Source organism: Bacillus sp. NMCC46 (assembly GCF_002998465.1).
Classification (GTDB): Bacteria; Bacillota; Bacilli; order Bacillales; family Bacillaceae; genus Bacillus.
In genome coordinates this window covers 1-230686 of the sequence record NZ_PVQZ01000002.1, presented here as the reverse complement: position 1 = coordinate 230686, position 230686 = coordinate 1, and the positions used below count along the sequence as shown (strand labels likewise).

Here is a 230686-nt window from a genome sequence, read left to right as displayed (position 1 = left end):
GTAGGCATCGTTGTGGCATTCCTCCATACGATTTTAGATCAAATGGGGAAAAAGGAGTACGCTCAGTGGGTCACGCTGCTTGGGTTTATCTACATTTTGTTTATGGTGGCAACCATTGTAGATGATTTGTTTAAAAAGATTAAAGCCGTATTTCTATTTCAAGGATAGGGGAGGGCTTACAAATCGAAATCATACAAATTGTTGGACTTGGTTTAATCGCTACTTTTTTAGCATTAATCGTCAAAGAACAAAAGCCGACCTTCGCCTTTATGCTTGTTGTTTTTACAGGATGTGTGATTTTTCTTTATTTAATTGATCAAATCTATGCCATTATCTCGATGATTGAAAAAATTGCGGCAAGCGCCGGCGTCAATATGAAGTATGTTGAAACCATTTTAAAAATTATTGGCATTGCCTATATTGCAGAATTCGGCGCCCAGCTGACAAAAGATGCTGGACAAGGCGCCATTGCATCAAAAATAGAGCTTGGCGGCAAAATTCTCATCTTGGTCATGGCAGTCCCTATTTTAACAGTCATCATTGAGACCATCTTAGGTATGATCCCGTCCATGACGTAATTGAAAAGAGGTGATGACAATGAAACGGGTGACAGCTGTTATGGGACTGATGCTTTTCTTCTGGCTGATCGCTCCGCATGCAGGTGCAGAAGAGAAAGTACCTTTATCAAATGAAGAACCAGCAGCAGAAGAAGTGGCGAATGGACAGGCTGATGCACTAGAGCTTCAATCCATCAATGACTTTTGGGAAACCATATTGGACGAGTATGGCGGCTTTCTGCCAGAAAGCCAAAAAGGCACAGTGAAGGAAATGATTGATGGCGATAAAGAGCTGTCTCCCCAAACATGGCTGAAAGCCTTTGTTCATTATCTTTTTCACGAGGTCATAGCAAACGGAAAGCTCCTAGGTACACTGATTTTACTCACCATCTTTTGTTCGCTTTTGCAGCTTTTGCAGAATGCGTTTGAGCAAAGCACCGTCAGTAAAGTCGCATACGCTCTTGTTTATATGGTGCTGATCATTATTGCACTCAACAGCTTTCATGTGGCGATTTCTTATGCAATAGAAGCCATTCAAACGATGACCAGTTTTATTCTTGCTCTTATTCCTCTTTTATTAGCACTTATTGCTTCATCAGGCGGGCTTGTCTCAGCCGGATTCTTTCATCCCGTTATTTTATTTTTGATGAATACGAGCGGCGTTTTTATTCAATATGTCGTTCTTCCCCTTATCTTTTTATCTGCGATATTGAGCATTGTCAGTACGCTGACCGAACAATACAAGGTCACCCAGCTTGCCCAGCTGTTAAGAAATGTGGCGATAGGCGGGTTAGCCGTTTTTTTAACTGTCTTTCTTGGCGTCATTTCTGTGCAAGGTGCATCTGCTGCAATTACGGATGGAATCGCTCTTCGTACAGCCAAATTTATTACCGGAAATTTCATCCCTGTCCTTGGCAGAATGTTTACAGATGCGACGGATACCGTGATCAGTGCCTCTGTGTTACTCAAAAATACGGTCGGACTTGTTGGCGTTGCCATTCTCATTTCAATTGCCGCCTTCCCGGCGGTTAAAGTGCTCTCGCTAGCCCTTATATATAAGCTTGCCGCAGCCATTCTTCAGCCATTAGGAGGCGGGCCGATCATCAGCTGTCTTGATGTCATTTCAAAAAGTGTGCTTTATATCTTTGCCGCACTTGCTGTCGTGTCGCTCATGTTTTTTTTAAGCATTACCGTCATTATCACTGCTGGCAACTTGACCATGATGATGAAGTAAGGAGGGACACCTTTTGAGTTTTCTCACGGAATGGATCACAAGTATTATTCTCTTTATCTTATTTGCGATTGTCATTGATCTTCTGCTTCCCAATTCAAGCATGCAAAAGTATGCCAAAATGGTCGTCAGCCTGCTGCTGATTGTGGTGATGCTCAATCCGATCTTTGCTTTATTTCGGGCAGACCCTGACCAAATTTTTTCGGAATTGATGAAGGGGAAGGAAGAAGCACAGTCAGAAGAAATAAAAAATCAGATGAATTTAGAAAAAAAAGAAATACAAGCCTCTCAGCGTGCATATATTTTAAAGCAAATGGCTGTCCAACTAGAAAAAAGCGCAAAGGAGCCACTGGAGAAGGAGAGCTATGAAATGAAACACGTAGAAGTGCTGGCAGATGAGGAGCACCTGGATCAGAATATGGAGGCGGATCAATTTCGCATCAAAGCAGTTCTTTCCCCGCTCACAGGTGATGCTGTAGAAACGGTGGCAAAGGTGGACATTGATCTCTCCACGCAAAAGGAGGAAAGCGCTGAATCTTCTAGCAAAGAGATCACGAGGGTGAAAGAGACACTTGCTGATGTTTGGAATACGAGTCCTGAGCACATTGCGCTGAACATTGAGGGAGGTGACGCATCAGATCATGAATAACAAGGACTGGAAACAAAAGCTGAAATCATTCTTGCAGCCGCCTGAAAAAGGTGAAGGGAAACCAAAATTAACGAAGCACCATTACTTGCTGCTTGTATTCATCATCGGCGTATCTTTCATGTTAGTCAGTCAGATCTTGTCACCGCCATCAAGCAAAGAACAGGCTGCTGTTCCTGCTTCTAAAAAAACATCCTCACAAGAGCAGGAGGTATTCAAGCCGGCATCGTCAAGTAAATCAAAGAATTCGATTGAGGATGTGGAGCAAGAATACGAAAATCAGCTGAAAGAAATTTTAGAGACCATCATTGGCGTTGAGGATGTATCGATTGTGGTCAATGTAGACGCAACTTCTTTAAAAGTGTTTGAAAAAAACAAATCCAATAAAAGCACAACGACCGAGGAAACTGATAAAGAAGGCGGCGTGCGAAGTGTCACTGATCAAACAAAAGAAGAAGAAATCGTCATCATCAAAAATGGCAATGAAGAAACACCTGTAGTGGTTCAAACGAAAAAACCAGATATTCGAGGTGTCCTCGTTGTTGCTCAAGGAGTAGACAACGTTCAAATAAAGAAAACCATCATTGAAGCGGTTACACGAGTGCTTGATGTACCGAGCCATAGAGTGGCTGTTGCCCCTAAAAAAATCAAGGAGGATTCGGAATGATGTTAAAAAAACAAACGGTTTGGCTATTAACGATGCTAAGTTTAGTTGTCGTCTTAAGTGTGTACTATATCATGTCTCCACAAGGTGAAAATGCAGTGACAGTAGAAGATATGAAATCAAAAGGAACGGAAGAGAAAAAGACTGAAACAGAAAAAGGGACGGACAAAGGAACGGAAAAAGGCACTGATGAGAAGTCCACTGACAAAGAAACAAATGGCAAACAAGAGGATATCGAAACAAGCGGTGAAGAAGGAAAGGCTGTGTCGGAGCAAACAGACGATGAGCTTTTTACAACATACAGATTAGAGCTTGAAGATAAACGAAGCAAACAGCGCGAAGAGTTCAACGAAATCGTATCCAGTGATGATGCAACAGCACAAGAAAAAAGTGAAGCGTATGATCAAATGACAGCGCTTAGTGAGGCAGAAGGAACGGAGCGTCAGCTCGAAACCTTAATTAAAACAAAAGGATATAAAGATGCGCTAGTGAGTGCAGAGGGAGATAAAGTGAGCATCACGGTTCGTTCTGACAAAAAATCAAAGTCCCAAGCGGCCGATATTATTGATATGGTCACAAAAGAAATGAGAGGTCTTGATAACGTAGCTGTCACTTTTGAGCCCTCCAATCAATAAAAAATGAACAGGCGCCCTTTGCCGAAAAGGGCGTTTTTTGATGCGGTTTGGCGCCCCCTCCAAGGTGCTTTCGGGAGGCGCTTCGCCACAATAGTAGTTGAATTCATTGAAATCCTCCTGTAAGATGGTTATAGTATGTACTTTTAGTACTAGCCTATAAGAAAAAGATAAATCCATACATAGGGGTGCAAATCCATGTTAAAAATTGAAGAAATTCATGAACTGATTAAATTAATTGACGAATCTACAATTGATGAATTTACGTACGAAAACGAAGGTGCAAAAATCAAACTGAAGAAAAATAAAGAAGTCGTTCAGCAAATTGCGGCACCAGTGGCTCCTGTCCAAGCAGCTCCAGCTCAACAAGCTCCTAAAGCACAAGCTCCAGCTCAGACCGAAGCCCCTGCACAAGAGGCAGCTGCGTCTGAAAATCTGCATAAAATCACATCCCCAATGGTTGGCACATTTTATGCTTCATCTTCACCAGAAGCAGGTCCATACGTGACAACAGGTTCTAAGGTGAAGGAAAACACAGTTGTGTGCATCGTAGAAGCGATGAAACTGTTTAATGAAATCGAAGCAGAAGTAAAAGGTGAAATCGTCGAAGTATTAGCTGAGAACGGTCAGCTTGTAGAATTCGGACAACCCCTCTTTCTAGTGAAAGCAGAGTAAGGAGTACGATCATGATTAAAAAGCTATTAATTGCAAACAGAGGAGAAATCGCAGTTAGAATTATCCGCGCTTGTAAAGAGCTTGGAATTGAAACAGTTGCGGTATTTTCTGAAGCGGATCGCGATGCGCTTCATGTTCAAATGGCTGATGAAGCATATTGCATCGGACCGACTGCTTCAAAAGATAGTTATTTAAATGTCACGAATATTGTCAGTGTAGCAAAATTAACAGGGACAGATGCCATCCATCCAGGATACGGCTTCCTTGCTGAAAATGCAGACTTTGCAGAGCTTTGCGAGGAATGCAATGTCATCTTTGTTGGGCCAACTGCGTCAGCGATTTCCAAAATGGGAACGAAAGATGTCGCAAGGGAAACAATGAAAGATGCCGGGGTTCCGATTGTTCCTGGTTCTCAAGGAATTGTAAAAGATCTTGATGATGCTGTTTCAACAGCAGCAAGTATTGGGTATCCTGTCATTATTAAAGCAACTGCAGGCGGAGGCGGTAAAGGAATCCGTGTGGCTCGTACCGAAGAAGAGCTCATTAATGGTGTCACCATCACGCAGCAGGAAGCAGCGCAAAACTTTGGTAACCCTGGCGTCTATTTAGAGAAGTTCATTGAAGACTTTAGACACGTGGAAATCCAGGTGCTTGCAGATCAGCATGGCCATACCATTCACTTAGGAGAGCGTGATTGCTCGATCCAAAGAAGAATGCAAAAGCTTCTTGAAGAAACGCCATCACCAGCGCTGAATGCAGACATCCGTGAGCAAATGGGTGAAGCAGCCGTAAAAGCAGCAGAAGCTGTTGAATACACTGGTGCTGGAACGGTCGAATTCATTTATGATTATAATGAAGAGAAATTCTACTTCATGGAAATGAATACCCGTATTCAAGTAGAGCATCCTGTAACAGAAATGGTCACAGGTGTTGACCTGATCAAAGAACAAATTAAAGTTGCATCAGGTGAAAAACTTTCTCTTACACAAGAGGATGTCGTATATGCAGGATGGGCGATCGAATGCCGTATTAATGCAGAGAACCCAGAGAAAAACTTCATGCCATCAGCTGGTGAAATTAAAATGTATCTTCCGCCAGGCGGTCTAGGAGTACGTGTTGATTCTGCCGCTTATCCGGGCTATGTGATTCCGCCATATTACGATAGTATGATTGCAAAGGTGATCACATATGGTAAGACGAGAGAAGAAGCGATTGCGAGAATGAAACGCGCGCTTCAAGAATTCGTCATTGAAGGAGTCTACACAACGATCCCATTCCATCTAAGATTGCTTGAGCATGAAACATTTGTGAGCGGTAATTTTAATACGAAGTTTTTAGAAACATACCAAATCATGAAATAATCATAGCTTTCGGAGGTGAATGATCGTGTCAGAAAACAATTTGCTTGAAATGAACCTTGATGAAGATCAATTGGGAAAAGTGCAAATTGCACCAGAAGTGATTGAGGTCATTGCTGGGATCGCCGCTTCAGAAGTCGAAGGCATTGCCGAAATGCGCGGCAATTTCGCTGCTGATGTAGCAGAACGCTTTGGTAAGAAAAATCACCGTAAAGGTGTGAAAGTAGATGTCTCTGATGAAGGCATCACAATCGATGTATACTGTGTGGTTCAATTTGGCCTATCCATTCCAAAGGTATCCACTGCTGTCCAAGAAAATATCCGTCAAACTCTTTTGAACATGACTGCCTTGACGATTAATGAAATCAATATTCATGTCGTTGGTATTCAATTTGATACTAAAGCATCTGAGGCTGAAGTAGATCAAGAAATGTAAAAAAAGAGTTCAAGTGAAACCAAGGAGGCATTGCCTCTTTGGTTTTTTAAAGCCCATTTTTGGGTCATTTCCGAATAATAATGATCTCACGCGTTGATTGATTCGTTTTTCGTCACAGCTCGCATGGATCTTGGTGCGACCACGGGCAAAATATGTTATGATCTCTGTATGGCTTAACGACAAGCGGATAAAGTGGTTAAAGGAGTAAATAATGAAAAGAAGAACTGCAAGAGAAAAGGCGCTACAAACATTATTTCAAATTGATGTGAGCAATATTGATCCGAAAGAGGCCATTACACATGCGCTGGATGAACAAGAATCAGATCCTTTTTTCGAGGAACTGGTTTTCGGTGTGCTTGAACAAAAGGACAAGCTCGATGACATGATTTCACAGCATCTAGTGAATTGGAAACTCGATCGTATTGCAAACGTAGACAGAGCCATTTTAAGGCTGTCTGTGTACGAGATGGTGTATCAAGAAGATATCCCGCTTAGTGTTTCGATGAATGAAGCGATTGAACTGGCCAAATTATTCGGTGATGATAAAGCACCGAAATTTGTAAATGGTGTACTTTCAAACATTAAAAACGACCTAAAGCAGCAATAGGAGGATTCGACATGACAGCAACAATCATCGATGGGAAAGAAACAGCAAAAGAAAAGCGTGAGCAATTAGCAAAAGAAGTAGAAGAGCTAAAACAAAAAGGTGTCACACCTGGTCTTGCCGTTATTCTAATCGGTGATGATCCGGCTTCACTTTCTTACGTACGCGGGAAGAAGAAAGCAGCAGAAGCAATGGGGATGCATTTCCAGCTTGATCATTTAGAAGCTTCTTTAACAGAAGAAGAATTGCTTCAGCTGATTGATCAGTACAATGCAAACGACCAATTCCACGGGATTCTTGTTCAGCTTCCACTGCCAAAACATATTTCTGAAAAAGCCGTTATTGAACGTATTTCACCTGAAAAAGATGTTGATGGTTTCCATCCATTGAATATCGGGAAAATGCTGCTTGGGGAGGACACATTCCTTCCATGTACACCAGCAGGTATTGTTGAATTACTAAACAAAACGGGTGTTAATCTTTCTGGAAAAGAAGTCGTTGTTGTCGGACGCAGCAATATTGTCGGTAAACCAGTAGGGCAATTGCTGTTAAACGAAAACGCAACGGTTACTTACTGCCATTCAAGAACAGCGAATATTTCAGAACATACGTTAAAAGCGGACATTTTAGTTGTTGCCGTCGGTCGAGCAAACTTTATTAAAGCTGACCAAATTAAAGAAGGCGCTATTGTTATCGATGTAGGAGTCAATCGTTTGGATTCTGGGAAGCTTGTTGGAGATGTTGATTTTGAAGAGGCAAAAGAAAAAGCTTCTTATATCACACCAGTCCCTGGCGGAGTCGGTCCAATGACGATTACGATGCTTGCACATAATACGGTTAAATCAGCAAAACGTACATTAGCATAAGCTTTATCCATTCATCCACCTGCATGCTGCTGGTGGATGAATGTGCGTTTTTGAAGAGGAGGAATACGTCATGAGTGAAAAAGTCTTTGTGACGGTCACAGCCCTTACAAAATACATAAAAAGAAAATTTGATGTTGATCCGCATTTAGAAGATATTTGGATCAAAGGTGAGCTATCCAATGTAAAGATTCATTCAAGAGGACATGTGTACTTCACCTTAAAAGACGAAAACGCACGCATGCAAGCTGTCATGTTCCAGCGCTCTGCGTCTAAGCTGCCTTTTTCACCTAAGAGCGGAATGAAGGTGTTTGTACGCGGCGGGATTCAAGTATATGAACCAAGCGGAAATTATCAATTATATGCAAAAGAAATGCAGCCTGATGGTGTTGGTGCTCTTCATCTTGCTTATGAAGAGCTGAAGAAAAAGCTGGCAAGTGAAGGCTTATTTGATGCGCGCTATAAAAAAACAATTCCTGAATATCCAGAAGTTGTTGGTGTGATTACGTCTCCAACAGGAGCAGCTGTTCGAGATGTCATTACGACCATCAATCGGCGCTATCAACAGGCGAAAATCATTGTGCTTCCGGCGCTCGTTCAAGGTGAACATGCGACCCGTTCAATCGTAGAACGGATCCAGGAAGCAAATGAAAAACAGCTCTGTGATGTCTTGATTGTCGGAAGAGGAGGCGGTTCGATTGAAGAACTTTGGGCCTTTAATGAAGAAGCTGTCGCAAGGGCTATCTTCGCATCAGACATTCCAATCATATCTGCAGTTGGGCACGAAACAGACTTTACGATCAGTGATTTCACTGCAGACATGAGAGCACCCACACCAACAGGAGCAGCCGAGTTAGCTGTTCCAAGCACGACCGATTTAATTGAACGAATCAAATCAATCGATATACGGCTAACAAGAGCCGTAAAGAATCGAACCTCACAAGCGAAGGACCGTCTTGTGGCGCTGCAATCCTCTTATGCCTTCCGTTTTCCAAAACGATTACAGGAGCAAAAAGAGCAGCAATTCGATTTGGTATTTGACCGTTTTCAAAAACAGCTGACGAGACAAATTGAGCAAAAGCGCAGTCAACTAGACCGCCAGACTTACAGGCTGAAGCCGCTTCATCCTAAAGAGCAGCTGCTTCAGGCGAAAAAACGCCACGCCAATGAAACAGAACAGCTCATCCGCAGCATGAATGTGCAAATGAAAACAATTCATTCGCAGTTCCAATCGGTTCTTGGTAAACTAAATGCATTAAATCCACTTCAAGTGATGGAAAGAGGCTACAGTTTAGCCTATAAAGAAGATGAACTGATAAAAAGTGTGAACCAAGTAGAGACGAAAGATCAGCTGACCATCACGATGAAGGATGGACGTCTGATTTGTGAGGTTATTGAGAAGGAGGGGCAATCATCATGACAGAATCCAATAAACAAAAAGAAGAACAAATGACATTTGAAGAGGCGATGAAAGGTCTTGAGGAGATTGTGGGAAAGCTCGAAGAAGGAGATGTACCACTTGAACAGGCCATTCATTATTTCCAAGAAGGCATGACCCTTTCGAAGCTTTGTCATGAAAAATTACAGCATGTTGAAAAGCAAATGGATTTCATTTTAAAAGAGGACGGTGAGCTGGCTCCCTTCTCAGTGAAGGAGGCAGATGCTGGTGACAAGTAATTTAAATGAATTTTTAACAACACGAAAACAGGTCATTGAAGATTATTTATTTACATATGTTCAGGAATTGACGATTCCAGAAGACCTGAAATCTTCTATGCTCTATTCTCTTAAAGCGGGCGGGAAAAGGCTTCGACCTGTTCTCGTTCTTGCTCTATTACATGCCTACGGTAAAAACGAAGAAGACGGTATACCTGTCGGCTGTGCAGTTGAGATGATTCATACGTATTCATTGATACATGACGACCTTCCTTGCATGGACGACGATGACCTTCGCAGAGGAATACCGACAAATCATAAAGTGTACGGAGAAGCAACAGCGGTTCTCGCAGGTGATGCCCTTTTAACAGAAAGCTTCCGCCTGATTACATCACAGCTGTCTAGCAGCGTCTCAGCTGACAAAAAGCTCAGAATTGTGGATGAGCTTGTAAAGTCAGCAGGTGCACTAGGAATGGTTGGCGGTCAATTTGACGACATGGAAGCAGAGCAAAAACAAGTATCGCTTGCTGAACTCGAATCCATTCACGCCCGTAAAACAGGAAAGCTTCTTACGTTCAGCGTCGCAGCAGGTGCAATGCTGGCAGGAGCATCAGATGACGATATCGAAAAGCTAAGGGAATTCAGCTATCATATTGGCATTGCGTTTCAAATCCGTGATGACATTTTAGATCTCGAAGGAAGCGAAGAGAAAATCGGAAAACGGGTCGGCTCTGATACAGCAAATGAAAAGTCGACATATCCTTCTTTATTAACGCTTTCAGGAGCAAAAGAAAAACTGCATGAGCACATCACACGTGCAAAAGAAATTGTCTCAAATCTTCAATTAGAGCAGCAATTGCTGCATGATTTATGTGATCTGATTGCCTCAAGAGATCATTAAAAACAGCCTAGATTTGAGGGTCCTCGAGCAATTGTGGTAAACTGTAAACAGTTTATCATGATGAGACAACTCTTATTCCGCATTGGTTTTCAAAGGAATAAGGCATTATATATGTATATAGAAATTTTGTTGAAAGCGAGTTGATCCTAATTGGATCTTTTATCAATAAAAAATCCAACGTTTCTAAAAGGAATGTCAAATGCAGAATTAGAGGAGCTTAGTGCTGACATTCGCATGTTTTTAATTGAGTCCTTAGCTAACTCTGGCGGGCATATCGGTCCGAACCTGGGAGTCGTTGAACTGACTGTTGCGCTTCATAAAGTATTTGACAGCCCAAAAGACAAATTTCTCTGGGATGTTGGACATCAGTCTTACGTTCATAAGCTGTTAACGGGAAGAGGGGCGGAGTTTGATACACTTCGTCAATATAAAGGGCTTTGCGGTTTTCCTAAACGAAATGAAAGCGAGCATGATGTTTGGGAGACAGGTCACAGTTCCACCTCGTTATCTGGCGCGATGGGTATGGCGGCAGCGCGGGATATCAAAGGGACAGATGAATATATTCTGCCTATTATCGGAGACGGCGCACTAACCGGAGGTATGGCGCTAGAAGCCTTGAATCATATCGGTGATGAAAAGAAAGATATGATAGTGATCCTAAACGACAATGAAATGAGTATCGCACCAAACGTCGGTGCGATTCACACAATGCTTGGCAGATTGCGCACAGCTGGCAAATACCAATGGGTAAAGGACGAACTCGAATATTTATTCAAGCGCATTCCAGCCGTAGGCGGAAAGCTTGCTGCTACAGCAGAGCGGATCAAAGACAGCCTCAAATATTTACTTGTATCTGGCATGTTTTTTGAGGAAATGGGATTTACTTACTTAGGTCCTGTCGATGGACATTCGTATGAAGATCTTTTTGAAAATCTTGAATATGCAAAGAAAACAAAAGGTCCAGTTCTTCTGCATGTCATCACGAAAAAAGGAAAAGGCTACCAGCCGGCAGAATCCGATAAAATCGGGACTTGGCACGGTACGGGTCCATACAAAATCGATACCGGTGATTTTGTAAAACCGGCAGCAGCAGCTCCGTCTTGGAGTGGTCTCGTCAGTGAAACGGTCAGAAAGCTGGCACGGGAAGATGAGCGGATTGTTGCGATCACGCCTGCGATGCCTGTTGGTTCAAAGCTTGAAGGCTTTGCGAAGGAATTTCCAGAGCGGATGTTTGATGTAGGAATTGCCGAGCAGCATGCAGCCACAATGGCAGCTGGGCTTGCGACGCAGGACATGAAGCCATTTTTAGCGATTTATTCAACGTTCCTGCAAAGAGCCTATGACCAAGTGCTGCACGATATTTGCCGTCAGAACCTCAACGTATTTATTGGCATTGATCGTGCGGGACTTGTCGGTGCAGATGGAGAAACCCATCAAGGTGTGTTTGATATTGCCTTTATGCGTCATATGCCGAATATGGTACTTATGATGCCAAAAGATGAAAATGAAGGACAGCACATGGTCAATACAGCCATTCAGTACGATGACGGTCCTATTGCTATGCGCTTCCCGCGCGGTAATGGGCTGGGTGTCAAAATGGATGAACAGCTGAAAACCATTCCGATTGGGTCCTGGGAGGTTCTTCGTCCAGGGAAGGATGCCGTGATTTTAACATTTGGTACGACGATTAAAATGGCGCTCCAAGCAGCAGAAGAACTTCAAAAAGAAGGGAAATCGATTCGTGTCGTCAACGCTCGGTTTATTAAGCCCCTTGATGAAGCGATGTTAAATGACATCCTTTCTGAAGGCATTCCGATTTTAACGATTGAAGAAGCAGTGCTCCAAGGCGGATTTGGCAGCAGCGTCTTAGAATATATACACGATAAGAAAGCTTCACATATCAAAGTAGAACGTATGGGCATTCCAGATGAATTTATTGAGCATGGAAGTGTTGATGCCCTGCTTGAAGAAATTGGTCTGACGAAGGCACAGGTTGCTGACACTTTACGTGACCTGCTTCCCGCAGCACCAAGAAAAGGAATTGGATCATGACATCAAAGAAAGAACGACTTGACGTTTTATTAGTCGAACAAGGACTAATGGAAACGAGAGAGAAAGCAAAGCGTGCCATCATGGCAGGAATCGTTTACTCAAATGAAAACCGTTTGGATAAACCAGGTGAGAAAATCGCTCGTGATACTCCGCTCACTGTGAAGGGGAACCCTCTGAAATATGTGAGCCGCGGCGGGTTAAAGCTCGAAAAAGCACTAAAAGAATTCGACTTAACCGTTGAAGGGAAATTGCTAATTGATATTGGTTCATCAACAGGCGGATTTACAGATTGTGCTCTTCAAAATGGAGCGGTCAAATCATATGCTGTTGATGTTGGCTACAATCAGCTTGCGTGGAAATTAAGGCAGGATGACAGGGTAATCGTCATGGAGCGCACCAATTTCCGTCACTCCGTCCCAGCAGATTTTACTGAAGGGTTGCCAGAAGTAGCATCAATTGATGTCTCTTTTATTTCACTTAAACTCATCCTGCCGGCTTTAAAGCACATTCTTGTCCCGGGCGGAGACTGTATTGCACTCGTCAAGCCTCAATTTGAAGCAGGCAGAGAGCTTGTTGGGAAAAAAGGCATTGTGCGAGATCCGTCTGTCCACCTTGGTGTACTCGAAGAGATGAATCAATTTGCTGCAAAAGAAGGCTATGATGTAAAGGATGTATCATTTTCGCCTATTACTGGTGGAGACGGGAATATTGAGTTCCTTCTTCATTTAGTGCTTCATCCCGATCAAGAAGAGAATGCGGCACTTCCGGCTTCAGAGCTTGAAAAGGTCGTCAAGGAAGCCCATTCGGTATTGAAAGAAAAGAAAAACAGCCCTGAGCCGGCTGACACATGAGATCATCGAAACAAAAGGAATAATAGCTCGCTATTATTCCTTTTTACATGGTCAAAAGACGAGAATTGACCGTTTCTCACGTAATGCTTGTTTTTTGAACTGTGGTTCATATAACATAGAACGTAAAGACAAACTGAGATCAAACGCCTAGGGGGGTCAAACATGAATAAAGGTCAAAGACATATTAAGATTAGAGAAATCATTGCGGGCCAAGAGATTGAAACACAGGATGAACTAGTCGATATTTTAAAAGCCGATGGATATAACATCACACAAGCGACCGTTTCAAGAGATATTAAAGAATTGCATTTAGTGAAAGTGCCGACGAACAATGGAACATATAAATACAGTCTTCCTGCGGATCAGCGGTTTAACCCGCTGTCTAAACTGAAGCGATCCTTAATGGATGCATTTATCAAAATGGATGCTGCCAGTCATTTAATCGTCCTCAAAACCATGCCCGGTAATGCTCAGGCCATTGGGGCTTTAATGGATAATTTAGATTGGGAAGAAATCATGGGAACCATTTGCGGAGATGATACCATTTTGATCATTTGCCGCACACCAGATGATACGGAGACAGTTTCGAGCAAAATTTTAGAACTGCTATAAAGAATCAGGTTTACAAAAAGAGGTGTCAAATGAGTGTTAGCAGAACTAACCATTAAAAACTTTGCAATCATTGAAGAGTTAACGGTTTCGTTTGAAAAAGGACTCACAGTCCTAACAGGGGAAACAGGTGCTGGAAAATCCATCATGATTGACGCAGTCTCACTTCTTGTAGGAGGGAGAGGGTCGTCTGAATTTGTTCGTTATGGTGAAAAAAAGGCAGAACTGGAGGGGCTTTTTCTTGTGCCAGCCGATCACCCTGTATTTGCTTTATGCGAAGAGCAGGGAATTGACGCATCGGATGAAATGATGATTCTTCGCCGTGATATTAACAATAACGGAAAAAGCATCTGCCGCATCAATGGCAAACTTGTCACGATCTCACTTTTACGCGAAGTAGGACGCCTTTTGCTCGATATACATGGGCAGCACGATAACCAGTTATTGATGGAGGATGAAAATCATCTGCATTTGCTCGATCAATTTGGAGCAGAAGAAATTGCACCTGCTTTGTCACAATATCAAGAAGCATATGAGCAATATACAAAGACAGCCCAAAAGCTAAAACAGCTCTCTGAGAATGAGCAAGAGATGGTGCACCGGTTAGATTTACTGCAATTTCAGCTAGAGGAGATTGAAGCGGCACAATTAGAGCCGGGAGAAGATGAGAAGCTTCAAGAAGAGCGCCATCAGATCAGCAACTACGAAAAAATCTTTTCCTCACTCCAAAACGCATATAATGCCTTGCGCAATGAGCAGGGAGGACTTGATTGGGTTGGCATGTCATCAAGCGAGCTCGAGCAGGTTTCTGAGATCAACGACGATCTGAAAAAGCTATCCGAACAAGTGTCGAACTCCTATTACTTATTAGAGGATTCGACGTTCCAAATGCGAAGCATGTTGGATCAATTAGAGTTCGACCCAGCACGTCTTGATTTTATTGAATCTAGGCTGAATGAAATGAAGCAGTTAAAACGAAAATATGGGACAACGGTTGAGGAAATTTTGGAGTATGCGGCGAAGATAGAAGAAGAAATAGATCAAATTCAAAATCGAGATAGCCACCTGCAGACGCTTAAAAACAAACTGGATGCAATGAGCCGTGATGCCTTGCTGGAAGCTCTCAACGTTTCGGAGCTTCGTAAAAAATGGGCCACAAAGCTAGCGAAGCAAATTCAAACGGAACTAAAGGATTTGTATATGGAGAAGTCATCGTTTGACACAGCTTTTTCCATTCGGTATGCGCCTTTTGGCAGTACGGACTATCCGCTGCTAGATGGAAAGCCCGTCCAGCTCGGAAAAAACGGAATCGACCAAGCACAATTTGTTATTTCTACAAATACAGGCGAACCGATGAAATCTTTATCAAAAGTAGCCTCGGGTGGAGAAATTTCACGTGTCATGCTCGCCGTGAAAAGTATTTTCTCAGCCAAACAAGAAGTCACGTCCATTATTTTCGATGAGGTGGATACGGGCGTAAGCGGCAGAGTGGCACAGGCGATTGCCGAAAAAATTTACAAAGTAGCAGCTGGCTCACAAGTGCTCTGCATTACGCACCTCCCGCAAGTAGCAGCAATGGCTGACACGCATCTCTTCATTTCTAAACGCTCTAAAGCTGGCAGAACACTGACGAGCGTCAAACCATTAAGTCATGAAGAAAAAGTGAGTGAAATTGGCAGGATGATTGCGGGTGTGGAAGTCACTGAGCTGACAAAACAGCACGCAAAAGAATTGCTGCATCAAGCAAATGATGTCAAAACAACAGGGTAGCTGAAAAACCAGCTGCCTTTTTTATATTGTGTCAAAATCGCTGTATATACCCGCGAAATCGTCTTTTTCTTTTATCAATTTATCCAATCATTTTCTATAGGTGCCGGTTATAAATCCTAGCGAAGAAGGCAAAAGTAAAGATGTAGCCAAAACATGAGTGTTCTGGTGTGGGTAAGGAGCGAGGAGAGTGAAAAATGAATGCCCGAAAAGATGAGAAAAGCCATTGGTGTGATTCTCCTTGTTTCTTTAATAAGTACAGGGTTTATGAGCATAGTGAAGGAATACATCAGCATTCCAACAAATGTTGCTGTATTTGAAAAACAGAAGCACTCAATTGACACATCAATAGAAGCGTCAGCCAATGCTTCTTCACAAGCCTTTAGTCTTTCAGAGAAAAAGAATCAGCTTGAAGTGACAGGACAAAAGGCGGGAAAAGCCGAAATTGTTTATGATTTTAAAGGATTTCCTATTAAGAAAACAAAAGTCGACGTTCTCCCTGAATTAAAAGTCGTTCCTGGAGGACAATCCATTGGCGTCAAGCTCCACTCAGTAGGAGTTCTCGTTGTAGGTTTTCATCAAATCACAACAGCAGACGGCAAAAAATCACCAGGCGAAGCCGCAGGCATTCAATCAGGGGATATGATCATTGAAATCAATGGTCAAAAGATGGAGAAAATGAATGACCTCACCCCATTTATCCAGAAAGCAGGAAAAACAGGTGAAACGCTTCGTTTACTCATAAAAAGAGACCATAAAACCTTTCAAACAACATTAACACCCGCAAAAGATGCAAGTGAAGGCACCTATCGAATTGGTCTTTACATTCGAGATTCCGCAGCAGGAATCGGCACGATGACCTTCTTTGAACCATCTTCTAAAAAATATGGTGCCCTTGGGCATGTGATTTCTGACATGGATACAAAAAAACCAATCGTTGTCAACAATGGTGAAATTGTCAGATCAACCGTGACATCAATTGAAAAAGGCACAGGAGGCAATCCTGGAGAAAAATTGGCGAGATTCTCTTCCGAACGAAAAACGATAGGGGATATCTCCCGCAACAGCCCATTTGGTATCTTTGGTACGTTAACCGAAAAGCTTGAAAATCATGTATCAGACAAACCGCTTCCAGTCGCTTTATCAAATGAAGTAAAAGAAGGTCCAGCAGAAATTTTAACCGTTGTGGATCATGATAAAGTGGAGAAGTTTGATATTAAAATCGTCAGCACGACACCGCAGAAATTCCCGGCAACAAAAGGGATGGTATTGAAGATAACAGATGAACGTCTTTTAAGTAAAACGGGCGGTATCGTCCAAGGCATGAGCGGAAGCCCCATCATCCAAAACGGAAAGGTCATTGGAGCGGTCACACACGTATTTGTCAATGATCCGACAAGCGGGTACGGCGTACACATTGAATGGATGCTGTCAGAAGCAGGAATCGATCTTTATCAAAAAAACAAAAAAGCAAGCTGATCATCAAACTGCCGCGAATCTCCCGGCAGTTTTTTTCTCCCCTTTCTTTCTCTGCCATCATGTTATAAAATAAGGAAAAAGAGATTTTTCGACAAAATGGAAAATAGCATGTTGTCAAATTGCAATAATCGTCGATTCGTTAAGAAAAACGTAGAAAAAGCTAGATAATGCTCTATTATTCGGAAAATTAAAGTTTTTTAAAGGGGATAGCATGGTTTTGTCGAATTGAACACTCAGAAGAGAAATGCAAAAGACTAAAGGAATCGACATTGGGGAGGAAAGAACGTGGAGAAAATTAAAGTGTGTGTAGCTGATGACAATCGAGAGCTTGTTGGCCTTTTGACAGAGTATATTGAGGGACAGGAAGATATGGAAGTACTTGGCGTGGCGTATAATGGCCAGGAATGTCTGACATTATTTAAAGATAAAGAGCCCGACGTTCTCCTCTTAGATATTATCATGCCTCATTTAGACGGTCTTGCTGTACTGGAGCGCCTCCGTGAAAACAATGACATGACCAAACAGCCAAGTGTGATTATGCTAACGGCGTTCGGTCAAGAAGATGTCACGAAAAAAGCAGTTGATTTGGGCGCATCCTATTTCATCTTAAAGCCATTTGATATGGAAAACCTAGTCGGTCATATTCGTCAAGTCAGTGGAAACGGCACACAAGTCACCCATCGATCTTCATCTATCCAAAACAGTGTCCTTCGGAACAAACCTGAACCGAAACGTAAAAACTTAGATGCGAGCATTACGACGATTATTCATGAGATTGGCGTACCCGCTCATATTAAAGGATATTTATACTTAAGAGAAGCGATTTCGATGGTGTACAATGACATTGAGCTTCTCGGAAGCATCACAAAAGTGTTGTACCCAGACATCGCGAAGAAATTTAACACGACTGCCAGCAGGGTAGAACGAGCGATTCGCCATGCGATTGAAGTTGCTTGGAGCAGAGGAAACATCGATTCCATTTCTTCACTCTTTGGTTATACAGTCAGCATGTCTAAAGCGAAACCAACCAATTCTGAATTTATCGCGATGGTAGCTGATCGTCTGCGCTTAGAGCATAGAGCTAGCTAGTTCATTTTCATAAAAAAACGTTTCTTCAAAGAGGCGTTTTTTTATTTTGAAAAAACATTGTCAAAAATTGGTCGTATTGATACAATCATTTGGACAAACTCGGCTTGCTTTATTTTCGGAATAAAATGAAAAATAAAGCATGAAAGAAATGGGGATGACATAAATTAGTGATAATCAGCTACGCCAATCAATTGTTTGGTCTTCAAATAGAAGAAGAAAAAGCTCATTCGTAAGGAAAAGGATGAGAGGAAAAGGTCTGATGGATTTGGTAAATAAAGCAAATGGGATCGAAAGTTCTATTTCTATTGACCTGATTGGTTGGCGTTTTAAAGTCACTGGCTTCTTAGAGATTGTGCCATTTGAACTGAATATTCCCATTGTCGAATTTAATAATTTTCACATTCTTTTACTATGCTATAATAATGAGAAGAAGAGGGTGAGGTTATGGGAAAGCTGAAAATCCACTCTGCTGAGGTAGCGAACGAAATTAGCAAGTGGACGAGGGTCATTTCTCAGAATGACCTAGAAAAATCTGCTGTCTATAAAGAGAAAATTCAGAATTTGCTAAAAAATACAGATGAAGACCGTGAAGTTCTCCTTTATTATCAGCTTGTTAATGGCAGACATGAAATGTTACTTGGAAATATTGAAAAAGCCAATCACATTATGAAGAGTGTCGGAACGCTCGATGAGAAAGCAGATGACATTATTAATTTTTATTTTTACTTTTACAAAGGCCAATATGCTGCATATGTGAAAAAGTATGATGAAGCCATCAGTTTTTATAAAATTGCAGAACAGCGCCTAAAACGTGTGAATGAAGACCTGGAAGTAGGAACTTTTCACCATAAGGTTGCTTCAATCTATTACGAACTGAAACAAAATTTCATATCCATTAATCATATCAAAAAAGCCATCGATACGTTCAAAGCGCATGAAGAGTATACAGCGCAGGCGATTGACAGTTTGATTTTACATGCAAGTAATTGTATTGATTTGTTTCAATTTGAAGAGGCAGAAGAAAAATACCAAGAAGCACTTGAGAAAAGTAAACGCATTAACAATGAAGTGCTGATTGGGAAATGCTATCACAATTTAGCCGTTCTTTATTATGCGAAGCCTGATTATGAAAAAAGCGCACAATATGCCAAAAAAGGGATGGGCATTCAAATTCACCGTGACAATAGCCATTATTACATCCAATCTTTATATGTTCTGGCAAATGCCTTGGTTCATCTAGGAGATCAAGAGGCGAAGGAATATATTAAAGAGGGTATTCAGTATAGCTGTGATATCCAAAATAATGAATATATAGTAAAATTTGAAATTTTGGATTTGATGTGCGAAAATAGTGGAGCAGCAGACGTATTCTCTGAAAAATTAGACTACATAGAAAAAAATAGATTATATGTGGAGCTTGAGGATTTGTCTGAACAAATATCGAAATACTTCAAGGAACGAAATGACTATCAAAACGCCATTCGTTTTCTTGAAAAGAAATTCGATGCACAAATACTTCAAAAGAAAGTGGAGGTTATCTTATGAAAAAGTTGTTGTTAGGTGTAACCGTCGTTACAGCAGTCGCAGTTGTTTCTTCCCTTTTTGCTCTTGACGCAGAGACGACAGAGCAAGCCATCAGAGCGATTACGTGATCGAATTTATCTGTGAGCCTCTTCGTACTAATCAGAAGAGGTTTTTTATGTGCTCAAACTGGAAAAATGAAAAGAGACACGTCATAATGAAAGGAAGCATCATACTTAGAGGTGACCTATGACGAAAATTTTTGCACACCGAGGTTTTAAAGGAATCTACCCTGAAAATACCATGATAGCCTTTGAGCAAGCACTCCATTCTGGAGCTGACGGAATTGAGCTCGATGTTCAGCTGACGAAAGATGGCAAGCTTGCTGTCATTCACGATGAGAAGCTGAACAGAACAACGAATATGAAGGGATTAGTGAAAGACCATACATATGAAGAGTTAAAAGCAGGAGATGCGAGTCATTCTTTCTATGAAGAAACTGGTGCTGTATCCATTCCTCTTTTAGACGAAGTATTGGAGCTAGTGACGCAGCAATCATCACTCATCATCAATATTGAACTGAAAAATTCCATTTATCGATATCCTGGTATTGAAGAGAAAGTAAAGGAGCAAATTGAACACTTTCAAATAGAAGATCGTGTACTTGTCTCATCGTTTCATCATGGGAGTTTAGCTCTTTTTCACAAGCTGATGCCGCATGTTGAGCTTGCTGTTCTCACAATGGATGTGATTCATCAGCCGGAGATGTACTTAAAAACAGTGCCTGCAAGAGGTTATCATCCGAATATAAAGGGCGCAGGGGTGACAAAAGAAGTCGTGTCGGCTCTCCGTGCCGCTCAGCAAGTGATCAGGCCGTTTACGGTAAACAGTGAAAAGCAGATGAAAAGCATGTTTTCCTTAGGTGTCGATGGAATTTTCACTGATTTTCCTGACAGAGCCGTCAAAATAAGAGAAGAAATGAAATAAAGACCTGCTATCAGAAGCGGGTCTTTTTTCATGTCTATCTCTGCTTAAAGCGGGTGGTCACTTTATTGCGTTTGCGGTCTCTATATAAAATAAAGCCAGCGACTACATAAAGACCTCCTCCTAAAAATAATAACCCTGCAATTCCTTGCAGCCATAAAAATGGAAATGGTGCAATGATGATGCCGAAAACCGTGTCACGCAGCAGCTTAATCCCAAGTGCAGCAAGCGCGCCAGGTATTAAAATAATCACTAATGCAAGTATTCTCCCCATCAAATGTCCCCTTAAACGTCATTTACTTCCATTGTCTAATTCAAAAAATATTTTGTCAAGAAAGGAAAACGTGGTAATATAAGAGTTGTGCAATTTTTTGCAACGGAAAAATATGGTGTGCAAATTTTTTCATATAAAGGGGTAACGGGATGCAGAGAGTCTTGATTGTCGGTGCAGGACACGGTGGATCAATATTGCTTGAAACATTGCTGAAAACAAATATGATTCAAATCGTTGCGATCGCCGACCTTGATCTTGGGGCACCGGGGATGGTAGAAGCGAAAAAGAATGGAATCGATACGACAACGGATTGGAAAGAATACATAAAAGATGACATTGATATCATCATTGAAACAACGGGCAGTTCAGCTGTGCTTAAAGAACTGATGAAAGAAAAACGAGAGCATGCTGTCATTGTTCCGAGTTCGATGGCATACGTCATATCAGAATTAATGTCAGAAAAGCATCAGCTCATTCAAATATTAAAGGAACAAACCTATAAACATGACCGCATTTTTAATGCAACGAACGATGGCATGATTTTTATTAATATGGATGAAGAAGTCGTCCTATTTAATCGGTCGGCTGCCAAAATGGTTGGATGTTCGCAAAAAGATGCGATTGGCCGTCACATACGTGAAGTCATTCCAAACACAAAGCTTCCCGATATTTTAAGATCGAGGGAGCCTGAATTTAATCAAAAACAATTTCTGAATCAGCAAATACAAATTGTCACAACGCGTTTGCCAATTATTGATGACGCAGGAAGAATGCTGGGCGCTTTATCGATCTTCAAAGATATTACAGATGCGGTGGAGCTTGCGGAGGAAGTCACAAACCTCAAAGAAGTGCGGACAATGCTTGAGGCCATTATTCAATCATCGGATGAAGCGATATCCGTCGTAGATGAGCAGGGGAAAGGAATTTTAATCAACCGAGCTTACACGAAAATGACGGGGTTAACAGACAAAGAAGTTGTGGGCAAACCAGCAGGTGCGGATATTTCTGAAGGCGAAAGCATGCATTTGAAGGTGCTTGAAACGAGAAGGCCGGTTCGAGGCGTTAGAATGAAAGTCGGACCAAATAAGAAGGATGTGATCGTCAACGTAGCGCCAGTGATCGTTGATGGCATTCTAAAAGGCAGTGTCGGCGTCATTCATGACGTATCAGAAATTCAATCACTCACCAATGAATTGAATAAAGCAAGACAGCTCATCCGTACACTTGAAGCAAAGTACACTTTTGAAGACATTATTGGAGAAAGTGAGCAAATGCTTGTGGCACTTGAGCAGGCAAAGCTAGGGGCAAAAACACCAGCCACCATTTTACTCAGGGGAGAATCAGGTACTGGGAAAGAGCTGTTCGCGCACGCTATACACAATGAAAGTGACCGGAAATATAATCGCTTTGTAAGAGTCAACTGTGCGGCCTTATCGGAAACCCTTTTAGAGTCAGAGCTTTTTGGCTACGAGGAAGGAGCGTTTTCTGGTGCAAGGCGCGGCGGTAAAAAAGGGCTGTTTGAAGAGGCAAATCACGGCAGTATTTTTTTGGATGAAATTGGTGAAATGACGCCAAGTACACAAGCGAAATTATTACGCGTCATGCAGGAGAAAGAAATTGTCAGAGTAGGCGGAACTAAAGCCATCCCTGTTGATGTACGTGTGATCACCGCAACAAATGTCAATATTGAAAAAGCGATGGCGGAAGGAAAATTCAGAGAGGACTTATATTATCGCATGAACAGATATCCGATCTCTATTCCGCCGCTAAGGCAGCGCCTTGAAGATATTGACTCCTTAAGCAAACGTCTCATCCAGAAGATCAATTTAGACTATGGACGAAATGTGAGCGGCTTAACGGAAGGGGCGCTCGATAGACTTCGATCCTACAGCTGGCCTGGAAACGTAAGAGAACTGGAAAATGTCCTTGGACGAGCCATGATCTTTTTGAACCCGCAAGAAGAATGGATCGATGAAGATCATATTTCCTTCATGGAGTCAGAAGAGCAGGAAGAAAAAGAGCAGCAGGAACTGGCTGTCAGTCAATTTGAGGGAGAGACACTTTCGGATGCTGTTGAGGCATTTGAAGCGCAGCTGATTAAACAAACCCTTGAAAAGCATCAATTCAACCGCACGAAAACAGCGAAAACGTTAGGGATTAGCATTCGAAACCTTTACTATAAAATGGATAAATATCAACTTGCAAAAGATAGCATGCAATAAAATGCATGTTACCTGCAAAAAATTGCATGTATTTCATGCGAAATGTCTTATGTCGCTGCATTTCAAGCTGGCACAGAACTTGCATATGAAAACCATGAACCGAGCATAAGGAAAGGTGGACATATATGAAGCTTGACGATCTGATTATGAAAGCCGCCCAGCTGCAAAATAAAACTGCTGCTGTGGCTCATGCAGAAGACGAAGAAGTGCTTCATGCCATCAAGATGGCAATTGAACGAAAGGTCGCTCGCTTCCTGCTGGTTGGGAACAAACGCAACCTGAAGGAGCTGGTGAAACAGCATGAGATCAATGAGGACTGGATAGATATTATTCATTCGGATTCTCCTGAAGAATCAGCCAAAATTGCCGTGCAGGCAGTGAGTGAGAAGCATGCAGATATATTGATGAAGGGGCATGTCCCGACAGCCGTTCTTTTAAAAGCGGTACTGAATAAAGAGTACGGGCTGCGGACAGCGAGTGTCCTATCACATGTCGCGGCATTCGAAGTGCCGGGCTTTGATCGTTTTATTTATGTCACGGATTCTGCGATGAACATCGCGCCCGATTTAAATATGCTCAAAGAGATCACGATCAATGCTGTTCAAGTAGCACAAGCTGTCGGAAACGACATGCCAAAGGTGGCAGTGTTATCTGCGGTAGAGGTCGTGAACCCGGCAATGGATTCAACTTTGACAGCGGCAAGTCTGGCACAAATGAATAGGCGAGGTCAAATTTCTGGCTGCCTCATTGACGGGCCTCTTGCTTTAGACAATGCCATTTCTCAAACGGCAGCTTCTCATAAAAATATTACAAGTGATGTCGCCGGTCATGCAGATATTTTGCTTGTGCCAACGATTGAAGCAGGGAACATTCTTTATAAATCTCTCATCTACTTTGCACATGCAAAGGTGGGAGCTGTGGTGGCAGGAGCGAAGGCGCCGATTGCCTTAACAAGCCGGTCGGATACAGCCGAAAGTAAGCTTTATTCAATTGCACTTGCCATCTGTACATCAAATTAAGCGGAAGTCATAGGAGGAATAAACAATGGAACTTTTTAAATATATGGAACGATACGATTATGAGCAGCTTGTATTTTGTCAGGATGAACAGTCTGGCTTAAAAGCCATTATTGCTATTCATGATACAACACTTGGGCCAGCACTAGGCGGGACGAGAATGTGGACGTATGAAAACGAAGAAGCAGCGATCGAAGATGCGTTACGTCTAGCAAGAGGGATGACTTATAAAAACGCAGCAGCAGGCCTGAATCTTGGCGGCGGGAAAACAGTCATCATCGGTGACCCGAGAAAAGATAAAAATGAAGAAATGTTCCGTGCGTTTGGACGCTACATTCAAGGATTGAATGGCCGCTATATCACAGCGGAGGATGTCGGTACAACGGTAGAAGACATGGATCTTATTCATGAAGAAACAGACTTTGTGACAGGTATTTCTCCTGCATTTGGTTCTTCCGGAAATCCGTCTCCTGTTACGGCTTACGGTGTATATAAAGGGATGAAAGCTGCTGCCAAAGCTGCATTTGGGACCGATTCATTAGAAGGAAAAACAATTGCTGTCCAAGGTGTTGGGAATGTGGCCTACAATCTGTGTAAACACCTGCACGAAGAAGGCGCACAGCTGATTGTCACAGATATCAACAAAGACTCTGTAAAACGAGCTGTAGAAGACTTTGGTGCAAAAGCAGTAGACCCTGACGATATTTATGATCAAGCATGTGATATTTATGCACCATGTGCACTTGGTGCAACGATTAACGATGTAACGATTCCTAAGTTGAAAGCAAAGGTCATCGCAGGTGCAGCCAATAACCAGCTGAGAGAAACGCATCACGGCGATCTTATTCATGAAATGGGCATTGTCTATGCACCTGATTATGTGATCAATGCAGGCGGCGTGATTAACGTTGCTGATGAGCTTTATGGCTATAATGCAGATCGTGCGATGAAAAAAGTGGAAGGTATTTACCAAAATATTGAAAGTGTCATTGAAATTTCAAACCGTGATGCCATTCCAACTTATAAAGCGGCAGACCGATTGGCAGAGGAGCGAATTGAAAGAATGCGCAAATCAAGAAGCCAATTCCTGCAAAATGGTCAACATATTTTAAGTCGTCGCTAATTTGAAGAATGAGTTGAAACGGAGGTTTTGTTTTTGCTGACAAAAGAATGGCGTATTCTCACAATCAATCCTGGCTCTACTTCAACAAAAATCGGTGTGTTTCACAATGAACGATCTATTTTTGAAACGACACTCAGACATACAGATGAGGAATTAAAGCAATTCCCACATATCATTGATCAATTTTCATTTCGTAAAGAAACAATCCTGAAAACGCTGCATGAACAAGGGATGAACATCTCAAAGTTTGATGCAGTGTGCGCACGCGGCGGCCTTCTCCGGCCTATCGAAGGAGGCACATATGAAGTCAATGAGCAAATGGCCCAAGACCTCAAAGAAGGATATGCCGGCCAGCATGCATCAAATCTTGGCGGTATCATTGCACGAGAAATTGCACTTGGCCTGAACATCCCAGCTTTTATTGTCGATCCAGTTGTGGTGGATGAGCTAAAACCAATTGCTCGTATTTCAGGGCTGCCAACGATTGAAAGAAAAAGCATCTTCCATGCATTAAATCAAAAAGCAGTCGCAAGAAAAACAGCTGCTTCCTTTGGGAAGCGCTACGAAGATTTGAACATGATTATTACGCATATGGGCGGCGGCGTCACCATTGGTGTTCATGAAAAAGGAAAAGTCATTGATGTCAATAACGGACTGCATGGCGAAGGACCTTTCAGCCCGGAGCGAGCGGGGACCCTGCCAACAGGTGACCTCGTCAATCTTTGCTTTTCTGGTGAGTACAGCCAAGAGGAAATGCTGAAACGCATTATTGGTGAAGGCGGACTTGCGGGCTACCTTGGCACGACAGATGCTGTGAAAGTGGAGCGCATGATTGAAGCAGGCGATGAACGGGCGGCGCTGATTTATGAAGCGATGTGCTATCAAATTGCCAAGGAAATCGGTGCGGCTAGTGCTGTCTTAAAAGGAGCAGTTGACGTCATTGTGTTAACAGGCGGACTTGCGTACAGCAAACAAATTACATCAAGTATTAGAGGATACATTGACTGGATTTCAGATGTTGTCGTGTATCCAGGCGAAAATGAACTGCAATCCTTAGCAGAAGGTGCACTTCGTATTTTAAAAGAAGAAGAATCACCGAAAGAATACCCAAATGATCAACGAATGAAGAAAGGAGTGACAAGTCATGGCAACTGAATATGACCTCGTCATTCTTGGTGGAGGCACAGGCGGCTATGTAGCGGCCATCCGTGCCTCACAGCTTGGATTGAAAACAGCAGTTGTAGAAAAAGAAAAGCTTGGCGGAACATGTCTGCATAAAGGATGCATTCCGTCTAAAGCGCTGCTTAGAAGTGCAGAAGTCTATCAAACCGTCAAACGTGCTGCTGATTTTGGCGTTGAGGCAAACGGCATTGCCTTGCAATTTGCCAATGTGCAGAAAAGAAAAACAGAGATTGTAGAGAAACTAGCAGGCGGCGTCAAACACTTAATGAAACAAGGAAAAATTGATGTCTATGAAGGGATCGGCCGTATCCTTGGTCCATCTATCTTTTCGCCAATGCCAGGAACCATCTCCGTAGAAATGGCAAATGGAGATGAAAATGAAATGCTCATTCCAAAGCAGGTCATTATTGCGACAGGTTCAAGACCTCGGGTGCTGCCTGGGCTTGAAGCAGATGGGACGCACATTCTTTCATCAGATGATGCACTTGAACTGCCAGAGCTTCCACAGTCAATGCTCATTGTCGGCGGCGGGGTGATCGGAATTGAGTGGGCTTCCATGCTCAATGATTTTGGTGTGAAGGTGACTGTGATTGAATTTGCAGATCGCATATTGCCAACAGAGGATCATGACATTTCTAAAGAAATGGAAAAGCTTTTATCTAAAAAAGGCATCACCTTTGTGAAAAATGCGAAAGTACTGCCAGATACCGTCAAAAAGCAGGAGAATCTCGTGACGATTCAAACAGATAAGGATGGAGACATTCAGACGTTTGAAGCGGAAAAACTTCTTCTTTCAGTCGGCAGAGTACCAAATATTGAAGGCATTGGTCTTGAAAACACGGACATTCAAACAGAAAAACAAGGCATTGTCGTGAATGAACATTATCAAACGAAAGAATCGCATATTTACGCAATAGGAGATGTCATTGGCGGGCTTCAGCTGGCACATGTGGCTTCACACGAAGGCATGATTGCTGTGGAACATATGGCTGGGAAAGATCCAAAGCCGCTCGATGAAACGCTCGTATCTAAATGTGTCTACTCTCACCCAGAAACCGCTAGTGTTGGACTCACTGAACAGGCGGCAAAAGAGCAAGGCTTCGAAGTGAAAATGGGGAAATTTCCATTTATGGCGATCGGTAAAGCGCTTGTGTACGGGGAATCTGATGGATTCGTCAAAATCATTGCCGATCAAAAGACAGATGATATTTTAGGGATTCATATGATTGGTCCTCATGTCACAGATATGATATCTGAAGCTGGATTAGCCAAAGTACTTGATGCAACGCCGTGGGAAGTGGGGCAAACGATCCACCCGCATCCAACCTTATCAGAGGCGATTGGTGAGGCAGCTCTTGCTGTTGACGGGAAGGCGATCCATTTTTAATCAAGGAGGGAAATAAGATGAGTAACATGCGTCATCATGAATTAGGATTATCAGATGAACAAGCAATTGATATATATAGAACAATGCTTCTAGCAAGGAAAATTGATGAACGGATGTGGCTTTTAAACCGTTCTGGTAAAATTCCATTCGTGATTTCTTGTCAAGGACAGGAAGCGCAGCAAGTCGGTGCTGCTTTTGCTCTCAATAGACAAGAGGATTACGTCTTACCTTACTACCGTGATATGGGGGTTGTCCTCGCATTTGGGATGACAGCCAAAGATTTAATGATGTCTGGTTTCGCAAAACAAGACGATCCAAACTCGGGCGGAAGACAGATGCCAGGTCATTTTGGACAAAAATCAAATCGAATTGTGACGGGATCTTCACCTGTCACAACGCAGGTTCCTCATGCAGTGGGGATTGCACTTGCTGGACGTCTGGAGCAGAAAAACTTTGTCAGCTTTGTCACGTTCGGTGAGGGCTCTTCAAACCAAGGTGATTTCCACGAAGGCGCTAACTTCGCTGCTGTGCATAAGCTGCCTGTTATTTTCATGTGTGAAAACAATAAGTACGCGATTTCCGTGCCGTATGACAAACAAGTGGCATGTGAACGCATTTCAGATCGTGCAATTGGGTACGGAATGCCTGGTGTAACCGTTGATGGCAATGATCCGCTTGAAGTATATGCCGCTGTCAAAGAAGCGAGAGACCGTGCGGCAAGAGGCGAAGGGCCAACGTTGATTGAAACGATCTCTTACCGTTTAACTGCGCATTCAAGTGATGATGATGATTCAAGCTATCGAGAAAAAGAAGAAGTGCTCGAAGCGAGAAAGAAAGATCCGCTCATCCAATATGAAACGTATTTAATCGAAGGAAACGTCATGACTTCTGAAATGAAAGAAGAGATGACAAAAGAAATCATGCAAATCGTAAACGAAGCGACTGATGAAGCGGAAAACGCTGCTTATGCTGATGCAGAAAGCGCACTTCGTTACGTGTATGCGGAGTAAGGGGGAAGAAAAATGCCTGTTATGTCATATATAGACGCCATTACACTGGCGATGAAAGAAGAAATGGAACGAGATCCAAAAGTGTTTGTGCTCGGAGAGGATGTCGGGAAAAAGGGCGGCGTATTTAAAGCGACAGCGGGTCTTTATGAGCAATTCGGAGAGGCGCGCGTCATGGATACACCTCTTGCAGAATCAGCCATTGCTGGTGTAGGTATTGGGGCAGCGATGTATGGAATGCGCCCAATTGCGGAGATGCAATTTGCGGATTTCATTATGCCTGCAATCAACCAAATCATTTCAGAGGCTGCGAAAATCAGATACCGCTCAAATAACGATTGGAGCTGTCCAATGGTCATCCGCGCACCTTACGGGGGCGGTGTACACGGGGCGCTTTATCATTCACAATCGGTTGAAGCGATTTTTGCCAATCAGCCTGGTTTGAAGATTGTCATGCCTTCTACACCTTATGATGTAAAAGGTCTTTTAAAGGCTGCGGTGCGTGATCCAGATCCTGTATTGTTCTTTGAACACAAACGTGCCTACCGTCTCATCAAAGGAGAAGTACCTGAAGAGGATTACACACTCCCTATTGGAAAAGCAGATGTGAAACGTGAAGGCGATGATATCACGGTCATTACATATGGCCTCTGTGTCCATTTTGCGCTGCAAGCAGCAGACCGCCTTGCGAAAGACGGCATTTCTGCGCATATTCTCGATTTGAGAACAGTGTACCCGCTCGATCAGGAAGCCATTATTGAAGCGGCATCAAAAACAGGCAAAGTGCTTCTTCTAACGGAAGATACAAAAGAGGGCAGCATCATGAGTGAGGTAGCGGCGATCATATCAGAGCATTGCTTATTTGATTTAGACGCACCAATCAAACGTCTAGCCGGACCAGAAATCCCGGCAATGCCTTATGCGCCGCCAATGGAAAAATTCTTCATGGTCAATCCAGATAAGGTAGAAGCTGAAATGAGAGAGCTAGCGGCGTTTTAAGAAAGAGGAGGGTTTCAAGTGGCAATTGAACAAATGAAAATGCCTCAGCTAGGTGAAAGTGTAACAGAAGGAACCATTAGCAAATGGCTCGTTTCACCTGGCGATCATGTGAATAAATACGATCCGATTGCGGAAGTCATGACGGATAAAGTGAACGCAGAAGTCCCGTCATCTTTTACAGGAACGATTACAAAGCTATCGGCTGAAGAAGGCGATACGCTGCAAGTAGGAGAAGTGTTCTGTGAAATTGAAGTAGAGGGCAGCTCGCAGCAGAGTGCGAAAGAAGAAGCGGCACCTGAGCAAAGTGAAGCACCTGAAGCAGATCAAACAAAAGAGAATCAAAGTCAAAAGAAACGCTACTCTCCAGCAGTCCTTCGTTTAGCAGATGAGCACAGCATTGATTTAGCGGCTGTTCAAGGAACCGGAGCAGGCGGACGAATCACAAGAAAAGATTTACTTCAGCTCATTGAAAACGGCGGCGTACAAGAGAAGGCAGCACCTGTTAATGAACAGGCGGCAAAGCCGGAGCCTGCGCAGCCATCAAAACCAAAAGCGGCGCCTTCCGTCTCTACAATGCCTGGTGATGTTGAACTGCCAGTCACGCCAATTAGGCAGGCGATTGCGGCAAATATGCTGAGAAGCAAACATGAAATTCCGCACGCATGGACGATGATGGAAGTCGATGTGACAAACCTTGTGACAAGAAGAAATCAGCTCAAGGACCAATTTAAAGCAAAAGAAGGCTTTAATTTGACGTTCTTTGCGTTCTTTGTCAAAGCAGTGGCACAAGCATTAAAGGAATTCCCAGAAATGAACAGCATGTGGGCTGGAGATAAAATTGTGCAAAAGAAAGCAATCAATGTCTCGATTGCTGTTGCGACTGATGACGCTCTTTTTGTTCCAGTCATTAAGGATGCGGATGAAAAAACGATTAAGGGCATCGCCAAAGAAATTCATGAGCTTGCTTCCAAGGTGAGACAAGGAACGCTGAAGCAAAGTGACATGGAAGGCGGCACCTTTACTGTAAACAACACGGGATCATTTGGTTCTATACAATCCATGGGAATCATTAATTACCCGCAAGCGGCGATTTTACAAGTAGAATCGATCGTGAAGCGTCCAATGATTGTAAATGGCATGATTGCAGCAAGAGACATGGTCAACCTTTGTCTTTCATTAGATCACAGAGTACTTGATGGTCTTGTATGCGGCAGATTCCTTCAACGAATAAAACAAATCCTTGAAGGCATTGACGAGCAGACATCTGTTTACTAAAACAAGAATGTCCCCCTCCCGGTATGGAGAGGGGGATTTCTACATAATGAGAAAGGAGCGGTGATATGTCTGGATTAGACTTTTTTGCGTTTTTAACGGTTGGACTCATGTTTATCACAGCAATTGCGTTCGCTTTTCTTCGATATATTTCTAAATCACGCAATCACCCTGAAAGATTACTACTCATCATATCAATCGTTTCAATGATTCAAATTGTGTATTGCTTGCTGATTGTCGGTGGATTTAAAGGAGCAGCAAATAGTCTCTTAGGAATTTCTCTTCTTGCCGGGACGCTGCTTGGCTATGCACTTGAATATTTATACAGACGCTATATCAAAAAAACGCCCGAAAAAGAATGATTTCGGGCGTTTTCTTTATTCTGCTGGAACAATAAAGGTCAAATGCTGTTTTAACACTTCTAAAGAAGCAGGGGCTGTCATGTACACTTCGCCATCCGTATCGGCATCCATTTCCTCTTTTGTGTGGATCCGAATACTGGACGCTTGAATGAGGGAGAGATCGCCGGTGAAATCCTCCAGTTCTTCCCGGTTCATAGAAAAGATTTCTTTTAGAGCAGAGAAGCTCGTATTTCTGCAAATGAAGATTTCTGCTTTCCCATCATCAATTGCTGCATTGGGCAAATCAATTTTATTTGTCCCGATGAAATGTCCATTCATGACAAGAACGATGACGGCTTCTTCTTCCAAGCTTTCCTCCTCTGTTTCAATTCGTACGTGAAAAGGATCTGTTTGCTGCAAGGTGCGCAGGGCACTTGTGAAGTAGCTGATTTTGCCGAGTACAGCTTTTTCCTTGTCATTAATATTGTTGGATGTGTCTGCAATCAGCCCGATGCCCCAAAAGTTTAACAAGTATCGATCTCCTGCTTTGATTAAGTCGACCTTCTTTTCTATGCCGTCTACAATTATTTGAGCGGCTTTTTGCATTTGTTGCGGAATACCAAGCGTTCGAGAAAAGTCATTGCATGTCCCGCCTGGTAATATCGCTACAGCCGGCCTTTTTTCTAAACCGCCGATGCCATTCATGCATTCATGCACGGTTCCATCTCCGCCTAATATGATAAGCAATTCTATCGTCTCATCAATTGCACGACAGAATTGATAAGCATCATTTGGCTGTTTTGTTGGTTTAAGAATGAGTTCATCAATATGTAGAGAAAGAAGAGGTACTGTTTGACCGAGAATTTTTTCCATGTTTTTTTGTCCAGCATTTCCATTATAAATGAGCATCGCTTTTTTGAATTGTGCCATCACGCAGTTCTCCCTTTCATCTCTTTATCATCACTTTTCCCCAATTTTGCGGCGTATAAACGATGTTCAGAAAAAGTGGGGAATGAAAAGACAACACATTTGCCCGCAGGCGTTTTCCTTGATATGATGTTGTTAAAATGGTTTTGGCATGCTAAAGGAGTGGACGGACAATGAATATTGATTTTAATTTATTTATGAATGATATTGTGAAACAAGCGAGAGAAGAGATCAAACAGGCAGGCTATACTGAGCTTACATCATCTGAAGAGGTAGATGAAGCACTGTCTAAAAAAGGCACAGCACTTGTGATGGTGAATTCAGTATGCGGATGTGCTGGCGGTATTGCAAGACCAGCTGCAGGCTATTCTGTTCATTACGATAAGCGTCCAGATCAATTGCTGACAGTGTTTGCTGGACAAGACAAAGAGGCAACAGCAAGAGCCCGTGAATACTTTGAAGGCTTCCCGCCATCTTCACCATCCTTTGCATTATTAAAAGATGGAAAGATCATTAAAATGGTCGAACGTCATGAAATTGAAGGACACGAGCCAATGGAAGTCGTGTCAAAGCTTCAAGCTGCATTCGATGAGCATTGCGAAGAAATTTAATGTGTGACGTTTGAATGATGAAATAAAAAGCAGTCCGGTCTTTAGATCGGTCTGCTTTTTGTTTTATAAGACCATTGAATCAAAATAATTTTAGCAAAATACTATTGCATCTTAAAAAGAAAGTGTTTAAAATACATTATAGTGAATAAATATTCAAAACAATACATGATTTTAAATACTGGGAGGCATTATCTTATGAAAAAGTGGTTATTATTACTTATGACAGCTGGTCTTGCAGCTGCACTCGCAGCTTGCGGAACTTCTTCTAATAATTCAAACGCATCAGGAGATGACAAAACACTCGTTATGGCGACATCAGCAGATTATCCGCCATTTGAATCAAAAGACGGAGATGAAATTGTCGGTTTTGATGTCGATCTTGCAACAGCACTAGCGAAAAAGAACGGCTACAAGCTAGAAATTCAAGATATGGATTTTGCAAGCCTTGTATCAGCGCTTAAAACAAATAAAGCTGATATCGTCCTTGCAGGCATGACCCCTACAGAAAAACGAAAAAAACAATTAGATTTCTCTGATGTTTATTACAATGCTAAAAACTTAGTTGTCTCAAAGAAATCTAGCGGAATGAAAACAGAGAAAGACTTAAAAGATAAAACAGTCGGCGTTCAATTAGGTTCAATCCAGCAGGATGAAGCAAACGGTTTGCAAAAGAAATATAACTTAAAAGTGGAAGACCGTAATAAAATCTCTGATATCATTCAAGAAATCAAAGCAGGTCGTTTTGATGCAGCCATTATTGAAGATAAAGTAGCTGCTGGTTATTTGAAAAAAGAAAAAGACTTCCAAGCATTTGGATTGAATAGTTCAAACGAAGGTTCAGCCATTGCATTCAAGAAAAATAGCGACTTAACAGCTAAATTTAATCAATCATTAAAAGAAATGCAAGACAATGGCGAACTTGATAAATTAATTAAAAAATGGTTTGGTGATGAAAAATAAGTCAGGAAAAGGATCAGCGTCATTCATGAAAATTCAGTAGAAAGCGCTGAAAAGTTCAACTTATGTTGAACTTTTTTCCTGTTTTATTTTTTGATTTCGTATGAAGGCATAAAAAAGGAGACTGTCATGTTAGATTTTAAAGATGTAATACCTCAGATGCCCTTTATTTTAGAAGGGCTTAAGGTCACACTTTCTATTGTTGTGGTATCACTTTTTCTTGGATTTATCTTAGGGATTTTATTAACGCTTTGCAAAATTAGTGTATTTAAGCCGCTCATTTGGCTTGCAGATTTTTATACATCCATCTTCCGAGGCACACCGCTTGTGCTTCAATTGCTCATTATTTATTTTGGTCTGCCTCAGCTTCTCGGGTTTCAAATCGATCAATACTGGGCTGCTGTAGCCGCATTTTCACTAAACTCTGCGGCATACGTATCTGAAATTATTCGTGCTGGTATTAATGCGATTGATAAAGGTCAAAAAGAAGCAGCCGTTGCTTTAGGCATCCCTTATGCTAAAATGATGAAGGACTTATTGCTTCCGCAGGCATTTAAAAATATTTCACCTGCACTTGTGAACGAAACGATTACACTGACAAAAGAATCAGCTATTGTGACAGTCATTGGACTGGGAGATGTCATGAGACGAGCTTACCAAGCAGGTGCCGTCACGTATAATTATCTTGAACCGCTTATTTTTGCAGGTCTCATCTATTATGTCATCGTGCTTGTTCTCACCTTTGTCGGCAAATCGGTGGAAAGGAAGTTAAAATCAAATGATTAACATAGAGAAACTCACAAAATCTTTTGGCAAAAATGAAGTATTAAAAGGGATCGACACCACCATTAAAGAAGGGGAAGTTGTGGCAGTCATTGGACCATCTGGTTCAGGAAAATCGACGTTTCTTCGCTGCATCAACTTGCTTGAAAAGCCGACTTCTGGTGTCATTACAATTCAGGATACCGAAATCACAAACCCAAAAACCAATGCACTCAAAGTGCGTGAGAACATCGGAATGGTGTTTCAGCATTTCCACCTGTTCCCGCATAAAACCGTGCTGGAAAATATCACGTATGCGCCAATGAATGTGAAGAATCAATCGAAGGAAGACAGCATCAAACAAGCTGAAGATCTGCTGAAAAAGGTAGGGCTTTTAGAGAAAAAAGATGATTTTCCGAACCGTTTGTCAGGCGGTCAAAAGCAGCGTGTGGCAATTGCACGTGCGCTTGCGATGACTCCAGACATCATGCTGTTTGACGAACCAACTTCTGCACTAGATCCAGAAATGGTCAAGGAAGTCCTAGAGGTCATGAAAGAGCTTGCTCAATCTGGAATGACACTTGTGATCGTCACACATGAAATGGGCTTTGCAAAAGAAGTGGCTGACCGCGTGATCTTTATGGATGATGGGAAAATTGTAGAGGATGCAAACCCTGTGCAATTCTTTGAATCGCCGTCGTCACAGCGTGCGCAAGACTTCTTACAAAAAATATTATAAAGAAAAAAGAGAAGGCGACTTAACATCTCCTTCTTTTTTTGATTATAATGGGGAAAGTAAAAAAAGTTCATCATTTCACAAAAGTGAATGGAAACAAGACAGAAAAGAGTGAATCACATCATGTTTAAAATCGGCTACCGAACGCTGAAAACAGCACTAGGAACAGCGATCGCCATTTATATTGCACAACTGCTCGGACTTCAAAATTATTCCGCTGCCGGGATTATTACGATCCTGTGTATTCAGGTGACGAAGAAACGGTCGCTCCTCGCATCAGGCGCCCGCTTTGCAGCTTGCAGTCTTGCCATTTTATTTTCTTATCTATTTTTCGATCTGATTGGGTATCATCCTTTTGTGATTGGTCTGATGCTGCTTGTCTTTATTCCTACAACCGTTTTGCTCCGCATTAAAGAAGGGATTGTCACAAGTTCAGTCATCATTCTCCATTTATACATGTCCGGCGGGATTACCCTTCACCTCATCTGGAATGAGCTACTGCTGATAACAATTGGTGTTGGCGTAGCACTTATCATGAACTTGTATATGCCAAGTGTCGATAAAAAGCTCAAACGCTACAGCGAACAGATTGAAGCCAACTTTGCAAAAATCTTTGAGGAAATCGAGCAATACTTAATGACAGGGAAACAAGACTGGACAGGAAAAGAAATACCAGAGACACATCAATTGATCAAAGAAGCGAAAGCTCTCGCATATCGTGATGTTGAAAACCATGTCCTAAGACATGAAAACCTGTATTATCATTATTTTAATATGAGGCAAAAGCAATTCGAAATCATTGAGCGTGTGCTTCCGAAAATCACGTCCATTTCCATCACAACAGAGCATGGGCAAATGATTGCCGAATACGTCAGAGACTTACGCGAACATATTCACCCAGGGAACACGGCGCATAAGTTTTTAAGACGTCTCATTGATATGAAAGAAGAGTTCGATAAGCTTCCGCTGCCGCAAACACGAGAAGAGTTTGAGGCAAGAGCTGCACTTTTTCATTTCCTCGGAGAAATGGAACAATATTTAGTACTGAAAAGCTATTTTAAAGGGATGAAAGAATAGAGACGCATGAGTTCCTCCTTCATTGGTCAATCTAATGAAAAAAGGAGGAGCCTATGCGTCTTTTATTTTATACCGTATTGACCATGTCCCTTTCACCTATCTGGCCGCTCGGACAAAACCCGCTTCCAGGAGACCCGTATGTCATTATTAATAAACAAACAAATGAACTTGCCTATATTGATCAAGGACAAATCCAAAAAATATATCCTGCTTCTACAGGGAAAACAGCCGATTTAACACCAGAAGGGGAATTTACCATTATGATCAAAGCGAAAGATCCCTATTACAGAAAAAAGAATATTGAAGGCGGTGCGAAGAATAACCCTCTTGGCAGAAGGTGGATTGGATTTGATGCACGAGGAACAGATGGCAGAACGTACGGAATTCATGGGACGAGTGACGAAACATCGATTGGGAAATTTATCACGGCAGGCTGTGTGAGACTTCATAATCAAGATGTAAAGCTTCTATTTGACCAGCTTCCGATTGGAACAAAAGTATGGATTACAACATCAAGCGATTCATTTGAAAAGCTTGCCAAAGACAAACAGGCCATTCGTTGATTGAACGAATCACCTGCTTGTCTGCTTTTATTGAAACCTTATAAAAAGGTTGCTGCTCCTGCTAAAAGTGAAGAAATTAACAGCAGGCTAATCATGAGCAATACCATGAATTTCATAAATTTCTGAGACATATCGCACCCCTATAACCGAAGATTTTTTGCGACGAACGCACCTTTCTTTATTCTAGCTGGTTTTTTCAAATGCGACAAGTGATCAACAAAGGAAGTGAACGGATGAATCAAATCGATCATATTGCCATTGCGGTCTTTTCTATTAAACAAACATCTCAACTCCTTCATCAGCTGTTTAACTGGCATTTTTCAGACATACAAGAGGTTCCTGAGCAGGAGATTAAAGCGTCCTTCGCTTCACTTGATCATGTGCACATTGAATTAATTGAACCAATGTCAGACAGCAGTAAACTACATACCTTTTTAACAAAAAGAGGAGAGGGGCTCCATCATATTGCGTTAAAGTCAGGTGACATTCATGCAGATCTTAACCATCTTGATCACCTTGGCGTGCAGCTTCTCCAAAAATCAGCACAGAAGGGCGCAAGCGGCAAGCAGATTGCATTTATTTCACCTAAAGAAACGTCTGGTGTGTTATTCGAATTGTGCGAGCCCTTGAAAGGAGAAAAACATGGCAATGAATGAATCGTTCAATGACTTGTCTAAATGGCGGGAAAAAGCGTTAATGGGCGGCGGTGAAAAACGAGCAGCCGCACACAGAAACAAAGGAAAGCTATCGGTTCGCCAGCGGCTGCATGAACTTCTTGACGTGGGCAGTTTCATGGAAATTCAGAGGTTTGCAACAGACCGCATGTCAGAGCATGTCGGTGATGGCGTCGTCATTGGAACGGGACTTATTCATGGAAAGCCAGTATGTGTTTATGCACAAGATGCAACAGTGCATGGGGGCTCTTTAGGCGAAATACATGCCAAAAAAATTGCTTCTCTAATGGATCTCGCTGCTAAAAATCAGATGCCGGTCATCGGTCTAAAAGACTCAGGTGGTGCGAGAATTCAAGAGGGTGTGGTATCATTAGAAGGATACGGACAGATTTTTAAACGGAATGTGCTGTACTCTGGTCAAATCCCGCAAATATCCGTTATTTTAGGCTCATGTGCTGGAGGTGCAGTCTATTCTCCTGCTTTGACTGATTTTGTCTTCATGACAGAACAAACAGCTCATATGTTTTTAACAGGTCCGAAAGTAATAGAAAAGGCAACAGGAGAAACGGTCTGTCCTGACCGTCTTGGCGGTGCAAGTGTTCAGCATCAGACAAGCGGGAATGTGCACTATACTGGGAAAGATGAGCAGGACGTGTTAAAGGCGGTTCGAACACTTTTAACGTACATACCAACGACTAAACAGCCTGACATGCACACTGAAGTGCAAAAGCATGACGCCGTTGATCCAGGCAAAATCTTGCCAAAGGATCCATCACGCACCTATGATGTCAAACAAGTGGTGACAGCGATCATCGATCCAGGCTCATTCTTTGAGACCCAGCCTTGTTTCTCAAAAAATATCGTCACAGGGTTTGCCAGATTAAAAGGGGCTCCAATTGGTGTAGTTGCCAATCAGCCAAAGGTGCTGGCAGGAAGCCTTGACCTTGACGCTGCCGATAAAGCGGCCAGGTTTATTCGATTTTGCGATGCGTTTCATATTCCGATCTTAACGCTTGTCGACGTCCCTGGTTTTTTACCAGGGGAGAAAGCCGAGCATGCGGGAATTATCCGTCACGGCGCAAAGCTTTTATATGCGTACGCTGAAGCGACCGTTCCAAAAATCACGGTGATTTTAAGAAAGGCGTTTGGCGGTGCATATGTCGCGATGAATAGCAAGGGCTTAGGCGCTGACTTTGTTTATGCATGGCCAGCGGCAGAAATTGATGTCATGGGGAAAACGTTCGCAGACGAAATCGTTCATCCTGCTTCGCGCGAGGTTGAGACGGAGCCAAGTGTATTAAAAGCGGCTCAGGCAGGGCTGATAGACGATATTATCATGCCGGCTGAAACGAGAGAGCGATTGATTCGCTCATTTGATTTGCTTCGCAGGAAGGAAGAAGATAGACCGTTAAAAAAGCATGGCAACATGCCGCTATAAGAGGAGGAGCATCATCATGATCAATGAAAAACGTTTACTAGACGAATTTTTAGAACTGGTTCAGATCGATTCGGAAACAAAACACGAAGAGAAAATTGTGGAAGTCTTAAAAGAAAAATTCTCGCAGCTTGGTCTTAAAGTGGTGGAAGACGACTCAAAAGCGAAAACTGGCCACGGTGCAGGCAACCTCATCTGTACACTGGAAGGCAATCAAGAGGCTGATACTATCTATTTCACTTCTCATATGGACACAGTTGTTCCCGGCAATGGCGTAAAACCAGTCATTGAAGACGGCTATGTGAAGACAGATGGAACAACCATTCTTGGTGCTGACGATAAAACAGGGCTTGCGGCTATGTTTGAAGCCATCCGCGTGCTGAAAGAGAAGAATTTACCGCATGGAACGATTGAATTTGTCATCACAGCAGGTGAGGAATCAGGACTTGTTGGAGCAAAAGCGTTAGATCCAAAATTGATGACAGCAGCATACGGCTATGCCCTAGATTCAGATGGCAAGGTCGGGACAATTATCGTAGCTGCGCCAACACAGGCGAAAGTACGCGCAACCATTTACGGAAAAACAGCTCACGCAGGTGTGGCACCTGAAAAAGGCGTGTCTGCGATTACCATTGCATCAAAAGCCATTGCCAGCATGCCGCTTGGCCGAATTGATGAAGAAACAACGGCGAATATCGGGCGTTTTGAAGGTGGAACGCAAACGAATATTGTGTGCGATCAAGTCGATATCCTTGCTGAAGCACGCTCTTTAGAACCTGCAAAAATGGAAGCACAAGTAGCGAAGATGAAAGAAGCCTTTGAAAAAACCGCTAAAGAAATGGGCGGAAGTGCCGATGTACAAATTGACATCATGTATCCAGGCTTCAAATTCTCTCACGGCGATCAAGTCGTAGAAGTGGCGAAAAAAGCGGCTGCGAAAATTGGCCGTCCATCAGAACTACAGACGAGCGGCGGAGGCAGTGATGCAAACGTCATTGCAGGAAACGGCGTCCCAACTGTCAACCTAGCTGTTGGATATGAAGATATTCATACGAAAAATGAGAAAATGCCGATTGAAGAATTAGTCAAAACAGCTGAAATGGTTCTCGCCATTATCGAAGAAACGACAAATCCATCGTAAAGGCAGGAGACTCTGTGAGCACGCAAAAGATCATTATTTTCCAAGTGGGGCAAGAGGATTTTGGCATCAGTGTAGAGCATATTCGTTCGATTGAGAAGGTCCCTTATTTACAAGAAGTATCGAACCTTCCAAAAGAAATTAAAGGACTGATGTCTTTAAGAGGAGAAGTCATTCCTGTCAGTGACACAGGCGTGATGCTTCACGGAAAGCCTCTTGATGTGAACGAACAGTCCAAGGTGTTGCTATTTGAATTAAACGATCAAATGATTGGCTGTCTTGTCTCAGATGCAAAAGATATTATCGATATCGAGCTAAGCGAGATCAAGCCATTTCATATGAACACGAAAGCCTCCGAATATTTCTTCGGCGTTGTGGAGAGAGAGAACAAGATGATTTTACAAGTGGACCCTAATAAGTTCCTTGGGAGAATTGATGACCTCGATCAACTGCCAGAGCGGTTAAAAGAAGAGTTGGCATAAAGAAAATCCCCCTATCTGATGATAAGGGGATTATTTTTATTCAGCAGCTGGGCTAGCTTGGTCGTTTGCCTCAGCTTTCGATTTTGATTTTTGGTACATGACATTCAAAATAATTGTTTGGATTGTGAGTAGTAATCCGCTTGTCATCCAGTATAAAGGGAGGGCAGCGGGTGCATTGATTGAAATAAACAGCATCATGATTGGGAAAATCATGCCCATGACTTTGGCTTGCTTCAGCGCAGCTTCTGTCTGGGTGCCTGATTGCTTCGCAAATCTTTGCGTAACATAAAATTGCAAGAAATACATGGCGCCTGCAAAGATCGCGACCAATAGATCGGTTTGTCCTAAGTTAAACCATAGGAACGAATGTGTTGCGATCTCAGGTGTTGAGCGGATCGCTGAGTAAAAGCCAAGAACAATTGGAATTTGAATCAGCATAGGCAGACAGCCCATTGCCAGCGGGTTCACATTGTTCTCTTTGTATACTTTCATCATTTCCATTTGTAGTTCTTTTTGTTTTTCAGGTTCTTTCGTTTTCTTCAATTTGCTTTGAATTTGGTCAATTTGAGGCTTCACCAGTGCCATTTTCTCCTGCATGACTCTTTGTTTCTTAAATTGGTTCGCAAAAAGAGGGAAAATCAGCAGGCGGACTATCAAGGTCACGAACATAATCGATAAACCATAATCATCATGGAAGAAGTTCGCAAGCCAAATGATCAGCTCCGAAAAAGGCTGGACAAAATAGTGATGGAAAAACCCATCAGAGCTCGCATTCGTTTGCCCACTCGCTGCAAAAGCAGGTGAGGCAATCATCATTAAACATAAAGTCGTACAAATCGTCAATAAACGTTTCAATTCGTTTCCTCCTCATTTTTTAAAAAATTAATTAGAGAGAGGAAGCGAATGGTCTTCATCATCATTTGATGATCGTTTCATTCGAATGACTTTACTAATCCAAGTTGTAATGCGATCATATATGATAAACAGAAAGTCTGTTCGGTTCAATAAAGATGCGTCAAACTCTTCCAAACGATGTCCACCGAGGTGTTCGTTCATACGGCAGTCTTTTAATAAAAACGCAATGCCGATAGCCGTCAGCGCTGGAAGAATAATCGTAAAGAATTCAACAAGGAAAAAGACTTCATTGAATGTATCAATAATCATGATTATCACATCCATTTCATTACTCACAGTGTACTATACACTATATGAAATGTCTATTGGAACAAACATGAAGTAACAAGAGTCAATAAATGTAGGAGGCAGGCAAATGGGTGATTCTCAAAGGAAGGGTCGAATTATTTTTCATATTGATATGAATAGTTTTTATGCATCTGTCGAAATGGCGTATGATCCTTCTTTGAGAGGGAAACCTTTAGCCATTAGCGGAAATGCGAAAGAGCGTAAAGGGATTGTTGTGACGTGCAGCTACGAGGCAAGAGCACTAGGTGTAAAGCCCCCGATGCCGTTATGGGAAGCGAAGCGGCTTTGTCCGGGGCTGATTGTCCGTACACCAAACTTTGACCGGTACCGCAGCTCCTCACAAGAGATGTTTACGATACTAAGAGAATACAGCGATTTAGTCGAACCCGTATCCATTGATGAGGGCTATATTGATTTAACGCATACGCCCTATGCCGAGCACGCGGTGAAAACGGCTCATGATATTCAAACGAGGCTTGTAGAGGAGCTCATGCTTCCTTCAAGTATTGGCATTGCACCGAATAAATTTTTAGCGAAAATGGCGTCTAATTGGAAAAAACCAATGGGCATCACCATTTTACGTAAACGAGATGTGCCCCAAATGCTCTGGCCGCTGCCAGCGGGTGACATGCACGGAGTTGGACAGAAAACGGCAGATAAATTGAAAACGATTGGCATTCATACCATTGAAGATTTAGCGAAAGCAAATGAGTATACGCTAAAGGAATTACTGGGCATCAATGGACCGAGATTAAAACAAAAGGCGAATGGTGAACATGACGGTATCGTGGACCCAGAAAGGATATACGAATTTAAATCTGTCGGTAATTCGTCAACCCTTTCTCATGATTCTGACGATCCAGATGAACTTGTCACGTTAATTGATAAGCTGTCACAATCTGTGAGTGCAAGATTAAGGAGAAAAGAAGTGATGGCAAATCGGCTTCTCATCATGATACGGTACGCAAGCTGGAAAAATATCACGCGAAGTGTCACACTCACGAATCCAACGGATCGAAAGGAAGACTTATTTGAGGCAGCAAAGCAATTATTCCTTAAACATTGGAATGACCAGCCCGTGAGGCTCTTAGGTGTGACGGGGACAGACCTTGTAGAACGAAAAGCAGCTGTTAAACAGCTTGATTTATTTTCCTATACAGAAGATGCAAAAGAAGAGCCTCTCCAAACCGTTTTAGAAGGGCTGAAAGAAAAATATGGCAAATCACTCGTTCAAAGAGGAATGACCATCAAGGAAAAAGAGAGCAAAACAAGCGGAACAAGTTTTAATAAAGACTTTTTTCAGGACGAAAAAGGAAATGACTAGCCTGAAAACTTGATAAAAGAGGTGGTGTTGTGGTAATTTCAAAGGGTACATCATTTTAGCAGTAATCAATATAGTGTGTTAGAAGGGACGTCAGAATTATGTCAAAACAACAAATCGGTGTGGTTGGACTAGCCGTTATGGGGAAAAACCTTGCCCTTAATATTGAAAGCCGCGGTTTCTCCGTGTCCGTTTATAACAGATCTAGCAGCAAAACAGAAGAGTTTCTCGAAGAATCAAAAGGAAAAAACGTTGTAGGCACATACAGCATTGAAGAATTTGTTCAGTCGCTTGAAACACCGCGTAAAATTCTTTTAATGGTAAAAGCTGGTGCAGCAACGGATGCAACCATTCAATCATTACTTCCTCACCTAGAGAAAGGTGACATCTTAATTGATGGTGGAAATACATATTACAAAGATACGCAAAGACGTAATCAAGAGCTTGCGGAAAGTGGTATCCACTTCATTGGTACAGGTGTTTCTGGCGGTGAAGAAGGTGCACTAAAAGGTCCATCTATCATGCCAGGCGGTCAAAAAGAAGCGCATGAGCTAGTGAAACCAATTTTAGAAGCGATCTCTGCGAAAGTAGATGGCGAGCCATGTACAACGTATATTGGCCCAGATGGAGCAGGACATTATGTCAAAATGGTCCATAACGGCATCGAGTACGGAGACATGCAATTGATCTCTGAATCATACTTTATCTTGAAGCATGTGGCTGGCTTGTCAGCAGAGGAGCTTCATGAAGTATTCTCAGAGTGGAATAAAGGCGAGCTTGACAGCTATTTAATCGAAATTACAGCGGATATTTTCACAAAAGTGGATGAAGAAACAAACCAGCCGCTTGTGGATGTCATCTTAGATAAAGCTGGTCAAAAAGGAACTGGAAAATGGACGAGCCAAAGTTCTCTTGATCTAGGTGTCCCGCTTCCAATCATTACTGAGTCTGTTTTTGCGCGCTATATTTCAGCAATGAAAGATGAGCGTGTAGAAGCAAGCCAATTAATCGAAGGTCCTAAGCCAGCGCAATCAGCAGAGAATAAACAAGAGCTGATCGAAGCTGTTAGAAAAGCCCTATTCATGAGTAAAATCTGCTCGTATGCTCAAGGTTTTGCGCAAATGAAAGCAGCATCTGATGAATATAACTGGGATTTAAAATACGGTGAAATTGCGATGATCTTCCGCGGTGGATGTATCATTCGTGCAGCCTTCTTACAACAAATTAAAGAAGCATATGACCGTAACCCTGAACTGAAAAACCTATTGCTTGATCCTTACTTTAAGGATATTGCTCAAAGCTATCAATCATCACTTCGTAAAGTCATTTCACTTGCAGTGGAGCAAGGAGTTCCTGTTCCTTCATTCTCAAGTGCACTTGCTTACTTTGATAGCTATCGCACAGCTGTCCTGCCAGCGAACTTAATTCAAGCGCAGCGTGACTATTTCGGTGCACATACGTATGAGCGCACAGATAAAGAAGGCGTCTTCCATACGGAATGGATGAAATAAAATAGAACGTCAGAAAAACCTTACCATTGGATTGGTAAGGTTTTTTTGTGTTTGCATCTTTTCGGCTAAAAATGCGAAAAAGAGGGATGCTATGTAAAAAAGAAAAGAAAGTAGGGATAGAAGTGGGCATCTTATATGCACTTCTCCCAGCAATATTTTGGGGAAGTATTGTTCTGATCAGTGTCAAACTTGGCGGGAATGCATACCAGCAAACGCTCGGCATTACGCTTGGCGCATTTTTATTTTCAATTGCAGCCTTCTTCATCAAAATGCCAGAGCTGACACCGCTTATTTTTGCGGTTTCTGTGATTTCAGGCATCTTTTGGAGCATTGGACAAATGAATCAGCTTTCAAGTGTTGCGTTTCTCGGAGTCTCGAAGGCGGTTCCTTTGTCAACAGGCATGCAGCTTGTGAGCACTACTTTATTTGGTGTCATGGTTTTTAAAGAATGGCAAACGATGACGGTCATACTCATTGGTTCTTGCGCCATTTTACTGATTATTGCAGGTGTTGTGATGACATCGCTCGGTCAAAAGAAGAATGGCGGCGGGAACGGTGGAGGCAATTTCAAAAAAGGGATCATTATTCTGCTCATCTCAACGGTTGGCTATGTCGGATATGTCGTCATTTTAAGATGGTTTCATATTGATGGGTGGTCTGCCCTCGTTCCGCAATCGGTCGGTATGCTGCTTTCATCCTTGGCGATTAGTCTAAAGCAGAACCCGTTTAGTAAATATACGTTTAAAAATATCATTGCCGGTTTGGTTTGGTCGACAGGAAATCTCGGACTTCTTTTGGCCATTCCGCTCATTGGCGTAGCCGTAAGTTTTTCGATGTCACAGACAGGGATTGTCATCTCAACATTAGGCGGCATTTACTTATTAAAAGAGAAAGCATCCAGAACAAGCTTTGTCATTGCAGGCTGCTTGATGATCATTGCAGGCGGCGTGCTGCTAGGCTTTACAAAATAGGAGGGTAAACGAATGTATCCAGATTTAGAAGGAAAAACAGTCCTGATTACAGGAGCCGGCACAGGAATAGGGCAAGCGATGGCGCGCCGGTTTGGACAAGAAAAAGCCAATGTGGTGATCAATTATTTCTCAGATCAAGAAAATCCGGATGACACCATTGCGGATATTCAAAAAAATGGCGGCCAGGCTGTGAAAATCAAGGGAGATGTATCAAAGGAAGAGGATATGCGGGCAATGATTGATAAAGCCATTCATACGTACGGCAGCCTTGATGTCATGATCAATAACGCAGGTATTGAAAACGAAGTGCCTTCCACAGAAATGACGCTGGATAATTGGAACAAAGTCATGTCGACCAATTTAACAGGTATGTTTCTCGGCTGCCGTGATGCACTGAAGTATATGACAGATCACGGGATAGAAGGATCGATCATCAATATGTCGTCGGTTCACCAGCAAATCCCTTGGCCTCATTTCGTCCATTATGCAGCAAGTAAAGGGGGCGCCAAGCTGCTGACAGAAACGCTGGCACTAGAATACGCCCCTAAAAAAATCCGTGTAAACAGCATTGCACCAGGCGCCATCGATACCCCGATCAATGCGGAAAAATTCGATGATCCCGCATTGAAAAAAGGCGTGATTGAATTGATCCCCATTGGTTATATTGGAAAGCCGGAAGAAGTGGCAGCATGTGCTGTCTGGCTGGCGTCAAAAGAGGCAAGCTATGTCACAGGCCTGACGCTCTATGTGGACGGCGGCATGACAAAGTATCCTGGCTTTCAGGCAGGAAAAGGATAGGGAGAAAGTCAAAGAGCGTACACACATGACGCTCTTTTTTTATATAAAATACAGACAAATAAAATGAAATGTCTAGACATTTAAAAATAAAAATATATAATATTAAATGGAAGCGCTTTTATTACAACGATGGGGTGAGAGAAATGAAACGTATTTTATTAGCATGCAGTTCAGGAATGTCTACGAGTTTACTAGTTACAAAGATGAAGGCTCATGCCGACTCAATAGGGGACGAGGCAGAAATTTGGGCAGTTGGGCAAGATCAAGCGAGAAAAGAAATGGCGAATGCGGATGTTGTGTTAATTGGACCGCAAATGAGCTTTTTAAAAGGGGATCTTCAAAAAGAAGCAACAAAATACGGGATTGCAGTAGAGGTCATAGATATGCAGGCGTACGGGCTTGCCGATGGACAAAAAGCGTATGAACAAGCCGTTACATTGATGGAGGAATCGTAAAGAATGGAAAAGAAAACACTCGAAGGGCTCACGGAGGAACAAGTCAGTTTTCAATTGATCTTACACAGTGGAAATGCACGCAGCAAATTGCTTCAATCTCTTAAACAATTTCGAGAAGGTCAAGAAGGTGAGGCATTTAGTCTCATGAAAGAAGCAGAAGAAGATTTACGTCATGCACATGGTATCCATTTTCAACTCGTGCAGCAAGAGGCAGGCGGGGAGAAAACGCCTTTCTCCTTATTGCTCATGCACGCCGAAGATCACTTAATGTCCACCATTACGATCAAGGAGCTTGTGGGAGAGCTCCTGCCGATTTTCCAATCGCTTAAACAATAAAGGGTGTAAACAAGGGGGGAAACCAATGTTTGATAAAATAAGTGCCATTTTGGTTCCGATTGCTGGGAGATTGAACAACAACCGCTATTTAGGCGTATTACGGGATGCTTTTATGCTTGCGTTCCCGCTCACCATTTTTGGTTCCATTATGGTTGTGCTAATGAATTTGCCATTTTTAGATAAAATCATGAGTCAAACCGCACTGGAAGGAGTCCAGTCTGCACTGAATATCGCGCCAAGTGCGACCATCAGCATTATGAGCGTGTTTGTTGTATTTGGGATTGGCTACTATTTATCGAAAAGCTATGATGTGGAAGCTGTATTTGGCGGCGTGATTGCTTTAGCCTCTTTCTTGCTTCTGACGCCATTTTTACTAGAACAAGAAGGCGGTGCATCTATTGCAGGTGTGATCCCAGTCGATCGTTTAGGAGCAAAGGGGATGTTCCTAGGAATGATCACAGGCTTTTTGTCTGCTGAAATTTATCGTTATTTTGTCCAAAAGAAATTTGTCATCAATATGCCGCAAGGGGTTCCGCCAGCTGTTTCAAAGTCTTTTGCTGCACTGATCCCGGCTACTTTGACACTCACAACCTTTTTACTGATCAATATCATCATTACACAAGGCTTCAAAACAAACATGCATGACCTGATTTATCATGCCATTCAGGCGCCGCTTGTTGGACTTGGAAGCGGTATCATACCGACCTTGATCGCTGTTTTCTTTATACAAATTCTTTGGTTCTTTGGGCTCCACGGCCAAATTATTATCAACTCTGTCATGGACCCGATTTGGAATACATTGTCCATTCAAAATCTAGAGAGCTACACAAAAACTGGTGAGGTTCCGAATATCATCAGCAAGCAGTTTATCGAAATCTATACGGTTGGCATGGGCGGAACCGGTATGACGCTGGCTGTTGTGTTTACGATTTTAATTTTCCTGAAAAGTAAGCAATTAAAACAAGTAGCAAAGCTCGGCTTAGGACCAGGATTATTTAACGTCAATGAACCGATTATTTTCGGTTTACCGATTGTCATGAATCCACTTATTCTCATTCCATGGATTTTGGCGCCAATGGTCATTACATGTATTTCTTATTTTGCGATGGCAACAGGCATTGTACCGCCGCCGACAGGCGTGAATATTCCATGGACGGTGCCGATCTTTATTAGCGGAATAATGGCAACAAATTCACTAGCGGGCGGTCTGCTTCAGCTGTTTAATCTGATGATTGTGTTTGTCATTTGGTTCCCGTTCCTGAAGTTTATTGACCGTATGAATGTGAAGAATGAAAAAATAACCCCAACGGAAAAAACGAAGACAACAAACATCAAAGGCGAAGGAGACTCAATACATGTCGATGGAAAATAACAAGCAATCATATACATTTCCAGAAGGTTTCTGGTGGGGATCTTCTGCCTCTGCCGCGCAAACAGAAGGCAGTGTCCCTGGAGATGGTAAGGGACCGAATATTTGGGATCATTGGTTTGAACAAGAGCCGACTCGTTTTTTTGATGGTGTAGGCCCAAACGTGACATCCCAATTTTATCGAAAATATAAAGAGGATATCCGTCTGATGAAAGAAATTGGGCACAATTCATTTCGGCTGTCCATTTCATGGTCACGTCTTTTACCTGAAGGGAAAGGTGTGGTCAATGAAGAAGCAGTATCTTTTTACAATGATGTGATCAATGAACTGATTGCACATGATATTGAGCCGTTTGTGAACCTGTACCATTTCGATATGCCAATGGCGCTGCAGGAAAAAGGCGGATGGGTGAACAGACAGGTAGTAGATGATTATGTCAGCTATGCGGAATTGTGCTTTCAATTATTTGGCGACCGGGTGAAAAAATGGTTTACCCATAATGAACCGATAGTTCCTGTAGAGGGCGGGTATATGTATAGCTTTCATTATCCAAACGAAGTCGATTTCCAAAAGGCTGTACAGGTCGGTTTTCATGAACTTTTATCAAATGCTAAGGCGATTGCGGCTTATAAAAAGCTGCAGCAAGGCGGGAAGATCGGCATCATCCTAAATCTAACCCCATCTTATCCGAGAAGCCAGAATCCGTGCGATGTAGAAGCAGCAGAGATGGCTGATGCTTTCTTTAACCGTTCCTTCCTAGATCCTGCGGTGAAGGGACAATTCCCAGAAAAACTAGTAGAGGTCTTAAAGAAAGAAGGCTTTATGCCAAGTATTGAAGAAGGAGACCTTGAGCTCATTCAAGAGAATACCGTCGACCTCCTTGGGATCAACTATTATCAGCCAAGAAGAGTAAAAGCGAAAGAGCATATGCCGCATCCGAAAGCACCATTTATGCCAAATCATTATTTTGATGCGTTTGAAATGCCGGGAAGAAAAATGAATGTGTATCGAGGCTGGGAAATCTATGAAAAAGGTATTTATGATATATTGAAAAAAGTTCAAACAGACTATGATAATATTGAATGCTTTATTTCTGAAAATGGAATGGGTGTCGAAGGAGAAGAGCGGTTTAAGGATGAAGAAGGAATGATTCATGACGATTACCGCATTGACTTTATTTCTGAGCATCTCAAATGGGTGCATCAAGCCATTCAAGAAGGAAGTAATGTAAAAGGCTATCATCTGTGGACGTTTATGGATAACTGGTCATGGTCGAATGCCTATAAAAATCGTTATGGATTTGTCTCAGTTGATCTTCAAGAAGACGGGAAACGAACCATCAAGAAAAGCGGATACTGGTTTCAATCGGTATCAGAGAATAACGGTTTTTAATCAAGATACTTGCTCTTTCCTTGAAAAGGGCAAGTATTTTTCTTATGTGACGGTAAGTGGATGAAACAAAAATGGCTGGTACCTTTTAAGCTCACTAGGCTTAGTGTAGAATGAGAGGAAGCTATGAAAAAACAAGTCAGTTGGTGGTGTGAGATGAAAAAGTACGAACTCATTTCAGAAGAAATCAGAAAACGAATAGGAACAGCATATTATCCAGAAGATCAACCCATTCCAGATGAAAACTCGCTTGCCGCTGAATTTCAATGCAGCCGAATGACAATGAAGCGTGCGCTCGATCTTCTCGTAGCAGAAGGTCTGCTCTTTAGAAAAAGAGGACACGGCACATTTATTGTGAAGGCAGCGCTAAACCAAGGGGCTATCAATGTATCTGGTCATGAAAATAAAGGATTCACGAAAGTCATGGCGGACAAAAACGTCACGAGCCAAATCATTCGCTTTGATGTCCATTTTCCAAGCGAAGAAGTGGCAGCCCACCTATCTATTGACTTAACCACACCCGTTTATGACATCATCCGGCTCCGCCTTGTGGATGAGGAGCCATATGTATTAGAAAAAACGTTTATGCCGGTCAATGTCATTAAGGGCATAGATGAAGAGGTTTTATTGGGATCGATCTATGGCTACATATCAAATGAACTCCATTTAAAAGTGGCAGGAGCGCACAAGAAAATTAGAGCGGCTAAATCAGATGAGCTGGACCAGCAATATTTAGGCTGTGATCCAACGGATCCTGTGCTCGAAGTCGAGCAGGTTGCTTATTTAAACACAGGCCGGCCGTTTGAGTACTCCTTTAGTCATCACCGCTATGATAAGTTCGACTTTTCAACGGTTGAAATTACGAAAACAGGACGTTAAAAAAAGAGCAGAACCCCCGAGGGAGACTGCTCTTTTTTATTTCATTTTATATATTCCACCAATGATATCCGTCTTTTTCTAGAAGCTGATCGGCTTCTTTTGGTCCCATTGAACCAGCAGGATAATTTGGTTTTAATGTTTTGTTTTCTGCCCATTTTTCAGAAATCGGATCAACAAAGTTCCAAGAAAGCGCCACTTCATCCCAGTGAGCAAAGTTCGTTGCATCGCCTAGCAAGCAGTCATGAATCAGCTTTTCATATGCTTCTGGTGTATTCATGATGTCGTTATAGTTTGTTTGGTAGTCGAGCTTAATCGGTTTCGCATACGTACCGCCATCAAGCTTGCGAGCGTTCAGGTGAAGGGTAATGCCTTCATCTGGCTGAATGTGAATGACGAGTAAGTTTGGATGCATGGAATTTCCGTTTCCATAGTACAGGTTCATTGGAATGTCTTTAAATTGAACAACGATTTGAGTAGATTTCTTTTCTAATCGTTTTCCTGTACGAATGTAAAATGGCACCCCGGCCCATCTAAAGTTATCAATGAGCAGCTTCCCTGCAACGAATGTTTCTGTGTTTGAGTTCGGGTCTACATTTTGCTCTTCAAGATAGGAAGGAACCATGCGGCCATCAACCGTACCAGCATCATACTGTCCGCGGACAAAGAATTGATCGACCTCATCTTTAGAGAAAGGACGAAGAGCGCGTAATGCTTTCCGTTTTTCGCTGCGGATCTCCTCTGTATTCAGCTTAATTGGCGGCTCCATTGCTAAAAGTGCCACCATTTGAAGCATATGGTTTTGGACCATATCTCTTAGTGCACCTGAACTTTCGTAATAACGAGCCCGGTCTTCAACCCCTAATGATTCACTAGATGTAATTTGAATGTTTGAGATATATCGGTTTGTCCAAAGGGGTTCAAAGATGGCATTCGCAAAACGGATGACCTCAATGTTTTGAACCATTTGTTTACCGAGATAGTGGTCAATACGATAAATTTGATCTTCAGAGAATGCATCTCGAATTTCTTCATTTAATGTTTTGGCACTTGGCAGGTCATGGCCAAATGGTTTTTCGATGACAAGTCTTGACCAGCCGGTTGTTTTTGATACGCCTTCACTTTTTAGGAACTTCGCAATCGTTCCGAAGAATTCCGGTGCCATCGCTAAATAGAACATCCGGTTATTTGGGATACTGTACGTATCTTCAAGGCCTGCTAAAAGTGTGTTAAGCGATTGATAGGAAGCAGGGCTTGATACGTCAAAGTCGTGATAATAAAAATGCGAACTGAATTCCTCTATTTTCGCTTCTGCATCATCAGAAGAAACAGATTCTTTCACCACAGCTCTGAGATCCTCATGAGACCACGGACGGCGTCCAACACCGACGACGGCGAATTGATCACCAAGCTTTCCGCTATGAAAAAGTCTATGTATAGAAGGGTAGAGCTTGCGTTTGGCAAGATCTCCTGTTGCGCCAAAAATGACAATGACTGCTTTTGGATTGTTAGTTTCTGTATTCACGAAAAGTACCTCACTTTATTCGTAGCATTGTTGTAAAAACCGAGATTGTATGTACATTTTCTTTATTTTAAAGGTTCATTGTTCGTAAAGCAAACATTTGATTCGACTTTTTCTGCTCTCGTTTGACTTTTTTCGAAAATTCCGCTGAATTCACATTTACCTTGTCTTCATGTATTCTATATGAATGAAGATATTGTATACCGGCTTTAGGAGGAAAAGTAATGGAACTGCTCTTTTTAGGAACAGGTGCAGGCATTCCTGCAAAAACTAGAAACGTCACTTGCACTGCGCTAAAGCTTTTAGAAGAAAGAAAAGCAGTGTGGCTTTTTGATTGCGGAGAAGCGACGCAGCATCAAATATTACATACAACGATTAAACCGAGAAAGATCGAGAAAATATTTATCACTCATATGCATGGTGATCATGTATACGGTCTCCCAGGACTGCTTGGCAGCAGATCCTTTCAAGGCGGAGAGGATGAACTAACAATCTATGGGCCTAAGGGCATCAAAGCGTTTGTGAACGCAGCACTTTCAGCTACACAAACGCATTTGACATATCCGCTGCATATCATAGAGATAGATGAAGGGATCATATTTGAAGATGATACCTTTCAAGTAGAAGCAAGACGAGTATCTCACGGTATTCCAGCTTACGGCTATCGGGTAGTGGAAAAAGATGTACCAGGTGCATTAAAAGCCGAAGACCTAAAAGAAATCGGTGTAAAACCTGGACCTTTGTATCAGAAGTTAAAAAATGGGGAAACCGTGACACTCGAAGATGGAAGAATCATTGATGGAACCGATTATTTGGAACCCCCTAAAAAAGGGAGAATCGTTGCATTTTCAGGAGATACCCGTTTATGCGAGAATATAACAAGGCTTGCCAAAGATGCGGATGTGTTAGTCCATGAAGCAACATTCGGTAAAGAAGATGCTGATCTAGCCTACAATTATTATCACAGCACGACAGAACAAGCAGCGAAAACGGCGCAGGAAGCAGGCGCAAAAAGATTAATTTTGACCCATATTAGTGCACGTTACCAAGGAGAAGAGGCACTGAAACAACTATTGAAAGAAGCCCGCGATATATTCCCGCTGACAGAAGCTGCACATGATTTCTTTTCTTTTTCCATTGACCGCACGCTGTAAAAATTGGATGAATCGTCAAAAAAAGTTGTGTGATTTTTTTGATATTTATAATGACTCTCTTTTTCAGGTAGTGGTAAAATGGTGAAGAAAAAACAAATGATGAATGAAACTATGAAGAATACGGGAGGCACAATCAAAGATGAGCGGTTTTACAGCGTTAAGTGAAGCAGAATTAAATGACCTATATGCAGCACTACAAAATGAGTACGAAACTTATAAAAGTAAAAACTTACACTTAGACATGTCTAGAGGAAAACCTTCACCAAAACAGCTCGATTTGTCTATGGGTATGCTCGATGTTGTGACATCAAAGGATGCGATGACTGCTGAGGATGGCACAGATGTGCGAAACTATGGCGGCTTGACAGGGCTTCCTGAAACGAAGACATTTTTTGCAGATGTACTCAATCTGAAGCCAGAACAAATCATCATCGGCGGTAATTCCAGCCTTAATATGATGCACGATACCATTGCCCGTGCCATGACTCACGGCGTATATGACAGCAAAACACCTTGGGGAAAGCTGCCAAAAGTAAAATTCCTTGCACCAAGCCCAGGATATGACCGTCACTTTGCCATTTGTGAGCTATTTAACATAGAGATGATCACAGTCGATATGAAGGCTGATGGACCTGATATGGATCAGGTAGAAAAATTGGTCGCAGAAGATGAAGCGATTAAAGGCATTTGGTGTGTACCAAAATATAGCAACCCAGATGGCATTACGTATTCAGATGAGGTTGTTGACCGCCTCGCTTCTATGAAAACAAAAGCAGACGACTTCCGCATTTTTTGGGATGATGCATACGCAGTCCATCATCTAACTGATACGCCTGATACGTTAAAAGATATTTTTCAAGCAGTAGAGGAAGCAGGGCACCCAAATCGTGTGTTTATGTTTGCGTCTACTTCTAAAATTACATTCCCAGGATCAGGTATTGCACTGATGGCGTCTAGCCCGGACAATGTGAGCTTCACTCAAAAGCAATTATCGGTTCAAACGATCGGACCAGACAAAATCAATCAATTAAGACATCTTCGTTTCTTCAAGAATCCAGAAGGCTTGAAGGAACATATGAAAAAACATGCAGCGATCATTAAGCCAAAGTTTGACCTCGTTCTTTCCATTCTTGATGAAACACTTGGCGGGAAAGACATTGCTGAATGGCACAAGCCAAATGGCGGATATTTCATTAGTTTAAATACGCTCGATCATTGTGCAAAAGCTGTTGTGCAAAAGGCAAAAGAAGCAGGTGTTACAATGACAGGTGCAGGCGCGACATATCCTTATGGAAAAGACCCGCTTGATCGTAACATTCGCATTGCGCCAACGTTCCCAACACTTGAAGAACTAGAGCAAGCGATTGACATCTTTACATTATGTGTTCAGCTTGTCAGCATTGAAAAGCTGCTTTCTAAAAAAAGTCAGTCTGCTCCAACGGCATAAAGAAAAGAAAACTCCTTGACTGATAACTAGTCAAGGAGTTTTTGTTTTTAATTGGCTGTTTGATAATAGGAAACAGGTTGTTTGGCTGCGCACCATACATCATAGATCGCAAGCTGCACAATATGCGGTTCATCATGATGAATATAGTGCGAGCTGTTCTGCGCCTGAATCCATCCGCTTTGGGATGACAAAGACAGCATCCGTTTATGAAGTCTGAGCCAAGCTTCATGCGCTGGATGAAACAATCGGCTCTTACCTGATGAAATGACAAGGAGCGGCATCATCCCATAATGGGTTTGCTCCTCTTTCATTGTACTTAGCATTTGCTGAAAGTCCTCATGCGTACATTCTGCTGTGAATTGCGCCATATATGAGGTGCGTTCTTCCTTTGATAAAAGCGGCAGGATGACCTGTTCTTGCTCCTCACTTGCTGGGTCTAACATCACCATGCCAATGACGTCATCTCCTCTGCGGCTTGCCCATAACCGGCTGACAAGAGAGCCAAATGAGTGAGCCACAATGATAAAGGGCGGCTGAATATTGGCTTCTTCTAGCAGCGCATCTAAATCATCTGCAAGATCATGCAATGTTCTTCCTTCACTGCTGTCACTGCTCTTTCCATTTCCTAATCGATCGTATAAGAAAACCCCAAGCTCAGGATCAATATCGCGGACCATATTCGACCACGTATCACCCGAAATGCCGTAGCCTGCTTCAAAGATAATGGTGGCTTGCCTTTTGCCTTGACGATGTTTTGTATAAAAATGATGTCCATCTATATGATACATTCTTTCAATCATTGCCGAGTTCATTCTTCCATCTCCTCTAAGTGGTTCTTTAGCTAAAAGACGGCACAAAAGGCTGATATGTTTCTCTTAAAAACAAAAAAGATGCCTATTTCAAAAAATAGACACCTTTTTTCTATGAGCTTTTACCAAGCGCGGTCATATTGACGCGGGCCTTCGATAGATGTACGAAGTTCTTGAGCAGCTGTTTTTGGAAAGTATGGATCCCGTAAAAATTCTCTGCCTATAAAGATTAAGTCTGCACGCTGATTTCGTAAAATTTCCTCTGCCTGTACACCAGATGTGATCAGACCGACTGCCCCTGTTTGAATACCGGCACCTTCTTTTATTTTTTCTGCGAAGGTCACTTGGTAGCCAGGGAATGTGTTGATTTTCGCCTGTACGACAGCGCCTGAGCTGACATCGATTAAGTCGACACCTTGTTCCTTCAGCCATGTAGCAATGCCAATGTAATCTGCAATATCAAGTCCTTTTGTCGTGTAATCAGAAGCAGACACACGGACAAATAATGGTCCGTCCCATACTTCATTGACTGCATCGATGACTTCTCTTAAGAAACGATAACGGTTCTCTGGTGAACCGCCATAGTCATCTGTTCGATGATTTGCCAGCGGTGAAAGAAATTCATTGATCAAATAGCCATGCGCCCCATGAATTTCAATGATGTCAAAGCCAGCCTTTTTTGCTCGGACAGCTGCATCCTGAAACGCCTGAACGGTATCTTTGATTTGATCGATAGACATCTCGGCAGGGGTTTTAGACTGTTCATCAAATGGAATGCTTGATGGTGCCAGGATGTCACCACCTAGTTCAGCCTTACGCCCTGCATGAGCCAGCTGGATAGCTGTCTTGGTTCCGTATGCTTTGATTTGTTCGTTTAATGAAGCAAATCCTTCAATGTGCTCATCACTCCAAATACCGAGGTCTTGATCACTAATTCTTCCCTCGGGAGAAACAGCACTTGCCTCCACCATGATCAGGCCAGCCTGACCTTGGGCACGGGAAATATAATGTGTAAAGTGGAAAGGCTGTAATTTCCCATCATGGTCATAGGATGAATACATACACATCGGGGACATCACGATGCGGTTTTTCAGTGTAACACCTTTTAATGTCCAAGGTGAAAAGAGTTTTGTTTCCAAATACCTTCGCCTCCTCATGGAATTGTATAGCCGATTATAACAGCCATTCAAACTTTCGTCATAAAAGGTGCTCAAAGAATATAGCTTTTATACGCGTTTTTGTATAATGGAGAGATAGAGACAACAAAGGGGGAAAAGGGATGAAATGGCAAACAGAGAGTGAACTAAAGGAACTGCTCACAGCTCTTATGCAGTATGAAAGCATATCGGGTACAACTGGAGAAGTTGCGTTAGCTGAATATTTATATTATTTGCTGAGGGAGCGGCCTTATTTCAAGCAGAACCCTGATCATTTGGCTTTGCATCCGATGAAAGATGGCCGGTATTATTTAACGGCGCTTGTAAAGCGCAGCACGCTGCCACGTACCGTTTTGCTGCTTAGTCATTTCGATGTCGTCGATACAGAAGATTACGGTGAATTTCAAAACATGGCATGCAAACCAGAAGAGTTAATGGCGTCATTTTCTCAAAAAAGTGCGCTTCTCCCAAAAAGAGCAAGAGAAGATCTTGCTTCAGGTGACTGGTTGTTTGGAAGAGGTGCCATGGATATGAAAGCAGGTCTTACTGTACAGCTTTCTATGCTGGAAAGAGCGATGACAGAAACCTTTCATGGAAATGTCCTGCTCGTCACAGTCCCTGATGAAGAAGTGAATTCTCAAGGAATGCTTGAAGCTGTTCCGAAACTAAAGGAGCTTAAGGAAAAGCATGACCTTGACTATACCGCGTGCTTAAACAGTGAGCCCATGTTTGAAAAATATCCAGGTGATGAACACAAATATATGTATACAGGCAGTATAGGGAAGGTGCTGGCCGGATTTTTCTGCAAAGGAATTGAAACGCATGTAGGAGAGCCATTCTCAGGCTTAAATGCGAATTTTATGGTATCTGAATTAAACCGGCTGTTAGAGCTGAATAGTGATTATTGTGAGGAAGTAGACGGTGAAGTCACGCCGCCGCCCACCAACTTGATGCAAAAGGACTTAAAAGAAGCCTATTCCGTTCAAACACCTCACACAGCTGTTTCTTTATTTAATGTGCTGATGATGAATCGTTCAAGTGAAGAACTGCACGGGCTTCTCTATGACACTGCGAAACAAGCAGCAGACGAAATCGAGGCCAATCTCAAACAGAAAACAGCTGAGTTTCAGCGCTTTAAACCTTTTACACCGATTGATACGAAGATTACGGTTCTCACGTATCATGAGCTGTATCAAAAAGCTGCAGAACGCTCAGGTAAACAGGAGGTTGAACGCATTGTTAACTATGCGTTCGCCAATCGAGGTGAGCTTGGAGATCGTGATTTTTCAACCAAAATCATCTCTGAGCTGACGACGCTTTGTAAGGAAGAAGGGCCGCTGATTGTTCTATTTTATAGTCCGCCATTTTATCCTGCGGTTTCTTCAACGGAAGATCCGCATATCCAAGCAACCTTAAAGAGGATTCAAATAGAGGCAAAAAAGAGTTATGGACTTGAAATAGAAGAAGTGAAATATTTCCCCGGATTGTCTGATTTAAGTTACTTACAGCTCGAAAAACAGGACGTAGGTCATTACACGACCAATATGCCGCTTTATCAAAAAGGCTATTCTTTACCGGAAGGAGAAAAGGGAGCACTTTACGTTCCAGTTATCAACGTGGGGCCATTAGGAAAGGACCCGCACAAATGGACAGAGCGGCTGCACATCCCGTTCTCATTCGGCATTTTGCCAGAATTACTAGAATCAGCGATTCATGCTTTATTAGAGAAACATTAAGTATATGTGATGAAGAGCCCTATTGTGATGATAGGGCTTTTATTTTTAAATAGACGATCCATCGACTTAGATAGAGTATGATAAAGAATAAGACTTACATTTATTTGAAGGGAGATTGTAAGGATGAAATGGAAACTGGAAAATTAACAAAAACAGACATCATTACATCGCTTCAGGAAAGTATTCGTGAACTAGTAAAGCTAGTGGAAACATGTGATGAGCACACGCTAGATCAATCTTTGGGAGAGGGCAAGTGGTCGATCAAGCAAATCGCAGGGCATTTGTATGATACAGAAGAAGTCTGGTCAGAGCGGATAGAGCAGGCGATATCAGATGAGCAGATGCCTTTTCAATCGTATGATCCTGAAATATATGTGAAGGAAAGAGGCTATGAAAGGTATAACGAGCAGGAGATCAAAGCACTGATTAAACGATTGAAAGAGAGAAGAAGCAAGACACTTCATCTATTAGAAAAGGATACATGGGAGCAATCGGGTCTGCATCCTGAAGAAGGGATGATGACAGTGCAGATATTAGCTGAAACCATCGCTTTACATGAACAACATCATCTGGATCAAATTAAAGCCATTATGTCAAAGAGTGAACGTTAGCAGTATGTAAAAAAGCACCTGTCATCAAAACAGGTGCTTTTCTCTATCATTTATACGTGCTTGCTGAAAACATTTCGTTTAATTCTGCTGCGCGTTTTGTTGCGGTTTTGACACAATCGACAACGGCTTCTTCAAATTGATAGGCAGCAAGTGTGTTCAGGCCGGCTTCTGTCGTTCCGCCTTCACTTGTGATTTCTTTGCGCAATTCAGCAGGTTCTTTACCGCTGCTTTGAAGCATGTTGGCGGCGCCCGCAATCATCTGGCAAATGAGTAACTTCGCTGTTGCTTGGTCCATCCCAAGTTCCGAGGCGCCTCGCTCCATTCCTTCAATCAAATGATAAATGAAGGCAGGGCCGCTTCCTGCAATAGCTGTAACAGCATTCAGCTGTGATTCATCCAATACCGTCACATGACCGATCGTTTCAAACAGCTCGATTGCTTTATTCTTTTGATCCTCTGTCACTTCTTGACTTACGGCAATGCCTGTTGCTGATTGCTGAATGGCCGCTGATGTATTTGGCATCGCGCGAACCACCGCAGTCTTCTCGCCGGCATAGTGCTGAATCGTTTCAATGGAGATGCCAGCTAAAATCGAAATGATCAGCTGCCCATGTAAATGAGGCCGCACATCAGATATCCCGCTTTCCGCATCTTTCGGTTTTAAAGCAAATACGAGAATATCCGCTTCTTCATAAATAAAAGAACGAGAGAAATCCGTTTTGACCCCATAACGCACCTTTAATTCTTCTAGACGTTTTTCATTCGTTTTGTTTGTGACAATAATATCTTCATTTGACATGATGCCGCTTTTTAATAAACCTTTTATCATCGACTCTGCCATCGAGCCTGCACCAATAAATCCAATTTTACTCATAAGCTGCTCCTCCTTGTAGAAAATAAAAAAACCTTTCGCCTGAAAAGGACGAAAGGTTTTTCGCGGTACCACCCTCAATTAGCATGCAGACATGCATACTCAGCTCTAGTCCCTTAACGCGGGAAACGTTTAGGTTTGCCTAACAGCTCAAAGGGCAGGTTCAGCAAATAAGAGGACGGTGAGGCCTTACAGCCGGCGGACCTCACTCTCTTTCATCATTATTTTGCTTACTAATCCTTGTCATCGCGCATCTTATATTTGTTGTTCATTATGCAACGGTGGACAAGTTTGTGTCAATAGGGACAGATAAAAAAATTGACCGCCTAAACCGCATGACAGTCTGCCTTTTGCAAGATACAATGAATAAAGAAGACAGAGTTACAATGAACCATGAGTCAAAAAGCAGGAGATGACATATAAAAGTGAAAGAAGACATCATTCAATTATCCATCCCTACACCGTTTGCTGTTGGGGATGTACATGCATATATATTAAAAGGAGAAGCCGTGACCTTAGTGGACTGCGGGCCGATGACAGAAGAGGCGGAGCACGCCTTTGTCGCGCAATTACAAGAGCATCGTTTATCGATAGACGATATTGATCAAGTGGTGTTGACCCATCATCATGCAGATCATGTCGGTCTTTTAAATCTGATGAAACCTCATGTCCGTGTGATCGGACACGAGTTAAATGAGCCGTATATTAGCCAGGACCCTGTGTTTAAAGAGCGTCAAATTGCTTTTATGGAACGCTTTTTTCAGCAGTTAGGTGTGCCGCTTCGTCAAGGTGAGTGTGAAAGAATCGTGAAGCAATCTTATACATATTCCTGTACTGCACATGTAGATGACGTCATCAAAGAAGGCGATCGGTTGAAAGGGCATGAACACTTCTTCGTGATGGAAACACCGGGACATGCACAATCTCATCTTTCCTTTCTAGATGAAACAACGGGCCATTTCATTGGTGGAGACCTGCTTTTGACGACCATTTCCTCAAACCCGTTAATGGAAGCGCCGTTTGAAGGGGAGGAACGCCAAAAATCGCTGCTTCAATATAAAGCATCACTCAATCGATTATTGCATCTGCCAATCAAGACGATTTATCCAGGACACGGTGAGCTCATCACGTCTCATCATGAATTGATCGAAGAAAAATTTAAGAAACAAGAAAAACGAGCAAATACGATGTATCAGCTGCTCAAACGAAAAGAAATGACTGCCTTTCATCTTTGCCGCAAGCTATTTCCAGTGCTGTATGAAGAGGCCTTATTTTTAACGATGTCGGAGACAGTTGGGCAGCTGGATGTCCTCTTAGAAGCCGGGCAAATTGAAGAAGTGCAAAAAGACGGAATTCTCTATTACAGGGCAAACTAAGGAGTGAAACGCATGGGGAGATTAACAGGAAAGAGGATATGGATTACAGGCGCATCTGGGGGCATTGGTGAAAAAATGGCGTACTTGGCAGCAGAAGAAGGCGCAGAAATCATTATTTCAGCAAGACGAATCGAAAAGCTGACGGGTGTAAAAGAAAAGATTATGAGTGCTGGCGGGGTGTGTCACATCGCTCAGCTAGATGTCAGTCACCTTGAGGACGTTGATCGCGCATATCAAGAAGTGGGGGCTGTTGATATTTTGGTTAACAATGCCGGTTTTGGTGCGTTTGATCTCGTTGAAGATGCGTCCATTGAGGAAATGGTGTCGATGTTTGAAGTAAACGTGTTTGGCTTAATCGCCTGCACGAAAAAGGTCATTCCAGAGATGAAACAAAGAGGACATGGACATATTATCAATATTGCCTCCCAAGCAGGAAAGATTGCCACCCCGAAATCAGCCATTTATTCGGCATCAAAGCATGCCGTCCTTGGATTTTCAAACAGCCTCAGAATGGAGCTGGCAGACCTCGGCATTCACGTCACCACGGTGAATCCAGGACCGATCGCCACTGACTTTTTTACCATCGCCGATCGCAGCGGTGAATATGTGAAGAATGTTGAATTCATGATGCTTAGTGCGGACAAGGTGGCTGGGAAGGTCGTATCCGCCATGATGACGAAAAAAAGAGAGATTAATCTGCCTGGATGGATGAACGCTGGCAGTAAATTGTATCAATTATTCCCGTTTTTATTTGAAAAAGCAGCACGCAAAGCGATGATGAAAAAATAACAAAAAGAAACCGGTCGTGAGCTGGTTTCTTTTTTTGAGATAAGACGCCATTGTGACCGTCTTTTTATCTCCGCCTTGCCGCTTGCTGAAGCGGGTCCCACACACTGTTAAAAGGCGGGGCATAGCTAATATCTAAATCTTCTAGATCTGTTATGGTCAGCTGTTGGTAAAGGGCTGTTGCCATCACATCGATCCGTTTATCTACACCGTTTCTTCCGATGATTTGGGCACCGAGCAAGGTGTAGTCATCACTTCTGTAAATCAGTTTGACTTTCATTTTCTGCGCATCTGGAAAATATCCAGCGTGATCCGTACTGTCAATGGTGATGGTGGAATAAGGAATGTCAGCTGCTTGTGCTTCCTTTTCTGATAAGCCCGTTCGTCCCGCTGTCATGCTCATAAATTTCATGACTGCTGTTCCAGTCACGCCTTGAAACGCCCGGTTTGTTCCCGTCATATGAAAACCAGCGATTCTTCCTTGTTTATTCGCCGTTGTGCCGAGCGGAATATAATCTAGTGATTGTTTGATGCGGTGATAAGTTGCTGCGCAATCCCCGGCAGCATAGATGTCTTTTACATTGGTTTGCATGTATTCGTTTACAACAATGGCGCCATTTGGAAGCCGCTTGATTCCTGTTTTGTCTAAAAAGGATGTTTGCGGTGTGACGCCGATGGCCATGATGACCATATCCGTTTTAATGGTTTGTTTGTCTGTTTGAACAGCTGTTACATGTGACTCGCCCTCTAATGTCTGCACGGTTTCCCCGAGTGTCACGTGAATACCTTGGGCATCCGCCTCTTCTTTCAGGTGCTTCGCCATATCGGGGTCAAAGCCCGGACCTAGTGTTGAACCCCGCTGAATGATATGTACTTTTTTTCCCAGCGCTTTTAAATTTTCAGCCATTTCTAAGCCGATATACCCGCCGCCAATGATGGTGACATGTGTGATATTTTGTTTTAAATGGTCTAAAATGGACAGCGCATGCGGAATGGTTTTTAATACGTGTACGCCTTCTAGCGGCTGATTGTCTAAACCCAGTGTGACGGGGCTTGCTCCTGTCGCAATTAAGAGGCGGTCATAGCTTTCGGTAAATGGTTCTTTTGTTTTCGTATGATGACCTGACACCGTTTTTTGCTTTGGGTCAATGGAGGTCACTTCGTGTAAGCATCTAGCATCAATTCCATATTTGTCGCGAAAGGTTTCAGCGCTGCGTGCAATCAGCTTGCTGTGATGATCAATGAGACCGCCGATCAAGTAGGGAAGGCCGCACTGTCCATATGAGAAAATCTCTCCTTTTTCAAAAGCGACAATATGTGCCTCTGGATCCTCTCTATATATTTGCATAGCACAGCTCATTCCTGCTGCATCTCCGCCAATCATCACATATTTCATTTGGTGTGCTCCCTTCTATCTATCGAACTGAATACTCTTATTTACCCTCATTTTCCTTTTTTTAATGCTTTTTTTCGCAAAAGAAGCAAACTTTAGTTGAAAAATAAAGACAGCGCCTTCATTTTAAGCTACAATCGGATTATCGTCTTTTTGGTTACGAGTTTAGTGAAGATTGGTGGGAAAGACTTTGAGTGACACGCGACTAGATTTTAATACTTTATATACACGCCATACAAGAGAGGCTTGGTCTGCTCTTGGGGAATATATGCCGGTATCTGTTTCAGAAGAGGAAGCGAGAGCACTTCAAGGATTAAATGACTATTTATCGCTTGAAGAAGTTCAAGATATTTACATACCACTTATTCGTTTTCTGACATTGCATGTCTTTGCAGAAAAACAAAAAAATCAGCATGTAAATGCCTTTTTAAACTACCCGCATCATGCGAAAATCCCTTTTTTAATTGGGATTGCTGGAAGTGTGGCTGTCGGGAAAAGTACAACGGCTCGTATCATTGAAACGCTTTTATCGAGGCTTGGAGATGGGCTGAAAGTGAGTCTTGTGACAACAGATGGCTTTTTGTATCCTCAAAAAGAATTAAAGGATCGAGGACTCATGGAAAAGAAAGGCTTCCCGGAAAGCTATGATGTCAAAGCCTTGTTGTCTTTTTTAAACGAATTAAAATCGGGCAAACAAACTGTTCATGCACCGGTATATTCGCATCTGACCTATGACCGGCTTGAAGGGGTGTATGAAACAGTGGAGGATGCCGATATTGTCATCATTGAAGGAATCAATGTGCTGCAATCCCCAGCGCTGGATGATCTGAAGGATGAACCGCGTGTGTTTGTATCAGATTTCTTTGATTTTTCAATTTATGTAGATGCTGCTGAAACGCAAATTCAATCATGGTATAAAGAACGGTTCCGTTTGCTAAGGGAAACAGCTTTCCAAGACCCTGAATCCTTCTTTCATCAATACAAAGATTTGACGGATGAAGAGGCAGATCACATGGCAAGCACGATTTGGAATACCGTCAATCGCCCTAATTTATATCAAAATATTTTACCGACAAAATATCGAGCCGATCTCATTTTGAAAAAAGGTGATCAGCATAAGGTGGAAGAGATTGCTATCCGCCGAGTATAAAGAAAAACCGCTCAAACGAGAGCGGTTTTTTTAATGATCTCCACTGACTTTAACAGCGACCGCAGCTGCGGATCGCTTTTTCAGGCGGTAGTATCCAATGAGTAAGAACGGGACACCTGCGATGGTGACCATCGACAAGACTGAAAAAATGGAGAAGGGATGGGCTGCGCCAAAATAGTCAATGCACAGTCCGCCGACAAATGGTCCGATGACGCTGCCGAGCTGAGAAAATCCCATCGCACCAAAGTACGATCCCTTTACTTCTGGCTTTGCCACATTGTCTACAAAAAGATCCATCATCGCAAACAGCAGAACCTCTCCAATTGTAAACACGACAATGATGAAAGCAAGCATGCCGAGACTCTGTGAAAAAGCAATAGCAAACAAACTGCCGGCAAGAAGAATATTCCCAGTGGTCAGCGACAAAATGGTGGAGTAGCGCTTGGCGATCATGATGAGCGGATATTGTACGACAATGACAACAACTGCATTTAAAGATAAAAGGTATCCAAACAGTTTCGGACCATCCTCAATCATAGGTGAAGCGGATAAATATTGAGGCAGCGTTGAGCTCAAATGCGAATACCCGAACGAACATAAGGTCACGCCGATGAGGATAATGCTAAAGACCGTATCTTTTTGGATAATGGAAAGGGCTTTTTTGACACCAATTTGTTTCGTGCTTTCTGGAGCAGCAACTGGATGTTTCTGAAATTGCCAGACCAGCGTTAATCCGTATAACAAGTAAATGAAGGCAGCAACGAGAAATGGGAACGTTGTTTTCGATGACCCGAGGTATAAGCCAAGCAGAGGACCGAAGATGACCCCTATGTTAATGGCTGTATACCGTAAATTAAACACAAACAACCGAATACTTGATGGGGTGACATCAGATAAGAGCGCCTTAGATGTTGGTTCAAACAGTGCCCGGCACAGTCCGTTTAAAGCGTTCATGATAAAGAAGACCCAAATGGCATCTGCAAATGCAAAGCCAACAAAGACAAGTGACCAACCGAAGATCGATAGAAGCATGACCTTTTTTCTGCCGATACGATCAGAAATATATCCGCCGTAAAAACTCGCAACGATCCCAATCAGAGAGCTAACGGCAATGATTAATCCAGCAGAAGACGCTGAGGCGCCTTTGACTTGTGTCAAATAAACGGCCAAAAAAGGAATGCTCATGGACGTCGCCATTCGGCCAAATATGGTGCCGATGATGATCGTCCAACTAAGCGGATGTAACGTACGTAAGTTATTTTTCATGCTGTTTCTCCCCTGAGTTTGTAAGATGTTCCAATCATACATGAAAAATTGTGCAAATTAAATACACAATTTGATGGAGGAGACATCTGCCATATGGCAAAGAAGCAAGATTGGCTCGCCATTTGGAGGTTTGCTTTTTGCTGCCAGTGCTTCTATGTCACTGATTCGCGCGGTCATTTGGCGAAAATTTAATCAAGGTCGATCGCGACGATTTGCTGCAAGGACAGGTTGAGAACATCCTCATCATTGACGATTTTTATGCGCTGCGTTTCATAATGAATGGCTTTTACCCAGCCCCAAAACTGCTCTTTCATACCTGCTGCGGCATATGTCACGTAAATCGCTTGATCCTCGGTAATCGACTGTGTGATCAAAAAATTCATTTCCTCCAGTTGATCGGTGCTCAGCGGGGGAGGGGTGTACTCTTTTTTCTTCCGTTTTTGAGCAAGCAGCTGCTCCCGGTGCTCTGGAAGCATCATTCGGCTTGATTCCCACATGAGGTTGTATCCAGGTGTTAATTTATTGGGATTCATGGCTGTTCGCCTCCGTTATTTGTAATGTCCGCCAATTTTTTCGGCGCGGTGATACGCCTGCCCTGCGCTTGTCAGTGACGAAGCGTGCAGCAGGGCAGCAGGTCCATACTTCATGTGGATCGCATCAAATACTTTGCTGAGTTTGTCTTTTTGAACATGGTGATCAAATAAAGTCAGCTGATATTGGCTGTCAGACTGCAGCTGTGAGAGAGTAATACCCACACTGCGAATGGGCTGGCCATCCCAGTGCTGCTTGCATAGCTGAATGGCTGCGTCTGCAATATCTGTCCCGTACTGTGTAGGTGAATGAAGCTTGATTTGTCTATGAAATCCAGTCGGATGAGAAAAATCAGCGCCTCTCACGCCAACAGACACTGTTTGCCCAAGATAATGCTTAAAGCGTGCACGTCTTGCCACTTCTTCACTCAATTCAAGAAGAGCGACTTTGATATCCTCAAAAGACGCATAATCATGGGGAAGAGTCATATGATGTCCAACCGCTTTTTGCTGATCATGTGTGTGAATGGTGACCGGAGAGGGATCATGCCCTAAAGCTGTTCGCTGCAAAAGCTCTCCGTTGATTCCCCAGCGTTTTTTAAGCCGGTCTAACGGATAAGCAGCAAGCGTCCCAATGGTACTGATGCCCATTCGTTTTAAATGGTGCTCCATTCGTTTGCCGACGCCAAATAATTTTCCAATCGGAAGCGGCCATAAATCAGCCGCAACACTGTCTGTACGAAGTTCATAGATACCAGATGTGTTTTTTTTAGCAAAATGGTCACAGGCCATTTTAGCGAGCACTTTATTAGGACCGATGCCAACACGTGCGTAAATGCCAGTCTGGTTCATAATGGTTGTTTGTATATTTTGAGCGATCTCGCGGGGAGAACCGAGTAGTGTCAGACTGCCTGTAATATCAAGAAATTGTTCATCAATTGAATAGGGTTCGACAAGATCTGTGTATTGTTCGAGCAGCTCTGTTATCATGACAGAGATATCAAGATAGCGCTGCATACGGGGGCGTACGACGACAGCTTCGGGGCATTTCTCCTGCGCTTCCCATAATCTTGATGCATTTTGTACGCCTCGTTTTTTAGCGAGAGGGCAGGCGGCAAGTACGACCCCGCTCCGCCGCTCAGGATCTCCAGAGACGATGAGCGGCACATCCTTCAAGTGGGGAGCCTCCACTTTTTCGACTGACGCATAAAACGATTGCATATCCACAAGCAGAATGGCTCGTTCATTCATTATTTTCACCTCTTAGAACATATGTTCCGTTTATATTGTAACCGTCAGGAGGCGAAATTGATACTGGTAAATCATTCAAAGAAAAGAGCGTAAATCCATACAAAAAAGACGAAGTGTCTTCCACTTCGTCTCATTTGATGCAACATATTTTAAGCATGTGCCAAGTTGTGGGATGTTTGGAGCGGCTCAGAACGCAAACGATAGGCCGTCAATTTTTTCTTAGGCTTATGTGTAAACTGCCGCACCACATCCACGTGGTCATCGTAATGATACAGATAAAGGGTCACATCATGTTTGCCAAGCTTTGTTTGCATGGTAAGCGGTGCCGGCCCTTCCTGCGGATGAAGAAAACGCTCTTCATCACCAGGATAAATATAATAGCGTTCAATAAAGATCGCATCATTAAAATGTTGAATAATTTCAGATACTTGCTGATCATTGAGCGGACGATCTTCAAACATGATCGTTGTTTGATCACTTGTTACTTTTGCATGCACCGCATAACGACTAAAAAGGCGTTCCACAACACCAGAAGGCAGCGAAGTGACAAGAAGCTTTAAAAGACTAAACACAACAAGTGAAGTAACAATCCAAACCAATATCATCATCTCCAATAAACATTTGTTACATTTCCTATATGAACCATCTTAACATACCAAAAGAATGAAACTTTCGCACAAAAAGTGAACTTTTTGAAATAAGTGTGAAGATTTAAAAGGAGATGACGGCGAAAGAACGAAGAATCAACAAAGCTGAAAGGAAAAAAGGCTGACACGTGATCTTTACAAACAATTAATCGGACAGGTAGACTATTGAAACAACAGTTTTTTTTAAAAAAAGAGCGGTAAGCCAAAAATGAAAAGGGGCGAGGTCATCATGATACGTCAAGTGAAGCCGTCAGATTTTTACGCCGTCACATCCGTCATCCAAAGCTGGTGGGGAGGCAGAGATTTGCGCGCAAAATTGCCGAAGCTATTTTTTGAACATTTTCAGCAAACAAGTTTTGTCGTCGTTGAAAAAGGTGAACTGATTGGCTTTTTAGTCGGTTTTTTATCGCAATCTCATTCAGATGAAGCGTATATTCATTTTGTAGGTGTACATCCAGACCATCGGAAATTAAAGATAGGAAAAATCCTATATCAAGCCTTTTATGATGTGGCAAAACAGGAAGGAAGAACAACCATTAAAGCGGTAACAGCACCTGTAAATAAAGTATCGATTGCCTATCATGCAAAATTGGGCTTTCAAATTGAAAAAGGGGACAAAACTGTAGAAGGAATCTCCGTGTTTTCAGACTATGATGGAATAAATGAAGATCGTGTTTTATTTGTGAAAAAATTAGAGGCAATGCAATGATTATCAATTTAGATCAAACAATAAGTGATGTAGCAAAGCAGATCTTACATATTCAACTAGCTGCATACCAACAAGAAGCTGAACAAATTGGCTATGCCGATCTCCCACCATTAAAAGAGACCATTCAAGATGTAATGAAAGCAAAAGAGCAATTTATTGGTTTTGAGCAAAAGGGAATCTTACTAGGCGTTGCCTCTTATGAAGAGCAGAAAGATTATTTGATCATTAGTCGATTGGCTGTACATCCAAAAGCGCTAAAGCAGGGTATTGGAACAAAACTTATGTCCACAATTATGGAGAAAAATGTCCCTATAGAACTGACCACAGGGCAAAAAAATACCCCTGCAAAAAGGCTATACGAAAAGTTAGGATTTCTTGAAACAGATGTGATTCATGTTGCAAAAGAGCTCACCTTATCAAAAATGAAATGGAGACCAAGGCGAAAGGTTGAGGTTGTCGAATTCAAAAAAGAGTGGCATGAAGAATTCCATCAAGAAAAGCAGCAACTCAAGCAAATCATTCAAAAGAACTGGATAGAAGGACATCATATTGGTAGTACGTCAGTTGAAGGGCTTGTTGCCAAACCAATTATTGATATCTTAATAGAAGTAAGTCATATAAAAGAGATCGATAGAAAAAGAGAGAGCTTTGAACATCTTGGATATCAAGCGCTAGGTGAAAATGGCATAAAAGGGAGACGTTTTTTTCAAAAGGGTGGCTTGAATCGTACGCATCATGTCCATGTTTATGAGAGAAATCACCCTGATGTGAAAAGGCATTTATTGTTTCGAGATTACTTAAGGGCCCATCCAGAACGAGCTGTAGCGTATGCGTCTGTCAAGGAACAATTAGCAAATCAGTATCCGGAAGATATACAAAGCTATATGGCAGGAAAGAATGAAATCATAAAAGAAATAGAAAATGAGGCATATCACTGGGATAGAGAAGGAAGAGAGGAAGCTCTTAAATAAGCTACCTCTTTCCCTCGTTAATTAGGAAGCTGAACATTGCCTTTTACAATATAGGCCTGTGAAGCAGCAGTAGATGGAAGAGCGGGTAATTTATCCTTTACTATGACCCCGCGGATATCTGTGATTCGAACAGGAAGAGATTTAGACCCCATATTAAATCCAAGGAAATGGTTGTAGTCTGTCTTTTCCATGTTCACCCATTGTCCATCTTTGTAATATTCCATTTTCATAATCGGATATTTATGATTGCGCACTTGAATCGCAGCCCACCACTCACTGCTGCCTTCTTTTATTCTGTAAGCTACATTTCCGCTAATCGGTGCTTTTACAATTTTCCAACTAATTGGGATTTTTCCATCTGCCATATTACCGATTTTGGCAAAGGCATTAGGAGAAAGATCAAGAGCTCCTTTTGCTCCTTCTGGATATTTATCGGTTACATACACAACGGTTTTTCCTTTTGGACCCTTTACTTCAAGGTAAGCACCTGCAAGTGCCGCATTTACCCCTTTATAGTTATAGTCATGAGGATTTAAAGCCGTAATTTTCATGTCAGATGGAATAGGATCTAATAATGCGGAGCCCCCTGAGTAACCAGATCCCGTATAAGTCGCATAGCTTTCTCGTACTTCATCAAGGACAGATGCCGCTTTCATGTTTGGCACAGCGAAACTCAACATAAATATCAGTGCCCCGATGAAGCAGAGAGATAATCTTTTTTTCACGATCTAAAACCTCCTGTTTATTCTTTTAAAATTGGTAGCGTCATAAGTATAATTCTAAAAAACAAGAAGCGAAAAGAGCCAATAGATAGATATAATCCTAGTGAGAAGAGCGTGTATTTCAAAGAATATGACTTTCGGATTTAGTCGTGTGTCATGTTTTATGGTGTTTTATGTGTTACAATGTAAGCATCAATTTAAAAAGGATGTTCGCCATGTATATTCGCATCACAGAACTGGCTAAAACATATATAGAAAAACAGCAAATAGGAAACGAAACTAAGGAATTACTGCTTCGCTACGATTCAGAAGGTTGTGGCTGTGCAGTGAGTGGCGTACCAATGCTTTGGTTAACAAGTGAAAGAACAGGTGAATGGGAACAACTGAATAATAGCCAACATTTAAAACTATATATACACATTGCACAGAAGGTATTTTTTGATGAGGAAATGACCATCGATTTTAATGAAAAAGCTAATACATTGATGCTGAAAAGTCCTCAGCAAATACTCAGTCCAAGAATGGGCATACTTGTAAAGTAAGGTGGAAACGTAGTGGATCAGAAGCTTAGAGTGATACAAAACACGGCACAAAATAAAACATGGGTGTCGTTTTTAAATAACAATCATCCCTATACCCTTTTGCACTGGTCAATAGGTGGAATGGATTCGGTGAAAAAGGACGTTTGGCTTCTTCAAGATGAAGTCACATTTGAAACGGAAGAATTTCCAACGCTCGAATTAGCTGTCAATTGGATCAAAGAGAATATGGAACAGGTAACAGATGTATTATAAAAGCCCTTTTTTGACAAAAGGGTTTTTTTCGTGCCTTCATCATCTCATCAAACAGCAGGGATGTCTAATCTGAAAAATGATCTTTTAAAACGCAAAAAAACCGTTTTATAACAACCAATTCGACAAAATGAGAAAAATAGAAATGAAAAAACCGTGGTTATAAATGCCGAAAAATAGGCAATGAAAGCGTTTATTGCGGGATACCGAAAACTTTGCGAAAAATGACATTTCATATTTCTTCCATTCGAGGGAATGTGATAGAATACAACATGTATCGTATATGAGAAGGGAGGTGCTAAAGTGAATTGAAGCTCAAGCTGTCATCGCCTCAGGTTGGAATCAAAATAAACGAATGGTATAGGCAGATTTGCGGATTTCATGTCATGAAAGCAGAGAAGCTGAAGGCCGAGATCGAGCAGGAAATTCTGGAGATGGAACAGGATCAAAACTTGTTGCTGTTTTACCAGCTGATGGATTTTCGCCATAAGGTGATGCTTGAATATTTTGAACCGGCAAAGAAAGCCTCAAATGATGAAGAAATTAAGAACCTGCTAGAAACGATCGAACATTCGCAAACGAAATTAACGGACATGCTTGAATACTATGTTCATTTTTTCACAGGAATGTTTGAGTTTGAACAGCAAAACTATTTAAGTGCCATTGCTTATTACCGTTCAGCAGAAAAAAAGCTCAATCTTATATCAGATGATATAGAAAGAGCAGAATTTTACTTTAAATTAGCTGAAATATACTACCACATGAAACAAACCCACTTTTCGATGCACTATGCCTTGCAAGCGTTAGATACGTACTCTGCCTACAGAACGTACACGCTGAGAATCATCCACTGTGAATTTGTCATCGGTGCAAACTATGATGATTTGAAATGCTATGAACATGCATTACCCTACTTTAAAAATGCTCTAAATCGAGCACGCTCAATTGGAAACCCTCGAGTCATAGGTTCGGCCCTTTTCAACTTAGGTAACTGTTATTACCAAATGAACGATCTTGCGGAAGCAAGCCGTTATCTGAAAGACTCTCTTGAAGTGTTTGAAAAGGAGAATTTAACCCATCTTAATCGCTCTCTAGACCCACTATTTATGCTGACCCAAATCCTGTTTAAACAAAAACAAATAGAAGAGTCGTTAACTCTCTATCAACAAGGTATTATGAAAGCCTGTGAATTAGAAGATGAAATTTACATCTGCAAATTTCAGTTCTTAAAAGCATTATACGTTGATGCAGAAATAACGATCATAGACGATACATTAGACCTGCTCGAGGACAAGCGCTTATACCCAGATATTGAGGAATTGGCACTTGATGCGGCTCATTATTACAATGAGCTTGGACTGTATGAAGCATCTACACGGTTTTACGAAAGGAAGATTCAAGCCATATCAAAAATTCAAAATGGGGGTCATTTATATGAAAACGAGTTTGATAGTTCTTTTATTGGCAGCAACTGCAGGATTATCGGTCATGAGTCAGCAGCAATCGGAAGAGAGTCATATGGAGCTGGCGGGCAGACATCATACAACAGTGGTGACTATCGCATAAGTTAGCTCAAAAAGAGGAGACGAACCGCTGTTCATTCTCCTCTTTTATCTTCATTCGATTCAAATTGTTGAAGAAATCCTTGAACTTCTTGTTCATAAGCTGCCTTATTTTCGCTAAAAGACATCGCATGTGCCCCGTGCGGCGCTATAAATAGCTGTTTATCACCTTTTTTTCGAGCATATAGCTGCTGACTCTGCTCGCATGGAATATAGTCATCATGAAGACTATGGATAAAAAGCACAGGTTCTTTCACCTGATCGATCACATCCAGCGGTGAAACTTGCCGAATGCTGTATCCATCCCGCCATTTTAACACTCGATCACTTAGTGGAAGAATCCATTGCCCTGAAAGACGAAAATCTGTTTTTAATCGATAGAGAAGCTGATCCTCAAAAGAAGCAAAAGGACAGTCAGCTATGTAAAAATTGGCGCTTGCTTCCGGCTTTGCAGCATATAACAAAGTCGTGACTGCACCCATTGATTCTCCATGTATGCCGATAATGGCATTTTCCCCGAGTCTTTGTCTGAGCCACTTCACGACCTGCGCTAAATCTTCTTTTTCGTAGTATCCATAACTCGTGGTTTTCCCGCCGCTCATTCCATGTCTTCTATGATCATAAAGCATCACATTCCATCCGAGCTTTTGGAATAATTTCATATACTTAACGGAATTAATCAAACTGACTGTGACGCCATGACAAAGTACGATGGTGCGTGTTGTATGTGGATGTGGGTGCGGCACAAAATAGCCATGAAGATCATAACCAAATGCTGAAGGAATACACACTTTCTCTTTTTTAAGCTGTTGAAACTCTTCGTGATGATAGTGTCCTTCATCTGATTCTCTTTTGATGAGCTCTTCATCTGTTAATTTTCGAATATACATCATTTTATTGGTGAAAAAAATACCGATTGCAGCGAGCGGACATAATATCAAGGCAAGTATAGCGATCCATTTCTTCATCCAGCTGATTCTTCCTTTCCGAAGTTTTTCCTATGACGATCATACCACATGTTGGGAGATTGGCGTGACTCTTGCTCAGCAAATAAAACGGATGATACACTTAGGACAAAAGGAGAGAGGCACGATGAAAAAGACCAATCAAGAACAAGCGAAATTAAAGGACGGTATAAACGAGGATCTCAAACAGCAGCTTCTTCAAATGAAGCAGAACCTTGCCGCCCAGACAGAAAAAAGAGAAGAACAAAAACGACAAGACCTCCTTAGGCAGCAGAAAGAAAAAGAAAAAAATAAAAGCTTCTCCGAGCTGCTAGATGAAAGTCATTTGGACTGGAGAAAATATAAAAGCTAAAAAAAGGGAGCTCTGATGCTCCTTTTTTTCATGTCATCATTGAGATTGATCAACACGAAATGAACTTGTTCAAAACATAGGTGATTTGAGAGCAGACTCTTCTGACTCCTTCGAATTTCACTTCATTTCAGCTTCGTGAAAATATGATTTAAAACTAAATCCCATCACCTATTTTATACGTGATCAAAATAGAAGAAACGGGAGTATTGATTTATTAAAATTCCTTTTTTATTACAAATATAGTAATTAAGACCCTTTTAATAGAGGAGCATTCTTCTTATAATGAAGATGAATTGAAAAATTTGGAAATGGAGATGATTCACATGAAATTGAGAAGAACAATGACTGGAGTTGCTTTATCTTTAGGATTGCTTTTACCTGTTTCTGGACAAGCTCTTGCTACAAATGATTCAAAGGAAGCGGATTTTCGTACGTCGGTGACTACAATTGTTGATTGTTCTGTAACTCCTTTTAAAGGTGGAGGTAATCGATTATGTATGCATTCAGATAATGGCGTATTTGCAAATAATTTTCAACGTTTTGGTACTACATTTCACCTTAAAGGCAAAGCCGGAAATTATGCGTATTATGAAAGTGCAAATAGATAAGAGTACAGGGGCTTTTAGCCCCTTCTCATTTTTAATAGAGAAAAACACGATAAAAAAGAGATCACATAAAGCGATCTCTTTTTATGTTATTTAAATCGGTGCGCCTCATACACAGATGGTTTTGTATAGTAAGTCAATGCTTTTACTTCTTGGTCACTTAAAGAACGTGCATTTGCCGCTGCTACATTTTCTTTTAGTTGTTCCACCGAGCTTGCGCCAAATACAACGGAACTGACCGCAGAATGCTTAAGCAAATATTGAATGGACAGCTCTGTGAATGATAGGTCATAAGCGACTTTCTTTAAAGAAGGAATGACCTGCTGGAGCTCGTCAAATGAATATTGAAGATAGCCGTTTTTTTGAATCGCTGCACTTGCTTGCGAAAGTGGTTTTTCAGTTAAAAGCCCTTTTGCTAAAGGTCCTCTTGCGACGACACTAATGCCTTGTTCTTCAAGAAGAGAGAACCATTCCTCTGGACGGCGGTCGAGTAAACTATATTGCATCATCACACTGACGATGTTGGATTTTTTGGCGTATTCTTTAATGACGTTTGGACGGATAGAAGAGATGCCATAATAGCGAATAACGCCTTCTTCCACTAATTCTTCAAAAGCCTCAATCGTCTCATCGATAGGATCATCTATCGTGCCTCCGTGCAGTTGGTATAAATCAATATAATCTGTTTGCAGCCGCTTGAGGCTTTGTTTCACGGCCTTTTTTATGTACGCCTTTGAAGGGTCCCAGTCCCAGCCAGATTTGCCTTTTTCAAAGCGGTTGCCGCCTTTTGTGGCCAAAATCAAATCTTGCCGCCTGTTTTTAATCGCTTCCCCGACAATTTCTTCATTTGTCCCAAAATCATATAAATCGGCTGTATCCAAATAGTTAATTCCATGATCAATAGCCTCATCTAATAAAGAGAGCGCTTTTCCTTTTTCCGTTCCAAGGGACATACATCCTAGTGCTGCCTCGCTCACCAAAAGATCCGAGGTACCAATTCGTCTTTTTTTCAATTCCATCACACTCCTATCCCTTCACATTAAGTGAAAAAAATCTGGAATTCAAGCTAGGTGATTTCAAGTGGCGCATTGAAGCAAGCGTTCGCATTTCGCTTCTCCTAAATCATCTATGTTAAAATGAATGAAGTAAAAAGTGAAAGTAGAACGAGGAGCTGACAAAATTGAAGGACTTTGAAGAAAAAACATTATCGACTAAAGAATTATATAACGGAAAAATCATTGATTTGGTTCTTGAAGATGTAGAATTGCCAAACGGAAAACAAGGCAAACGCGAAATCATCAAACATCCTGGTGCAGTAGCCGTCATTGCTCGTACAGACGAAAATAAAATCATCTTGGTCAAGCAATACCGTAAAGCACTAGAGAGAGCCATCGTTGAAATTCCGGCTGGAAAATTAGAGCCAGGAGAAGAGCCGGCACATACAGCACTGCGAGAATTAGAAGAAGAAACAGGGTACACCACTCAGCAGCTCCAAAAGCTGACGGCCTTTTATACATCACCTGGTTTCGCAGATGAAATCGTCCACATTTATCTTGCAGATCAGCTGGTGCCGCTTGAAGAAAAAAGAGAGCTGGATGAAGATGAATTTGTTGAAGTGATGGAAGTTTCATTAGAAGAAGCCTTGCACCTCATTGAAAAGCAGCACATTTATGATGCAAAAACAGCCTATGCCATTCAGTACTTACAATTGCAAGAGGTACTTAAGTCAACAAAATGAGGGAGTTTTTTGCAGACATCCATATTCATATTGGCAGAACCAGAACAGGCAGAGCTGTTAAAATTACAGGTGCAAGGTCACTGACAATTGACCAAATTCTCATTGAAGCAACGCAAAGTAAAGGGATGGGGATGATTGGTGTGATTGATGCACAATCTCCAGAAGTCCTAGAAGAATTAATAGAGGGTGTAGAGGAAGGCAAGTACACTGAACTAAATGATGGCGGTCTATCATTTGGACAGACCGTGCTGCTTTTAGGCAGTGAATTAGAAATTAACGATGACCATTCAAAAGGTCCAATTCACGTGCTTGCATTTATGCCCACACTTCACAAAATGTCTGAGTTCTCCGCATGGCTCGCGCTTCATATGAAAAATGTGCATTTGAGTTCACAGCGCCTCTATGTTGATGGGAAAACACTTCAGCGCAAGGTCAAGGAGCTAGGAGGCTTGTTTATTCCTGCTCATATTTTCACGCCGCATAAAAGCTTATTTGGCAAAGGAGTCAACACGTCTTTAACGGAAGTATTCGACCCAGACCTCATTGATGCTGTTGAACTAGGACTTAGCTGCGATACGTCAATGGCGTCCCAGATAAGTGAACTGAATCGTTATCCCTTTTTAACGAATTCAGACGCTCATTCTTTAGGGAAAATTGCGCGAGAATATACAAAAATCCGAATGGATCATGCCTCTTTTGCCGAATTCAAACTAGCCCTTGAAGGGAAAGAGGGAAGAGCCATTACAGGAAATTATGGACTCGCTCCGCGGCTTGGGAAGTACTATCATACAACCTGCGAGAAGTGCGGAGTAAGACCTCGCGCGCTAGATCAAGAAAAGTGCCACGCATGCGGACATACCCGGATGACAAAAGGGGTGAGTGAGCGTTTAAAGGAGCTTGCTGACCAAGAAAGTGACAAAGGAACAAGACCTCCTTATGTTCATCAGCTCCCGCTTCAATTTATTCCGGGTGTCGGAGCCAAAACGCTGGAGAAGCTAAAAGCCGTGTTTCACACAGAGATGAATATCCTTCATCAAGCAACAGAACAAGAACTAAAAGCTGTCCTGCCAGAAAAAACAGCCAATTACATCATCAAAGCAAGAAAAGGTGAAGTCGAACTGATCGCTGGCGGGGGCGGAGTGTACGGTAAGGTGGATATCAATCATGAATCAAGTTAACTGGACATGTCAAACGTTTGACCAATTAACAAAAGAGGATCTTTACTTAATTTTAATGGAAAGAGTCAATGTGTTTGTTGTTGAACAAACATGCCCTTACCCTGAAATTGATCACCGGGACCAAGAAGCGCTTCATCTGTCTGCAAAAGAGGACGGCACGATTGTGGCTTATTGCCGAATTTTTCAAAGCGGAATCATGTACGAAGAGGCGTCCATTGGCCGCGTTCTTGTGACGCAGGCAGGCCGAAAAAAAGGCTATGGAAAAATGCTGCTCAGCAAGGCTTTGGAAAAGCTGAGTGAATTAGGTGAAACAAGTGTCAAAATTCAGGCGCAGGCCTACTTGAAGTCGTTTTACGAATCATTTGGTTTTAAGGCCGTTTCAGATTGTTATGATGAAGATGGAATTCCGCATCTTGATATGGTGAAAACAGAAAGATAGGCGTGTATACGTCTATCTTTTTTATGTCACATCGTGTATCATAACGTCAACGAAAGGGGTTTTGCCAAATGGGAAAAAGCAATGCAAAGAAAAAACGAGAACATATTGAAAGGCAGCACAGCCGAAACCCGGAACTGTCGAGAGGAAACATGCCGCACTTTAGCACACATGAAAGAAAGACAAAAACAAAACAAGAAGCCTTGCAGCACATGATGAAAAAACATAAAAGAAGGAATGCTTATGACCACTATCAAGAGGATCATAAGCATTTTTATTTTGCTTTTTTGTGACAACTAGTTCAAATAAATGGAAAAATTTTAAAAAATAGGACAAACGGTCGTTTCTTTTTGTCTGAAAATGTAGTTAAATGACAAAAAGATGAAAGGGAGAGTGAGTATTGTGAACGTCAAGTCAATTGGAGCAAGGCTTTGTATGGCAAGTATGATGCTGGCATCGGTCACGTTCGGCGCCTCACATATTTCTGCAAAGGAGCAAGCAAAAAAAGAGTACATGATCGGCTTTTCTTCTTCCGTTCAAGATCATACACAAAAACAGCTTGTCGAAGAAGCTGGTGGGCATGTAAAAGAATCCATAGAGCAAATAGATATGATGAAAGTTTCCTTGAATGAGGCATCGAAAGAGAAACTGAATCAGGCAAAAGAAGTGACCTTCATTGAGGAGGACCAAAAGGCAAAAACAAGCGGTCAAACGATCCCATATGGCATCAAAAGCATCAAAGCACAAAAGGTACATAAACGGGGATACGCCGGACAGAATGTCAAAGTAGCCGTTCTTGACAGCGGCATCGATGGCAAACATGAAGATTTACATGTCACCGGCGGAGTCAGCTTTGTTCCAACAAAGTCAGATCCGCTTGTTGACCCGCATGAACACGGAACGCATGTGGCAGGCACAATTGCAGCGTTAGATAATAAGGTAGGTGTCGTTGGTGTTGCGCCAAAGGCTTCTATCTATGCGGTCAAGGTGGCAGATGAAAATGGTGACGGCTACTATAGCTGGATCATTAAAGGAATTGAATGGGCCATTGAGAATGACATGGATGTCATCAATATTAGTATGGGAGGAGCAAGTGAATCTGAAGCGCTGAAAGAAGCGGTAGATCGAGCATACGACAAAGGGATTCTCATTGTGGCTTCTGCTGGGAATGCAGGAAGTTATGGCTCTCTCAACACGGTTGACTATCCAGCTAAGTACGCCTCAGTGATGGCGGTTGCCTCTGTTGACGAAAGAAAACAAAGAGCCTTTGATTCATCTGTCGGCGAAGAAGTGGAAGTCTCAGCACCGGGCGTTTCAACGCTCAGCACCATTCCTCATAATGAATATGGCTATAAGAGTGGAACATCCATGGCATCACCGCATGTAGCGGGCGCTGCGGCTGTCATTCTATCAAAACATCCGAATTTGACAAACGATGAAGTGCGCGAGAGACTTTCAAAAACGGCTGCAAAGCTTGGAGATCCTTTTTATTATGGTGCCGGGCTTGTGAACGTACAAAAAGCCGCCCGATAAATGATAAGAGGGAGCAGTGTTTAGGCTGCTTTCTCTTTTTTCTTTCAATAAAACTGTCATGTTTCGTAATCTCTCTCATAGAATCTAGTAACCTTTACTATTTGGGAGGAAGACGCATGCGGAAAAAGTCTTGGAAGGAACATCTTCTTCAGCACGTAAAAGACCATCTATCGATTTATTTGTTTGTCTCTGTACTCTTTTTAATGGGCGTGATCTTTGGGGCCATCATCGTTAATAGTATGACAATTAGTCAGAAAGAGGATTTATTCTATTATTTAAATCAATTTTTTGGTCAGCTGACGAATGAGAAAGCAGCAGAATCAAAAGAAATGTTTTTGCAAAGCTTTTTGCATCATATGAAATATTTAGGTCTTATGTGGATACTAGGAATATCTATCATTGGCCTGCCGCTCATCTTTCTCATGATTTTTTTAAAAGGAATTGTCGTTGGGTTTACAGTTGGTTTTCTAGTAAATCAAATGGGGCTGAGTGGTTTTTTCCTTTCGTTCGTATCGGTTCTTCCGCAAAACATATTGCTTATTCCAGCCTATTTAGTGATTGGTACATGTGCGATTGCGTTTTCCATCCGTCTCATTGGGCAGCTGTTCATGAAAAAAACCATCAGTCAAGCACCTGTTCAGTGGTTCGCCCGGTATGCATCTGTTTTGCTGATGATTTTAGCGCTTGCTGCACTTTCGTCCTTTTTTGAATCTTACGTATCTTTCATGCTCATGAAAAAGCTGGCAGGTGTTCTTTTTTCATAATTTTATAATCGTTATTAAATAATAATCAATTTATTTATCAATTTAAAATGATTATAGTTGGCTCTCAGCACATCATTTGATATAATGATCAAGTAATGTGGCGTAGGAGGGAAAGTCAATGGAAAATCGGATTGATCGAATTAAGAAACAGCTTCATTCTTCCAGCTATAAGCTCACGCCACAGCGTGAAGCAACAGTAAGAGTACTGCTTGAGAATGAAGAAGACCATTTAAGTGCAGAAGATGTATACCTCCTCGTAAAAGAGAAGTCTCCTGAAATTGGTCTTGCTACTGTTTATCGAACGTTAGAATTGCTAACTGAACTGAAAGTTGTTGATAAAATTAACTTTGGAGACGGCGTTTCGCGATATGATCTTCGCAAAGAAGGAGCCGCTCACTTCCATCATCATCTTGTCTGCATGGAATGCGGGACAGTCGATGAGATAGAAGATGATTTATTAGAAGACGTTGAAGAGATTATTGAACGTGACTGGAAATTTAAAATTAAGGATCATAGATTGACATTCCATGGTATTTGCCACCGGTGTCATGATGATGAATCCGGCAAATAATCCGAATTGGAACCTTTTCATTTAAGATGAAGAGGTTTTTTGCATTTTCGCTGTATATTCCTTGTCCCACCTGGCATATGCTGAAGTAATGAGAAGCTTGAGAAAGGACATGAAAATCATGCGAAAATGGCTCAAAACAACAGGTGAAGTGATGAAAGTATTCATCTTGTTCACTGGTTTTACCGTCTTGTTCTATTATGCTATGATATGGATAAATTCAGAATATGAAAGCTACCATCGTTATGATAAACCAGAGGGTGCAGCAATTAAAGTGATGGAAATGGATCAGCCGAATCAAGACAACTGGCAAGACCGATTGATTTATTTTTATCAAAACGGGGAGTAGAAATCATTGAACGATCAATTATCCGACTTTATTCATTTTATGACAGTAGAGAGAGGACTCTCTGAAAATACCATTGTTTCTTATAAACGAGATTTACAGAACTACTTGTCTTTTTTAATGACACATGAGCAGCTGACGGATATCAAAGATGTCACGCGCCTGCATATCATTCATTATTTAAAGCAGCTAAAGGAGGAAGGGAAATCGAGCAAAACGTCAGTGCGGCATCTATCCTCGATCCGTTCCTTCCATCAATTTCTGCTCCGGGAAAAAGTGACAACAGATGATCCGTCGTGGAACATTGAAACGCAAAAAACAGAGCGGAAACTACCGAAAGTTCTATCACTAGGGGAAGTCGAAAAGCTGCTTGATACACCAAATCAGCACACTCCCTTTGACTACCGTGACAAAGCGATGCTCGAGCTCTTATATGCAACAGGCATTCGCGTCAGTGAAATGCTGGATCTGACTCTTGCTGATGTTCACCTCACAATGGGCTTTATCCGTTGTTTTGGAAAAGGAAGAAAAGAGCGGATTGTGCCAATTGGTGAAGCTGCTGCAAGTGCGATTGAAGAATATATCGAAAAGGGAAGAAGCAAGCTGTTAAAAAAACAGCCGGCAGATGCCTTATTTCTCAATCATCACGGAAAAAAAATGTCGCGGCAAGGTTTCTGGAAGAATTTGAAAAAAAGAACCATCGAAGCAGGGATTCAAAAGGAACTCACACCCCATACACTCAGGCATTCATTTGCAACACATCTGCTTGAAAACGGTGCAGACCTAAGAGCCGTGCAGGAGATGCTCGGACATGCCGATATCTCAACAACACAAATTTATACACATGTGACGAAAACAAGACTGAAAGATGTGTATCACAAATTCCATCCAAGGGCATAAGTAAAGCATGACACAGTGAACGTGTGTCATGCTTTTTCATGTTTGCGCCGTTTATGGTTGTCAACCGGCTTGTAAACGGTTTATACTTGAGATGTCAGACCTCTCTTTTTGAAAGGTCAAAAGACAAGAATATTGAAGGAGGCGCTTTTTAATGCCTGATTATCAGTATAAACGCATTTTCCTCGTCGTAATGGATTCAGTAGGAATTGGGGAAGCACCCGATGCTGCTGATTTTAATGATGTAGGTGCAGATACACTAGGACATATTGCTGAAAAAATGAACGGGCTTCATATGCCGAATATGGCGAAGCTTGGGCTGAGTCATATTAAAGAAATCAAAGGAATTCCAGCGGATGAAAAACCGCTTGCGTATTATGGAAAAATGCAAGAAGCATCAAATGGTAAAGACACAATGACAGGACACTGGGAAATAATGGGTCTTTACATAGACACACCGTTCAAAGTCTTTCCAGACGGATTCCCAGATGAACTATTAAATGAACTAAAAGAAAAAACAGGCAGAGGCATTATTGGAAATAAACCTGCGTCTGGTACTGAAATTTTAGACGAGCTTGGCGAAGAGCACATGAAAACAGGCGATCTAATCGTCTATACATCTGCGGATTCTGTGCTGCAAATTGCTGCGCACGAAGAAGTGGTGCCATTAGATGAACTTTACCGTATTTGTGAAATTGCACGTGAACTCACATTAGATGAAAAATATATGGTTGGACGCATTATCGCTCGCCCGTTTGTCGGGGAGCCTGGCGCATTTGTCAGAACACCAAACCGCCATGACTATGCTTTAAAACCATTTGACCGTACAGTCATGAATGAGCTGAAAGATGATGGGCTCGATGTGATTGCGATCGGCAAAATCTCTGATATTTATGATGGTGAAGGAATCACATCTTCTCTTAGAACAAAATCGAACATGGATGGAATGGACAAGCTGGTCGATACACTTAAAACAGACTTTACAGGACTCAGCTTTTTAAACCTTGTTGATTTTGACGCTCTTTACGGACATAGAAGAGACCCAGAGGGCTACGGAAAAGCACTAGAGGAATTTGACGCACGACTTCCTGAAGTGTTTGACCTGTTGAAAGAGGATGATCTCCTTGTGATCACAGCAGATCATGGAAATGACCCGGTTCATCACGGAACAGATCATACAAGAGAATACGTTCCGCTCATTGCTTACAGCAAAAAGCATCAGGGAGCAAATGAACTGCCAACAGCAAAAACCTTTGCTGATCTTGGAGCAACAGTCGCAGACAATTTCAAGTCAACGATGCCAAAATACGGCACAAGCTTTTTATCTAAACTCAAATAGGGGGAAATCTCGTGGGAGCACAGTTTTCAGAAGCGGCGGCATACATTAAACAAGCATCGACAAACGTACCAACAGTTGGATTGATCTTAGGTTCAGGGCTTGGCATTTTAGCAGATGAGATTGAAAATCCAATCAAATTGAAATATGAAGATATTCCTGGATTCCCTGTTTCAACAGTAGAGGGTCATGCAGGACAGCTCGTCATCGGGACGCTGAAAGGCACTGTCGTATGTGCTATGCAAGGACGTTTTCACTTCTATGAAGGATATGATATGAAGCAAGTGACGTTTCCAGTCCGTGTGATGAAAGAAATTGGCATTGAGACATGCATTGTGACAAATGCAGCCGGCGGTGTGAATACATCCTTCCATCCAGGCGATCTCATGCTGATTACAGATCATATCAATATGATGGGGACCAATCCATTAATTGGACCAAATGACAGTCAAGGTGTTCGTTTCCCTGATATGTCTGCCCCATACGATAAAGATTTGCTGGCACTTGCAGAAGAAACAGCTCAGCGCTTAGGTATATCTGTACAGCATGGTGTTTATGCAGGGATGACAGGTCCTTCATATGAAACTCCGGCTGAAGTTCGTTTCCTCAGAACACTTGGAGCAGATGCTGTAGGCATGTCAACTGTTCCAGAGGTGATTGTTGCGCGTCATGCAGGAATCAAAGTGCTTGGTATTTCATGCATTTCTAATGCGGCATCAGGTATTTTAGATCAGCCGCTGTCCCATGATGAAGTCATTGAAGTAACGGAAAAAGTGAAAGCGAGTTTCCTTGATTTAGTAAAAGATGTAGTCAAACAACTCTCATAGCATGTTTCAAGAAGCCTTCTGTTTTATCGACAGAAGGTTTTTTTATGGCAATCATACGATCTCTGAATAAAACAGCCTGTATGAGGAAAAAATAGAAAGGATTACGATAATGGAGGTCTGCCACTTGAAACGTCATATATGTGCATTGTTTATTTTAATGATCCTTATCTCAATGGTTTCACCATCAGCGATAGCAAAAGAAAAGATTGAAAAACCAAGAGAAAAACAAACATCAGAATTGGTGCACGAAGCCAAATCAGCGATCTTAATAGAACGTGACACGGGAAAAGTGCTTTACAACAAAAACAGCGATGAAAAGCTTGCACCCGCAAGTATGACCAAAATCATGACGATGCTTCTCATCATGGAAGCCATTGATCAAGGAAAACTGAAAATGACTGATAAGGTTAGAACAAGTGATTATGCAGCATCAATGGGAGGGTCACAAATCTTCCTTGAACCTGGAGAAGAAATGACCGTGAAAGAAATGCTGAAAGGCATTGCGATTGCGTCAGGAAATGATGCTTCAGTTGCCATGGCAGAGCATATTGCAGGGTCTGAAGAACAGTTTGTGGAGCAAATGAACAAAAAAGCAAAAGAACTCGGCCTCACCTCTACGGTCTTTCAAAACCCAACAGGACTTCCTGAAAAAGACCATTACAGTACAGCTCATGATATGGCAAAAATGGCAAAAGAGCTGTTGAAATATGAACAAATCACTAAATTCACAGGGGTCTACGAAGACTATCTCCGTCAAAACACGGATAAAAAATTCTGGCTTGTGAATACGAACCGATTGATTAAATTTTATCCAGGTGTCGATGGGTTGAAAACAGGTTTTACAGGCGAAGCCAAATACTGTTTAACTGCATCCGCTAAAAAAGGCAACATGCGCGTGATTGCAGTTGTCTTCGGCGCAAGTACACCGAAAGACAGAAACGCTCAAGTGGTCAAAATGTTAGACTATGCATTTAGTCAATACACCACTCACCCGCTTTACAAACGAGGACAAGACGTAGCGGAGATCAAGGTAAGCAAAGGGAAAAAGAAAAAAATTCAGCTTGTCACCTCTGAGCCAATCTCCCTTTTAACGAAAAAAGGCGAAAATGTGGATCAGATTAAAAAAGAAATCAAATTGTCTCAGGATGTCACGGCCCCATTCTCAAAAGGAACGGAACTAGGTACAATTGTCTTGAAAAAAGACGGAAAAGTGCTGCATGAAAGCCCTGTAGAAGCTAAAGAAGGAATGGAAAAAGCAGGCGTTTGGACTTTCTTGAAACGAGCGATGGCGGAATTTGTGAAATGGAAATAAAAAAATGTGAAAGGCTGCTGTAATTGGCAGTCTTTTTGCTATGAGTAAGAAGAAAAGAACATCTAAATGTGACGAATGGTCACTAGTTTTGTCATGGTGAAGGATTTACTTGATAAAAAAGAGAAACAATCTTTATCCGAAATTAGAGCAAGGAGGAATAAAAAGATGAGCCTTGAAATTGATTTTCAAGTAAAAGAGAGCGTACTTTGCATTCGGTTAACAGGAGAGCTTGATCATCACTCCGCAGAAACATTGAGACAAAAGGTGACGAATTATTTGGAAACAGAGGACATTCGCCACATCGTGCTGAATTTGGCTGATTTAACGTTTATGGACAGCTCAGGTCTCGGAGTGATTTTAGGAAGATATAAAGAAATTAAGCAGCTTGGCGGAGAAATGGTCGTCTGTGCTATCTCGCCAGCAGTGAACCGATTATTTGATATGTCTGGCTTATTTAAAATCATCCGTATGGAGCCTTCAGAGCAAACGGCATTGCAAACATTGGGGGTGGCATCATGAGGAATGAAATGAACCTGACCTTCTCTGCTTTAAGTCAAAATGAATCCTTTGCAAGGGTGACAGTCGCAGCGTTTATCGCCCAGCTTGATCCGACATTAGATGAATTAACAGAAATCAAAACCGTTGTGTCAGAGGCGGTGACAAACTCCATTATCCATGGCTATGATGGAAATCCAGATGGCAAGGTGCATATCCATGTCACACTTGATGACCATGTTGTGTACCTCACCATCCGTGACGAAGGCATGGGCATTACAGACCTTGAAGAAGCAAGACAGCCGCTATTCACCACAAAACCAGACTTAGAACGCTCTGGAATGGGCTTTACCATCATGGAGAATTTTATGGATGATGTCATGATAGACTCATCTCCAGAAATGGGCACGACCATCCGTTTAACAAAGCATCTATCAAAAAGCAAAGCGCTTTGTAATTAAAGGAGCTGCTCATATGGATGTGGAGGTAAAAAAGCAAGCAAAAAAAGCCCAGCTGTCAAATGATGAAGTCAAAGAGCTCATCAAAAAAAGCCAAGACGGTGATCAGCAAGCAAGAGACCTCCTCGTAGAAAAAAACATGCGTCTTGTTTGGTCCGTTGTTCAGCGCTTTTTAAATAGAGGATATGAACCAGATGATTTGTTTCAGATTGGCTGTATTGGACTGCTGAAATCTGTTGATAAATTTGATTTGTCATATGATGTGAAGTTTTCCACCTATGCTGTTCCAATGATCATTGGTGAAATCCAGCGATTCATTCGTGATGATGGAACAGTCAAAGTGAGCCGGTCACTAAAAGAACTTGGAAATAAAATTCGGCGGGCAAGAGATGAATTGTCTAAGTCTCACGGAAGAATGCCGACTGTCCAGGAAATAGCCGAATATCTTGATATCACACCAGAGGATGTCGTCCTCGCCCAAGAAGCGGTCCGCTCACCGTCATCGATTCATGAAACCGTGTATGAAAATGACGGAGACCCGATTACATTGCTTGATCAAATTGCGGATCATTCAGAAGAAAGATGGTTTGATAAAATCGCCCTGAAAGAAGCGATCAAGGAATTAGAAGAACGAGAAAAACTCATTGTGTACTTAAGATATTATAAAGACCAAACACAATCTGAGGTAGCGGAGAGGCTCGGTATTTCACAAGTACAAGTCTCGCGGCTTGAAAAGAAAATTTTAAAACAAATCCAAATGCAAATGGATCAAAAAGACAGCTAGCCAATTCGGCTGGCTTTTTTTTGTGTGGTAATTACCGGTAAATCAAGTTCTATCGTATGAGAACCATTTTTCACCACATACTATTTTTAACCCATCGTTTAGGAAGTGACTTGGATGGACGGACAAATCTTTCTTCGGCTGCGCCATCGAATCAAGACCGGTAATGATCAGCTCATTTATTTAGAAGATATCGCCCAAATCACTGGTGATGAGTTTGCTGTGCAAAAGCTTAGCAAAATGCCGATATATCATGTCAGTAAAAAGGATCGTCACATCGCCGTTCTTGATATCATGCATGTGGTCAAAACGATCAAAAAAACATGGCCAGACATCGACATTCAAACCGTTGGAGGCGCTGAGGCCATTGTCGAAATTGATACAGGCAAACGCCAGCTTTCTCCCGTTTTATTTGTGTTTGTATGGCTCCTGTTATTTGTCGGAGCGGCGCTTGCCATTATGAATTTCCACGAGGATGTCAGTATGCGGCTCGTTCATATCCGCCTATATGAAATGATCACAGGAAAAACGGTTGAGCATCCTTATTTATTGCAAATTCCATATAGCTTCGGACTAGGCTTCGGCATGATTTTATTTTTCAATCATGTATTTAAAAAGCGTTTAAATGAAGAACCAAGTCCGCTTGAAGTGGAAATGTTTAAATATCAGCTCGATCTCGATCATTATGTCGCCCTCAAAGAAAATAAAGAGACAATGAAAGACATTCATGATCGGTAAGTGGCTTTTTGTCGTGCTTGTTGGACTTGGCGGCGGTTTAACGGTAGGAGCAGGATTTGTGGCATTTCTCACAGTGCTGGGCATCATCCCTCGTTTAATGCAATTAACCAAAACGCAGCGCTTCATACAAGGGTACGAGGCGGCTGTCATCAGCGGGGCGGTCGTTGGCGGCTGGGCAACCTTAAGTCCAATACATTTGCATTTATCCAAATGGCTGGCACTTCCGATCGGTCTTTTAGCGGGCATCTTCGTCGGCATGCTTGCAGCTGCGCTGACTGAAGTATTAAATGTACTTCCTATATTAACGAAAAGAATTGGAATGGACGGGAAAATTGTTTTGCTTCTCATGGCCATTGTCTTAGGAAAGGTATTTGGTTCACTATTTCATTGGCTGATTTATATTTAAGAATTTGGAGGGAACAACACGTGTCGAGTTTAAAAGAGAACTATCCATCTAAGGTGAAAACGTATCAGCCTAAACCTCCTTATGTCCTCAACTGCATCAAGGCTTTTCTTGTTGGTGGATTGATCTGTGCCATAGGTGAGGGGCTGCAAAATTTCTATATTCACTTTTTTGATTTTAATGAAAAGACAGCAGGGAACCCAACCGTAGCGACCCTCATTTTAATTTCTTCTATATTAACTGGTATCGGTATTTACGATAGAATCGGCCAGTTTGCTGGAGCGGGATCCGCTGTCCCGGTGACAGGATTTGCAAACAGCATGACAAGTGCTGCTCTTGAACATAGAAGTGAAGGGCTTGTGTTAGGTGTAGCCACGAACATGTTTAAGCTTGCTGGGAACGTCATTGTTTTTGGTGTCGTCTCGGCATATGTCGTAGGGATCATTCGATACATCTTGGAAAAGGCGTTTTCGTAGGAGGAATGAAACGTGAAACTAACAGGTAAACAATCTTGGGTATTTGAGCACAAGCTTTATGTCAATGCAGAAGGAACAGCTGCAGGACCGAAAGAAAAAGAAGGCCCGATCGGTCATCTAATTGATAAAACATACGACGAAATGCATTGTTATCAAAAGAACTGGGAAATGGCTGAAAGGCAGCTCATGGATGATGCGATATCAACCGCTTTATCAAAAGCAAATTTGCAAAAAAGCGATGTTGATCTTTTGCTGGCAGGAGACTTACTGAATCAAAACGTCACAGCAAACTATGTGGCAAGAGAACTTAAAATCCCGTTTCTTTGTTTATTTGGAGCATGCTCCACATCAATGGAATCGGTCGCCATTGCTTCGGCATTAGTAGATGGTGGTTTTGCAAAAAGAGCCATTGCTGCGACAAGCAGTCATAATGCGACGGCAGAACGCCAATTTCGTAATCCGACAGAATACGGCGGACAAAAACCAGATACAGCGACAAGTACAGTGACTGGGAGCGGGGCCGTTATTATCAGCCAAGAGCCCTCCCAAATTCAAATTACAAGCGCAACTGTGGGACGAGTTATGGATCTTGGGATTACAGACCCATTTGACATGGGGTCGGCAATGGCACCGGCAGCAGCAGATACCATCAAGCAGCATTTAGAAGATCTAGGGAGAACGGTTGACGATTACGATCTTATTTTAACAGGTGATCTATCTGGCATTGGCTCACCGATCTTAAAGGATCTGCTCAAAGAAGACGGCATTCAGCTCGGCCGAAAGCACGATGATTGCGGATTAATCATCTATACACCCGATCAAAACGTGTTCGCTGGAGGCAGCGGCTGTGCGTGTTCAGCTGTTGTGACATTCAGTCACATCTTTCAAGAAATGAAGGCAGGGAATTTGCAAAGAGTACTGGTTGTCGCAACCGGGGCACTTCTCAGCCCGACGATGGTCCAGCAAAAAGAGACCATTCCAACCATTGCGCACGGTGTCGTATTTGAGCGTGCAGGAGGAGAGAGCTAATGGATTATCTTATCGCTTTTGTTGCAGGCGGACTTATTTGCGTCATTGGCCAGCTTTTACTAGACGTACTCAAACTTACGCCTGCACATGTCATGACCACCTTTGTTGTGGCGGGTACCATATTAGACGGTTTCGGTATTTATGATAAATTTATTGAATTTGCTGGTGCGGGCGCAACCGTACCAATCGTCAGCTTTGGTCATAGCTTGCTTCATGGGGCGATGCATCAGGCAGATGTACACGGGTTCATCGGAATCGGGATCGGTATTTTTGAATTAACTTCTGCTGGAATATCAGCTGCGATTTTATTCTCATTTATTGTCGCTCTTATCTTTAAACCGAAAGGATAACCTAATATGGGGCAAAGACGGAAAGTCATTTTAGTGACAGACGGAGATATATATGCTGCCAAAACCATTGAGCTTGCTGCTAAAAAAGTCGGTGGACGATGTATTTCCAGCTCAAAAGGAAATCCAAGCAAACGGACAGGGCCTGAACTTGTACAGATGATTTTAAAAACGCCGTATGATCCAGTGTTTGTCATGTTTGATGACTCTGGCCTGACAGGTGAAGGAACAGGGGAGACGGCGATGAAGCATGTGGCACGTCACCCTGAAATTGAAGTCATAGGAGCGATCGCCGTTGCATCCAAAACGCATCAAGCTGAATGGACAAAAGTTCATGTTTCCATTGACCGGGAGGGTGAACTGACAGAATACGGTGTCGACAAGCATGGTCTTCCTGAAATGGAGCCTCATAAAATGAGCGGGGATACAGTGTATTGTCTTGACTCGCTCCATCTTCCGTTTGTTGTTGGGATTGGAGATATTGGCAAAATGGGACGTAAAGATGATCTGAGCAAGGGATCTCCGATCACAATGAAAGCAGTTGAATTAATTTTAGAAAGGAGTGGTTTCCATGAAGAAAGACAAGGTAAACGTGTACCGAGACCCGAAGAAAAATGAAGATTACTTCAAGGAAAATGTCGGAATGGGTCTCAGCTTTGACCTTGGCGTGCGGAAAATTTATATACACGATCAGGAAATCCAACTTTACTATGTAAACGGACTGTGTGATACACAGTATGTCATCTACTTATTAAAAGAGCTAATTGAAATCAATGACAACGAACCTGAATCAGATGATCTGGCACGTGTGGTCGAGAACCGTCTAGTCAATCAGCAGGTCTCAAAGGTTGAAACGCTCGATGAAGCGGTAGACCAAGTACTGTCGGGGCTTGTGGCAGTTGTAGTAGAAGGTGAAAACTACGCATTTATCATTGATGTCAGAAGCTATCCTGGCAGAATGCCAGAGGAGCCGGATACAGAAAAGGTTGTCCGGGGCGCAAGAGACGGCTTTGTTGAAAACATTATTGTCAATACAGCGCTCATACGAAGACGGGTGCGAGATGAAAAACTGAGATACAAAATGCTCAAAGTAGGCGAACGTTCGAAAGCGGATGTATGTGTTTGCTACATTGAAGATATTGCGGACCCAGATCTTGTCGATATTATAGAGAAAGAAGTATCAGGAATCAAAGTCGATGGGCTGACGATGTCTGATAAAACGATTGAAGAATTCATTATTAAACAAGGATACAATCCCTTTCCCCTTGTACGCTACACCGAGCGTCCAGATGTCGCCGCTAACCATATACTAGAAGGTCATGTCATCATCATTACGGATACATCTCCTAGTGTCATCATTACGCCAACCACCATTTTTCACCACGTTCAGCACGCAGAAGAATACCGCCAGGCACCTGCAGTTGGTACGTTCCTAAGATGGGTACGCTTTTTAGGCATTTTATGTTCAACGTTTCTTTTACCGATTTGGTTTCTGTTTATCCTCGAACCAAGTCTTCTGCCGGATCATTTAAGCTATATTGGCTTTAATAAACCTTCTCATATCCCGGTCATATTACAAGTATTCCTTGCTGATTTTGGGGTGGAATTTTTAAGGATGGCAGCGATTCATACGCCAACCGCTTTGTCGACCGCCATGGGGCTGATTGCGGCTGTTTTAATTGGACAAATCGCCATTGATGTCGGTTTATTTACGCCAGAGGTCATCTTATACGTCTCACTAGCGGCTATCGGGACATTTACAACGCCAAGCTATGAGCTGAGTGTCGCCAATAAGATTGTACGACTCATCATACTAGCACTCGTTGCGATCTTTAAGCTGAATGGACTCATCATTGGTTTTACGTTGTTAATCATATATTTAACATCCATACGTTCATTGCAGACGCCTTATATGTGGCCGTTTCTTCCTTTTAATGGGAAAGCTTTATGGCAAGTGTTAATTCGGACGTCTGTTCCTGGCTCAAAAGTAAGGCCAAGCATCGTTCACCCTCAAAACAGATCAAAAATTCCGCCAAATTCTTAACGCTCATTGAAAGTGGCTGAAGATTGTGATATTGTATTTTTAACTTTGAGAAACGGCAAAAGGCAGCTCACGCAGCTGTCTTTTTTCAGCCGAGGCGGAGAAAGAGGGAATGACATTGTATTTACACGGCACTTGCAGACAAAATGAACTCGGTCATTTAGAAATTGGTGGTGTTGATGCCGTTTCTTTAGCTGAAACGTATGGGACACCACTTTATGTATATGATGTGGCTTTAATACGGGAGCGTGCAAAAAGCTTTCAAAAAGCATTTATAGAAGAAGAGTTAACAGCGCAGGTAGCATATGCGAGTAAAGCATTTTCCTCCATCGCCATGTTTCAGCTTGCCAAGGAAGAAGGATTATCTCTTGATGTCGTATCAGGAGGGGAGCTTCACACAGCCATTTGCGCCGGGTTTCCGGTAGAAAAAATTCATTTCCATGGCAACAATAAAAGCAGGGAAGAATTGAAAATGGCGTTAGAGCACGAGATCGGCTGTATTGTCGTAGATAATTTCTACGAAATGAAGCTCATTGAAGAGCTTGGTCAAGAGCTGTCAAAACAGGTGAAAGTGCTGCTCCGTATTACACCAGGTGTCGAAGCGCATACACATGATTACATTACAACAGGCCAAGAGGATTCCAAATTTGGCTTTGACCTTCACAATGGACAAGCAGATGAAGCGGTGAAACAAGTGCTTGGATCAGAAGTGATCGAGCTTTTAGGCGTTCATTGCCATATCGGTTCACAAATTTTTGATACGGCTGGTTTTGTCCTTGCAGCAGATAAAATCTTTTTGAAGCTAGATGAATGGAGAGAATCATTTGGTTTTATTTCGACCGTGTTAAACTTAGGCGGCGGCTTTGGTATCCGTTATACAGAAGAAGATGAACCACTTCCTGCGACAGAATACGTCGAGAAAATTATCCAAGCTGTAAAAGAGAACGTAGCCCGCTATGAGTTTGATATGCCGGAAATTTGGATTGAGCCAGGCCGCTCTCTCGTTGGAGATGCAGGGACAACGCTTTATACGATCGGCTCATCAAAACATGTACCTGGCATTCGCGATTATATTGCGGTAGATGGGGGAATGAGTGACAACATTCGTCCAGCTTTATATCAAGCGAAATATGAAGCGGCAAGTGCCAACAAAATGAGCCAAACGCATGATCAAACGGTTTCCATTGCAGGGAAATGCTGTGAAAGCGGAGATATGCTCATTTGGGATATCGATTTGCCAGAGTTATCACAAGGAGATTTATTAGCTGTCTTTTGTACCGGAGCTTACGGCTACAGTATGTCAAACAACTATAACCGCATCCCGCGCCCGGCTGTTGTATTTGTAGAAGACGGGGAAGCGCAGCTTGTCGTTGAACGCGAAACATATGCCGATATTGTCAAACTTGATTTACCGTATCAATCAAAAGTGAAATCATCTACGTAAAAAAGCTGCCTGATGTACAGGCAGCTTTTTATGATGACTTATTTTCCTCCAGTAAATACAGAGACGATTGCGTTCCAAATGGAGACAAAGAAATCCCAAATCTTTTGAAGAAGGTTTTTCCCTTCATCTGATTCTATGAATTTCGTAATCTTGTCTTTTGCTTTATCGATTTGAGATCCTACTTGGCTCCAATCGATATTGATGTTCTTCATTTTATCGAATAGTGAAACAAGCTGATCCTTTTGATCTTGCGTTAGATTTAAGTTTAAATCAGAAGCAGCCTGATCCACTTTTTCTTCGACTTCATTTGTTGTTTTAGGGACACCATTTTTCGCAATGTCATCCTTGATTTTTGCAATAAGGGCAGAAGCATTGTCTTTCCCGATGGAGTCACCCAATTTAGAAGTTGTCACAAGCTCTTCGTTTGCTACCTGTTTCACATCTTCTGGAATGGCTTTGTCGCTTGACACTTCATAGGCTTTTAATAGACCCGTCAGTGCGGCTGTACCAGAAACTTCAAACGGCGCAGTCACGACAACCTTGGCATCCTTGACACCGGCTGTCATTAAAGCATTTAAATACATCTCATCTGTAATGGTCTTGATGTTATGTGTATCCACAGTCAGACCAGTACCTGATTTTTCAATGGTGATAGATGAAGATGATAATGCTCTCGTCCCGATAGAAGAACGAGGGATATACTTTCCTAAATATTCATGCTCTTCTTTATTGGTTACTTCAATTTTTGTCGCATTTTCAGGTGGATTCAACTCGTCAAGCACCTTCTGGCGATCAGCCGGAGTTAAGTCTTGCCCAAGTGTGACGATGACATCGCCGACAGCTGCATCCGCTAAGCTGACTTTTGGCGCACCAATGAGGAAAAGGAGCGCTGCCATCATACCAAGCATTGATTTTTTAAACATGTTGACCTCCTTCAAGTCGAAAGGGTTCCTCTTTTAGAGAAACTCATCTTTTGAGCACACGTAAAGAAATGCACTCCATCATATAGACGTAACAAATCGATTCGACGTTTCAATTTTCTTTTTAAGATGTTTTCCTTTTCTAATAAATGAAGACATGTTGCACAGTCTGTCATCAATTTAATAGGAAAAAAGGATCAAGCTCTTCTATTGTATCAATCCTAAGAAAAGAGGTAAATCACAATCAAAGAGCAGGGGATGTTTAACATCACCGAAAATGTGCTATAATGAGCGTTGTTTAACCTGAAAGGAGAATGTGAAAAATGGCGAAAAAAGGATACATACAACTAACGAATGGTAAGAAAATTGAGTTTGAACTATACCCAGAGGCTGCTCCAGGTACAGTAGCAAACTTTGAAAAATTAGCGAATGAAGGCTTCTACGATGGATTGAAATTCCACCGCGTCATCCCAGGCTTCGTAAGCCAAGGCGGCGATCCAAACGGTAATGGAACTGGTGGTCCTGGTTACACAATTAAATGTGAAACAGAAGGGAATCCACATCAACACGAAAGAGGTTCATTATCAATGGCGCATGCTGGTAAAGATACAGGCGGCAGCCAATTCTTTATCGTACATGACCCTCAGCCGCATTTAAACGGTGTTCACACTGTTTTTGGCAAAGTAACATCTGGTATCGAGGCTGTTCTAGATATGGAACAAGGCCAAGGTATGGAAAAAGTCGAAGTTGTCGATGCTTAATCCAAAACACCGCTTAATCGCGGTGTTTTTTTATGTTAAATCTGATTTTACGGTTATTTGTTCCGTGAGGCGGTAGGTGATGATCCAATACAAAAGGGCAATGGCACTGACAGAGGCACCAAATAAACATACCCCGATCCAGCCATCGTTTGCGTATATGCTGGTTGAAACAATAGAACCAGTCGCACTGCCGATGGAGTAAAAAATCATATAAGCAGCAGTAAGCCGGCTTCTCGCCTCAGGCCGCACAGTGAAAATCATACTCTGATTGGTCACGTGTACGGCCTGCACAGATAGGTCAAGAATGATAATACCGATGATCAATAAAATAAGTGAATATTCAGTGAAAAAGATAAAAAACCATGAAACGATTAATAGGACAAGGGCTATACAAGTTGTTAACTGTCCTAAGCCCCGATCAGCAAGGCTTCCAGCCCGAGCAGCGCCTAATGCTCCGGCAACTCCAGCAAGACCAAGTGCACCAATCGCCGTATGTGAAAGATTGTATGGCGTGGTACTGAGGGGCAGCACGAGCGAAGTCCATAACGTACCAAACACAATAAAAATAAGAAGAGCCAGAATTCCACGGATGCGCAGGATTCGTTCTTGTCTGAACAATGTAAACATTGAACGAAGCAGGTTTGCATAGGATAATGACTCTCTTTCGCTGTCATCACCCGGGAGAATTCGGAACAACACGCCAGTTATGATAAGCATCATAATGGCAGAAACTAGGTAGACTGACCTCCAGCCGGCGAGATCGGTTAGTACACCAGCAAACGTTCGTGCGAGAAGAATCCCGATCACGATTCCACTTTGCACCAAGCCAACAATACGACCGCGCTCTTCTGGAGCGGCCCAAGTCGCTGCGAACGCTACGAGTACTTGAGTGACCACAGCAAGCAGTCCGACCACAGCTAATCCTATAAAGAGGACGGTGACGATAGGAGCGATGCCGACTAGAATGAGAGACAACACGGATAAAAGCATCTGACCAATGATGAGCCGGCGTCTATTCAATAGATCACCAAGTGGTACTATCAGTAGCAGCCCCAGCGCATAACAAAGCTGAGTAATCGTAATGACCATGCCAATGGATGAATAGGTGATACCAAACTCGGATGCGAGGGAGTCTAATAACGGTTGTGCAAAGTATATGTTTGCAACTGCCATCCCGCAGGCTATCGCAAACAGCAGTGCCATATAGCGAGTCATCGTTGATCTCGGTTTGATTGGTAAATGAGTCGTTTCCATATCAAGATGTTCAATGGAAGTGATTTTTTCTTTCACCATGCATTTCATCGTCTCCTTTTGTACTAAAAAGTATAATATACTGTTTGGTATATTATGATTCATGTTAAGGATAACCAACAAAACGTTTTAAAGTCAAGACTTTGATACAGTTAATTGATGCTGATCTTGAAAGGGTAAGGCAATTTGACATTAGTACGTCAATAAAATAAAATTATAATGTACCGATTGGTAACCAAATAGAGAATAATATCAAGAAATAGATGGCTGACTTTGTGAAGAAATTTTATTGTTGAAATGAGGAATTGCTGATGGTTCGACAACGGGAATTTGATAAGGAAAAAGCGTTGGATGAGGCAATGGTGCTTTTTTGGGAAAAGGGGTATAGGGCCACTACATTAAGCGATTTGACTGCAAAAATGGGAATACAGCGGCCAAGCTTATACTCAGCTTTTGGAGATAAAGAGGAATTATTTGAGGCCGCATTACGCAAATATACAAAGCAGCATGCTGGCCATATTCGAACAAAACTTCAAAGCAATCTTTCTGCAAAGAAAGCATTTCATGCATTATTTGCAGATTTAGTAGAAGAGGAATATAGAGATGGTCCGAGTAAAGGATGTTTTTGCATCAATACAATAGTGGAACTTGCGCCACACGAAGAGAAATTTGAAATTCTTACAAGAGAGCATCAGATGTATCTTTCGGTCATTTTTGAAGAAAGGATTGTTCAAGGTATTCGCTCGGGTGAGCTCGAAAGCAGTCTGAATGCTAAAGCTTTAGCACAGACACTGGTCGTTTCTTTCATTGGACTTACCGTCCTCATGAAATCTCGTCCAGAGCGTTCATTTGTAGATCATTCTGTAGCGACGATACTTTCCATATTGAAATAAACAGTCTACGTGGAAAACAGTCAATATAGGGAAAGCGTATTTTGATCAAGCTATCAAAACACGCTTTTTCTTTTAGGACAGTTATGGACAGAACTCGATTTTGTGATATGATAAGAGAACAAATATTCGCATTTGTGGGTGTCGCCACATTCAACTGAAAAACAGATGTCAATGCAAATTAAAAAAGCGTGTTTCATGCTGAAAGAAAGCAGGAGATAATTTGAAACCATTAACAAAAGAAGAAAAAAATCAAATGATGATTGCTATTCAGCGTTACTTTGCCGAAGAACGAGAAGAAGAGATTGGTGAATTAGCAGCCATTAATATACTAGAATTTATCACAAAAAATCTTGGAAGTTACTATTATAATCAAGGGGTTCGTGACAGCCGGAACATTGCTGTTCAGAGATCGCAATTGTTAGAGGAAGATCTATTCGCACTCGAAAAAAGATGATCATCAATGGTGTGCGCCCTACTAACGGATAAAGAGGAAAGAGACCCCCTTAATAAAGAACGCATATTCGTATCATATGTAATGATGAAAAGGTGGAACCAAAGGTCCAACTCAATCGTTATATAAGTAACCATTAATGGAAATCAGCTTTTTTGGTTTTATTTCATCAAAAGAAGGAATAAAACATACAAATAGGCGAAGTGCAGATGATGGAGGTTCTAAATATGGGGAAAATTAAATTGAAAATTGCCGTCTTATTTGTTTTACTGCTTTGTTTAGGCGCAGGTTATTTATACATGAATGGCATGAAAATTGAAGATGTGCCAACAGCCATTGGTGAAAGCTTAACAAATAATGATAAAGATTATACCATCTATGAATATACCATTACGAAAATTGATGGAGATGAATATTACGGTCAAGCAAAAAACGGCACAAAAATCATTTTTAATGGAAAGAAATTCGAAGATGATGTGGCCGACTTGAAGAAAGGCGATCGTATTAAAGCCTACTTTAGTAATGAAAAAAGAATAGATGGTCTTATAAAAGTAGTAAAAGTCGTTAATTAACAAGTCTCCTTTCCTATAAGGAGACTTTTTTGTGAGAAATCTTGATTGTTGCATTTGACAACAAGGATCGCTATAATAGCCCCTAAGGACAGCTAAATATCGATTGTATCCTTCGGGGCAGGGTGAAAATCCCGACCGACGGTAATAAAGCAAATGCTTTACAGCCCGTGACCCGTTAATTTATTAACGGTTGATTCAGTGAAAAGCTGAAGCCGACAGTGAAAGTCTGGATGGGAGAAGGATAAAGAAAGCTATGAACGAAAAATATTTGTTGATCATAGTTTTATTTCTGATGCAAAAAAGCCAAAGCCCCGGAATTTTTTCCGGGGCTTTCTGTATGTACATGTAGTTAATAGACCGGCATGCAGTGTTTATTAGGTGATCCCTCATCTACCTTGTATGGACCTTAAAAAGCGACGAAGGTGCTCAATCGATCACATGTCCCTAACATCGCTTTTTTATAAAGTGAGAAATACAAATGAAAAGAAAGGGAGGATCACATGTTTACGGGGATAATTGAAGAAGTTGGCACCGTACAGTCATTAAGTAAAAAGTCAGCAGATGCCATGGAAATTGTCATAAAGTGCAGCCGTGTGCTAGAAGATGTTCACCTCGGAGACAGTATTGCGATCAATGGTGTATGTCTTACAGTCACAAGCTTTACAAAAGCACAGTTCGCAGCAGATGTGATGCCAGAGACGGTCAAAGCGACATCACTGGATCAGCTGACATCAGGCAGTCCAGTGAATTTAGAGCGGGCCATGTCCTCGAATGGACGATTCGGCGGCCATTTTGTCTCAGGTCATGTTGACGGGACGGCAGTCATTACCCGAATAGAAAAGAAAAGTAATGCCATTTACTATGATTTAGAGATGGACAAGACCCTCACAGATATGCTCACGCAAAAGGGTTCGATCGCAATAGATGGTGTCAGCTTAACCATTTTCGATTTGCAAGATTCACACGTCACAGTCTCTATTATTCCTCATACACTTGAAGGAACTATTTTCCTGACTAAATCTATGGGAGAGATCGTGAATATAGAGTGTGACATGATCGGCAAATACATTTATCGCTTTTTAACAAAAGAACAAGGCGATAAGCAGCCATCCCGATTGACCCCATCATTTTTAAAAGAGCACGGATTCTAGGAGGCGATTGTATGTATCATTCAGTAGAAGAAGCAGTAAATGCTCTTAAGCAAGGAGAAATCATTATCGTAGTGGATGATGAAGACAGAGAAAACGAAGGAGATTTTGTGGCACTTGCTGAGCATGCCACGCCTGAAGCCATTAACTTCATGGCTTTACATGGAAGAGGCCTCATTTGTACACCGGTCCATACGTCGATCGCCAAACACCTGAACCTGCATCCAATGGTAGAACAAAATACAGATGCACACCATACAGCATTTACAGTGAGCATTGATCATGTGACAACGACGACTGGTATTAGTGCTTTTGAGCGCTCTGCGACCATGCTTGCCATGTTAAATAAAGACGCAACACCAGAAGAATTTGCCCGCCCAGGTCATGTGTTCCCGCTCATTGCAAAAGAGGGCGGTGTACTAGAAAGACCAGGTCATACAGAGGCGGCGGTAGATCTTGCGAAACTGGCAGGTTCAGAGCCAGCGGGTGTCATATGTGAAATTATGAATGTAGATGGCACAATGGCGCGCGTCCCTGAACTAAAAGAGATCCAAAAACAGCACGGTTTAAAGATGCTGACAATCGAAGCATTGCAGACCTATTTAAACAATAACGAAACAGCAACTATCGAAACAAAATAAAAATCACAAAAAAGGATGATCCACATATGAATACAATACAAGGGCATGTAGTAGCAGAAGGACTAAAATTTGCAATCGTCGTCGCGAGATTTAATGACTTTATTACAAGTAAACTGCTTGACGGAGCAGAAGATACATTGCTCAGACACGGAGCAAACGGTGACGATATTGATGTCGTGTGGGTACCGGGTGCTTTTGAAATTCCGTACATGGCAAAAAAACTAGCTGAAACAAAGAAATACGATGCCGTCATTACACTAGGAACCGTAATCCGGGGCGCAACAACTCACTACGATTATGTTTGTAATGAAGCCGCTAAAGGAATTGCTCAAAGTGCCATGTCAACAGGGGTACCGATTATCTTTGGTGTACTAACAACAGAATCCATTGAACAAGCCATCGAAAGAGCCGGCACAAAAGCTGGAAATAAAGGCAGCGAATCGGCTGCAGCTGCCATTGAAATGGCGAATCTCAATCGAACCTTTCGTTAATTTAGTGAAAAAGAGTTTAAAAACGGTATAAAAATGTTTATAATGTGTGATGAGCAAATGATTCGTGAGACATTTGCTGGACATTAGGATAATTTGAATATTGAGGGGTATATATGTTAATTCGTTATAAGAGGTCTTTTGAAAAAATTGCCATGGGGCTACTCTCCTTCATGCCGGGTGAGAAAGACGTCAAACAGCTTCAGCAGACGATGAAGTCATATGAAATGGATGAAAATCGGCAGCTGTTCCTTTGGAAAGATGGCGAGGATATCGTAGGTGCCATTGGTGTGTTGAAAACAGACGACCAAGTACAAATCGAGCATATTAGTGTGAATCCATCCCATCGAGATCAAGGAATCGGCAAGGAAATGGTTTTAGCCGTGGAAGAGGTATTCAAAACCAAAACACTCATTCCAAATGAATTAACGCAAGGCTTCTTTCATAAGTGTCACAGCGAAACAAATTAAATATCACACATGTAAAAGCAGAGGCTACAGTCCTCTGCTTTTTTTACGTTCGATCTGCTTTTTTCGTTCAAGCAATACATCTGTCCGGTCACGCAGTCTATGTTTTTCGATCAAAAATGTGTGGGATAAGTTGCTCTCCTGTCCAAAGGTCAGTCCTTCTTTTTGAGCCATTTCTTGGCATAAAGAAAGAAGCGCTTGATCTTTGATCGGGAGCAACACACTTTCGTAGGGCATGTCTTCATTCATTTTCTTCTTTAGCGTTCTCAGAAGTATGAGAAACGCCTCATCATCTAGACCGAGGTTCGCTAATACGGGCCGGTTTGCTTCCAGCAAGTGGAGGCTGTTTGAAATGAGCCGTTTTGCCCCTTTTCCATTTCCCCGTCTTTGATGATACAAAGCAACGGCAAGCTGAATGAAACCAACCCAATATTCTTTGCGCTGCTCAGGCGGGTCTTCCTTCCAATATTCCTCAAGAATTTCATGACACTCAAAATAATCTCTTGTCGTATGAAATTCATGTAAAAAAGCCACGTACGCTTCAGGATACACAGTGGTCATCTCCTTTTCCACTCTCAGTCTAACATATTGAAAAGAAAAGAAGAAAGAGCGCCCTTCGTGAAAGGACGCTCTGTTTCTTTAATAAACCCAAGCCGCGCCAACGATGATCAGCAAGATGAAAAGCACGACAATAAGCGCGAAACCTCCGCCAAAGTTATAGCCATCTCCCATAATGATACGGCCTCCTTTTTCATCAGTTCTGTTTACAATGGTATTCTATGTATAAATGCCCTGAGTGGTATGGGCGAAACCACTGTTTTTCTTGTTTTGCCTAGGACATCATGGTCGAAATTATATTGGACGAGAGCTTTATCCTGTCTTATACTAAAGGTTAGCCGGTGAAACGGTACTTAGAAGACAGTAGAAATGGTGAGAAAAAAATGCTGGAATATCAGGTGAAAATAGATTCGTTTGAAGGTCCTTTGGACTTACTTTTACATTTAATCAACCGGTTGGAAATCGATATTTATGATATTCCCGTTGCTAAAATTACGGAGCAGTATTTATTATATGTCCACACAATGAGGGAGCTTGAACTTGATGTGGCAAGTGAATATTTGGTGATGGCTGCAACCCTCCTGAGTATTAAAAGCAGAATGCTCCTTCCGAAACAAGAGGAAGAGCTATTTGATGAAGACCTGCTCGAAGAGGAAGAGGACCCTCGAGAAGAGCTGATTGGCAAATTGATTGAATACCGCAAGTATAAAAATGCAGCACAAGAACTAAAGGAACGCGAGGAAGAAAGGCAAAATGCCTTTACAAAACCTCCGAGTGATTTAAGCGAATTTGCAAAAGAATCGGAAGTGAAGGACACAAACTTACATGTCACGGTGTATGATATGTTAGGTGCGTTCCAAAAGGTATTGAACCGAAAAAAAATAACGAAACCAGCACCATCTAAGATTACAAGACAAGAAATCCCGATTGAAGACAAAATGAATGAGATTATGAACCATTTAAGAAAAACGAAAAAGCGGACCAATTTCATGACTCTATTTCAACATGATCAAAAGGAGCACCTTGTCGTGACGTTTCTTGCTGTTCTTGAATTGATGAAAAGTCATCAAATCATGTTAGAGCAGGAAGGAAACTTTGAAGACATTTATATAATAGGGAGTGAAACGATTCATGACGCTTGATATCGTGAATTGGAAAGCCATCATAGAAGCGCTGCTTTATGCAGCAGGTGACGAAGGCTTAACAAAAAAACAGCTCATGTCTGTTCTTGAAGTAGAAGAGGCAGCGTTACTCGACATGATGTCTGCCGTAAAGGAAGAATATCAAAAACAAGAACGAGGAATTGAGCTCATTGAATATGCAGATTCTTATATGCTGCTGACGAAAAAAGAATACAGCATTTATTTGAAAAAATTAGTCGAGACCCCATCCAAAGGTTTGTCACAGGCAGCGCTTGAAGTACTCGCAATCGTTTCTTATAAACAGCCGATCACACGCAGTGAGGTAGAAGAAATTAGAGGAGTCAAATCAGAGCGGGTGCTTCATAGTTTAGTAGCCAAAGCGCTGCTCTGTGAAGTTGGACGTGCCGAGGGCCCTGGGCGAGCAATTCTTTATGGGACAACACCTACTTTTTTAGAGCAGTTTGGCTTAAAGGCATTGGATGAATTACCGCCGCTGCCAGAGAATGTGGAAGCAGATGGTGTACAAGAAGAGGCTGATCTATTTTTTGAAAACTTCAATCAAACATTCGAAGAGATAAAATAGTTCAAAAGAATGAAAAATGTATGATAAAATATAAAAAAGATTTTAGGTCTAACATCTATTGATGTCAGATAAAATGGTAATAAAGCCATGAGGGGAAGGTAAACACGAAACAAATGGCACATATGAATGTAAAGGCTCAAGTTGATCAAGCAGGCGTCTTTTTATCAAAGGTTGCAACTGAAATGAATGGTTTTCTGAATGAAGCTACCTTATCAAGTATGAAACGATTAAACCCTGAAGCGGAAGCCTATTATTGTGACATATTGAATACATTACGGAAGCTTGCAGTGTACAGCGAGGATGCAGCGGCAGTTTGCAGGAAAATCAGCCAGCAGCAGACATTCCCGCAGCAAGCCGCGCAGCAGACGCTTCACCGTATTTATCATCAATGTATTGAAGAGTTTTTCACGCCGAAAAAGGATACATGGTATGAAGACAGCCGTTCCGCGTATACAGGAAAGAGCAGCATTGTTTTCCACCATGAAGTATCCGCTGAGATCAAACGATTATTTTCTTCATTAGAAAAAGATTTTTTAGCGATGAGAGAAGAGCTAGAATATACGACATCTCATCAGCAAATGAAAATGGTATAGCAAGAGGAAAAAGCGACTCTACATATAGAGACGCTTTTTTTTGTGGACGAGGCATCATAACTTTTTCAGCCGTGCATACACTTGTACAAAACGGACAAGGACGTGAATGAACATGCCCTATTTAAAAATTGGAACAGCAGTCCTTCTTCTATTTACACTCTTACTGCCCTTTTCCTCACATGCCAAAGCAGATATGTCATTATCGGTGAGTGCAAGAAGCGCCATTTTAATAGATGGACAGTCAGGCAGAGTCCTATTTGGAAAGGACGAGCATGAAAAAAGGAGAATCGCCAGTATTACGAAAATTATGACGGCGGTATTAGCCATTGAATCAGGAAAAATGAAAGACACCGTCAAGGTATCAAAACGCGCGACTCAAGCAGAGGGCTCATCGCTCTATTTAAAAGAAGGGCAGAAGGTGAGTTTAGAAGACTTGACGTACGGGCTTATGCTGCGTTCTGGAAATGATGCAGCTGTTGCCATTGCAGAGCATGTGGGCGGCAGCTTAGAAGGATTTATTTTTATGATGAATCAAAAAGCGTCTGAACTAGGAATGGAGAATACAAATTTTCAAAATCCGCATGGACTCGATGATCATAAACATCATTATTCATCAGCCTATGACATGGCCATTTTAACAAAATATGCCATGGAGCATAAACAATATCAAAAAATTGCGGGCACGACTTTCTATAAAGCGAAAACGATGGAAGGCTATTGGAAAAATAAAAACAAGCTCCTCACTGGTTTATATCAATATTCAACTGGGGGGAAAACGGGATATACGAAGCTTGCAAAACGCACACTTGTCTCTACAGCTGCAAAAGGGGATGCGGCGCTGATCGCTGTGACCATTAATGCGCCAGATGATTGGAAGGATCATATCTCTATGTTTGAATATGCATTTGATCACTATAAAACGTACGTACTTGCTGAAAAAGGAAGACTCGCTTCGTTAAAAGGAACCTTTTACGAAAAAAAAGCATTTATCAAGCGTGATGTGGACTATTTTTTAAATGAAGATGAGAAAAAGCTAGTGGAAATTGAAACGGAAATGCTTACTCCTCAAAAAAAGTGGAAAAAAAACGCCGAAGCCATCCCGGATGTTGTAGGGAAAATGACGTTTTTACTAGATGGTCAGGTGATCGAGCAAGTACCGATTTTTTATGAAAATAAACGAAATCGAATGCCACAAAAAAGCTTTCAAGAAATGTTTAAGTCTGTCTTTCAGACATCTATAGGCGGATCTTCATGGTCAATCTAATTTGGGTATTCCTCACTGTCATCGGTCTTGTGTATGCGATGTTCAACGGAACGATGGAGGAAGTAAACGAAGCTGTATTTAAGGGCTCAAAAGAAGCAGTTACGATTTCAATTGGTCTGATTAGTGTCCTCGTTTTTTGGCTCGGACTGATGAAGATTGCAGAAGAGGCAGGTTTGTTAAATTTCTTTAGTAAATTGTGCCGTCCCTTTATTTCAAAGCTATTTCCGGAAATTCCGCCTAACCATCCTGCGATGGGATATATTTTGTCCAATCTGATGGCGAATTTCTTTGGTCTCGGGAATGCCGCTACACCGCTTGGGATTAAGGCAATGGAGCAGATGAAAGCATTAAACGGCGGGAAAAATGAAGCAAGCCGGTCCATGATTACATTTTTAGCGGTCAACACATCCTCTATCACACTCGTGCCAACAACCGTCATTGCGATTAGAATGACCTATGGTGCAGATCAGCCAACAGACATTGTAGGCCCAACCATTTTGGCGACACTCATTTCAGGCATTGGTGCCATTCTCATTGATCGCTATTTCCACTATCGCAGAAGCAGGCGGGGGTGATCTCGTGTCATTTATTAACTGGCTTTCTCTGGCTTTGATCCCACTGATCATCGCAGGAATTTTAATTGCGGGAACCGTTAAGAAGGTACCGACCTATGAAACATTTGTCGAGGGCGGGAAAGAGGGTATTCAAATTGCCTTTTCAATCATTCCTTATTTAGTCGGCATGCTCGTGGCTATTACGATATTCCGCGCGTCTGGTGCGCTTGATTTTGTCATGGGACTGTTAAAACCCGTGTTTACAGCGATCGGCTTCCCGGCAGAAGTGGTGCCGCTTGCGTTTATTCGTCCGATATCTGGCACGGCCGCACTCGGGATGACATCAGACCTCATTGCGACATATGGACCAGATTCTTTTATCGGACAGCTCGCAGCTGTCATGCAAGGGTCAACTGACACCACTCTATACATTTTAACGGTCTATTTTGGAGCAGTCGGTATTAAAAAGATGGGGGATGCGCTGAAAGTAGGACTGTTAGCGGACCTCATTGGAATCATTGCATCTGTCATCATCGTCAGTTTGTTATTTAGCGGCGCCTAATGAGGCGCTTTTTTGTATTTCGTGGATGGAAAATCGCTTTTTAGCTGAAATTAGACAGACGAATCGCTTATTTTTCCACGAATGCTTGTTTGTTTTAAGTCAAGCAAGTAAGATAGTACATGAGGTGAAAGACAAATGGAACGTTTACAGAAAGTAATTGCACATGCCGGCGTCGCTTCTAGACGAAAGGCAGAAGAATTAATTAAAGAAGGACGAGTTACCGTTAATGGCCAGACAGTGACAGAGCTCGGAGTAAAAGTGGGCTCTTCAGATAAAATTGAAGTCAACGGATTAAAGCTTGAAAGAGAAGAACCGGTTTACTTTATGCTTTATAAACCGCGCGGCGTCATTTCAGCTGCTGAGGATGATAAAGGACGTAAGGTCGTCACAGATTTCTTTGATGACGTCCCGCAGCGCCTTTATCCAATCGGCCGCTTAGATTATGATACGAGCGGTTTGATTTTAATTACAAATGACGGGGAATTTGCCCATAAGCTCATGCATCCGAAATATGAAATTGATAAAACGTATGCAGCGAAGCTAAAAGGCATCCCATCAAAGGAATTGCTTAGAAAGCTAGAAAAAGGGATCATGTTAGATCATAAAAAGACAGCACGTGCTCGTGCCAAAATGCTTTCTATCGATAAACGAAAGCAGACATCTATCGTTCAATTAACCATTCATGAAGGCAGAAACAGACAAGTGCGCCGCATGTTTGAAGCGATCGGTCATGATGTGTTAAAGCTAAAAAGAGAGCAATATGCGTTCCTTCATATTGAAGGCATGAGACCGGGAGACCGCAGAGAATTGTCTCCGCATGAAGTCAAGCGCCTGAGAGCGATTGCAGATCATGGGAAAAGCGCTTTTTAATTTTCACATAAACTTCAAAAAATGAAGAAGCATCAAAAGAAGGAGAATGCTATAATTTACCTGAATGTCTATGGGGAAGGGGTACTTCAGATGAAGAAAAGACGGTTTTTCATACGGACGGGCATTCTCCTCGTGATGCTTGCTGCACTATGTTATACCATGTATAACTCAGTATTTGCCAAACAAGATCAAGTCAAAGAAGGATCTATTGCGCCAAACTTTGTCCTTCAATCAGTGGATGGGGAACGGATTGAATTAAAGGAATTAAAAGGAAAAGGCGTCTTCCTTAATTTTTGGGGGACTTGGTGTGGTCCGTGTAAACAAGAATTTCCTTACATGGCAAATCAATATGAAGTATTCAAGGATCGCGGTGTGGAAATTGTTGCAGTCAATGTTGGGGAATCCAATATTGCCGTGAAAAATTTTATGGAATCCTATGGCGTGAATTTTCCTGTTGCGATGGACAAAGATCGTCAAGTGACAGAGGCATATGATATTACGCCGCTGCCAACCACATTTTTAATTAATCCTGAAGGCAAGGTAATCAAAGTCATAAAGGGAACCATGACAGAACGTAATGTCTATGAATATATGAATTTGATTAAACCAAAGGGGTCATAGAATGAAAGAGGTAAAGTGCGAGTGTGGACATATTAATCCAATCGGTACTGTTTTATGTGAATCATGCGGGAATCCAATTGCAGCTATAGAGAAAAACTCTTCAAAGCTGCTTGATATGAGATATGACGGCAGTGCAAGACGCTCGCAAACATACAACAAAACGATTGTTGATAAAGTATGGAACTTTTTTTCTTCCGTTAAAGTGGGTGTGTGGCTGATAATTATTACACTGCTTGCTTCCTCACTAGGAACCATTTTTCCGCAGGAGCGGTTTATTCCGCCAGGTGCATCTGCTTCCACCTATTATGAAGAGCAATATGGGTCGTTTGGTAAACTGTATTACATACTCGGATTCCATGATCTTTATAATTCTTGGTGGTTTTTAGCTTTAGTCGCATCAATCGGAATCTCCCTTGTCATTTGCAGTCTCGACCGGGTCATTCCTCTTTATCGGGCACTTAAGAACCAAGGGGTTATCAAAAAAGAAGGCTTTATGAGAAGACAGCGTCTGTTCAGTGAAACAGACAAAACGTTAGATCAGCATACATATGAAGGCATCATAAGAGCAATGAAACAAAAGCGTTACCGCGTGCGAGAAGAAAACGGACATATTTTAGCTGAAAAAGGCCGCTTTTCACGCTGGGGGCCTTACGTCAATCACATTGGATTAATCATCTTTCTCATTGGATCGATGCTCCGATTTGTCCCAGGCATGTACGTGGATGAAACGCTCTGGGTCAGAGAAGGTGAAACGGCCCCAATCCCAGGCACAGATGGTCAATACTTCTTGAAAAATAATGCGTTTTCAATTGACCGCTATGAAACTGGAAATGAAAAAGAAGTGTTTGAGAATGCGATTGAAAGAGCTGGCGACGGTCAAGTGGTGAAAAGTTATAAAACCGATGCCACTTTATACAAACGTGAAGGGGAAGTTGTGTTTGGTGAAAAGCCCAAGCTGAAGCAGGTAACAGAACACGATATCAAAGTGAACGAACCGCTCAAGTTTGATCATTTCTCATTATATCAAGTGGATTTTAAACAAAATGAACTCGATCAAATGGTCTTTCAACTGATTCGTAAAGATACAGAAAAATCTTTCGGAACAGTGAAGATTAATCTGCTGGAGCCTAAGTCAGAATATGATCTTGGTAGCGGTTACAAAGTCAAAGTGATGAGCTATCTCCCTGATTTTTATTTTGACGATGATGGAACGCCGAGTACGAAAACAAGGAATCCAAATAATCCTGCTTTCGTGTTTGAAATGATTTCTCCTGAAAAGCCTAAAGGTGAAAAAAGCTTTGTGGCGATTCAAGAGACAGTAGAAGGCTCTGATAACAACATATATAAAATGAAGTTTGATCGAGTGGAAACGAAAAACGTCACGGGATTGACGGTTAGAAAAGATTTAACTCTCGGGGTGCTCATCGTAGGCGGGATTATCTTCATGATTGGTGTCGTGCAGGGGATGTATTGGCAGCATAGAAGAATTTGGCTGTCTGCAAAGGATGGAAAAGTATTTGTGGCAGGACACACAAACAAAAACTGGTTCGGCTTAAAGTCTGATCTCAACGTGTTACTAAGTGACAGTGGCATCAAACAGCCAGTTGATCAAAAAGAACTGCCTGATACAACAAGTATCAGCAAAAGCAAGGGGGAAGGATTAGATGGCAGCAGTCAGTGAAAACCTGTTATTTGCAGCTTTTCTATTGTATTTAGCGGCAGTTCCTTTTTTTGGTGGTGCCATTAAAGGAAAAAAGCAAGTTGATGGACCGCGCAGGAATAAGGCAGCACTTATCGGCATTACGCTCACCATCATCGGTTTTTTAAGCCAATTTGGCTATTTTATTTCAAGGTGGATGGCGTCTGGTCATGCACCAGTCAGTAATTTGTTTGAATTCACAACCGCTTTTGGCATGATGCTTGTGCTCGCATTCATCATTTTATATTTTGTGTATCAAGTGTCTGTACTTGGTTTATTTACACTTCCAATCGCTTTATTGATTATTGCCTATGCAAGTATGTTCCCATCAGATATTTCACCGCTGATTCCTTCACTACAAAGTAATTGGCTTTATATTCACGTGACAACAGCAGCACTTGGGCAAGCCATTTTAGCGATCAGCTTTGTGGCAGGTGTCATCTTCCTATTAAAGCATGTCGATCAAACAAAGCCAGGGAAGAAGACATTTGGTTTAGAGCTCGTCATGTTTATGATTGTTGTTACACTTGCATTTATCGCTGTCACGTCCATCTTTAGAATGACAGGGTACGAGGCAAAATTTAATTGGGTCGATAAAAATAAAGAGGAAAGTGTGATGGTCTATGAGCTGCCAGCTCTAGTTGGACCTCATAAAGGAGAGCTTGTGACGCAAGATCGTTTGGAACCATTTGTTGATTTGCCGCCTGTTTTTTCAGGAAGAAAGGTCAATACGGTGTTATGGTCATTCGGCACGGGGCTGATCTTGTATGGACTGATTCGGTTGATCATTCGCAAACGACTCAGCGCTCTGCTTCAACCGCTTGTGAAGCAGGTGAACCTAGATTTAGTCGATGAAATTGGATACAGGGCTGTTTCCATTGGTTTCCCTGTATTTGCGTTAGGCGGGCTGATTTTTGCAATGATCTGGGCGCAAATTGCTTGGACTCGGTTCTGGGGCTGGGACCCGAAGGAAGTATGGGCATTGATTACGTTTCTCTTTTATGCAGCCTACCTTCACCTTCGCTTATCCAGGGGCTGGCATGGCGAAAAGTCCGCTTGGCTAGCTGTCATCGGATTCGCCATCATTATGTTTAATCTCATCTTTGTCAATCTTGTGATTGCAGGGCTTCATTCTTACGCTTAATCACATGAAAAAGGCCAACTTTTTATGAATCGATTTGGCTTTTTGTTAAAATGAATGTAACAACGGAGAAAGCAGGAGGATTGTCTAATGGAACACACAACTCAAACGAAAATATTAGTCGTAGATGATGAGGCAAGAATTCGCCGCCTTTTAAAAATGTACTTAGAACGTGAAAATTATGAAATCGATGAAGCAGAAAATGGAGATGAGGCGATTCAAAAAGGACTCCAAACAGATTATGACCTCATTTTACTCGATTTAATGATGCCTGGGACAGATGGAATCGAAGTGTGTAATCAAATTCGAGACAAAAAAGCGACTCCAATCATTATGCTGACGGCAAAAGGAGAAGAAGCCAACCGCGTCCAAGGGTTTGAGGCAGGAACGGATGACTATATCGTAAAACCTTTTAGCCCGCGTGAAGTTGTTTTACGTGTGAAGGCATTGCTCAGAAGATCTTCTCAAACGTCTTATCTCAATACTGGGACAACAACAAAAGATGTACTTGTGTTTTCTCATCTTTCAATTGACCACGATGCGCATAGAGTGACGGCTGATGGCAAAGAAGTCAGTCTCACGCCGAAGGAATATGAGCTTTTATATTTCCTTGCGAAAACACCGGATAAGGTTTATGACAGAGAGAAGCTGTTAAAAGAAGTATGGCAGTATGAATTCTTTGGAGACTTGAGAACAGTCGATACCCACGTCAAACGACTTCGCGAAAAGCTGAATAAAGTGTCACCAGAAGCTGCGAAAAAAATCGTGACGGTATGGGGTGTCGGGTACAAATTTGAGGTCGGCGCTGAATGAAACTGTGGAAAAGTGTCGTTGGAAAGCTATGGTTAACCATTCTCTTCCTCGTCCTGATCGTTTTATCTATTTTAACCGTGCTTCTTTTAGAGTTCATTGAGAATTACCATGTAGAAGAAGCAAAGTCAGATTTAACTCAAATGGCAAACAAAGTAGCGGTCATTTTAGAAAGCCATGAGGATCAATCGCTCGCAAGGTCGATTACATCAGAGCTTGCTGACAAATTGACGAGTATTGCGATTATCCAAGAGGACGGGCTAGAGTGGTATTCGTCTGAAAAAGACGGGAAGCTTCCTGCGATTACAAAGAAACAAATTGAAGCGGACAGTGATTTAAATCAAGCACTAAAAGATCGTAAAAAAATCAGTAAACGTGCAGAACCAAATGCAGGCAATCAGAAAGATGAACGAATTGTCGTCGGTGTTCCATTTGAGGCAAACGGAAAAAAAGGCATGGTCTTTCTTTCTCAATCATTACTCGCTGTAGAACAAACAACGAAACATACGACGCGTTATATCTTCCTAGCAGCCGGAATTGCCATTATTCTGACCACTATCTTCGCTTTCTTCTTATCAACACGTGTCACCTATCCTCTCAGAAAGATGAGAGAGGGGGCACAGGATCTGGCGAAAGGGAAATTTGATACCAAGATTCCTATATTAACGCAAGACGAAATTGGAGAACTGGCCATCGCCTTTAATCAAATGGGCAAGCAGCTTAAATTCCATATCACAGCCTTAAATCAAGAAAAAGAACATTTGTCCAACATTTTAAGCAGTATGGCTGATGGTGTCATCACCATCAATATTGATGGAACGATTCTCATGACGAATCCTCCTGCAGAACGATTCTTGCAGGCATGGTATTACGAGCAAAATATGAAGATCAAAGATGGAGATGAACTGCCACCAGAAGCGAGAGAACTGTTTCATACAGCCGTCAGCACAGAAAAAGAGCAAATGATCGAAGTCACGCTGCAAGGACGTACCTGGGTTCTTCTCATGACCCCGCTTTATAATCAGCAGGATGTCAGGGGAGCAGTTGCGGTCCTTCGTGATATGACAGAGGAACGAAGACTTGATAAGCTGAGAAAAGACTTCATTGCCAATGTCAGTCATGAACTTCGTACACCAATTGCCATGCTGCAAGGGTATAGTGAGGCGATTGTAGATGATATTGCAGGCTCAGAAGAGGAAAAGAAAGAGATTGCGCAAATTATCTACGACGAATCACTTCGAATGGGACGTCTTGTGAATGACCTTCTAGATCTAGCGAGAATGGAAGCGGGCCATATTACACTTAATCTTGAATCGACAGATACAGAAGAGCTGACCGAGAAGATTTACCGCAAGTTTCTCGGTATTGCGAAAGAAAAACAAGTTGATCTCACATATGACATTCAAGTGGATGAACCGCACTTTGTACTCGATCCGGATAAGATTGAGCAGGTGTTTACGAATCTCATTGATAACGCCATTCGTCATACACCAGAGGGCGGAGAGGTTCACTTCTCGGTTCAATCGGTGGAAAGCGGTCTGAAAATGGATGTAAAAGATTCGGGAAGCGGAATCCCGGAAGAGGATCTGCCATTTATTTTCGAACGTTTCTATAAAGCGGATAAGGCAAGAACAAGAGGGCGTTCTGGTACTGGGCTTGGTCTTGCGATTGTGAAGAACATCGTAGAAGCGCATCAAGGCTCCATTCATGCACATAGCAAAGCGGGTACAGGTACACACTTTACCTTTTATATTCCGAGAAAAAAGCAGGAACTCGTCTAATCCTGACGAAGAATCTTGTTACATGAGAAACACTTCTTTTCGAAAAAAAGAAGTGTCAGCGTGTAGACAAACCCTCGCATTCGGTGTCAGGTCTGCGCTCCGGTGCTCACGAATGTCAAATTCGCTCCGCTCCGGTACTCGCCCTTCCTAGACTGCAAAGGTTTTCTATCACGCTGAAAAGAAGACAAAGGGCTAAAATAAAGATCATTTTAGCTCTTTGTCAACAATCTGGCACTTCTTTTCGAAAAAAAGAAGTGTTTTTTTATTTTCATATTTTTAAGGAGAAGTTAAACAAAAAGCCCTTCCCAAATTGTCGAACTTGTAATATATTTGTCATAAAGTTGTAATGTAACGTTTTGTAAGAGTCAATCGACAAAAATAAGTGAACGGAGGGGTTTCCTATGCATGAAACCTTTCAAAAAATATATGATTCGTACCATCAAGATTTGTACCAGTTTTTATTTTATATGGTTAAAGATAAAAATCAGGCAGAGGATCTCGTTCAGGAGGTTTACATCCGGGTACTTCACTCATATAAAACTTTTGAAGGAAGAAGCAGCGAGAAAACTTGGCTGTTTTCAATTGCAAGGCATGTGGCGATTGATTGGTTTCGCAAACAGCAAACCATTAGACAACGGGTACTCGGCACGTTTGATTGGGATAAGCAGGATGTAAAGGACCCAGACTTGCTCCCAGACGAACTAGCTGTACAGGATGAAAATGTAAAAGAAATCTATGCCGCACTTGATCATTGCACAATTGATCAACGAGCTGTCATTATTTTAAGATTTATCCAGGGCTACTCAATCATGGAGACGGCAAAGGCGCTAAAGTTCTCGGAAAGCAAAGTCAAAACAACGCAGCACCGAGGCCTGAAAGTGCTCCGAAAACATATGGAGCTTTTGAAGGAGGAGCTAGTGAATGAAAACGAACAGGTCCGATTGGAGCGAAGAACGAATCAAGGTGTTACTAAGTCAGCTTCCAAAGGTGGAGGACAACCGTTCATCTAAGCAGATATACCAGCAGATGCTGATGGCAAGCGGGCAGAAAAAGAAAAGTGCCAAATGGATTGGTCCAGCGGTCGCAACCGTTGTGGTTTTATTTATGGCGTTTTTGATTTCTCCTCATTTATTTCAGCCGGCTGCTCAAGATCATCATAAGCAAGTGGAAACAAGTGCTGACAAAAGTCAGGTGAACGCCACATTAGAGGCGGTCAAACAGACTGATGGGCCCTCACACGTTGTTTCTCGTAAGCAGCAGCAAAAGTATATGACCATTGCATACATAGATGAATCAACCTCTCAGGTAGTTCCAATTAGCATTGAAAAAGAGGATGAGTATGATCATTTGCAGGAAATGATGAACACATATGAGCAGGTGCAGCTGCCTGAAATGACAAAACCTCTTCAATCTTATATTGATATGGTAGATCTTCGAGAAAAAGGAGATACACTCATCTTTCAGTTAAAAAATGATTTGTCCCTCGATACGTTAAAAGAAGCCAACCGGTTTAAAGATATGGTAAAAGAAACGCTAAAATGGAGTAAGTATAAGCAGGTACAGGTCAAGACATCCAAAGGTTCTCAACTTCAATTAGGAGCAAATGGCCGCATTGGAACAATGTCGATTGAGAAACAAACAAAGCACGCTTATTATGTTTTAGACAACAAAAGCGGGACTTTTTTAGTGCCTTCAAAAACCCATTATCCTTCGTATGAAGATGCGGTAGAGGCCATGAAGCGGACAAGTGATGCCGGACTTGATCCATTAATTAAAGATGAATCGATTAAAAAAGTGACGACTAAAGGAAAACATGTGACTATCACGTTTGGAGCATCAGCGCAATTATCGGACTCAAATGATCATATTCTACTCATTGAAGGTCTGCTGCTCTCAGCGAAAGATTTTGGTTTTACAGAGGTCACCATTCAACAGGCGGGGGCAGATCAAGTTGGTCCATATGAATTAGAAGAACCCATAGAGGTGCCGGCTCTGCCGAATCCAGTTGTTATAAGAGACCGTTAAAGGACGCAAGAAATTGCGTTCTTTTTTGATGTATAGAAAATAGCTTCCTTGCTGTATACTAAGCTGTCATAAAAAGAACCTCAAAGAAGGGGAGTCACTGATGAAAAGGTATTGCTTCATATGTGCCAGCTGTTTTTTGCTGTTGATTTTTTCGCCTTTTGCTCATGCACAGAAAACAAGCGAATGGGTAGAGCCGATAAAAGGAGAAGTCACGGATTTGTTTGGGACAAGAGGTGGCTCGCACAAGGGATTAGATATAGCTGCGCCTGAAGGAGAATCCATATTTGCTGCAAGTGAAGGTGTGGTCTCGCGTTCGTATGTATCTGCTACATATGGAGAGGTTGTGTTTATCCAGCATCCAAATGGATATGAAACCGTCTATGCTCATTTACACGAGCGTTTTGTTAAAAAGGATGACCATGTAGAAGCAGGACAGACGATCGGCATTATCGGCAACACAGGGGCTTCTAGAGGCACTCATTTGCATTTTGAGGTGCACAAGGGTAATTGGTCAGTCAGTAAAGAAGATGCGGTAGATCCACTCACAATCATTGCGATGGATCGTTTCCAAGAGCCGGCTCTTCATGTAAACGGGCATGAAAACAATACATATCTCATTAAACAAGGAGATACCCTTTGGTCGATTGCAAAGGCGCACGAGATGACTGTGGAACAATTGAAAAAAATCAATGAGCTTACTACTCATCTCATCCGAACGGGAGACCGTTTAATGATTTCAACAAAATAAACCTCATGCATTTGCATGAGGTTTAACATTATTTTTTATAGGTCGATCAGACGGACAGAAAGTATATCTTGCACTTCGGTTAATTCTTTGACAATTTCGTCCTCAAGATGTTTGTCGAAAGAAAGCATCATGATGGCTTCGCCGCCTTTTTCTTTACGTCCTACTTGCATTGTCGCAATGTTGACATCATGGTCGCCTAATATTTGTCCAACCTTTCCAATCACACCAGGTGCATCAGTATGCTGGATGTAGACAAGGTGTCCATCTGGATAAAAATCAATATTAAATCCATTAATGGAAACAACGCGTTCTCCTAAATGCGGGATGTAGGTTGCTTTTAGAGTAAAGGTTGAAAGGTCACCTTTGACTTCAATAGAAATGCTGTTTTCGTAACCAGATTCGCTGGAAGAAATTTTTTCACTAAAGCTAATGCCGCGTTCTTTTGCCACCATCCCAGCATTTACTTCATTTACAGTCGAATCGACGCGTTCTTTTAAAAAGCCTGACAGGAGACTTTTTGTAATAAAGGAGGTTTCGAGTTTTGAAATAGAGCCTTCGTAAGAGATGCTTACTTCTTTTACAGGTTCTCTCATTGATTGAGAGACAAGACGTCCGAGCTTTCCTGCAAACTGATGATAAGGCTGAATCTTTTTGAACTCGTCTTTTGTCATCGCTGGTAGATTAATAGATGACATGACAGGGAGTCCTTTTGCAAATTGAAGTACTTCATCAGAAACTTGCGCCGCTACATTTAATTGTGCTTCCTTTGTCGATGCGCCAAGATGCGGAGTCGCAATGACGAGCGGATGGTCTACAAGCGGATTATCAGTAGGAGGTTCTACCTCAAATACATCGAGTGCAGCTCCTGCAACATGGCCGCTTTCAAGCGCTTCAAGAAGGTCACCCTCGTCAATAATACCGCCGCGCGCACAGTTCACTAGGCGAACGCCTTTTTTCGTTTTTGCAATTGTTTCTTTATTGAGAAGCCCTCTTGTTTCTTTTGTTAATGGGGTATGTACAGTGATAATATCTGATACTTCGAGTACTTCATCAAGTGATTTGGCATTGACACCAATTTTTTCTGCACGTTCCTTTGTGAGAAATGGGTCAAATACGTTGACTGTCATGCCAAATGCTCTTGCACGCTGAGCGATTTCGCTTCCGATTCTGCCAAGTCCAACAATCCCAAGAGATTTTCCATAAAGCTCAGCACCAACATATGCGCCTCTGTTCCATTCTTTTGATTTCACAGAAATATTGGCTTGTGGAATATGACGCATGAGCGAAGAGATCATGGCAAATGTATGCTCAGCTGTGGAGATCGTATTACCGTTTGGTGCATTGATGACAATGACGCCATGCTTGGTCGCTTCATCAATATCAATATTGTCTACTCCCACACCGGCACGGCCGACAATTTTTAATGAAGACATTTTTTCATAAAGCTCTTTGGTCACTTTCGTAGCACTTCTGACAAGTAAGGCATCAAATGTGTGTAATTCATCTTCTGCTTCTGTTACATTTTTTTGGACAATTTCAACAAAATCTGATTCTAAAAGTGGTAAAAGACCATCATTGCTCATCTTATCTGAGACTAATACTCGAAACATCGTAAGATTTCCTCCTAAAATAAACGTCATAAATATCTGATAATTTACCATATTCCTTTTCACTGTGTCAATCAAATTAAAGCAGTAAAGCGAAAAAGAAAACACGAACATTTATTGGTATCTTTATAAAGAATGGACACCTTTAAACAAAAGATAACCAATTTTTGCGCATTTGTCATTATAATTTTTAAGTTTTTTACGATTTCTTAAAACTGATGAAATTGCTCAGGATTTTTATCTGTACAAATGCTCATATATCATATATAATGATGTCGAATTGAATAATGATCAATCTTCGGGGCAGGGTGCAATTCCCTACCGGCGGTGATGAGCATAGTCTCTAAGCCCGCGAGCCTTTTTTGGCAGGATTCGGTGTGATTCCGAAGCCGACAGTATAGTCTGGATGGGAGAAGATGGAGGTTCGTAAACGTTGAAAACATGGTTTTTCACACGTTTATTTGTCTAGCCAAAATTCCCCGCTCCTGTTTTCATGAGCGGTTTTTTTGCGGCTGAAATTGAACAATCCTCTTTTCGAAAGATTTGATCGAAAAGGAGAGAGAATATTGAATCAAAGTAAAGTAAAACGTTTAGTCGTCACCAGTATGCTCAGCAGTATTTCGTTCGTGTTAATTTTATTGGATTTCCCTTTCCCAGGGCTTCCAGCGTATTTGAAAATTGATTTCAGTGATATACCAGCGATTATTGCGATTTTAATTTATGGGCCGGGTGCAGGAATTGCCGTTGAGGCATTAAAAAATGTTCTGCATTATCTCATTCAAGGCAGTATGTCTGGTGTTCCAGTTGGGCAAGTCGCGAACTTCATTGCAGGCACATTATTCATCTTACCAGTCGCCTTTATGTTCAAAAAAATTAAATCAGCAAAAGGGATGGCATGGTCAATGATCATCGGTACATTACTGATGACTGTGATGATGAGCATTTTAAATTACTTCTTATTCCTGCCAGCTTACACATGGTTTTTAAACGCACCTGAACTATCTGATCATGCGCTCAAGACGACCATTACAGCAGGGATCTTACCTTTTAACTTTATTAAAGGAATGATCATTACCATCGTGTTTAGCTTCATTTTTGTGAAAATGCGTCCATGGTTTGAAAATAAACGCCGACTTCAAAATAGTTAATATAAAAAAAGCCCCTGCATAAGGGGCTTTTATACTATTCATGCTTAAGTGGGTCACCCTCGAAAGATTCGTCCGCAACTTTGATTGAGTCAGTTGGACATCCTTCAAATGCATCAAGCATATCTTCTTCAAGTACTTCTGGAACTTCTACAGTCCCTTGGTTGTCGTCAAGCGTAACAAATGCAATGCCTTCATCATCATAATCATAAATGTCTGGAGCAGCTGCACCGCATGCGCCGCAAGCAATACATGTGTCTTTGTCTACAATTGTATATTTTGCCATGTTAAAAAATACCTCCCAGATAGTTCGATGGAACACATGGTTTAACCTTTTTAGTTTCACCGATAAAAAACAATTTCCTCAAACCTTATTGTAATGATTTTAAATTCACATTTCAACTGTAAAGTGATTGAGAATGCTTATCACATAAGGGTTTGTTCATAACTTTCCCCCATAAATTGAGTTTAAACATTTCTTCTTGTATGAAATCTGTTAAAATAAAGGGAGAAAATATTCGAATTTTGTCAGGAAGACAGGTGCTTTGATGAATGACTCTTCATTATTTGGATGTCATGTTAATGGACAGCGTATATAAATTGAACGGCGAACGCTCCATTAGTGCTGTCTACCATCTTTTTAAAGGAAAAAAATCATCACAAACCATACAGGATGCCAGCTTGTTTGAGCTTTCCAGGTACTTCGGCTGTTACCAGGGGTTTACGAGGGATCAGCTGAATCGTTCTGCTTTAAAGCTTGAAGAGAAGCACTACATTAGAAAAAACGATGAGACATTCAGCATCACTGAAGCAGGGCAGCGAATGCTAAACCAGCATTTTTCTGAAAAACCGATGCCCGCTTATTTTCATGGTGCCAAATATCACGATAAAGCAAAGATGCTATGGATGAGGCTCTCTTTACTTGTACAAGTGCTTTCTCACTATATGGCTGGATCGTATCAATATGTTCCAATACAAAGAGATGTCTCGGTTCAAAGCTGGACGAAATCTTTCTTGAAACAGCATCAGCAGAAAAGCAAGCTTTCAGAAGATCTGCATCATGAACTAGAAAAGCTCCTTGTTTGTTTAAGCGATCAAGAGGCACTGATTTTTGTTTATTCATTGACCTCAAATGAACGAATCGGGCGTACGTATCAGCAAATGGCGGAGTGGATGAAAGAAGATGTGTGGTATGTGTACCTGCTTTTTTGGAATGTACTCCATTATTTTATTCAATCTGCCCAAAAAGGTGAGGCACCGATTTTGCAGCAGCTCGTAGGTGACCTTGAATTCAAACGCGTGTTAACAACTTCTACCCATAAAACACTTGAGCTTGTCCAAAAAGGATTTGATATTGAACAGATTGCTCACATTCGTTCACTAAAAAAGGCAACGATCGAAGATCATATCGTGGAGCTGTCGATACATGAGCCAAGCTTTTCAATAGATCCGTATGTGAGTATAGAAGAGCAGCGGGCGATCCTTACTGTAGCCAGGGAGCTTCAAACAAATAAAATGAAGCTGATTAAAGAAAAACTCGAGCATCCATTTACTTATTTTCAAATACGATTGGCACTGACAAGGATGGTGAAAGCAAATGGATAAGCTTCATCAGACGCTCATGCGATACTTTGGCCACGACACTTTTAAAGTGGGTCAAGAGGACATAATTCAAAGTGTACTGCATCAAAAAGATACGGTTGCCATGCTGCCTACTGGCGGAGGGAAGTCACTTTGCTATCAAATTCCTGGCTATATGACAGAAGGATTAGTTCTGATTATTTCGCCTCTTTTATCGCTTATGGAGGATCAAGTCGAACGAATGAAAATGCGCGGAGAAAAACGAGTGGCGGCGCTTAACAGCACATTGTCTTTTCAGGAGAGACGACATATCATTCGGCATTTGCCATCATATAAATTTTTATTCGTCGCACCTGAGGCATTAATGTCAGAAGTCCTGCTAGAACAGCTCAAGTCGATGCATATTGGTCTGTTTGTCGTCGATGAAGCGCATTGTATATCAGAATGGGGGCATGATTTCCGTCCTGAATATTCAAAGCTGGGAGAATGGAGAGAAGCGTTAGGTCATCCTGTTGCTTTAGCTCTTACAGCTACAGCAACGAAACAAACGCTAAAAGATACAGTGCAAACGCTAAGATTACAGCATCCAGAATTTCATATTCATTCCGTCAACCGCCCGAACATTGCCTTCGTCAAAGAAGCGCACGAATCGAAAGAAGCAAAAGAGAAACGGGCCATTGAGCTTGCGGACTTCCTGCAAGGACCAGGTCTTATTTATTGCCCGACCCGGCAAATGACAGAAGAGCTTGCACTCTGGATAAAACAAAAAACCAATCAGCGTGTTGAGTTTTATCATGGCGGAATGGATGCAGGAGACCGTATGCTCATTCAGCAGCAATTTATCAGCGGCCAGCTTGATCTCATTTGCTGCACGAGTGCTTTTGGCATGGGAATTGATAAAGCAAATATCCGATTTGTCATTCATATGAGCCCGCCGCAATCGATTGAAGCATTTATGCAAGAGATTGGAAGAGCGGGAAGGGACGGGAAAAACAGTGTGAGCATTCTTTTATATACAGAAGAGGATGCAGATATTCAGCAACACTTGATCCAAGCAGAAGGATTTGACGATCCAGAAATTGATTTCTTCTTAGCCCAGCTCACACAAATGCAGACAAATGATGAAAAAAAATTACGTGAACGATTAATGGAAACAGGGCTTCAGGAGACCCGTGCAAGAATGCTGACGCATTATTACATGATGCATGAGTCCGAACAGCGCCCGGCAATCCTCATGAATCTAAAAGAAAAATTGCAGGACAGACAAACAGAAAAGCTGAGAAAAGTGTGGCAATTTAAAGAGCGGATCATGGGTCATGACTGCTTTAGACAATCTCTGTTATTATACTTTCACGAACAGCTTAATCAAACAGAGCATGCGTCCTCTGATCATTGCTGCTCTTCTTGCGGACTTGACCTGTCTGATTATGAAAAAAAAGATCAATCATTGGAGCTGAATGAAATGAAACACTGGAAGACCGTGCTGGATCGTATGTTTCATCTGACAAAAGAGGCGCAGCATTGATTGAACAACATCGTCAAATCATTGAAAAATTAACCGATCGACAAGTCGTAGAACAGCTGTATTTCACGCAGCTCCTCATGCTTATCGTTTCTTTTTTACTAGGCATATTTATGTTCGATCAATGGATGGATTTTACAGCACTTTGGCAGATTCATGATATGCGCATTCTGACATATGGAATTGGCGGTGCTTTGCTCGTCATCATTGTGGATGCGATTGTCATGAAGGTGTTTCCCGCTCATATGTATGATGATGGCGGTTTAAATGAAAAGATGTTCAAAAACCGAAGCATCCCGCATATTGTTTGGTTAGCACTTCTCATCGCCTTTTCAGAGGAAATACTATTTCGCGGAATCGTTCAACAGCAATTTGGGCTGGAGATTGCCAGCATCGTGTTTGCGCTTCTTCACTTTCGCTATTTATCAAAAATACTCTTGTTTATCCTCGTGGTTTCCATTAGTATTTTTTTAGGACTTTTATACGAGTGGACGGGGAATTTATTTGTTCCTGTCATGACTCATTTTGTCATTGACTTAGTCTTTGCTTGTCAAATTCGTTTAAAATATAAGGGGAGGGATGAACATGGAAGAAATGTCGAGAATGCAGAGAAAGAAGGAGCAGCTGACAAACAACCATGACGACGATGTAGAGGAAATTCTTGAAGAAAAAGTACATCCTTCTGATGACTCTCACTTTCCTACACGAGAAGACTTTCATGAATATAAGAAGCAGCGCACGAAAAAAGTGCGCAATCCTTTGTTTACGACATTGGCTATTATCTTTCCTATCATCGTCATCACTGTTTTCTTTCTATTGATCTATTACACATCAAAGGAAATCAACGATAATAACAATCAAGGTGTATACATCGATAAAACCTCAAGTGCTGACACAGACCCAGTTCCGTCAGCACTTGTCGAAACAAAAAATGACGCTAGCGATGATAAAGCGGATGCGTCTGATGAAGAGAAGAAAAAGAAAGATGAAGAAAAAGAAAAGCAGCGATCAAAAGAAAAAGCAGAGCAGAAGAAAAAAGAAAAAGCCGCTAAAGAGAAAGAAGAGCGTGAAAAAGCCGCAGCTGCGAAAAAGCGTGAACAGCAGCAGCTCGCACTGCAAAAACAACAAGAAGAGAAAAAACGAAAAGAAGCCGAAGAGAAAAAGAAGCAGGAAGAAAAGCCGGTTCGTGTCGTACAGCACACTGTGGGCCCAGAGGAAAACCTATATCGAATCTCGATGAAATATTACAAAAACCGATCGGGTGAAGAGAAAATTAAAGCCTATAATCATTTAAATGGGAACAGTGTATACAGTGGTCAAGTACTCAACATTCCATTGGAAAACTAATTACCTGACATGATCGAATGAAAAAGCACATACATATGTAGAAAAAAGGGACAGGGTGTATGTGATGACATTGCACGTAATCAGCCGCTATATGGATCAGCCGACACAGAAAATGATGGAAACGTTGATCAAAAGAAAGTACAAATATGAGGGCTTTGCTAAGCAGTGCAAAAGATGGCAATGGACAGCCCTATTGTCGCTGGCGATTCTTTTGTTTTATTTTGTAATAACGGCAAATAAGGGAGGCTCTCTTCAGCCGGAAGCGATGATTGCAACACTGCTTGGTCATGAGATCTTTCTATTTTGGATAATGGCTGAGGTGTTTGCTTTTTACGCATCTTATTACTATAAGAAAAAAGAGGAAAAGGCTGAGGATGAATATCATCGGCTTAGATGTGAGATTATACAAAAAAGCACAGACTTATGGCCGCAATCAGACCAGTGGAAAGAGCGTGAAGCGGTTTTTCACTATATGCAGAAGCAATATGACATTAATCTCTATTATGAAAGTAAATAAATGTGTAAAAAGACGTTTTAATAGTTGAAACGTCTTTTTTCATTCAAGCGTCTTATGAACGAAACAAATGCAAGGGAGCCATTTATGATGAAATATGCCATCGGATTTACTGCCGCCATTGCGGCTGTTACAACAGGTGTGTGTGTAACGGCAAAAATGGTGAAAACGGCAAAACAAAACAACATCAAAAAGCATTACTTTACAATAGAAGCACTTCAATCAGATCGACCAGCAGTGATTTTCTTTATTTCTGATACACACCGGCGTCTTATTAGTGACTCATTATTAGCAGAAGTCACACAAGAAGAACCAGATGTCATTATGGTAGGAGGGGACTTAGCAGAAAAAGGTGTACCCTACGCCAGGATTGAAGAAAATGTGAAACGTTTATCAAGAATTGCGCCCGTTTATTTTGTTTGGGGAAATAATGATCATGAGCTGCACCAGCAGAAGTTTAAAGAGATACTTCATGCATATGATGTCACGACTCTGCAAAATGAAACGGCTGTGTGGGATTTCGAAGGCCAGCCAATCAAAGTTGGAGGTATCGATGATATTCGGCTTGAAAAGGCGGATTATGAAGCGATACGGCCTGAGTTTGTGAAAGATGAAGTGAATATTCTCTTATCACACAACCCAGATGTACATCATTTGATGAGTGAAGAAGAGGGAATCGACCTTGTTCTGAGCGGTCATACGCATGGAGGTCAGATCCGAATCGGAAAATTTGGTCCGTATGAAAAAGGAAGAACAGGTCAGGTCAAAGGCGCGTTTTTTCTTATTAGTAATGGCTATGGAACAACAAAGATTCCAATGCGTCTCGGGGCAGAACCAGAAACCCATCTGATCTATTTAATGCCTGTAAAAACGCGATGACTTGCTGCACCCTCAATATTTTCCATAAAAGTCACCGTAAGCATAGCTTCATGCTTGTCTTCCGTCTTGACACAGTGTAAACTGAATACAAAATTAAGAACCTATGACTCATCATCTCATATACTACAGTATGATGTGTGTTTAGAAGAGGCAGGAGGGAACGTTATGCGACTGGAGCGTCTGAATTATAATAAAATCAAAATTTTTCTCACACTAGATGACCTGACAGACCGGGGTCTTACGAAAGAAGACCTTTGGAAAGATTCGTTCAAAGTCCATCAGCTGTTTAAAGACATGATGAACGAGGCGAATCAGGAGCTTGGTTTTGAAGCGAGTGGACCGATTGCTGTTGAAGTATTTTCTCTTCAGGCGCAGGGGATGGTCGTCATTGTCACAAAGAGTCAGCAGGAAGATGCTGATGATGATGAGTTTGATGAAGATTACATTGAGATGCAAGTCAAGCTCGACGAGAGTAATCATGTGCTCTATCAATTTGCCTCGTTTGAAGATGTGATTCAACTGTCCCATAGTTTAAGTCGTATTGGGCTTTTAGGGGGTACAGTTTACCATTATGAAGGTCAATATTTTCTCAGCCTAGATGATTTTGAAGAACTGTCTGCTGATACAGTCATTTCCATTTTAGCGGAGTTTGGTTCTCCTACGACATTAACGATTCATCGGCTAAAAGAATATGGAAAAGTGATCATGCAAGATGATGCAGTGAAAACGATTCAAATGTATTTTTAATCACTTTTTTCTATTATATTTAATACTGTTGTGATGAAACAACAGTATTTTTTATATCCTTTTTTATATTTATAAACACTGATATTTTATTTTGATAAAAAACGTTTTTTACCTTTGCTTTACCAGTACGAAGGTGTATACTATTGCTTGAAAGGGAGCAGTAGATCATGAAAGATTTCTAGGGGGTTTATTTTAATGGCAGCCGATCAAAACGCCGCTCATAACGCAGAAGATAAGCTAGATGTTTTAAAGTCAACTCAAACCGTCATACATAAAGCGCTAGACAAATTAGGGTATCCGCAAGAAGTGTATGAATTGCTGAAGGAGCCAATTCGTCTATTAACGGTCAAAATTCCAGTACGGATGGATGATGGATCAGTGAAAATTTTCACTGGTTACCGCGCACAGCACAATGATGCTGTCGGACCGACAAAAGGCGGCATTCGTTTCCACCCAAACGTTACTGAAAAAGAAGTAAAAGCGCTTTCAATTTGGATGAGTTTAAAATGTGGTATTGTGGATCTTCCTTATGGCGGAGGAAAAGGCGGTATTATCTGTGATCCAAGAGAAATGTCATTTAGAGAGCTTGAAAAGCTAAGCCGCGGCTATGTTCGCGCAATCAGTCAAATCGTTGGTCCAACAAAAGATGTACCAGCACCAGATGTGTTTACAAACTCTCAAATTATGGCATGGATGATGGACGAATATTCTAGAATTGATGAATTTAACTCGCCAGGATTTATTACAGGAAAACCAATTGTTCTTGGAGGGTCACACGGACGTGATACTGCAACAGCAAAAGGTGTGACGATCTGCATCAAAGAAGCGGCGAAGAAAAAAGGAATTGACATCAACGGGGCTCGTGTTGTCGTACAGGGATTCGGAAATGCAGGAAGCTACTTGGCTAAATTCATGTATGATGCCGGAGCAAAAATCGTAGGGATTTCAGATGCTTATGGCGGATTATACGATGAAGATGGTCTTGATATTGACTACTTGCTAGACCGGCGTGACAGCTTTGGAACCGTGACTAAATTATTTAACGATACCATTACAAACCAAGAGCTGCTTGAGCTTGATTGTGATATCTTAGTACCTGCAGCCATTGAGAACCAAATCACTGAAGATAACGCGGCAAACATTAAAGCCAAAATTGTCGTAGAAGCAGCAAATGGTCCAACGACACTTGAAGGAACAAAAATTCTTTCAGATCGTGGAGTACTGCTTGTCCCAGACGTACTTGCGAGTGCGGGTGGTGTAACGGTTTCTTACTTTGAATGGGTGCAGAATAACCAAGGGTTCTACTGGACTGAAGAGGAAGTCGAAACTCGTTTAGAAGATATGATGGTGAAATCATTTAATAATATTTATGAAATGGCGCAAAACCGCCGCATCGATATGCGTCTTGCTGCATATATGGTCGGCGTACGTAAAATGGCTGAAGCTTCTCGATTCAGAGGCTGGATTTAAGCGGCTTATTTGCATCGCGCCTTAAAATCTCCTATCCTTAAATAGGAGATTTTTTTATGGAATGGAACAAATCATCAAACAGCTAGCAGTTGTTATTGTATTGAAACGACAGGAGTGGAACAAATGAAACAAGAAAAAGCGATCATAATAGGAGGCGGCCCTTGCGGGCTATCAGCTGCCATCGCGTTCAAGCAAATCGGAATTGATGCACTTGTCATTGAAAAGGGGAATGTCGTTAACAGTATTTATCATTACCCAACACATCAAACCTTTTTCAGTACAAGTGAAAAGCTTGAGATTGGTGATGTCGCTTTTATTACTGAAAATCGGAAGCCCGTTCGTATCCAGGCGCTTTCTTATTACCGAGAAGTAGTCAGACGAAAAAGCCTGCGTGTGCATGCCTTTGAAAAAGTAACCGCTGTGACGAAAAAAGATGGCTGTTTTACCGTGAGCACATCAAAAGACGACTATTCATGTGATTATGTCGTGATTGCTACTGGTTACTATGATCATCCAAACTATATGAACGTCAAAGGAGAAGACCTTCCTCATGTGTATCATTATTTTAAAGAAGGACACCCTTACTTTGATAAAGATGTGACGGTGATCGGCGGGAAAAACTCAAGTGTCGATGCAGCGCTAGAACTTGTGAAATGCGGAAGCAGAGTCACTGTGCTGTATCGAGGAACTGAATATTCGTCTAGCATCAAACCTTGGATTTTACCAGAGTTTGAAGCGCTTGTGCGGAATGGAACCATCCGAATGGAGTTTGGAGCGCAGGTGAAGGAAATCACAGAAGAAGAGGTGATTTTTACAAACCAGCAAGATCAAACGGAGCGAGTGAAAAGTGATTATGTTTTTGCCATGACAGGCTATCATCCAGATCATTCTTTCTTAGAAAAAATGGGTGTGACAATTGATCAAGAATCAGGCCGTCCAGCATTTGATGAACAGACGATGGAGACAAACGTAGAAGGTATTTTCATTGCAGGAGTCATTGCAGCTGGAAATAATGCCAATGAAATTTTCATTGAAAATGGAAGGTTTCATGGGGGGCTTATTGCAGAAGAAATCAACAAAAGAATGAACGGATAAAAAAAGAACTGGATCCTTACAAGGGATTCGGTTCTTTTTGATATAAAATGGGATTATATAGAAGAATATTTTCATAAAAATGGGCTCGAGTCATATAAAAAAAGGGTAAATCATGGTACGATAATGAAGGATAATGTAGGGAAAGAGGTCTGGTTATGATCGCAATCATCTCAGCAGGTTTAGCTCCCGGCATCGCACTTTTAAGTTATTTTTATTTGAAAGATCAGTACGACAATGAGCCGGTTCACATGGTCATCAGATCTTTTATGCTAGGTGTCATACTTGTGTTTCCAACCATGTTTATTCAATATGTCCTTCAAGAGGAAAATATCGCAACGAACCCTATCTTGATTTCATTTGTGACGTCGGGCTTTTTAGAGGAGTCATTAAAATGGTTTATTTTAATGGTCAGCGTCTATGCGCATGCCCAGTTTGACGAACACTATGATGGGATTGTGTATGGAACAAGTGTCTCACTTGGTTTTGCAACATTAGAAAATATTCTTTACTTGGTCGGGCATGGGGTTGAATATGCGTTCACCCGTGCTTTATTACCCGTCTCAAGTCACGCTTTATTCGGTGTTGTGATGGGGTTTTATATCGGGAAAGCCCGTTTCTCTGCAAAAAAAGAGCAAGTGAAATGGTTGATCCTATCTTTAACGCTCCCAGTACTTTTTCACGGCTTATATGATTTTATTCTTCTTGGCATGAGAAATTGGGGATATATTATGCTGCCATTCATGATTTTTTTATGGTGGTTTGGCCTGCGGAAAGCAAAAAAGGCCCGTTCAGTGAAAATGGTGCAAATTTAATGTGGAAAACGTCCTATCAGTTGATAGGGCGTTTTTTTTGTCTTTTCATCCAATTCACTCCTGTGATGAATGTATAAAAATAGGGATCGGAAGAAATATATATTCAAACATCAAAAGTACAGGAGGATCAAATATGGACAAAGCTCGTTTCATGAAACAAATCGTCCTTATCTTCTCAATTGTTCTACTCGCAACTTCACTGATGTCAGCTGAAAAAAGTGAAGCCTTCACCAGTCAAGTCATCCAGCGAGGTGCAACAGGAGAAGATGTAGTCGAGCTGCAAGCACGGCTCCAATATAATGGCTTTTACAATGGCAAAATTGATGGTGTATATGGCTGGGGGACGTACTGGGCCGTTCGCAACTTTCAAAGCCAATATGGTGTAAAGAAGGTCGATGGACTTGTAGGTAAACAAACAAAAAGCCTATTAGTTCAAAAGACAAAATACTATAAAGACTTTGTTCAGCAGCAGCTGCAAAAGGGGAATGAGTTTACCCATTATGGCGGGAAACCTCTTGATCAGCAAACAAAAGCTTCTGCGAAAAGAAGCTCACAAAAAAAGACAGCTCAAGGGGCAAAAGAGAATCAAAAAAGTCAAAGCGGAGGAAGCGGGACATCTGGAAAGACTGGGAATCAGTCAGGCAATCAGCAAGCAAACCAAACACCGAAACAAACGGCAGCCAACATGCCAGGTGGTTTTTCTAGTAATGATATTCAGCTCTTATCACAAGCTGTTTATAGCGAAGCAAGAGGCGAGCCGTATGAAGGTCAGGTGGCGATCGCTGCCGTTATCTTAAATCGATTGAACAACCCGACTTTTCCAAATACGATCGCAGGTGTTATTTTTGAACCGCTTGCATTTACAGCTGTGGCGGATGGTCAATTTTATATGTCGCCAAATGACACTGCTAAAAAGGCTGTGTTTGATGCCATTAACGGCTGGGACCCATCTGAGAGCGCCGTCTATTACTTTAATCCTGATACAGCAACAAGTCCATGGATTTGGGGAAGACCACAAATTAAACGAATCGGGAAACATATTTTCTGCGAATAAAAAGAGGTGTAAATAAATGATCAGAGGAATATTGATTGCCATTTTAGGAATTGCTGTCATCTCAACAGGTTATTGGGGCTATAAAGAGCATCAAGAAAAAGACGCAGTGCTGCTGCACGCAGAGAACAACTATCAAAGGGCTTTTCACGATTTAACGTACCAAGTGGATCAGCTGCACGACAAACTTGGGGCAACGCTTGCGATGAACAGCCAAACGTCGATTTCACCAGCACTTGCAGATGTATGGAGAATGTCATCAGAAGCACATAACAATGTGAGTCAGCTTCCACTCACATTAATGCCTTTTAACAAAACGGAAGAATTTTTGGCGAATGTCGGAGACTTTAGCTACAAATCATCAGTCAAATCCTTATCAGATGAACCATTAAACAAAAATACGCATAAAACCATTACGTCTTTATATCATCAAGCGGCTGATATCCAAAACGAACTGAGACAAGTACAGCACCTTGTCCTCAATAAAAATTTAAAATGGATGGATGTTGAAATGGCGCTTGCTGATGGCGACCGAAAGAATGATAACACCATCATTGACGGGTTGAAAACAGTCGAGAGAAATGCAGATGCATTTGCGGATGTCAATCTCGGTCCGACAAATGTGTCGACAGAATCAGAAACACGTGGTTACAATCATTTAAAAGGGAAAAAGATCTCAAAGAAAGAAGCGATACGCATTGCCCAGCAATTCGCACCTGATCATAATCAACATTTTAAGGTCAGAAAAAGCGGAAGCAAAACCAATCGAGATGTGTACAGCTTATCGATGTCAGATCCTGATAGTAAAGCGAATTTCTATTTAGACTTGACTGAAAAAGGAGGGCACCCAGTCTACCTTCTTCAAAATCGAGACGTAAAAAAACAGAAAATCAGTTTAAATGATGCATCAGAAAAAGCACTCAGCTTCTTAAAGAAGCAAGGATTTGATGCAGAGTCGTTCCATTTAGATGAAAGCGCGCAATTTGATAATATCGGTGTATTTACCTATGTACCTCTTCAAAAAAATGTACTGCTTTATCCAGATAGTATACGCATGAAGGTCGCATTAGATGATGGTGAGGTGGTTGGATTTTCAGCGAAAGACTATTTAACGAATCATAAAACAAGAGACATAAAAGCACCTAAAATCTCACAAAAAGAAGCGAAGAAAACATTGAATCAGCATGTAAAAATCGAAGATTCTCATGTAGCGATTGTTCAAAATGATATGTCAGAGGAAGTTTTGTGCTATGAGTTCCTCGGAACTATTAAGAATGATACGTACCGAATGTTCATTAATGCGGATACTGGAAAAGAAGAACGAGTAGATAAACTAAAAAACGCAGAACCTATATATAAAGACCTATAGAAAAGGAAGCGAGGAAAAGGCGACTAAGCCTTTTCCTTTTGTTTTATACATGGTTTAATATAGGAGAGGATATGATTTCACAGATGAAAAGAGTGATGAGGAATGTTACAAATAGGGGATGCAATCACAATTGAATACGTCAATGAGAACAAAGAAGTGAAAACTGCAAAATCGAAAGTTTTGGAAAATAATAACGATGATATTTGCATTAATTATCCAGCTGATAAAGAAACGGGCCGCACGATCTATTTAAACCAGCAAACAGAAATCACCGTTTTCTTTTTCGATGAAAATCAAATTCCATACAAATGTACAAGCGAAGTCATCGGAAAGAGGAAAGAAGATATTCCGATGATTGTCATTTCCATTCCGCCAAAAGAAGAAATGATTCGGCTTCAGCGCAGAGAATACCTGAGAGTCGATACAATGGTCAAAGCGACGATCACGCCAACGGATGAAGAAGCCTTTGACACGTTTATTGTCAATATGAGTGCTGGCGGCTTAGCTATTGCTGTTCCTGAAGGTGTCTCATTGAAAGAATACGGAGAAGTGGTCACAGAGTTTGAACTTCCGCTGAAAGAGCCTGTGAAAATTAAAGCGGTTGCAGAGATGAATCGAGTATATCAAGATGAGCAGACTGGCAAAACAAGAGCGATCATGGAGTTTTCTGAGATTACAAATGACCACCAGCAGCACATTATGAAGTACTGCTTCCAGCAGCAGCTTTTAACACGGGTAAAAAAAGCATAAGAATAAAGGATGTTAAAAGCTTCCATACTAGAGGTGAAAGAATCTAGCGTGGAGGCTTTTTGTATGAAGACAATGGAAAGATGGTTATTGAAAGCGGTGCTCATTCAGCTTGTCTTATTATTAGCCGTTCAGATCACACTTCATTTGACAAAAGGAGAACTCTTTTTGTCAAAAGTCGTGCAATACGAGGGTGTAAATAACATGAGCATTGAAGATTGGATCGAAACGTTTAAGCAGAAGGATTGATAGAAAATTCCCCCGTTTGAGCGGTGATCGTGTTACAATTCATAAGGGAGATTCAATCAAGGAGAGGTATTATGAAAAAGAAATTATCTATCGCAATTGACGGTCCTGCTGCTGCAGGAAAAAGCACTGTGGCAAAAATTGTCGCAGCAAAAAAATCATATATTTATATCGATACAGGTGCCATGTACCGCGCGATTACACTTGCGGCACTTAATCATGGTGTAGACCTTGAGGACGAAACAGCACTTGATGCATTACTAAAAAAAACTGTGATTGATCTGGTCTCAACGGACGAGGGTCAAAAAGTTCATCTAGACAATACCGATGTCACAGAGGATATTCGCACAGACCGCGTGAGCAACCAAGTATCGGTTGTCGCAAAGCACAGAGCTGTTCGGGAAGAAATGGTCCGCAGGCAGCAAGAGCTTGGTCAAAAAGGCGGTGTCGTTATGGACGGAAGAGACATAGGTACGCACGTTCTTCCAGATGCCGAAGTGAAAATTTTCTTGCTTGCATCAGTAGAAGAAAGAGCAAAACGCCGTTTTGAAGAGAATCAGAAAAAAGGCTACGATGTCAATTACGATCAGCTGATCGAAGAGATTGCAAGACGTGACAAACTTGATTCTGAGCGCGAAGTTTCGCCACTTAAGAAAGCGGATGACGCCATTGAAATTGACACAACTTCTCTTTCCATTCAAGAGGTAGCAGGTAAAATTTTAGATGCAGCAGACCGCGTGGAGAAACAGTAAGAAATTTTAGAAAACTTTAATAAGTTAGAGGTTTATCTCTTGACAAACAAGGTCTTTTATTAGAAGTTTATACTAATACTATTTTTATTGATCATTCAAGCAATTATGTTGATTTGAATGTTTCTTTAATACATATTCGGCTGGTAATCATCATGCTTAAGACACATATTCGCCCAGTCGTTTTAACTAAGCTGTGTAGGTTTGGACCAAGGAGGTTATCGAAATGACAGAGGAAATGAATCAAATCGATGTTCAGGTACCAGAGGTTGGAGATGTAGTGAAAGGGATTGTTTCTAAAGTTGAGGACAAGCATGTCAATGTAGATATCGTCAATGTGAAACAGCCTGGGATCATCCCAATCAGTGAATTATCAAGTCTTCACGTTGAAAAAGCATCAGATGTCGTGAAAGATGGCGACGAGTTAGAGCTTAAAGTAACAAAAGTCGAAGACGATGCTTTGATTTTATCGAAACGTGCTGTTGATGCAGACCGCGCTTGGGAAGACCTAGAGAAAAAGTTTGAGACAAAAGAAGTATTTGAAGCTGAAGTAAAAGACGTTGTAAAAGGTGGTCTTGTCGTAGATATTGGTGTGCGTGGATTTATTCCTGCATCTCTTGTAGAAGCGCACTATGTAGAGGACTTCTCAGACTACAAAGGTAAAACACTCTCACTTGTCGTGGTCGAACTTGACCGCGAAAAAAATCGTGTGATTCTCTCGCACCGTGCAGTAGTGGAGCAAGAGCAATTAGACAAAAAGCAAGACTTCCTGCAAAAGCTTGAAGTAGGCAGTGTGATTGATGGTAAAGTGCAGCGCCTTACTGATTTTGGTGCATTTGTAGACATTGGCGGCATTGATGGATTGGTTCACATTTCTCAACTATCCCATGCGCATGTTGAAAAGCCATCTGACGTAGTGGAAGAAGGCCAGGAAGTCCAGGTCAAAGTACTTGCTGTTGATCGTGATAACGAACGTATCTCACTATCTATTAAAGAAACATTACCAGGACCTTGGAGCCAGATTGGCGAAAAGGTAAAACAAGGTGATGTGCTTGAAGGAACTGTTCAACGTCTTGTGAGCTTTGGTGCATTTGTTGAAATTCTGCCAGGCGTCGAAGGACTTGTGCATATTTCCCAAATCTCTCATAAACATATCGGTACACCGCAAGAAGTCCTTGAAGAAGGGCAGACTGTGAAAGTGAAAGTGCTTGATGTGAATGAAGATGAAGAGCGCATTTCGTTAAGCATCCGTGATTTAGAAGAAAATCCTGAAAAACAAATCGAAGAGAATTATCGTCAATATCAGGCGAAAGAAGAAAACACAAGCGGATTCCAGCTTGGTGACCTGATCGGCGATAAGCTTAATAAATTAAAATAATTTGGTGATCAAAATTGACGAGAGCAGAAAGAAAGAAGCAGCATATTGAACATGCCTTGTCCACTGGACAGCATGCAGCAACAGGTTTAAAAGATGTTTCCTTCGTTCACGTCGGTCTACCAGATCTTGCGACATCACAAATTGATACACATACGACAATTGGCGGACTGACTTTCGGTTCGCCAATTTTTATCAATGCAATGACTGGCGGGGGCGGAAAGTCGACCTATGAGATCAACCGCTCTTTATCGATCGCAGCGAAGGAAACGAATATTCCGGTGGCAGTAGGATCACAAATGGCTGCACTGAAAGATAAAGAAGAAAGACGTACGTATGAAGTTGTTCGAAAAGTCAATCCGGATGGAATTGTGTTTGCGAACTTAGGCAGTGAAGCAACGATTAAGCAAGCGAAGGAAGCAGTCGAGATGCTGGAGGCCAATATGCTCCAGATTCATTTAAATGTGATCCAAGAGATCGTCATGCCTGAAGGAGACCGTGATTTCAGGGGGGCGCTTAAGCGCATCGCAGCCATCGCTGAATCAGTTGGTGTGCCTGTTGTCGTAAAAGAAGTCGGATTTGGCATGAGCAAGGAAACGGCAAAAAAGTTATTTCATGCTGGAGTTGCGGCCGTTGATGTAGGAGGATTTGGTGGTACGAACTTTTCAAAGATCGAAAATCTTCGCCGCCAAAAAGCGCTTCATTATTTTGACCAGTGGGGGATTCCAACAGCAGCGAGTCTTGCTGAAGTACATACAAGTTTTCCAGATCAAACGGTTTTAGCCTCCGGAGGTATACAAGACGCCCTTGATGTAACAAAATCAATTGCTCTTGGCGCATCCGCTGCTGGTCTAGCTGGCTTTTTCTTAAAATCACTGACTGGCGGAGGGGAGAGCGGCCTCATCGCTGATATCATAGATCTTCAAGAAGATGTGAAGATGATGATGACAGTGCTTGGCGTGAAGACCATTGAAGAACTGAGACAAACCCAGGTTGTCATTTCCGGGGAAACAAGTCATTGGCTCAAAGAAAGAGGCATCGACACAACGTACTATAGTCTAAGATCAAAGAAGAAAAAGGACTAAAATCAAGTTTAGCCCCTAAACATCTAAGGCATGTGGTCATCACATGCCTTTTTTTATTGATTTCTTCTTCGTGCGCTATCTGGACCTTCTAATGCTGTTGCCCCTTTATGATGAATGGATTGATCACGGTCAGATTCCACTCTTTTTGATGCCTTTAAGCGTTTTTCCTGTCTATCTTTTCCCATCATGCATCCCTCCTCAATTATTAGAGTGTCACCTCTTGTTTATTTCATACAATGTCCAAAGCGATCCCTTACGTTTAAAAATTGGGGATTTTCCCATAATGTAATTGAGGTGATGAGACGTTGGAGGCTTTGTACTATTATTGGTCCATATGGTTCGTTTGGATTATGGTGACATTTATTATGGAAAAAAGCTCATGGCGCAGTATGCTAGGCGTTTGTGTCCTCGTCCATATTATATGTAGTCATTTCATGGTATCCATGTTTGATATGAGCCTCAATGCGGGGTACTTGATGACCTTTTTATATGCATGTGCAGGTTTCGTTATATTCCGGTCTGGCCATCAAATGATGAGAATCATGCAATTAGGCTCTATGGTGAGCGCATATGCCTTTTTTATGATTTTTGCATTATATGACCCGGTTTGGTTCACGCTAATAAAAGTGGATTGGGTCGTATTTGCCTTGCTGATCTTGATGTCTTTGACATATGGACATCATTTCACAGAACGAGTCACCCTATGGATGATGTCTGTATGTCTTGGCGAAGCCCTTTATGCGCTGACGATTCACCGCCTGACATCATCGATTGTCATAGGAGATCTCTCTTTTCTGTCCCTTGTTGTTCAAGGGTCCATCTTCCTATTAGGTGTCGATCAGCTTGAAAAGCTCTTGAACGCCCGTTCATCGAGAAAACCAGTAAAAGGGGCTGCAAAATCAACATGACGGATTATACGTTTCCTGTGATTATTGGTGTCATCTTTGGGATGGCGGCCAGACTTTATATGCTAAGAACAGATTACCGGCAATACCCCACGTATATTCATGGACAAGTGATTCATATTGCGCTTGGTTTTATCGCTTCAGGACTTGGTGCGATCATTATGCCTGCACTCATTCAGGAGGAATTTACGGCGATTACCTTTCTCACGCTGGCGGCCACGCAATTCCGAGATGTCCGCAATATGGAAAGAAATACGTTAACTCAAATGGATTCATATGAGCTAGTCTCAAGAGGCAGTACATATATAGAAGGCATAGCCATTGCCTTTGAAAGCCGGAATTATATTGCGATTCTCACGGCACTGATTACTACCACAGCCTGTATTTTCTTCTCGCTCGTTATTGGTACAGTGGTCGGTATTCTTTGTTTTTTCTTGGCAAAGCTATTAATGTCTGGCAGCCAATTAAAGGATATTGTCAATATACAAAAAGGAGAGCTTCGCTTTGATGGGGCAGGGCTTTATGTGAATGATATTTACATCATGAATATCGGACTGCCCGAAAAGCAAAAGCTCATTTTAGAGCATGGGATGGGCTTTATTTTGACGCCGAAAAATTTCAACTCAGCCACAACGATTGCCAATCTTGGGCAGCGGCAAGCCATTTTATTTGATTTATCCAACGTACTTGGGGTGTATCGCGACTCTGGTGAACCATCGCTCTGTCCGCTCGCAAAACGTGATCTAAATAACGGCACACTTGGCGTGTTCATTTTACCGCAATGGTATCGTGAAGATTTGGCTGTCCGTGTATTGGAAGAAGTACCTATTTTAGAAAATGCCATCAGAATGCCGACAGAGTTCATAAAAAAGAAAGTGAGGTAATAGGGCATGGCGAACACCATTGAACAATTTATACTCGCTGTGGCTACAACAAATAAAGAGCGGGTCATGGGCGGAACAGCCGTTTTTTTCTGTGAAAATAAAGAAGAACTCGACATGTACGCCATGAATTTAGAGGCCATTTTAGATGGAATTGCACACGGAATTGGAGAAGATCTTTACTTGATTGTCAAACATTTTTAAGTTATTCATTGTGGTCTGATTAAAAATTGATATAATATATAAGTTGAACCCTTCATGTTTGAAGGGTTTATTTCATAAAACTGAATGAAAATTTTAAATCCCGGTTGAAACATGATGATGAACATATTGAATCGCGGCTGGATTGAAAGGAAGGGTACTATGGGTAAACCTGTCGTAGCCATTGTTGGAAGGCCCAACGTTGGAAAATCTACAATTTTTAATCGAATCGCAGGCGAAAGAATATCGATTGTAGAAGACACACCTGGTGTAACAAGAGATCGAATCTATAGCTCTGCTGAATGGTTAAATTATGACTTTAACTTAATAGATACTGGTGGAATTGATATTGGAGATGAGCCATTTTTAGCTCAAATTCGCCATCAGGCAGAAATCGCAATGGATGAAGCGGATGTCATTATCTTCATGGTGAATGGACGAGATGGTGTCACATCTGCGGATGAAGAAGTCGCAAAAATTTTATATCGCACGAAAAAGCCAGTTGTACTTGCTGTCAATAAACTGGACAACCCTGAAATGAGAAGTGACGTGTATGACTTTTATGCACTAGGATTTGGCGAACCGTATCCGATTTCTGGAACGCACGGATTAGGTCTAGGTGATCTGCTTGATGCTGTCGCAGAACACTTCAAAAACTTACCGGATACACAGTATGCGGAAGAAGTTGTTCAGTTCTGCTTAATCGGCCGTCCGAATGTAGGGAAATCTTCTTTAGTGAATGCAATGCTTGGAGAAGACCGGGTCATTGTGAGCAACATCGCTGGTACGACAAGAGATGCTGTGGATACGATGTTTACGTACAATCAGCGTGACTTTGTCATTGTCGATACAGCAGGTATGAGGAAAAAAGGAAAAGTATATGAAACAACAGAGAAATACAGTGTGCTTCGTGCATTAAAAGCCATTGATCGTTCTGATGTTGTCGCTGTTGTTCTAGACGGTGAAGAAGGCATTATTGAGCAGGATAAACGTATTGCAGGCTATGCACACGAAGCTGGTAAAGCTGTTGTGATCGTTGTGAACAAATGGGACGCTGTTGAAAAAGATGAGCGTACAATGAAGGAATTTGAGCAAAACATTCGCGAGCATTTTCAATTTCTGGATTATGCACCTGTCTTGTTTATGTCTGCTCTTACGAAAAAGAGAATTCATACGTTAATGCCATCCATTATTACAGCTAGTGAAAATCATGCGATGCGCGTTCAAACGAATATTTTGAACGATATCATCATGGATGCAGTGGCAATGAATCCAACACCGACTCATAATGGACAGCGTCTGAAAATTTACTATGCGACACAGGTGGCTATTAAGCCTCCGTCCTTTGTGGTGTTTGTAAATGATCCAGAGCTTATGCACTTTTCTTATGAACGTTTCCTAGAAAACCGCATTCGAGATGCATTTGGTTTTGAAGGAACACCGATTAAAATATTTGCGAGAGCGAGAAAATAAAAAGGGTGAGCAGGATGAAGAAAATTTCAGTACTTGGAGCAGGCAGCTGGGGAACAGCTCTTGCGCTTGTATTAGCTGATAATCATCATGATGTACACATGTGGGGACATAGACAAGAGCTTATTGATCAAATCAATGAGAAACATGAAAATCATGATTACTTGCCTAATGTCGAACTGCCAGCGTCTATTCAGGCGACGACAGATATGAAGCAGGCGTTAGAGGGGACAGACGCTATTATTGTCGCTGTGCCAACAAAGGCCATTCGCGAAGTATTAAAGCAGGCAAATGAGCTGATCACATCGAAAGTGCCGTTTGTCCATGTAAGTAAAGGGATTGAACCAGATACACTTCTTAGAATTTCTCAAATGATTGAACAAGAAGTACCTGCTGAGAAAAGAGAAGCTGTTGTTGTCTTATCAGGGCCGAGCCATGCCGAAGAAGTAGGCTTGCGTCATCCGACAACTGTCACTGTCTCATCAGAAAATATTGAAGCGGCTCAATTTGTTCAAGATTTGTTCATGAACAACAACTTTAGAGTATACACAAACCCTGATGTGATTGGTGTAGAAATTGGCGGAGCACTGAAAAATATCATTGCTCTTGCGGCAGGGATCACAGACGGACTTGGATATGGTGACAATGCGAAAGCGGCGCTCATCACTAGAGGACTCGCTGAAATCGCACGTCTTGGTACGAAAATGGGAGGAAATCCTCTGACATTTGCCGGATTAACAGGCGTGGGAGATTTGATCGTGACATGTACAAGTGTTCATTCGCGTAACTGGCGCTGCGGAAATCTGCTTGGTAAAGGGTATAAGCTTGAAGAAGTGCTTGAAAAAATGGGGATGGTTGTTGAAGGCGTCCGTACAACAAAAGGCGCTTATCAGCTCTCCAAAGAATACAAGGTCAGCATGCCGATTACAGAGGCGCTTTACCACGTCTTATTTGAAGGGAAAAAGGTCGACGATGCTGTAGAATCATTGATGGCACGTGTGAAAACACATGAAATGGAAGACCTTGTGAACATGTTTGAAAACCAAACAAAATAAATGGAAGACTGAACTTAGGCATGTAGAGGATGCAAGAAGGGGAAGACTTGCATAACATAGCAATGAAGTTTGAATAGAGCTTTGCCTCTACAGAATGAGGAAAAATAGTCGATTTAATGACTGAAGCAGAGTCCCCCTCTTTGCTTCAGTTTTTTTATGCGCTTTTTTCTGAATGATTGGAAAAATGATTGATATTTACCTTATTTTTGGTTTAGAATGAAATATAAACGCTTACAATTTGTTCGTTTTGAAGGGGGACAGGCACGATGAGTTTTGCTTTAATCAAGATGTGGTTTGCGCTTGGTTCCATGGGGCTCATGTTTTTAGCCGTAGTAACCATTTATTTCAGTCGATTTAAGCTGAAAAGCCGGTTTCTTAAAATAACAGCCTCGACCGTTGCATACAGCTTGATGCTTATATCAGGTATCATTGTGTTTTTAGTTGTATTTAGCGGGCCGGTCAATGAATAAAGAAAAAGGAAGAATGTGATGATCAAAGCAAAAGTCAGTGTCACGTTGTTAGCACTTATTTTACTAACAGGATGTCTGTATCCAGAAAATCGCAAAACTGAAAACCATGTGCCATATGAAGAACAGCTGCAAAGCGTTCAGACAGCGATTGAGGAATTTCAAAAAGCAACTAATGGCCTTTTGCCGATTGAAACGAAAGAAGCAGACACGCCGGTTTATCAGAAGTACGTCATCGACTTTAAGCGCTTGTCACCAAGATATTTACACGATGTACCGTCTACATCTTTTGAAGGCGGGGGCGAATATATGTATGTCCTCACAGACGTCGAAAAAAAACCAACGGTGAAACTGCTTGATGTCAAAATGACGCAAACCATCAGTGAATTACGGCTTAGAATCAAAATATATCAAGATGAACATACATATCCGCCATACGGCAAAGTAGTATCAAGCAATTTATATACGTTAAATGAAAAAAAGCTAGGCTTAAAATCGCCGCCTACGGTCATGAGTCCGGTGACGGGGAATTCCCTCCCGTTACTGATTTCATCAAATGGCGAAATCTATGTGGACTACCGCAGTGATTTTGCTCATATTTTGAAGAATACGAAACAAAAGCTCAAACCAGGTGAAAACATTCAAGATGTCTATTGGCAGGAAACCCCGTTTGTACCCGCGTTTTCTGTCCCATATACCATCAACAAAAAAGGTGAGCCTGACTTTTTAGAAAAAAAGACGTCATAAACAAGAATGAACCTTTTTCCTCTGCATATAAATGAGGAGAAAGGTTTTTTTATGGCTAAACATACTCTCAAAACAAAAAAGGTGTCATATTCAAATAGGACAACGTCATACACATATATTGTCCAGACACCTTTCAAGCACAGTTTGATTGAAGAATAGAGTATTTTATTTGAAAACGAGGATAGCAAGTCCGGGAGGGGATCACTTGGAAAAAGTCGATATTTTCAAGGATATCGCTGAACGAACAGGAGGCGATATATATTTAGGAGTCGTTGGCGCTGTTCGTACAGGGAAATCTACGTTTATTAAAAAGTTTATGGAGCTCGTGGTGCTCCCGAATATCAATAATGAGGCAGATCGTGCAAGAGCACAGGATGAATTGCCGCAAAGTGCAGCAGGAAAAACCATTATGACCACTGAACCAAAATTTGTACCGAATCAAGCGGCATCGATCCATGTGAGTGACGGTCTTGATGTCAACATCAGGCTTGTTGATTGTGTCGGATACACAGTCCCTGGTGCGCGCGGGTATGAAGATGAAAATGGTCCAAGAATGATCAACACGCCGTGGTATGAAGAGCCAATCCCGTTCCATGAAGCAGCGGAAATTGGCACACGCAAGGTCATTCAAGAGCATTCAACCATCGGTGTTGTGATTACAACAGATGGTTCCATTGGAGAAATCCCAAGACATGATTATATTGAATCTGAAGAACGTGTGATTGATGAGCTCAAAGAGGTTGGAAAGCCGTTTATTATGGTGATCAACTCTGTGAGGCCATATCACCCTGAAACAGAAGCGCTGCGGCAGGAACTCAGCCAAAAATATGATATTCCAGTACTCGCCATGAGTGTAGAAAGTATGAGAGAGCAAGACGTCCTTAGTGTGCTTCGTGAAGCATTATATGAATTCCCAGTCCTAGAGGTGAATGTGAACTTGCCAAGCTGGGTCATGGTGCTGAAAGAAGATCATTGGCTGAGAGAAAGTTATCAGGATTCAGTGAAGGAAACCGTAAAGGATATTAAAAGATTAAGAGATGTTGACCGTGTCGTTGGTCAATTCAGCGAATTTGACTTTATTGAAAGAGCGGGCTTAGCAGGGATTGAAATGGGTCAGGGGATTGCGGAGATTGACCTGTACGCCCCAGATGATCTATATGATCATATTCTAAAAGAAGTGGTTGGTGTGGAAATTAGAGGGAAAGACCATCTTCTAGAGCTCATGCAAGATTTTGCGCATGCGAAGACAGAATATGATCAAGTATCAGACGCATTAAAAATGGTGAAGCAGACGGGATACGGGATTGCGGCCCCGGCCTTGTCAGATATGAGTTTAGATGAGCCGGAAATCATTAGGCAGGGCTCGAGATTCGGCGTGAGATTAAAGGCGGTTGCTCCATCTATTCATATGATTAAGGTAGATGTAGAGAGTGAATTTGCACCGATTATTGGAACAGAGAAACAAAGTGAAGAGCTCGTCCGCTACTTAATGCAAGACTTTGAAGATGATCCGCTTTCGATTTGGAATTCTGATATATTTGGGCGCTCACTCAGCTCCCTTGTCAGAGAAGGTATTCAAGCAAAGCTGTCGCTGATGCCAGAAAATGCAAGATATAAGCTGAAAGAAACGCTTGAAAGAATCATCAACGAAGGATCAGGCGGTTTGATCGCCATTATTCTATAGCATGTGAGACCTCTCATTGACAGGGGTCTTTTTTTGCGTATTCAATGAGTCATAAAAAGACAATTGTATAAAGATTAGTCAGATTCAGGCTGAAATTAGGAATATTCGTTCGTAAAAGTGCCCTTAATCCTTGACGAATAAGGATTCTTCCCTTTAAAATGCTTGATATGGTATTTCATATGTGTTAATCTACTTACAGAAAATCTTCACTTTGTTGGACAAACATTCCTTCAAAGAGTTGTTTTCTAATGAATAGCCATGTATAACGCTTTCTAGACGCTCTTTTTTTTCGAAAAAAGTGTATAGAAAGAAGATGAATTGTGAAGAAATGATAACAATCTACTGAATGCATATTTTTGGGAGGAGGTGAAAGGCATGAACAAGACAGAACTTATTAACGCGGTTGCTGAAGCAAGCGAGTTATCTAAAAAAGACGCGACAAAAGCAGTTGATTCTGTTTTTGATACAATTTTAGATGCACTTAAAAATGGTGACAAAATCCAACTTATCGGTTTTGGTAACTTTGAAGTACGTGAGCGTTCAGCTCGTAAAGGACGTAACCCACAAACTGGTGCAGAGATCGAAATCCCTGCAAGCAAAGTACCTGCTTTCAAACCAGGTAAAGCACTTAAAGACGCGGTGGCAGGTAAATAATCGTTATGTGTAATGATCCTATTGCAGGAGTTATACATATAAAGTTTCACACTGGTCTAGAAAAGCCCCTTTCATAAGGGGCTTTTCCTTTTGAATCAAAAGGTTCGTTTAGAACGCTCTCCTTTGCTTTTAGGATCTGAAGTGTGCTAGAATCTGATTGAAATGTAATCGCCTTTGGAGGATATAATACATGAGTGAAATAAATAAAGAACTAATCGAACACGCAGTACGCGATATATTAAAAGCCATCGGAGAAGATCCAGATCGTGAAGGACTTCTTGATACCCCAAAACGAGTAGCAAAAATGTATGAAGAAGTGTTCTCAGGATTAAATGAAGATCCAAAAGAACATTTTAAAACCATTTTTGGTGAAGACCACGAAGAACTCGTTCTTGTAAAAGATATTGCTTTCCATTCAATGTGTGAACACCACCTTGTACCTTTTTACGGAAAAGCCCATGTCGCTTATATTCCGCGCGGCGGAAAAGTAACGGGACTTAGCAAACTTGCAAGAGCTGTAGAGGCTGTTGCCAAACGCCCGCAGCTTCAGGAACGCATTACATCAACCATTGCAGATAGTATGGTGGAAACACTCAATCCGCATGGCGTGATGATTGTCGTTGAAGCAGAGCATATGTGTATGACGATGCGCGGAGTGAAAAAGCCAGGTGCTAAAACCGTGACATCAGCAGTACGCGGTACATTTGCAAATGATACGGCGGCAAGAGCAGAAGTGCTTTCCTTTATTAAAAACGACTAATTCAATAGATGGAAGGTGAACAGATTGAGTGAAAATAAAGCATCTGATTTTGTAGTGATTAAAGCCATTGATAATGGTGTAAATGTCATCGGCTTAACTAGAGGCTCTGATACAAGATTTCACCATTCCGAAAAGCTCGATAAAGGTGAAGTCATCATTGCACAATTTACTGAGCATACGTCAGCGATCAAAGTAAGAGGCGATGCTGTCATTCAAACGAGCTTCGGTGAAATTCAAAGCGAAGCAAAGAAATAAGCACTTGAATGCACTTGATAGCATAAAAGTGAGAGCTGATATGGTATAATAAATCTCTATACAATGTGCAGGGCTACATATGAAACTGTAATTTTTGGGACAAGGGTGATATCTTTGCAAGACATCTACGGAATTTTATCTAATCTAAATATAAAATTAAATAAAAAGCTTTCTCATCCTTATTTGGCGAAGCATTTACGTGCGCCACTCATCGATGAAGATAAGCTCCTTCTTTTTCATGCAATGTTTGATGAAGCTCAAATTGATGCAGAGAAAAAAGAAAATTATATTTTAACGGCGATGCTTGTACAAATTGCCCTTGATACCCATGACGAAGTCACAACTGCTGCAGCCATCAAACAAGACGAATTCAAAAATCGTCAGCTGACCATCCTAGCAGGAGACTATTTCAGCGGTCTCTATTATTCTCTTCTCTCTGACATGAAAGACATCTACATGATTCGCACGCTCGCAACGGCGATCAAAGAGATCAATGAACATAAAATTAGACTGTATGATCGATCCATTCAAGATGCAGCGCACTTTTACAAAAGTGTAGCAACTGTTGAGTCTGCGTTATTCCAAAGGGTTTCTGAGCATTTTCAATTAACGCATTGGAATGAGATTGCAAGTCGTTTCCTTGTTTATAAGCGTTTCATGAAACAAGCAGAAGATGACAAACATTTAAAACTTTTTTTGAACGATAGCTATACGGACGCCTATACATGTTTTGACAACTTTGAGAAGGAAGGCTATGAAAAGGCCAAACGATCGATCAAGGAGCTTCTTGTTTCATCTCCGGTCGTTCAAAAAGAGCTATTAAATCGCTTGGATCATATGAAAAATGAGCCTGCGTACCATCAGAAAGTGGAAGAAGGGTAAGTCATGCAGCAATCAAAAGAACAGCGAGTACACGGTGTATTTGAAAAAATTTATAAAAATTATGATCAAATGAACTCTGTCATCAGCTTTAAGCAGCATAAAAAGTGGCGCGATAAAACAATGAAACTCATGAATGTTCAAAAAGGAGCCAAAGCATTAGATGTATGCTGCGGAACAGCCGATTGGACCATTGCGCTTGCTGATGCTGTAGGCGAAAAAGGCGAAGTCAAAGGCCTTGATTTTAGTAAAAATATGCTGAGTGTTGGAGAAACGAAGGTGAAAACTGGGGACTATAATCAAATTGAACTGCTTCACGGCAATGCGATGGAGCTTCCTTTTGAGGATAACACATTTGATTATGTCACGATCGGATTTGGCCTACGAAACGTCCCTGATTACTTAACGGTGCTAAAGGAAATGACAAGAGTCGTGAAGCCTGGTGGAATGGTTGTCTGTCTTGAGACATCACAGCCTGAAATGATTGGGTTTAAACAAGGCTACTATGTCTATTTCAAATACATCATGCCGCTCTTTGGTAAACTGTTTGCCAAAAGCTATCAGGAGTATTCATGGCTTCAAGAATCAGCCAAAGCGTTCCCTGGCATGAAAGAACTGGCGGCTCTTTTCGAAGAGGCGGGTCTGTCTGATGTCTCGTATCATCCATTTACAGGCGGTGTAGCAGCAACACATATCGGAAAGAAGCTTTGAATAAACGATATTTGGGTGAAAATAATGAAACTAAAAGCAATGATCTCTTTTTTAAATCATGATATCGATATTATTGAAAAAGAGCTTGAACAAACAGTTCGCTCTGATTATGCATTATTAAGTGAAGCAGGTCTTCATTTGCTGCAAGCGGGCGGAAAACGAATCCGCCCCGTTTTTGTTCTCCTTTCAGGCATGTTTGGCGACTATGACATTAATAAAATTAAATATGTTGCCGTTGCTCTTGAGCTGATTCATATGGCATCGCTTGTTCATGATGATGTCATTGATGATGCTGAGCTGAGAAGAGGCAAGCCAACGATTAAGGCAAAATGGGACAATCGAATTGCCATGTACACAGGAGATTATATGTTTGCAAGATCGCTTGAGTATATGACAAAGATCAATCACCCAATGGCGCATGAAATTTTGTCAAAGATGGTCGTCGAGCTCTGTCTTGGTGAAATCGAGCAAGTGAAAGACAAATACAATATGGATCAAAATCTGCGTACATACTTAAGAAGAATCAAACGAAAAACAGCCTTGCTCATTGCAGGCAGCTGCCAGTTAGGTGCGATAGCAGCAGGTACAGATGAGAAAACACATAAAGCCCTTTACTGGTTTGGCTATTATGTCGGTATGTCCTATCAGATCATTGATGATGTGCTTGATTTCACATCAACTGAAGAAGAGCTTGGTAAGCCTGTTGGGGGAGACCTTTTACAAGGAAATGTCACACTCCCGGTCTTATATGCACTGAAGAACCAGGCACTCGAAGGCCAATTAAAGCTGATTAATAGTGAAACAACGGAAATGCAGCTGAAGCCTGTGATTGAACATCTCAAACAAACAGATGCGATCGACCGCTCGATTCGAGTGAGTGAAATGTATTTGAAGAAGGCATTTGAACAGCTGGACAAACTTCCTCGAGGACGAGCGAAAACGTCACTCGCCTCCATTGCCAAATATATTGGTAAACGAAAATTCTAATCAACATGTTGTTGATTGGTTTTTTTGTGAAATTTTTTGTCAAAAATTGATTATTATAAAAAAAAATGATACGATCACTTTGTAACAATGTAAGCCTATACATACATAACGACGGGGTGGAGAACGTATATGGACAAAACATTTCTTATGGTCAAACCTGATGGTGTGGAAAGACAATTAATTGGTGAAATTGTGTCAAGATTCGAAAAAAAGGGGCTTCAGCTTGTTGGTGCAAAACTAATGAGTATTCCAAAAGAAGTAGCAGAAACACATTACGGAGAGCATAAAGAAAAACCATTTTTCGGGGAATTGGTTGACTTTATTACGTCAGGACCAGTATTTGCAATGGTATGGCAAGGTGAACAGGTAGTAGATGTAACAAGACAGATTATCGGCAAAACAAACCCGAAGGAAGCGCTTCCAGGCACAATTAGAGGAGACTATGGATTGACGGTTGGAAAAAACATTATCCATGGCTCAGACTCACCAGAAAGTGCTGAAAGAGAAATCAACTTATTCTTCAAACAAGAAGAACTCACAAGCTGGGATCAAACCATCTCAAGCTGGATTTATTAATGTTCAAGCCAAGGTGTTCATCAAATGAGCACCTTGGCTTTTTTTATATGAATATTTCTACACGAAATTTCGCATGAGAAGATACAAATTTTCGATAAAAACAGCTATACTAGGACAAAGATAGATGAGACAGGAGAGGACTTTGATGGATCAATATCAAGTATTTGTCGGAAAATGGAAAAAACTAACCGGGGTGGATCTGAATTTATATAAAGAAGCACAAATGAAACGAAGATTAACGTCACTTTATGATAAAAAAGGATATAGAGATTTTGAAGCATTCGCGGCTGCCCTTGAAAAGGATAGAGCACTATTAGATGAGACGATGGATCGAATGACGATCAATGTGTCAGAATTTTACCGAAACTATCAGCGCTGGGAAGTGCTTGACCAAAAAATTCTTCCGCTGCTTTCGAAAAACAGCGGCACCCTAAAAATATGGAGTGCAGCATGTTCGACAGGAGAGGAGCCGTATACACTCTCAATGCTTCTATCAAGCCATCCGCTTGTGAAGGACTTCCAAATTATTGCAACTGATATTGATGATAAAGTTCTGCAATCAGCTCAAAAAGGAAGGTATCATGAACGATCATTGCAAGAGGTACCAGATCAAATCAAGCAAAAATATTTCACAAAAGAAGATTCTTCATTTTACACTGTGAAGGATGAGGTGCGAAAGCACATTCAATTTAAGAAGCACAACCTTTTAGCAGATCCTTATGAAAAACAGCTTGATCTTATCGTGTGCCGAAATGTCCTCATTTACTTTACAGAAGAGGCAAAAGAAGAAATTTACATGAAAATGAGCAGCAGTTTAAAACCAAATGGCGTATTATTTGTTGGTTCTACTGAACAAATTTTTCACCCAGAAAAGTTTGGACTGACATCTGCTGATACTTTCTTTTATCAAAAGAAGGGGTTGTAGCTGACTTTTTAGTAGTAAGTGTGTTATCATAGTTTTACTTAAAAGCGTTAATGCGATGAAGGGAGATCAAGTCATGAGATACTTAACAGCAGGTGAATCACATGGTCCACAATTGACCACAATTATTGAAGGCGTTCCAGCGGGACTTTACATAGAGCAGGATGACATCAATTATGAATTGGCTAGAAGACAAAAAGGTCACGGCCGCGGGCGAAGAATGCAGATTGAAAAAGACCAAGCGAAAGTGTTAAGTGGTGTTCGCCACGGGAAAACATTAGGTTCTCCTATTGCACTTGTCGTTGAAAACAACGACTGGAAGCATTGGACAAAGGTGATGGGGGCAGAGCCGATCACAGAAGAAGAAGAGAGTGAAATGAAGCGTCAAATTTCACGCCCTAGACCAGGACATGCGGATTTAAATGGTGCGATTAAATATGGACATCGTGATATGCGAAACGTATTAGAGCGTTCATCAGCCCGCGAGACAACCGTTCGCGTAGCAGCAGGCGCAGTCGCCAAACAAATCTTGGCTCATCTAGGAATCAAGGTAGCTGGCCACGTTCTTGAAATTGGCGGAGTGAAAGCAGCTAATACGACATATAAATCGATTGAAGATTTGCAAAAGGTAACGGAAGAGTCGCCTGTTCGCTGCTACGACAGTGAAGCAGGTCAAAAAATGATGGATGCCATTGATGAAGCGAAGAAAAACGGTGATTCAATTGGCGGAATTGTTGAAGTCATCGTTGAAGGAATGCCGGTTGGAGTCGGAAGCTATGTTCACTATGACCGCAAATTAGACAGCAAGCTTGCAGGTGCTGTTCTGAGTATCAACGCTTTTAAAGGGGTTGAATTCGGTATCGGCTTCGAGGCGGCTTCTAAAAATGGCAGTGAGGTCCATGATGAAATCATCTGGGATGAAGAAAAGGGCTATACGAGAAAAACAAATCGCTTAGGCGGTCTTGAAGGCGGAATGTCAACTGGTATGCCAATTGTCGTAAGAGGGGTCATGAAACCAATCCCAACGCTTTATAAACCGCTTCAAAGCGTTGACATTGAAACAAAAGAACCTTTCTCCGCAAGTATTGAACGTTCTGACAGCTGTGCTGTTCCTGCCGCAAGTGTTGTCGCAGAAGCAGTCGTGGCTTGGGAAATTGCCAATGCTGTTGTTGAGCAGTTTGGTCTTGATCAAATCGACCGCATTAAAGAAAATGTTGAAAAAATGCGCCAGCTTCAGAGGGAATTTTAATGAAAACACTGGAAGTTAAGACGTCTTCAGCCACTTATCCTGTATACATCGGTGATGGGATTAAACGCAATATCGTCGACTTGATGACTTCCACGGGGCATTCCTATACGAAGCTCCTAATCGTTACAGATACAGCTGTTGATGCCATTTACGGTGATGAAATGGTTCGATTACTTAAGCAGAAGTGGTCTGTGCATAAAGTGGTTGTGCCAAGCGGAGAGCAGTCGAAATCTTTTGCTGAGTTTGAGCATATTCATACGAAGGCCATTCAGTTTCAGCTGGATCGCTCCTCGTGCATCATTGCGCTGGGAGGAGGCGTAATTGGGGATTTGGCTGGCTTTGTTGCTGCTAGTTATATGAGAGGCATTGATTTTATTCAAGTTCCGACGACGCTGCTGGCACATGACAGTGCAGTTGGCGGGAAAACAGGGATTAACCACCCGCTCGGTAAAAATTTAATCGGTGCATTTCATCAGCCGAAAGCTGTGATCTATGATACGAGTATGCTTGAGACACTATCTCAAATTGAATTGAGGTCAGGCTTTGCTGAGGTCATCAAACATGCCCTCATTTCAAGTGAAGACTTTTTATCAGAACTGATGTCCATTCGTTCTTTGGCGGAATGTTCAAAGAGCGAGCTGGCACATATGCTGTATCAAGGGATTCAAGTCAAAGCGTCGATTGTTCAAAAAGACGAAAGAGAACAAGGCGTGCGTGCATTTTTGAATGTAGGTCATACACTTGGGCACGCCATTGAAGCAGAGTATGGATACGGCGTTATCACGCACGGAGATGCTATTGCAATCGGCATGCAGTTTGCGCTATATGTGAGCGAAAAGAAGCTGGGACTCAGCCTCAATCGGATGGAACTAAAAAATTGGATGAAAGAACTCGGATTCCCGGTACAAGTCACTCAAAACATTTCCACGAAAACATTTGTTGACCGAATGATTGGTGATAAAAAGGCAAGAGGCGGAACCGTTCAATTTGTTTTATTAAAACAGGTTGGAGACGCTGTCTTGCAGTCTTTCACAAAAGATGAGCTGCATCACTGGCTCGAAGAATGGAAACGGGAGGAGGGATGTCTATGATGTTTCGCGGGATACGTGGAGCTACAACTGTGACAGAAGATACAGAAACAGAAGTGTTAAACAAAACGAAACAGCTGCTAGAAGCGATTATTTCAAGAAATCAAGTAGATCCAGAACGTGTCGTGCAGATCTTAATTTCAGCTACACAAGATATTCACTCCGTTTTTCCGGCAAAAGCCCTTCGTCAGTTTGAAGGATGGACGTATGTGCCTGTTACTTGTATGCAGGAGCTGGACATTCAAGGCGGTCTAAAGCATTGCATTCGCGTTTTAATGACGGTCCAAACAGACACAAAGCAGGAAGATGTGCAGCATGTGTACTTGGAAGAAGCTGTGACGCTTCGCCCTGATTTACAGTTGACAAAAAACAAGGAATTATAATACGATATGAACAGCCGAAGTTTACACACAGGTGTAAACGGCATTGCAAGCTTAGAGAAGATGAGAATGAGACTAGGGTAGTTGAGATGAGTAGAGTTGAGCAGAGATACGATACGTCTATTTCATCATACTGCCTAAAAGAGCAACCCTCTTTTAGGCTTATTTCGTATACTCATACAAACCCTCTATATGTCCCCTCATTCTCCTTAATCCCATTTAAGGAGTGTGCTTATGAATTCCCAATCAAACCTGACCCAATTTTTAAGGGACAGCGAGTCCCACAAAACAATCCCGATTGTTGAAACCATTACAGTTGATACGCTCTCACCGATTCAAATTGTCGAAAAACTCAAGCAAGATATTGTGTATCTGCTAGAAAGCAGAGACGAGTCTTCTAGCTGGTCGAGATATTCCTTCATCGGATTACATCCTTTTTTAACCTTACATGATGACCAAAACCAATATATTGCACGTGACGATGCAGGGCAGGAAGTCATGAAAAAGCAAGAACTGAAAGACTTACTAGACTGGATGAAAGAGCAATACCAAATCAAGACACCAGATGTTGACATCCCATTTACAGGCGGGGCAGTTGGGTACTTAAGTTACGATATTATTCCAAGCATTGAACCTTCTGTCAGGCCTCACCTGAGCGCATCGACGACAGACAATTGTACTCTATTTGTCTGCCAAACGATGATTGCCTTTGATCATGAAACGAATCATGTTCATTTTATCCAATACACCCAGCTAACCGGAAATGAAACAGAAGACGAAAAAATACGAGCTTACAAAGAAAATCAAAAGCGGCTTGAACAGATGATTCACAAGCTCCATACAAAGGTCGATATGAAAGAACTGATTTTATCAGGGAATATGAACGAATCACCGTCCTTTGAACATGTGACATCAACCTATGAAAAAACACAATTTCTAAAGGACGTAGAAAAAATCAAAGAATACATTCGAGCGGGTGATATTTTTCAAGGCGTACTCTCACAGCGCTTTGATATCCCAGTGTCAGTGAGTTCATTTGAATTATACCGTGTGCTTCGCATTGTGAATCCATCTCCATACATGTATTTTATGAAATTAAAAGACCGTGATTTAGTCGGAAGCTCGCCAGAACGATTAATCCATGCCAAAAATGGGCACTTAGAAATTCACCCCATTGCAGGCACAAGAAAACGAGGAACAACAAAAGAAGAGGACGCTGCGCTTGCAAGAGAGCTGTTAGAGGATGAGAAAGAAAAAGCAGAACATTACATGTTAGTAGATCTAGCCAGAAATGATGTCGGCCGCGTAGCAGAATACGGCAGCGTGTCCGTACCGACCTTTACAAAAGTTGTGAACTTTTCACATGTCATGCACATCATCTCCATTGTGACAGGGAAGCTAAAGCAGGATACACACCCAGTCGATGCGCTCATGTCCGCTTTTCCTGCAGGCACATTAACAGGGGCACCGAAAATAAGAGCGATGCAATTATTAAATGAAATGGAGCCTGAGCCAAGGGAAACGTATGGCGGCTGTATTGCCTATATTGGGTTCGACGGCAATATCGACTCTTGTATTACCATTCGCACCATGAGCATCAAAGATCAGACCGCTTCCATACAAGCAGGCGCTGGCATTGTCGCAGATTCTGTTCCAGAAAATGAATGGGAAGAGACTTGTAACAAGGCAGGAGCGCTTCTGAAGGCCATTCAGCTTGCTGAACATATTTTCTCAGAAAAGGAGAGTGTGCAGGATGAATCAGCGACTTTCAGCTCTTGTTAACGGAGGCTTCCTATCAGAAAATGAAGCCCATAGGCTAATGCATGATATGATGAGCGGATCTTTAACAGATGCTGAAGTCGCTGCAAGTCTATCGATTTTAGCGCACAGAGGAGAAACCGCTGAAGAAATGACAGGCTTCGTGAGGGCCATGCGGCAAAAGGCAGCACCAGCGGAAAGATCGCTCGATGTCGTTGACACATGCGGTACAGGAGGCGATGGACTCTCTACATTTAATATATCAACTGCAGCTGCCATTGTGGCTTCCGCCGCTGGTGCTAAAATCGCAAAACACGGAAATCGTTCAGTCTCTTCTAAAAGCGGAAGTGCCGACGTGCTAGAGTGTCTTGGCATTCACATTCAATCCACTCCAGAAGAAACGAGAAGACAAATACAAGACAAAAACATGGGCTTTTTATTTGCACCACTGTACCATTCATCGATGAAACAAGTAGCAGCAGTCCGCAAGCAGCTCGGCTTCCGGACGGTATTTAATCTATTAGGACCGCTTTGCCACCCGATGCAAGCCAAAAAGCAAATCATCGGTGTGTACTCAAAGGAAAAGGCAAAATTAATGGCGAAAGCCCTTGCCCCATTAGAGCCAGAACATGTCCTGTTTGTGAGCGGGGAAGACGGGCTGGATGAATTAACGATTACAGCAAATTCATATGTGATTGAACTCAAAAAAGGTACCATGACAGAATATACGCTAAACCCGGAAGACTTTGGACTGGAAAAAGGATACTTATCAGATATTCAGGTCCAATCACCGGAAGAGAGCGCAAAATTGATTCAGAATATATTGAATCATCAAACAGAAGGGGCGCCGCTTCATATTACAGCTCTGAATGCCGGGGCGGCTTTATATGTCGCAGGCAAGTCAGAAAGCCTCATGGCAGGAACATTAAAAGCGTTAGAAACGATTAAAAACGGCACAGCCAAAGAACAATTGGCTCGTTTAAAACAAAAAAAGAAAGAGGAAGAGATCTATGCTTAATCAAATCATTGCACGCAAAAAAGAACATATTCAAACGTTGCAGTTACCTGTGGATGGAGACTTTGAAAGACGATCATTTAAAGAAGCGCTCATGAACCCTCACCGCTCGATTGGTCTAATTGCTGAGGTGAAAAAGGCATCTCCTTCTAAAGGAATCATTCAGCCGAATTTTGATCCTCTGCAAACAGCAAAAGCATACGAAAAATCAAATGCTGATTGCTTATCTGTCTTAACAGATGAACCATTTTTTCAAGGGAAGAACGAGTATCTTTCCTTAATTAAAGAACACGTCGCACGTCCAATTTTAAGAAAAGACTTTATCATCGACTCCATACAGATAGAAGAGTCAAGACGTATCGGAGCAGATGCAATTTTATTAATAGGAGAAGTACTTGAACCGCAACAGCTGCATGAGCTCTATGCTGAAGCGAAGGAAAAAGGACTAGATATTCTTGTCGAAGTTCATGCAGCAGATACACTGGAAAATATCTTAAACATATTCACCCCTGAAATCATTGGAGTGAATAACCGAAATTTAAAGACATTTACAACAACAGTTGAACAAACAAAAGAGATTGCACCACTTGTTCCAAAGGAGGTCTTACTAGTGAGTGAAAGCGGTATTCAGACATTTGATGATCTGACCTTTGTCAAAAAACATGGAGCGAGTGCTGTCCTTGTAGGTGAATCATTAATGAGAGAACCATCACAAGAAAAAGCCGTTCAGACGTTATTTGGAGAATGAGCACGATGAAGCCTTTTTTAAAATATTGTGGGGCGGTATCACAAGAAGATGTAGAATGCATTGCGCAATCTCAAGCAGATGCGATCGGATTTATTTTTGCTCCAAGTAAAAGACAAGTCGATCCAGATCAAGTGAAACAATGGCTCACTGTGTCGCAGTGTGAGAAAGAGATTACGGGTGTATTTGTAAATGAAAACATCCAAAAAGTGTGTGACATCACAAAGCATATTCCTTTAGATATCGTGCAGCTGCATGGAGATGAAACACGAGAGGATGCAAAAGAAATAAAACAACAAACAGGAGCGATTGTGTGGAAAGTCTTTCACCACGAGCCCGATGTAAAAGAAACACTCGATAAAATGACGGCATTTGCGCCGTTTGTCGATGGCTTCCTCATTGATGCGAAAGTAAAAGGGATGAGAGGTGGTTCTGGCACAGCTTTTACATGGGAAGCGGTACCTGTATACATTCAGCAGGCAAAACGACTGGAGAAAACATGTATCATTGCAGGCGGAATAACACCAGAAACGCTGCCAGAGCTGCTTGCCTATGGCCCAAAAGCGATCGATCTTTCAAGCGGCATAGAAGAAAACGGGAATAAAAGCAGCGCTAAGATCAAAGCGCTCGAAGAAAGGATGTTAAACGATGTACGCATATCCAAATGAGCTTGGCAGATATGGAGAATTTGGAGGGAAATTTGTTCCTGAGACGCTCATGCAGCCGCTCGAAGAAATCGAACAAGCATTTAACGAATTAAAAGAAGACCCTGCTTTTGAGCAAGAGTATCTTTCCCTTTTGCAAAACTATTCAGGCAGACCGACTGCGCTGACATATGCTGATCAATTGTCAGCATACCTCGGCGGCGCAAAAATCTATTTAAAAAGAGAAGATTTAAACCATACAGGCGCTCATAAAATCAACAATGCACTTGGGCAGGCCCTGCTCGCAAAAAAAATGGGGAAATCGAACATCATTGCGGAAACAGGCGCAGGACAGCACGGAGTAGCAGCTGCAACGGTGGCCGCAAAATTTGGATTATCCTGCACAGTATTTATGGGAAAAGAGGATGTGGAAAGACAATCACTCAATGTATTCCGAATGAAGCTCCTTGGCGCTGAGGTTATACCTGTCACAAGCGGGAACGGCACATTAAAAGATGCAACCAACGAAGCGATTCGTTACTGGGTCCAGCACTGCAGTGATCATTTCTATATGATCGGCTCAGTTGTAGGACCTCACCCGTATCCCCAAATCGTCAGTGAGTTCCAACGGATGATTGGTGATGAAGCAAAAGAGCAGATACTTAAAAAAGAAGGCAGGCTCCCACATAAAGTCATTGCTTGTGTCGGTGGCGGAAGTAATGCCATTGGAATGTACCGAGCGTTTTTAGATGAAGAGATTGATATTATTGGTGTAGAAGCCGCTGGAAAAGGAATCGATACGCCGCTTCATGCAGCAACCATTACGAAGGGGACAAAAGGGGTCATTCATGGATCTTTGACATATTTAATCCAAGACGAATTTGGCCAAATTATTGAGCCCTATTCCATTTCAGCTGGTTTAGATTATCCTGGGATCGGGCCAGAGCACGCATATTTACATGCGAGCGGCCGGGTTCAATATGTGAGTGCTACAGATCAAGAAGCACTGGATGCGCTAAAGCTGCTGACGGAAAAGGAAGGAATCCTGCCAGCGATTGAATCAGCACATGCTTTAGCCAAGGCGTTTGAGATGAGCAGGACGATGAATGAAGATGAAATCGTCCTTGTCTGCCTGTCAGGAAGAGGAGATAAGGATGTGCATACATTAATGAATGTGCTTGAAAGTGAGGGCAAAACCAAATGATCACATTTCAATTAGAGCAAGGCGAGAAGTTATTCATCCCATTTATCACGGCAGGAGATCCGTCAGAAGAAGTCACGATTGATTTAGCTGTGTCCCTTCAAGCAGCCGGTGCACATGCGATTGAACTAGGTGTCCCTTATTCCGACCCGCTAGCGGACGGTCCTGTCATTCAAAGAGCCTCCAAAAGAGCTCTAAATCATGGCATGAATATTGTAAAAGCGATAGAATTAGCAGGGAAGATGAAAAAAAACGGTGTAAAAATTCCTGTAATTCTATTTACGTATTATAATCCTGTGTTACAATTAGACACAGAATACTTTTTCGCTTTACTGCGCAAAAATCATATTTCGGGACTCTTAACACCCGACTTGCCGTTTGAAGAGAGCAGTGAGCTGCAAAGGAACTGTCAAACTTATGACATTTCATATATTTCGCTCGTTGCACCAACCAGCAAGGAACGATTAGTAAACATTGTAGAGCAGGCAGAAGGTTTTGTGTATTGTGTTTCATCTCTTGGTGTAACAGGTGTCAGACAAACCTTTGACGAATCGATTACTGATTTTATTCAACAAGTGAAACAGCTGAGTCACATACCGGTTGCGGTCGGTTTTGGCATCTCAACAAGAGAGCAGGTAGACTCAATGAATAAACTGAGTGACGGTGTCGTTGTAGGCAGTGCACTTGTGAAAAAAATTGAAGAACTTCAAGATCAATTGTTAGCAAGTGATACACGTCAAGAAGCTTTAAGAGAATTTGAAACCTATGCAAAAACATTTAGTCCCCTCTATTCATTCAAATGAGGTGAAACTTTTGCAAATCAAAGATCAATTAAAACAACTAAAACCGTATCAGCCTGGGAAACCAATTGAAGAGGTCAAAAAAGAATATCAATTAGACAAGATTGTGAAATTGGCTTCAAATGAAAACCCTTTTGGATGTTCCTTACATGCAAGAGAGGCGATACAAGCTGAGCTCGAACATTTAGCGATCTATCCAGATGGATACAGCGCAAGTTTAAGAACGGAGCTTGCTGAGTTTCTTCAAGTAAATGAAAAACAATTAATATTCGGGAATGGCTCAGATGAACTTGTGCAAATTATTGCTAGGGCATTCCTTGACCAACATACAAATACCGTCATCCCAGCTCCATCTTTTCCGCAATACCGTCACAATGCCGTCATTGAGCAGGCAGAGATTCGAGAGGTGCCGCTTTTAGACGGAGGAGCTCACGATCTGAAGGGCATGCTGGATGCGATTGATGAGAACACGAAGGTCGTCTGGGTATGCAACCCGAATAACCCGACGGGAAATCATTTGTCAGAATCTGAGCTTGTGGCGTTTTTAGACCAAGTACCAGCTCATGTGCTTGTTGTACTAGATGAAGCATATGTCGAATACGTTCGTGCGGAAGACTTTCCGAACAGCTTATCTTTATTACATTCCTATCAAAATGTCATCGTACTCCGAACGTTTTCAAAAGCGTATGGACTGGCTGCACTTCGAGTAGGCTATGGCATTGCGTCGGAAGAGTTGATTACTGCGATTGAACCAGCGAGAGAGCCGTTTAATACGAGTCGTATCGCTCAGGCAGCTGCACGTGCAGCGATAAAAGATCAGGATTTCATTCAATCTTGCAGACAGAAAAATGAAGCAGGTCTCAAGCAATATCAAGAATTTGCTGACCGTTTTGGACTTTTTATTTATCCGTCTCAAACAAACTTCGTGCTGATTGATTTTAAGAGAGATGCAGATGAATTATTCAATGCATTATTGAAAAAAGGCTACATTGTTCGTTCTGGTAAAGCACTTGGTTTTCCGACTTCTTTACGTATTACGGTCGGAACAATGGAGCAAAATGCAGAAATTCTAAGTACACTTGCCGATTTAATGCAAGGCATTCGTGCGTAGCATAACCATAAAGTCATATCCTAAGGCAGGATATGGCTTTCATTGTACCAACCTCATATACATATAAGCTGTTGAAATGGCTTTTTTAATTTTCGTGAAAAAACAGGTGATGAACATGAATGATGCAAACGAAACAATATTAATCGCTGGACTTGGTTTAATTGGAGGTTCCATCGCACTGTCGATTAAAAAAGAGTATCCCCATAAAAAAATTGTAGGATACGATGTGTCCAAAGAACAAATGGTTGCGGCAACAAAGCTGGGTATCATTGATTTAGCAGCTGATTCATTTGCGGCAGGTTTGGATGAATCTGCGACTATTATATTGGCAACACCAGTTCAGCAAACAGTCAAGATGCTTCGTGATATTGCAAACTCTGGAATTGAGAGAGAGCTCACAATTACCGATGTTGGCAGCACAAAGCAAAAGGTCGTCCATTTTGCTGAAAAAACGCTTCCTAAGCACTACCAATTTATTGGTGGACATCCGATGGCAGGCTCTCATAAGTCAGGAGTCATTGCAGCGAAAGACTTTTTATTTGAAAATGCATTCTACATTTTAACGCCGGCAAAGGAAACAAATCGCCAGGCTGTTGATCGTTTGAAGGACTTGTTAAAAGGGACAAATGCTCATTTCATTGAGATGACCCCAGAAGAACATGATGGTGTAACAAGTGTGATTAGTCATTTCCCTCATATTGTTGCAGCCAGCCTTGTGCATCAAGCACATCATTTTGAAGAACAATTCCCACTTGTCAAACGGTTTGCTGCTGGAGGCTTTCGTGACATTACACGTATTGCTTCAAGCAATCCTGCAATGTGGCGAGATATCCTTCTGCACAACAAAAACAAGATTTTAGACCGGTTCCATGAATGGAAAAAAGAGATCGACCGCATTGAGACCTTTGTACAGCAAGAAGACGCTGAAGGCTTGTTCTCTTATTTTCAAGAGGCAAAGGAATATCGCGATGGACTTCCTCTTAGGAAAAAAGGTGCCATTCCTGCTTTTTATGACCTTTATGTGGATGTTCCAGATCACCCTGGGGTCATTTCGGAGATTACAGGGCATTTAGCAAATGAAAACATCAGTATTACGAATATCCGTATTATTGAAACGCGGGAAGACATTAATGGGATTTTGCGCATTAGTTTTCAAACAGATGACGACCGTAAGCGTGCAGAGATCTGTATAAAAAATAGAGCGAATTACGATACATTTTATGCTGACTGAGGTGACAAACATGAAAATTCATAAAAATGCTCCTATGAATGGAGTCATTCATATTCCAGGTGATAAATCCATTTCTCATAGATCAGTGATGTTTGGTGCAATTGCTGATGGGACTACAGTGGTGAAAAACTTTCTTCCTGGAGCCGATTGTTTAAGTACGATTGATTGCTTTAGAAAGATGGGCGTTGAAATTGAACAAAAAGGGACAGATGTTGTGGTCCACGGTAAGGGACTGAAAGAGCTCAAGGAGCCGTCTGACGTCCTCGATGTTGGGAATTCTGGTACAACCATTCGATTAATGATGGGAATATTAGCTGGTTGTGAGTTTCACAGTACACTGATCGGTGATGAGAGTATTGCTAAAAGACCAATGCAACGAGTAACAGGTCCACTTAAACAACTGGGAGCGAAAATAGATGGCAGAGCAAACGGCGAGTATACGCCACTGTCTATTCGTGGCGGTCATTTAAAAGGTATCTCATATGAGTCTCCGGTGGCAAGTGCCCAAATTAAGTCCGCTGTCCTTTTAGCGGGGCTTCAAGCAGAGGGAACAACAACATTAACTGAACCGCATAAATCAAGAGATCATACAGAAAGAATGCTCTCTATGTTTGGTGTAAAACTAGACGAAGATGAACAAAGTGTTTCCATTGAAGGCGGTCAAACATTAAAAGCAACAGATATATTTGTTCCTGGAGACATCTCTTCAGCTGCATTTTTCCTTGTTGCTGGATCTATTGTTCCTAACAGCCGGATTGTGTTAAAAAATGTCGGGCTAAACAAAACAAGAACGGGTATTATCGATGTACTGAAACAAATGGGTGCGAATCTTGAGATCAAAGAAGTAGATGCAAAAGACGGAGAACCGTATGGTGATTTAACGATTTCAACCTCTTCATTAAAAGGGATTGAAATTTCTGGTGACATGATTTCAAGACTCATCGACGAAATCCCGATTATAGCGCTTCTAGCGACACAAGCAGAAGGAACAACGATTATTAAAGATGCTGCTGAGTTAAAAGTAAAAGAGACCAATCGAATTGATACCGTCGTGTCAGAACTTAAAAAACTCGGTGCTGATATTGAAGCAACTGATGATGGTATGAAGATTCATGGTAAAACCACACTTCAAGGCGGCGCGGTCGTGTCAAGCTACGGAGATCACCGAATCGGTATGATGCTGGGGGTTGCTGCTTGCATCACAAAGCAAGCTGTTGAGATTGAAGATACAGATGCTGTTCGTGTATCATACCCGAATTTCTTTGAACACATTGAATACTTAACCAAAACAGTCTGAGGATGTCCTCAGGCTTTTTCTTTCCTTATGCATATTTGTAAGAAAGATAGCATAGCTTGTCTCAAGATGAAACCTGGAAAAAAATCATTTTATCCGATAAAAAAATGAATTTCAGGTGCTTGCAGTTTACAAAACTTCCGTTTCGTAAAGGATGAAATGAAAAACAGTCTTTAAAACAAAAAAATGGGTTCATTTTAAAAGAGCAACATATTTGCTGGATGAGTACCTGTCGATTATGATATGAAGTAACAATAGTTTAGGTTTTTGGAAACAGAAAGGAACGGTTTGATTTGAATAGTTCATTACAAGAAGCCATAAAATTAGTTGAGGCGGGTGAGACTGAAAAAGGACTCCAAACACTTGCTCAGGCAGAAAAGCATTTGCATGATGAAGAAAAGGCGCAGGCAGCTCAGTTATATTATGATTGGGGAGATATCGATAAAGCGCGGAATCTCATCAGTGATTTACATGATTTATATCCAGAGGAAACAGGGTTAACATGTTTTTATGCAGAGCTACTGATGGACTCTGATGAAGAAGAAAAGGCGATTTCGGTATTAGAGACGATTCCTGAAGATGATGATGCGTATCCAGAGAGTTTATTGTTAATGGCAGATTTGTATCAAATGCAAGGACTATTTGAAGTCAGTGAACAAAAGCTCTTAAAAGCGAAAGAACTGCTTCCAAATGAAGCCATCATTGATTTTGCGTTAGGTGAATTGTATTTTTCACAAGGTCTTTCAAAGAAAGCCGCCGACTATTTCTACAAAGTCGCAGATCAACAACATGAGGTTGGCGGCGTCAATGTTTACCAGAGACTCGCTGAATCACTCAGCACCACTGGAGAATTTGAAGATGCGCTTGAATGGTACGAAAAGGCAGTAAAAGATCAAACAGACCCGAATACACTTTTTGGCTACGGATTTACAGCGATGAGGGCCGGCAGAACGAAAACAGCCATTCAGCAGCTTTCAGAACTAAAAGATATTGATCCGTCTTATTCGTCTCTTTATATGCCTTTAGCGAAAAGTTATGAGGAAGAAGGACTATATCAGGAGGCTTTAGAGGTAGTAAAAGAGGGTATTAAAGTTGATGAGTATAACAAAGAATTATATTTATATGGTGCAAAGATTGACTTGAAAAATGGGGATTCAGAAGATGCGAAAAAGCTGCTTCAAGAAGCACTTGCTCTTGATCCGGGATATATTGAAGCGGTTCAAACATTGCTCGCGATCTATTTAAATGAAGAGCTTTTTGATGAAATCCTGGATGTCATTAAAGAGGTTAAAAGCTTTGGGGAAGTTGATCCAAAATGGAATTGGTATGCTGCATCTGCTTCTGTTGGACGAGAGGAATACAAAGAAGCCGCCGATTACTTCAAGCTGGCTCTGCCTGATTTTGATGAGGAGCGTGACTTTTTATATGAATACGCTTCGTTCCTTTTAGAAGAAGGCAGACAAAAAGAAGCATTGCCGCTATTACGCAAAGTTCTTCAGAAAGATGGCACGAATGAAGAAATCGAAGAAACGATTTTAAGAATTGAAGACGAAATTTCCTTATAGTTTGCAGGAATGAAGAACTGGTTTGTTGAATAATTCATGTATAGCAATTTAATTTACGATAGAGGAGGGAATAACATGCAGACCCCTGTTTCTGTCAATGAAAAGAAGGAATTCATCCGGTGGTTTTTAAACCATTATCAGCTAAAACGAAGAGAGTGTGTTTGGATATTAAATTATTTAATGAGTCACGACTCTTTGATGGAAAAGGTTCATTTTGTAGAGCAAGCAGAATTTTGCCCAAGGGGAATCATTATGTCAACACACTGTGTGGATGAAGTTCCCTTTAGATTTTATAAAGAAAACATCATGACGACAGATGCTGAAAAGTCATTTCATGATATTCGTTTGAATAAACAGCAAGATTTGTTTATTCAATTGAATTTCCGTTCTGCTTATCGTTCGCCGGAATATGCAGCTGTGCTTGAAACAAATCCTCATATTCCAAAGGATCTTTATGAGAACGAAAAAGATAAGGATCTTGCGGAGAAAGTGCTTGAACACTCGATCGCAACGTTCCAAAAAGAACGGCTTATGAAAGAGATAGATGAGGCACTTGACCGTCATGATCAAGAAACATTTAATAAGTTAGCAAAAGAATTAAGCCTATTGTCATAAACTGAACGAATAAGCCTTGCCCTATACAGGCAGGGCTTATGTCATGAAAGAGGGGAAATTGATGAAGTTTCAAGCGGAGGATGCGGATCGCTTTTTGCAATCTAAAGATTACATTGATACCGCTATCATTCCAATAGTTGGAATAGATGCGAATCAAATCAAACAAACTGTATCTTTAGGTGAGTTTACCATTCTTGTAGCAGAGGAACTTGAAAGGCAGCTGAAAGGGCGGGTCTTTCTTTTTCCGCCACATACATATGTAGAGATCAATGATCGAAAACTAGAAGACATCTTCACGATGAAGCAGTCGCTAGAAGATCATTTTCAGCATGTCGTGTTGATCTCATCTGATCATCAATGGAAAGAGCAAGCGGCGGTTAGTGAAGCGCTATTTTTGTTAAAGCCGGTTCCGCTCGAGCATTTAAAGGTAGAATTAAAGCAAAAAATCGTTCAAGACAGTGTAGAACAAATTTTGAACTTTTTGTTACAAAAGTGGAACCCTTCATAAAAACCCTTACATTTGCATTGTACATAGCTTTTTAGGCTGTTGACCTTGTGAATAGATTGATATATTATGAGGGTGTCCTAGTTTTATGAAATTTTTTCTAATTCAGTTATAAAGTAGCTGACGACCTGAGGGGGGGAGAAAAAAATGAGCGAGAAGAGACATGGAGTGTCCAGGCGTCAATTTTTGAATTACACGTTGACCGGCGTGGGGGGATTTATGGCCGCTGGAATGCTCATGCCTATGGTTCGCTTTGCGCTTGACCCTGTGCTAAAAGGAACAGAGGATCAGGATATGGTTCAAGTTGTCAGTGTAGATGAACTGACGAAGGAACCGAAGCGCTTTGACTTTAAAATTGATCAAGTAGATGCATGGTATGAGTCAAAGGAATCTAGGTCAGCATGGGTGTACAAAGAAGGGGATGAAATTGTCGCTTTATCGCCAATCTGTAAACATTTAGGATGTACAGTGAACTGGAACAGTGATCCGAAAAATCCAAACAAATTTTTCTGCCCATGCCACTATGGGCTGTACGACAAGGATGGTACAAACGTACCCGGAACTCCACCGCTTGCACCGCTTGACCATTATAAGCAGCAAGTGAAGGACGGATACCTCTATCTTGGAAAAGCTGTGCCGAAAGGGGAAGGGTAACGATGCTTAACAAGATTTATGATTGGGTAGATGAGCGGCTAGACATTACACCAATATGGAGAGATATTGCGGATCATGAGGTGCCAGAGCATGTCAATCCAGCACATCATTTCTCCGCTTTTGTGTACTGTTTTGGCGGTTTAACGTTTTTTGTGACAGTCATTCAAGTCCTTTCGGGCATGTTTTTAACGATGTATTATGTGCCGGATATTAAAAATGCCTGGGAATCTGTCTATTATTTGCAAAATGAAGTGGCATTTGGTCAGATTGTCAGAGGGATGCACCACTGGGGTGCGAGTCTAGTCATTGTCATGATGTTTTTACATACGCTAAGGGTCTTTTTCCAAGGGGCGTATAAAAAGCCTAGAGAGCTGAACTGGATTGTTGGTGTGCTCATTTTCTTTGTGATGCTTGGACTTGGTTTTACAGGATATCTCTTGCCATGGGATATGAAGGCGCTATTTGCGACGAAGGTTGGTCTTCAAATTGCAGAAGCCACACCATTCATTGGAAAAGAGATCAAAACGCTGCTTGCAGGTCATCCTGACATTGTAGGGGCACAAACGCTGACGAGATTTTTCGCTATCCATGTCTTTTTCTTGCCAGCGGCATTATTTGGGCTGATGGCTGCCCACTTTATTATGATTCGTAAGCAAGGAATTTCTGGACCGCTATAAAAAAAGTTGCGTTTGATGAATGTTCAATGAGGAGGGGATGACTTTGCATAGGGGAAAAGGGATGAAGTTTGTCGGAGACTCCAGAATTCCGGCAGAAAGAAAACCTAACATACCTAAAGACTATTCCGAATATCCGGGAAAAACAGAAGCCTTTTGGCCGAACTTTCTTTTAAAGGAATGGCTTGTAGGTGCCGTTTTTTTAATTGGATTTCTTGTCCTAACTGTTGTTCATGCACCTCCGCTTGAGCGGATGGCTGATCCAACAGATACCGGCTATATTCCGCTGCCAGACTGGTATTTCCTATTCTTGTACCAGTTATTAAAATATGAATTTGCTGCAGGAGGCTATACAGTAGTTGGCGCGATGATTATGCCTGGAATTGCGTTTGGTGCACTTTTGCTCGCACCATTTCTTGATTCTGGTCCTGAACGCAGACCGTATAGAAGACCGGTTGCAGTGGGGATGATGATCCTTGCAGTCGGCGCAGCAACATATTTAACGTGGGAGTCTGTTGCTACTCATGATTGGGAAGCAGCGGCGAAGCAAGGTGAAATTAAGAAAGAAGCAGAGATTGATACCTCAGCGGAAGAGTATAAAATTTATCAGGAGCAGACATGTATCTCCTGTCACGGGGATAACATGCAGGGCGGAGCAGCCGGACCGTCACTTGTTGACAACGGTCTTGCACCTGAGGAGATAGCTAAAATCGCTGTTGAAGGAAAAGGCAACATGCCTAAGGGTATCTTTAAAGGTAGCGATGAAGAACTTGAAAAGCTTTCTAAATATTTATCTGAAGTCAAATCTAAATAATTCAGTTGTTTAAAAGCAAGTACAAGGATATACTCAAAAGAGAAAAAGCTGGCGCTGTCAGCTTTTTTCTGATTTTAACAGATCGTGAGTGAAGAGACGTATGAGATGGATTCAATATCTGCTAGCCACGCGCTACATGCTTGTGCTAGTCCTGATGATCAATTTCCTTGGCACTGTGTACGGCTACTATTGGTATATTCCTCAGCTTGTAGAGACGCCGGCTATCTTTTTAGCTTTTGTTCCAGACAGCCCAACGGCAAGCTTTTTCTTTTTATTTGTACTACTTGCGTTTTTGATGAAACGAAACGCTCCTTATTTTGAAGCACTTGCCCTTGTGACCTTGATTAAGTACGGGTTATGGGCTGTAGGAATGAATATCTTTGTGCTTTTATCTGTTGATGACTTTCCGTGGGAAGGATACATGCTGATTGGGTCTCACTTTGCGATGGCGGTTCAAGCTGTATTGTTTGCACCGTATTATCGTTTTAAAATGCGTCATTTGGTGGTAGCCGGCATATGGATTTTACATAACGATGTGATTGATTATGTATTTGGTATGATGCCGCGTTATTCTATGCTGTCTGCCTATTCAAACGAGATCGGCTATGTCACGTTTTGGTTAAGTATTGCCGTTCTTCTTGTTTCGTATTATCTCGTCCTATCGAAAAAATCGGTCAAGCTTGAACTCCCTTAACAATATTGGTCTAACCTTGTCCTTTTCTTCATACGCTGTATGGAGAAGGGCTAGGAGGGACTTGCATGAAACGAAAGCCAATCGCGATGATTCTATTATTTTTTCTCGTATTACAGCCACCTGTTGCCAAAGGCGAGGAAACAGCCGCTAACGTGCTGCAAGAATTAACGGAACTATCAGATTCAATCTTTCAATTAACGAGACAAGCTAAATATGATGAGGCGTTACAGGTCGCATTGTATGTTGAAAAGACATTTAAAGCTGAGAATTGGCGTGGTACTCTGACAAATACGCAGATTCGGCAAATTACACTTGGCTATCAAGATATCATAAAAGGGCTGCCGCAGGAAGAATTGAATGAGCGCGAAAAGCTTCGTTATGCCTCTCAGTTTAGAATGCTGCTCGATGCGATCCAGTCAGACTCTGAGCCTCTTTGGGGTTCGCTGGAGAGGCCCATTATGGGGTCTTTTCCTACTTTGAAAAAAGAAGTGAAGGATCCAGAGTCGACGACGTTTTATGAAACTTGGAATGAGCTGGTTTCTTTATACGATATGATCTACCCAAGTTTAACCATTGATGTTTCACCTGAAAAGCTGCAAACGATTAAGCAGCATATGGAAGTGATTGAACAAGGTGAATTTTTAAAAGCATCAAGTGGGACAAAGCTTGAGCGTCTCACGAAGCTCGAAGAGGATTTATCGAGTGTGTTTGCTCACGTCGATCAAGATGAAGCTGATCCATCGCTTTTATGGGTCATTTTAACAACAGGGAGTATCATTTTATTAACGTTAACGTATGTTGGGTTTCGGAAATACCGTGCTGAAAAAGAGAAGAAGCAAAAGCGTCAGGCTGATTATCCGAAATCATAAAAAAAGAAGCACCATTTTTGGGCTTCTTTTTTTAATGCGGATTAAGCGGCTTTTTGTGTTCATCTAATGTGAAGCCTTCACCAAGCACATCATGCACGTCACTGACGGATACAAATGCATGAGGATCGACTGAGGTCACGACGCTTTTGAGATGGACAAGCTCGTTTTTCGGGACGACGCAATAAAGGACGTTGCGCTCCTGTTTTGTATAGGAACCAACCCCTTTTAAAATGGTCACACCGCGCTCCATTTCCTCTGTGATTTTCTTTTGAATGATGTCATCTTTTTCAGAGATAATCATGGCGCCTTTGGCTGCGTAAGCGCCTTCTTGCATGAAGTCAATGACCTTTGCGGCAACAAACACTGCGACGAGTGTATACATGGCTTCTTTGTAATTTAAATAAGTAAGAGAAATCGTAATGACACATGCGTCGAAGATGAACATTGTTCGTCCCATGGCCACCTGATAATGCTTGTTGATGAGTCTTGCGATGATGTCCACGCCGCCGGTTGTACCGCCGAACTTAAAGATGATCCCGAGGCCTGTTCCGATAAACACACCAGCAAAGAGCGCGGCTAGGGCCAAATCGTGCTGGAGAGGCATATGTATTTGAAAGCGCTGGAAGATGGCAAGAAAGACAGAAAGACTGACGGTTCCTACAATTGTATAAGTAAACATGGTTCTGCCGAGCATTTTCCAGCCGATAAAAAAGATCGGAATGTTTAAGACAAGGTTTGAAATGGATGGATCAATGTGGAATAGAAAATATAAAAGCAGTGTAATACCTGTAAATCCGCCTTCCGCCAAATTGTTCTGCATATTAAAATGAACAAGACCGAAAGAAAAAATCGCAGATCCTATTAAAATAAATACGATATTTTTAAGACGAATTTCTTTTAGCAAGAGACCACTCCTTTTTTTGCTTAGACAGCGATAATATTATATGGTATGGGAGAGAAACAAGCAAACTGAGTCTTAAACATTTGTCAAATATTTATGATTTCGCTAACATGTAAGAGATGGATAGGAGGATGAGCTTCATGACGAATGAAAAAACGCTGCGTCACGTGCAGCAAGAAGTAGATGATTACATAGGACAATTTAAAGAAGGCTATTTCAGCCCGCTTGCCATGATGGCCCGTCTGACAGAAGAATTAGGCGAGCTAGCAAGAGAGGTTAACCATTACTATGGAGAAAAGCCGAAAAAAACAACGGAAACAGAAAAAAGCATGGAAGAAGAAATTGGCGATGTTTTGTTTGTGTTAACATGCCTCGCTAATTCACTAGATATATCACTAGAGGAAGCACACGATCGTGTGATGCATAAATTCAATACAAGAGACAAAGACCGCTGGACGAAAAAAGAAGGGAAGTAGAGACGATGACGAACCAAACCATCAAAGTAGTAATCGCTGGAGCAAGAGGAAGAATGGGGATAGAGGCTGTGAAGCTGGCAGAAGAAACGAGCCATTTTGAGCTTGTGGCAGCCCTTGATCACGCGCACGAAGGAAAAAAATTATCTGATGTGATTCATACGACATCTGAGGCGCCAATTTATACAGATATTGATGTGTGTCTTTCAGAGACAGCACCTGATGTATTAATTGATTTGACGACACCAGAAATCGGGAAAGTACATACAAAAAAGGCACTTGAACATGGCGTCCGTCCAGTCGTAGGAACCACTGGATTTTCTGAAGCTGACCTGAAAGAGCTACAGCAATTAACAGAAGAAAAGAGCATAGGCTGTATTATTGCGCCAAACTTTGCTGTCGGTGCGGTCTTAATGATGAAGTTTGCCAAAATGGCAGCGAATTACTTTCCTGACGTTGAAATCATTGAGCTTCACCATGATAAAAAACTAGATGCTCCGAGCGGTACTGGGCTTAAAACAGCTGAAATGATTGCAGAAGTCAGAGAAAGCAAAAAGCAGGGACATCCAGAAGAGAAAGAATTAATCGAAGGTGCACGAGGCGCAGATTATGACGGTATCCGTCTGCACAGCGTAAGACTTCCGGGTATGATTGCACATCAAGAAGTACTGTTTGGAATGGACGGACAGACGCTCACCATTCGCCATGATTCTTATAACCGTGCATCATTTATGTCAGGTGTGAAGCTTTCAGTTGAACAGGTCATGCACATTGATCAGCTCGTCTATGGTTTAGAAAATATCATCGACTAATAAGGAGTGGATTCCTGATGAACATTGCTTTAATCGCTCACGATAAGAAAAAAAGTGACATGATCCAATTTGCCATTGCGTACCGTGATATATTGGCAGATCATACACTTTACGCAACAGGGACAACAGGTTTGAGAGTGAAAGAAGCGACGGGGCTTCCCATTCATCGTTTTCAGTCAGGACCACTTGGAGGAGATCAGCAGATTGGTGCTTTAATTGCTGATAATGCAATGGATCTTGTGCTCTTTTTTAGAGACCCGCTTACCGCGCAGCCGCATGAACCGGATGTATCTGCACTCATTCGGCTTTGTGATGTGTATACCATTCCACTAGCCACCAATATGGGGACCGCTGAAATTTTAGTCAGGAATTTAAATAAAGGCACGTTTGATTTTCGAGATGTAGCAAAAAACGGAGGAACAAATGAAACGACTTGATATCCTTGCATTCGGTGCCCACAGCGATGATGTTGAGATCGGTATGGGCGGAACGATTGCAAAATACGTAAAAAAAGGGGCGCGTGTCGGGATTTGCGACTTGACCCAGGCCGAATTATCTTCGAATGGAACGGTAGAGAGCCGTAAAGAGGAAGCAAAAGCTGCTGCCGCCATTTTAGGTGTGTCAACGCGAATCCAGCTCACACTGCCAGACAGAGGACTTTATCTAAATGACGAAGCGATGAAGGACATTGCAGGCGTGATTCGAACATACAAGCCGAAACTGATTTTTGCTCCGCATCACCAAGATCGGCATCCAGATCATGGTCATGCGGGCTCACTTGTAGAAGAGGCTGCTTTTTCGGCAGGTATACATAAATTTGAAGATTCATACAAGCAGCCAGCGCATAAAATAAGTCAGATGTATTATTACATGATTAACGGCCATCATCGTCCAGATTTTGTGATTGATATTTCTGAGGAAATGCACCAAAAAATTGATAGCTTGCATGCGTATAAAAGTCAATTTGTGAAATCGGCGAATTCAGTTGAGACACCTCTTGTGAACGGTTATATTGATTTTGTCAAAATGAGAGAGTCTATGTATGGAAGGGAAGTCAATAAAGCTTATGCAGAAGGGTTTATCACAAAGAAACCACTTTTGATAGATGACGACTTACTTGGGGGGTAATTATGAAAAAACTGAAGGTCGGAATCACTTGTTATCCAAGTGTCGGCGGCTCGGGCATTATTGCTACGGAACTTGGAAAACGTTTAGCTGAAAAAGGGCACGATGTTCATTTCATTACCTCAAGTATTCCGTTTAGGCTCAATAAAGTGTATCCGAATATTTATTTTCATGAGGTGGATGTCAATCAATACGCTGTTTTTCAATACCCGCCTTATGACCTTGCATTAGCAAGTAAATTGGCAGAAGTTGCAAAACGAGAGAAGCTTGATATTATTCACGCGCATTATGCGGTTCCGCACGCCGTCTGTGCGTTCTTAGCGAAGCAGATGACGGGACACTCTGTGAAAGTCGTCACGACGCTTCATGGGACGGATATTACGGTATTAGGCTATGATCCATCACTAAAGGAAGTCATTCGATTTGCGATCGAATCATCAGACCGGGTAACGGCGGTATCGCATTCATTAGCTGCGCAGACGTATGACCTTATCAAACCAAATAAAAAGATCGAGACGATCCATAATTTTGTCGATGAACGGGTGTATTTGCGCGAAGATCACGAAGTGCTAAAGACACATTATGGTCTTTTACCGGACGATAAGGTCGTCATCCATGTATCAAATTTTCGAAAGGTCAAACGGGTGCATGATGTCGTTCATGTGTTTAAAAAGATCTCAGAACAGGTGCAGGCAAAGCTGCTGCTCATCGGTGATGGTCCTGAAAAATCGGTCGTATGCGAACTCGTGAAAAAACTGGGGCTGACAGACCGCGTGTTATTTTTAGGAAAGCAAGAGAAAGTAGAAGAGCTGTATTCCATCAGTGATTTGAAGCTGCTTCTTTCTGAGAAAGAGAGCTTCGGACTTGTGCTTCTTGAGGCGATGGCATGCGGTGTCCCATGTATTGGGACTGATGTTGGCGGGATTCCAGAGGTCATTACACATGGAGAAACAGGTTTCCTTGTCCCGCTCGGCGATATAGACGCGGCAGCTAAACACGCAGTCTCTATACTCAAAGACAAAGCGCTTCATGAACAAGTGTCTGCGGCGGCCCAGTCTAGTGTTCAGGCCCATTTCTCTTCTGAAAAAATTGTGAGTGAATATGAAGAGCTTTACCTAGAATTGATCGAAGGTGATGATGAACATGAATGAACCATTCACACATGCGATCCCTATTTTACATACACTGCACGAACATGGGCATCAGGCTTACTTTGTCGGCGGAGCAGTGAGAGATGTCCTTTTAGGCAGGGAAATCGGCGATATCGATATAGCAACAGATGCAACGCCTGATAAGGTCGAATCCTTATTTGAAAAAACAGTTGATGTTGGCAAAGAGCATGGCACTGTCATCGTGTTACATGATGGGGTCAGCTATGAGGTGACGACGTTTCGAACTGAATCAGAATATGAAGATTTTCGCAGACCGAAAGAAGTGGCGTTTATCACATCATTGAAGGAAGATCTTTTAAGAAGAGATTTAACGATCAATGCGATGGCCATGGATATAAATGGGGAGATCATTGACCATGTAGGGGGCAAACAGGATATTGAGCGGAAACGAATTCAAACCGTAGGAGATCCTGCGTGCCGCTTTCAGGAAGACGCGCTTCGTATGATGAGAGCGGTCCGTTTTTTAAGCCAGCTTGGCTTTGAGCTCGCTGCAGAAACGGCTGAAGCGATGAAAAAAGATAAGCACCTGCTTGCCAACATATCAGTTGAACGCAAAAAGATTGAAATGGAGAAGCTTTTAAAAGGCCGTTATTGTGAGCGGGCGATTAAGGTGCTCATTTCTACCAAATTGTATGAAGAATTGCCGGGTCTCAAAAAGGATGGTCTGCAAGAATCCTTTCAATCATTTCCGTATTATTTACTGGATGGACTAGAAGAAGTATGGGGGGCTGTTATCCATTTGCTTGGCTTAGATGAAGCGGAGGCTGTGCTCTTCTTAAAAGAATGGAAGCTGTCAACAAAGCTTTTGAAAGACGCGGTGACGATTAGCCAATACGTCGATTGTGACTGGGATGCGGAGAAGATGTTTGAGGCTGGTGAACACGTGCTCTTATCTAGCTTGAAGATCTCACAGCTAAAACACGAGCGCCGCATTTTCTTTGACGAGCTTGAGGCAGCGAAGCGTTCTTATGATGCACTGCCGATTAAAACGCTTCAAGACCTCGCTGTTTCAGGAAAAGATTTAATGGCCTTTCGGCAAAAGACATCAGGAAAATGGATCGCAGAAGAGCTCGATTTGGTGAAAAAAGCTGTTCTGCAAAATCATTTGGAAAACCGAAAAGAAGCCATAGAGGAGTGGCTTACAGCATGCGATCAGCAATTAGAAAACGATTAATCGAACTATTTACAGCATCAAGTGAGGACTTTGTCTCAAGTCAGCAAATATGTGATGAGCTTGGCTGTTCTCGAACGGCTGTCTGGAAGCATATAGAGGGCCTCAGAAAAGAGGGCTATGAGGTAGAAGCCGTCAGAAGAAAGGGATACCGCCTGCTTCGTAAACCGGACAAAATTAGTGAGGATGAAATTCTGTTTGGTCTAGAAACAGAGAGCTTTGGCAGGCACATTTATTTTCAGAAAGAAGTCGCCTCCACACAGCTGATTGCCCATGATCTTGTAAATGAAGGTGCGCCCCACGGTACGCTCGTTGTCAGTGATCATCAGACAAACGGGAAAGGCCGCCTTCAAAGAACGTGGCATTCACCAAATGGGACAGGCATCTGGATGAGTCTCGTTCTACGGCCTGAAATTCCGCTGCACAAAGCGCCGCAGATGACGCTTTTAGCATCTGTAGCCATCGCAGAAGCCATTGCAGAGCAAACAGGACTCAGTCCATCCATTAAATGGCCAAACGATATTTTGTTAAACGGGAAAAAGGTCGTTGGCATTCTAACCGAATTAAAAGCAGAGGCGGACCAGGTTCATGCGGTGATAATTGGCCCGGGCATTAATGTGAACCAAACGGCTGATGACTTTCCGGATGAACTAAAGGATGTCGCCACAAGCCTGCGAATGGAACTGAATGAAAAAGTGGACCGTGCTGCGCTCATACAACAGATCATGTCCACCTTTGAAAAAAGGTATGACGATTATATGAAGCGTGGATTTACACCGATTAAACAATTATGGGAATCGTTTGCGATGACGATCGGTCAGCATATTGTTGCCCGCACCGTCAATGGGCAATACACTGGAAAAGCGCTCGGAATCAATGAAGAAGGTGTTTTATTGCTTGAAACGGAGGAAGGTATTCAAAAAATCTACTCCGCAGACATCGAGATAAAGTCAACTTAAGTGGAACACCCGGCACATTTTTGATATACTTCGTGTGGGCAGTATCTGAAAAAGAGCTGTACCTGTAGAAACAAAAATTTGATAAATTTCTGCCTTGATCCTAAGGGACTTGGACAGAGGGATGATTCGCCGCGCATGAGAGATCAAAACATGTGATGTGAGGCAAGCCATCTCCTCTCCAGAATGAGGAGGAACAAATGAAGACAAAGCTAGATTTTTTCAAAATGAAAGAACAAAACGAACCGATTGTGATGCTGACAGCATACGACTATCCATCTGCAAAGCAAGCAGAAAAAGCGGAAGTCGACATGATCTTAGTTGGTGATTCACTTGGGATGGTTGTACTTGGACTCGATTCGACAGTACAAGTCACAATCGATGACATGATTCATCACACAAAAGCAGTGAAAAGAGGCGCAAAAGACACATTTATTGTGACGGATATGCCATTTATGTCTTACCATTATTCATTAGCAGAAACATTGAAAAACGCAGCACGCATCATGCAAGAAAGCGGTGCGGATGCTTTAAAGCTAGAAGGCGGAGATGGCGTATTTGAATCCATTCAAGCTCTCACAAGAGGCGGGATTCCTGTCGTCAGTCATTTAGGCCTCACACCTCAGTCAGTTGGAGTACTTGGCGGATATAAAGTGCAAGGAAAAGACCACGAAAGTGCGCAGAAATTGATTGAAGACAGCTTAAAATGTGAGGAAGCTGGTGCGATTGCACTTGTGCTTGAATGCGTACCTGGTGAACTGACAAAACGAATTACCGACATGCTGAAAATTCCTGTCATCGGGATTGGTGCAGGAGCTGAGGCAGACGGACAAGTTCTCGTTTACCATGATGTGGTAGGATACGGGGTGTCTAGAACACCTAAGTTTGTGAAACAATACGCGCAAATTGATACTGTACTAGAAGAAGCGCTTATTCAATATACGAAAGAAGTAAAAGCACGCACATTTCCAGAAGACAAGCATACATTTCATATCAAAGAAGAAGTCCTTGATGGTTTATATGGGGGTATGAAAAAATGAACGTTGTCACCCATATTCACGAGCTGAAAGAATGGATCAAGCAGCATCAAGAAAAACAGCATTCCATCGGCTTTGTCCCAACGATGGGCTTTCTTCATGAAGGACATCTGACGCTCGCGAAAGAGGCAAGGGATCAAAATGACATTGTGGTAATGAGCATTTTTGTCAATCCTTTGCAATTTGGACCGAACGAGGACTTTGAATCCTATCCAAGGGATATGAAAAGAGATCAGCGCCTTGCAGAAGAAGCAGGTGTGGATATTTTATTTACACCTGATGTGAAAGAAATGTACCCAAATGAACCATCTATCACGATGACAGTTCAAAAGCGGACTGATGTCTTATGCGGGAAAAAACGTCCAGGACATTTCGACGGCGTTGTTACTGTGCTTACAAAGCTATTTCATCTTGTAGCACCAACAAATGTATATTTTGGTCTAAAGGATGCACAGCAAGTCGCTGTGATCGATGCGATGATCAAGGATTTCTTCTTTGATCTTCACCTTGTATCTGTGCCGACAGTTAGAGAAGAAAACGGTTTAGCGAAAAGTTCAAGAAATGTGTACTTATCTGAAAAAGAAAGACAAGAAGCACCTGCTTTGTACCGCGCATTGAAAAAAGGACAGTCAGCGGTTGAAAAAGGTGAACGTGACGTCAGTCGTATTTATCAGTTGGTAGAAGAGGAAATTCTTCAAACGAGCGGGGAAATCGATTATATTGAGATCTACTCCTATCCAGAGCTTGAGCCGCTTCAGCAGTTGGCAGGTCAGGTCATCATTGCGATTGCGGTGAAATTCTCACGGGCAAGACTGATTGATAATGTGATATTCCATGTTCCTGAAAGCGGTGAAAAACATGTATAGAACCTTTATGACCTCTAAACTTCATAAAGCGACGGTAACAGAAGCAAACTTACATTATGTAGGAAGTATCACCATTGACGAAGATTTACTTGATGCGGCAGGCATGATGGCAAATGAGAAAGTACAGATTGTCAATAATCACAATGGAGCGAGACTTGAAACATATATTATTCCTGGTGAAAGAAAGAGCGGTGTCATTTGTCTAAATGGCGCGGCAGCAAGATTGGTTCAACCGGGGGATGAAGTGATTATTATCGCTTATGGGATGCTCTCAGAAGAAGAAGCAAAGACACATACACCAAAAGTGGTCGTATTAAATAAACAAAATCAAATTGAACAAATGATTGGGCAAGAGCCTGCGAGAACGATTTTATAACGCATGCTGCAAGGAAACAGAACAGTTTTAAGAAAAGAAGCTGTTCTGTTTCAGCTATTTTGCCCAGAGCGTGTTTCACTTCGAGTGAAACGAGGAATTGAGGTGTCCATTTTATGGCCGATCAAAGGTTTGTTGTCGTTGATATTGAAACCACCGGAAATTCACCCAAAAAGGGTGATAAAATCATTCAAATTGCTGCGGTGGTCATTGAAAATGGACAAATTGTCGAACGGTATTCAAAATATGTGAACCCGGGAAAAGCGATCCCTGGATTTATTGAACAGCTGACAGGTATTCAGCAGCACATGGTTAACGATGCAGTGTTTTTTGAGGACATTGCCCAAGAGGTGTATGATCTTATTCAAGGCGCTTATTTTGTTGCGCACAATGTTCATTTTGACTTGAATTTTTTAAATGATGAACTAAAAGCATGCGGGAAAAATGAGCTGGATGTGCTAGCGATTGATACAGTTGAGATTTCTAGAATTCTTTATCCAGAGCTTGAAGGTTATAAGCTCACTGAATTAAGTGAAGAGCTCATGCTTCCACATGACCACCCGCACCGGGCGGATAGTGATGCGGAAGTTACTGCCATGTTATTTTTAACCTTATTACATCAATTAACACATACACCGCCAAATGTGCTAAAGCAGCTGCGCAGATTATCCTCTTATCTCTTAAGCGATATAGGACTTTTAATACAGCAGCTTGAAACGAGTCGTGCTAGCCGTGAAGATTCTTTGGTAGAAGTGGGCTCTTTTGCTGTAAAAGATGTCACCAATCCTGAAACGGATACGACAGATTCAGTAGGGGAAGACGATGAACAGCTGTTTGAGGAGATCAAAAAGAAGCTTCCCCAAACAGTGGAAGGCTATGAAGTAAGAGAAGGCCAGCTCACGATGATGAATAAAGTGAGAGATGTGTTTCATGAAAGGGCCTATGCTTTAATTGAAGCGGCACCAGGTATTGGAAAAACGCTGGCATACCTCATACCAGCTGCACTAGAGGCAAAGAAATCAGGAAAACCTGTCATTATTAGTACATATTCCATTCTTTTGCAGCAGCAAATGCTTCAGCGCGATGTGCCGATTTTAAATCAATTGCTTCCGTTTGAGCCAGCTGCCTGTGTATTCAAAGGACGGGCGCATTATATTTGCTTAGATAAGTTTGAGCATGTGCTGCATGAGGAAGATGATAACTATGATGTGGTCTTAACGAAGGCGCAAATATTAATGTGGCTCCTTGTCACAGAAACGGGTGATTTATCTGAACTGAATTTACCGTCAGGAGCTGCCAATATAAAAGACCGTATTTCGTGTGTGCACATGCCGTTTACATCGAAAAAGCGCCGCTTTAAAGAATACTGCTTTTATGAACGCGCCAAAAAAAGAGCCAAAACAGCCAATTTAATTTTAACGAATCATCGCCTGCTCTTATCACAAACGGAAGCATCTTCTATCTTTCAGCATGCAGACGTATATGTGATTGACGAGGCTCATCAATTTGAGAAAACAGCCAATGAAACACTAGGAGATAGTGCGTCGTATATCCAGCTTCATGCGAAATTAACGCAGCTTGGCTCCTTACAGGGCGGTCTTTTAAACAAGCTAAAAAAGAGATTTCACGGTGCAGGTTTACAGACGGACACCTTTATCGAAATGGATGAGTATCTTCATCAGCTTCAAATGGAAAGTGACGCCTTCTTTAGTACCGTTCATTCTTTTGTCAAAAGGACAAAACCAAAAGCAGACATCAATCGTCTCATTCATAGAGTACGTCATCATTCGAAGCATGCGCAGTGGAAACGGATTAAAGAGACGGCAAGTAAGCTTTGTTCCTTGTTAATTGCTTGTGAAAAGCTGTATGAGCAGCAAAAAAGCGAGCTTCTTCAAAAAAGTGATCAGCTGACAGAACACTTTGCCTTTGAAGCAGAGGAATACGATCAAGTGATGTCGTTTATGCATACATTTTGCAGTACGCTGTACCGGTTTATTTTTGAACCGAAAAACGATGAAACGGTTTGGATTGAGATTGATGCAAAGGGTGCCAAAAATGCTGTCTTTATGCATGCACAGCCGCTAGATACAGGAGAGCTTTTAGCTGATCGTTTTTTTATGAACAAAAAAAGTGTTGTTCTCACATCAGGAACACTCACAATCAATGGGCGCTTTGATTATTGCTTAGAACGATTTGGTCTGCAGGATTTTTATCCGCATCTTGTACAGATTGAGTCACCGTTTGAACTTGAAAAACAGCTCAAGGTGATTGTACCAGCTGATATGCCGCCGATTACGAACCGTGATGAGCACGACTATGTAGAGCAAGCAGCACGGTACATTAAGGTGATGGAAAAGCAGCATCAAGCGAAGATATTGGTGTTGTTTAATTCACATGAGATGTTAAAAGCAGTGTATGAAGAGCTGAAAACAGAAGGGATGCAAGCCGCCCTTTTTGCTCAAGGTCTGACGGGCGGGAGCCCTGTTAAATTAACGAAAATGTTCAAATTAGCAAAACATGCGATTTTACTTGGTACGGGTAGTTTTTGGGAAGGTGTCGATTTTCCTGGATCAGAACTGACAACAGTCATTATGGCACGTCTCCCGTTTCGCCCCCCTGATTCACCGCTCATTGAAGCAAAATGTGATGCCGCTAAAAAACAGGGGAAGAATCCGTTTAAAGCCGTTGCTCTCCCAGAAGCTGTGCTAACCTTTAAACAAGGTGCAGGACGCTTGCTGCGCTCTGAAAAAGACATAGGTACATTGCTCATTCTAGACCGCCGAGTGAAAACCGCTTCATATGGAAAGCTATTTTTAGAATCACTCCCTCATGCGCCAGTCCACGAGATGTCAAAAGAATCACTTGAGGCGTATATAGAGAAGCTCAACAACGAAAAGCCGCTGTCATAAGCGGCCTTTAGCTGGTGTGGGTTTGGAGTTAATTTATCGTAACGGCTTTTTGTGTTCCGTTGTAAAAATAGTATCGGTTCCCGCGCCGAAAAGTATGACTAACAATATTTACGTACCGAGGAGGAATTAGAAGTGGAAAGTAAAATAGAGGTACTTTCAACTGTTCAAATTAAGCATTCAGAGGACCTGTATAAAATTGTTGACTTATTGAACAGAACGCTTAAAAGAGAAGATCTCATGTTTGGATTAGCATTAGATCAAGAAGATCAAAATCAAGCGATATTTACGATATATCGCACATAGGGGAAGCTTGACATGAAAAAAATAGTCTGGATCATTTCATCCGTTGTGGCTCTCGTTTTGCTCATTGGCATCATCAGTTTTACGTGGATTTATCAGATTGCCATGGGACAAAAAGAACAAGGTCATGAGGCGGCGATTGAACGAGCAAAAAAACAAGCAAACATCGTACAAGTGGAGCAAGTGGAAACCTTTGTCGGGAAAGAAAAACAATTTATTGTTGAAGGAAAAAACAAACAAAATGAAACAACCTATGTTTGGGTACCTGCCAGCAATAAAGAAAAAGTGATCGCAAAAAAAGCAAAAGAAGGCATTACCTCAAATCAAGCAGTACAAGCCGTTCAAAAGGAGAACACTGTATCTAAGCTAAAGGACGTTCAATTAGCAAGAGAAGGTGACGTACTCCTTTGGGAAGTGACGTACTTAAATGAGAACAATCAATACAGCTTCAGCTATGTCGACTTCTCGACAGAACACGTGGAAAAAAATGTAACGCCATAGTTTCTCCTGTCTTGCGTTGACCATGCTGATTTAGAACGGTTATAATAAAATGTATGAAAAAAGATTCACACCTGTCGAAAAGGTGAGTTTCTTTCTGGCTTTGGAGGGAATTATGTTGAAAACAACGATTAATCAAGTGTTCAAACATGTCGATGAAGATGTAACCATCGGCGCATGGATTGCCAATAAACGTTCAAGCGGTAAAATTGCATTCTTGCAGCTGCGTGACGGGACAGGCTTTATTCAAGGAGTCGTAGTAAAAGCAGAAGTGGAAGAGGAAGTCTTTAAGCTTGCGAAATCAGTCACTCAAGAAACATCTGTCTATGTGACAGGACAAGTGACAAAAGACGAGCGTTCACCTCTTGGTTTTGAATTGCAAGTGAAATCCATTGAAGTGATTCACGAAGCAACTGACTATCCAATTACACCAAAAGAGCATGGAACAGAATTCTTAATGGATCACCGTCATTTATGGCTTCGTTCTAAAAAGCAGCATGCCATTATGAAAATTCGTAACGAAATTATTCGTGCTACATATGAATTCTTCCATCAAGAAGGTTTCGTGAAAGTAGATCCGCCAATTTTAACTGGAAGTGCACCTGAGGGCACAACGGAGCTGTTTGCGACGAAATATTTTGATGAAGATGCGTACCTTTCTCAAAGTGGACAGCTTTACATGGAAGCTGCGGCAATGGCACTCGGAAAAGTATTCTCATTTGGCCCAACATTTAGAGCTGAAAAATCTAAAACAAAACGTCATTTAATTGAGTTTTGGATGATCGAGCCTGAGATGGCTTTTGTCGAATTTAATGAAAACCTTGAGTATCAAGAACATTATGTGACTCATGTTGTTCAAAGTGTACTTGAAAACTGTAAAGTTGAACTGCATACACTTGGCCGTGATACAGCAAAATTAGAAAACATCAAAGCACCATTCCCGCGCATCACTTACGATGAAGCGATTAAATTCTTGCAGGAAAAAGGCTTTGACGATATTGAATGGGGAGATGACTTCGGTGCGCCTCACGAAACAGCGATCGCTGAAAGCTACGATAAACCAGTGTTTATCACTCATTACCCAACATCATTAAAACCATTTTACATGCAGCCTGCACCGGATCGTGATGATGTCGTCCTTTGTGCAGACTTGATTGCACCAGAAGGCTACGGAGAGATCATTGGCGGTTCTGAGCGTGTGCATGATCTAGAGCTGCTTGAAGCAAGATTGAAAGAACATGGGCTAGATCAAGAAACTTACAAATGGTACACAGAATTAAGACAATATGGTTCTGTACCGCATTCAGGATTTGGTCTTGGACTTGAACGTACAGTTGCTTGGATTAGTGGAGCGCCGCATGTGCGTGAAACCATTCCTTTCCCAAGATTATTAAACCGTTTATATCCTTAAGACATGAAAGTCTCCAACATATGGAGGCTTTTTCAAACGTTTTTTGGAGGGGCACGTGAAATAAAACGTGATATACTTAAAGTGAAGAGGTGTATCCGATGAATAGGCAGCAATTTATAAATATGCAGCAAATGGGTTCGACCAGTTTGCCTAATTTGCTGATTGCTCATTATGAGCAGTTAGGACTGAATGAATCACAAATGATGGTGATGCTCAAGATTAAAATGAATGAAGAACAAGGTGTTTTCTTTCAAACATTTGAAGAGCTGTCCCATGGCATGACCATTTCAGCTGAAGAGTGTGCGTATATGGTTCAGCATTTAATTCAAAAGGGATTTATTTCGATTCAGCCGTTTGAGGACGGGTCTGGTATTCAGCATGACCGATACTCAGTTGAGCCTTTATGGGGCGTACTGTATGACTTTTTAGAAGCAAAACAAGCGAAGGAAGGTCAAAAACTTCATGTGCAGGCTGAAAAGTCTTTATATGCTCTATTTGAAGATGAATTTGGCAGACCGCTGTCTCCTCTTGAAGGAGAAACACTCTCGATCTGGATGGATCAAGACCATCATGATGCTGAAATGATTCGCCTAGCGTTAAGAGAAGCGGTTTTATCAGGAAAATTAAATTTCCGTTATATCGACCGAATTCTGTTTGAGTGGAAAAAGAAAGGGCTGAAAACAGCGGAAGAAGCAAAAGAGCATAGCCAGCACTTCCGTTCTCAGCAAAAAGCGCCACCTTCAAAAGAAGAGACGTCAACATATAAACGACAAGTTCCTTTTTATAATTGGCTGGAACAATAACCAATAAAGGAGAAGTCATGTTATCAAAAAAACAAATCAATGAATGTTTAGATATTATAGGAGATATGTTTCCAGAGGCTGAGTGTGAGCTTGTTCATTCCAATCCATTTGAACTTGTGATCGCTGTGGCACTCTCTGCGCAGTGTACAGACGTGCTTGTCAACAAAGTCACCAAAACGTTATTTCAAAAATATCAAACACCAGAAGACTATTTAAGTGTACCGCTTGAAGAATTGCAGCAAGATATTCGTTCGATTGGCCTTTATCGAAATAAAGCCAAAAACATTCAAAAGTTGAGCAAAATGCTGATTGAAGAATATGGCGGTGAAGTGCCAAAGGATCGGGACGAGCTTGTGAAGCTTCCTGGGGTGGGCCGGAAAACAGCAAATGTCGTCGTATCTGTCGCTTTTGGAGTGCCGGCCATTGCTGTCGATACACACGTAGAACGAGTCAGTAAGCGTCTTGGGATTTGCCGGTGGAAGGATTCTGTTCTTGAAGTAGAGCAAACCTTAATGAAAAAGGTGCCAGAAGAAGATTGGTCTGTGACGCATCACCGCCTAATCTTTTTTGGCAGATATCACTGCAAGGCGCAGCGGCCGCAGTGCGAGTCTTGTCCGCTTCTTGATATGTGTAGAGAAGGGCAGAAGAGGCTGAAAAAAGGATTGGTGAAGCTGGCATGAGCGGGGCAGCTGTTTTTACCTCATATGTCGAAAAGCTAAAAGGGAAAAAGGTAGAGATGAAAGGCGATCGAGTAGACATACTTAGAGATAATCCACTCGCATATGATCTATCATCAGAACTTTTAACAGATGAGCTTCCATGGCAGAAAACAGAAGAATTTGTTCCTGTGATGTTCGAACTGTGGAATGAATTAAAAGAAAAAATGCTTCCTCGTTTTCAAACAAGAAAGTCCCGGTGTGAAGAAGATGATATGCTGCAAGGTATTGTCAGTATGATTGCGATGTTTTACTGGATCAAAGGGGAGAGACTTCAAACGCTTGAATGGGAACATATCAAGCAAGAGACTTTTCCTGTAGCTCCGATTAACTGGACGGAACGTTTAGAGTTCATTTTGCTAAAACCAACTCAATATCATTGCTTTATTCAACTGGACGAGCTATACACGGAACTAAAAAAGCAGTATGGAAAACATGAAGCACTTAAAAAGATCAGACAAAACCGTTAAAAAAAGCACTTGCCATATGGGCAAGTGCTTTTTCATTATTCATTTTCTTTTCGACTAGGAGAATTTGATTGCGAATTTGAGCTTTGAGAGTTTGTTTTCGCATCATCTTTCTTTTTATCTTTATTGTCAGTTTGTGAGTTCCCATTTGTACTGTCTGAGCCATCATCGGAAGAACCATTATTTCCATTTTCCGTATTTCCGCCTTGATCCTGATCCTTATCCTTATCTTGATCTTTTTTATCATCTGGCTTTTGCTCGTCAGTGCCTGGGGGTTGATTTTTGTTATCGTCAGTCTGGTCTGTCTGCTCGTCGTCAGGCTGCTGCGGTTCTTCTTCTTCTTTGTTCTCATCATCTGCTTTTTCTTCCTCATCTTCATCATCCTTGATGGTGAGGAAGGTAGAAGCTGCTTTACTTGTGACATCCTCTACAGTGGCTGTTACTTGGAATTTATAAGTAGAGCCAGGCTTCACATCAGAGATGACCGCTTCTTTAGCAGAACTGTTTTGAATCTCTTTATAGCCGCCGTTATCAACCGCTTGTTTTACATTAAATGTAGCATCTGCGTCGTCATCATAGCCCCAAGACAGTGTGATGGATTTTTTCTCTTCATCATACACCGCTTTTAAGTCAGAAGGCTTATCGGCTTCTTTTTTCTCATATGTGTCAGACACTTTTGTCGGAACAGTTCCTTTTACAAAGTATTCTGTTGTCTTCTTCTCACTTGGTGTATTTGGTCCGGCTAATCTTGCTGGATCTGATCCTTTTTCAACCGTAGCTTCCAAGACACTGTCTGGTTTTTCAAATGAGCCGCTTCCATCATCAATTTGAGAAATTAATCGCTGGAAGACGATTTTGGCAACGCGCTGCTCGTAATCTGTGAGCCACATTTTGCCGTCCGCATCTTTTGAATTACCGATTCCGGTCCAAACGGCTGCTGTATATTGCGGCGTATAACCAACAAACCACGAATCTTTCGCACCGCCAGAAGGGATATTGTATTTATTCATATCATCTTGTGTAAAGTTGGTTGTACCTGTTTTACCAGCTACTTGAACGTTCGGTACTTGTGCAAGTGTACCTGTTCCAGATTGTACAGCTGTTTTCAGCATATCAGTGATCATAAATGCTGTGTAATCACTCATTGCCGCTTTAGAATCTGGCGTAAGGTCAAGCTTTGTTCCGTCATTAAACTCAACAGACGTGACAGCATGCGGTTCATTATAGTACCCGTTATTACCGAATGCACTAAATGCTCCAGCCATCTTCAGGGAGGAGACACCATCGTCAAATCCACCGATTGAGTATGACTCTGGAATGTCAGACGGTAAGTCCATACCTAAGTTATTGGCGAATTGAACGGCATTGTCTGTGCCAGCTTCTTGGAAAGCTTTTAAGGCAGGGATGTTTCGTGATTGTGCCAAAGCACTTCTCATCGACATTTTCCCTAAATGTCTTCTGTCAAAGTTATTAATCGGTGTACCATCTGAGTACGTATATGGCGCATCATCAATTTGCTGATACGTAGACCATTTTTTGTTTTCAATGACAGGACCGTAATCTAAAATTGGTTTGATTGTTGAACCTGGCTGACGTTTTGCATCTGTCGCATAGTTAAAGCCGCCGGCTGGTACATCACGTCCACCGCCAATAGCTCGGATTTCGCCATTTTTCGTATCAAGCAGGGTGACACCCGCCTGCATACCTTTCGTAAAACCAACTGAATCCCCATTGATAATATCATCTAGGTGATCCTGTGCTTTTCGATCAAGTGATGTATAGATTTTTAGTCCATCGGTTGATACATCCACTTTGGCTTTTTTCTGTACTTCTTCCATGACTTCTTCAATATAAGCAGAGTACTTACTTGAGTTTTGGCTCTTATATTTATCAGCTGAAACAACGGTCTTGCTGACAGGGGTAGCTTTTGCATCCTCATAGTCTTTCTCTGAAATGTAGCCTTGTTTTTTCATGAGGCCTAAAACGATATTACGGCGTTTTTCCGCTGCCTCGGGATTTTTCACTGGGTTATAGGCAGAAGGACTTTGCGGCATACCTGCAAGTGTGGCAGCCTGTGCAACAGTTAGTTTATTTAAATCTGTCACGCCGAAAAATTGTTCTGCCGCTTTCCCAACACCATAAGCATAAGGCGAGAAGAAAATACGGTTTAAATACATTTCTAAAATTTCATCTTTAGAGTATTTTTGCTCAAGCTGAATCGAGAGCCATACTTCCTGTACTTTACGTTTTAACGTTTTTTGATTGTTAAGTAGAGAGTTTTTCACAACTTGCTGTGTAATCGTACTTCCACCTTCAGCTCCAAAGCCGTCCTCGACGTTTGCGACAAGGGCACCGCCGATACGGATTGGATCAATCCCGTGGTGTTTATAAAAACGTGCATCTTCAGTTGCAATAAATGCTTCTTTTACCACATCGGGTATATCTTTAATCGAGACATACGTTCTTTTTTCCGCACCTACTTCTGCAAACACTTTCTTGTCTTTGTCATAAAGCTTTGAAGAATACGGTGTTTTGAGCTTACTATCATCAATAGAAGGAGCGCTTGATGCAAAAACGGCAAAAGTTGTGATTCCGGCAACTACACAAAGAAGACCGATCACGAGTAAAGATAAAAATATTTTTTTAAATAGACCTGCTTTCTTTTTGCCTTTTTTGTTCTTTTGCTTCTTATTGTTTTCTTGACTTGCTTTACGTCGCTGTTCACGACTTGTAAATTGATCAGACATCACATCTCAACCTTTCGTGTTAAACCTTTTTCGAACGTCATTGCTACTCACTTTCATCCGAAAAATGAAGTGTCTCCACTACTTTAATATAATCAATTCTTGGCGAATATCCAAGTGTCATTAAGTGGCCAGCTTCCATTAATTCGTCTTTGCTAATGGATTTCCGGCCGTTTTGCTGCTGCCGCTCCCAGAAGAAAAAGAGATCTGAAGCGGACAAATAATAAACGGAGCCAAATGCGGATATAATAACGAAACAAATACCGCCTTGCTTTTCTACCTGTTTCATATGCTCAATTTGATGATCGTGAAAATTTTTGAGTGGAAACGAGGTGGTGCTTTTGGTTTCCTTTGCTTCAAAATCGATATAGCGCCCTTTGTACACTCCATTATAGTCTGTTGTGGATGATTGTTTAAAATAGGCTTCTTTGATAACAGCAGCGCTTCTTTTTGGATAATCCACATTCACAATTTGAACGGGGGTAGGCTTTTTATGAATGACTGCGATCCCGTTGACCAAATAGTACTGGTTGGTTTCATTTAAGTCAGCCTCAAGCGTCATCCCGCGGTTACTATAAGAGGATTCGCCGCTGAATCTTTTTTTTGTCCCAATTTGTTGAATGGGCTGATACGATTTTCCGTTTGGATACCGAATCATCAAGTTTCAGCCTCCTTTTAATGCATTTTGTATTGGAGAGATTACTATGTTGTCACAAGAAGAGCACATCATCACTCAGTATATATTGCGTGAAACGAAATCGAAAAATAAAGACAACCTGACGAGGACAAATGCTTACAAACGCTTTTATGACCGCCATCCAGAGATGAAATGGTCGCTGCTTGCTTCCTTTGTCTCGAGAAATGCTGGATGGTCTATGACGGATCTAAAGGGCGAGCTCTTTCATCCAGGTTTAACAGATCAGCAGGGGCACCTTTTTTTCACAGCATATGAAAGAGCGAATTGGCTGATCTTTTCGGATGCTTACCCTCAGCTTCTTTTGTATGAATGGTCTAAGCGGTGCAGCAAACCCTTGTTCCATCTGCTTCCATATTTTTCTGTTTCTCGTTTTATGAGCACTGAGTGGGAACGTTTTTGGCTAAAGCGTGACACAGAGCGCCTGCTTTATGCACTCATCATAAATGAACAATATACTATACAATCTCCTATTATACAAAATCCTCTTCTGAAAAAGAATGTTTTTCACTCGATTCAATATCTGTTCAGCGAGTGGGGACATTTTCAAACCGTTGTTTTTCCCACGGTGGACGGGCATTTGTACGGGTTAACCATACGGAAGTTTTCCCGCGTAAAGGAGCGTATTACATTAGGAAAAAAACTAGCGAAACTATTATTTCGAGCCGATTTATTTTCGGATTTTTATCATTTTTTGCATACTGTTCCGCATACCGGATCACGGTTTGATTTTGAGCCGTTTTTAGGGATCGCTAGGAGATCAACACCTTTTCTTCGAACAGTTTATCCGGTGATGACACATTCATTAGACGATCAAAGGGACGATTGGTTTCAAAAGAAATTGAGCCCATCCTTATTTGATGCAGAGACGTTACCAAAACAAATTGAGCTGACCGACTGGTATTTTCATAAAAAAAGACAGCTTCGTTTTCTTTTCTCATTAGAGCACTATTTTTTGCATAAATAAAAAGCAGGGGGTACCTGCTTTTTTTACGTGGATGGTCGATTAGGACCGCCAAGCTTTTTATCAAGCTGATCTGTACTGTTTTCTTTCCCTTTTGGCTTTTGCTCTTTTGGTGCTGGCTGCTTTTTCATGAAATCTACCTCCTTTGTCCTTAGAATTTACACAATCGGACGCAATCATACAAAGAAGGACAAGCATATGTCGAAAAGGAAGAAATAGCGCTCATCTACACTTAGATTGGCGATTTGCTTCTAGTTTTGTCATGTGTGAAGGAGGGTGAGAAAGAAAAGAGAATGTAACGAGAGACGATAAAGGAGGAATCTGATGATGAGCGAATTTGTATCAAAAGAATCCATTATGCAGTTATTAGAGGAAATTGAGCGGAAAATTGATGCGGTGGAAGAAGAACTGTCTCTTGCTGTGAACCAAACAAAACGTGCAACCATAGAGGAGCAAGAACAAATGATAGACCGGCTTGAATCAGAAGTAAAGGACTGTGAAGTGAAGATTCACGCGGCTGAGTATAAACTGGCGGCAAGACCGGCATATCACGCCGGATAGCTTTTCTATTTGAGCAATAAGTAAACGTTTGATAGGATGGTTCATAGAGGTGAACATTTTGGATAATCAAACATTACTTGAACATACACAAGATCTGAGAATATGGATCGAAGAGGCGTATGAGCAGTACCAAAAGGGAAAGGCTGAAGAGGAATACCCCGTATATGATTTTCACACGGACATTCAGCCGGCCGTTGAGACATTTGATCAGAAAATGGAAGAGTGGCTCACTGCTGCGATCTCGTTTATTCATCTAGTCAAACCTAGATATTTACACCAAGAACAGCTTGAAGCCGTCAAAGAAAATGGAAAAGAGGTTGTCCTGCAATCTTATTTTGGCAAACAGCATGCACCCCGTGTGAAAAATTTAGTTGAGTCAGTGATTTACACACTGAACCTTTTAATAGAAGAAATCAACAAGCGCAGCTGAAGACATATGCTGCGTTTTTCTTATGGCTGCTTTAGGCACATCTTCTGTTCTTGATCATAATATATGAGTGACATCACTATGTGTTGAGAGCGAGAGGAGCGAGATATATGATCCCTTATTCAAACCAGCAGCCTTATGAATTCAATCCATTCAATCGAGGGCCTTTTCCGTATCCAGATATGCAGCAGCCTCCGCAGCCTCCAGAATATTTCATGCCGCCACATCAAGGTGGAATGAGCCAGGCACCATCTGCTGTCTATCAGCCGCCTTATGGATACCAAGAAAATGTGCCGCCTTTTCATCCGCCTGAAGCGATCAATCAACCCCAGATGCCGCCACCAGGCATGATGCCCATGCAGCAGCCTATGAACCCTTATCCTTTGCCAAGACCGCAAAAACAGCAATCATCTCAATTTAAAAGTGTGCTGTCACAATTCAAAAAAACGAATGGACAATACGACTTTAACAAAATGTTTGATACAGCTGGGCAAATGATGAGTACGATGAATCAAGTAGGTTCATTAGCGAAAGGATTTACAAGCATTTTTAAAGCATAGTTAAAACCCAATAGATGGACCTATTGGGTAGTTTGCTTTGGTGCCGTCACACGAAGCGTTTGATCTTTCCACACGCTCTTCATGTTCGTTTCATCTATTTTTGCCGGCATTAAAATGGTTTTGGTAAAGCTCGAATACGAGGAAGTTGTATCCGTTTTGATTGTTTCCTGCACGGATAAGTGTAAATATTGGGCTTTTACTTCTAGCGCGATATCCCCTTCGACAAAATGGTCGGGAAATTGGATCTCGATATACACAAACTGCTCATCCTCTGTCACATCGGTCGTAATCGATGCAAGTGAATGTGATGTGGTCATGAGCGCCTCCGCACTATTTATTATCTCGTGAAACGGGGAGGATGCGAAAAATTGTTCAATCGCTTCATTGAGAATATCTTCATTTGCCAGCAATTCATGTTTCTTTTCGCCTTCATGTTTCATTTGAATCACCTCTCATCTACAGCCTATGCAGAAAGGGCTCAGGCGGTTATCAATTGATGAGAGGAAAAAATTATGATTAAATAGTGTTGAATGAAGCAAGGTGTATGAGCGCAGCGTTTCATACGCGGAATAGAACTAGAAGCAAAGCTTGAAGGGAGCAATTGACATTGCTGAAAAAATTATTCGGTTTCGGAAAAAACCAAGATGATGTAAAGGAAGAAATCATTTATTCTCCAGCTGATGGAGAGTTAATGGATATGACGGATGTACCAGACCCTGTTTTTTCTCAAAAGATGATGGGAGACGGCGTAGCAGTAAAACCAAAAAGTGGCACGATTGTGTCACCAGTAGAGGGTGAAATCATCCAGCTCTTCCATACAAAACATGCAATTGGCATTCGAACACTCTCAGGGCTTGAGCTTCTGATTCATATCGGGCTTGAAACAGTGGGATTAAATGGTGAAGGATTTGAAGCGCACATAAAAGAAGGGGATAAAGTGAAGATCGGTGACCCTCTCATTACGTGTGATTTAGAACTGATTGAAGAGAAAGCGGCAAGTACAGTGACTCCGATTGTCATTATGAATGGTGACTTGATCGAGCATCTTGATAAAGAACCAAAGGGACCTGTGGAAAAACAGACTTCTAAGCTTTTTACCGTTAAAATAAAATAATCAGGACACAAAAAAAAACTACCCAATCGTATGAGGGTAGTTTTTTTGATGACATTAATCTTCCATCGGAACCCAGCCTTGACTCGCTTCCATGACAGACCACAATCCTTCTGGAATCAAATACTTATCTTTTTGGCTGCGTTTAATGACAGTTTCAATCTCGCTTTCTCTGCCTTCTTTAATCTTCTTTGCCCAATCTGGGTCGACGATCAGCTCTCGTGCGACAGCGATAAGCGGAATTCCTTGATTATAAGCACTTAGTGCATCTTCGGCTGTAATGACGCTGCCCACACCGATGAGCGGAAGGGTATCGCCGCAGCGTTCTTTTAGCAGCTCCATACGTGTCTTATGAGTATCTGCACCACGTCTTGCTTTAGAGTCAATCTCCATTAAAGAGATATGCAAATAATCGAGGTTTTTTGTTTTGAGAACATCCACTAAGGTAAACGTCTCTGTCATTGTTAAACCAGGTGTTTCTGGTTCTTCTGGGGATAATCGATATCCAAAGATAAACGGTTTTGTTGCATGCTTTTCGATTGCCTCTTTGACTGCATCCACAATAGCGATAGGGAAGGCTAGACGCTTTTCTTCATTTCCTCCCCACTGATCTGTCCGCTGATTGCTATGCGGAGAGTAAAATTGCTGTAATAGATAACCATTTGCACCGTGGATTTCCACGCCATCAAACCCTGCTTGAACCGCTCGTCTTGCCGCTTCTTTAAAAGCGTCAATGATATGGACAATTTCCTCTTCTTTTAAAGCGCGTGCAATCTGCTTTCCATCTTTAAACACATCACTTGGCGCAACCACATCACCGTTTGGAACTAAGTGAGGGAGAGCCTGAGAGCCGCCGTGATGAATTTGAATGATGGCTTTTGTTCCCTTTGCCTGAATCGCAGAAGCAAGTTTTTTCAGGCCAGGTATATCTTCATCTCTTGCAATAGAAGGCTGTCCTTCAAATGCCTTACCATCTGGAGTCACGTTTGCACATGCTGTGATCACCATGCCCATATCACTTGATCTAGCTGTAATGAAATCAATTTCCTCTTTAGAAATGGTGCCATCCTCGTGAGAACCGAAGTGTGTCATTGGCGCAACGACTAACCGGCCATCAATAGACGCACCTCCTGGAAACGTAAATGGTTCAAATAAAGGCTTAAATTCGTTTTTCACTCTCATCATCTTCTTCCTTGATAAAATCATTTCACTATAGAAGTGTAATAGATACTGTTACAACACTTCAAAGTATTTGCTCATAGGCTGCGCATCAAAAAATTGCCGCCTAGTCATGCAAACAAATATTCGGTACACTATGTAAGAGAGGTGATGCGATATGAAAAAGAAAACAATGAACGAACTCATAGAAGAATTAAAGAAAGACGAACAGGTAGAACATTGGCATGAAATTGATGCGAAGCCTGCACAGACCTCTCCGGTTCCTGAAAGAGTGAACGACAGGCTGAAAAAGGCGCTTGAGAAACGAGGCGTGAGCGAACTCTACATTCATCAAAAGGAAGCCTTTGAACGTGTGATGGATGGAGATCATGTGGTAACTGTCACACCAACAGCTTCAGGTAAAACGCTTTGCTACAATTTGCCTGTCCTTCAGTCGATCGCAGAAGATCAGACAAGCCGCTCCCTTTATTTATTCCCAACAAAAGCGCTCGCACAAGATCAAAAAAGTGAACTTAACGAGATCATCCACGAGATGGATGTTCCGATTCATAGTGAAACATATGACGGAGACACCTCTCCGGCCATTCGGCAGCGAGTCAGACAAGCAGGACATATTGTCATCACAAACCCGGATATGCTGCATTCAGCCATTTTGCCTCATCATACGAAATGGGTCAGCTTGTTTGAGAATTTGAAGTATATTGTCATTGATGAGCTTCATACATATCGAGGTGTATTTGGCAGTCATGTGGCCAATGTGATTCGCAGGTTAAAACGAATTTGTGCATTTTATGGAAGTGAACCGGTTTTTATTTGTACTTCCGCAACGATTGCGAATCCAAAAGAGCTAGCGCAGCAGCTAACGGGGAGCAAGGTGCATCTGATTGAACGAAACGGGGCACCTAGCGGTAAAAAGAATTTTGTGTTTTACAACCCGCCAGTTGTGAATAAACCATTAAATATTAGACAAAGTGCCGCCACTGTCGTCAATCAATTGGCAAAAACTTTTTTGAAAGAAAAAATCCAAACGATTGTTTTTGCTAGAAGCAGAGTAAGAGTTGAAGTGATTTTAAGCCATATTCAAGAGCTAGTGAAAAAAGAGATCGGTCCAAAATCGATTCGTGGATATCGCGGAGGCTATTTACCAAAAGAGCGGCGAGTGATTGAAAAAGGATTGAGAGAAGGAGACATTCTAGGTGTCGTCAGCACAAACGCACTAGAATTAGGAGTGGATATAGGTCAGCTAAAGGTCTGTATCATGACAGGGTATCCTGGCAGTGTAGCGAGTACATGGCAGCAGGCAGGACGAGCTGGAAGGCGTCATGAGGAAGCACTCATAATTATGGTAGCAAGCTCCTCACCTCTTGATCAATATATTGTCAGACACCCTGAATATTTCTTTAACAGGCCGCCTGAAGCTGCCAGAATCAACCCTGAAAACCTCATTATCTTAGTGGATCATTTAAAATGTGCATCCTACGAGCTTCCGTTTCGGGAGGATGAACAGTTTGGCGGCATGGAGGTAGAAGAGATTTTGCAATACTTACATGAGGAAGGTGTTCTTCATTTTAGCGGGAACCGGTATTATTGGTCAGATCAATCGTTCCCAGCGCATGGCATCAGCCTCCGGTCTGCAAGCCAGGAAAATGTGGTGATTGTGGATCAATCAGATGTAGCGAATGTTCGGATTATTGGAGAGATGGATCGGTTCAGTGCGATGACGCTGCTTCATGATGAAGCCATTTATTTACATGAAGGGGTTCAGTATCAAGTGGAAAAGCTAGATTACGAGCATCTCAAGGCTTATGTGAAACAAGTAGATGTAGAATACTATACAGACGCGAATTTAGCTGTTCAACTTAAGGTGCTTGAAATCGATCAGACGACAGAGAAGGAAGCCGTATCTGTTCACTACGGTGATGTGACTGTCAACGCAATGCCGACGATTTTTAAAAAAATCCGGCTAAGTACCGGTGAAAATATCGGCTCTGGACCGATTCACTTGCCGGAAGAAGAAATTCATACGAGTGCTGCTTGGTTTGAATTACATGAAGCAGAGCGGAGATTTGAAGAGAAAACACTTGAACAGCTGCTGCTTGGCATCGCAAATGTTCTTCAGCACATTGTACCTGCTTTTGTGATGTGTGACCGTTCTGATATTCATGTTGTTTCACAAATTAAAGCGGCACATACCAGAAAACCGACGGTCTTTTTATATGACCACTACCCTGGCGGAATCGGCTTAAGCAAGGAAGTACAAGCTCGTTTCGATGAAATAGCAGGCGCAGCCATTCAGCTGATTGAGCGGTGCCGCTGTGAAAATGGCTGTCCATCCTGCATTGGCATGGAAATGAAAGAGGTGAGCGGAAAAAGCAGCATCGTTGAATTGATGTCCGTATTTTAAGGGAAAGGAGGGGGACACCTGCTCATGTCTTTAAAAGGGAAATTAAACAGAATGAAGAAGCACCTATCGCACAATCAGACACATGAAAACCGGCAGAAAACTTTAGAAGGACAACCACAGCCTGTGACTTCAGAAAATATCCCATTTTTAAAAGAATGGGAAACATTAGGTGTATCTCCTTATCACTTTGAGGATTCCTTTTGTCTGATTCGGGAAGTCACCTATTCATTAGAAGATCAGCATGGGCGCTATTCGTTTGCGGAACTGCCGAAGATCATCGAGGCATGGAACGAAAGCGGCATCAAGCATTCGCTATCGGCTAAAGGGTACGAGCCGCACGAGCTGTTTTTCTTTGATACAGAAACAACAGGATTATCTGGCGGTACGGGAAATATGATTTTCTTGCTTGGACATGCACGTGTCTTTTCCGACAAAGTGGTGGTGAAACAGCACCTGCTCACCAATCCAGGAAATGAAGCGGCTCTGTACAAAAGCTTTCTCGATGAAGTGAACGTAGAATCATTGGTTACATATAATGGTAAATCGTTCGACTGGCCGCAAGTGAAAACGAGACATACGCTCTTACGAGATCAAATCCCTGCACTTCCTGAATTCGGACATTTTGATCTTCTGCACGGATCTAGACGATTGTGGAAGCATAAATATGAACGAATGGCGCTATCCGTTGTTGAAAAAGAAGAGCTGCACGTGCATCGTGAAAACGACACGCCGGGGTTTTTGGCACCGATGATTTATTTTCATTTTTTAAAGGAACAAAATCCGAAGCTGATTGAAGGGATCTTGACTCATAATGAACTAGACGTCTTATCGTTAATCAGCCTCTACATTCATCTATCCAAAAAAATACTATCTGAGGATGCGGTAAAGGAACACAATGAGAAGTATGCGCTCGCCAGGTGGCATCTTGCTCATCGTGATGTACAGGAAGCAACGAAGCATTTGCAAAAATTAACGGATGCTGATTTTGAGCATGCGAATCAGGCGTCTTATGATCTTTCCTTACAATATAAACGACAAAACGAGTGGGATGAAGCGGTTCAAATATGGGAAAAATTATTTAAATCAAGTGATGTCCATTTAGCATTAAAAGCGGGTATAGAGCTTGCGAAGTGTAAAGAGCATCGTCAAAAAAATGCAAGGTCAGCTCTATCCATCACTGAATCGTTATTATCTTTCTCATCGTTAAGTCAGCGAGAAACGGAAGAACTTGAGAAGCGAAAAAAACGGCTCTTGAGAAAAGCTGGGCAATGAACATTATTGCCCGGGAAAGCGCAAAACATGACAACGTTCGGCTCTCGGCCGAAAATAAAAATTGTTTAGCACTTTTATTGTAGAAAAGTCACGAATCCTGTAAAATAACGTTAGATATTGAATGAGGAGCGTAGAGCATGTATAAGGGTCTTTTCTACTTGTTTTTTCTTGTTGTCATTTTGGTCGCTTTTGTGTTTTCAAACTATAAGGATGTTTTTCTTGCAAACTTTTAAAATAGGTTAATGCATTAGTACATGTACACCTCTTAATTCATACATTGTTAATGTAAGAAAATTAAGGAGAGGGGAATGCTACATGTACCATCATCATCATCATTGCCAGCCGAATGTTACACAGCCAATTGTTCATCCGACGAATCATTGCTATACACACAGCGATTCAACAACAATTGTGCCGCATATCCATCCGCAGCATGTGACAAATGTTCACCATCAAAATTTCAAACATGTTCACTATTTCCCGCATACGTTTTCTCAGGTGGACCCGGCAACACATCAACACTTTAACTGCGGTGGACCTTGCTGTAACAGATAAAGTGAAATGGGACTTTTAGAAGTCCCTTTTTTTAAAAGCAGGTGAAAAAATGAAAATTATTGCTGTCACAGGGTACAAGCCATTTGAGCTTGGGATATTCAAACAAGACGAGCCTGCACTTCAATACATAAAAGCAGAGCTTCAAAAAAGGCTGACAGCCCTGATTGAAGAAGGCCTGGAATGGGTTCTCATATCAGGCCAGCTTGGGGCAGAAATCTGGACTGCCGAAGTGGTATTTGAGCTTCAAGAGGAGTATCCAGCGTTAAAACTGGCCGTCATTACACCATTTTATGAACAGGAAGAGCGCTGGAATGAACAAAACAAAGAGTTGTATGAAGGGATTCTTGCACAGGCCGATTTTGTAGAAAGTGTCACGCATAGACCGTATGAAAGTCCGGCACAATTTAAACAAAAGAACCGTTTTTTTATTGAAAAAACAGATGGCCTTCTCGTCCTTTATGATCCTGAGCATGATGGCTCGCCAAAGTACATGATCAAAGAAGCGGAAACCTATACCGATTACCCCATTATGTACATCACAATGGATGATTTGAGAGCGCAAGTTGAGGCAGAAGATCCGTTTTTTGACTAAAAGCAAGAGAAAATTTGACAACGTCACGTATTTCTGAAAAAATATACTATGAATTCACGATATGAGGTGAAAAAGATGCTTGCTGATAAAGTAAAGCTTTCTGCGAAAGAAATTTTAGAAAAAGAATTTAAAACAGGTGTCAGAGGATACAAACAAGAAGAAGTCGATAAATTTTTAGATATGGTCATTAAAGACTATGAGACATTCAACCAAGAAATCGAAAAGCTTCAACAAGAAAACCTCCATTTGTCTAAACAGCTTGAAGAAGCCGTTGAGCAAGGAAAAAGACAGCCTGCACAGTCTAATACAACAAACTTTGATATTTTAAAAAGACTATCTAACCTTGAGAAACACGTTTTCGGCAGCAAACTTTATGATTGAGCCTTGCTGAAAAAAGCTTGTGCCTGATGTCATTGTCGTTTATAATAACGATTATTGATTAACGTTCGGGTAATCGCTGCAATGCTTTTAGACATTGCAGAGGAAAGTCCATGCTCGCACGGTGCTGAGATGCCCGTAGTGTTCGTGCCTGGCGAAAAAATAAGCCAGGGCAGCCTGGGAAAGGCTGACGGCAGGAAAAATGCCTACGTCCTTTTAGGATATGGCAAAGTATCCTTGAAAGTGCCACAGTGACGAAGTCTCACTAGAAATGGTGAGAGTGGAACGCGGTAAACCCCTCGAGCGAGAAACCCAAACTTGGTAGGGGAACTTTCTCAAAGGAACCAAACGGAGAGAAGGACAGAGTATTCTGTAGATAGATGATTACCACCTGAGTACGAGGCATTTGCCGTTTGCAGTACGATGGAACAAAACATGGCTTACAGAACGTTATATCCGTTATTATAAACATGATGAAAACAAAGCTCTCCTATTTCAACATATGGAGAGCTTTTATCTTGAATACATAAAAGGACGAGAAAACAGGTGATAAAACAATGAAAACCTATACACTCATCGCAACAGCTCCAATGGGAATTGAAGCGATTGTTGCAAAAGAAGTAAGAGACCTTGGCTATGACTGCACAGTAGACAATGGAAAAGTGATTTTCGAGGGGGATGCTCTTGCGATTTGCCGTGCGAACCTTTGGCTGCGTACAGCAGACCGGATTAAGGTACAAGTAGCTGAATTTTCGGCAAAAACATTCGATGAGCTGTTTGAACGGACGAAGGCGATTGACTGGTCCTCTTTTTTACCGAAAAACAGCACGTTCCCTGTCATCGGTAAATCTGTGAAATCACAGCTTGCCAGTGTGCCGGATTGTCAGCGTATCGTCAAAAAGGCGATCGCGCAAAAGCTCATATCCTCTTACAACATACAGTCTGAATGGCTTGAAGAAACAGGACCTGAGTATAAAATTGAGGTTGCCCTTTTAAAAGATAAAGCTGTGCTCACGCTTGATACATCTGGTGTGGGTCTTCATAAACGAGGGTACCGTACGGATCAAGGCGGAGCACCTATTAAAGAAACCCTTGCGGCTGCACTCGTGCTATTAACAAACTGGACACCTGACCGTCCGTTTGTTGACCCTTTCTGCGGGTCAGGAACAATCGCTATTGAAGCGGCCATGATAGGACAAAACATTGCCCCAGGATTTAACCGGGAATTTGCGTCCGAGTCATGGGAATGGATTGGTGAAGACGTTTGGAACAAAGCGCGTCACGAAGTGGAAGAAAAAGCAAAGTATGATCAGCCGCTCCACATTATTGCAAGTGATATCGACCATCGGATGGTAGACATTGCACAAATGAATGCTGAAGAAGCTGGTCTAAGTGAATTGATTCAATTTAAACAAATGCAAGTGAAAGACTTTCAAACGAAAGAAGAGTATGGTGTGATTGTCGGAAATCCGCCTTACGGAGAACGACTCAGTGATAAACCAGCTGTTGAAAAAATGTATCAAGGAATGGGCGAAGCATTTAAGAGCCTAGATACTTGGTCCATTTACATCTTAACGTCACACGAAAAGTTCGAAGAGTGCTTCGGCAGAAAAGCAACGAAAAAGAGAAAACTGTTTAATGGTTTTATTAAAACAGACTATTACCAATATTGGGGAAAACGCCCGCCTAGAAAACAGACAACTGAATCATAAAAAAATGGTCACACCTACAGAAGGTGTGGCTTTTTTTATCGCAGAAAGGTATAAACCTTCACGGGACGGAATAAACTGAACTTGATTTTAAAAAAAGAGGTGTCTCCATGATACAATATGATCAATTTCAGTTAATCCAAAAAGCACTCGCTTCGACTGCTCAAAAAATTGAAGGGCAAGAAGGTGGACAATCTGCTCAGTTGACAGCAGCCATCGAAGATTTAGCGCTTGCTCAGGCTTACATAGAGCGTTCAGAGCATGCATTTTTAATGAAAGAAACCTATCAACATCGTTTGCGGTCGTAAAAAAGATTGTCATTCCCCAGCATAAATGTTACTATTGAATGTCTGAATGATTCAAAAGTTGGGGGTTGAAGCAGGTGACAGCATCTCGTTTGCCTTTTTCATTATCAAAAGAACATAATTTTTACGAAGAACTGGGCAACTGGATTGGTGATGTGTTCTATGACATTTTGCCAGAAAAGGGCTTTGATCTTCGAGATGAACAAATATTTATGGCTTTTCAACTAGAAAGAGCCTTTAAAGAAAAAAGTGTGATGTTTGCCGAAGCTGGGGTAGGCACAGGCAAAACCATCGTCTATCTATTATTTGCGGTCACATATGCAAGGTATACAGGGAAACCTGCGATTATTGCATGTGCAGACGAAACGTTAATTGAACAGCTGGTGAAACAAGAGGGTGATATCTATAAAATTGCCAATCACCTTGATATTCAAATAGATGCGAGATTAAGTAAATCGCATGACCAATATTTATGCTTAAAGAAACTAGAGAAAACCATGCAGCGTGAAGATGATGAGAAGTGGCTCGATATTTATGAATCGCTTCCTTCATTTGTTCATGAATCACATGGCATGCAAAACTTTTATCCGTATGGTGATCGAAAAGAGTATCCAGAACTATCAAATGATGAATGGTCACGCATTGGCTATGATTCGTTTCAAGACTGCTTGACGTGCGATATGCGTCATCGCTGCGGTCTGAATTTATCAAGAGATCATTACCGGAAAGCAACCGATCTCATCATCTGTTCTCATGATTTTTACATGGAGCATGTGTGGACGAAGGAATCCCGCAAACGCGAGGGCCAGCTTCCGCTGCTTCCAGAACATAGCTCCGTCGTATTTGATGAAGGGCACCTTCTTGAATTTGCCGCACAAAAAGCACTGACGTACCGAGTGAAGCAATCAATGCTCGAAACATTTTTAGAGCGCCTGTTGCAAAACGATATACGTGAAGAGTTTGCCGAGCTCGTTGAAGATGCACTTGCCACAAACGATGAGTTCTTCTATCTCTTAAAAACACATGCCAAAGAAATCAAGGGCTCGCATCGACTTGAAATTGGACGTGTGGATGAAGTGAAGCGGTCTGCAAGTGAATTGTGTGATTTGCTTGAAAAAATCGGAGAAGCACTCGTGTTTGAATCAGAGATGTATACAATCGATCAATACGAATTGTCTGTTGTGGAAGAGTACATTGAACAAATGGCGTATTCTCTGTCGCTATATCAAAAAAATGCGATTAGCTGGCTTGAAAAGCAGGAGTTAGATACGACATTTGTTGTGATGCCAAAGACAGTCGCAGAGGTGCTTGGTGAAAAAGTATTCTCGCAAAAAAGACCATACATTTTCTCTTCTGCTACATTGTCTGAAAATCAATCCTTTGATTATTTAGCTGAAAGTCTTGGGATCAAAGATTACTTATCAATGAGTGTCGCTTCTCCGTATGATTACGATGAGCAAATGAAGATTTATTTCCACGGGATTCAGCAGCTTCAAGAGCAAGAGGCAAAAGGACAGCAAGTGATCACTCAGCTGAAAGAAAACGGAGGACGATCTCTGATTTTGTTCCCTTCATTTGATGAACTTCATTTCTTTAGAAAGCAGCTTGAGGCATCGGATGAATCACTGCCTTTCCACGTGTATTTTGAGGGAGACGAGGAAATCAGCACGATTGTTCAAAAGTTCCAAGCAGATGAGACATCCGTGTTATGCTCTGTTCACCTTTGGGAAGGGCTGGATATTCCAGGACAATCACTAACAAATGTGATCATCTGGGGACTTCCTTACCCGCCTCATGATCCGGTATTTGAGGCAAAACGGAATGAAGCAAAGGATGCTCGTGCTGAAGTTGACCTTCCGTATATGCTGCTGCGCTTGCGACAAGGTATTGGAAGGCTGATTCGGACAAGCCAAGATGCAGGAACCATTCATATTTATTTTGACCGTAAGGAAGATACAGAGCTTCAAAGTAAAATTGAATCCGTTATGCCAGTCAAGCCAATCATCTAAATAACGCCCGAACGAGGAAAAGAGGAGGATACCATCTGAGTATCCTCCTTTTTCATTGACAAAAGAACATTCCTTGAAGTAGCCTTGAAACGTACATACATATTTTATTGATTGGGGGAACAAACGTATGAGTCTTGAAGCAAAAGAGAAAGCGTTTTATCAATTACTAGGAAAAATCGCCCATTATACGGAGGCGCTCCATTTACTTTATTGGGACTCTAGAACACAGGCGCCTAAAAAAAGCGCCGATTTCAGAGCTGAAACCATCGGTCAATTATCAAGTGATATTTTTAATATGAAGACTTCTGATGAAATGAGAGATCTTCTTCACGCATTAAACAAACATCGAGATGAGCTGTCAAAAGATACACAAAAGGCGCTCGAATTATCACAAAAAGAGTATGATGAAAACAGCAAAATTCCGAAAGAAGAATTTAAAGAATACTCGATTTTGCAATCAAAAGCAGAGCATGTCTGGGTAGAAGCAAGGGAGAAATCAGACTTTTCACTCTTTGCACCATACTTAAAACAGCTCATTGATTTTAACAAGCGCTTTATTCAATATTGGGGCGTGAAACAAACGCCATACGATGTGCTGCTCAATAACTATGAGCCAGATATGACAGTTGAACAGCTCGATCAAAAGTTTGGTGCACTTCGTGATGCCATTGTTCCTCTCGTGAAAAAAATCGAAGCCTCTCCTCATAAGCCGGATACTTCATTTTTATCGAAAAGTTTTCCGATCGACAAACAAAAGGAACTGAGTCTCTTCTTCTTAAAAGAATTGGGGTATGACTTTGACGCAGGGCGTCTGGATACAACGGTTCATCCGTTTGCTGTGACATTGAGCAGAGGGGACGTTCGTGTGACGACCCGTTATGATGAGCATGATTTTCGGATGGCGATCTTTGGCACGATTCATGAGTGTGGTCATGCCATCTACGAGCAAAACATTGATGAGGCACTGAGCGGAACGCTATTATGTGATGGCACATCAATGGGGATCCATGAATCACAGTCTCTTTTCTTTGAGAATTTTATCGGCAGACATGAAGATTTCTGGAAAACGTATTATCATAAGCTGCAAGAAGCGTCTCCTGAGCAATTTAAAGATGTCTCTTTAGAAGACTTTGTGCATGCAGTGAATGAATCGAAGCCGACTTACATTCGAATTGAGGCAGATGAACTGACGTATCCGCTTCACATTATCATCCGCTATGAAATTGAAAAAGCGATTTTTAATGAAGAAGTAGCAGTTGAAGACCTGCCTACACTGTGGAATGAAAAATATAAAGCGTATCTTGGCATTACGCCTCCTAATGATGCACTCGGCATTTTGCAGGATGTTCACTGGTCTGATGGAAGCTTTGGATATTTCCCTTCATATGCGCTTGGTTATATGTATGCGGCGCAACTAAAGCACCAAATGATCAAAGATTTACCGAATTTTGATGAGCTGATTCAAAATGGGTCTTTTGCACCGATAAAAGAATGGCTCACAGAACATGTCCACCAGCATGGAAAACGCAAAAAACCATCTGAAATCATTCAAGATGCGACTGGTGAGGAATTAAATGTGCAATATTTAATCGATTATTTAACAGATAAATATACGAAATTGTATTTATCTTAAATAAAAGGCACCCTTTGCTCAGAAGGGTGCTTTTTTGATGCTTGAATATTCTAAAAACGAACATTTTGATCTGATCTATTATTTAAGTTCGGTATTTTTCTGGAAAAGTGCTTTCCAAGCGTCTGAAATCTTGTTATAATTTGAACACTATAACACTCATATAATCGCGTGATGATGGCACGCAAGTTTCTACCGGACACCGATACGGTCCGACTATGAGTGAGCAAAATGAAACAGCTCTTGTTTGAGCTGAAGATCCGTGGATCGTTTTCGCATTGCTTGCTCCTCATGGACAGCAATGCTTTTTTATGCAAAAAATTAAAATGTTTGCCAATATGCTGGGAGGAAGAATGATGGAATTGTTACGTCAAAAAATTGAGAACGAAGGAATCGTTCTGTCAAATCAAGTGTTAAAGGTAGATGCCTTTTTAAATCATCAAATTGATCCTGTGTTAATGCATGAGATCGGGCAAGAGTTTGCTAGATTATTCAAGCATGATGGCATTACAAAAATTGTCACAATCGAATCTTCTGGCATTGCACCTGCTGTGATGGCTGGACTAGCTCTTCAAGTACCAGTTGTCTTTGCTCGAAAACGTCAATCACTAACACTAACAGATAACCTATTAACAGCGAGTGTGTACTCTTTTACGAAAAAAGTAGAAAGCACGATCGCTGTTTCAAATACGCATCTCAGTGAAAAAGATTGTGTATTAATCATTGATGACTTTTTAGCGAACGGTGAAGCCGCTAAAGGGCTTGCTGCAATCGCAAAGCAGGCGAAGGCGAAAGTAGCCGGATTTGGCATTGTCATTGAAAAGTCATTTCAGCCCGGAAGGAATGCGCTTGTTCAAATGGGCTACCGCGTCGAGTCCCTTGCACGTATTGAATCACTTGAGGAAGGGAAAGTCACGTTTGTACGGGAGGTACAATCATGAGTGCCGCTAAAAAAGCCAAAACGCTCTCGCTAGGGATTCAGCATGTGCTGGCAATGTATGCAGGTGCCGTTCTAGTGCCGCTCATTGTGGGAGATGCGCTCGGCCTCACCCCTGCACAGATGACTTACTTAATCTCGGCAGATATTTTCATGTGCGGGGCTGCCACACTTCTTCAAGTATGGAAAAACCGTTTCTTTGGTATCGGTTTGCCTGTTGTATTAGGCTGTACATTTACTGCGGTTTCTCCTATGATTGCGATTGGCTCTAAATACGGGATTTCGTCTATCTATGGAAGTATTATCGCTTCGGGGTGTATCATCATTCTTCTTTCCTTTTTCTTTGGGAAGCTTGTGAAATTTTTCCCGCCTGTTGTGACTGGGTCTGTCGTCACCATTATTGGCATTACCCTTATTCCGGTAGCGATGAACAATATGGCAGGTGGAGAAGGAAGTGCAGATTATGGTTCTTTTGAAAATCTAGGCCTCGCTTTCCTTGTGCTGTTTATCATTGTGCTGCTCTATCGATTCACAAAAGGCTTTATGAAGGCGATCGCCATTTTAATTGGTATTCTCCTTGGGACAGCAGTCGCTGCATTTATGGGGAAAGTGGAAACAGCTGAGGTGGCGAACGCTCAAGTTTTTCGTATAATTGAACCATTTTATTTCGGCATGCCTACCTTTGAATTTGCACCCATTATGACGATGACGTTAGTTGCGATTGTGTCATTAGTCGAATCAACAGGTGTTTATTTCGCATTAGGTGATTTAACAAACCGGTCATTAAAAGAGAAGGATTTAGCGAAAGGCTATCGCGCAGAGGGGATTGCTGTTTTATTAGGTGGTATTTTCAATGCATTTCCTTACACAGCCTACTCGCAAAACGTTGGGTTGATCCAGTTGACAGGAGTCAAGAAAAATCAAGTCATCGTTGTGACAGGAGCATTGCTCATGTTATTTGGACTTTTTCCTAAAATTGCTGCATTTACGACGATTATTCCAAAATCAGTTCTTGGCGGCGCAATGGTCGCCATGTTTGGGATGGTCATTGCCTACGGTATTAAAATGCTCTCGCGCGTGGATTTTGCCAAACAGGAAAACCTACTAATTGTTGCTTGCTCAGTTGGGATCGGCTTAGGTGTCACCGTCGTGCCGCAAATGTTTGAGCATTTGCCAGAATCAATGAAATTATTAACAAGTAACGGAATCGTGGCCGGTAGCTTTACCGCTATTTTGCTTCATATTATTTATCACATGATTCCATTTAAAAAAGAAACAGGGCAGGACCTGATAGAAGAACCTAAGCAATCTGTTATGTAAACACCTCTCATTAAGAGGTGTTTCAGCGTGTAGACAAACCCTCGCATTCGGTGTCAGTCCTGTGCGCCGATGCTCACGAATGTTAAATTCGCTCCGCTTCGGTGCTCGTCCTTCCTAGACTTCAAAGGTTTTCTATCACGCTGAAAAGAAGACAAAGGGCTAAAATAAAGATCATTTTAGCCCTTTGTCAACAATCTGAAACACCTCTCATTAAGAGGTGTTTTTTTTGCATAAAAAAAGCAGGTTCGCTTGGCTTGGAACGAACCTGTGAAGGAGGAAAACTACATCATGTTTTCAACTATATTATCCAATATTTATCAATTGTCGTCAAGACAAAAAGTTAGACGGAGGAAAATGTTTTGACTGAATTGTGACGATTTGGCATGTATATCCTTTTTTCGATAGGGGATATTAACCGAAAAAAGAGGTGAAGCCGATGACGTACATTCTTTCAATTGGAACGAGTCACCCGAAGCATCACGTGGATCAGAAAACAGCTGCTGAATTTGCTAGGTCTCAATTTAAACGATCGTTTAAAGATATTGATCGGCTGCTGAGAGCTTTTCAAAATGGAGAAATTCAGAGCAGGCAATTTGTACAGCCCATTGAATGGTATCAGACGCACCACTCTTTTGAAGAGAAAAACAATATCTATTTGGAGAAGGCACTGGCTCATGCAAAAGAAGCAATCTTACATTGTCTTCAAGAGAAGGCGTTTCTGAAAAAGCCGATCCCGGTTGAAGAGATCGATGCACTGTTTTTTATTTCAAGTACCGGCTTATCGACCCCAAGTCTTGATGCAAAGCTGATGAACGTACTTCCTTTTTCTCCTTATACGAAACGAGTACCGATCTGGGGGCTAGGGTGCGGGGGTGGTGCGGCAGGGCTGTCTCGGGCTTATGAATACATAAGGGCATATCCAGAAGCAAAGGTGCTCGTCGTTGCCTGTGAGCTGTGCAGTTTAACCTTTCAGCCGCAAGATCAATCAAAAAGCAATTTAATCGGCACCTCCTTATTTGGAGACGGGACGGCTGCGGCTCTTTTAGCTGGAGAAACGGCTGCACTAGAATATGCCCATTTAAAAACAGTCCCTAAAGTACTAAGCACACAATCCGTCACGATGAAGGATTCTGAGGATGTGATGGGCTGGGAATTTACAAGTGACGGCTTTCGGGTTATTTTCTCCCGTGACATACCGTCTATGATTTCAGGCTGGTTAAAAGAGCAGGTGGATCGATTTTTAGAGGAGCTTGGATGTTCAACTAAAGACTTATCCGTTTTTCTTGCCCATCCTGGAGGAAAAAAAGTGATTGATGCCTATGTTGAAAGTCTATCTTTACGAGAGGATCAGCTATTTTCTTCAAAAGAAGTACTCAAACAACACGGAAATATGTCCTCTGCCACAGTTTTGTATGTCATCAAGCATTTTCTTGAACATCAATCAGCTGAAGCGGGGGATATTGGCCTTTGCGGGGCGCTTGGTCCAGGCTTTTCCTCGGAACTGCTGCTTATGAAATGGGAGGAGGTCTTGTCATGATCATTTGGCTTGTTATCGGTTTCTTCGTTTGTCAGCGGCTCATTGAAATGATTGTGGCCAAAAGAAATGAAAGAAAAGTAAAAGCGATAGGTGCCATTGAATTTGGTGCTAGTCATTATCCCTATATGGTCGCTATGCATACGGCCTTTTTTCTCTCACTCATAGTTGAGATAGGGCTTTTACATAAGGGGCCGTCCCGGTATTTTCTTGTGCTGCTCCTTTTACTGATGGCTACACAGGTCATTCGATACTGGGCATTATGCTCCCTTGGGACGTACTGGAATACAAAGATTTTAGTCGTGCCAAACGCAATGATTGTAAAAAAAGGGCCGTATCGCTGGTTGAAACACCCTAACTATGTAGTCGTGGCGATTGAGCTTTTGCTGATCCCGCTATTGTTTGAGGCGTATGTCACTGCCATTTTGTTTACGTGTTTAAATGCATGGATGATGGCTGTAAGAATTCAAACAGAGGAGAAAGCGTTAAATCAGTATTTGCTAAATTAATATTGAAAATCATTATCAATTGTGCTACACTTTCATTAATGATAAACATTCTCAATCATGAAGGATGGACGGTGATCACATGACAATGATTTTCTTACTCGGTACGGTGTGTGTATACAGCCTATTAATTGGCTTCGTATTAAAAGGTGTCTCCAAAAAATCTGCTTCCTGATCTCAGTCAATTGCGACTGATCGGGCAGCAGATTTTTTTTATTTCCTCAGATCAGAAGAAAAATCTCTTTATTTTGTGTAAAATGGTATCACATACATAACTGACTTTTCTAAAAACAAAGGGGTTTATCGTCATGAAAGACTTGTCTATTCGAGATTCGCTCGTTCAAACTACAGGAGCTTTATATCAAAGCTTTCTCAAAAGGGATGATCATGAGCGCGCAGCCAAACTTGCATCGATTATCAAAAAGGAAGCAGAAGAAGAAGTGTATATCGCATTTACCGGCCACTATTCTGCTGGAAAGTCATCACTTGTGAATCATCTGCTTCATGATCACATTTTGCCAACGAGCCCAATCCCAACAAGTGCAAACTTGGTCGTCGTGAGGAAAGGGGAAAGTGAAGTGCAGCTTCACACCTCTGATGACCGTTTTGTAAAAATGAGCGGTTCTTATGATAAAGAAGCAGTACAGCGTTTTTGTAAGGATGGAGAACAGATTGAGATGGTGGAAATTAGCGGTGACTATAGAGGACTGGAAGAAAAGGTGGCACTGATTGATACGCCAGGAATTGATTCAACGGATCATGCCCACTTTTTGTCTGCTGCCTCTATTCTTCATCAAGCAGATGCTCTTTTTTATGTCGTTCACTACAACCATGTTCATTCTGAAGAAAACATTCGTTTCATTCGTTCCATTAAAGAAAAAGTGCCAAATCTTTATTTCATCGTGAATCAAGTGGACCGGCATGATGAGCATGAGACAGCATTTGAAGACTACAAAAATCAAGTGGTAGACATGCTCCTTAAAGAGGGCATTGAAGAAGATCATCTATACTTTACATCTGTAACCGATGAGACGCACCCAAGAAATGAAATGATTCGTTTAATCGAAAAACTACAAGAATTACAGACGTTGCCGAAAGCATCACTTCGGGCTTATACGGAGCAGAAAATTGAGCATGTTTTAAAAGAACACATTGACTCGTTAAAAGAAGAGCTGCAAGGTGAAGAGCTTGATTCACAGCTTCAAGAAAAAAGAAAAGAAGTAAAGGAGTTTGAAGCGAAAAACTACTTCATTGAAAATGGAGCCAAACAGTTAGAAGATGAAGTATCTTCTGAAGTCGAGAGCATTTTAAAGAATGCCAACCTCACTCCATTTAAAATGAGGGAACTCGCAAGCGACTATATTGAATCAAAAGCACCTGGCTTTAAAGTGGGACTGCTTTTTGCTAAAAATAAAACTGAGCAAGAAAAAGAAAAACGGGCAACCGACTTCTTAACAGATGTCAAAGCGAGGATGAAAGCTGAAGTGGACTGGCATATTGCTGAGCTGCTTAAAAAAGAAGTCAAGAAGCATCAGCTTGGTGAAGAGTTATTAAATCAAGTGATGGCATTTGAAACACCTGTGCAAGAAGCACTCCTTGAAAGTGTGATTCATCATGGTGCGACGTTCTCCAATGAATACGTACTGCAATATGCAAAAGATGCTGGCGAAGCCTTGAGAAGACAGGCAAAACAGAAAGCGATGACACTGATTGAACAAATGTCTGAGTCGCTGAAAGCCCAGCTTATGAAAGATAAAGCAAAACATCAAGAAAAATGGGCTCAGGCTGCAAAAGAACTCCAAACGCTCGAGCAGTGCATCGAAAAAAATGAACAAATGAAACGAGATATTCAGCATGTATGGGATATATGGCAAAACGGAACGGATGAACAGATCGAAGAAGATTGGTTTTATGCGAAAAAGAGGCGGATGCAGCATGACCAGCTAAAGCAGGATCACGCGCCCATTCATCCCGAAGAGAGCGAGCAAGAAAAACCGCAGAAGCAGACAGAGCAACATCAAATGCGTCAGTCACAGCATGTCACGACGGCACAGTCAATTGACCAGTTTGAACAGCTTTCTCAGATTTTATTGCCATTAGACGCTCTCAAATCTCAAAGAAAGTCCTTTGAAAAACGAACAAAGCGGCTGCAAGCGAAAGAATTCACACTCGCTTTATTTGGGGCTTTTAGTTCGGGGAAATCTTCCTTTGCAAATGCCCTTGTTGGGAAAAAGGTACTGCCATCCTCTCCCACGCCAACAACGGCAACGATTAATAAGCTGACGCGACCGACGGAAGATCACCCGCATGAAAGTGTAAAAGTGGTGTTCAAAACAGAACAGGATATATTAGAGGAGCTCAATCAGATCCTCGGATTTTCAATCTCAGAAGAAAAGGGAGAGACGTTTACATCCAAGCTCGAACGAACGCTGAAAAAAAGACAGCTTGAACAAGATCACCGCATCATTGTTGAACATTTTTTACAAGCGCATACACGTTTCCTTCATCACATTACGAAGCAAACGCCGCTTCATGTCACTCTTCAAGAACTGAGGCCATATGTGGCAGAAGAAGCTGTTTCTTGTGTGGTGAAGGAAGTGACGGTGTATTTGAGTACACCTTTAACAGATAAAGGGCTGACTATTGTTGATACGCCAGGCGCCAGCAGTATGAATAAGCGCCATACAGAGATTGCCTTTCAATATATGAAGGACGCAGATGCTCTTCTTTATTTAACTTACTACCAACACTCTTTCTCGAAGGCAGATCGGTCATTTTTACGTAAGCTTGGGCTTGTAAAAGATTCATTTAGCATGGATAAAATGTTCTTTATTATCAATGCAGCTGACCTCGCAAAGGATCAAGCAGAGCTTGACACCGTCTTTGACTATGTGAAAAATGAGCTCACAAAAGAAGGCATCCGAAACCCAAACCTTCATCATGTGTCCAGTAAGGAAGAAATCGAAGGAAAGGGAGAGACAGCTTATAATCAATATGCAAAGCTTAGAAAACAGCTCGACTATTTTATTGAGGAAGAATTAACGAAAGATGCGATCGAGCTTTTGTATTTTGAAGCCGGCAGGTTATGTAGCACAGTCGACAAGCTGCATGCGACACTGCATCAGTCAGAAGATGAGAAGCAAGCGGAAAAGAAAAAGATAGACACATCCTATGAAGCGATTCTTGATCAAATGAGTCATATCAAACAATCTAAGCTAGTGACAGAAAGTGTGAAAAAGGATTTACATGAACAGCTCTATCATATTGTGCAGCGCCTATCATTATTTGCGAATGATCTCTTTAAGACAGCCTTTTATCCTGGAATATCTCAAGGAGACTTCAGGCAGCAGTTGAAAAAAGCGCTTGAACAGGCACTGAAGGATTATGAATTTGAATTTGTACAGGAGTTAAAGGCGCTTGATATCCGAATGGAATCGTTTATTCATCAATATTTCCAAGAGGAGTGGGAGAAAGGATTGCAGGCGGCAAGTGCAGAAGACACCTACTTTTCTCTCACACTCTCGCCGCCAGAAGAGAAAAATGCTGAGCTGAAACAAATTGAAGTCGAAGCTGAACTGACGCCATTCGAACCGCTCTTAAAGAAGCAAAAATCAGCGAAAGTTTTCTTTGAACAGAATGGAAAGGCTGCGTTCATTGAAGCGATTCGAGATATTCTTCATCAGTTAACCACGAAATGGGCAGATAAAGAAAAAGAAGAATTACTGAGCAGGTACGACACAATGGTGAAGACCTTTACTGAAAGATATGAAACAGAAGCGCTCGAGCAGCTAAGTGAACAAAAACAAACATTTATCACGAGCCTAACGACAGATGCCAAAGAACAGGCGGTTATTGAACAAGTATATGAACAAACAAACGAATGGAAGAACCAGTTGAAAACCATTTGATTCATGGTAGACTAAATAAAAAAGAAAGCAGTTGATAGAAAATGACGAGCGTACACAAAGAGATTTCCGCACACTCACAAAAGCAGCATGCTCATATTCAGTCCTTTCTTGAGCTTGAACAGAAAAGAGAACAAGCAATAGAGACTGCTGTATTCAAATGTGAGCAAAACGAGCCATTTACAACAGATGACATCAATGCCATTACGTCGAAGATGAATGAGCTTGCACGAGGCGGTATTGTTCCGCTGCGTAAGCATGTGACGAATGATATGGTCAGGGAGTATGTCAAGCGGAAACAGAAGTAAAGAGTAACTTTCTCTTTTTTGGTCATCTTAATGAATGTACCGAGAAAGGGGAATGATCATGAAAAAAAAGCAACAGACAAAGCAGCAGGATGAGCGTGACCCTAAACAAAAAGACATGCCGTCCTATGCAGAAGCAGAGTCGAAAAAAATGCAATACGGTCAAAAGTAAACAGGGTGCCTCTTCTTTTCTAAAAGAAGAAGGCGCCTTTTTTATGTCGAGTTTTGTGTTCTGTGATAGAATAGGAGTATTGTTTTGAAAAAGGGAGTTTATAAGAATGAATAAACACGTACTGCTTGTAGATGGAATGGCGCTTTTGTTCAGATCGTTTTATGCAACGGCTGTACATCGCAATTTTATGATAAATGATCACGGTGTGCCGACAAATGGAGTCAATGGCTATTTGAAGCACTTATTAACGGCTGTACAGACATTTGAGCCAACGCATATTGTTTGCTGCTGGGATATGGGAAGCCAAACATACCGAAACGAATTGTTTCAAGATTATAAAGCAAATCGGGGAGAGGCGCCTGTCGAGCTCATTCCGCAATTCGATTTAGCAAAAGAAGCTACAGAAGAACTGGGAATTGTAAACATTGGTTTAAAGGGCTTTGAAGCAGATGATTGTATCGGTACTCTTGCTGCGCTCTACCAAAAAGAAGCACGGGTGACTGTCCTAACTGGAGACAAAGATTTGCTGCAAATTTTGAATGAACAAGTCACTGTTGCCTTGATGCAAAAAGGAATTGGCAATTATAAGCATTATACAAAAGCCTTATTCGAAGAGGAAATGGGAATCTCTCCAAAGGCGCTGATCGATATGAAAGCACTCATGGGTGATGCAAGTGATAATTATCCAGGTGTCAAAGGAATCGGAGAAAAAACCGCATTAAAATTTATCCAAACATATGAAACGATTGACGGTTTGTTAGAAAATGTCCATGAACTAACGGCTGCACAGCAAAAGAAAATGCAAGCAGGATTAGAAGATCTGAAGCTTTCTCGTCTATTGGCAGAGATCAAATGTGATGTCCCGCTCAGCTGCCCAATTGATGAGACGAAAATGAACATCAATCAAGAACGTGCTGCTGCTATGCTGAGGTACCATCAAATCAAAGGAATCGAACCGATGATGAATCGTTTAAGTACAATAGAGATCAGCTAAAGCCGATCTCTCAGGTTCATCTTTTTGTATTGCTTTTCTTCGCTCTATTTTCCAGCTGAGATAGTGGCTGTTTATCTTTTGTTTGCGCATCACCTTGTGGGGTTGTCCCATTTGTGACACGACCTTTATTTTCTTTATCCAATCAGTATCACCTCACACACATTAGCATAACCGAAAAAAAGCGATTCATCCTTTAGAAAGGTGAATCGCTTTTCTAGCGAGCTGATCCGCTATTTGATTTTCCTTACTCGGAATCCATTTAATGAAAAATAAATCAAACTGGCTTTGAAGTTCGATCATCTCTTTGATAAAATGCTGAAAGGCTGGATTTTTAGCAAATCCTGCATTGGCTGCGCGGTCAACTACTTGTGAATCTGTTCGAAATGAAACGGTACGCAATCCTTTTTCCGCGCATATTTTCATCCCCTCGATCAGAGCGGAAAATTCTGCTTCGTGATTGCTCATTGATCTAAGAGGAATGGAGAAGGATTCAGCCTTTCCATCATATTTAATGAAAATGCCGATGCCAGAGGGACCTGGATTACCTGCACTTGCACCATCAATGTATATTTCAGCTGGCACATTATTTCACCCTTTCATCAAGCGGAACCATTTTTTTCGCTGCATACGCGTAAGGTGTCGCAATCGCGGCTACGATAAATTTAATGACATATGTCGTGATGAAGATTTCAATCCATACATGAAATGGATACGTGCCAAGAAAGGCAATGGTCGTGAAAATCAGTGTATCAAGAAGCTGGCTAATCATCGTACTTCCGGCGTTGCGCACCCAGAGCGCACCATCGGTAGGAAATATCCGGCGAATAAACGAATATACATAAACATCTAGCATTTGACTGATGATATAAGCAGCAAGACTGCCAAGTGTAACCCTTGGCATAAAGCCAAATATCGTTTCCAGCGATGATTGTGAGATATCAGATGGAGCGGGATGGAAAAGCAAAGCCTCCTGCATGACAACAGTTAGTGTTAAAAGGGTGGCAAAGCCAATCCAGACAGCTTTTCTCGCTTCATTTTGTCCATATTTTTCATTTAATACGTCCGTTGCAAAGAACACACTGCCATATAAAATATTTCCAAGTGTTGCCGTTAAGCCAAATAATTCAACGGTTTTGACAACTTGTAAATTTGCGGCAACTGTCGCAAAGCCAATCCAGACAAAAAGGCCCATCTTGCCAAATCCTTTATAAAATAGAAGAACAATGATAAAATTAATGATCGCAAATAAGATCCAAATACCTTCATTAAACAAGTGACATGAACTTCCTTTCTCATTGTAAAATGTAACTTTTTGATTATAGCATAACGTATGTTTACCTTAAAAGCACGGGAAGGCGATGTGATCAATGAAATTAAGAGCACACTACACAATGAAAGTGAAATCAATTGGGTCCATTGCTTTTTTCCAAGAAGATTGGATGGAGCTAAATGAGGCCTTGATTTTAGCAAAACATATCGGCAAAAAAGAACCACAGTCACTCCTGTCATTTGAAGATGAAAAAGGGGCCATGTGGTCCATAAAAGAGCTTGAAAAGCTAAATGAAGAACTAAAGCTTGAACCTGATCAGCTTCAAGTCTATTTTGATGCAAGTTTTCATAAAGAAACTGGCGACTCTGGTCTTGGAGTTGTCGTCTACTATAAGCTAGGAAAAGACGCTTATCGATTGAGAAAAAATCAGCCTTTCCAAGGGAGCACCAATAATGAAGCAGAGTATGCGGCTTTATTTGAGGCAGTAAAAGCTTTAAAAGACCTAGGGGCAAGCAGAAATTCTGTCACGATTAGAGGAGATTCACTTGTTGTCATGAATCAGTTTAAAGGAGAATGGCCTTGTTATGATGATGTACATAACAAATGGCTTGACCGAATTGAAGCGGCTTTAAAAGAGCTGAAGCTGACGCCAACCTATGAAGTCATCGATCGGAAACAAAATGCAGAAGCGGATCAGCTTGCAAGACAGATTCTTGCAGACGTCCCAATCGAAAGTACATTGAAATTAGAAGCAGACGGAGCTGAATAATGTGGATAAAAAAACAGCAGTACAAGAATTGACCGATCTTCAAGACACGTATTGTTCAGATTGTTTGATTAAGAAGCATTTTCGGAAAGAATTTGGCAAAAAATATGCCCATTCCTTTTGTATACAGCAATGCACCGTTGGAGAGAAAATAAAAGAATATGGACAGACGCTGCTCAAAAAGTAAGCGGACGCACCGGTTTTCCCTGCTCAAACATCCGTTCATGAAAAAAAACGAATAGAATGTGTAAAAAAAGAACATATTCTGAAAAATGAGCCGATATAACTATAGAAAGTTTTGGTTGAGTTACTTTTTGACTAAGTGACGGATATTAGAGGAAAAGGGGAAGGCCGGTATGAATAATAAGGAGTTCGAAACGGTATTACATCGAACATTTCAAGAGGTGTACAGCGATCTAGAGCAACTAGTAGATGTAGCAAAGAAGGGAAGACCTTTTCTCGAAAAAGATATCTCTGAAATTGAACAACGACTGAAGCAAAATATTTTAGCGATTGAAATTCAGCTGAAAATCAAATAAGAGAGGCATAGGCCTCTCTTTATTTTGTCTTTACATCATTGATTTAGTTGATTAGATTTTTGTTACGTTTGCAGCTTGAGGTCCACGATTACCTTCAACGATTTCAAAAGAAACTTCTTGTCCTTCTTCTAAAGACTTGTAGCCGTCACCTTCGATAGCTGTGAAGTGAACGAATACATCGTCTCCGCCTTCAACTTCAATGAAGCCGAAACCTTTTTCATTATTGAACCATTTTACTTTACCGTTTTGCATATTGCTTTTTCCTCCTAGTACTGTAGCATACCTTTTGGCATACTAAAAAAAATTTTCATCACCTAACGACTTTGCAGTTGTTAAATGATGGTTCCACTATACACCATCAAAAGTAAAGCGTCAAGCGGAAGAGCCAAATTTTGAGCAGAATATTTGATTTTTTTTGGCGAATAACAATAATAGCTAAAACGTCCCCATTTTCTGAAACTTTATGCACACCTTGTCCGTATATAAAAAAAATACAGGAAGAGGTGCTATCATGAATCGTTATACACTTGAAGAATTTGTTCAGAATACGCAGCAGGAAGATAAAGGAGAAGGGGTCTTCGAACTTGAAACATCAAGACTTTTAGAAATTAATTTGACTGATACCATTTGGGCAAAAACAGGTTCCATGGTTTCGTACCGAGGCAAAATCAAGTTTGAACGCGAGGGCGTTTTTGAACATGGCGTCTCAAAGATGTTCAAAAAAATGCTGTCGGGAGAAGGCACTTCACTCATGAAGGCAACAGGTGATGGGAAATTATATGTGGCAGATCAAGGCAAAAAAATCTCAATTCTTCGTTTGGCTCAAGGGGATTCCATTTTTGTGAATGGGAATGATCTGCTCGCATTTGAACCGTCAGTGCGCTGGGATATCAAATTGATGAAAAAAGTGTCGGGCATGCTTGCAGGCGGTTTATTTAATGTCAAATTAGAAGGACCAGGCCTTGTTGCGATTACGAGTCATTATGAGCCGCTCACATTGATTGTTCAGCCGGGTGACTCTGTATATACAGATCCGAACGCGACAGTTGCATGGTCAGGGGATTTAAAAACTGAATTTGTGACAGATGTTTCATTCAAAACCTTTATTGGCAGAGGAAGCGGAGAGTCTATTCAAATGAAATTTAGCGGAAGCGGTTTTGTTGTCGTGCAGCCGTTTGAAGAAGTGTACACAACAAATGGAAATCAAGGATAAAGAAAAAGGTGTCCGTCAATGACGGACACCTTTTTATGATAATGCACGAGCATACGTTTTGTTATTCGTGATGAGATCTGATTGCTCAACGATATCTTCCAAAATGGTTTGAGAAGAATGCTTTAAGTGCAGTTTTTTAATGTTTTGTTTCATGACTTCTAACTTTTCTTCATCTTGCAGCAAGTTGGTCACAGATTCTAAAATGTCTTCATGTCTGTTGATGACGATGGCCGCACCATAATCTTCAAAGAAATGTGCATTTTCCTTTTCTTGTCCAGGGACAGGCTTGTAAAGAATGACCGGAACACCGATTGCTGTTGCTTCTGTTAAAGTAATGCCGCCTGGTTTTGTGATCATACAATCTGTTACTCTGAACAATTCATCAATTTGTTCCACATATCCAAGCGCCTTCAATTGATCTGGATGTGCTTGTTCAAGATCGCTCAGTGATTGTTTCAGCGCTTCGTTCTTTCCGCATACAACAACAATTTGTACTTCACTGTCTAGAAGCAGCGCTTCACATAATTCCTTGACATTTTTCAGTACACCATGAGCACCGGCCATAATCAGAAGAACTTTTTTGTTTGATGATAATCCATATTTTTTATAAATCTTCGATTTTGGCACGTCTGCTTCAAATTGTGGTCTAATAGGAATGCCTGTCACTTTGACATCGCTTGGATGTGTGCCGATTTCCACTAATTTTTGTTTCACATAATCGGTTGCAACATAGTACCGGTCGATGTTTTCATGTACCCAAATCTTATGAAGACAGAAATCTGTCATGACATTAAATGTCGGGATGACTTTGCCTGTTTTGTTCCGGTATTCTGGAACAACAATCATCGGGAATGTAATAATAATGATATCCGGATTGTGTAATTGAATGAGTTCATCAAGACGCTTATTTCCCATTTTTAAATAAATGTTAAATTTGCGTTTATTGTAAATTTTATCTACACCATAATAAAACAAGCGATAAAATTGTTTCCCAATGGAAAAGCTCTTCAAGTATAAATATTGAGTCACTTCCGACACAATGGGATTTGATTCTTGATACAAATTAGAAACTACAACATGTTCAAACCCTTGGGATTTGCATTCATCATACAGTGTTTTAGCCACCTGCATATGTCCATTTCCATAATTTGCGGTCAAGATTAATATTTTTTTATTGGTATTCAAGAATATTCACCTCAAATGTAATCAACAACAACAAAACTTCGTACGAAAACTATTAATCTCATAGGTCTACATATACATAAAGATAACATATAAACAGCCAGAGCATATCATTCGTTACGAAAGAATTAAACTAATTTTAAAAAACAACGAGACTAAATTGATAATGGAAGACAGAGCCATTTGTATTTTAACACATTTTGACCATTTATCATCAGACCACAGTCTATTTTATTCCCAAACGTATGGTGTTTCTTGATAAACATAATAATTGAGCCAATTCATAAACAGTAAAGTGGCATGGGCTTTCCAGCGATTCACTGGGACTAATGTGTCACCATCTTCTATAAAATAGTGGACAGGTTTTTGGACTGTATCATGCTTCAACAAATCTCTTTCATATTCCTGCTTCAATGTGTCCGTATCATATTCAGGATGTCCAGTTAAAAATACTTGTTTATCATCATCTGAAACAATTAAACAAACACCCGCTTCTTCAGAGATACTCAATACTTTCAAATTCGGTGTGTTTTTTAATTGTTCTGTATTAATATCTGTATGCCTCGAATGTGGGACATAGTATACTTCATCGAAACCTCTGACTAATCTTTCTTTTTTCTCTTTCACAAGATGCTCAAATACGCCAAATTTTTTCTCGGGAAGCTTGATTTTTTCAATCCCATAATGGTGATATAGGCCTGCCTGTGCACCCCAGCAAATATGAAGGGTAGACGTCACATTGGTTTTACTCCAGTCCAAGATGTCCTGAAGCTCTTTCCAATAGGATACTTCTTCAAAAGCTAAATGCTCAATTGGTGCGCCGGTGATGATCATTCCATCAAATTTCTTATGGCGAATCGATTCAAAGGTCGTATAAAATTCATCTAGATGCTCTCTCGACGTATTCTTCGGTGTATGCGTACTTGGAATCAAAAACGTAAAGTACACTTGCAAAGGAGAATTTCCGAGCATTCTTAGCAGCTGCGTTTCAGTTTGTATTTTTTTTGGCATTAAATTTAAGATCACGATATTCAAAGGACGGATATCTTGCTTGAATGCCCTTGTCTCATCCATGACGAAAATGTTTTCGCTCTCTAGTATTTGTTTTGCCGGCAGATGAACTGGTATGTTAATAGGCAACTCGCCACCCCCTGAACCAAAGCTAATTTCATTTCATTATAGGAACTTTCTGGCGATATTTCAATGTTTCAATTATGTTACAATAAAAAACAGAGCAAAAACAAAGCTGTTTCTGGAAAAAAAGGAGGCCGTTTATTTATGATCACAAAGCATTTATCAGATATTGACATCGCCCAAAAGGCAAAGCTGAGACCTATTCAAGACATCGCAGCAAAGCTACAAATACATGACGAAGAATTAGAATGCTATGGTTTCACAAAAGCGAAAATATCTTTGACTATTTTTGACCGTTTAAAAGAACAAAAAGAAGGACATGTGATTCTTGTCACATCGATCAATCCAACGCCAGCAGGTGAGGGGAAGTCCACCGTAACAGTCGGCCTCGGTCAAGCCTTCGAAAAAATTGGGAAAAAAGCAATCATTGCGATGCGCGAGCCTTCATTAGGTCCTACAATGGGCATAAAAGGCGGTGCAGCGGGTGGAGGATATTCACAAGTGCTGCCAATGGAAGAAATCAATCTTCATTTTACAGGAGATTTTCATGCCATTACTTCTGCACATAATGCCTTATCTGCGTTCATTGATAACCATATCCATCACGGAAATGAACTCGGCATCGACTCGCGCCGCATTGTATGGAAGCGAGTGCTTGATTTAAACGATCGTGCATTAAGACAGGTCGTTGTCGGACTTGGCGGTCAGTTAAATGGGTATCCTAGAGAAGACGGATTTGACATCACAGTTGCCTCCGAAATGATGGCCATCCTTTGTTTAGCAGAAGACTTAACCGATTTAAAAAAACGTCTTTCTTCTATTGTTGTTGCCTATAATCAAGATGGCGAGCCAGTCACAGTTGGAGCACTTGGATATGAAGGTGTTCTTACGTTACTTTTAAAAGACGCGCTCAAACCGAATCTTGTTCAAACGATTGAAGGAACTCCGGCCCTAGTACATGGCGGTCCTTTTGCCAATATTGCGCATGGATGTAATAGTTTAATTGCAACCAAAATGGCGGCGAAATTAGCCGATTATGTGGTAACAGAAGCTGGATTTGGAGCAGATCTTGGAGCAGAAAAGTTCCTGCACATTAAAACAAGAGCTGGTGATTTCAAGCTTGGTGCAGTTGTCATTGTGGCGACTGTCAGAGCATTAAAGATGCATGGCGGAATGAAGAAAACTGAACTCAAAGAAGAGAATGCACATGCCGTATTAGAAGGTATACATAATTTAGAAAAGCATATTGAAACTGTGCAAGCCTTCGGTCTTCCATACATCGTCGCAGTAAACAGGTTTATCACTGATACAAAAGAAGAGATTCAATCGATAGAAGATTGGTGCCACGCACATGGCCATCCAGTCAAAGCTGTGAATGTATGGGAAGAAGGAGGCGAAGGCGGAACAGCACTTGCCGAGGAACTCGCGACACTTATTGAAAAGAAGAAGAACCACTTTTCCTATTTGTATGAAGAAAATGATTCCATCGAAGAAAAGTTATCTAAAGTTGCCCAAGTGGTTTATGGAGCAGACGGGGTCACACTCACTTCAAAAGCAAGAAAGCAACTGGCAGCCATCGAGAAAAACGACTGGGGTCATTTACCGGTTTGTATGGCAAAAACGCAATATTCACTTTCGGATGATCCAGCTTTAATTGGGAGACCTAAGGGCTTTACCATTACGATTCGTGAGTTAAAACCATCTGTAGGAGCAGGCTTTATTGTTGCTTTAACCGGAAGCATTCTGACAATGCCTGGATTACCTAAAAAACCTGCGGCGCTCGAGATGGATTTATTAGAAGACGGCAGTGTGACAGGGCTCTTTTAACAGGAGGCATAAAAAGCGATTTTATAAAAGAAGCATGTTACGATAGGAAAAAGTGAATCCTAGGAGGCTATGAGATGTCAATTTATGATATTCAGGTCAAGACCATTAACGGTCAGGAACAATCAATGGCAGATTACAAAGGAAAAGTACTCATTATTGTCAACACAGCAAGTAAATGTGGACTGACTCCTCAATTCAAACAATTGCAAGAGCTATATGATCAATATCATGAAAAGGGCCTTGAAATTTTAGGATTTCCGTGCAACCAATTTATGAACCAGGAGCCAGAAGGGGAAGAAGCGATTCAGGAATTCTGTTCTTTGAATTATGGCGTAACCTTCCCTATGTTTGCGAAAGTAGATGTCAATGGTGACAATGCGCATCCGCTTTTCAAACATTTAACAAGTCATGCAAAAGGTGTACTTGGAACGAAAACAGTGAAATGGAATTTCACAAAATTTATCGTGGATCAAAACGGAGAAGTCACTGAGCGGTTCTCTCCGAAAACATCACCAAAAGAATTAGAAAGCTCCATCATCGCTCTTTTGGACAAATAAGGTGCTCACAGTCATGCAGAAAAAACAATTGGAGGCAGCTGCCTCCTTTGTTTCAGATCAGCTGAAATATGAACCGACTGGACACGATGCGGCTCATATTGATCGTGTGCGCCAGCTTGCCCGCCAGATTGCTAATCAGGAAGGCGGCTCTCTTTTTATTATTGAAATGGCGGCGATTGTTCATGATGTCATTGATGAAAAGCTGTCGAGTGAATGGAAGCTTTCACCGCAACAACTTGAGCATCAGCTCCTTTCTTGGGAAGTTAATACGCGGGATATTCGTTATATCATGGATATCATTACCACGATGTCTTTTCGTCATCGACATAAGCAGAATAGGCCTATGACGTTAGAAGGGGCCATTGTTCAAGACGCAGATAGACTCGATGCGATAGGAGCAAGCGGTATTGCAAGAGTGTTTACTTATGCAGGCGCAAAAGGGGAGCCCCACTATACAAAGAACATGCAGCAGGGCTCCGTGCTAAAGCATATGGAAGAAAAATTGCTCAAATTAAAAGACTTGATGAACACCTCTGCAGGAAAGCAGCTTGCTGAGGAGCGGCATGAATTGATGAGCTTATTTATCAAGACGTGGAAAGAAGAATGCGGCCTTACAGATGAGTAGGGTCTTTATGTGTGTAAGGAGGATGTATAGATGAAAATAACAGCGATAGAACCGACGCCAAGTCCAAATACCATGAAGGTCATTTTGACAGAAGCACTTGCCGGCGGTAAAAGCAACAACTACAAAAAGGATCAAAAAGACGAAGCGCCAGAGATGATCAAGCGCATTTTGAACATTGAAGGTGTAAAAGGTGTTTATCATGTCGCAGATTTCTTAGCGGTCGAGCGTAATGCAAAGTTTGACTGGCAGGGCATTTTACAACAGGTGAGAGAAGCTTTTGGTCAAGAAACAGAAGGCCTTCAGGAAGGACCGCAGTCAGGCGGTGACACATTTGGCGAAGTCAAAGTGTTTGTCCAAATGTTTAATGGGATTCCGATGCAAGTCAAATTAACGGACGGTGAAAGAGAAGAGCGGTTCGGAATGCCTGAACGCTTCCAAGCAGCCATTTTAAAGCTCAGAAGCAGTTCAGACAATGTCGTATTTGAACGTGTGTGGAAAGAACATGGCGTTCGTTTTGGTGACTTTGCTGATATCGGCCAGGAAGTCACAGAAGAGCTGCAAGCAGCCTATGATGACGAGCGTTTAGCCCGCTTAACAGAGGCGGTCAAAGAAGGGCAAGAAGCCGTAGATAGACAGGTGAACCGAAAGGCATATGATGTAACAGAAGACATGCTGCGCGAGGAAGATTGGAAAAAGCGTTTTGCCCATTTAGAGCAAATGCAGCCAGAGCAAAAGGATATACCTGTTTTAATGAAAGCGATGGAGGACCCAAAAACATCCATTCGCAGACAAGCCGTTGTGAATGCTGGAATGATTGAAGATCCTGCTATACTGCCTATATTATATAAGGGACTTAAAGACAAAACTGTGACGGTCCGCAGAACCGCTGGAGACTGTATTTCAGACCTTGGTGACCCTAGCGCTATGGAAGCAATGATCGAAGCTTTAAAGGATCCGAGTAAACTTGTCCGCTGGCGTGCAGCTATGTTCCTCTATGAAGAAGGTGACGAAACAGCACTTGACACATTAAAAGAAGCTGAGCAAGACCCTGAATTTGAAGTCAGCCTTCAAGTGAAAATGGCGATTGAGCGCATTGAGCACGGAGAAGAAGCGAAAGGCTCTGTATGGAAGCAAATGACAGAAAGTAGAAAAAATGCATCAGAATGATGAGAAATATGAGCAAGCTGCCAATGAAAGGCAGCTTGTTTTTCTTAAAGTGATAGACAGAAAAATTTTTTTAGAAAAATTATTTTGAATATTGTTGAAATATGCGAAAAAACTCTATATAGTAGTACCAATATAGAATATTGGAGGTCAGATTTTATGACACGAACCTTGCTGAGCGCTAGTTTCAGCAGACATGTGGGTCATCAGTCATTCATCGGTGGCTAAATAAACAGAAAATTTGTAAAATAAAATCAACTCAAAATCATGCAGTCAACAAGACTTGTAGTATAGGAGGCTTTTTAAACAGATGGCAGAACTACGCAGTAATATGATTAAACAAGGAATTGACAGAGCACCTCACCGAAGCTTACTAAGAGCGGCGGGGGTAAAGGATGAGGACTTCGGCAAGCCATTTATTGCCGTATGTAATTCCTATATTGATATTGTCCCAGGACATGTCCATCTTCAGGAATTCGGGAAAATTGTGAAAGAAGCCATTCGTGAAGCTGGCGGGGTCCCATTTGAATTCAATACGATTGGGGTCGATGATGGAATTGCGATGGGTCATATCGGGATGAGATATTCATTACCAAGCCGTGAAATCATTGCTGACTCTGTAGAAACCGTTGTATCTGCTCACTGGTTTGATGGAATGGTTTGTATTCCTAACTGCGATAAAATTACACCAGGGATGATGATGGCAGCGATGCGTGTCAATATTCCGACTGTCTTTGTCAGCGGTGGACCGATGGAAGCGGGTAGAACAAGTGATGGCAGAAAGATTTCTCTTTCTTCTGTATTTGAAGGCGTTGGTGCATACCAGTCAGGTAAAATTAACGAAGAGGAATTAAATGAATTAGAACAGTTTGGCTGTCCAACCTGCGGTTCTTGTTCAGGTATGTTTACAGCAAACTCAATGAACTGTTTAGCAGAGGCGCTTGGAATTGCTCTTCCTGGAAATGGAACGATTTTGGCTACATCACCAGAGCGAAGAGAATTTGCGAAAAAGTCAGCAAAACAACTGATGGAGCTCATTAAAAAGGATATTAAACCACGTGATATTGTTACTGAAAAAGCAATTGATAACGCATTTGCATTAGATATGGCACTTGGTGGTTCAACCAATACCGTTCTTCACACACTGGCGATCGCAAATGAAGCAGGTGTTGAATATTCACTTGAACGTATCAATGAAGTAGCTGAGCGTGTGCCTCATTTATCAAAACTTGCTCCAGCTTCGGATGTTTATATTGAGGATTTACATGAAGCAGGCGGCGTCACAGCTGCGCTAAATGAATTGTCCAAAAAAGAAGGCGCACTTCATTTAGATACAATGACCGTCACAGCGAAAACGCTTGGTGAGAACATTGCAGGACATGAGGTAAAAGACTATAACGTCATTTATCCAATCGATAAGCCATTTACTGAAAAGGGCGGCTTAGCCGTTTTATTTGGAAACCTTGCGCCAGATGGAGCCATCATTAAAACGGGCGGGGTACAAGATGGGATTACACGTCACGAAGGACCTGCGATCGTATTTGAATCCCAAGAAGAAGCTCTTGAAGGCATCATTAATAGAAAAGTAGAAGCAGGACATGTTGTCATTATTCGCTATGAAGGACCTAAAGGCGGACCTGGTATGCCAGAAATGCTTGCACCAACTTCACAAATTGTCGGCATGGGACTTGGGCCAAAGGTTGCTTTAATTACTGACGGACGTTTTTCCGGCGCTTCTCGTGGTTTGTCCATTGGACACGTCTCTCCAGAGGCAGCTGAAGGCGGCCCGCTCGCCTTTGTTGAAAATGGTGACCATGTCGTGGTTGATATTGAACAACGCATTTTAAGCGTCGATGTTCCAGAGGAAGAATGGAAAAAAAGAAAAGCAAACTGGAAAGGCTTTGAGCCAAAAGTGAAAACTGGCTATCTTGCTAGATATTCAAAACTTGTGACATCAGCCAATACAGGCGGAATCATGAAAATTTAATCTGATATGGAAGATTTGAAAATTGGCTCTCTCTATAGTATCCTTTATTCACAACATAAGGATTTTTAGAGGGGGCTTTTTTATGTCAATGGCATATGAAGAATATATGCGCCAGCTCGTTGTGCCAATGCGCCAAGAGCTGACAAGTGCAGGATTTCAAGAACTTAAGACGGAAGAAGAAGTAGAACAAACCATGCAAGAAGCTGAAGGAACAACATTTGTTGTCATTAATTCTGTATGCGGATGTGCTGCCGGATTAGCACGCCCAGCAGCGACTCAAGCTGTGATGAAGGCAGAAAAAGCTCCAGACAGAATCGTCACAGTATTTGCTGGGCAGGATCGGGAAGCAACGGCAAAAATGAGAGAATACTTCACGGGTGAAGAGCCATCATCTCCTTCTATGGCCCTTTTAAAAGGAAATGAACTCGTTCATTTTATCCCGCGTGACGAAATTGAAGGTCATGAAATGGAAGATATCATGAAAAATGTCTTAACTGCATTCGAAAAACATTGCTAATACAAGTGTTGAAATGCCCTGTAATCAGATCAGGGCATTTTTTCTTGATCATGATGGAGGAACAATATGCTCATTACAACAAGCTTTAGAGCAAATGAACAAACGATTGAAACAGCGAAGGCTCTTGCAGAGGATTTACATGGTGAGTATGTAGAAAGACGCAAACAATCCGTCAAGCAGCTTGCGATGAAACGAGGAGATGTACTTGTTGTCGGGAAAGAAAGATTCGAATGGTATCAGCCCAATGGTGAAAAGTTCTTTTTTCATCCAAGCTCAGCGATGTTCAGGGTGAAGCGGCTCTTGCGCGGAGAAAAGGATCCTTTAATCGAAGCAGCCCAGCTAAAGCCGGGAGATTCCTTTTTAGATTGCACACTTGGCTTAGGGTCTGATGCTATTACTGCAAGCTGTGCGATAGGCAGGAATGGAAGGGTCGTCGGTATAGAAAAGAATCCCATTACGGCGTTACTAGTGCGAGAAGGACTGAACACATGGGAGACAGGGATAGAAGAAGCAGATGAAGCGATGAAACGGATATCTGTGATCAGTGGAGACAGTATCGAGCAGCTAAAGCAGTGTCCTGACCGTTCATTTGATATTGTCTATTTTGATCCGATGTTTGAGGAAACGATTCAAGAATCTACAAGTATAGCGCCGCTGCGTCATGCGGCAGAGCACCACTTTGATCACGAAATAGCCGTGCAAGAGGCGTTAAGAGTGGCAAGAAAAAGAGTGGTTTTAAAAGATCATTGGAAAAGTACACGATTTACAGCGGAATCCTATCAATTTCACGTCATAAAACGAAAAACAGCCCAATTTCATTATGGTTATATTGAGAAAGAAAAAAGCCCTCACTAAGGGCTTTTACAGCGTGTAGACAAACCCTTGCATTCGTTGTCAGTCCTGCGCGCTGGTGCTCACGAATGTCAAATTCGCTCCATTCCAGTGCTCGTCCTTCCTAGACTTCAAAGGTTTTCTATCACGCTGAATAGAAGACAAAGGGCTAAAATTTTAGCCCTTTGTCAACAATCTGAAAAAGCCCTTTCTAAGGGCTTTAATCCGTAATCTCCATATAGATAAAATAAAACAGTGTCAGCAAGGAAGCTGTGATGAAAAACCCTTCAAGCATACCCATTCCTCCCAAATTTTAGTCGTCATTACTGTCATTGTAAACGTTTTATTATGAAAAAGAAAGTCTCAAATCAGTGACCAAATTGAATGACTGAAAATTCATTATATGCTAGAATAGCAGTATGATAACTTATGGAAGGAATTAGATATCATGAAGATGTGGATGAGAAAAACGCTTGTTGCGCTCTTTACAATTGCAACTTTTGGTTTGATCTCTCCTCCGTCGGCTTTGATGACAGACAAGCCATCTGAACTTTCTTCATCTGATAAAACGCCTTATACAGCGGTTTATGATACATCAGATGAATTGCGCAGCTGGGAACTATCGCAAGAGGGCAACAAAGAGCAGGTAGACCCCTTTGAGCAATATAAGGAGGAGGTTCTATCAAGTGCAGAAAATCAATCCTTTCTCAAATTCGGCCGTAAAATCACACCTGTCATTGAAGACGAGTACAGAGAAGAGATTCAACCGAAAATTGAACAAGTGTTAACCGATGTTTTAACAAATTTCAAAGATGACGAAAAATTTCAAGATGTTGTGTTAACTGATCAGCCTTCAAGCGGAAATGGCGAAAAAATCTTCCACATCTACAACCGGAAGACTGGAGAAGATTTGCTCCGTTTTCATGTGAGAAGAGATCAGCCGCCACACAGCGGATATTGGTTTAACTTTCACTACCATACAGCAGAAGATGGATTCCAGATGCATCATGAACTCGGTAATATTTACTGGGACAAAAACACCCCGCCGAGCTGGATGAGCCACTAGAAGGAGATGTCATGCCAATTGAAAAAGTATACAATGAACGAAATGGTGCAGATTACAAAACAAATGTTAAACGAACGTGGAGTGAAAATTGAAGATATTGCACATATTGTGCTAAAGCTTCAAGAAAAATATCATCCAAACCTTCCACTTAGTGTCTGTATTGAAAATGTTGAAAAAGTGTTGAATAAAAGGGAAATTGTCCATGCGGTTTTAACAGGACTTGCCCTTGATCAGCTGGCTGAAAAAAAGCTATTGCCAGAACCATTGCAGCACTTAGTTGAAACAGACGAGCCGCTATATGGTATTGATGAAATTATTCCGCTTTCCATTGTCAATGTATATGGATCAATCGGTTTGACCAACTTCGGTTATTTAGATAAAGAGAAATTTGGTATTATCAGGGAATTAGATGAAGGTCGTCCAGGTGAAGTGCATACCTTCCTTGATGACCTTGTCGCCGCGCTTGCCGCAGCAGCAGCTAGCCGTATTGCTCACTCACACCAAGATATTAAGGACGAAGAGCAGGATCGAGTGAATCAAGTATAAAAAGAAAAACATGTCTGCTCATCATGCAGGCATGTTTTTTTGGTTTAAACAAAAGCAGAAATAAGGTAAACTACAACAAGAACATAAATAAAGGATGAAAAAAATGAAACAATACAAAGAGTTATGCCGTCATGTATTACAGCACGGGGATGAAAAAGGTGACAGAACGGGAACAGGTACAATCAGCACGTTCGGTTACCAGATGAGATTTGATTTGCAGGAAGGATTTCCGCTTTTAACAACAAAGAAATTGCACCTGAAATCAATTATTCATGAGTTACTGTGGTTTTTAAAAGGTGATACAAATGTCAAATATCTTCAGGAAAATGGCGTCCGGATTTGGAACGAATGGGCAGATGATAATGGCGAACTGGGCCGTGTGTACGGAGCGCAGTGGCGATCTTGGGCTAGTGGGGACGGTGAGACTGTGGATCAGATCACAAAGCTGATCCACGATATCGAGCATAATCCGAATTCAAGAAGACTGATCGTCAGCGCTTGGAACCCGGGTGAAATTGATCAAATGGCGCTGCCTCCATGTCATTGTCTGTTTCAATTTTACGTATCAAACGGGAAGCTTTCCTGCCAGCTTTATCAAAGATCGGCAGATATCTTTTTAGGCGTGCCATTTAATATTGCTTCATATGCCCTTCTCACGATGATGATTGCCAAAGTTACAAATCTTGAGCCAGGAGAGTTTATTCATACGCTAGGAGATGCTCATATTTATCAGAATCATCTTCCGCAGGTGAAAATGCAGCTAGAGCGCGAGGAACGCACGCTTCCGCAGCTTCGCATCACAAGAGATGTGAAAAGCATTTTTGATTTCACGTTCGATGATTTTGTACTTGAGAACTATGATCCACATCCGCATATCAAAGGAGAAGTCAGTGTATGATTTCAATGATTGTGGCGACAGGAAAAGACAGAGTCATTGGTCAAGATAATCAAATGCCTTGGCATTTACCAGCTGATTTAGCGTATTTTAAGAAGGTCACAGGCGGCCATACGATTGTCATGGGCAGAAAAACGTTTGAATCAATCGGACGAGCGCTTCCTAACCGCCGTAATATCGTTTTGACGACAAGTTCTTCTTTTGAAGCAGAAGGATGCGAGGTTGTCCATTCCATTGCTGATATTTTGGCAATCGGGGAGAACGAGACAGAGTTATTTATCATCGGCGGGTCTAAGCTGTATGAAGAAATGATGCCATATGCGGATCGTCTATATATCACGCATATTCACCATGCGTTTGAAGGAGACCGCTACTTTCCTGATTACAATGAAAACGAATGGACGGTTGTATCACGCGAAAAAGGCCATCGTGACGAAAAGAACCCCTACAATTATGAATTTGTCGTTTATGACAAAAAAGGATAAATGAGTAGGAGGAGTACGGTTGTTTCGTTATTGGTTTTTAACGATTTATGTTGCCCTATCCATTTTTAAAAGTATGAGGCATTTGCATGCTCATGAATTAACTGATCCGCGCATTTCCTATACGAAACGAATGCATCTCATTCATGAGCATGCAAAAAGGTTTGCCCGGGGCTGTATTGATCAGTCAGGATCAGTCATGACCATTCACCAGCAAAAGAAGCTGCCAGATGGACCCGTTATTTATATCACACAGGCACTGAATCCAGTCACGACGACATTATTGATTGGTCACCTTGAGAAGCCATTTGCTTTCATGGCAAAGCCGAATCTTTTTCGATATCCCATTTTAAAACAATGGCTGAAGAAGATGGCGGTTATTCATCAGAATCAATCTGATGATGCCTTATTAGAAGAAGCAAAGGAAAGAATCTTATCTGGGCAGAGCGTATTGCTTTCAGAAGCACAGCGTCACATGGCAGAGGCACTTGCTGAAGATTGTGATTGTCCGCTTGTACCGATTGAAACAAGTGGAACGGATCGTCTATTAACTGGGAAAGTCGTGAAAAGGCTGCGCCCTGTTAATGTTGATATTCATATTAAAGCACCTGTCATGATGAGTGATTACGCCCAAAAGCGCGCATAGAAAAACCAGCATCCGAAAGTGGATGCTGGTCAGATTGTAGAGAAACTCATGTTTTTCTACAATCTTTTTTATTTTCATCGTAATTATGATTGATGGGATTTAATGAAAAAGGCCTCCCACACACCTAGCCTAGCTTCGCTAGGTGTGTGGCAATCTTCTTCATGTTCTGGCACGCAGCTGTGAGGAGAACTTGCTCACTCACGTTTTGTTTTCCCCTC

At 41.7% G+C, this 230686-nt stretch carries 254 protein-coding genes, 1 other RNA gene, 1 pseudogene, 3 riboswitches and 1 other annotated feature (1 of these 260 cut by a window edge); of the genes and pseudogenes, 220 read left to right on the top strand and 36 right to left on the bottom strand.

Annotated features, from left to right (window positions below; all coding sequences use genetic code 11):
* The 22 genes from spoIIIAC to C6Y01_RS06630 all read left to right on the top strand — a co-directional run.
* Positions 1-168, top strand: the 3' portion of a protein-coding gene (gene spoIIIAC / locus C6Y01_RS06740; RefSeq protein WP_003153142.1) for a stage III sporulation protein AC. Its footprint begins 39 nt before the window's first position; the window shows 168 of its 207 coding nt (coding positions 40-207); its start codon lies beyond the left edge, outside the window; it ends in the stop codon at positions 166-168.
* On the top strand, positions 165-578 hold the full coding sequence (gene spoIIIAD / locus C6Y01_RS06735; RefSeq protein ID WP_087978339.1) for a stage III sporulation protein AD: 414 nt from the start codon (positions 165-167) through the stop codon (positions 576-578). The genes spoIIIAC and spoIIIAD overlap by 4 nt, the downstream gene beginning before the upstream one ends.
* Before the next feature lie 19 nt (positions 579-597).
* Positions 598-1791, top strand: a complete 1194-nt coding sequence (gene spoIIIAE / locus C6Y01_RS06730) for a stage III sporulation protein AE (protein WP_095285380.1) — start codon at positions 598-600, stop codon at positions 1789-1791.
* A gap of 13 nt (positions 1792-1804) precedes the next feature.
* Complete coding sequence (spoIIIAF, locus tag C6Y01_RS06725; RefSeq protein WP_095285379.1) at positions 1805-2437, top strand: stage III sporulation protein AF; 633 nt, start codon at positions 1805-1807, stop codon at positions 2435-2437.
* Positions 2430-3101, top strand: a complete 672-nt coding sequence (spoIIIAG, locus tag C6Y01_RS06720) for a stage III sporulation protein AG (protein ID WP_034661260.1) — start codon at positions 2430-2432, stop codon at positions 3099-3101. The genes spoIIIAF and spoIIIAG overlap by 8 nt, the downstream gene beginning before the upstream one ends.
* Complete coding sequence (locus C6Y01_RS06715; protein WP_034661997.1) at positions 3101-3733, top strand: SpoIIIAH-like family protein; 633 nt, start codon at positions 3101-3103, stop codon at positions 3731-3733. Before spoIIIAG ends, C6Y01_RS06715 begins: the two co-directional genes overlap by 1 nt.
* 195 nt (positions 3734-3928) lie before the next feature.
* Complete coding sequence (gene accB / locus C6Y01_RS06710) at positions 3929-4405, top strand: acetyl-CoA carboxylase biotin carboxyl carrier protein (RefSeq protein WP_106037975.1); 477 nt, start codon at positions 3929-3931, stop codon at positions 4403-4405.
* 11 nt (positions 4406-4416) lie between these two features.
* A complete protein-coding gene (gene accC, locus C6Y01_RS06705; protein WP_034661258.1) occupies positions 4417-5766 on the top strand; it encodes an acetyl-CoA carboxylase biotin carboxylase subunit in 1350 nt (449 codons plus the stop codon).
* A 25-nt stretch (positions 5767-5791) separates the two neighbouring features.
* Positions 5792-6199: an Asp23/Gls24 family envelope stress response protein gene (locus C6Y01_RS06700; RefSeq protein WP_034661256.1), complete on the top strand. Its 408-nt coding sequence runs from the start codon at positions 5792-5794 to the stop codon at positions 6197-6199.
* 211 nt (positions 6200-6410) lie between these two features.
* Positions 6411-6806 carry a transcription antitermination factor NusB gene (gene nusB / locus C6Y01_RS06695; RefSeq protein ID WP_034661255.1) on the top strand — a complete coding sequence of 132 codons (396 nt, stop codon included), beginning with the start codon at positions 6411-6413 and terminating at the stop codon, positions 6804-6806.
* A gap of 11 nt (positions 6807-6817) precedes the next feature.
* Positions 6818-7669, top strand: coding sequence for a bifunctional methylenetetrahydrofolate dehydrogenase/methenyltetrahydrofolate cyclohydrolase FolD (gene folD, locus C6Y01_RS06690; RefSeq protein ID WP_034661254.1), 852 nt, complete (start codon positions 6818-6820; stop codon positions 7667-7669).
* Positions 7670-7739: 70 nt separating this feature from the next.
* A complete protein-coding gene (gene xseA / locus C6Y01_RS06685; protein ID WP_106037974.1) occupies positions 7740-9086 on the top strand; it encodes an exodeoxyribonuclease VII large subunit in 1347 nt (448 codons plus the stop codon).
* Positions 9083-9343, top strand: a complete 261-nt coding sequence (locus C6Y01_RS06680) for an exodeoxyribonuclease VII small subunit (protein ID WP_003215880.1) — start codon at positions 9083-9085, stop codon at positions 9341-9343. The genes xseA and C6Y01_RS06680 overlap by 4 nt, the downstream gene beginning before the upstream one ends.
* Positions 9327-10223 (top strand): polyprenyl synthetase family protein, encoded by an 897-nt coding sequence (locus tag C6Y01_RS06675; RefSeq protein ID WP_376745177.1) that lies wholly within the window; start codon positions 9327-9329, stop codon positions 10221-10223. Before C6Y01_RS06680 ends, C6Y01_RS06675 begins: the two co-directional genes overlap by 17 nt.
* Positions 10224-10373: 150 nt before the next feature.
* A complete protein-coding gene (dxs, locus tag C6Y01_RS06670; protein WP_034661250.1) occupies positions 10374-12275 on the top strand; it encodes a 1-deoxy-D-xylulose-5-phosphate synthase in 1902 nt (633 codons plus the stop codon).
* Positions 12272-13126, top strand: a complete 855-nt coding sequence (locus C6Y01_RS06665) for a TlyA family RNA methyltransferase (protein WP_034661248.1) — start codon at positions 12272-12274, stop codon at positions 13124-13126. The genes dxs and C6Y01_RS06665 overlap by 4 nt, the downstream gene beginning before the upstream one ends.
* A 162-nt stretch (positions 13127-13288) precedes the next feature.
* Complete coding sequence (ahrC, locus tag C6Y01_RS06660; RefSeq protein ID WP_034661246.1) at positions 13289-13738, top strand: transcriptional regulator AhrC/ArgR; 450 nt, start codon at positions 13289-13291, stop codon at positions 13736-13738.
* 33 nt (positions 13739-13771) lie between these two features.
* Entirely contained in the window at positions 13772-15505 is a 1734-nt protein-coding gene (gene recN, locus C6Y01_RS06655) for a DNA repair protein RecN (RefSeq protein ID WP_106037972.1), read from the top strand.
* A gap of 198 nt (positions 15506-15703) precedes the next feature.
* Positions 15704-16981: a SpoIVB peptidase gene (gene spoIVB / locus C6Y01_RS06650; protein ID WP_034661244.1), complete on the top strand. Its 1278-nt coding sequence runs from the start codon at positions 15704-15706 to the stop codon at positions 16979-16981.
* A gap of 285 nt (positions 16982-17266) precedes the next feature.
* Positions 17267-18070, top strand: coding sequence for a sporulation transcription factor Spo0A (gene spo0A, locus C6Y01_RS06645; RefSeq protein ID WP_012010520.1), 804 nt, complete (start codon positions 17267-17269; stop codon positions 18068-18070).
* A 444-nt stretch (positions 18071-18514) separates the two neighbouring features.
* Complete coding sequence (locus tag C6Y01_RS06635) at positions 18515-19615, top strand: Rap family tetratricopeptide repeat protein (RefSeq protein WP_066030680.1); 1101 nt, start codon at positions 18515-18517, stop codon at positions 19613-19615.
* A 225-nt stretch (positions 19616-19840) separates the two neighbouring features.
* Positions 19841-20578 carry a glycerophosphodiester phosphodiesterase gene (locus C6Y01_RS06630; RefSeq protein WP_034661241.1) on the top strand — a complete coding sequence of 246 codons (738 nt, stop codon included), beginning with the start codon at positions 19841-19843 and terminating at the stop codon, positions 20576-20578.
* A gap of 34 nt (positions 20579-20612) precedes the next feature.
* Here C6Y01_RS06630 and C6Y01_RS06625 read toward each other — a convergent pair whose 3' ends face one another.
* Positions 20613-20849 (bottom strand): DUF2627 domain-containing protein, encoded by a 237-nt coding sequence (locus C6Y01_RS06625; RefSeq protein WP_034661240.1) that lies wholly within the window; start codon positions 20847-20849, stop codon positions 20613-20615.
* 149 nt (positions 20850-20998) lie between these two features.
* Here C6Y01_RS06625 and C6Y01_RS06620 point away from each other — a divergent pair, with 149 nt between their 5' ends.
* The 9 genes from C6Y01_RS06620 (at position 20999) to C6Y01_RS06580 (ending at position 31419) form a co-directional block, all read left to right on the top strand.
* Entirely contained in the window at positions 20999-23071 is a 2073-nt protein-coding gene (locus C6Y01_RS06620) for a sigma-54 interaction domain-containing protein (protein WP_034661239.1), read from the top strand.
* 125 nt (positions 23072-23196) lie between these two features.
* Positions 23197-24090, top strand: coding sequence for a phosphate butyryltransferase (gene yqiS / locus C6Y01_RS06615; protein WP_034661238.1), 894 nt, complete (start codon positions 23197-23199; stop codon positions 24088-24090).
* Between the two features lie 25 nt (positions 24091-24115).
* Positions 24116-25210, top strand: coding sequence for a branched-chain amino acid dehydrogenase (bcd, locus tag C6Y01_RS06610; protein ID WP_034661236.1), 1095 nt, complete (start codon positions 24116-24118; stop codon positions 25208-25210).
* 33 nt (positions 25211-25243) lie between these two features.
* The gene (buk, locus tag C6Y01_RS06605; protein ID WP_034661235.1) at positions 25244-26365 is read left to right on the top strand and encodes a butyrate kinase; all 1122 of its coding nucleotides are present in this window, start codon (positions 25244-25246) and stop codon (positions 26363-26365) included.
* Complete coding sequence (gene lpdA, locus C6Y01_RS06600) at positions 26355-27779, top strand: dihydrolipoyl dehydrogenase (protein WP_034661233.1); 1425 nt, start codon at positions 26355-26357, stop codon at positions 27777-27779. The genes buk and lpdA overlap by 11 nt, the downstream gene beginning before the upstream one ends.
* Positions 27780-27796: 17 nt before the next feature.
* The gene (locus C6Y01_RS06595) at positions 27797-28789 is read left to right on the top strand and encodes a thiamine pyrophosphate-dependent dehydrogenase E1 component subunit alpha (protein ID WP_095285375.1); all 993 of its coding nucleotides are present in this window, start codon (positions 27797-27799) and stop codon (positions 28787-28789) included.
* Between the two features lie 12 nt (positions 28790-28801).
* Positions 28802-29785, top strand: coding sequence for an alpha-ketoacid dehydrogenase subunit beta (locus tag C6Y01_RS06590; RefSeq protein ID WP_034661229.1), 984 nt, complete (start codon positions 28802-28804; stop codon positions 29783-29785).
* A gap of 18 nt (positions 29786-29803) precedes the next feature.
* Positions 29804-31060 carry a dihydrolipoamide acetyltransferase family protein gene (locus tag C6Y01_RS06585; RefSeq protein WP_106037970.1) on the top strand — a complete coding sequence of 419 codons (1257 nt, stop codon included), beginning with the start codon at positions 29804-29806 and terminating at the stop codon, positions 31058-31060.
* A gap of 65 nt (positions 31061-31125) precedes the next feature.
* Positions 31126-31419, top strand: coding sequence for a YesK family protein (locus C6Y01_RS06580; protein WP_034661226.1), 294 nt, complete (start codon positions 31126-31128; stop codon positions 31417-31419).
* Between the two features lie 15 nt (positions 31420-31434).
* Here C6Y01_RS06580 and C6Y01_RS06575 read toward each other — a convergent pair whose 3' ends face one another.
* Positions 31435-32328, bottom strand: coding sequence for a YegS/Rv2252/BmrU family lipid kinase (locus C6Y01_RS06575; protein WP_106037969.1), 894 nt, complete (start codon positions 32326-32328; stop codon positions 31435-31437).
* A gap of 170 nt (positions 32329-32498) precedes the next feature.
* Here C6Y01_RS06575 and C6Y01_RS06570 point away from each other — a divergent pair, with 170 nt between their 5' ends.
* The 6 genes from C6Y01_RS06570 to C6Y01_RS06545 all read left to right on the top strand — a co-directional run bounded on the left by C6Y01_RS06570 (position 32499) and on the right by C6Y01_RS06545 (position 37031).
* Positions 32499-32936, top strand: coding sequence for a BrxA/BrxB family bacilliredoxin (locus C6Y01_RS06570; protein WP_034661224.1), 438 nt, complete (start codon positions 32499-32501; stop codon positions 32934-32936).
* Between the two features lie 195 nt (positions 32937-33131).
* Positions 33132-33896: a transporter substrate-binding domain-containing protein gene (locus C6Y01_RS06565; RefSeq protein WP_034661223.1), complete on the top strand. Its 765-nt coding sequence runs from the start codon at positions 33132-33134 to the stop codon at positions 33894-33896.
* 126 nt (positions 33897-34022) lie between these two features.
* Positions 34023-34679 carry an arginine ABC transporter permease ArtQ gene (gene artQ, locus C6Y01_RS06560; RefSeq protein ID WP_003215691.1) on the top strand — a complete coding sequence of 219 codons (657 nt, stop codon included), beginning with the start codon at positions 34023-34025 and terminating at the stop codon, positions 34677-34679.
* Positions 34672-35394, top strand: coding sequence for an arginine ABC transporter ATP-binding protein ArtM (artM, locus tag C6Y01_RS06555; protein ID WP_034661222.1), 723 nt, complete (start codon positions 34672-34674; stop codon positions 35392-35394). The genes artQ and artM overlap by 8 nt, the downstream gene beginning before the upstream one ends.
* Before the next feature lie 120 nt (positions 35395-35514).
* Positions 35515-36468 (top strand): aromatic acid exporter family protein, encoded by a 954-nt coding sequence (locus tag C6Y01_RS06550; RefSeq protein WP_034661221.1) that lies wholly within the window; start codon positions 35515-35517, stop codon positions 36466-36468.
* A gap of 53 nt (positions 36469-36521) precedes the next feature.
* On the top strand, positions 36522-37031 hold the full coding sequence (locus C6Y01_RS06545) for a L,D-transpeptidase (protein WP_106037968.1): 510 nt from the start codon (positions 36522-36524) through the stop codon (positions 37029-37031).
* A 38-nt stretch (positions 37032-37069) separates the two neighbouring features.
* On the opposite strand, the gene prli42 is transcribed toward C6Y01_RS06545, so the two are convergent.
* On the bottom strand, positions 37070-37162 hold the full coding sequence (gene prli42, locus C6Y01_RS18840; protein ID WP_149865350.1) for a stressosome-associated protein Prli42: 93 nt from the start codon (positions 37160-37162) through the stop codon (positions 37070-37072).
* Positions 37163-37264: 102 nt separating this feature from the next.
* On the opposite strand from prli42, the gene mce reads away from it, so the two are divergent.
* Genes mce through C6Y01_RS06525 form a run of 4 tightly spaced genes read left to right on the top strand, consistent with a single transcriptional unit; the run spans position 37265 to position 40760 of the window.
* Positions 37265-37687 (top strand): methylmalonyl-CoA epimerase, encoded by a 423-nt coding sequence (gene mce, locus C6Y01_RS06540; RefSeq protein WP_034661218.1) that lies wholly within the window; start codon positions 37265-37267, stop codon positions 37685-37687.
* Positions 37674-39143 (top strand): acyl-CoA carboxylase subunit beta, encoded by a 1470-nt coding sequence (locus C6Y01_RS06535; protein WP_189318687.1) that lies wholly within the window; start codon positions 37674-37676, stop codon positions 39141-39143. The genes mce and C6Y01_RS06535 overlap by 14 nt, the downstream gene beginning before the upstream one ends.
* 16 nt (positions 39144-39159) lie before the next feature.
* A complete protein-coding gene (locus C6Y01_RS06530) occupies positions 39160-40281 on the top strand; it encodes a M20/M25/M40 family metallo-hydrolase (RefSeq protein WP_034661216.1) in 1122 nt (373 codons plus the stop codon).
* A 14-nt stretch (positions 40282-40295) separates the two neighbouring features.
* The gene (locus C6Y01_RS06525; RefSeq protein ID WP_034661215.1) at positions 40296-40760 is read left to right on the top strand and encodes a chemotaxis protein CheW; all 465 of its coding nucleotides are present in this window, start codon (positions 40296-40298) and stop codon (positions 40758-40760) included.
* A gap of 36 nt (positions 40761-40796) precedes the next feature.
* On the opposite strand, the gene C6Y01_RS06520 is transcribed toward C6Y01_RS06525, so the two are convergent.
* The gene (locus C6Y01_RS06520; RefSeq protein ID WP_034661213.1) at positions 40797-41615 is read right to left on the bottom strand and encodes a membrane protein insertase YidC; all 819 of its coding nucleotides are present in this window, start codon (positions 41613-41615) and stop codon (positions 40797-40799) included.
* A gap of 27 nt (positions 41616-41642) precedes the next feature.
* Positions 41643-41924, bottom strand: coding sequence for a hypothetical protein (locus tag C6Y01_RS06515; RefSeq protein WP_034661212.1), 282 nt, complete (start codon positions 41922-41924; stop codon positions 41643-41645).
* Positions 41925-42030: 106 nt separating this feature from the next.
* Between C6Y01_RS06515 and C6Y01_RS06510 the strand changes: the two genes are divergently transcribed.
* From C6Y01_RS06510 to C6Y01_RS06470, 9 genes are all read left to right on the top strand, one after another.
* Positions 42031-43287 (top strand): DNA polymerase IV, encoded by a 1257-nt coding sequence (locus tag C6Y01_RS06510; protein WP_106037967.1) that lies wholly within the window; start codon positions 42031-42033, stop codon positions 43285-43287.
* A gap of 98 nt (positions 43288-43385) precedes the next feature.
* On the top strand, positions 43386-44795 hold the full coding sequence (gndA, locus tag C6Y01_RS06505; protein ID WP_034661210.1) for an NADP-dependent phosphogluconate dehydrogenase: 1410 nt from the start codon (positions 43386-43388) through the stop codon (positions 44793-44795).
* A gap of 122 nt (positions 44796-44917) precedes the next feature.
* Positions 44918-45766 (top strand): GRP family sugar transporter, encoded by an 849-nt coding sequence (locus tag C6Y01_RS06500; protein WP_034661991.1) that lies wholly within the window; start codon positions 44918-44920, stop codon positions 45764-45766.
* A 12-nt stretch (positions 45767-45778) separates the two neighbouring features.
* The gene (locus C6Y01_RS06495) at positions 45779-46564 is read left to right on the top strand and encodes a glucose 1-dehydrogenase (protein WP_034661209.1); all 786 of its coding nucleotides are present in this window, start codon (positions 45779-45781) and stop codon (positions 46562-46564) included.
* Positions 46565-46707: 143 nt separating this feature from the next.
* Entirely contained in the window at positions 46708-47019 is a 312-nt protein-coding gene (locus C6Y01_RS06490; RefSeq protein ID WP_003215713.1) for a PTS sugar transporter subunit IIB, read from the top strand.
* A 3-nt stretch (positions 47020-47022) separates the two neighbouring features.
* Positions 47023-47355, top strand: coding sequence for a PTS sugar transporter subunit IIA (locus tag C6Y01_RS06485; protein ID WP_034661208.1), 333 nt, complete (start codon positions 47023-47025; stop codon positions 47353-47355).
* 25 nt (positions 47356-47380) lie between these two features.
* Positions 47381-48727: a PTS cellobiose transporter subunit IIC gene (gene celB / locus C6Y01_RS06480; RefSeq protein WP_034661207.1), complete on the top strand. Its 1347-nt coding sequence runs from the start codon at positions 47381-47383 to the stop codon at positions 48725-48727.
* Positions 48711-50117, top strand: coding sequence for a glycoside hydrolase family 1 protein (locus C6Y01_RS06475; protein ID WP_106037966.1), 1407 nt, complete (start codon positions 48711-48713; stop codon positions 50115-50117). The genes celB and C6Y01_RS06475 overlap by 17 nt, the downstream gene beginning before the upstream one ends.
* Before the next feature lie 153 nt (positions 50118-50270).
* A complete protein-coding gene (locus C6Y01_RS06470) occupies positions 50271-50993 on the top strand; it encodes a GntR family transcriptional regulator (RefSeq protein WP_034661205.1) in 723 nt (240 codons plus the stop codon).
* Between the two features lie 46 nt (positions 50994-51039).
* On the opposite strand, the gene zwf is transcribed toward C6Y01_RS06470, so the two are convergent.
* Entirely contained in the window at positions 51040-52515 is a 1476-nt protein-coding gene (gene zwf, locus C6Y01_RS06465) for a glucose-6-phosphate dehydrogenase (RefSeq protein WP_106037965.1), read from the bottom strand.
* Positions 52516-52736: 221 nt separating this feature from the next.
* Here zwf and rnz point away from each other — a divergent pair, with 221 nt between their 5' ends.
* A complete protein-coding gene (gene rnz / locus C6Y01_RS06460) occupies positions 52737-53666 on the top strand; it encodes a ribonuclease Z (protein ID WP_034661203.1) in 930 nt (309 codons plus the stop codon).
* A gap of 139 nt (positions 53667-53805) precedes the next feature.
* Complete coding sequence (locus C6Y01_RS06455) at positions 53806-55113, top strand: aspartate aminotransferase type Ic (RefSeq protein ID WP_066030694.1); 1308 nt, start codon at positions 53806-53808, stop codon at positions 55111-55113.
* Between the two features lie 47 nt (positions 55114-55160).
* Here C6Y01_RS06455 and C6Y01_RS06450 read toward each other — a convergent pair whose 3' ends face one another.
* Positions 55161-55925 carry an alpha/beta fold hydrolase gene (locus C6Y01_RS06450; protein WP_106037964.1) on the bottom strand — a complete coding sequence of 255 codons (765 nt, stop codon included), beginning with the start codon at positions 55923-55925 and terminating at the stop codon, positions 55161-55163.
* Positions 55926-56044: 119 nt separating this feature from the next.
* On the bottom strand, positions 56045-57061 hold the full coding sequence (namA, locus tag C6Y01_RS06445) for an NADPH dehydrogenase NamA (RefSeq protein WP_095285364.1): 1017 nt from the start codon (positions 57059-57061) through the stop codon (positions 56045-56047).
* Positions 57062-57201: 140 nt separating this feature from the next.
* On the opposite strand from namA, the gene C6Y01_RS06440 reads away from it, so the two are divergent.
* Positions 57202-58815: a M20/M25/M40 family metallo-hydrolase gene (locus C6Y01_RS06440; protein ID WP_106037963.1), complete on the top strand. Its 1614-nt coding sequence runs from the start codon at positions 57202-57204 to the stop codon at positions 58813-58815.
* Positions 58816-58943: 128 nt separating this feature from the next.
* Positions 58944-59426, top strand: coding sequence for a DinB family protein (locus C6Y01_RS06435; RefSeq protein ID WP_034661198.1), 483 nt, complete (start codon positions 58944-58946; stop codon positions 59424-59426).
* A 46-nt stretch (positions 59427-59472) separates the two neighbouring features.
* On the opposite strand, the gene proC is transcribed toward C6Y01_RS06435, so the two are convergent.
* A complete protein-coding gene (gene proC / locus C6Y01_RS06430; RefSeq protein ID WP_106037962.1) occupies positions 59473-60300 on the bottom strand; it encodes a pyrroline-5-carboxylate reductase in 828 nt (275 codons plus the stop codon).
* Between the two features lie 41 nt (positions 60301-60341).
* Positions 60342-60553 (bottom strand) — a binding site (T-box leader).
* A 169-nt stretch (positions 60554-60722) separates the two neighbouring features.
* On the opposite strand from proC, the gene C6Y01_RS06425 reads away from it, so the two are divergent.
* Entirely contained in the window at positions 60723-61673 is a 951-nt protein-coding gene (locus C6Y01_RS06425) for an MBL fold metallo-hydrolase (RefSeq protein ID WP_106037961.1), read from the top strand.
* 12 nt (positions 61674-61685) lie between these two features.
* On the top strand, positions 61686-62462 hold the full coding sequence (locus C6Y01_RS06420; RefSeq protein WP_106037960.1) for an SDR family NAD(P)-dependent oxidoreductase: 777 nt from the start codon (positions 61686-61688) through the stop codon (positions 62460-62462).
* Between the two features lie 64 nt (positions 62463-62526).
* Here C6Y01_RS06420 and C6Y01_RS06415 read toward each other — a convergent pair whose 3' ends face one another.
* The gene (locus C6Y01_RS06415; RefSeq protein WP_034661194.1) at positions 62527-63855 is read right to left on the bottom strand and encodes a CoA-disulfide reductase; all 1329 of its coding nucleotides are present in this window, start codon (positions 63853-63855) and stop codon (positions 62527-62529) included.
* Positions 63856-64042: 187 nt separating this feature from the next.
* On the opposite strand from C6Y01_RS06415, the gene coaA reads away from it, so the two are divergent.
* Complete coding sequence (gene coaA, locus C6Y01_RS06410) at positions 64043-65002, top strand: type I pantothenate kinase (protein ID WP_034661193.1); 960 nt, start codon at positions 64043-64045, stop codon at positions 65000-65002.
* Between the two features lie 30 nt (positions 65003-65032).
* Here coaA and C6Y01_RS06405 read toward each other — a convergent pair whose 3' ends face one another.
* From C6Y01_RS06405 to C6Y01_RS06390, 4 genes are all read right to left on the bottom strand, one after another.
* The gene (locus C6Y01_RS06405; RefSeq protein ID WP_034661190.1) at positions 65033-66268 is read right to left on the bottom strand and encodes an MDR family MFS transporter; all 1236 of its coding nucleotides are present in this window, start codon (positions 66266-66268) and stop codon (positions 65033-65035) included.
* A gap of 188 nt (positions 66269-66456) precedes the next feature.
* Positions 66457-66801, bottom strand: coding sequence for a YolD-like family protein (locus tag C6Y01_RS06400; RefSeq protein WP_034661189.1), 345 nt, complete (start codon positions 66799-66801; stop codon positions 66457-66459).
* A 15-nt stretch (positions 66802-66816) separates the two neighbouring features.
* A complete protein-coding gene (locus tag C6Y01_RS06395; protein ID WP_034661188.1) occupies positions 66817-68049 on the bottom strand; it encodes a DNA polymerase IV in 1233 nt (410 codons plus the stop codon).
* Positions 68050-68198: 149 nt separating this feature from the next.
* Entirely contained in the window at positions 68199-68648 is a 450-nt protein-coding gene (locus C6Y01_RS06390; RefSeq protein WP_034661187.1) for a YfmQ family protein, read from the bottom strand.
* Between the two features lie 277 nt (positions 68649-68925).
* Between C6Y01_RS06390 and C6Y01_RS06385 the strand changes: the two genes are divergently transcribed.
* Together C6Y01_RS06385 and C6Y01_RS06380 are read left to right on the top strand one after the other, a co-directional pair.
* A complete protein-coding gene (locus C6Y01_RS06385; protein ID WP_034661184.1) occupies positions 68926-69405 on the top strand; it encodes a GNAT family N-acetyltransferase in 480 nt (159 codons plus the stop codon).
* The gene (locus tag C6Y01_RS06380) at positions 69402-70376 is read left to right on the top strand and encodes a GNAT family N-acetyltransferase (RefSeq protein WP_034661182.1); all 975 of its coding nucleotides are present in this window, start codon (positions 69402-69404) and stop codon (positions 70374-70376) included. The genes C6Y01_RS06385 and C6Y01_RS06380 overlap by 4 nt, the downstream gene beginning before the upstream one ends.
* A 17-nt stretch (positions 70377-70393) precedes the next feature.
* Here the strand turns inward: C6Y01_RS06380 and exlX are convergent, their stop codons facing one another.
* Complete coding sequence (gene exlX, locus C6Y01_RS06375; protein ID WP_223249902.1) at positions 70394-71056, bottom strand: expansin ExlX; 663 nt, start codon at positions 71054-71056, stop codon at positions 70394-70396.
* A gap of 257 nt (positions 71057-71313) precedes the next feature.
* Between exlX and C6Y01_RS06370 the strand changes: the two genes are divergently transcribed.
* From C6Y01_RS06370 to C6Y01_RS06360, 3 genes are all read left to right on the top strand, one after another.
* A complete protein-coding gene (locus C6Y01_RS06370; RefSeq protein ID WP_106037959.1) occupies positions 71314-71640 on the top strand; it encodes an iron-sulfur cluster biosynthesis family protein in 327 nt (108 codons plus the stop codon).
* Between the two features lie 12 nt (positions 71641-71652).
* Positions 71653-71892, top strand: a complete 240-nt coding sequence (locus C6Y01_RS06365; RefSeq protein ID WP_003215790.1) for a YqkC family protein — start codon at positions 71653-71655, stop codon at positions 71890-71892.
* A 305-nt stretch (positions 71893-72197) separates the two neighbouring features.
* On the top strand, positions 72198-73460 hold the full coding sequence (locus C6Y01_RS06360) for a response regulator aspartate phosphatase (RefSeq protein ID WP_034661176.1): 1263 nt from the start codon (positions 72198-72200) through the stop codon (positions 73458-73460).
* 26 nt (positions 73461-73486) lie between these two features.
* Here the strand turns inward: C6Y01_RS06360 and C6Y01_RS06355 are convergent, their stop codons facing one another.
* Positions 73487-74419, bottom strand: coding sequence for an alpha/beta hydrolase (locus C6Y01_RS06355; RefSeq protein WP_034661174.1), 933 nt, complete (start codon positions 74417-74419; stop codon positions 73487-73489).
* Positions 74420-74543: 124 nt separating this feature from the next.
* Here C6Y01_RS06355 and C6Y01_RS06350 point away from each other — a divergent pair, with 124 nt between their 5' ends.
* Positions 74544-74768 carry a YqkE family protein gene (locus C6Y01_RS06350; protein ID WP_034661172.1) on the top strand — a complete coding sequence of 75 codons (225 nt, stop codon included), beginning with the start codon at positions 74544-74546 and terminating at the stop codon, positions 74766-74768.
* Positions 74769-75091: 323 nt separating this feature from the next.
* Positions 75092-75376: an LCI fold-containing protein gene (locus C6Y01_RS06345; RefSeq protein ID WP_034661170.1), complete on the top strand. Its 285-nt coding sequence runs from the start codon at positions 75092-75094 to the stop codon at positions 75374-75376.
* Positions 75377-75462: 86 nt separating this feature from the next.
* Here the strand turns inward: C6Y01_RS06345 and C6Y01_RS06340 are convergent, their stop codons facing one another.
* On the bottom strand, positions 75463-76386 hold the full coding sequence (locus C6Y01_RS06340) for an aldo/keto reductase (RefSeq protein WP_106037958.1): 924 nt from the start codon (positions 76384-76386) through the stop codon (positions 75463-75465).
* Positions 76387-76553: 167 nt separating this feature from the next.
* Between C6Y01_RS06340 and C6Y01_RS06335 the strand changes: the two genes are divergently transcribed.
* The 23 genes from C6Y01_RS06335 (at position 76554) to lysA (ending at position 94520) form a co-directional block, all read left to right on the top strand.
* Positions 76554-77111: an NUDIX hydrolase gene (locus C6Y01_RS06335; protein ID WP_060596775.1), complete on the top strand. Its 558-nt coding sequence runs from the start codon at positions 76554-76556 to the stop codon at positions 77109-77111.
* Positions 77108-78289, top strand: coding sequence for a TIGR00375 family protein (locus tag C6Y01_RS06330; RefSeq protein ID WP_095285358.1), 1182 nt, complete (start codon positions 77108-77110; stop codon positions 78287-78289). The genes C6Y01_RS06335 and C6Y01_RS06330 overlap by 4 nt, the downstream gene beginning before the upstream one ends.
* Positions 78276-78728 carry a GNAT family N-acetyltransferase gene (locus C6Y01_RS06325; protein WP_034661163.1) on the top strand — a complete coding sequence of 151 codons (453 nt, stop codon included), beginning with the start codon at positions 78276-78278 and terminating at the stop codon, positions 78726-78728. The genes C6Y01_RS06330 and C6Y01_RS06325 overlap by 14 nt, the downstream gene beginning before the upstream one ends.
* 68 nt (positions 78729-78796) lie before the next feature.
* Entirely contained in the window at positions 78797-79018 is a 222-nt protein-coding gene (locus tag C6Y01_RS06320; protein ID WP_003215884.1) for a hypothetical protein, read from the top strand.
* Between the two features lie 109 nt (positions 79019-79127).
* Complete coding sequence (locus C6Y01_RS06315) at positions 79128-80258, top strand: S8 family peptidase (protein WP_081311399.1); 1131 nt, start codon at positions 79128-79130, stop codon at positions 80256-80258.
* A gap of 116 nt (positions 80259-80374) precedes the next feature.
* Positions 80375-81022, top strand: coding sequence for a stage II sporulation protein M (gene spoIIM / locus C6Y01_RS06310; protein ID WP_034661156.1), 648 nt, complete (start codon positions 80375-80377; stop codon positions 81020-81022).
* Between the two features lie 118 nt (positions 81023-81140).
* On the top strand, positions 81141-81593 hold the full coding sequence (gene fur, locus C6Y01_RS06305) for a ferric iron uptake transcriptional regulator (protein WP_003215577.1): 453 nt from the start codon (positions 81141-81143) through the stop codon (positions 81591-81593).
* A gap of 118 nt (positions 81594-81711) precedes the next feature.
* A complete protein-coding gene (locus C6Y01_RS06300; protein WP_003215798.1) occupies positions 81712-81939 on the top strand; it encodes a YqzK family protein in 228 nt (75 codons plus the stop codon).
* Between the two features lie 6 nt (positions 81940-81945).
* Positions 81946-82836 (top strand): site-specific tyrosine recombinase XerD, encoded by an 891-nt coding sequence (xerD, locus tag C6Y01_RS06295; RefSeq protein WP_060596771.1) that lies wholly within the window; start codon positions 81946-81948, stop codon positions 82834-82836.
* Between the two features lie 151 nt (positions 82837-82987).
* Complete coding sequence (gene deoB, locus C6Y01_RS06290) at positions 82988-84172, top strand: phosphopentomutase (protein ID WP_095285356.1); 1185 nt, start codon at positions 82988-82990, stop codon at positions 84170-84172.
* Between the two features lie 11 nt (positions 84173-84183).
* Positions 84184-84996, top strand: a complete 813-nt coding sequence (locus C6Y01_RS06285) for a purine-nucleoside phosphorylase (RefSeq protein ID WP_034661149.1) — start codon at positions 84184-84186, stop codon at positions 84994-84996.
* A 157-nt stretch (positions 84997-85153) separates the two neighbouring features.
* Positions 85154-86308 carry a D-alanyl-D-alanine carboxypeptidase family protein gene (locus C6Y01_RS06280; protein WP_411266053.1) on the top strand — a complete coding sequence of 385 codons (1155 nt, stop codon included), beginning with the start codon at positions 85154-85156 and terminating at the stop codon, positions 86306-86308.
* A 165-nt stretch (positions 86309-86473) separates the two neighbouring features.
* Positions 86474-86827, top strand: a complete 354-nt coding sequence (spoIIAA, locus tag C6Y01_RS06275) for an anti-sigma F factor antagonist (protein WP_034661146.1) — start codon at positions 86474-86476, stop codon at positions 86825-86827.
* Entirely contained in the window at positions 86824-87264 is a 441-nt protein-coding gene (spoIIAB, locus tag C6Y01_RS06270; protein ID WP_034661145.1) for an anti-sigma F factor, read from the top strand. Before spoIIAA ends, spoIIAB begins: the two co-directional genes overlap by 4 nt.
* Before the next feature lie 13 nt (positions 87265-87277).
* Entirely contained in the window at positions 87278-88045 is a 768-nt protein-coding gene (gene sigF / locus C6Y01_RS06265) for an RNA polymerase sporulation sigma factor SigF (RefSeq protein WP_024422864.1), read from the top strand.
* A 114-nt stretch (positions 88046-88159) separates the two neighbouring features.
* Positions 88160-88780 carry a stage V sporulation protein AA gene (locus C6Y01_RS06260; RefSeq protein WP_034661143.1) on the top strand — a complete coding sequence of 207 codons (621 nt, stop codon included), beginning with the start codon at positions 88160-88162 and terminating at the stop codon, positions 88778-88780.
* Positions 88770-89186: a stage V sporulation protein AB gene (locus C6Y01_RS06255; RefSeq protein ID WP_034661142.1), complete on the top strand. Its 417-nt coding sequence runs from the start codon at positions 88770-88772 to the stop codon at positions 89184-89186. Before C6Y01_RS06260 ends, C6Y01_RS06255 begins: the two co-directional genes overlap by 11 nt.
* Before the next feature lie 20 nt (positions 89187-89206).
* Positions 89207-89659 carry a stage V sporulation protein AC gene (spoVAC, locus tag C6Y01_RS06250; protein ID WP_034661140.1) on the top strand — a complete coding sequence of 151 codons (453 nt, stop codon included), beginning with the start codon at positions 89207-89209 and terminating at the stop codon, positions 89657-89659.
* Positions 89660-89671: 12 nt separating this feature from the next.
* Positions 89672-90688, top strand: coding sequence for a stage V sporulation protein AD (spoVAD, locus tag C6Y01_RS06245; protein ID WP_095285354.1), 1017 nt, complete (start codon positions 89672-89674; stop codon positions 90686-90688).
* Positions 90688-91038 carry a stage V sporulation protein AE gene (gene spoVAE, locus C6Y01_RS06240; RefSeq protein ID WP_024422860.1) on the top strand — a complete coding sequence of 117 codons (351 nt, stop codon included), beginning with the start codon at positions 90688-90690 and terminating at the stop codon, positions 91036-91038. The genes spoVAD and spoVAE overlap by 1 nt, the downstream gene beginning before the upstream one ends.
* Before the next feature lie 6 nt (positions 91039-91044).
* Positions 91045-91653 carry a stage V sporulation protein SpoVABEA gene (gene spoVAEA / locus C6Y01_RS06235; RefSeq protein ID WP_034661137.1) on the top strand — a complete coding sequence of 203 codons (609 nt, stop codon included), beginning with the start codon at positions 91045-91047 and terminating at the stop codon, positions 91651-91653.
* On the top strand, positions 91607-93079 hold the full coding sequence (locus C6Y01_RS06230; protein WP_034661136.1) for a spore germination protein: 1473 nt from the start codon (positions 91607-91609) through the stop codon (positions 93077-93079). Before spoVAEA ends, C6Y01_RS06230 begins: the two co-directional genes overlap by 47 nt.
* A 115-nt stretch (positions 93080-93194) precedes the next feature.
* Positions 93195-94520 carry a diaminopimelate decarboxylase gene (gene lysA / locus C6Y01_RS06225; protein WP_095285352.1) on the top strand — a complete coding sequence of 442 codons (1326 nt, stop codon included), beginning with the start codon at positions 93195-93197 and terminating at the stop codon, positions 94518-94520.
* Between the two features lie 38 nt (positions 94521-94558).
* Here lysA and C6Y01_RS06220 read toward each other — a convergent pair whose 3' ends face one another.
* Positions 94559-95443 (bottom strand): DUF1002 domain-containing protein, encoded by an 885-nt coding sequence (locus C6Y01_RS06220; protein ID WP_106037956.1) that lies wholly within the window; start codon positions 95441-95443, stop codon positions 94559-94561.
* Between the two features lie 320 nt (positions 95444-95763).
* Here C6Y01_RS06220 and C6Y01_RS06215 point away from each other — a divergent pair, with 320 nt between their 5' ends.
* The gene (locus C6Y01_RS06215; protein ID WP_008359679.1) at positions 95764-96201 is read left to right on the top strand and encodes a peptidylprolyl isomerase; all 438 of its coding nucleotides are present in this window, start codon (positions 95764-95766) and stop codon (positions 96199-96201) included.
* 30 nt (positions 96202-96231) lie between these two features.
* Here C6Y01_RS06215 and C6Y01_RS06210 read toward each other — a convergent pair whose 3' ends face one another.
* The gene (locus tag C6Y01_RS06210; RefSeq protein ID WP_106037955.1) at positions 96232-97494 is read right to left on the bottom strand and encodes an MFS transporter; all 1263 of its coding nucleotides are present in this window, start codon (positions 97492-97494) and stop codon (positions 96232-96234) included.
* Between the two features lie 269 nt (positions 97495-97763).
* Here C6Y01_RS06210 and C6Y01_RS06205 point away from each other — a divergent pair, with 269 nt between their 5' ends.
* The 7 genes and pseudogenes from C6Y01_RS06205 to C6Y01_RS06175 all read left to right on the top strand — a co-directional run bounded on the left by C6Y01_RS06205 (position 97764) and on the right by C6Y01_RS06175 (position 102115).
* Complete coding sequence (locus C6Y01_RS06205) at positions 97764-98345, top strand: TetR/AcrR family transcriptional regulator (protein WP_106037954.1); 582 nt, start codon at positions 97764-97766, stop codon at positions 98343-98345.
* A gap of 220 nt (positions 98346-98565) precedes the next feature.
* A complete protein-coding gene (locus tag C6Y01_RS06200; RefSeq protein WP_003215556.1) occupies positions 98566-98799 on the top strand; it encodes a DUF2164 domain-containing protein in 234 nt (77 codons plus the stop codon).
* A gap of 224 nt (positions 98800-99023) precedes the next feature.
* Entirely contained in the window at positions 99024-99368 is a 345-nt protein-coding gene (locus tag C6Y01_RS06195) for a hypothetical protein (protein WP_034318777.1), read from the top strand.
* A gap of 104 nt (positions 99369-99472) precedes the next feature.
* Positions 99473-99614: riboswitch (FMN riboswitch) on the top strand.
* Between the two features lie 254 nt (positions 99615-99868).
* Positions 99869-100519 (top strand): riboflavin synthase, encoded by a 651-nt coding sequence (ribE, locus tag C6Y01_RS06190; RefSeq protein ID WP_034661128.1) that lies wholly within the window; start codon positions 99869-99871, stop codon positions 100517-100519.
* Between the two features lie 11 nt (positions 100520-100530).
* Positions 100531-101136 (top strand): annotated as a pseudogene (gene ribB, locus C6Y01_RS06185) (3,4-dihydroxy-2-butanone-4-phosphate synthase); the annotation flags it as partial.
* A gap of 47 nt (positions 101137-101183) precedes the next feature.
* On the top strand, positions 101184-101648 hold the full coding sequence (gene ribH, locus C6Y01_RS06180) for a 6,7-dimethyl-8-ribityllumazine synthase (protein WP_060596841.1): 465 nt from the start codon (positions 101184-101186) through the stop codon (positions 101646-101648).
* A gap of 113 nt (positions 101649-101761) precedes the next feature.
* The gene (locus tag C6Y01_RS06175) at positions 101762-102115 is read left to right on the top strand and encodes a GNAT family N-acetyltransferase (protein WP_003215830.1); all 354 of its coding nucleotides are present in this window, start codon (positions 101762-101764) and stop codon (positions 102113-102115) included.
* Between the two features lie 24 nt (positions 102116-102139).
* Here C6Y01_RS06175 and C6Y01_RS06170 read toward each other — a convergent pair whose 3' ends face one another.
* Together C6Y01_RS06170 and C6Y01_RS06165 are read right to left on the bottom strand one after the other, a co-directional pair.
* Positions 102140-102664, bottom strand: coding sequence for a DUF309 domain-containing protein (locus tag C6Y01_RS06170; RefSeq protein ID WP_034661127.1), 525 nt, complete (start codon positions 102662-102664; stop codon positions 102140-102142).
* 87 nt (positions 102665-102751) lie between these two features.
* Positions 102752-102844, bottom strand: coding sequence for a YjcZ family sporulation protein (locus C6Y01_RS06165; protein WP_012010430.1), 93 nt, complete (start codon positions 102842-102844; stop codon positions 102752-102754).
* Between the two features lie 209 nt (positions 102845-103053).
* Here C6Y01_RS06165 and C6Y01_RS06160 point away from each other — a divergent pair, with 209 nt between their 5' ends.
* From C6Y01_RS06160 to C6Y01_RS06090, 15 genes are all read left to right on the top strand, one after another.
* On the top strand, positions 103054-103812 hold the full coding sequence (locus C6Y01_RS06160) for a segregation/condensation protein A (RefSeq protein WP_034661986.1): 759 nt from the start codon (positions 103054-103056) through the stop codon (positions 103810-103812).
* Entirely contained in the window at positions 103802-104395 is a 594-nt protein-coding gene (gene scpB, locus C6Y01_RS06155; protein ID WP_095285351.1) for an SMC-Scp complex subunit ScpB, read from the top strand. Before C6Y01_RS06160 ends, scpB begins: the two co-directional genes overlap by 11 nt.
* Before the next feature lie 113 nt (positions 104396-104508).
* Positions 104509-104988 (top strand): YpuI family protein, encoded by a 480-nt coding sequence (locus C6Y01_RS06150; RefSeq protein WP_003215803.1) that lies wholly within the window; start codon positions 104509-104511, stop codon positions 104986-104988.
* Positions 104989-105100: 112 nt separating this feature from the next.
* Positions 105101-106252, top strand: a complete 1152-nt coding sequence (locus C6Y01_RS06145) for a D-alanyl-D-alanine carboxypeptidase family protein (RefSeq protein ID WP_106037952.1) — start codon at positions 105101-105103, stop codon at positions 106250-106252.
* Positions 106240-106827, top strand: a complete 588-nt coding sequence (locus C6Y01_RS06140; protein WP_106037951.1) for a nucleoside recognition domain-containing protein — start codon at positions 106240-106242, stop codon at positions 106825-106827. The genes C6Y01_RS06145 and C6Y01_RS06140 overlap by 13 nt, the downstream gene beginning before the upstream one ends.
* A gap of 4 nt (positions 106828-106831) precedes the next feature.
* Positions 106832-107368 (top strand): spore maturation protein, encoded by a 537-nt coding sequence (locus C6Y01_RS06135; protein WP_106037950.1) that lies wholly within the window; start codon positions 106832-106834, stop codon positions 107366-107368.
* Between the two features lie 135 nt (positions 107369-107503).
* The gene (rluB, locus tag C6Y01_RS06130; protein ID WP_034661122.1) at positions 107504-108238 is read left to right on the top strand and encodes a 23S rRNA pseudouridine(2605) synthase RluB; all 735 of its coding nucleotides are present in this window, start codon (positions 107504-107506) and stop codon (positions 108236-108238) included.
* A 90-nt stretch (positions 108239-108328) separates the two neighbouring features.
* Positions 108329-108859, top strand: coding sequence for a thiol-disulfide oxidoreductase ResA (resA, locus tag C6Y01_RS06125; protein ID WP_034661121.1), 531 nt, complete (start codon positions 108329-108331; stop codon positions 108857-108859).
* A gap of 1 nt (position 108860) precedes the next feature.
* The gene (resB, locus tag C6Y01_RS06120) at positions 108861-110540 is read left to right on the top strand and encodes a cytochrome c biogenesis protein ResB (protein WP_034661120.1); all 1680 of its coding nucleotides are present in this window, start codon (positions 108861-108863) and stop codon (positions 110538-110540) included.
* The gene (ccsB, locus tag C6Y01_RS06115) at positions 110524-111702 is read left to right on the top strand and encodes a c-type cytochrome biogenesis protein CcsB (RefSeq protein ID WP_034661119.1); all 1179 of its coding nucleotides are present in this window, start codon (positions 110524-110526) and stop codon (positions 111700-111702) included. The genes resB and ccsB overlap by 17 nt, the downstream gene beginning before the upstream one ends.
* Positions 111703-111789: 87 nt before the next feature.
* On the top strand, positions 111790-112512 hold the full coding sequence (locus tag C6Y01_RS06110; RefSeq protein ID WP_003215596.1) for a response regulator transcription factor: 723 nt from the start codon (positions 111790-111792) through the stop codon (positions 112510-112512).
* The gene (locus C6Y01_RS06105) at positions 112509-114290 is read left to right on the top strand and encodes an ATP-binding protein (protein WP_034661118.1); all 1782 of its coding nucleotides are present in this window, start codon (positions 112509-112511) and stop codon (positions 114288-114290) included. The genes C6Y01_RS06110 and C6Y01_RS06105 overlap by 4 nt, the downstream gene beginning before the upstream one ends.
* Before the next feature lie 401 nt (positions 114291-114691).
* The gene (gene sigX, locus C6Y01_RS06100) at positions 114692-115300 is read left to right on the top strand and encodes an RNA polymerase sigma factor SigX (protein ID WP_034318821.1); all 609 of its coding nucleotides are present in this window, start codon (positions 114692-114694) and stop codon (positions 115298-115300) included.
* Positions 115212-116315: a sigma X negative regulator gene (locus tag C6Y01_RS06095; RefSeq protein ID WP_106037949.1), complete on the top strand. Its 1104-nt coding sequence runs from the start codon at positions 115212-115214 to the stop codon at positions 116313-116315. The genes sigX and C6Y01_RS06095 overlap by 89 nt, the downstream gene beginning before the upstream one ends.
* Before the next feature lie 100 nt (positions 116316-116415).
* Positions 116416-117063 carry a M23 family metallopeptidase gene (locus C6Y01_RS06090; RefSeq protein ID WP_106037948.1) on the top strand — a complete coding sequence of 216 codons (648 nt, stop codon included), beginning with the start codon at positions 116416-116418 and terminating at the stop codon, positions 117061-117063.
* A gap of 35 nt (positions 117064-117098) precedes the next feature.
* Here C6Y01_RS06090 and serA read toward each other — a convergent pair whose 3' ends face one another.
* Positions 117099-118673: a phosphoglycerate dehydrogenase gene (gene serA / locus C6Y01_RS06085; protein ID WP_106037947.1), complete on the bottom strand. Its 1575-nt coding sequence runs from the start codon at positions 118671-118673 to the stop codon at positions 117099-117101.
* Positions 118674-118960: 287 nt separating this feature from the next.
* Positions 118961-119092: riboswitch (FMN riboswitch) on the top strand.
* A gap of 144 nt (positions 119093-119236) precedes the next feature.
* On the opposite strand from serA, the gene fmnP reads away from it, so the two are divergent.
* Positions 119237-119818, top strand: a complete 582-nt coding sequence (gene fmnP / locus C6Y01_RS06080; protein ID WP_034661112.1) for a riboflavin transporter FmnP — start codon at positions 119237-119239, stop codon at positions 119816-119818.
* A 34-nt stretch (positions 119819-119852) separates the two neighbouring features.
* Here fmnP and C6Y01_RS06075 read toward each other — a convergent pair whose 3' ends face one another.
* Entirely contained in the window at positions 119853-120101 is a 249-nt protein-coding gene (locus C6Y01_RS06075) for a ferredoxin (protein WP_003215700.1), read from the bottom strand.
* A gap of 266 nt (positions 120102-120367) precedes the next feature.
* Here C6Y01_RS06075 and C6Y01_RS06070 point away from each other — a divergent pair, with 266 nt between their 5' ends.
* From C6Y01_RS06070 to fni, 17 genes are all read left to right on the top strand, one after another.
* The gene (locus tag C6Y01_RS06070; RefSeq protein WP_106037946.1) at positions 120368-121420 is read left to right on the top strand and encodes a YpbB family protein; all 1053 of its coding nucleotides are present in this window, start codon (positions 120368-120370) and stop codon (positions 121418-121420) included.
* On the top strand, positions 121413-122921 hold the full coding sequence (locus C6Y01_RS06065) for a RecQ family ATP-dependent DNA helicase (protein ID WP_106037945.1): 1509 nt from the start codon (positions 121413-121415) through the stop codon (positions 122919-122921). Before C6Y01_RS06070 ends, C6Y01_RS06065 begins: the two co-directional genes overlap by 8 nt.
* Positions 122918-123559 (top strand): CPBP family intramembrane glutamic endopeptidase, encoded by a 642-nt coding sequence (locus C6Y01_RS06060; RefSeq protein ID WP_034661108.1) that lies wholly within the window; start codon positions 122918-122920, stop codon positions 123557-123559. The genes C6Y01_RS06065 and C6Y01_RS06060 overlap by 4 nt, the downstream gene beginning before the upstream one ends.
* Positions 123504-124265 carry a LysM peptidoglycan-binding domain-containing protein gene (locus C6Y01_RS06055; RefSeq protein ID WP_034661106.1) on the top strand — a complete coding sequence of 254 codons (762 nt, stop codon included), beginning with the start codon at positions 123504-123506 and terminating at the stop codon, positions 124263-124265. The genes C6Y01_RS06060 and C6Y01_RS06055 overlap by 56 nt, the downstream gene beginning before the upstream one ends.
* Before the next feature lie 64 nt (positions 124266-124329).
* The gene (locus tag C6Y01_RS06050) at positions 124330-124782 is read left to right on the top strand and encodes a DUF2663 family protein (RefSeq protein WP_034661104.1); all 453 of its coding nucleotides are present in this window, start codon (positions 124330-124332) and stop codon (positions 124780-124782) included.
* An 87-nt stretch (positions 124783-124869) separates the two neighbouring features.
* A complete protein-coding gene (locus tag C6Y01_RS06045; RefSeq protein ID WP_034661982.1) occupies positions 124870-125658 on the top strand; it encodes a metallophosphoesterase in 789 nt (262 codons plus the stop codon).
* Between the two features lie 165 nt (positions 125659-125823).
* A complete protein-coding gene (locus C6Y01_RS06040) occupies positions 125824-126405 on the top strand; it encodes a genetic competence negative regulator (protein WP_034661102.1) in 582 nt (193 codons plus the stop codon).
* Positions 126406-126600: 195 nt separating this feature from the next.
* The gene (locus C6Y01_RS06035) at positions 126601-127875 is read left to right on the top strand and encodes a Glu/Leu/Phe/Val family dehydrogenase (protein WP_007500982.1); all 1275 of its coding nucleotides are present in this window, start codon (positions 126601-126603) and stop codon (positions 127873-127875) included.
* 123 nt (positions 127876-127998) lie between these two features.
* Positions 127999-128970: a YpdA family putative bacillithiol disulfide reductase gene (locus C6Y01_RS06030; protein ID WP_034661101.1), complete on the top strand. Its 972-nt coding sequence runs from the start codon at positions 127999-128001 to the stop codon at positions 128968-128970.
* Positions 128971-129125: 155 nt separating this feature from the next.
* Positions 129126-129782 (top strand): glutamic-type intramembrane protease PrsW, encoded by a 657-nt coding sequence (gene prsW / locus C6Y01_RS06025; protein ID WP_034661098.1) that lies wholly within the window; start codon positions 129126-129128, stop codon positions 129780-129782.
* A gap of 133 nt (positions 129783-129915) precedes the next feature.
* Positions 129916-130836, top strand: coding sequence for a spore cortex-lytic enzyme (gene sleB / locus C6Y01_RS06020; protein WP_034661097.1), 921 nt, complete (start codon positions 129916-129918; stop codon positions 130834-130836).
* 16 nt (positions 130837-130852) lie between these two features.
* Positions 130853-132202 (top strand): germination protein YpeB, encoded by a 1350-nt coding sequence (gene ypeB, locus C6Y01_RS06015; protein ID WP_034661094.1) that lies wholly within the window; start codon positions 130853-130855, stop codon positions 132200-132202.
* A 102-nt stretch (positions 132203-132304) separates the two neighbouring features.
* A complete protein-coding gene (locus C6Y01_RS06010) occupies positions 132305-132952 on the top strand; it encodes a flagellar brake protein (RefSeq protein WP_034661091.1) in 648 nt (215 codons plus the stop codon).
* 63 nt (positions 132953-133015) lie between these two features.
* The gene (locus C6Y01_RS06005; RefSeq protein WP_034661090.1) at positions 133016-133198 is read left to right on the top strand and encodes a YpfB family protein; all 183 of its coding nucleotides are present in this window, start codon (positions 133016-133018) and stop codon (positions 133196-133198) included.
* A 71-nt stretch (positions 133199-133269) separates the two neighbouring features.
* Positions 133270-133947, top strand: a complete 678-nt coding sequence (cmk, locus tag C6Y01_RS06000) for a (d)CMP kinase (protein WP_034661088.1) — start codon at positions 133270-133272, stop codon at positions 133945-133947.
* Positions 133948-134170: 223 nt separating this feature from the next.
* Positions 134171-135322, top strand: coding sequence for a 30S ribosomal protein S1 (gene rpsA / locus C6Y01_RS05995; RefSeq protein WP_034661087.1), 1152 nt, complete (start codon positions 134171-134173; stop codon positions 135320-135322).
* 14 nt (positions 135323-135336) lie between these two features.
* Positions 135337-136404, top strand: coding sequence for a type 2 isopentenyl-diphosphate Delta-isomerase (fni, locus tag C6Y01_RS05990; protein WP_034661086.1), 1068 nt, complete (start codon positions 135337-135339; stop codon positions 136402-136404).
* Positions 136405-136457: 53 nt separating this feature from the next.
* Here the strand turns inward: fni and C6Y01_RS05985 are convergent, their stop codons facing one another.
* Positions 136458-136589: a YpzI family protein gene (locus C6Y01_RS05985; RefSeq protein ID WP_066030721.1), complete on the bottom strand. Its 132-nt coding sequence runs from the start codon at positions 136587-136589 to the stop codon at positions 136458-136460.
* 120 nt (positions 136590-136709) lie between these two features.
* Between C6Y01_RS05985 and C6Y01_RS05980 the strand changes: the two genes are divergently transcribed.
* From C6Y01_RS05980 to ypjB, 36 genes are all read left to right on the top strand, one after another.
* Positions 136710-137312 carry a YphA family membrane protein gene (locus C6Y01_RS05980; protein ID WP_223249886.1) on the top strand — a complete coding sequence of 201 codons (603 nt, stop codon included), beginning with the start codon at positions 136710-136712 and terminating at the stop codon, positions 137310-137312.
* Positions 137309-138193 carry a YIEGIA family protein gene (locus C6Y01_RS05975; protein WP_034661083.1) on the top strand — a complete coding sequence of 295 codons (885 nt, stop codon included), beginning with the start codon at positions 137309-137311 and terminating at the stop codon, positions 138191-138193. Before C6Y01_RS05980 ends, C6Y01_RS05975 begins: the two co-directional genes overlap by 4 nt.
* Before the next feature lie 6 nt (positions 138194-138199).
* Positions 138200-138394: a capping complex subunit for YIEGIA gene (locus tag C6Y01_RS05970; RefSeq protein WP_003215794.1), complete on the top strand. Its 195-nt coding sequence runs from the start codon at positions 138200-138202 to the stop codon at positions 138392-138394.
* A 159-nt stretch (positions 138395-138553) separates the two neighbouring features.
* Positions 138554-139864: a ribosome biogenesis GTPase Der gene (der, locus tag C6Y01_RS05965; RefSeq protein ID WP_034661082.1), complete on the top strand. Its 1311-nt coding sequence runs from the start codon at positions 138554-138556 to the stop codon at positions 139862-139864.
* A gap of 14 nt (positions 139865-139878) precedes the next feature.
* Positions 139879-140916 carry an NAD(P)H-dependent glycerol-3-phosphate dehydrogenase gene (locus C6Y01_RS05960; RefSeq protein ID WP_034661081.1) on the top strand — a complete coding sequence of 346 codons (1038 nt, stop codon included), beginning with the start codon at positions 139879-139881 and terminating at the stop codon, positions 140914-140916.
* Between the two features lie 266 nt (positions 140917-141182).
* Entirely contained in the window at positions 141183-141386 is a 204-nt protein-coding gene (locus C6Y01_RS05955; RefSeq protein ID WP_034318888.1) for a DUF2768 domain-containing protein, read from the top strand.
* A gap of 18 nt (positions 141387-141404) precedes the next feature.
* On the top strand, positions 141405-142130 hold the full coding sequence (locus C6Y01_RS05950) for a hypothetical protein (protein ID WP_106037944.1): 726 nt from the start codon (positions 141405-141407) through the stop codon (positions 142128-142130).
* A 205-nt stretch (positions 142131-142335) separates the two neighbouring features.
* The gene (gene spoIVA, locus C6Y01_RS05945; protein WP_008344534.1) at positions 142336-143814 is read left to right on the top strand and encodes a stage IV sporulation protein A; all 1479 of its coding nucleotides are present in this window, start codon (positions 142336-142338) and stop codon (positions 143812-143814) included.
* 375 nt (positions 143815-144189) lie between these two features.
* A complete protein-coding gene (gene hbs / locus C6Y01_RS05940; RefSeq protein WP_003215863.1) occupies positions 144190-144468 on the top strand; it encodes a non-specific DNA-binding protein Hbs in 279 nt (92 codons plus the stop codon).
* A gap of 190 nt (positions 144469-144658) precedes the next feature.
* Positions 144659-145228, top strand: coding sequence for a GTP cyclohydrolase I FolE (folE, locus tag C6Y01_RS05935; RefSeq protein WP_034661079.1), 570 nt, complete (start codon positions 144659-144661; stop codon positions 145226-145228).
* 24 nt (positions 145229-145252) lie between these two features.
* On the top strand, positions 145253-145483 hold the full coding sequence (gene mtrB, locus C6Y01_RS05930) for a trp RNA-binding attenuation protein MtrB (protein ID WP_008344541.1): 231 nt from the start codon (positions 145253-145255) through the stop codon (positions 145481-145483).
* Positions 145484-145597: 114 nt separating this feature from the next.
* Positions 145598-146365: a heptaprenyl diphosphate synthase component 1 gene (locus tag C6Y01_RS05925; protein ID WP_034661078.1), complete on the top strand. Its 768-nt coding sequence runs from the start codon at positions 145598-145600 to the stop codon at positions 146363-146365.
* Positions 146366-146368: 3 nt separating this feature from the next.
* On the top strand, positions 146369-147073 hold the full coding sequence (locus C6Y01_RS05920) for a demethylmenaquinone methyltransferase (RefSeq protein WP_095285339.1): 705 nt from the start codon (positions 146369-146371) through the stop codon (positions 147071-147073).
* 24 nt (positions 147074-147097) lie between these two features.
* On the top strand, positions 147098-148060 hold the full coding sequence (gene hepT, locus C6Y01_RS05915; protein ID WP_034661075.1) for a heptaprenyl diphosphate synthase component II: 963 nt from the start codon (positions 147098-147100) through the stop codon (positions 148058-148060).
* Between the two features lie 129 nt (positions 148061-148189).
* Positions 148190-148636 carry a nucleoside-diphosphate kinase gene (gene ndk, locus C6Y01_RS05910; RefSeq protein ID WP_034661072.1) on the top strand — a complete coding sequence of 149 codons (447 nt, stop codon included), beginning with the start codon at positions 148190-148192 and terminating at the stop codon, positions 148634-148636.
* 145 nt (positions 148637-148781) lie between these two features.
* Positions 148782-149561 (top strand): CheR family methyltransferase, encoded by a 780-nt coding sequence (locus C6Y01_RS05905; protein WP_034661070.1) that lies wholly within the window; start codon positions 148782-148784, stop codon positions 149559-149561.
* A gap of 73 nt (positions 149562-149634) precedes the next feature.
* Positions 149635-150807, top strand: coding sequence for a chorismate synthase (gene aroC / locus C6Y01_RS05900; protein WP_034661068.1), 1173 nt, complete (start codon positions 149635-149637; stop codon positions 150805-150807).
* Positions 150807-151898 (top strand): 3-dehydroquinate synthase, encoded by a 1092-nt coding sequence (gene aroB, locus C6Y01_RS05895; protein ID WP_106037943.1) that lies wholly within the window; start codon positions 150807-150809, stop codon positions 151896-151898. Before aroC ends, aroB begins: the two co-directional genes overlap by 1 nt.
* Positions 151895-152278 carry a chorismate mutase gene (aroH, locus tag C6Y01_RS05890; protein WP_034661065.1) on the top strand — a complete coding sequence of 128 codons (384 nt, stop codon included), beginning with the start codon at positions 151895-151897 and terminating at the stop codon, positions 152276-152278. The genes aroB and aroH overlap by 4 nt, the downstream gene beginning before the upstream one ends.
* Positions 152279-152509: 231 nt before the next feature.
* Positions 152510-154057, top strand: a complete 1548-nt coding sequence (trpE, locus tag C6Y01_RS05885; RefSeq protein ID WP_106037942.1) for an anthranilate synthase component I — start codon at positions 152510-152512, stop codon at positions 154055-154057.
* A complete protein-coding gene (gene trpD, locus C6Y01_RS05880; protein WP_106037941.1) occupies positions 154029-155051 on the top strand; it encodes an anthranilate phosphoribosyltransferase in 1023 nt (340 codons plus the stop codon). The genes trpE and trpD overlap by 29 nt, the downstream gene beginning before the upstream one ends.
* Complete coding sequence (gene trpC, locus C6Y01_RS05875) at positions 155044-155796, top strand: indole-3-glycerol phosphate synthase TrpC (RefSeq protein ID WP_106037940.1); 753 nt, start codon at positions 155044-155046, stop codon at positions 155794-155796. The genes trpD and trpC overlap by 8 nt, the downstream gene beginning before the upstream one ends.
* Positions 155797-155801: 5 nt before the next feature.
* A complete protein-coding gene (locus C6Y01_RS05870) occupies positions 155802-156461 on the top strand; it encodes a phosphoribosylanthranilate isomerase (RefSeq protein ID WP_080869502.1) in 660 nt (219 codons plus the stop codon).
* On the top strand, positions 156442-157641 hold the full coding sequence (trpB, locus tag C6Y01_RS05865) for a tryptophan synthase subunit beta (protein WP_034661059.1): 1200 nt from the start codon (positions 156442-156444) through the stop codon (positions 157639-157641). The genes C6Y01_RS05870 and trpB overlap by 20 nt, the downstream gene beginning before the upstream one ends.
* On the top strand, positions 157638-158441 hold the full coding sequence (trpA, locus tag C6Y01_RS05860) for a tryptophan synthase subunit alpha (protein ID WP_034661058.1): 804 nt from the start codon (positions 157638-157640) through the stop codon (positions 158439-158441). The genes trpB and trpA overlap by 4 nt, the downstream gene beginning before the upstream one ends.
* Positions 158442-158451: 10 nt before the next feature.
* Positions 158452-159549 (top strand): histidinol-phosphate transaminase, encoded by a 1098-nt coding sequence (gene hisC, locus C6Y01_RS05855; RefSeq protein WP_034661979.1) that lies wholly within the window; start codon positions 158452-158454, stop codon positions 159547-159549.
* Between the two features lie 115 nt (positions 159550-159664).
* Positions 159665-160780, top strand: a complete 1116-nt coding sequence (locus C6Y01_RS05850; protein WP_034661976.1) for a prephenate dehydrogenase — start codon at positions 159665-159667, stop codon at positions 160778-160780.
* Between the two features lie 10 nt (positions 160781-160790).
* Positions 160791-162077, top strand: coding sequence for a 3-phosphoshikimate 1-carboxyvinyltransferase (aroA, locus tag C6Y01_RS05845; protein ID WP_095285332.1), 1287 nt, complete (start codon positions 160791-160793; stop codon positions 162075-162077).
* A 290-nt stretch (positions 162078-162367) separates the two neighbouring features.
* On the top strand, positions 162368-163639 hold the full coding sequence (locus tag C6Y01_RS05840) for a tetratricopeptide repeat protein (RefSeq protein WP_106037939.1): 1272 nt from the start codon (positions 162368-162370) through the stop codon (positions 163637-163639).
* A 75-nt stretch (positions 163640-163714) separates the two neighbouring features.
* Positions 163715-164254, top strand: a complete 540-nt coding sequence (locus tag C6Y01_RS05835; protein WP_008344562.1) for a ReoY family proteolytic degradation factor — start codon at positions 163715-163717, stop codon at positions 164252-164254.
* Positions 164255-164315: 61 nt separating this feature from the next.
* Positions 164316-164762, top strand: a complete 447-nt coding sequence (locus tag C6Y01_RS05830; RefSeq protein WP_095285331.1) for a YpiF family protein — start codon at positions 164316-164318, stop codon at positions 164760-164762.
* Between the two features lie 144 nt (positions 164763-164906).
* Entirely contained in the window at positions 164907-165413 is a 507-nt protein-coding gene (locus tag C6Y01_RS05825) for a ubiquinol-cytochrome c reductase iron-sulfur subunit (protein ID WP_007500911.1), read from the top strand.
* A 2-nt stretch (positions 165414-165415) separates the two neighbouring features.
* Positions 165416-166090 carry a menaquinol-cytochrome c reductase cytochrome b subunit gene (gene qcrB / locus C6Y01_RS05820; protein ID WP_003215804.1) on the top strand — a complete coding sequence of 225 codons (675 nt, stop codon included), beginning with the start codon at positions 165416-165418 and terminating at the stop codon, positions 166088-166090.
* A gap of 43 nt (positions 166091-166133) precedes the next feature.
* A complete protein-coding gene (locus C6Y01_RS05815; protein ID WP_003215888.1) occupies positions 166134-166901 on the top strand; it encodes a menaquinol-cytochrome c reductase cytochrome b/c subunit in 768 nt (255 codons plus the stop codon).
* A 100-nt stretch (positions 166902-167001) separates the two neighbouring features.
* Positions 167002-167595: a lipoprotein heptaprenylglyceryl N-acetyltransferase LhaT gene (lhaT, locus tag C6Y01_RS05810; RefSeq protein WP_034661054.1), complete on the top strand. Its 594-nt coding sequence runs from the start codon at positions 167002-167004 to the stop codon at positions 167593-167595.
* A gap of 65 nt (positions 167596-167660) precedes the next feature.
* A complete protein-coding gene (gene ypjB, locus C6Y01_RS05805) occupies positions 167661-168464 on the top strand; it encodes a sporulation protein YpjB (protein WP_034661053.1) in 804 nt (267 codons plus the stop codon).
* Positions 168465-168495: 31 nt separating this feature from the next.
* Here the strand turns inward: ypjB and C6Y01_RS05800 are convergent, their stop codons facing one another.
* A complete protein-coding gene (locus C6Y01_RS05800) occupies positions 168496-169368 on the bottom strand; it encodes a YitT family protein (RefSeq protein ID WP_003215598.1) in 873 nt (290 codons plus the stop codon).
* A 137-nt stretch (positions 169369-169505) separates the two neighbouring features.
* Here C6Y01_RS05800 and C6Y01_RS05795 point away from each other — a divergent pair, with 137 nt between their 5' ends.
* The 17 genes from C6Y01_RS05795 (at position 169506) to C6Y01_RS05715 (ending at position 184457) form a co-directional block, all read left to right on the top strand.
* Positions 169506-169841 (top strand): nucleotide pyrophosphohydrolase, encoded by a 336-nt coding sequence (locus C6Y01_RS05795; RefSeq protein ID WP_003215805.1) that lies wholly within the window; start codon positions 169506-169508, stop codon positions 169839-169841.
* 5 nt (positions 169842-169846) lie between these two features.
* Positions 169847-170650 (top strand): 4-hydroxy-tetrahydrodipicolinate reductase, encoded by an 804-nt coding sequence (gene dapB, locus C6Y01_RS05790; protein WP_060596733.1) that lies wholly within the window; start codon positions 169847-169849, stop codon positions 170648-170650.
* 17 nt (positions 170651-170667) lie between these two features.
* Positions 170668-171087, top strand: a complete 420-nt coding sequence (mgsA, locus tag C6Y01_RS05785) for a methylglyoxal synthase (protein WP_012010363.1) — start codon at positions 170668-170670, stop codon at positions 171085-171087.
* Positions 171074-171778, top strand: a complete 705-nt coding sequence (gene bshB1 / locus C6Y01_RS05780) for a bacillithiol biosynthesis deacetylase BshB1 (RefSeq protein WP_034661049.1) — start codon at positions 171074-171076, stop codon at positions 171776-171778. Before mgsA ends, bshB1 begins: the two co-directional genes overlap by 14 nt.
* 2 nt (positions 171779-171780) lie before the next feature.
* The gene (gene bshA / locus C6Y01_RS05775) at positions 171781-172926 is read left to right on the top strand and encodes an N-acetyl-alpha-D-glucosaminyl L-malate synthase BshA (protein WP_034661048.1); all 1146 of its coding nucleotides are present in this window, start codon (positions 171781-171783) and stop codon (positions 172924-172926) included.
* Complete coding sequence (locus C6Y01_RS05770; RefSeq protein ID WP_106037938.1) at positions 172919-174121, top strand: CCA tRNA nucleotidyltransferase; 1203 nt, start codon at positions 172919-172921, stop codon at positions 174119-174121. The genes bshA and C6Y01_RS05770 overlap by 8 nt, the downstream gene beginning before the upstream one ends.
* Entirely contained in the window at positions 174094-175077 is a 984-nt protein-coding gene (locus C6Y01_RS05765) for a biotin--[acetyl-CoA-carboxylase] ligase (RefSeq protein ID WP_095285326.1), read from the top strand. Before C6Y01_RS05770 ends, C6Y01_RS05765 begins: the two co-directional genes overlap by 28 nt.
* 197 nt (positions 175078-175274) lie before the next feature.
* Positions 175275-176114, top strand: coding sequence for a 3-methyl-2-oxobutanoate hydroxymethyltransferase (panB, locus tag C6Y01_RS05760; protein WP_106037937.1), 840 nt, complete (start codon positions 175275-175277; stop codon positions 176112-176114).
* Entirely contained in the window at positions 176111-176977 is an 867-nt protein-coding gene (panC, locus tag C6Y01_RS05755) for a pantoate--beta-alanine ligase (RefSeq protein ID WP_106037936.1), read from the top strand. Before panB ends, panC begins: the two co-directional genes overlap by 4 nt.
* Positions 176970-177353 carry an aspartate 1-decarboxylase gene (gene panD, locus C6Y01_RS05750; RefSeq protein ID WP_024422780.1) on the top strand — a complete coding sequence of 128 codons (384 nt, stop codon included), beginning with the start codon at positions 176970-176972 and terminating at the stop codon, positions 177351-177353. Before panC ends, panD begins: the two co-directional genes overlap by 8 nt.
* Before the next feature lie 113 nt (positions 177354-177466).
* Entirely contained in the window at positions 177467-180259 is a 2793-nt protein-coding gene (dinG, locus tag C6Y01_RS05745; RefSeq protein ID WP_034661040.1) for an ATP-dependent DNA helicase DinG, read from the top strand.
* Positions 180260-180391: 132 nt separating this feature from the next.
* Entirely contained in the window at positions 180392-180562 is a 171-nt protein-coding gene (locus C6Y01_RS05740; RefSeq protein WP_008344594.1) for a YpmA family protein, read from the top strand.
* Between the two features lie 12 nt (positions 180563-180574).
* Entirely contained in the window at positions 180575-181060 is a 486-nt protein-coding gene (gene tseB / locus C6Y01_RS05735; protein ID WP_034661039.1) for a cell wall elongation/penicillin-binding protein regulator TseB, read from the top strand.
* A gap of 115 nt (positions 181061-181175) precedes the next feature.
* Positions 181176-182468 (top strand): asparagine--tRNA ligase, encoded by a 1293-nt coding sequence (gene asnS, locus C6Y01_RS05730; RefSeq protein ID WP_095285348.1) that lies wholly within the window; start codon positions 181176-181178, stop codon positions 182466-182468.
* A 98-nt stretch (positions 182469-182566) separates the two neighbouring features.
* On the top strand, positions 182567-183271 hold the full coding sequence (locus C6Y01_RS05725; RefSeq protein WP_034661036.1) for a DnaD domain-containing protein: 705 nt from the start codon (positions 182567-182569) through the stop codon (positions 183269-183271).
* Between the two features lie 17 nt (positions 183272-183288).
* Entirely contained in the window at positions 183289-183951 is a 663-nt protein-coding gene (gene nth, locus C6Y01_RS05720) for an endonuclease III (RefSeq protein WP_034661035.1), read from the top strand.
* Positions 183948-184457: a YpoC family protein gene (locus tag C6Y01_RS05715; RefSeq protein WP_034661033.1), complete on the top strand. Its 510-nt coding sequence runs from the start codon at positions 183948-183950 to the stop codon at positions 184455-184457. Before nth ends, C6Y01_RS05715 begins: the two co-directional genes overlap by 4 nt.
* Before the next feature lie 35 nt (positions 184458-184492).
* Here C6Y01_RS05715 and C6Y01_RS05710 read toward each other — a convergent pair whose 3' ends face one another.
* Entirely contained in the window at positions 184493-187201 is a 2709-nt protein-coding gene (locus C6Y01_RS05710) for a PBP1A family penicillin-binding protein (RefSeq protein WP_106037935.1), read from the bottom strand.
* A gap of 43 nt (positions 187202-187244) precedes the next feature.
* Positions 187245-187856 carry a Holliday junction resolvase RecU gene (gene recU / locus C6Y01_RS05705; protein WP_034661029.1) on the bottom strand — a complete coding sequence of 204 codons (612 nt, stop codon included), beginning with the start codon at positions 187854-187856 and terminating at the stop codon, positions 187245-187247.
* 46 nt (positions 187857-187902) lie between these two features.
* On the opposite strand from recU, the gene C6Y01_RS05700 reads away from it, so the two are divergent.
* Positions 187903-188859, top strand: a complete 957-nt coding sequence (locus tag C6Y01_RS05700; protein ID WP_106037934.1) for a DUF2515 domain-containing protein — start codon at positions 187903-187905, stop codon at positions 188857-188859.
* Positions 188860-188882: 23 nt separating this feature from the next.
* On the opposite strand, the gene sspM is transcribed toward C6Y01_RS05700, so the two are convergent.
* Entirely contained in the window at positions 188883-188987 is a 105-nt protein-coding gene (gene sspM / locus C6Y01_RS05695) for an acid-soluble spore protein SspM (RefSeq protein ID WP_012010346.1), read from the bottom strand.
* Positions 188988-189183: 196 nt separating this feature from the next.
* Here sspM and C6Y01_RS05690 point away from each other — a divergent pair, with 196 nt between their 5' ends.
* From C6Y01_RS05690 to C6Y01_RS05680, 3 genes are all read left to right on the top strand, one after another.
* Entirely contained in the window at positions 189184-189417 is a 234-nt protein-coding gene (locus C6Y01_RS05690) for a DUF5446 family protein (RefSeq protein WP_223249885.1), read from the top strand.
* A 58-nt stretch (positions 189418-189475) separates the two neighbouring features.
* A complete protein-coding gene (locus tag C6Y01_RS05685) occupies positions 189476-189847 on the top strand; it encodes a YppE family protein (RefSeq protein WP_034661025.1) in 372 nt (123 codons plus the stop codon).
* 107 nt (positions 189848-189954) lie between these two features.
* Entirely contained in the window at positions 189955-190404 is a 450-nt protein-coding gene (locus tag C6Y01_RS05680; RefSeq protein WP_106036819.1) for a YppG family protein, read from the top strand.
* Between the two features lie 20 nt (positions 190405-190424).
* On the opposite strand, the gene C6Y01_RS05675 is transcribed toward C6Y01_RS05680, so the two are convergent.
* Positions 190425-190844 carry an Hsp20/alpha crystallin family protein gene (locus C6Y01_RS05675; RefSeq protein ID WP_060596719.1) on the bottom strand — a complete coding sequence of 140 codons (420 nt, stop codon included), beginning with the start codon at positions 190842-190844 and terminating at the stop codon, positions 190425-190427.
* A 167-nt stretch (positions 190845-191011) separates the two neighbouring features.
* Between C6Y01_RS05675 and C6Y01_RS05670 the strand changes: the two genes are divergently transcribed.
* Positions 191012-191518: a PTS sugar transporter subunit IIA gene (locus tag C6Y01_RS05670; protein ID WP_106037932.1), complete on the top strand. Its 507-nt coding sequence runs from the start codon at positions 191012-191014 to the stop codon at positions 191516-191518.
* Positions 191519-191572: 54 nt separating this feature from the next.
* Here the strand turns inward: C6Y01_RS05670 and C6Y01_RS05665 are convergent, their stop codons facing one another.
* A complete protein-coding gene (locus C6Y01_RS05665) occupies positions 191573-192691 on the bottom strand; it encodes an NADH-dependent flavin oxidoreductase (protein WP_223249900.1) in 1119 nt (372 codons plus the stop codon).
* 160 nt (positions 192692-192851) lie between these two features.
* Between C6Y01_RS05665 and C6Y01_RS05660 the strand changes: the two genes are divergently transcribed.
* The 18 genes from C6Y01_RS05660 (at position 192852) to C6Y01_RS05570 (ending at position 213221) form a co-directional block, all read left to right on the top strand.
* Positions 192852-195098 (top strand): DEAD/DEAH box helicase, encoded by a 2247-nt coding sequence (locus tag C6Y01_RS05660; RefSeq protein ID WP_034661018.1) that lies wholly within the window; start codon positions 192852-192854, stop codon positions 195096-195098.
* 24 nt (positions 195099-195122) lie between these two features.
* A complete protein-coding gene (locus tag C6Y01_RS05655; protein WP_106037930.1) occupies positions 195123-196370 on the top strand; it encodes a ribonuclease H-like domain-containing protein in 1248 nt (415 codons plus the stop codon).
* A 315-nt stretch (positions 196371-196685) separates the two neighbouring features.
* A complete protein-coding gene (cotD, locus tag C6Y01_RS05650; protein ID WP_106037929.1) occupies positions 196686-196925 on the top strand; it encodes a spore coat protein CotD in 240 nt (79 codons plus the stop codon).
* Between the two features lie 49 nt (positions 196926-196974).
* On the top strand, positions 196975-197517 hold the full coding sequence (locus tag C6Y01_RS05645) for an SLOG family protein (protein WP_170938393.1): 543 nt from the start codon (positions 196975-196977) through the stop codon (positions 197515-197517).
* 75 nt (positions 197518-197592) lie between these two features.
* Complete coding sequence (gene gpsB, locus C6Y01_RS05640; protein ID WP_012010336.1) at positions 197593-197898, top strand: cell division regulator GpsB; 306 nt, start codon at positions 197593-197595, stop codon at positions 197896-197898.
* A gap of 61 nt (positions 197899-197959) precedes the next feature.
* Positions 197960-198343, top strand: an RNA gene (rnpB, locus tag C6Y01_RS05635) — RNase P RNA component class B.
* Positions 198344-198452: 109 nt separating this feature from the next.
* Positions 198453-199607, top strand: a complete 1155-nt coding sequence (locus tag C6Y01_RS05630) for a THUMP domain-containing class I SAM-dependent RNA methyltransferase (protein ID WP_034661011.1) — start codon at positions 198453-198455, stop codon at positions 199605-199607.
* A gap of 107 nt (positions 199608-199714) precedes the next feature.
* Positions 199715-199912 carry a hypothetical protein gene (locus C6Y01_RS05625; RefSeq protein ID WP_034661010.1) on the top strand — a complete coding sequence of 66 codons (198 nt, stop codon included), beginning with the start codon at positions 199715-199717 and terminating at the stop codon, positions 199910-199912.
* Positions 199913-199986: 74 nt separating this feature from the next.
* Positions 199987-201918: an ATP-dependent DNA helicase gene (locus C6Y01_RS05620; RefSeq protein ID WP_106037928.1), complete on the top strand. Its 1932-nt coding sequence runs from the start codon at positions 199987-199989 to the stop codon at positions 201916-201918.
* 127 nt (positions 201919-202045) lie between these two features.
* Positions 202046-203551 (top strand): carboxypeptidase M32, encoded by a 1506-nt coding sequence (locus C6Y01_RS05615; RefSeq protein WP_095285316.1) that lies wholly within the window; start codon positions 202046-202048, stop codon positions 203549-203551.
* Positions 203552-203687: 136 nt separating this feature from the next.
* A riboswitch (purine riboswitch) is annotated at positions 203688-203787 on the top strand.
* Between the two features lie 117 nt (positions 203788-203904).
* Positions 203905-204489: a xanthine phosphoribosyltransferase gene (gene xpt, locus C6Y01_RS05610; RefSeq protein WP_034661972.1), complete on the top strand. Its 585-nt coding sequence runs from the start codon at positions 203905-203907 to the stop codon at positions 204487-204489.
* On the top strand, positions 204486-205805 hold the full coding sequence (gene pbuX / locus C6Y01_RS05605; RefSeq protein ID WP_106037927.1) for a xanthine permease PbuX: 1320 nt from the start codon (positions 204486-204488) through the stop codon (positions 205803-205805). Before xpt ends, pbuX begins: the two co-directional genes overlap by 4 nt.
* A 436-nt stretch (positions 205806-206241) precedes the next feature.
* Positions 206242-207342 (top strand): type III polyketide synthase, encoded by a 1101-nt coding sequence (locus tag C6Y01_RS05595; protein ID WP_106037926.1) that lies wholly within the window; start codon positions 206242-206244, stop codon positions 207340-207342.
* Positions 207339-207848 carry an isoprenylcysteine carboxyl methyltransferase family protein gene (locus C6Y01_RS05590; RefSeq protein ID WP_095285313.1) on the top strand — a complete coding sequence of 170 codons (510 nt, stop codon included), beginning with the start codon at positions 207339-207341 and terminating at the stop codon, positions 207846-207848. Before C6Y01_RS05595 ends, C6Y01_RS05590 begins: the two co-directional genes overlap by 4 nt.
* A 64-nt stretch (positions 207849-207912) precedes the next feature.
* Positions 207913-208020, top strand: coding sequence for a Fur-regulated basic protein FbpC (fbpC, locus tag C6Y01_RS05585; protein WP_306172627.1), 108 nt, complete (start codon positions 207913-207915; stop codon positions 208018-208020).
* A 133-nt stretch (positions 208021-208153) separates the two neighbouring features.
* Positions 208154-211753: a dynamin GTPase gene (gene dynA / locus C6Y01_RS05580; RefSeq protein WP_106037925.1), complete on the top strand. Its 3600-nt coding sequence runs from the start codon at positions 208154-208156 to the stop codon at positions 211751-211753.
* Between the two features lie 41 nt (positions 211754-211794).
* Positions 211795-212058: a YpbS family protein gene (locus C6Y01_RS05575; protein ID WP_095285311.1), complete on the top strand. Its 264-nt coding sequence runs from the start codon at positions 211795-211797 to the stop codon at positions 212056-212058.
* Between the two features lie 275 nt (positions 212059-212333).
* Positions 212334-213221 carry a 5'-3' exonuclease gene (locus tag C6Y01_RS05570; protein WP_095285310.1) on the top strand — a complete coding sequence of 296 codons (888 nt, stop codon included), beginning with the start codon at positions 212334-212336 and terminating at the stop codon, positions 213219-213221.
* A gap of 16 nt (positions 213222-213237) precedes the next feature.
* On the opposite strand, the gene C6Y01_RS05565 is transcribed toward C6Y01_RS05570, so the two are convergent.
* From C6Y01_RS05565 to C6Y01_RS05555, 3 genes are read right to left on the bottom strand one after another with little or no spacing between them, the layout of a single operon-like run.
* Entirely contained in the window at positions 213238-213363 is a 126-nt protein-coding gene (locus tag C6Y01_RS05565) for a hypothetical protein (protein WP_003215584.1), read from the bottom strand.
* A 44-nt stretch (positions 213364-213407) separates the two neighbouring features.
* Positions 213408-213803 (bottom strand): reverse transcriptase-like protein, encoded by a 396-nt coding sequence (locus C6Y01_RS05560; protein WP_034660999.1) that lies wholly within the window; start codon positions 213801-213803, stop codon positions 213408-213410.
* A 1-nt stretch (position 213804) separates the two neighbouring features.
* Positions 213805-214494: a queuosine precursor transporter gene (locus C6Y01_RS05555; RefSeq protein WP_106037924.1), complete on the bottom strand. Its 690-nt coding sequence runs from the start codon at positions 214492-214494 to the stop codon at positions 213805-213807.
* A gap of 94 nt (positions 214495-214588) precedes the next feature.
* On the opposite strand from C6Y01_RS05555, the gene C6Y01_RS05550 reads away from it, so the two are divergent.
* From C6Y01_RS05550 to C6Y01_RS05540, 3 genes are all read left to right on the top strand, one after another.
* Positions 214589-215260 (top strand): ribonuclease H family protein, encoded by a 672-nt coding sequence (locus C6Y01_RS05550; RefSeq protein ID WP_106037923.1) that lies wholly within the window; start codon positions 214589-214591, stop codon positions 215258-215260.
* A 1-nt stretch (position 215261) separates the two neighbouring features.
* The gene (locus C6Y01_RS05545) at positions 215262-215444 is read left to right on the top strand and encodes a zinc-finger domain-containing protein (RefSeq protein ID WP_003215998.1); all 183 of its coding nucleotides are present in this window, start codon (positions 215262-215264) and stop codon (positions 215442-215444) included.
* A gap of 169 nt (positions 215445-215613) precedes the next feature.
* Positions 215614-215796, top strand: a complete 183-nt coding sequence (locus tag C6Y01_RS05540) for a hypothetical protein (RefSeq protein ID WP_003215507.1) — start codon at positions 215614-215616, stop codon at positions 215794-215796.
* A gap of 51 nt (positions 215797-215847) precedes the next feature.
* Here the strand turns inward: C6Y01_RS05540 and cspD are convergent, their stop codons facing one another.
* The gene (cspD, locus tag C6Y01_RS05535) at positions 215848-216048 is read right to left on the bottom strand and encodes a cold-shock protein CspD (RefSeq protein WP_003215784.1); all 201 of its coding nucleotides are present in this window, start codon (positions 216046-216048) and stop codon (positions 215848-215850) included.
* Between the two features lie 259 nt (positions 216049-216307).
* Between cspD and C6Y01_RS05530 the strand changes: the two genes are divergently transcribed.
* Entirely contained in the window at positions 216308-217009 is a 702-nt protein-coding gene (locus C6Y01_RS05530) for an AIM24 family protein (protein WP_034660996.1), read from the top strand.
* Between the two features lie 33 nt (positions 217010-217042).
* Here the strand turns inward: C6Y01_RS05530 and C6Y01_RS05525 are convergent, their stop codons facing one another.
* Both C6Y01_RS05525 and metA read right to left on the bottom strand, forming a co-directional pair.
* Positions 217043-218194, bottom strand: coding sequence for a diglucosyl diacylglycerol synthase (locus C6Y01_RS05525; RefSeq protein WP_034660995.1), 1152 nt, complete (start codon positions 218192-218194; stop codon positions 217043-217045).
* Between the two features lie 228 nt (positions 218195-218422).
* On the bottom strand, positions 218423-219331 hold the full coding sequence (metA, locus tag C6Y01_RS05520) for a homoserine O-acetyltransferase MetA (RefSeq protein WP_034660994.1): 909 nt from the start codon (positions 219329-219331) through the stop codon (positions 218423-218425).
* A gap of 138 nt (positions 219332-219469) precedes the next feature.
* On the opposite strand from metA, the gene C6Y01_RS05515 reads away from it, so the two are divergent.
* The 12 genes from C6Y01_RS05515 to C6Y01_RS05460 all read left to right on the top strand — a co-directional run bounded on the left by C6Y01_RS05515 (position 219470) and on the right by C6Y01_RS05460 (position 230468).
* Positions 219470-221152, top strand: a complete 1683-nt coding sequence (locus C6Y01_RS05515) for a formate--tetrahydrofolate ligase (RefSeq protein ID WP_106038096.1) — start codon at positions 219470-219472, stop codon at positions 221150-221152.
* A 74-nt stretch (positions 221153-221226) separates the two neighbouring features.
* The gene (locus tag C6Y01_RS05510) at positions 221227-221709 is read left to right on the top strand and encodes a glutathione peroxidase (RefSeq protein WP_034660991.1); all 483 of its coding nucleotides are present in this window, start codon (positions 221227-221229) and stop codon (positions 221707-221709) included.
* A 13-nt stretch (positions 221710-221722) separates the two neighbouring features.
* A complete protein-coding gene (locus tag C6Y01_RS05505) occupies positions 221723-222334 on the top strand; it encodes an HD domain-containing protein (RefSeq protein ID WP_034660990.1) in 612 nt (203 codons plus the stop codon).
* Between the two features lie 30 nt (positions 222335-222364).
* The gene (locus C6Y01_RS05500) at positions 222365-223501 is read left to right on the top strand and encodes a conserved virulence factor C family protein (protein ID WP_106037922.1); all 1137 of its coding nucleotides are present in this window, start codon (positions 222365-222367) and stop codon (positions 223499-223501) included.
* A 307-nt stretch (positions 223502-223808) separates the two neighbouring features.
* Positions 223809-225485: a dihydroxy-acid dehydratase gene (gene ilvD, locus C6Y01_RS05495; RefSeq protein WP_106037921.1), complete on the top strand. Its 1677-nt coding sequence runs from the start codon at positions 223809-223811 to the stop codon at positions 225483-225485.
* Between the two features lie 82 nt (positions 225486-225567).
* On the top strand, positions 225568-226002 hold the full coding sequence (locus C6Y01_RS05490) for a BrxA/BrxB family bacilliredoxin (protein WP_034660988.1): 435 nt from the start codon (positions 225568-225570) through the stop codon (positions 226000-226002).
* 66 nt (positions 226003-226068) lie between these two features.
* Positions 226069-226857, top strand: a complete 789-nt coding sequence (locus C6Y01_RS05485) for a class I SAM-dependent methyltransferase (protein WP_106037920.1) — start codon at positions 226069-226071, stop codon at positions 226855-226857.
* A gap of 424 nt (positions 226858-227281) precedes the next feature.
* Positions 227282-227899, top strand: a complete 618-nt coding sequence (locus C6Y01_RS05480; protein ID WP_106037919.1) for a YpjP family protein — start codon at positions 227282-227284, stop codon at positions 227897-227899.
* A gap of 18 nt (positions 227900-227917) precedes the next feature.
* Positions 227918-228445: a phosphatidylglycerophosphatase A family protein gene (locus C6Y01_RS05475; protein WP_034660983.1), complete on the top strand. Its 528-nt coding sequence runs from the start codon at positions 227918-227920 to the stop codon at positions 228443-228445.
* Between the two features lie 103 nt (positions 228446-228548).
* Positions 228549-229343 carry a thymidylate synthase gene (locus C6Y01_RS05470; protein ID WP_034660982.1) on the top strand — a complete coding sequence of 265 codons (795 nt, stop codon included), beginning with the start codon at positions 228549-228551 and terminating at the stop codon, positions 229341-229343.
* Positions 229340-229825: a type 3 dihydrofolate reductase gene (gene folA, locus C6Y01_RS05465; RefSeq protein ID WP_060596580.1), complete on the top strand. Its 486-nt coding sequence runs from the start codon at positions 229340-229342 to the stop codon at positions 229823-229825. Before C6Y01_RS05470 ends, folA begins: the two co-directional genes overlap by 4 nt.
* Before the next feature lie 19 nt (positions 229826-229844).
* Positions 229845-230468: a lysophospholipid acyltransferase family protein gene (locus tag C6Y01_RS05460; RefSeq protein WP_034660980.1), complete on the top strand. Its 624-nt coding sequence runs from the start codon at positions 229845-229847 to the stop codon at positions 230466-230468.
* Positions 230469-230686 lie beyond the last annotated feature (218 nt).

Excerpts from the sequence above, each read along its gene's own strand:
- celB (WP_034661207.1), top strand. The coding sequence starts at position 47,381 with ATGTTTGATAAAATAAGTGCCATTTTGGTTCCGATTGCTGGGAGATTG.
- C6Y01_RS06350 (WP_034661172.1), top strand. The coding sequence starts at position 74,544 with ATGAAAAAGACCAATCAAGAACAAGCGAAATTAAAGGACGGTATAAAC.
- panB (WP_106037937.1), top strand. The coding sequence starts at position 175,275 with ATGAAGACAAAGCTAGATTTTTTCAAAATGAAAGAACAAAACGAACCG.
- qcrB (WP_003215804.1), top strand. The coding sequence starts at position 165,416 with ATGCTTAACAAGATTTATGATTGGGTAGATGAGCGGCTAGACATTACA.
- serA (WP_106037947.1), bottom strand. The coding sequence starts at position 118,673 with ATGTTTCGAGTATTAGTCTCAGATAAGATGAGCAATGATGGTCTTTTA.
- nusB (WP_034661255.1), top strand. The coding sequence starts at position 6,411 with ATGAAAAGAAGAACTGCAAGAGAAAAGGCGCTACAAACATTATTTCAA.
- spoIIIAG (WP_034661260.1), top strand. The coding sequence starts at position 2,430 with ATGAATAACAAGGACTGGAAACAAAAGCTGAAATCATTCTTGCAGCCG.
- C6Y01_RS05955 (WP_034318888.1), top strand. The coding sequence starts at position 141,183 with ATGAGTTTTGCTTTAATCAAGATGTGGTTTGCGCTTGGTTCCATGGGG.
- C6Y01_RS05950 (WP_106037944.1), top strand. The coding sequence starts at position 141,405 with ATGATCAAAGCAAAAGTCAGTGTCACGTTGTTAGCACTTATTTTACTA.
- folA (WP_060596580.1), top strand. The coding sequence starts at position 229,340 with ATGATTTCAATGATTGTGGCGACAGGAAAAGACAGAGTCATTGGTCAA.
- spoVAE (WP_024422860.1), top strand. The coding sequence starts at position 90,688 with ATGGATTATCTTATCGCTTTTGTTGCAGGCGGACTTATTTGCGTCATT.
- C6Y01_RS06035 (WP_007500982.1), top strand. The coding sequence starts at position 126,601 with ATGGCAGCCGATCAAAACGCCGCTCATAACGCAGAAGATAAGCTAGAT.
- C6Y01_RS06040 (WP_034661102.1), top strand. The coding sequence starts at position 125,824 with ATGCGACTGGAGCGTCTGAATTATAATAAAATCAAAATTTTTCTCACA.
- C6Y01_RS05505 (WP_034660990.1), top strand. The coding sequence starts at position 221,723 with ATGCAGAAAAAACAATTGGAGGCAGCTGCCTCCTTTGTTTCAGATCAG.
- C6Y01_RS06195 (WP_034318777.1), top strand. The coding sequence starts at position 99,024 with ATGGGGAAAATTAAATTGAAAATTGCCGTCTTATTTGTTTTACTGCTT.
- C6Y01_RS06380 (WP_034661182.1), top strand. The coding sequence starts at position 69,402 with ATGATTATCAATTTAGATCAAACAATAAGTGATGTAGCAAAGCAGATC.
- der (WP_034661082.1), top strand. The coding sequence starts at position 138,554 with ATGGGTAAACCTGTCGTAGCCATTGTTGGAAGGCCCAACGTTGGAAAA.
- C6Y01_RS06075 (WP_003215700.1), bottom strand. The coding sequence starts at position 120,101 with ATGGCAAAATATACAATTGTAGACAAAGACACATGTATTGCTTGCGGC.
- C6Y01_RS05765 (WP_095285326.1), top strand. The coding sequence starts at position 174,094 with ATGCGATCAGCAATTAGAAAACGATTAATCGAACTATTTACAGCATCA.
- dinG (WP_034661040.1), top strand. The coding sequence starts at position 177,467 with ATGGCCGATCAAAGGTTTGTTGTCGTTGATATTGAAACCACCGGAAAT.
- mce (WP_034661218.1), top strand. The coding sequence starts at position 37,265 with ATGAATCAAATCGATCATATTGCCATTGCGGTCTTTTCTATTAAACAA.
- C6Y01_RS05485 (WP_106037920.1), top strand. The coding sequence starts at position 226,069 with ATGCTCATTACAACAAGCTTTAGAGCAAATGAACAAACGATTGAAACA.
- C6Y01_RS06230 (WP_034661136.1), top strand. The coding sequence starts at position 91,607 with ATGAAGAAAGACAAGGTAAACGTGTACCGAGACCCGAAGAAAAATGAA.
- C6Y01_RS06330 (WP_095285358.1), top strand. The coding sequence starts at position 77,108 with ATGAGGGAGTTTTTTGCAGACATCCATATTCATATTGGCAGAACCAGA.
- sleB (WP_034661097.1), top strand. The coding sequence starts at position 129,916 with ATGGACAAAGCTCGTTTCATGAAACAAATCGTCCTTATCTTCTCAATT.
- C6Y01_RS06175 (WP_003215830.1), top strand. The coding sequence starts at position 101,762 with ATGTTAATTCGTTATAAGAGGTCTTTTGAAAAAATTGCCATGGGGCTA.
- spoIVB (WP_034661244.1), top strand. The coding sequence starts at position 15,704 with ATGCCCGAAAAGATGAGAAAAGCCATTGGTGTGATTCTCCTTGTTTCT.
- C6Y01_RS06590 (WP_034661229.1), top strand. The coding sequence starts at position 28,802 with ATGCCTGTTATGTCATATATAGACGCCATTACACTGGCGATGAAAGAA.
- C6Y01_RS06010 (WP_034661091.1), top strand. The coding sequence starts at position 132,305 with ATGTTACAAATAGGGGATGCAATCACAATTGAATACGTCAATGAGAAC.
- ahrC (WP_034661246.1), top strand. The coding sequence starts at position 13,289 with ATGAATAAAGGTCAAAGACATATTAAGATTAGAGAAATCATTGCGGGC.
- prli42 (WP_149865350.1), bottom strand. The coding sequence starts at position 37,162 with ATGTCTCAGAAATTTATGAAATTCATGGTATTGCTCATGATTAGCCTG.
- aroB (WP_106037943.1), top strand. The coding sequence starts at position 150,807 with ATGAAAACACTGGAAGTTAAGACGTCTTCAGCCACTTATCCTGTATAC.
- C6Y01_RS06570 (WP_034661224.1), top strand. The coding sequence starts at position 32,499 with ATGAATATTGATTTTAATTTATTTATGAATGATATTGTGAAACAAGCG.
- C6Y01_RS06665 (WP_034661248.1), top strand. The coding sequence starts at position 12,272 with ATGACATCAAAGAAAGAACGACTTGACGTTTTATTAGTCGAACAAGGA.
- spoIIAA (WP_034661146.1), top strand. The coding sequence starts at position 86,474 with ATGAGCCTTGAAATTGATTTTCAAGTAAAAGAGAGCGTACTTTGCATT.
- C6Y01_RS05510 (WP_034660991.1), top strand. The coding sequence starts at position 221,227 with ATGTCAATTTATGATATTCAGGTCAAGACCATTAACGGTCAGGAACAA.
- C6Y01_RS06395 (WP_034661188.1), bottom strand. The coding sequence starts at position 68,049 with ATGAATGAACGAGCCATTCTGCTTGTGGATATGCAATCGTTTTATGCG.
- C6Y01_RS05700 (WP_106037934.1), top strand. The coding sequence starts at position 187,903 with ATGTTGTCACAAGAAGAGCACATCATCACTCAGTATATATTGCGTGAA.
- C6Y01_RS06030 (WP_034661101.1), top strand. The coding sequence starts at position 127,999 with ATGAAACAAGAAAAAGCGATCATAATAGGAGGCGGCCCTTGCGGGCTA.
- C6Y01_RS05470 (WP_034660982.1), top strand. The coding sequence starts at position 228,549 with ATGAAACAATACAAAGAGTTATGCCGTCATGTATTACAGCACGGGGAT.
- ypeB (WP_034661094.1), top strand. The coding sequence starts at position 130,853 with ATGATCAGAGGAATATTGATTGCCATTTTAGGAATTGCTGTCATCTCA.
- proC (WP_106037962.1), bottom strand. The coding sequence starts at position 60,300 with ATGAGTAAAATTGGATTTATTGGTGCAGGCTCGATGGCAGAGTCGATG.
- resB (WP_034661120.1), top strand. The coding sequence starts at position 108,861 with ATGAAAGAGGTAAAGTGCGAGTGTGGACATATTAATCCAATCGGTACT.
- C6Y01_RS06355 (WP_034661174.1), bottom strand. The coding sequence starts at position 74,419 with ATGAAGAAATGGATCGCTATACTTGCCTTGATATTATGTCCGCTCGCT.
- C6Y01_RS06575 (WP_106037969.1), bottom strand. The coding sequence starts at position 32,328 with ATGGCACAATTCAAAAAAGCGATGCTCATTTATAATGGAAATGCTGGA.
- C6Y01_RS06630 (WP_034661241.1), top strand. The coding sequence starts at position 19,841 with ATGACGAAAATTTTTGCACACCGAGGTTTTAAAGGAATCTACCCTGAA.
- C6Y01_RS06595 (WP_095285375.1), top strand. The coding sequence starts at position 27,797 with ATGAGTAACATGCGTCATCATGAATTAGGATTATCAGATGAACAAGCA.
- C6Y01_RS06110 (WP_003215596.1), top strand. The coding sequence starts at position 111,790 with ATGGAACACACAACTCAAACGAAAATATTAGTCGTAGATGATGAGGCA.
- trpB (WP_034661059.1), top strand. The coding sequence starts at position 156,442 with ATGTACGCATATCCAAATGAGCTTGGCAGATATGGAGAATTTGGAGGG.
- C6Y01_RS05530 (WP_034660996.1), top strand. The coding sequence starts at position 216,308 with ATGAATCGTTATACACTTGAAGAATTTGTTCAGAATACGCAGCAGGAA.
- nth (WP_034661035.1), top strand. The coding sequence starts at position 183,289 with ATGTTATCAAAAAAACAAATCAATGAATGTTTAGATATTATAGGAGAT.
- cspD (WP_003215784.1), bottom strand. The coding sequence starts at position 216,048 with ATGCAAAACGGTAAAGTAAAATGGTTCAATAATGAAAAAGGTTTCGGC.
- mgsA (WP_012010363.1), top strand. The coding sequence starts at position 170,668 with ATGAACATTGCTTTAATCGCTCACGATAAGAAAAAAAGTGACATGATC.
- trpA (WP_034661058.1), top strand. The coding sequence starts at position 157,638 with ATGATCACATTTCAATTAGAGCAAGGCGAGAAGTTATTCATCCCATTT.
- ypjB (WP_034661053.1), top strand. The coding sequence starts at position 167,661 with ATGAAACGAAAGCCAATCGCGATGATTCTATTATTTTTTCTCGTATTA.
- ribE (WP_034661128.1), top strand. The coding sequence starts at position 99,869 with ATGTTTACGGGGATAATTGAAGAAGTTGGCACCGTACAGTCATTAAGT.
- C6Y01_RS05975 (WP_034661083.1), top strand. The coding sequence starts at position 137,309 with ATGACGGATTATACGTTTCCTGTGATTATTGGTGTCATCTTTGGGATG.
- resA (WP_034661121.1), top strand. The coding sequence starts at position 108,329 with ATGAAGAAAAGACGGTTTTTCATACGGACGGGCATTCTCCTCGTGATG.
- rpsA (WP_034661087.1), top strand. The coding sequence starts at position 134,171 with ATGACAGAGGAAATGAATCAAATCGATGTTCAGGTACCAGAGGTTGGA.
- C6Y01_RS05825 (WP_007500911.1), top strand. The coding sequence starts at position 164,907 with ATGAGCGAGAAGAGACATGGAGTGTCCAGGCGTCAATTTTTGAATTAC.
- C6Y01_RS06420 (WP_106037960.1), top strand. The coding sequence starts at position 61,686 with ATGGGGAGATTAACAGGAAAGAGGATATGGATTACAGGCGCATCTGGG.
- C6Y01_RS06625 (WP_034661240.1), bottom strand. The coding sequence starts at position 20,849 with ATGGGGAGAATACTTGCATTAGTGATTATTTTAATACCTGGCGCGCTT.
- C6Y01_RS06475 (WP_106037966.1), top strand. The coding sequence starts at position 48,711 with ATGTCGATGGAAAATAACAAGCAATCATATACATTTCCAGAAGGTTTC.
- accB (WP_106037975.1), top strand. The coding sequence starts at position 3,929 with ATGTTAAAAATTGAAGAAATTCATGAACTGATTAAATTAATTGACGAA.
- C6Y01_RS06300 (WP_003215798.1), top strand. The coding sequence starts at position 81,712 with ATGCGAAAATGGCTCAAAACAACAGGTGAAGTGATGAAAGTATTCATC.
- C6Y01_RS06405 (WP_034661190.1), bottom strand. The coding sequence starts at position 66,268 with ATGAAAAATAACTTACGTACGTTACATCCGCTTAGTTGGACGATCATC.
- C6Y01_RS06325 (WP_034661163.1), top strand. The coding sequence starts at position 78,276 with ATGAATCAAGTTAACTGGACATGTCAAACGTTTGACCAATTAACAAAA.
- C6Y01_RS06165 (WP_012010430.1), bottom strand. The coding sequence starts at position 102,844 with ATGGGAGATGGCTATAACTTTGGCGGAGGTTTCGCGCTTATTGTCGTG.
- gpsB (WP_012010336.1), top strand. The coding sequence starts at position 197,593 with ATGCTTGCTGATAAAGTAAAGCTTTCTGCGAAAGAAATTTTAGAAAAA.
- trpE (WP_106037942.1), top strand. The coding sequence starts at position 152,510 with ATGAATTCCCAATCAAACCTGACCCAATTTTTAAGGGACAGCGAGTCC.
- C6Y01_RS05920 (WP_095285339.1), top strand. The coding sequence starts at position 146,369 with ATGCAGCAATCAAAAGAACAGCGAGTACACGGTGTATTTGAAAAAATT.
- C6Y01_RS06320 (WP_003215884.1), top strand. The coding sequence starts at position 78,797 with ATGGGAAAAAGCAATGCAAAGAAAAAACGAGAACATATTGAAAGGCAG.
- C6Y01_RS05595 (WP_106037926.1), top strand. The coding sequence starts at position 206,242 with ATGACGTACATTCTTTCAATTGGAACGAGTCACCCGAAGCATCACGTG.
- bcd (WP_034661236.1), top strand. The coding sequence starts at position 24,116 with ATGGAACTTTTTAAATATATGGAACGATACGATTATGAGCAGCTTGTA.
- C6Y01_RS06580 (WP_034661226.1), top strand. The coding sequence starts at position 31,126 with ATGTCTGGATTAGACTTTTTTGCGTTTTTAACGGTTGGACTCATGTTT.
- exlX (WP_223249902.1), bottom strand. The coding sequence starts at position 71,056 with ATGTTGAGTTTCGCTGTGCCAAACATGAAAGCGGCATCTGTCCTTGAT.
- C6Y01_RS06255 (WP_034661142.1), top strand. The coding sequence starts at position 88,770 with ATGATCGGTAAGTGGCTTTTTGTCGTGCTTGTTGGACTTGGCGGCGGT.
- C6Y01_RS05870 (WP_080869502.1), top strand. The coding sequence starts at position 155,802 with ATGAAGCCTTTTTTAAAATATTGTGGGGCGGTATCACAAGAAGATGTA.
- C6Y01_RS05625 (WP_034661010.1), top strand. The coding sequence starts at position 199,715 with ATGATACAATATGATCAATTTCAGTTAATCCAAAAAGCACTCGCTTCG.
- aroA (WP_095285332.1), top strand. The coding sequence starts at position 160,791 with ATGAAAATTCATAAAAATGCTCCTATGAATGGAGTCATTCATATTCCA.
- C6Y01_RS06215 (WP_008359679.1), top strand. The coding sequence starts at position 95,764 with ATGGCGAAAAAAGGATACATACAACTAACGAATGGTAAGAAAATTGAG.
- trpC (WP_106037940.1), top strand. The coding sequence starts at position 155,044 with ATGCTTAATCAAATCATTGCACGCAAAAAAGAACATATTCAAACGTTG.
- C6Y01_RS06535 (WP_189318687.1), top strand. The coding sequence starts at position 37,674 with ATGGCAATGAATGAATCGTTCAATGACTTGTCTAAATGGCGGGAAAAA.
- sigF (WP_024422864.1), top strand. The coding sequence starts at position 87,278 with ATGGATGTGGAGGTAAAAAAGCAAGCAAAAAAAGCCCAGCTGTCAAAT.
- C6Y01_RS06205 (WP_106037954.1), top strand. The coding sequence starts at position 97,764 with ATGGTTCGACAACGGGAATTTGATAAGGAAAAAGCGTTGGATGAGGCA.
- C6Y01_RS06550 (WP_034661221.1), top strand. The coding sequence starts at position 35,515 with ATGTTTAAAATCGGCTACCGAACGCTGAAAACAGCACTAGGAACAGCG.
- artM (WP_034661222.1), top strand. The coding sequence starts at position 34,672 with ATGATTAACATAGAGAAACTCACAAAATCTTTTGGCAAAAATGAAGTA.
- C6Y01_RS06490 (WP_003215713.1), top strand. The coding sequence starts at position 46,708 with ATGAAACGTATTTTATTAGCATGCAGTTCAGGAATGTCTACGAGTTTA.
- lhaT (WP_034661054.1), top strand. The coding sequence starts at position 167,002 with ATGAGATGGATTCAATATCTGCTAGCCACGCGCTACATGCTTGTGCTA.
- C6Y01_RS06515 (WP_034661212.1), bottom strand. The coding sequence starts at position 41,924 with ATGATTATTGATACATTCAATGAAGTCTTTTTCCTTGTTGAATTCTTT.
- lpdA (WP_034661233.1), top strand. The coding sequence starts at position 26,355 with ATGGCAACTGAATATGACCTCGTCATTCTTGGTGGAGGCACAGGCGGC.
- pbuX (WP_106037927.1), top strand. The coding sequence starts at position 204,486 with ATGAGTGCCGCTAAAAAAGCCAAAACGCTCTCGCTAGGGATTCAGCAT.
- C6Y01_RS06140 (WP_106037951.1), top strand. The coding sequence starts at position 106,240 with ATGGTCAATCTAATTTGGGTATTCCTCACTGTCATCGGTCTTGTGTAT.
- C6Y01_RS05480 (WP_106037919.1), top strand. The coding sequence starts at position 227,282 with ATGAAGATGTGGATGAGAAAAACGCTTGTTGCGCTCTTTACAATTGCA.
- C6Y01_RS06680 (WP_003215880.1), top strand. The coding sequence starts at position 9,083 with ATGACAGAATCCAATAAACAAAAAGAAGAACAAATGACATTTGAAGAG.
- C6Y01_RS06545 (WP_106037968.1), top strand. The coding sequence starts at position 36,522 with ATGCGTCTTTTATTTTATACCGTATTGACCATGTCCCTTTCACCTATC.
- C6Y01_RS05570 (WP_095285310.1), top strand. The coding sequence starts at position 212,334 with ATGAATAAACACGTACTGCTTGTAGATGGAATGGCGCTTTTGTTCAGA.
- C6Y01_RS06450 (WP_106037964.1), bottom strand. The coding sequence starts at position 55,925 with ATGAACTCGGCAATGATTGAAAGAATGTATCATATAGATGGACATCAT.
- ilvD (WP_106037921.1), top strand. The coding sequence starts at position 223,809 with ATGGCAGAACTACGCAGTAATATGATTAAACAAGGAATTGACAGAGCA.
- yqiS (WP_034661238.1), top strand. The coding sequence starts at position 23,197 with ATGAAGCTTGACGATCTGATTATGAAAGCCGCCCAGCTGCAAAATAAA.
- C6Y01_RS06530 (WP_034661216.1), top strand. The coding sequence starts at position 39,160 with ATGATCAATGAAAAACGTTTACTAGACGAATTTTTAGAACTGGTTCAG.
- C6Y01_RS06145 (WP_106037952.1), top strand. The coding sequence starts at position 105,101 with ATGCCCTATTTAAAAATTGGAACAGCAGTCCTTCTTCTATTTACACTC.
- xpt (WP_034661972.1), top strand. The coding sequence starts at position 203,905 with ATGGAATTGTTACGTCAAAAAATTGAGAACGAAGGAATCGTTCTGTCA.
- C6Y01_RS05645 (WP_170938393.1), top strand. The coding sequence starts at position 196,975 with ATGAAAATTATTGCTGTCACAGGGTACAAGCCATTTGAGCTTGGGATA.
- C6Y01_RS06620 (WP_034661239.1), top strand. The coding sequence starts at position 20,999 with ATGCAGAGAGTCTTGATTGTCGGTGCAGGACACGGTGGATCAATATTG.
- fbpC (WP_306172627.1), top strand. The coding sequence starts at position 207,913 with ATGGACGGTGATCACATGACAATGATTTTCTTACTCGGTACGGTGTGT.
- dynA (WP_106037925.1), top strand. The coding sequence starts at position 208,154 with ATGAAAGACTTGTCTATTCGAGATTCGCTCGTTCAAACTACAGGAGCT.
- spoIIAB (WP_034661145.1), top strand. The coding sequence starts at position 86,824 with ATGAGGAATGAAATGAACCTGACCTTCTCTGCTTTAAGTCAAAATGAA.
- trpD (WP_106037941.1), top strand. The coding sequence starts at position 154,029 with ATGAATCAGCGACTTTCAGCTCTTGTTAACGGAGGCTTCCTATCAGAA.
- sspM (WP_012010346.1), bottom strand. The coding sequence starts at position 188,987 with ATGAAAAAGCAGCCAGCACCAAAAGAGCAAAAGCCAAAAGGGAAAGAA.
- C6Y01_RS06070 (WP_106037946.1), top strand. The coding sequence starts at position 120,368 with ATGACTCTTCATTATTTGGATGTCATGTTAATGGACAGCGTATATAAA.
- C6Y01_RS05770 (WP_106037938.1), top strand. The coding sequence starts at position 172,919 with ATGAATGAACCATTCACACATGCGATCCCTATTTTACATACACTGCAC.
- gndA (WP_034661210.1), top strand. The coding sequence starts at position 43,386 with ATGTCAAAACAACAAATCGGTGTGGTTGGACTAGCCGTTATGGGGAAA.
- tseB (WP_034661039.1), top strand. The coding sequence starts at position 180,575 with ATGAAAAAAATAGTCTGGATCATTTCATCCGTTGTGGCTCTCGTTTTG.
- C6Y01_RS06210 (WP_106037955.1), bottom strand. The coding sequence starts at position 97,494 with ATGGTGAAAGAAAAAATCACTTCCATTGAACATCTTGATATGGAAACG.
- hepT (WP_034661075.1), top strand. The coding sequence starts at position 147,098 with ATGAAACTAAAAGCAATGATCTCTTTTTTAAATCATGATATCGATATT.
- C6Y01_RS06675 (WP_376745177.1), top strand. The coding sequence starts at position 9,327 with ATGCTGGTGACAAGTAATTTAAATGAATTTTTAACAACACGAAAACAG.
- spoVAEA (WP_034661137.1), top strand. The coding sequence starts at position 91,045 with ATGGGGCAAAGACGGAAAGTCATTTTAGTGACAGACGGAGATATATAT.
- C6Y01_RS05710 (WP_106037935.1), bottom strand. The coding sequence starts at position 187,201 with ATGTCTGATCAATTTACAAGTCGTGAACAGCGACGTAAAGCAAGTCAA.
- C6Y01_RS05515 (WP_106038096.1), top strand. The coding sequence starts at position 219,470 with ATGATCACAAAGCATTTATCAGATATTGACATCGCCCAAAAGGCAAAG.
- C6Y01_RS05960 (WP_034661081.1), top strand. The coding sequence starts at position 139,879 with ATGAAGAAAATTTCAGTACTTGGAGCAGGCAGCTGGGGAACAGCTCTT.
- C6Y01_RS05690 (WP_223249885.1), top strand. The coding sequence starts at position 189,184 with ATGAGCGAATTTGTATCAAAAGAATCCATTATGCAGTTATTAGAGGAA.
- C6Y01_RS06095 (WP_106037949.1), top strand. The coding sequence starts at position 115,212 with ATGAAAACGAACAGGTCCGATTGGAGCGAAGAACGAATCAAGGTGTTA.
- C6Y01_RS06440 (WP_106037963.1), top strand. The coding sequence starts at position 57,202 with ATGAAATGGCAAACAGAGAGTGAACTAAAGGAACTGCTCACAGCTCTT.
- hbs (WP_003215863.1), top strand. The coding sequence starts at position 144,190 with ATGAACAAGACAGAACTTATTAACGCGGTTGCTGAAGCAAGCGAGTTA.
- sigX (WP_034318821.1), top strand. The coding sequence starts at position 114,692 with ATGCATGAAACCTTTCAAAAAATATATGATTCGTACCATCAAGATTTG.
- C6Y01_RS05540 (WP_003215507.1), top strand. The coding sequence starts at position 215,614 with ATGAATAATAAGGAGTTCGAAACGGTATTACATCGAACATTTCAAGAG.
- deoB (WP_095285356.1), top strand. The coding sequence starts at position 82,988 with ATGCCTGATTATCAGTATAAACGCATTTTCCTCGTCGTAATGGATTCA.
- spoIIIAE (WP_095285380.1), top strand. The coding sequence starts at position 598 with ATGAAACGGGTGACAGCTGTTATGGGACTGATGCTTTTCTTCTGGCTG.
- C6Y01_RS06220 (WP_106037956.1), bottom strand. The coding sequence starts at position 95,443 with ATGTTTAAAAAATCAATGCTTGGTATGATGGCAGCGCTCCTTTTCCTC.
- C6Y01_RS06150 (WP_003215803.1), top strand. The coding sequence starts at position 104,509 with ATGGCACATATGAATGTAAAGGCTCAAGTTGATCAAGCAGGCGTCTTT.
- C6Y01_RS05615 (WP_095285316.1), top strand. The coding sequence starts at position 202,046 with ATGAGTCTTGAAGCAAAAGAGAAAGCGTTTTATCAATTACTAGGAAAA.
- C6Y01_RS05725 (WP_034661036.1), top strand. The coding sequence starts at position 182,567 with ATGAATAGGCAGCAATTTATAAATATGCAGCAAATGGGTTCGACCAGT.
- xseA (WP_106037974.1), top strand. The coding sequence starts at position 7,740 with ATGAGTGAAAAAGTCTTTGTGACGGTCACAGCCCTTACAAAATACATA.
- rnz (WP_034661203.1), top strand. The coding sequence starts at position 52,737 with ATGGAACTGCTCTTTTTAGGAACAGGTGCAGGCATTCCTGCAAAAACT.
- C6Y01_RS06090 (WP_106037948.1), top strand. The coding sequence starts at position 116,416 with ATGAAAAGGTATTGCTTCATATGTGCCAGCTGTTTTTTGCTGTTGATT.
- ndk (WP_034661072.1), top strand. The coding sequence starts at position 148,190 with ATGGACAAAACATTTCTTATGGTCAAACCTGATGGTGTGGAAAGACAA.
- panD (WP_024422780.1), top strand. The coding sequence starts at position 176,970 with ATGTATAGAACCTTTATGACCTCTAAACTTCATAAAGCGACGGTAACA.
- C6Y01_RS05500 (WP_106037922.1), top strand. The coding sequence starts at position 222,365 with ATGAAAATAACAGCGATAGAACCGACGCCAAGTCCAAATACCATGAAG.
- folE (WP_034661079.1), top strand. The coding sequence starts at position 144,659 with ATGAGTGAAATAAATAAAGAACTAATCGAACACGCAGTACGCGATATA.
- folD (WP_034661254.1), top strand. The coding sequence starts at position 6,818 with ATGACAGCAACAATCATCGATGGGAAAGAAACAGCAAAAGAAAAGCGT.
- panC (WP_106037936.1), top strand. The coding sequence starts at position 176,111 with ATGAACGTTGTCACCCATATTCACGAGCTGAAAGAATGGATCAAGCAG.
- C6Y01_RS06160 (WP_034661986.1), top strand. The coding sequence starts at position 103,054 with ATGCTGGAATATCAGGTGAAAATAGATTCGTTTGAAGGTCCTTTGGAC.
- spoIIM (WP_034661156.1), top strand. The coding sequence starts at position 80,375 with ATGCGGAAAAAGTCTTGGAAGGAACATCTTCTTCAGCACGTAAAAGAC.
- C6Y01_RS06485 (WP_034661208.1), top strand. The coding sequence starts at position 47,023 with ATGGAAAAGAAAACACTCGAAGGGCTCACGGAGGAACAAGTCAGTTTT.
- fur (WP_003215577.1), top strand. The coding sequence starts at position 81,141 with ATGGAAAATCGGATTGATCGAATTAAGAAACAGCTTCATTCTTCCAGC.
- C6Y01_RS06105 (WP_034661118.1), top strand. The coding sequence starts at position 112,509 with ATGAAACTGTGGAAAAGTGTCGTTGGAAAGCTATGGTTAACCATTCTC.
- accC (WP_034661258.1), top strand. The coding sequence starts at position 4,417 with ATGATTAAAAAGCTATTAATTGCAAACAGAGGAGAAATCGCAGTTAGA.
- C6Y01_RS05830 (WP_095285331.1), top strand. The coding sequence starts at position 164,316 with ATGAAGTTTCAAGCGGAGGATGCGGATCGCTTTTTGCAATCTAAAGAT.
- C6Y01_RS06565 (WP_034661223.1), top strand. The coding sequence starts at position 33,132 with ATGAAAAAGTGGTTATTATTACTTATGACAGCTGGTCTTGCAGCTGCA.
- C6Y01_RS06495 (WP_034661209.1), top strand. The coding sequence starts at position 45,779 with ATGTATCCAGATTTAGAAGGAAAAACAGTCCTGATTACAGGAGCCGGC.
- rluB (WP_034661122.1), top strand. The coding sequence starts at position 107,504 with ATGGAACGTTTACAGAAAGTAATTGCACATGCCGGCGTCGCTTCTAGA.
- ribH (WP_060596841.1), top strand. The coding sequence starts at position 101,184 with ATGAATACAATACAAGGGCATGTAGTAGCAGAAGGACTAAAATTTGCA.
- C6Y01_RS06385 (WP_034661184.1), top strand. The coding sequence starts at position 68,926 with ATGATACGTCAAGTGAAGCCGTCAGATTTTTACGCCGTCACATCCGTC.
- C6Y01_RS05905 (WP_034661070.1), top strand. The coding sequence starts at position 148,782 with ATGGATCAATATCAAGTATTTGTCGGAAAATGGAAAAAACTAACCGGG.
- C6Y01_RS05675 (WP_060596719.1), bottom strand. The coding sequence starts at position 190,844 with ATGAAACATGAAGGCGAAAAGAAACATGAATTGCTGGCAAATGAAGAT.
- C6Y01_RS06370 (WP_106037959.1), top strand. The coding sequence starts at position 71,314 with ATGTATATTCGCATCACAGAACTGGCTAAAACATATATAGAAAAACAG.
- cmk (WP_034661088.1), top strand. The coding sequence starts at position 133,270 with ATGAAAAAGAAATTATCTATCGCAATTGACGGTCCTGCTGCTGCAGGA.
- C6Y01_RS05575 (WP_095285311.1), top strand. The coding sequence starts at position 211,795 with ATGACGAGCGTACACAAAGAGATTTCCGCACACTCACAAAAGCAGCAT.
- artQ (WP_003215691.1), top strand. The coding sequence starts at position 34,023 with ATGTTAGATTTTAAAGATGTAATACCTCAGATGCCCTTTATTTTAGAA.
- C6Y01_RS06435 (WP_034661198.1), top strand. The coding sequence starts at position 58,944 with ATGGAAACTGGAAAATTAACAAAAACAGACATCATTACATCGCTTCAG.
- C6Y01_RS06055 (WP_034661106.1), top strand. The coding sequence starts at position 123,504 with ATGGAAGAAATGTCGAGAATGCAGAGAAAGAAGGAGCAGCTGACAAAC.
- bshA (WP_034661048.1), top strand. The coding sequence starts at position 171,781 with ATGAAAAAACTGAAGGTCGGAATCACTTGTTATCCAAGTGTCGGCGGC.
- C6Y01_RS05835 (WP_008344562.1), top strand. The coding sequence starts at position 163,715 with ATGCAGACCCCTGTTTCTGTCAATGAAAAGAAGGAATTCATCCGGTGG.
- recU (WP_034661029.1), bottom strand. The coding sequence starts at position 187,856 with ATGATTCGGTATCCAAACGGAAAATCGTATCAGCCCATTCAACAAATT.
- C6Y01_RS06415 (WP_034661194.1), bottom strand. The coding sequence starts at position 63,855 with ATGAAATATGTGATGATTGGCGGAGATGCAGCAGGAATGAGCTGTGCT.
- prsW (WP_034661098.1), top strand. The coding sequence starts at position 129,126 with ATGATCGCAATCATCTCAGCAGGTTTAGCTCCCGGCATCGCACTTTTA.
- C6Y01_RS05715 (WP_034661033.1), top strand. The coding sequence starts at position 183,948 with ATGAGCGGGGCAGCTGTTTTTACCTCATATGTCGAAAAGCTAAAAGGG.
- bshB1 (WP_034661049.1), top strand. The coding sequence starts at position 171,074 with ATGAAACGACTTGATATCCTTGCATTCGGTGCCCACAGCGATGATGTT.
- C6Y01_RS06280 (WP_411266053.1), top strand. The coding sequence starts at position 85,154 with ATGATCCTTATCTCAATGGTTTCACCATCAGCGATAGCAAAAGAAAAG.
- C6Y01_RS05590 (WP_095285313.1), top strand. The coding sequence starts at position 207,339 with ATGATCATTTGGCTTGTTATCGGTTTCTTCGTTTGTCAGCGGCTCATT.
- aroC (WP_034661068.1), top strand. The coding sequence starts at position 149,635 with ATGAGATACTTAACAGCAGGTGAATCACATGGTCCACAATTGACCACA.
- C6Y01_RS05680 (WP_106036819.1), top strand. The coding sequence starts at position 189,955 with ATGATCCCTTATTCAAACCAGCAGCCTTATGAATTCAATCCATTCAAT.
- scpB (WP_095285351.1), top strand. The coding sequence starts at position 103,802 with ATGACGCTTGATATCGTGAATTGGAAAGCCATCATAGAAGCGCTGCTT.
- C6Y01_RS06260 (WP_034661143.1), top strand. The coding sequence starts at position 88,160 with ATGGACGGACAAATCTTTCTTCGGCTGCGCCATCGAATCAAGACCGGT.
- C6Y01_RS05850 (WP_034661976.1), top strand. The coding sequence starts at position 159,665 with ATGAATGATGCAAACGAAACAATATTAATCGCTGGACTTGGTTTAATT.
- C6Y01_RS05660 (WP_034661018.1), top strand. The coding sequence starts at position 192,852 with ATGAAAAAGAAAACAATGAACGAACTCATAGAAGAATTAAAGAAAGAC.
- C6Y01_RS05550 (WP_106037923.1), top strand. The coding sequence starts at position 214,589 with ATGAAATTAAGAGCACACTACACAATGAAAGTGAAATCAATTGGGTCC.
- cotD (WP_106037929.1), top strand. The coding sequence starts at position 196,686 with ATGTACCATCATCATCATCATTGCCAGCCGAATGTTACACAGCCAATT.
- C6Y01_RS05970 (WP_003215794.1), top strand. The coding sequence starts at position 138,200 with ATGGCGAACACCATTGAACAATTTATACTCGCTGTGGCTACAACAAAT.
- C6Y01_RS05630 (WP_034661011.1), top strand. The coding sequence starts at position 198,453 with ATGAAAACCTATACACTCATCGCAACAGCTCCAATGGGAATTGAAGCG.
- C6Y01_RS06715 (WP_034661997.1), top strand. The coding sequence starts at position 3,101 with ATGTTAAAAAAACAAACGGTTTGGCTATTAACGATGCTAAGTTTAGTT.
- C6Y01_RS06050 (WP_034661104.1), top strand. The coding sequence starts at position 124,330 with ATGACATTGCACGTAATCAGCCGCTATATGGATCAGCCGACACAGAAA.
- ccsB (WP_034661119.1), top strand. The coding sequence starts at position 110,524 with ATGGCAGCAGTCAGTGAAAACCTGTTATTTGCAGCTTTTCTATTGTAT.
- C6Y01_RS05655 (WP_106037930.1), top strand. The coding sequence starts at position 195,123 with ATGTCTTTAAAAGGGAAATTAAACAGAATGAAGAAGCACCTATCGCAC.
- aroH (WP_034661065.1), top strand. The coding sequence starts at position 151,895 with ATGATGTTTCGCGGGATACGTGGAGCTACAACTGTGACAGAAGATACA.
- dapB (WP_060596733.1), top strand. The coding sequence starts at position 169,847 with ATGACGAACCAAACCATCAAAGTAGTAATCGCTGGAGCAAGAGGAAGA.
- C6Y01_RS06005 (WP_034661090.1), top strand. The coding sequence starts at position 133,016 with ATGAAGACAATGGAAAGATGGTTATTGAAAGCGGTGCTCATTCAGCTT.
- C6Y01_RS06470 (WP_034661205.1), top strand. The coding sequence starts at position 50,271 with ATGAAAAAGTACGAACTCATTTCAGAAGAAATCAGAAAACGAATAGGA.
- C6Y01_RS06510 (WP_106037967.1), top strand. The coding sequence starts at position 42,031 with ATGGGTGATTCTCAAAGGAAGGGTCGAATTATTTTTCATATTGATATG.
- C6Y01_RS05490 (WP_034660988.1), top strand. The coding sequence starts at position 225,568 with ATGTCAATGGCATATGAAGAATATATGCGCCAGCTCGTTGTGCCAATG.
- C6Y01_RS06635 (WP_066030680.1), top strand. The coding sequence starts at position 18,515 with ATGGGAAAGCTGAAAATCCACTCTGCTGAGGTAGCGAACGAAATTAGC.
- C6Y01_RS06455 (WP_066030694.1), top strand. The coding sequence starts at position 53,806 with ATGAGCGGTTTTACAGCGTTAAGTGAAGCAGAATTAAATGACCTATAT.
- C6Y01_RS05795 (WP_003215805.1), top strand. The coding sequence starts at position 169,506 with ATGACGAATGAAAAAACGCTGCGTCACGTGCAGCAAGAAGTAGATGAT.
- C6Y01_RS06345 (WP_034661170.1), top strand. The coding sequence starts at position 75,092 with ATGAAATTGAGAAGAACAATGACTGGAGTTGCTTTATCTTTAGGATTG.
- C6Y01_RS06400 (WP_034661189.1), bottom strand. The coding sequence starts at position 66,801 with ATGAATCCCAATAAATTAACACCTGGATACAACCTCATGTGGGAATCA.
- C6Y01_RS05985 (WP_066030721.1), bottom strand. The coding sequence starts at position 136,589 with ATGGGAAAAGATAGACAGGAAAAACGCTTAAAGGCATCAAAAAGAGTG.
- C6Y01_RS06045 (WP_034661982.1), top strand. The coding sequence starts at position 124,870 with ATGAAATATGCCATCGGATTTACTGCCGCCATTGCGGCTGTTACAACA.
- C6Y01_RS06065 (WP_106037945.1), top strand. The coding sequence starts at position 121,413 with ATGGATAAGCTTCATCAGACGCTCATGCGATACTTTGGCCACGACACT.